Below are 228825 nucleotides of genomic sequence, written 5' to 3'. Positions count from 1 at the left end.
CAGCCGGCCACCCCAGCACGATCGTTTGGCGTCCATCCCGACGGGTTGCTTCCCACACGTGACCGAGCACGCCCGGAGAACCCAGCCCCGCACGAAACCGCCACCCGCACCCTCAATGCACACCGATTGGCATCCACGCGCCCCCTCCCTTGAGGTCGCCCTCCGCGCAGGAGCGCCCGCCGCGCAGGCGAAAAACCCAACCACCCACCCAACGCAACAAACATGAAGGCCCAACCACGTTCCCACCGCAACAAAGCAGAAACCCCAACCACCTCCCCAACGCGACAAACAGGAGACCCGCCCCCACCCCACCCAACGCAACAACCAGAAAACGCAACTACCCCTCAAACGCAACAAACATGAGGACGCAACCACCCTCCTTACCCGCAACAAACAGAAAGCCCAACAACCTCCCCACCGCCCCTACCGCACCTTTATCTGCGACAACCTCTCCCGCACCGCCGGAATATCCGCATCACTGATATTTCCCACCCGCATAACGAAATTATGCGGCCGCGACGGCTGCTCCGGGTTGAAGTAGGCATGCAGCAGTCCACCGGAGCTCATCGTCAGCGTCAATTCGACCGGCGTACCGGCCGGCTGGTCTTCGGCGAGTTTGACGCTGCCGAGGGCGACCATTCGGTTGGCGGACGGGTCGGGGGATTCGGTGGGGCCGGACTGTTCGACGATCTGTACGGTGAGGCTGGACTGGCCGGCGTCGCCGGTGAACAGTGTCGCGGTGGCGCCGGCCGGCAGTGGGTCGTTGCCGTGCAGCAGGTGGACGACCGAGTCGTATTCGCCGTCGCTGCACATGATGCCGATGCTGCGGGGGACCACCGGTCGCAGGGTCTGGTTGGCCAGCCGTTGTTCCTGGTCGGCGGACAGGCCGGTACGCGCGGCGAGGCGTTGCGCGTCCTCGACGCGGCCGGCGGCGATCATCCGGTGATAGATCTGGTCGAAGCCATAGCGCGCGGCGCCTTTGGCGACCGCCAGTTCGGGCTCGTGCAGGCGGGGTTGCAGGCCAAACTCTGCGACCAGCCGCGCGGTGACCGCCGGCATTCGCGACGAGCCGCCGACCAGGATGATCTCGTCGACCTGCGGCACACCGCGTTGCGCGGCGACGGCCAGTGCGTTGCGGGTGATCTCGATCGTACGGTCGAGCAGGTCCTTGGTCCGCGACTCGAACTCGGCGCGGGTCAGCTCGACGGTCGCGACGCGGCCTTCGTGGACGATGCGTACGGTCTGGCTTTCCTCTGACGACAGCCGGATCTTCGCGTCCTCGACCTGGTGCCGGATGTCGTGCAGCGTGCCGGGGTCGTCGAACGGATGCGAGGAGTCGGGATGCTGCGAGAAGAACTCCTCGACGAGCTGTTCGGCCAGCCGGTCGTCCCAGTCGACGCCGCCGAGCTCGGGGTCGCCGCCGGTGCAGATCTCCTCGACCTGCTGGCCGCGTACGGCGATGACGGTGATGTCGAAGGTGCCACCACCGAGGTCGTAGATCAGGATCGTCTGCTCGCGTTCGGCACCGGGGTCCAGATCGAGCACGCCGTAGCTGATCGCGGCGGCGATCGGCTCGGAGATCACGTCGATCACCGACAGGCCGGCCGCCTCGCCGGAGATCCGGGTCGCCTCGCGTTGTTGCGTGCCGAAGGACGCCGGCACCGCGATCACCGCCGGCGTGGCGCCGTCGTCGGACTCGTCGAAGGAGCCGCTGTTGCGCGTGTATGCCTGCGCGTCGTTGATCAGCCGGCGCAGGATGAGTGCGGACACCTCCTCCGGCGTGAACACGTCGCCGTGCATCGCCACCGTGTGGCTGCTGCCGAGCTCGCGCTTGATCAGGTCGACGACCAGATCCGGCTGCAGGACCGCGGTGTCCTTGGCCTCCTCGCCGACGACCACCTCGTTCGCCGACGCGAAGTACACCACCGACGGGATCGCGTCGGTGCCGTCGGCGGTCTGGATCACCGCCGGCCGGCCGGTCACGTCGAGATAGCCCAGGCTGGAGTACGTCGTACCCAGGTCAACTCCGTAAACAACCACGGTGTGGATCCCTCTCCTTCGCCCCCACCCTGATCCTTCCCCGTCGCCTACGTCGTGGCGCCGTGTTGTCCTACCACGACGTCGGCGCGCCGCAGAACCTGCTCACCGCGTACGAAACCGGCCGAGACCATCTGCACGACCGCGCCGTCCCAGCTGGGATGGTCGACCCGGATGGTCTCCACCGGCCGGTGCATGCTGGCGTCGTACAGCTCGCCGGCCTTCACCTCGAACGCCTCCACCCCGATCCGGCCGAGCACCTCCAGCACTTCCTCGGCGAAGGCGGTGAACAGCGCGCCGACCTGTTCGGCGAACACGGCGAACAGCGCGCCGTCCTCGGCCGACTGCGGCTGCTGGTCGTCGGCCCGGCCGGCGGCGTTCTGCGGCTCGGCGCTGGCGAGCTGCCACCGCGCCGCCTCCCGGCTGGACAGGTCGTACAGCCGGTAGAGCCCGCTGCGTACCGGCTCCAGGGTGGTGTCTATCTCGCTGCGCCGCAACGACTGGTTCTCGCCGTGCAGCCGGTCGATCAGCTCCTCGCGGAAGGACGCACGCTCATGCTCGCGAGCCAGCTGGCTGTTCAGGTCGGAGATTGCCGAGCGGATCTCGAACAACTCGTTCAGCACCGGGTCCGTCGAGTACGGGATGCTCATCCACACCTCCTACCCCTGGTCTGGTGTCGTCCGCCGGCCTGTTGACCAAGATTGTCCGGTACGAGCGGGGTGGAAAACCAGGGGGTGCCACACCGCTTCGTGCCGTCACCGGGCGATTACGGACGTGTAGCTAGAGATGCCGCAACATCCGGGTGTTTCCGAGCGTATTGGGTTTGACGTACTCCAGGTCGAGGAACTCGGCCACGCCTTCGTCATACGAACGGCGCATTTGTTGGTAAACCTCGGCCTCGACCGGGGTGCCGGAGATCTCCTCGAACCCGTGCCGCCGAAAGAACGCCGTCTCGAACGTGAGCACGAACAGCCGCCGCAACCCCAACTCGCGAGCCGTCCGCAGCAGCCGCTCCATGATCAGGTCGCCAATCCGCTGGCCCCGCATCGACTCATCGACCGCCAGCGTCCGAATCTCGCCAAGGTCCTGCCACAGTACGTGCAGCGCGCCGCATCCAACGACATTGCCCGCCGCCTCCGCGACCCAGAACTCCTGCACGTCCTCGTACAGGGTCACAATGGCCTTCTCCAGCAAGATCCGCTTGTCCGAGTAAAACTCGACGAGTGCGGAAATCCGCGGCACGTCAGCGGTGCGCGCACGCCGTACCGCGATCTCCGTTGACACAGCTGTCCACGCTACCCCTGCGTGTGTGCGGAGGGTGATGAGTTGGCTCACCTCTTGGGTCGGGGCTGTGTGGTGGGTTTTCTGATTGTCGCGTTGGGCGAGTGGTTGGGGTTCTTGATTGTTGCGTCAGGGGGTGGCGTGAGGGTCCAGTATGTGGGATACGAAGGGCTGTGGAGCACTAAATGTCCGGCTTGCGAGGTTCGCGGGTGGCATGAATGTCGAGTTACTTGCGTTGGACGCAAGAAACAAGGCTTTCACGCCACCGCGATCATCGGAGGCTGTGACGGGTGTGACTACTGAGGCTAGTAATGCTGTTGTGGCTGCTGGGCTGCACCAAATGTCTATTTTGATGTCTTGTTAACAAGTATTACGCAGCCGATCCGCCTCACCCGCATTGCCAGCCACAGTAGCCACACCAGCACCACCCGGACGCTGTGATGGCGTCCATGCCGACGGGGTGCTTCCCACACGTGACCGAGCAAGCCCGGAAGACCCGACCCCGCACGAAACCGCCGCCCGCACCCCTAGGCACACCGATTGGCGTTCCCGCGCCCCCTCCCTTGAGGTCGCTCGCCGCGTAGGCGCGCCCGCCGCGCAGGCGAAAACCCACCACCCACCCAGCGCAACAAACATGAAGGCCAACCACTCACCGAACGCCACAAACAAGAGACGCAACCACCCCTAAACGCAACAATCAGCAGACCCAGCCACCCCGTCTGGTCGCCTAGCGCACAACTATGGAGCCTCCACCGAACTCAGGACGGTTCATCAGGACCTCCAGAACCAGCAGCCTTCCGCGCTCTCAGCTACCGCCACGTACCCTGGCTACGTGCCTCCCCGACCAATCGTTCAGGAAAACTCAGCTGGCCGCGTCGCGGTCGTGACGCTTGGCTGTGCGCGCAATGAGGTCGACTCGGAGGAGTTGGCTGGACGGTTGGCGGCCAGTGGCTGGCAGCTGACCGACGACTCCGACGACGCCGACGTGGTGCTGGTCAACACCTGCGGGTTCATCGAGCAGGCGAAGAAGGACTCGGTCGACACGTTGTTGGCGGCGACCGACAGTGGTGCCAAGGTGGTGGCGACCGGGTGCATGGCGGAGCGCTATGGCAAGCAGCTCGCCGAGGCGATGCCGGAGACCGACGCGGTGCTCGGGTTCGACCATTATCCGGACATCGCCGACCGGCTGACCGCGATCCTCAACGGTGAGACCATCGAGTCCCACCAGCCCTCCGACCGGCGCAAGCTGCTGCCGATCACGCCGGTGGAGCGCGCCGCGGCGACGGCGTACGTGCCGGGGCACAGCCAGGATTTGCCCGACGGCATCGCGCCGAAGTCCGGTCCGCGCGTGCTGCGCAAACGCCTGGAAGGCGGACCGGTCGCGCCGCTGAAGATCGCCTCCGGCTGCGACCGGCGATGTGCCTTCTGCGCGATCCCGTCCTTCCGCGGCGCATTCACTTCCCGCCGCCCGACCGACATCATCGCCGAGGCGCGGTGGCTGGCCGGACAAGGCGTACGCGAGCTGGTCCTGGTCAGCGAAAACTCCACCTCGTACGGCAAGGATCTCGGCGACCCCGGTCTGCTGGCCAAGCTGCTGCCGGAGCTGGCCGCGATCGACGGCATCGTGCGGGTACGCGCCAGCTATCTGCAACCCGCCGAGCTGCGGCCGGAGCTGGTCGAGGTCATCTGCAACACGCCGAAGGTCGCCGGCTATCTCGACCTTTCCTTCCAACACGCGAGCGAGCCGCTGCTGCGCCGGATGCGCCGGTTTGGCTCGCGCGAACGCTTTCTGGAGCTGCTGGCCACCGCGCGCGCGATGGCGCCGGACGTTGGCGCGCGTACGAACGTCATCGTCGGCTTCCCCGGAGAGTCCCGCGAGGACTTCAATGAGCTGGTGAGGTTTCTCGAGGAAGCCAGGCTGGACGCGGTCGGTGTGTTCGCGTACTCGGACGAGGAGGGCACCGAAGGCGCCAACCTGCGGCCGAAGGTCAGGTCCGACACCATCGAGCGCCGCCAAGAGCGGCTCAGCCGGCTGGTCGAGGAGCTGTCCGCGCAGCGCGCGGAGGAACGGATCGGATCCGTGGTCGAGGTGCTGGTCGAGTCCGTCGACGAGATCGACGGCGAGTGGCTGGCCGCCGGCCGCGGCGAGCACCAGGCGCCGGAGGTGGACGGCGAGGTGACCGTGCGCGGACCGCGGCTCGCCGTCGGTGACCTGGTACGCGCCAAGGTCACCGGCAGCCTCGGCGTCGACCTCACCGCCGACTTCATCGAGAAGGCAGCGACGTGACATCGACACCGGCCGAGCCGCCACTGGTCAACCTGCCCAACGTGCTGACCAGCCTGCGACTGCTGCTCGTACCGGTCTTCGGTGTGTTCCTGATCTTCTCCTCCGGCACCGGTGTCTGGTGGCGGATCGCCGCCTGCGCCGCGTTCTGCATCGCCAGCTTCACCGACTTCTTCGACGGCCGCATCGCGCGCGCGTGGAACCTGGTCACCACCTTCGGCAAGGTCGCCGACCCGATCGCCGACAAGGCGCTGGTCGGTACGGCGCTCGTCCTGATGTCGTGGTTCGGCATGCTGTGGTGGTGGGTCACCGCGCTGATCCTGATCCGCGAGATCGGCGTCACCGTGCTGCGGTTCTGGGTGATCCGGCACGGCGTGATCCCGGCCAGCCGCGGTGGCAAGGTGAAGACGATCCTGCAGGTCACCGCGATCGCCTGGCTGGTCTGGCCGTGGCCGTTCCCGCTGCACCTGCTCGGGCCGTGGATGATGGCCGCCGCGGTGGTCGTGACGGTGGTGACCGGTGTCGATTACGTCTTCCAGGCGTTGCGCGTACGAAAGGACGGCCTGGCTCGGGAGAAGCGCGCGTTGGCGGACCAGCCGTGAGCGCTGACCTTGCCGCGCGGGCGGCCGCGGCCGACGCCGCCGACCAGCTCGCGCACCTCCGCGACCGGTTCACGTTGCCGGACGGTGTCGTCTACCTCGACGGCAACTCGCTCGGCGCCCTGCCGGCCGGCGTGCCGGACCGGGTGGCCGATGTCGTACGCCACCAGTGGGGTGAGGGCCTGATCGGATCGTGGTTCGGCGCCGGCTGGTGGGACGCGCCGGAGCGGATCGGCGACCGGATCGCCGCTCTGATCGGCGCGGCGCCCGGCCAGGTCGTCGTCGGCGACTCCACCTCGGTCAACGTCTTCCGCGCCCTGGTGATGGCGCAGCGGCTGTCCGGCCGAGACGAGATCGTCGTCGACGCCACGACGTTTCCGACCGACGGCTACATCGCCGAGTCGGCGGCCAGGATGACCGGTTGTACGCTCGTCGCCGCGCATCCGCGCGAGCTGACGCTGTCCGACCGGACGGCCGCCGTGCTGCTCAACCACGTGGACTTCCGGTCCGGGGAGCTGTGGGACATGCCGGCGCTGACCGCGGCGATCCACGACGCCGGCGCGTACGCCGTCTGGGACCTGTCACACAGCGCCGGCGCGTTGCCGCTGGCGCTGGACGCTCACGGCGTCGACTTCGCGGTCGGCTGCACGTACAAATACCTCAACGGCGGTCCCGGTGCGCCGGCGTACTGCTATGTCCGCGCCGACCTGCTGCCGCGTGTCGAGCAGCCGCTGCCCGGCTGGTGCTCGCACGGCGACCCGTTTGGCATGGAGGCCGGCTATCGGCCCGCGACCGGCGCGACACGCCTGCGCACCGGCACGCCGGAGATCATTTCGCTGCTCTCGCTCGACGCGGCTCTGGATGTCTGGGACGGCGTCGACCTGGCGGCCGTACGCGCCAAGAGCCTTGCCCTGACGACGTTTTTCATCGACTGCGTACGCGCGCTGGTGCCGGCCGACCGGGTGACCGTACTCACGCCGCAGACGCGCGGCAGCCAGGTGGCGCTGGCCTGCGACGGCGCCGAGGCGGTGATGAACGCGCTGATCGCGGCCCAGGTGGTCGGCGACTACCGGCCGCCGGACGTGCTGCGCTTTGGCTTCGCGCCGCTTTACCTGCGCTTCGCCGACGCGTTGCGCGCCGCCGAGATCATCGCCAAAGTCCTCGCATGAGCGACCTCGCGCGTGAGGTGCACGAACGACTGTCCGCAAGTGGTCAGACACTCGCCGTCGCGGAGTCGCTGACCGGTGGACTGCTGGCAGCGACGATCGTCACGGTCCCCGGCGTCAGCGCGACTTTTCGGGGCGGTTTGGTGGTTTACGCCACAGATCTCAAGGCGACGCTGGCCGGCGTACCGGAGGATCTGTTGGCCGAGCGCGGACCGGTGGATCCGGACGTGGCGCGCGAGCTGGCGGCCGGCGCGGCACGCCGGTGCGCGGCCGACTGGGGACTGGCCACGACCGGTGTCGCCGGCCCGGGCCCCAACGACGGACACCCTGCTGGCGAGGTGTGGCTGGGGCTCGTCGGCCCTGGTCTGCGGCCGGTCGCCGAGCGTCTCGACCTGCGCGGAGACCGCGCCGCCGTACGCGCGGAGGCGGTCCAGCGCGCACTGGCGCTGTTGCTCAGGTGGTGGGAGAGACGATCTCCGCCGGAAACATCCACGTGTTGAGATCGGTTACGCCGTAGGCGGACATCGGTCTTTACGACTGCTCTTCGGACCCAAGAGCAAGGTACGGTTGAGTCAGCCCGGTTCGATCGAGCCGGCGGAACCTGACGAAAGGGGTGCGCGATGGTCCTGCTGCGACAGCTCCTCGGCGACACGCTGCGGGCTCAGCGCCTTGCTCAGCAGCGCACCCTGCGCGAGGTTTCCGACGCGGCGCGGGTCAGCCTGGGTTACCTGTCCGAGGTCGAGCGCGGACAGAAGGAGGCCTCCAGCGAGCTGCTCAGCTCGATCTGCGAGGCACTCGGCGTGCCGCTGTCGTACGTGCTGCGCGACGTGAGCGACACCATGGCCGTGGTCGAGAACATCCCGGACGGCGTTCCGGACACCGTGCCGGACGCGGTGGAGGACGGCCAGGTGGCCGGCCACACCGAGGTCGCGCCGGCCGACCGGGTCGCCACCGCGCGGATCACCGCACCGCCGCGCCCGGACGACGTGTCCTGCTCCAACCGCGTCGTCGTCGCGGCGTAACAGGCTAGCCGTACGCGGTCGCCCCGAGCGCAGTAGATTTAGACTTCACACACGCACGTTGTGTTGAGCTGCGCCGGATTCGGGGAAGGACCGCACCGATATGCCAAACCCGTTCGTTAAGGGCTACAAGTACTTGATGGCGGCGTTCGGCGCCAAGATCGACGAGCACGCCGACCCGAAAATCCAGATCCAGCAGGCCATCGAGGAGGCGCAGCGCCAGCACCAGGCGCTGACCCAGCAGGCCGCCAACGTCATCGGCAACCAGCGCCAGCTGGAGATGAAGCTGTCCCGCCAGCTCGGCGAGGTGGAGAAGCTGCAGGCCTCGGCCCGGCAGGCGCTGATCCTGCACGACCAGGCGCAGTCCCGCGGCGACCAGTCGCAGGCATCCAAGTACGAGCAGAGCGCGCAGGTCTTCGCCACCCAGCTGGTCGCCTCCGAGCAGTCCGTCGAAGACCTCAAGAAGCTGCACGACCAGGCCATCGCGGCGGCCGAGCAGGCCAAGAAAGCGGTCGAGAACAACGCGATGATCCTGCAGACCAAGCTGGCCGAGCGGACCAAGCTGCTGTCGCAGCTGGAGCAGGCCAAGATGCAGGAGCAGGTGTCGGCGTCGCTGCAGCAGATGTCCAACCTGGCCGCGCCCGGCAACGTGCCGTCGCTGGAAGAGGTACGCGACAAGATCGAGCGCCGCTATGCCAACGCGCTCGGCAGCGCCGAGCTCGCGCAGAACTCGGTCGAGGGCCAGATGATCGACGTGCAGAAGGCCACCCTGGACATGGCCGGCCAGAACCGGCTCGCCGAGCTGCGGGCCAGCATGGCCGGCGAGCTCAAGTCCGGCGGCAGCCAGCAGGCGATCGGCGAAGGCAAGCCGACGCTCAACAAGAACACGCAGCCGGGTTGAGCGATGACACTGCCAGCGCCTCGCGAGCCGGGGACCGTACGACCACGTTTCGGCGATCCGCGTGAGCGGCACCTGCGTGCCGTGCGCCGCGCCGGCCGGCGAGCGCGCCGGTGGATCGTGACGGCCTCGATGGCCGCCGGCGTCGCCGCCGTCGCGGTGCCACTCGGCGGGCTGTCGTGGGTCGACGCGATCTGGACCGGCATCTTCGGTGGCTCGGCCGCGATCGCGGTGTTCCGCGTACGCGATCACCGCGCGCTGCTCGCCATGCCGGTGCCGGATCCGTTGCCGCCGGCGCCTGAGCATCAGGCGGTTGCCGTCGTGAAGCAGGCCGCCGGCGGCGCGGTGCTGCGGTGGAACGACCGCCGTGCGGTGCGTGGCACGCCAGGCGCCGAGCTGCTTCGGCGCATCGAGCGCGCCAGCGCCGCGCTGCCGCCGATGCTGACGCGCGTACGCGGTGCCGTGCATGGCGCCATCGATCCCGGTCACGAGGCCGTGCAGGCCGAGGCCGCGCTGCGAGACGCCGTGCGCCGATATGCGAGCGTCCACCGTACGACCCTGATCGCGCCGCCGGACGCCGCTCCGGCCGTACGCGCCGCCGCTGGCGCGCTGCACGCGCGGATCGGCAAGGGGATCGCGGCGTACGAGCAGCTGGTCGTCGCGGCGGCCGAGTGCGTGGCGGCCGACGGCTATGCCGACCGGATCATGATCGACCGCATTTCCGAGGCGACCGACGCGCTGCGCGCGATGGCGCACAGCCTCGGTGAGCTGGACGGCATGCTGGCCCCGTACGGTCCGGAGGTTGCCCGCCGTCCCGGGCTCACAGGTTAGCGATGATGCAGAACGGATGGCCGGCGGGATCGGTCAGCACGCGATAGTGCTCCGGCCGCGGCTGGTAGTCCGGTTTGCCGGCGCCGAGACCGATCAGCCGCGCCTCGGCCTCGTCGAGGTCGGCGACGTCGAAATCCAGGTGCAGCTGCTGCGGCGCTGACTGTCCCGGCCAGCTCGGCGGCTGGTAGTCGTCGACGCGCTGGAAACCGATGAAGAGCCGGTCGTGGGTCGTCACGCCGGCAAACTCCGCGTCGGACTTCGGATGCGGCTCCAGCCCGGTCGCCTGCTGATAGAAGGCGAGCAGCTCGAGCGGGTCGGCGCAGTCGAGCGTGATCGCGGACAGTTTCATGCCGGCTCCGGTTGGCAGTTGGGACACCAGTAGGTGGATCGAGCGTACGGGTCGCCGTGGCGGGTTTTCCCTGGCTCGTGCTGGTCGACACACCGGATCGGCCTGCCGCAGCGCCGGCACGGTTTGCCCGCGCGGCCATAGACCCAGGTCTGCTGGCCGGGCCGGTTGACGCCGGTGGTGACCTGTTCCCAGCGGTCGCGGTTGGACGCCAGCAGCCGGTGCGCCAGCTCGACCATCGGCGGCAGGTCGACCGCGGACACCGGCGTCCACGGCGAGACACCGCGCAGGAACAGCACCTCACATTTGTAGAGATTGCCGATCCCGATCGATGTCAAATTAGTAACAACATCGGTGCAGGTCACGGGACTGGGCATGAGTTCTTGCGTGGCTGGCGACCCGTGAAACTGAGACTTGGGTGGTCACGGGCCGGGTCCCGGTTGGCAGTGCGGACACCAGTATGTGGAGCGAGCCCGCGGGTCGCCAAGACGGCCGTGACCGGGCTCGTGTTGGTCAGCTCGACGGATAGGAGTGCCGCAGCGTCGGCAGGGCTTGCTGCCTCGCTCGTAGACCCACGTCTGCTGTCCGGGACGGTTGACACCCGTGGTGACCTGAGCCCACGTATCGCGGTTCGCTCGCAGCAGCCGGTGCGCAAGCACCATCATCGCCGGCAGGTCCGCGACGGAGCTAACTGGAGCCCAAGGCGAGACACCACGCAGGAACAGCAGCTCACACTTATACAAGTTGCCAAGACCCGCCAAATTCCGCTGGTCGAGCAAGGCTGGCCCGATCATCCGGTCAGGCGTACTCAGAAGACGGCTAGTCGTGACGGCGACATCCCAGTCCGGGCCGAGCAGATCCGGCCCCAGATGGCCCACCAGATCCGATTCTCGCGCCGTGGGGACTATGCGTACGTCGTGGACACGGTGCCCCTGTGCGGTGACCTCAGCAGTCTCGAGCACGACTCGCAGATGATGCGCCGGATGAGACTGGCCGAAGAGTCGCTTGCCGTTGCGGGACGCGGTCCAAGAGCCGTCCATCATCAGATGCGAGTGCAGCGTCAGCTCGTCGCTCGTCCGCAGGAGGATGTGCTTTCCGCGGGCCACTACCTCGATAACGGTACGGCCAGAGAGATCCGTCGTGGCCAGCTCCGGCAGCCGGAAATCCGTACGCGTCAGCAGACCGCCAGCGAGCGCGCCGTGCAGCTTGTGTGCCGTCAGCCAGACGGTATCTCCTTCCGGCATGCGACCATAATCCCGCACCGGCGGTCGCTGACCTCAGTCGGTGGACTCGCTCGCCTACCGAGATCGTGTGAACCCGGGCGACACGCGCTGCTCGAAACCCGCCAGGAAGACGCCCGCGGCTTGCACAGTTGCTCCGCGTCGATCTTTAGACGACGGCGTCCTGCAATACGGATCTGTACGCCAATTTCGCTTCATTAAGTTCATACGAATTGCGTAGCCGCATGTAATCCCAACCATCACCCTGTGGCGTCCGGGTCACGTTGAGCAACCCGTGCTCTGAAAGCTCTTGCTCCCCGCGCGTCCAAGTGTCATGCGAGAGTCCGTAACTCGCTCTGCGATCGCGCAGCATATATACCGGCTGCTTTACGCCGCCAAGCCGTTCGCGTAGCGCAAGCAAGACGGCAATGGCCCTTGGTGACAAGTCGAGCAACCAGCCGTCAGCCCAGAAGCCGATCGGCAACGTGACATAGGGGCGTGTACTTCGTGGATCGGAAAGGATCTCTCCCGTGCCTTGCGGATCAAGCAGCTGGATTGCTGCGGGACGTCCTGTCTGTTTCGTCAGGCTGAGGAACTTTTTGTCGCGTAGCCAGCGCAGGTTGCTATTGATCCGGCGTGGTCCGGTATCAGTCGGCAGTTCCAACGTCCGAGCCAGCAGACGAGCCGTAGGTGGCCTTTGGATGTCGAAGGGAGACATTGTCGCCATCATGGTCAACAACAGATAGAGCTTTAAGCGCACCTCGCCACCACGACCGCCCTGGATCAACGCTACGAGAGGCGGTGTAGCCGAGCCACCCAACGGGGGAGCGGTCGTCCTGATGAAGGCTTGAGAGAAAGCAACGTTTGTGCGTTTGGACCGGCTGGCCGCTTTCTTGAGCTGCGCCAGTGCGTCCGCGTGAGTTTCCGAAGTAATCAAAGAATTTGTCCTTCGTGCTGTAGAGACCGGGAGTACGGGGGTGAACGGGGGTACGGGGGGTGCTGGTGGTTCCGTTCCCCTTTCAGTGCAGTCGCCATAACTCACCTCTGCAATCGTCTCTACCATACCGCTTACAAAGCCCCGTTGTGTGCAGTGAAAAGGTAGAGTGAGCTGCTGCACTAACGACCGAACATGCCTTTGACCTGCATCTTTCCGCGTGGGACATTCGATGACAGCTCAGGTCAAGGACCTTGTCTCGAGGTCGCATCAGTCATCGTGAAAGGGCACGGAGTTCATGTCAGACCAACACAACGTTTCGAATCGTCCCATTTGGCTTGCCATTTTGACCATTTGTGCAGTTTTGGTCGCAGCCGGAACGGCAGCGCTCTATCTATCGCTGGGTGTCGATCCAGTCGGGACGTTGGCGGCGGTCAGTACCGCTTTCGTCGTCACCATGTCTCTGGAGTTCGCCGTTTGGGCATTTCTCCACGAGTGAATCGTGCCGTGCCTATCCTGTTCAACCTGCCTGATCGGTCGACACTCCAGTAAAAGAAATCTACCGGACATACGTTCGATTCGGTGATTTCTTGCAACATGTTGATGTTGAAGCGGTTTCCACTACTACATCTTGGGCGTGTCGCTGCTTGGATTGTCGATACCGCCCGTACTCTACTGCTGAGCTAGAAAGACCCGGTTGGGGTCGATGCCCAGCCGGGGTCTGTCTGCATTGGGATGCCAGTCGACCCTAACAAGGGGTGGAGCGGGAGGCGATCTCGCCGCGCATGTCTTGGCTACGGCGTTCGAGCTCGGAAGGTGAGGTGATACGGATGGCAAAACCAATCAAGCCGGGGACGCCAGCCCCCAAGTCCGGTCAGTATCGGCCGGCCGGTGGAGGATCTGAGGTCACGGCGGTGCAGGGTAAGCCTCTGCCTCCCACGTCCAAGCCGGGCGGAGGCTGGAAGCTGGTTGACGCCACCAAGCACAAGAAGTAGAGGCAGGCCACGCGCGAGTCCTCTGATCGCCGGAGCGTGTTCGCGCGTGGCTGTCGAATCGTAATAGGCCGGCTAGGCACAGAACGCCGGGTGTGCCGTGGCCGGATTCTCTACAGAGATTGTTTGGGGCGATCCGGCCAATAGATTTTCGCGTCGCAACTCAAGTTTGGAGCACGTAGTGACCGAGCCGCAGAATAATCCGACTCCACCGCCGCAGCCAGATCCGGCTCCGATTCCTCAGCCGGAGCCCGCACCAAGCCACGACTGGCTCCAGTTTGAAGAGGTCCGCAAGAGTGATCCTGAGGGAGTCAGGTTCCGGTAGCCGGCGATGGGTGACCAAGGGGCGGAATACGCCAGCTTTGTACAGGCTGAGCTGAAACACGAGTATGATCGCCGTGACGTCGTCAATTCACGTGCCGGCACGGCCATAGCCACGGCGAGCGGGCTTGTGACCGTGACTCTTGCAGTGGTGGCGCTCGCCAAAGGGCAGAGCGTTACTCTGGGTGGTGTTGCATTAGTGTCATTGCTTGTAGCGTTGTTTGCCTTCTTGGCGTCGGGAGTTCTGGCAGTGCTGGCCGGTTTAAACTGGCGGTTCAAAGTCACGTCCATCGGAACCTTGCACACCATGCTGGCGGATCACTGGATAGACAGCGAAACTACTGCACGAAACCAGTCCGCTACCTGCAACCTTCAGACGATTAATTCGTTGCGCGCTGGCACGAATATCAAGACACGATTTCTGCTCGGTGCTGCTTTTGCGCAGATCGCAGCTATCCTTGGCTTGTCTGTTTGTGTGCTGTTCGTCGTTATCTGAAATGCTTCCATGTGCTACTTGTCCGAGTGTGCAGAATCGTCATTTGGAGTTGGACGTCAATATCTCCAATTCAGTAACGATGGCTGGCCATTCGAAATTGAGTAGGCCGCCATCGGGACGAACTGACACAGCGTCGGAGTCAACGAAACGTGCTCCAGCGGTCGATAGAAGCTTTAAGTTGCCGGCGTAATTTGGGTGGCTGCGGAGAGCCGGCTTGGCGCACGGGGCGACGACGATCGGGAGGCCGACGCCGAGTAGCTCGTTAAGCAGGCCGAGTGCGAGGTTGTCACTGATGCCGACAGCCCATTTGTTGATCAAGTTGAACGTGGCCGGTGCGACGAGCACGGCTGAAGCTTCAGGCAGAGGGTCCTGTTCCTGTGGCAGGCGCGGCGTCACACGTACTGGCGAAGAAGTCGCCGCCTCTAGCTCCGGCACGTTGACCCATGTCGCGGCGGTCGGCGTCAAGATGATGCAGACGCGCCAACCGCGCTCGTGCAGCAGCGCGACGAGGGTTTGTAGGTCCAGGACCGGTGGTGCGGCGGATGCGATGACGTAGACGACGGGTGCATCGCTCACAGAAGGACTCCGCATCGTTGGGCTAGTTCGCGTAGTCCGGGTGTTGCCGACTTTCGCTCGCGTTTCAGCATTTCAGTAAGCATCTGGCGGACTTTGCCGTTGTAGTGGACGGCTTCCGGTGCTACCCGCTCGGCTTCCATCAGGTTGATGACGACTGCGGGGTCGGTGCGGTCTTGCGTGTACGCCCATGCCGTGTCGATGTGGACCTGAGCGCGGCGACTGCGCAGACCGCCGGGCATGGTGGAGGTGTCGACACGTTCGGCTCTGGCAATCGCCGAGCGTGGGTCGTGGATCTCGACCGCCGCGGACAGCTGGTGAATCGCTACATTGGTCGGCCCGAACGCCGTCCAGACGTAATTGCCGTCATGTCCGAGCTCGAGCGCCAACTGCTCGGCCTGCCGCATGCGCTCCGTTGAGGCCGCGCGGTCGCTTCGCCGGCTGGCGATGAGCGCGCTGTTCAGCCAGAGGGCTCCGCGTACGGACAGTCCGTCCGGGCTGTCGTCGCGAAAGCCTTCTGCTGCGTCGGTTGCTATGCGTTCAGCGTCGTCGATGTTGTCCAGCCGCAACAGCGCACAGCTGAGCTGGAAGGCGGCGGTCGCCTTGAGGATCGGCGAATCAGCCCGCTGCGCGGCTGTGGCCGCTCGGTCGGCGGCGATCCAGGCGAGGTTGCCGTCACCGACCTTGGTGACCAGCTTTGCGGTGGCCACGTACACCTGATTCTGTACGGCCAACGCCGCGCGTAGGTCGTCGCCGGTCGACTGCGCGACCAGGCCGTCAGCGGTCACGATGAGCGCCGGAAGCACCTGCGCCGCGCCACTGTAATCCGCTGCCTGGTAGCGACGATGCGTCTCAACAGTCAGGTCTCGGACGGTATCAAGGTCCGCCACAGACAAGGCCGGAGTCTTCAGTGTGTACGACGTGAGAGCCGCGCGGATCTGGTCGAGACCGGCCAGTTGAGGGACGCCGTTCGTGGCACCGAGCGACGGCTGACCGGTTGCCCCAGCTAGGGCAAGGCCGGCGACCGCTCCTAGAAACTCTCGGCGCTGCACGGGGTCGCGCTCCTCCTCGGCATCCGGTCGTGTCCGTCGACGGTTGGCCTTGGCCTGCGCGACGGCGCGTCGGATGACGGTCACGTCCACCTTGAAGCTGTCCGCGTAGGGCTGCTGCATGTACGGCGTCAGTAACCGCTTCTCGTTCTCCCAGCGCGACACTTCATTGCGCGTCACTGGGCGGCCAAGAATCGCCGACAACTCGTCCGCCTGCTCCGACTGAGAGCGCTCGGCTTTCTCGCGCAACTCACGAAGCAAGGCGCCGATTGTCGGCTCACCCATGCTTAACACACCCCTGGTTCTGCGTGCTCTCGTCGCACCGCTTCTTGGCCACCTGTTCTGGCCACCCCCTCCGGAAATGGCCACCTCCGCTGGCTCCTCCCACCAGCGCTTACGCCTGGTTGCCTAGGTCACGTACCTGAGTGACCAATCTTACGGGCCTCGCTCACGCAGGGATGCCGAAGTATCACAAACCGGCTCCCCTTTCGCCGAGTCCGACCCGTTCGACGGCAGGAAGGGGTGGGAACGTGCAGCCGCTACAGGCGCCAGACCTTAACGGCCGAAGGCATTGCCAGCCTGCGTACAGGATGGCGCCGGAGACCGTGGCCGATCGATGGGCAATCGACGCTCGACGCTCCGCCGTACCGGAGATCGACGCCGTACTTCTGGCGCTGAACGTCTACGGCCTGTGTACGCCGCTGGGCACGCGGGTCCGTCTGCAACTCTCGGTGCCGGTCGGCGGCCCGGTACGAACGGTCGTCGTACCGGCCGGCCGCCGGTCATCTCCCTTCACCCTCAGCTACGACGGCGTCCTGTTCGTTGACGGCGTGCCAATCGGCCGAGCAACGCGGATGGACGTTGATGACGCCGTCTCCGGCTATCTCCGTTGCTGGCACAACGGCGCATGGCGAGCAGCAACCATCAATCCCGCCAGCCGGTCCAAATGCACCGGCTGCGCATTCTGCCCGACCGCACTCGAACCGTCCGCAGATCCGAAGCTGACCACCGACGCCGAGCTGCATGCTTTGCTTGACGGGCTGGAAAAACAGCTTCCCGAACACGGCACCTTGACCGACCTTGAAGAGGTCACGGTTTCCACCGCTTGCTACGAGTCGGAAGATGCCGCGCTCGAGGCGATGATGGTGCTACGCAAGATATTGCGCTCGCGTCACATCAATACCCGCATCGTGCTGCTGTCGTCGGTCGTACGATCCCGGGAAGCGTTCCGCTGGTTGGCTGAGCATGTCGCTCCGTTCGGGCTCTTCCTGACAGCTGAGTGCGTCACTCGCAGAGATTTGCTTCTGAAGAACACAAAAGCCGACCTGATGCCGGAGCTGATGCCCGCTCTTCTGGCCGATGCACGGCAAGCGGGCCTGGACACGTCGTTTACGTACATCGTGGGCCTGGATGCCACCAAGGATATGGAGCCGTTCCTGTCCGCGATGCTGCCGCAGGTCACACTTTTCCCCTCCCTCCAAGTCTTCCAGTCCCATACGCCTGTGATGGATGGGCTGCGTACGTCCGAAGCTGATGAGCTGCGGTACTTCCTGAACGCTCGGCGGATTGTTGAGAGCATCATGACCGACGTGGCCAGCGATCTGGCGCCGGAGTCGTGGCGTTGCTACCGGTCGCTTTGGTACGAGTCCTACGCGGGACTGCCGCTGGTAGGCCCGCGCCGATGACCGCGACCGCCATGGACGAGACGCTGTCGACGCAGGCCGTAGGTCGAGTGTGGATGCGCACCGAGACCGCGGACGGCCGGACCGTTTTTGTCTTGCGTAATCGGCTTTCCGATGTGCCGGTGCGGCGTCCGGTCGACGTGACCTATCCGAGCGGGCGGCGTGGCCGTCTTCGTCTCCTTGGTTTCGATGAGGCAACGGTGGCGACGCCGTTGGACGACGACTGGCGCATCGGTGCTTCAGGTGTGCCCGGTTGGTGGCCGGCAATCCTTGCCGTTCCGACACTTCGCCCGTTCCGGGTGCCGGCTGATTTGGCCGCCGCGTTGCGGGACGCCGGCATTGATCTGGAAGCGTTTCCGATGCTTGGCCAACGGCGGCACGCTGCCTCGTGGGTACGGTCAGCCGAACCCGGGCCGGTGCGACAGCAGCGGATCGCCGCTGTTGTTGCGGCGGCCGTGGATTATCTGGAAGCTGGCCAGGGTCGCCATGCCGAGAGCGCGCGGGGCCAGCGATGACCGCGTCCGTGGTTACCGTCGTACGGCGCCTGCGGACGCGGCACCGGCTGTCGAAGGTGCGCAACTGGGCATTGCGGTACGCGGTCAACGGCTGGCCGGTCATTCCGCTGCGGGAATGGGAAAACGGCGCGCGCGGCCTGCGTGGTGGTGCTGTCGTCACCGCCGATGGACTTCAGCCGACGACCGATGCGTACGTCGTCGCGCGTTGGTGGTCGCGGCTGCCCTACGCCGTTGGGCTGGCTACCGGTGACGTCCTGGACGTCATCGACGCTCCCGCCGCCGTAGGCGCCATCGCGCATCGCTGGCTGCTGCTCTCGACCGCCACCGCCATCAGTTCCGGTGGCCGGTGGCTGTTCGTGGTGGCTCCCAGCGTCGAATTACCAGTTGCATTGACTTGCGCCGGCGTGGTCCGGCACGGCGCGCAGGAATGCGTGGCCGTGCCACCCTCGCGGATGTCGCGCGGGGATGCGTACTGGCTCGTAGCGCCGAGCGTTATCAAATGGCGGCCGGCTAATGCGGCGCTGGTTCATCAAGCATTGTCGTACGGGGTCATGGGGATGCTCCCGCCGCCGCTAGGGGACGTGATCTAACCATGAATGGCGATCCCTCCAAAGAAAATCATCTCCGCGGACTCGCGGAGGTCCGACGCCAGGTCGACCAGTTCCGCGCGGATGCCGCCGGAATGCTGGAGGCCGCCAAATGCACCCGCGACCAGCGCCGGGTCGATTTTCTCGCCGGCAAAGTCTCCTCTTTGCAAGCGGTCATGGACGTAATCGACATCGAAGTCGACAACATCGCGGACGACGAGCCCGTGCGGGTGCCGGGAATCGGCCGCATACGTCCGGCTCCGTCGTCGCTCTTTCCGTTCAAGAGCAGCGAAATGGGGGTTGGCTCGTGAGATAGGGACTCCCGGCAGCCGTTGCTGCGAAAGCGCGTAGCGAGCTGCCGGGCCGCAAGACGGCCGTCCCATCCTGCTCCGGCCGGTTGGGGATGGTCTCTTCCGCCACAGGGTGGAACACGTGGCGGAAGAAGAAAAAGGCCGGACCACCCCGATCCTTGGACGGGCAGGGGTGGTCCGGTTGGGGGTCCGGAGACCTCCGGTACTGACCGTACCGGAGGTTTCCGTGGCGTGCCGCAACAAGGGGCACGTGTGGGGGCACCTCTGGTCGACCACGACTGAGGAGGTGACACGTGATGGACCGGGAAACACCTGACGACGAGCCGATTCCGGACTACGGGCGGCGTGCCGACGACTGGACCGAAGCCGTGTTGGAGTCGGTTCGGCCTAACGGCGCGGAAAGCGTGTTGGAAGTGTGGAGGGTCGCTGACCAGATGGCGGATGACCTGTGGCAAACCGTCGTGCTCGGCGGCATGGCGCTGGACGTGGAGGACATCGTTCCGTGCGCGAGCCGCGGCGTTCCGGTCGTCCGGGTCGTATTGGCGCCAGGCAAGGTGCGCCGGCTGATGGAGCTGGCCAGGCAGGCGGGATTCCGGGCACAGGAGGCGCCGCCAGATCCGGATGGGAGCCGGCATGCGGCGTAGCGCTGTGCGCTGGTGGAGAGGAGCCCGGAGGTGGGCGACGAGTACGGCGGATGGTTCCGCGACATACCGAGGGAACTCCGGCCGGAGTGGGCACAGCGGCAAGTGGAGGACCAGCAACACCGGGCCGCGTTCGAGCGGTACGCGTTGCGCCGGTTGCCACAGCTGCAGGCCGCTGTGCCGGTCCGGCCGCCACGCCGTACGCCGTGCATGGCGGTCGGAATCCTGGTGGACAACTCCGGCGAGCGGTATGTCATGCTCTCGATCTCCGGCGACGGCGCGATGCCCAAAGGCGTCCGTGACCTGCGGGATCCGCGCGAGTTGTACGCCACTACCATCTCGGACAATCTGGACGCCGAACAGAGAATTGTCCGCACCGTAAGGCAAATGCGCGCCATCAACGAAGAGAAGAAGAAACGGGGGGAGCCGGTCGAGATGGACGGGGTACGGCTGGAGTCGGTCGCCGCGAGTTACCCGATCTGCTGGCGCAAGTGCCAACCGGAGCTGCGCGCGGAGGGCACCAAGCCATTGACCAGACTTGAGCCGCCACCACCGGACTACGAGCCGCCGAGTCCGTCCGGGCCGGATCTTCGGCCGTTGGGACCGGACGCTCAGCCGAACGCACGTCGATCAGGAAGGCCGAAGCGATGAAGTCCTACCAGGGCATCAATCCACCGCTCTCGGAGCGGCTGACGGCCGCTGGTCCGGACGCGCAGCGCCGCGTGGCGTACGCCATCGTGACCATGGTTGCTGACCGGGTCCCGGTCGAAGGCGCCGCTCACGTCGTACAGGCGATTGCCGCCGAGCAGTTCGGCCCCAGCGACCTCACCCGCTGGCTGGCCACGGCTCAGGACACGGCCCAAGACCAGTACGAAGCCTTGCGGGACGAGCGCGACGTCTTGGAAGAAGCAGGCAACCCTTGGCCGGAAGACAAGCAGGCCGAGCTGACGCGGCACCGCGTGGCGGCCCGCGCGTACGAGATTTTCGCGAGTGCGCTTGACATCGACGCTGACGAGGCCGCGCAGGAAGCCGCCTACGTCGCGCAGACCATCATCGACTCAGACGAGATTGACGCGCTCATCCGCGGAGTGGTCTAAGAAGCGTAATTTCGCACCCCGGCGGCAAAATTCGCCGCCACCAGACGCGATTCAGGTCAGTCCTCTGCGCCTGGCGTTGCGGCAAGCCAATACATCAGCTGCGCATCATCGGCCGAGCGGCGCGTCTGTTCCAAGGCGAGCGTTTGTCCGCTCATGCCGTCGTACGTGACGCGAACGGCGATCAGCATCGGCGTGCTCGCCGGAATATGAAGGGCTTGCGCGTCGTCCGGTGTCGGCATGACCGCGCGGACGTATTCGCGCCAGTTGAGCTGGTAGTCGGCACGCGACAGGATGTCGTACAGCTCACCAGGCATCCGGAAAGGGTTTTCCTCCAACGACCGCACATGCGCCGCGACAGAGAACGGCACGTAGAGCCGATGTCCGACGCGCTGATCGGCGTCGTTGACCAGGAGCCGGTCACACACGAAAAGCTGCGTGTAGCGGGGTACGGCCATGTCCAGCGCTAGCCCCTGCGTGGCCTCCATGTGATAGGTCGCGGCGTCTTCGACCAGTCGCCATTCTGGCGCGTCGATGTCATTGTCCGCGAACCCGGCACCTTCACCGGGACCGTCTGCCGGATCGTGGTCGGGATGGTGCGTGATGGCGCGCTTATAGGTGTGCGCTGGCTGGTCGGAGCGGCGACGGACGAAAGATCCGCGGCCCTTGTGGATGGTGATCAGCCCCTCGCCCTTAAGTGCTGCCAGGGCCTTCTGCGCGGTATTGCGGGACACCCCGAACCGCGTAGCGATCTCCAGCTCACTCGGCAGGAGCGCCGCTGGCGGAAGCGCACCGCTGAGAATCTGCTCCCGTAGCGCGTCGCTGACCTGCGCAAGCTTCGACGTACGCGCGTTTGTGCTGCTTACCGCCGTGTTTTCGTCATTTCCCGGAGCCATCGCAACCCGCGTCTCCCCTCCAGCTGCCAGAGCCACTTAAGAGCATCAGATGACCGAACCATAGTGCAGACACACCTGTACCTACAAGCTGACACTCTAAGTCCTTGACAAGCGCCTGTCTAGCCGTCATATTGTACCCGCAACATGTACGTACAGGTTGATGGTCAATCTGGCGGATGGGTCGCGGAAGCGGCCTGGAGAGGCGGTGACGAGTGGTCTGTGGACGGCGAGTGCCGTTTGGGCTGACCGGTCCCGGATGCAGATGCGGCGCGGTCGCCACGGAGGTCTGGATCGGGAGCGAACTGGGCCAATGCATCAAATGCAGCTGCCGCCGGTTGTACCGGCGCCATCAGTGCAGCAGCCGACAGCGGAAGGAGCAGACGCGATGACGAACACCGGAGATACGCGGGGGATCGCTGGCTGGACACCGCTGGACCTGGACGCCTTGGACGGCATGTCGCCGTTCGAGTTGGCCCAGCTCTGGGGTGACCGTACGGCGTGGGAACTGGCCGGCTTTCGGTCGATGACCGAGGAACTGGAGGAGCTGGCGGTCATGAGCACGTTGGTGTCGTGGCTGGTGCGGTGGTCGCCGATCACCATGCATAGCGCGCTTCTGGCCGGCGCGACCGTGGAGCAGGTAGCGGCAGCCGCCCGCGAGACAGCGGACGCTGTCGCGCAACGGTGGCAGTGCTGGGCCGCCGGCCAACGGCACCTCAACGAGACCAACCAGAAATTCGGCATGCCGCCGGAGGAGTACGACCGTGTCGCGGCACTGCTCGCGGCAGCGCTCGGGCTGTCGCCCCGTGCATTCACCTGCCGGCCGGAGCCGTCATGACCTCCACCACCGACACCTTGACAACCGACGTGACCATGACGGTAGCCGCCGACAACGAGGCGGAACCGTACAACAACAGCGCGGACGCGGCGGCAACGCCGCAACCTGCTGCCGCCACCGCGCATCAGCCGGCCGGCGTTGTCGCGGCTGCCGGTGTCGAGTCCGACGAGCCAGCAGCCGTCAACGCGCGTCGCGCCTACCTGTCGTCTGTCGCGGCAGGCCAGCCGATGACCGGCGCCGAATTGGGCCGGCTCTGCGACCGGTCCGCCAGTTGGGGCCGTTCGCAGATCCGCGCCGCAAAAGCGGAAACCGCCGCTACGGACCAGCCCGCGGACACGTACGACGAGGCCGCGGAAGCGGCGACGGAAGCGCGGCATGCCGAGAATGCCAGCGACAGCCCGAAAACCCCTACCGGTGCTGCCGCTGCCTCTGCCGCCGATGACGTGCGGCGTGAGCAGCGGCCGGGAGCGTCACTGTCCGCCGTACTCGGGCTCGCGGCAGGAGTGGTGATGTCGGTGGCAGCGAACATCGCGCATTCGTTCCTGCCGCCGGCTGGCGCGGCAGCCGGTTGGCATCCACCGGTCGGTGCCGTCCTGGCGGCCGCTTGGTGGCCGGTCGCGCTGTTCCTCGCGGTGGAAGTCCTGACCCGGGTGCGGTGGCAGTCCGGTGCTTGGTGGGCCATCGCGCGGTACGGCGGCGTGACCATCGTCGCCGCCGTCGCGGCGATTGTCTCCTACCGGCACATGTCGGGCCTGCTGATCGCGTACGGCGAAGACCCGTTGTCGGCCCACATCGGGCCGCTGGCCGTGGACGGGCTCATGGTGGTCGCCGGTCTCGCGCTGCTGACGATCGGTGCCGACCGGCGCCGAAACCCAAGCAAGGCACGGAAAGGAGGTGAGAAGTAGATGGAGGTAACCCTCCCGATCGTCGTGATCCTGCTAATCGTCGTCGTCCTGCTCTGCTGGAAAGGCGGCCTGAAATGGTGGCACGCCGCCGTCGTCCTGCTGTTCGGATTCGCAGTCGCGTCCTGGCCGGCCGTCGCGCCGATCGTCGGCTCAGTCCTGGCAGGACTTGTCCACGAGATCAACCGACGCGGATAGCGCATCCGCACTTCCCTTCACTAGCAGCAAATGTCGACGCCTACGGGCGAGAAAGGGCGGAGCCGTTGGAAAACCACTTCTTGGAGGCGATGGCCTATCACGCACCACCCGCGCACTACCGATCCTGACGTACCTCATCAACGACAAGCCCCGCGCCGGGGCAGAAAGGCAGCCGCCATTACTCCTACCCAGAAAGAAAACCCTATGACTACCCAGCATCCCAACCTCACGACCGAACCTCACGACAATGGCCCGGACACCGGCTTGCAGGTCGCCTATTGGCTCCTGCGTCAAGCGCACGCGAACCTGATCGCCGCCGGGTACGCCACCATCTGCGCCGATCTGGACGGCGAGCCCAACCCGCTGGCGTACCTCGTTGACGAGCTGCCGCACCCGCCGGACGGACACCGGCTGGCCGACAACTGGCCGCCGGACTACCCCGACGCCTACTTCACTGACTACCAGTACTGCGTCGACCCGGACGAGCCTGACGAGTTGTGGGCCGACCCTGACGAGATGGCCGTGTCTGATGATCGGTACGAGTCCGGCCGTATCGACGGCGGGTGGTGCTGATGGCTACCCGACCGCCCGACGACGGCGACAGCCGCGACTTCGACCCATTTGACAGTGATGGCGCGGAAATTCTGGACCTGGACGCGCTCCGACGCCGCACCAACGGCAAGGAGCTGATTCCGGCCCAGCGGCAACCCGACCACGGCGACGGCAACTCGCCCGACGCCGCGGACCGGGAATCGGTGGAGGTCGCGCCGATGGTGATCGGTCCGCCGGTTGACCCTCCTGACGAGCCGGTCCATGTCGGCTCGCGGTGGGCCGGCCGCAAGTGGCGAGCGCGTGCCCGTACGCGGCGGCCGATCATCCCGCCGTGGCTGCTCTCCCGCGCCGATCTGGCCGCCGCCGTACGGTGGGCGATCAAGGACATGCTCTACCTTGCCGGGTATCATGCGGTCCGAATTCCCAAGTACGTAGCCAAAATCGCCGTGTACGCACCGGTCGGCGCCTTCCGACTGTTCGGCCGGATGCTGCGGTGGGCCACCGCTGAGGAGGGTAACTGGGCTCTGCGGCAATGGGCCGCCGACCACAACGATCCGGCTACCTGGTTGCGGCTGGACCAGCGTCGCGCCGACCAGTCCCGATTCCGCTGGATCATCGTCGTCGCCGGCTCCATCGCGGCCTTCGTCGCCGGCATGGTGTTCCTGTACGTCCCGATCCCGGACGTAGCGCGGTGGGTCTTCTACTCCATCATGGCGCTGCTGTTCGCGCGGTCAGGTCGGCCGACCGACAAGCCGATCGTCGACCGGGTCGCCAACGGTCCGCGCTACCGCAAGCTGACCGCGGAGTTGGTCCGTCGTGGCCTGACCAGCATCCAGCTGGCCGGTATCAACCAGGCGGTATCCAAAGACCCGGCGGCGATCACGTTCCCGGTGGAGATCCACCGAGACGGCCCCGGGCACATGGCTGTGGTGGATCTGCCGTACGGCGTCGAGGCCGCCGATGTGATCGCTCGACGTGGCCGGCTGGCATCCGCGCTGCGGCTGCCGCTGGACCAGGTCTGGCCCGAACCCGACCGCGCACACACCGGCCGGCTGCGGTTGTGGGTCGGACACGAGCCCGCCTCTGCGATGAAAGCCCCGCCGTGGCCGCTGCTGCACGGCCCCAAGGTGGACATCTTCGAGCCGTTCCCGTTCGCCACCGACCCGCGTTTGCGGCCCATCTACGGGCAAATGATCGCGCGCAACTGGTTGTTCGGTGGCATGCCGGGCTCCGGTAAGTCCCGCGCGCTGCGGATCCCGATCCTGGCCGCAGCCCTCGACCCGCGCGTAGAAATTCGCTGCTACGAGCTGAAAGGAACAGGGGACTTCAAGGTCCTGGAGCAGGTGCTCGCCGAGTACGGCAACGGCTTCGATGACGACACCGTCGCCGGAGCCGCCGGCATGCTGGACTGGCTCTACGTCGACTGCCAGCGCCGCTCCAAGCGAGTCGCCTTCTACGCAGCCAAAGGCATGGCACCAGAGAACAAAGTCACCCCAGAACTGGCCTCCCTGAAAGGCTCCGGCCTGCATCCGCTCGTCGTGAACATCGATGAGATCCAGGAGTTGATCACCCACCCGGTCCACGGCAAACGAGCCGGAGAACTGCTGGAAAAGATCATCAAACTCGGCCGCGCGCTCGGCGTCACCCTCCTGCTCGGCACACAGATCCCGGACAAGGACAGCCTGCCGCCTGGTATCACCCGCAACGTCAACACTCGGTTTTGCCTTGCCGTGGCGGACCAGATCGCCAACGACATGATTCTCGGAACGTCCATGTACCGGAACGGCTACAGGGCAACAGAGTTCGGCCCAGAGGAGCCGGGCTGGGGAATCACGGTCGGCATGGGCAAGCCGGCACCGGCTCACGCCTACGACGTGGACCAGGCCGCAGCTGAAGCCGTGGTAGGGCGCGCGGTCGCGCTCCGGGCCATCGCCGGCACCCTGCCGACCGAACCCGCACAGCGCCAGGTCGGACCCGGCTATGACGTTCTCCGCGACCTGATGACCGTCTGGCCGTCCGGGGTCGAGCGGGAATGGAACGAAACCCTGCTCGACCGGCTGAACCAGCTCCGCGCCGACGTGTACGGCGGCTGGAAGCCGGAGCAGCTGACGGCCGCACTCAAGCCGTACGGCATCACGGTCGGCCAGATCGGCCGACGCATCGACGGCGTCATGACCAACCGTCGCGGCCCGGCCCGCGACGACATCGTCGCCGCCATCGCACAACGTGACCGAAAGTCGACCGACTAACCCGCCAAAGCGGTGCTATCGATAGCAGCCGCGACTGCTATCGATAGCACCTCTGCTAGCACCGAAAGCCCGCACTGACCTGCTTGTTAGCGGATAGCAGGCTACCGCGGAGCAACTCCCAAACCCCGCCCTGGAGGCGAATTTTGACCCTGACCACGCTCCTCACTATCACCATCATCCTCGCACCAATCCTGATCACACTCGGCTATCTCCACACTTGCTACAACCGGCCGTTCAAGCACTGCGGACGCTGCGAAGGCACCGGCCGCATCCGCTCCGCCTTCGGCCTATCCATGCGCGAATGCCCACCCTGCGAAAGCACCGGCCGCCGCCTCCGCACCGGCCGTCACCTCCTCAACTACGCACGTCGCATCCGTAAGGCGTATGTATCTGCCCGCGGCCGTGAGTTTCGGGGGAGGTAACAGACGCGCAGAGCATCGGCCGACTTCAACGAGACGCCAGACGCAGAGCCCACCATGGCCCGGAAGTGTGTCGAGATCGCCGAGGAACTTGGCGTGAGCCCTGAAGCTCTGGCCTATTTCGATCGTCTCTGTATGTCCATGCCGGCGATGACCGAGCGGCAGATACAGATAGTCGCACACATTGTCCGCCGAATTGACGCCCGTCGCGTATGAGTCCAGCAGGCGAGTGACTAGTGACCTAGGAGCGGGCGAGATCCCCGAGCATGCCTTGACTGTCACCGGGGAGTCGGCCGCCTCGACACGGAATCTTATTGACGGTTTGCTCAGCCGCGGGTAGGCGGAGAGACTGGAAACAGACAAGCTCGTTCTACGAAGCACGGCGTGGGTGACGCCGATCGCCGTTTCGTTGCCAGTTATCAACTGATTCGCGCAACCGTCGTGCTACCGACGACAAGGATGCAACCACGCGGGCTTGACTCTGATATGCAACGTGGTCAGGCACCGTACAGTAGAGCGCGTCTTCGGCGACCAGATAGTCGATGAATATCGCGACCTTGGTCCGCCATTTGTTCGTGGAGTTAGCCTCCTCGCGAAGTTTCGTAAAGGTCATCTCGCTAAGTAGTGGTGTAACATCTGCCATGGCGCTGAGATATTCATAGTTCCCATATCCCCAGAAGAGATGTTGCTTTCCGGCGGGTGAGATCTCCAGTTGCTTAGCGTGTGAGATGTCGTCGACGGTAGGATCGTAGTTAAGAACCAATCGCGTTTTCAATAGGGTATCTAGCCACAGTGTTGTTGCGCGATTCTCGATATCGAGGCCTACGCAATAGGCAAGAATCTGATCGAGATCCAGCAATGCACCTTCATGTTCCTTGCGTGGAGCGTCGTCGAGTAGTTGTAGAATACGCATTCCGAGAAGCGGTGACGTGGGTAGGTCATTGTTTAGGTTGAAGATGTTCTGAACAAAGTTGTCGTGGTTAACGGGGTAGATGTCATATTTTCCTCGTATTAGTGCCCTGGCGGCGCGAACGGGCGGCAATTCGATGCCGTTCCGGGCAATGTATGCTCTCAGGAGATCGTGTACCTTAAGGTGCGGGGATGTAATGAAATCACGTGCAATTTTTAGGGTCCGCCTGACGTCATGGTTGGCTAAGTCTCCGATCCACGATGAAACGCTCGATGTTTCGAGGAAAATGCGCTGCAAGCTGCGTGTGAATGCCGTTAAATCGTCGATCGATAACGATATACCGTTTCCCACGAAATAGCGATCGCTCGGTCGATCCCGCTCCAGCTCAAGCCGCTCTTCCATGAATTTGATTCGCTTTCGGATGACCTCTTCTGTCGGTGGGGTCGGCAAAAACAGTGTCTCATGTTCGAACGACTGGAAGGTGCCGTGCTTCGATAGCTGCCAACTGGTTCTGTCCGTGATTGGCAGTATTATTAGACAGATCGACTGCTCGTATATCGATCTGGCGTAGCGATATATGAACTGTTGAAACTCAATGGTAAAATGATCGGCGTTGTCGAATACGATTACAGGTAGCTTTTTGCGGTTATTGACGATATGTCGGACCAAGCCTTGGACGTATTCATGGGGTTTATTGCTCCTGATCGCTTCGACGTGATCGCCGAATCGGAGCTTAAAGCCTTCACGATCGGAGGCGTAAATTGACGACCATGGCCCTTTTGAGAGGCGCACATACTCATCGAAGAACATTCCTTGGATCTCGGCGTACTCTGGAGATCCTCTGAAGAGGACCCGCTCGGTCTCGCGGATGATCTTCGTGTCCAGCCAGGACTCCGCTGTGGATAAATCCCCGGTGCTCTCCCGGAGGTCAACTCGTAAGATGGTGCAATGTTGCTGAATGGACTGAGGGAGCACCCTGGCGAAGAACCGACTCACAAATGTCGTCTTCCCGGCTCCCTTGGTGCCAACGATGAGGACGAATTCGTGCCGTTGCGTGTCTCGCGCGGACTTTATTATGTCGGATAGCACTGTGCCTTCGTGTGTGTCAATCGATCGTAGCCGGCCGACGATGTTTTCGGCAACGCGCGCCAGTTGGCGTTCGGCGTAGTAACTCTCCCGCGTTTCGACAAAGCAAATCTCTAGGAGATCAGGATCTTGATCACCGGTAAGGCGGCGAAAGAAAGTAGACATGACCTTATCAATGTCGGCGGCGAGTTCACCGCCGCTCTGGAAACGTGCCGATCCCTCAGGCCGTAGCGACTTGTTGAAAAGGGAGGTACGTATCGGCTGTCCTTCCGCCTCTTGGAAGTAGGGTCGATAGGACAATGTGGAACTCGATTCGTATGAAAGGAGGTCATAGAAGAATTCGAAATTCTCCTCAATCGCGACTAGGTTCGGGAATATGAACGCCATCCCGGAACGAGTGTCGATGCCGTCTCCTAGTCGGTTGCCCCTAAAGACGATCCACTCACGTCCGTTCGTGACACACGCTAGCTCAGCATTCTTCTCACCACAGTATCGAATCGCCTGTGAGATTCCCTCGCGCGCCGTAGAATTCTTAAAAACTGGTCCGGAGAGTTTGAAGCCGCTGCGAGACGCCTTTCGATTCTCGCAGCCCATTGATCGTCCGTCTGATTTTGCCTCAAGTATCATGCGGCAGCGCTTATCTATCAGGAATGCGTAGTCAGCGTATCCAGAATCCACGGCTGCTTCGGTCAGAATTTCACCGTGCGGCCACATTAACACTTCAACAAGGATGCGGTCGATTATCTTTAGCCGAGTATCGGCTTCTGTTTCTACCGAATTAATGTAGCCCGACACGGCTTCCCTCAGATTTACAAATCTCTCATGAGCTGCGTCGATGGGCTGCATGAATACACCTCCTACGCGTGTGTGCTAGGAGTCTAGGACTTCGCGGCCGCTGCGGAGTTGGGTCATTCGGTCAGAACGCGGCCACAGCTGCGGCCGTCATTAGGTCTAACGGCCTAATGAGGAGCGAATGCCAATATAACCTTGTTTGATACATTGTCGGATGTAGTATAGGTGGCTACATGTGTCAATTCATATGATTTGGAAGGCGGCTACGTTTGAATCCTTGCCCTCCAGTCGTGAAGGTCAATCGATGCGGCCGACCCTTAACCTGGGAGACGACACCATCTTGGGTCGGTGAAGCCGAGGGCGAGGCATCTCCTACAGGGATTGTCCGTCGATAGGCCGGTCAATAGTGATGCGCATTGGATCGAAGACTCGAGGAGCCTTGGGCTTGGCGGGGTTGACGATAAGCCGACGACTGCCGAGTGCCTGCCGTATTAAGGTGCGCTTCTCGGGCACCGTGGCAGCCTTCCAGCGTTCGGTCCACTCTGATAAGGATGCCGCCGTCATTTCGGCTGAAACCTTGTCATCTGAGACATCGGGAAGAGCTGTGAGTTGAGCATGGTACTTAGCTAGGTCTCGGTCGATCGGCTTCATCGCGATGTCGTACCGGCTCATGGTGATCTCGCGGCGGCCGAGTCGTCCGGCTAGCTCGTCGGCAAGTTCTTCGCACTCAGCTATGGCTGTTTGGAGCCGCTGCCGTTCCTCGCGGACCGGCTTGTTTGCGGCCTCGATCGCTGCGGCGTGCCGGGGGTCGGCGAGGATCTTCACCACAAGTACACCAACGTGCTTGTCCAGCTCGCGCTGATCGACTGAGATGCGACCACAGCCGCCGTCATAGGAGCGCGGCTGGCACCAGTAGCCGCGTCGAACACCGCCATCCGGATACGGCTTCATGTTCGCCCGTGGCCTACCGGTCAGGACATGCGAGCACAGGCCGCAGAAGACGAGGCCCGAACACAGATACACAGATGAGTTCGGCCGTCCGCGACGCCGTGACGCAAACAGCGCGTCGACTCGGTCCCACACCTCTCTCTCGATGATCGGCTCGATGCCCTTCAGGTCGCCGACCACCTCGCCTTGGTAGACCGCTAGTCCGGCATTGCGTGGACGGGTAAGGATCTGCTTCAGGTTCGCGCGGGTCCAGTGCTTACCTGTCGAGGTGGGGATGCCTCGCGAGTTCAACTCAACGACTAGGTCGTCTTGGGTCTCACCTGCGAGGACCCGAGTAACAAGGTCGCGGACAAGGGCCGCCTCATCCTCCCGCAGGGTTCCATCGGGTTCCCAGCCGAAGGCCCGCCATGATGCGTTCGACTCGCCGCGAGACGCCTTAAGCTTCTTGCCTCGCTTGACACGGGTGGAGAGCCGGTCTGACTCGTACGCGGCAGTGTTGAGCTGATCTCGGAACGCCTTCTTACCGCTGGCCGTCGTCAGGTCGTACTCGTCCTCCGAGTCGAGTACGAGTAGGCCGCGCTCGGCGGCCGTGATCAGGCGCTCGCCTTCGATTGGCCGGCGGGAGAAGCGAGCGAGATCGAAGACGACGACGCCATCGGACTCGCCGTCCTCAAGCCGGCGCATGAGCTTGTCCCAGTCCTTGCGCTTCACTCGCGGATTCCAGGCGGACCGGCCGCTGTCTACGAAGACTTCGCCGACCGTGGCGTCTCGTTCTTCAACGCGCGCAGTGCAGTCATCAACCTGCCCGGTGGTCGATCGCTGGCGGTCATCGCCAAGACGACTTACCCGCGCATATATATCGAGCACCTTGCCTCTGGCCTTGCCCATCCCGTGACCCTCTCCCTAGGGTCACTAATTCTACGCTGATTCCGGCGAGGTTTCGTTGGTCCAGCAGTGCCGGGCCGATCTCGCGCGCCGGGTCGGTGGCCAGCCGGCGTACGGCCTCCTCCGCCGACCAGTCGGCGCCGAGCGGGTCGGGTCCGAGGTGGCCGACCAGCTCCGACTCGCGGTCGGTGGGGACGATGACGACGTCGTGTACGCGAAAGCCGCGAGCGGTGACCCGGTCGGTCGCCAGCAGCACGCGCAGGTGGTGTGCCGGATGCGTACGTCCCATCAGCCGGCGACCGTCGGCCGCGGTGATCGTCCACGAGCCGTCCATCCGCAGGTGGTTGTGCAGGGTGAGGTTGTCGTCCGTACGCACGAGGATGTGTTTGCCGCGCGCGACAACTTCGGTGACCGTGCGGCCGGTGAGGTCGGTGGTGGCGAGCTGGGGGAGGCGGAAGTCGGTACGCGTGAGCCGGCCGCCGGCCAGCGCTCGGTGCAGTTTGTCGGCCGTCAGCCAGACGGTGTCGCCTTCTGGCATATGGCCATGATCGCCTACCATCGACAACCGTGGTTGAGCTGGCTGACCTGATCCGCGATCTGCGTGACGAGCTGGGTCGCGCGGTCGCGCAGGCCAACCAGCAGGGACTGCATTTCCAGCTGGGTCCGGTCGAGCTGGAGACCACGGTCGCGGTCAGCAAGGAGGCCAAGCCCGGCGCGAAGGTGAGGTTCTGGGTCGTCGAGGCCGGCGCCGACGCGTCGGTCGCGAAGGCGGCGACGCAGCGGATCAAGCTGACGCTGCAGCCGCAGTTGCCTGGCGGCGCGTCCGCGTACGTCTCTGGCGAGGCGAAGCCAACCGAGCGTTGACGTGGCCGGTCAGCGCCAACGGCTGGACAGCGACGGCTGACCTCGGTCGAATACCTCCTATGAAAATCGTTTTCCGGCTCTTCTTGGTTTTCGTCATTGCTTTTGGGTTGGCCAGCGTGCCGGCGGTGGCGCAGGCCGACGATTCCACCGAATATGTCAGCGTTTCCGTTGCTACGTCATGGGTCGATCCGGCGATCGACCGGCCGGTGGACGCGCCGGCGGTGTCGAATCCGGTGAATATCCGGAAATGGACCACCGACATGACGCTCGGCCAGCGCGTCGATCTGGTCGGCATGCTGGAAACCCAGGCGTTGTACGGAAATCCGGTCCGCATTCTGGAGCGCCAGGGCGACTGGGTCCACGTCGCGGTCGTCGGCCAACCGACGCCGCGTAACACGCTCGGCTATCCGGGCTGGGTGCCGGCGCGGCAGCTACTCACCAATCCGGTCTTCGGCGAGTTGCAGGCCGCGCGGCCGTTCGCGTTGGTGACGTCCAACACCACCTGGCTGTCCAAGGACGCGGCCGGCCGGCACCACGAGATGGAGCTGTCCGCCAACACGCGGCTGCCGGTGTTGGCGCGTACGGCCGCCGCCGTCCTCGTGGCGACTCCGGACCGCGGCTCTCGGTGGCTGCCAGCCAAGGACGTACGCGTCTTCGCCAAGGCCTCCGACATCCCGCGGCCGACCGGCGCCGACCTCGTACGCACCGCGAAGAAGTTCGTCGGACTGCACTATCTGTGGGCCGGCACGTCCGCCTTCGGCTTCGACTGCTCCGGTTTCACGCACACCGTCTATGCGCTCAACGGCATGACGATCCCGCGCGACGCCGGTCCGCAGAAGGTCGCCGGCACGCCGGTGGACAAGGCTGACCTGCAGGTTGGCGACCTGATTTTCTACGCGTACAACCACGGCACCGGCTCGGTCCACCACGTCGGCATGTACATCGGCGACGGCTACGAGATCGACGCGCCGGGCAACAGCGCCACGCAGGAGAGCCCGCTGGAGATCGTGAAGGTCGACCAGCACCGGTATGCCGACGAGTACGCCGGCGCTGTCCGTTACCTGTAGTTTTCCTGCCGCCGTACCCCGGTGTTACCGTCGGGTCTGGCACACCCACACCCGGGGTCGACGGAAGGAAGCCAGCGCAAGCGATGCCGCCTGAGGACAGCGCTCGCCGTGCGCACCCGTCACCTGACGACTCCGGCCCCACACGGGGTCTGCTGGACCGCCTGTTGCGCCGCTCGGCTCAGCCGACCAAGGCGCGGCAGGCGTCCAAACCGCAGCACGGCACCAGGGTCGCGCGGCTGCAGCGGCGCAAGGTGATCCGGCTCGCCGTCGTCGCCGGAGTCGCCGCGGTCGTCGTCGGGCTGTTGCTGGCTCCTGGCGTACGCGGCGTCTTCTTCAACCGGTCCGGCGGCGGCCTGCCCGCCACGGTCGCCAACCAGTCCAGCGCCACCAGCGCATACGCCGACACCCCGGCCGCCACCTTCCCGATCGGCGCGACCGGCATCCTGCCACCTCCGGCCGCCAAGCTCGGACCGTTCAGCGCGGCCGACGTGGAGGCGGCGACCAAGCTCACCAAGCAGACCCTGGTCGCCGCGCGCCTCGACCCGGCGATGCTGGAGAAGGGCGACACCACGACCTACCTGAGCAAGCTCGCCCCCAGTCTGCGACCGATGATCGGCTCAGCCCTGCAGAACGGCGCCGGCGCACTCGGCTATGCGACCCGGCTGGTGCCGGGGACCAAGCTCGCTTCTACGCAGATCCGGATCTCTGGCACGATGGACGTCAGCCTTGGCACCGATCAGCAGCTCGTGATCAAGGCTGACTATGTTTGGGTCTATCCGCTCGTACGCAGCGGCGCGACTCCCAGCGCCACCATGCCCGGCGGTGAGCTCGTGGTGCTACACACGGTCGAGACGTACGAGTGGTATCAGCCGGCCAAGGTGGTCGCGACCGAGCGCGGCCTGCGTACCGGCGGTGGCGAGTGGAACGCGTACAACAAGGACTGCGGCAAGTTTGGCCAGGGCTATCTGACCCTGGGACCGCTGGACAAGGACGGCCACACAACGGCGCCGCCGACCGCCGCGTACAACCCGAAGACGGCGCCTGACCTCCCCGGCGCCTGTTAGTTTGGTCGTGGCTAGGCGGCACGAGAGGCGTGGCGTCCCGGTAGTTGGCAAGAAAGTCCACTATGTGAGATCCAGTTGCCGGTGTAGCGCTAAATGTCCAACTTGCGAAGTTCGCGGACGTCGTGAATGTCGAGTTACTAGCGCTGGACGCAAGAAACAAGGCTTTCGCACCGCTGTGAGCACCGGAGCCTGTGATAGCTGTGACTACTGAGGCTGGTAATGCTGTTGCGACTGTTGGCCAGTAACGGATGCCCGTTTTGATGCCTTGTTAAACAAGTATTACGCAGTCAGGCCGCCTCACCCGCATTGTCAGCCACACCGGTCACACCAGCGCCATCCCCGCCACCACTCGATGTTCGCAAGGCCCCCATGCGTGCGTCAGACGCACGTAAGGAGGCCTCACTACCAAAACACAAACCGGCAAGGCGGACATTTAGCGCAACAGCAAGATCGTTTGGTGTCCATGCCGACGGGTTGCTTCCCATACGTGACCGAGCAAGCCTGGAGAACCCAGCCCCGCACGAAACCGCCGCCCGCATCCCCCATGCACACCGATTGGCGTTCCCGCGCCCCCTCCCTTGAGGTCGCCCTCCGCGCAGGAGCGCCCGCCGCGCAGGCGAAAAACCCAACCACCCACCCACGCAACAAACAAGAGACGCAACCACCCCCTTGACCGCAACAAACGGTCGAGCCCTCCACCTCCCCACCGAACAACGGGGCGAACACATCGCAACACGACGACCCCCGCCACCCACCGCACCCCCAGAAACTCACCCGTCTCCGCACCGCACCCCCAGAAACCCACCCCTCTCGCATCGCACCCACCAGAAGCCAACCCGCTCTCCGCGCCACCCCTTGGCGCCACCTCTCCTCACCGCCGCGATCCCTAAACTTGGACCCGATGACCCCCCACTCCGACCTCGCGCACCGCTGATGCCAACTATCACCACGCTCCTCTCCGGCCTGCTCGCACTCCTCCCAGCCCCCATCGTGCTGCTTCTCGCAGCGGTCATGCTCGCGGCAGAATCCGGCCTGTTGATCGGCGTGATTCTGCCTGGCGCCAGTGTCGCGATGGCGCTTGGTCTGTTCGCTCGCGGCGGCGCTTTCCTTTGTATGTAGCAATTGTCGCGGCGATTGCGGCGACGGTGACCGGCAGTCAGTACGGGTTTTTCCGCGGTCGCCGTGCGTTCAGTCATCCTGGTTGGCTGACCCGTTTGGTGGAACGGAAAATCGGCGCCGAGCGTGAGGAGATGTTGCTCGACGGCATTCGGCGGCGAGCGCGTTCGGCGGTTGGTGCGGCGCATTGTGTGGCGGTCGTGCGTACGCTCGTGCCGCGCTTCGCCGGTCGCGCTGGCGTGCCGTATTTTCGTTTCACCGCAGCGGATTGCGCCGGCGGGATGATCTGGGCCGGTGGCGTGACGACCCTTGGTTATCTCGCCGGGGCCGCATATGACACCGTGTTGCGTGCCGTCGGTTTCCTTGGGCTGCCAGCGATCCTGATCGTGGCTGTCGCGATTCTGGCCTGGCGGCTGACAAAACGCTAGGAAGGTGGCGGGGCGCCGGGGGAGCGCTGCGCTTCGGGCAGTGCGGCGTCGGCGGTGGCGGGATCGCCGAGCCAGGTGTATTCGTGCTCCGGCCGGCCGGTGGCGCCATAGCGCAGACCGATGCGAGCCTCGCCGTTTTCGGCCAACGCACCGAGATAACGCTGTGCGGTGGCGCGCGCGATCCCCAGCTCGGTGGCGATTTCGATGGCCGAGCGCGGCCGGCCGGCGCGGCGCAGTGCGTCGGTGACCAGCCGCGCGGTCACCGGCGACTGGCCTTTTGTGGTGCTGGAGCGGTCATTGTCGTGCAGCGCGCGCACGGACCGGTCGATGTCGTTTTGCCGCAGGGTCTGCGCGCTGCCGATCAGTGCGCGATAACGCGCGTACGCGGTCAGCCGGGTGCCCAGCTGTGCCGCGGTGAACGGCTTGATGAGGTAATTCAGCGCGCCGGCCCGCAATGCACTCTGCACCGTACGCGCGTCGGCCGCCGCGGTCAGCACGATGGTGTCGACGTCGAGGTCGGAGAGCAGTTGCAGGCCGGACTCGTCCGGCAGGTAGAGGTCGAGCAGCAGCAGGTCGGGCGACAGCTCGCCGACGCGTACGCGCGCCTCGCGGCCGGAGTGCGCCGTGCCGAGCACCGAGAAACCGGGCACTCCTTCGACAAAACCGGCGTGCATGGAGGCGACGAGGACGTCCTGGTCGACCACCAACGCGCGAATCATCGACCACCGCCGTCGATGCGCACGACAGCGGCCCGGTGGTCGCTGACCCACCGGGACTGCTGGACGGAATGCGGTGGCATGACGGACAGACGCTACTCCAAGCTGATCACCGACGTTTAACGAGATCCCCTGTAACTACACCGAAAGCCGCGAGCAAAAAGAGCAAAATAAACGCGCAATTCTCGGATGGCGCGTCGTTTTTGCCGATCACGCGGCGAATCATTCATGATCAACAGATGCTTTCGTTGCGGCCGACCGGAGCGGCGAGAGTAGCAACGGCAGCACCGACAGCGCTACGCCGACGCCGTTGACGAACAGGGTCGTACGCAGGTCGAGCAGGCTGGCGACCGCGCCGCCGAGCACGCTGCCGGCCGGCAGCATCCCCCAACTCAGCATCGTCATCACCGAGCCGGCCCGGCCCTGCAGGTGCGCCGGCGTCAGCCGCTGGCGATAGCTGGTCTGGACGATGTTGGACGCGACGATGGCAAACGCGGCCAGAAAACCGGCCAGCACGAACCAGCCGAGCGACCATCCTGGACCGGTCAGCGGATAGCAGAGGAACGCGGCGGCGGCGACGAAACCGGCCAGCAGGATCGTCCGCGCCTCACCGATCCGTGCGGTGATCCTGCCGGTGGCGGCGGTGGCCAGCAGCGCGCCGATCAGACCGATGGTGCCGAGCAGGCCGATGGTGGCCGCGTTCAGGTGCACCTCGCGGACCAGGAAGACGATCATGATGCCGTTGTCGGCGCCCTGGAACAGCACCCAGATCGCGATGTTGAGGCCGAGCGCGCGCAGCACCGGATGGCCGCCGACGAAGCGGAGTCCGTCGGCGATCTCGCGGCCGAGGTGGCGTGGCGCCGGCTCGATCGGCGGCTCGATCGGCGGCTCGATCGGCGGCTCGATCGGCGGCTCGGCCGCGCGGATCCGCACCAGGCCGAGCGCGGACAGCAGATAGCTGAGCGCGTCGACGGCGATGGCGATCGGCGCGGTCAGCACCTGTACGACCCAGCCGCCGACCGCGCTGCCGGCGACCGCGGCGACGGACGCGTTGCTGGCCAGCTTCGTGTTGGCCTCGACCAGCCGCTCCGGCCGCAGCAGCCGCGCCACGTACGTCATCTGGCCGATGTTGAAGAAGACCGTGCAGACGCTCGCGACGAACGCGACGGCGTACAGCTGCGGCATGCTGACCGCGCCGAGCAGGCTGGCGACCGGGATCGACAGCAGCAGGCAGGTGCGCGCCAGGTCGGTGACGATCAGCACCGGACGGCTGCGGATCCGGTCGAGCCAGGCGCCGGCCGGCAGGCCAAACAGCAGCGAGCCGGCCGTGCCGGCGGCGGTCAGCAGCGCGGTCTCGAAGGTGCTCGCGTGGAGTGTGACGACCGCGAGCAGCGGCATCGCGAGCAGCGCCGTACGCGTGCCGAGTTGGCTGATCAGGTCGGCCGTCCACAGCTGCCGGAAGTCGTGCTCGCGTAGCAGTCCGAGCCGTCGAGAGGTCAGAAGGGTCATGCCGTGACCCTAAACGATCAACGCAGAAAACTTGAGTCGAAGGCGCTAAAGATTGATGAGACACATCTGGCATGGTGAGAATGTGGCGGTTTGTCAGTTGCGGAGGCGGAGACCGCGCGGCGTCGGCCGGAAGCCGGCCTGCTCCAACAGATCGGCGAGCGGCGACTCCATGACGGCGGCGCCATCGGCCTTCTGCACGGACAGGGAGCCGAGCATGCCATCGCGTACGGCGCCGGCCAGCGCCAACGTCGCCGCGGTCAGCGCCTCGACCTCGGCGGTGAAGGACAGCAGCGTACGACCGCCGCGCTCGACGTAGAGTGTCAAGGCGCCGTCGACCAGCACGACCAGCGCGCCGGCCTTGCGGCCCGGCCGGTGCGTCGTGCCACCGACCGAATCCTCCGAGCGGTCCGGCCAGGGGAGCGCGGCACCGTACGGATTGGCCGGGTCGGTCGCGGCCAGCACCAGCGCACGCGGACCCTGGTCAGGTCGGCGGGCGCTCGTCGGCAGCAGGTCGCGGCGCGCGTCCTGGTTGCGCTGCAGATCGCCGGCGATCGCGCGCAGCCGGTCGACAGCCCCGGGCACCGCGAACTGCGCACCGCCGAGGCCTTCGACGAAATAGCCACGGCGTACGCGGCCGGCGTCCTCCAGCGCGGACAGCACCGAATAGATCCGGGCGAAGCCGCCGCTCACGCCTTCGCTGGTGACCGGTCCCTTGGTGACCACGCCATAGCGCTCGAGCAGCGCGTCGGTCGTCGCGTGTGCACGCAGCGTCGGCTCGGACTCGCGCTCCGGCAGCAGGCTCCAGCGGCCCGCCACGGTCGGTGGCCCGGTCCGCGACGGCAGCCGTGGCCGGCGGCTCGCCCTGCGGAAGCCCTGGCGCGCCGAGCTGGTGGACGGCCGGTGGCTCGTCCGGCCGGCGCCGAGCAGCGTACGCAGCGGCCCCAGCGTGTCGTTGCTGAGCCGGCCGGTCCACACCAGGTCCCAGATCGCCGAGACCAGCTTCTCGTCGTCGGGCACCGCGCCGAGAGCGGCCGCCACGCGGTCGGAGATGTCGCGGAAGAACAGCGCCTGGCCGCCGGCCAGCGCGTCGGTCACGGCGGTGTGCAGCTCGCCTTCCGGCGGGTCGGCGAACTCCGGCAGCAGCAGGGGAGCGGTGTCGGCGAAGGCCAGTGCGATCCAGCCGTCGTTGCCGGGCAGCGACCCGTTGCCGGCCCACAGCACCTCGCCGGCCGTACACAGCTCGTCGAGCAGAGCCGGCGAATAGTGCGGCACGCGCGCCGGCAGGATCAGCGACTCCAGCGCACTGGCCGGCAGCGGAACGCCTTGCAGCGTCGCGATGGCGTCGGCGAGCGCGTCGACTCCACCGCCGGACGGCCGGTGCGGACCGACCCGCTGCCAGGCCGGCAGGAACGCGCCGAGCGCGGCCGGCGGGACCGGCTCGACCTCGGCGCGCAGCACGGCCAGCGAGCGGCGGCGCAGCATCCGCAGCACCTCGGTGTCGCACCACTCCGCGCCGGCTCCACCTGGCGTGAACTCGCCGGCGGTGAGTCGCCCGGCCGAGGCGAGCCGCTGCAGCGCCGAGGCGGCCACGGCCACCCCGATGCCGAAGCGCTCGGCCACCGCCGCCGAGGTGAACGGTCCGTGCGTGCGCGCGTAGCGCGACACCAGGTCGCCGAGCGGATCGGCGACCGGCTCGGTGAACACGTCCGGCACGCCGACCGGCAGCGCGACGCCGAGCGCATCGCGTACGCGGCCGGCGTCCTCGATGGCGATCCACCGGCCTTCGCCGGCGATGCGTACGCGGATCGCTCGCCTGGCCGCGACCAGCTCGTCGACCCATTCCCGCCGGCCGCCGCGCTCGGCGATCTCCGCGGCCGACAGTCCGCCGAGCAGTCGGAGCAGGTCGGCCACATCGTCCACTGTGGACGCTCGCCGCTCCTCGGTGAGATATTGGATCTGTCGAACGGTTTCCGCGAGCACGTCGGGGTCGAGCAGCTCGCGGAGCTCGGCGCGGCCGAGCAACTCGGCGAGGAGTGTGGTGTCCAGCGCGAGGGCCTGCGCGCGCTGCTCGGCCAGCGGCGCGTCGCCCTCGTACATGAAAGCGCCGACATAGCCGAAAAGCAGCGACCGTGCGAACGGTGACGGCTGTGCGGTCGGGGCCTCCACGACCCTGGTCGTACGGTTTTCCATCTCGCGCATCAGCGCGGTCAGGCCGGGCAGGTCGAACACGTCGTTGAGGCACTCGCGCATCGCTTCGAGCACGACCGGGAATTCGCCGTATTCTCCGGCGACCGCCAACAACTGCGCGGCGCGCTGGCGCTGCTGCCACAGCGGCGCGCGGCGGCCCGGCCTCCTGCGTGGCAGGAGCAGCGAGCGAGCCGCGCATTCCCTGAACCTGGCGGCGAAAACCGCCGAGCCGCCGAGCTCGGCGGTGACGACTTCCTCGATTTCCTCCGGACTGAAGACGACAACGTCGGCCGGCGGGGGAGTTTCCATGTCTGGCAACCGCAAAACGATGCCGTCGTCGGAGGCGACCGCGTGGCCATCGATGCCATACCGTTCGCGCAGCCGTGCCGTCAGCGCCAAAGCCCAGGGAGAGTTGACCGGCGCGCCGAACGGCGAATGCAGGCAGATGCGCCAGTCGCCGAGCTCGTCGGTGAACCGTTCGACCACGATCGTGTGGTCGTCCGGCAGCGTGCCGGCGGCCTCGCGCTGGTCGGCCAGATAGGACAGCAGGTTGGTCGCGGCCCAGTCATCCAGGCCGGCGGTTTTGGCTCTGGCGATGGCTTTCGGCTCGGTCGTCGAGGTCATCTCGCGTACGAACGCGCCGACCGCGCGGCCGAGCTCCAGCGGCCGTCCCGGGGTGTCGCCCTTCCAGAACGGCATGCGGCCCGGCTGGCCCGGCGCCGGCGTGACGATCACCTTGTCCGGCGTGATGTCCTGGATCTGCCACGAGCTGGAGCCGAGCAGAAACACGTCGCCGACCCGCGACTCGTACACCATCTCCTCGTCGAGCTCGCCGACCCGCGATCCCTTCTCTCCGGCCAGGAACACGCCGAACAGGCCGCGGTCGGGGATGGTGCCGCCGCTGGTCACCGCCAGCCGCTGGGCGCCGGGCCGAGCCGTGAGGATGCCGGTGACCCGGTCCCAGGTGAGCCGCGGCCGCAGCTCGGCGAACGCGTCGCTCGGATAGCGGCCGGCCAGCATGTCGAGCGTGGCCTCCAGCGCGGAGCGAGGCAGCTCGGCGTACGGCGCGGCGCGGCGTACCAGGGCCTCGATGTCGTCCACAGTGGACTCGTCCATCGACACGATCGCCACGATCTGCTGCGCCAGCACGTCGAGCGGGTTGCGCGGACAATGCAGCTCCTCGATCGCGCCGTCGGTCATCCGCTCCGCGACGACCGCGCAGGAGACCAGGTCGCCGCGGTATTTCGGCAGGATCACCCCGGTCGACACGGCGCCGACCTGATGACCGGCACGGCCCACCCGCTGCAGGCCGCTGGCCACCGACGGCGGCGCCTCGACCTGGATGACCAGGTCGACGGCTCCCATGTCGATGCCGAGCTCCAGGCTGCTGGTGGCGACCACCGCCGGCAGCCGGCCGGCCTTCAGGTCCTCCTCGACGATCCGCCGCTGCTCCTTGGAGACCGAGCCGTGGTGGGCCTTGGCGATCACCGGCGGCGCACCTTTGCCGACCCCGGACTGGCCGACCGCCATCGCTGGGAAATGCTTCAGCGGCTGTGGGTTTTCCTCGGCAAGGTCGTTGAGCCGCGAGGTCAGCCGCTCGGCCGCACGGCGACCGTTGGTGAACACGATCGTGCTGCGGTGCGCGCGGATGAGCTCGTACACGCGTTCCTCGATCGCCGGCCAGATCGACTTGGACTCCACCTCGTCGCCGAGGTCGCCGGGATTGGGCTGGACCGTTGACATCTCGGCCATGTCCTCGACCGGCACCACCACGTCGAGCCGCACGGTCTTGCGTGCCGGCGGCTGGACGACCGTCACCGGCTGGCTGCCGCCGAGGAACCTGGCGACCTCCTCGACGGGTCGTACGGTCGCCGACAACCCGATCCGCTGCGCCGGCCGCTCCAGCAACGCGTCGAGCCGCTCCAGGCTGACCGCCAGATGCACGCCACGCTTGCCGCCGGCCATCGCGTGCACCTCGTCCACGATCACCGTCTCAACGCCGGCCAGCGCCTCGCGCGCGTTGCTGGTGAGCAGCAGGAACAGGCTCTCCGGCGTGGTGATCAGGATGTCGGCGCCGTTCTTGGCAAACGCTCGCCGCTCGTTGGCCGGCGTGTCGCCGGTGCGCATCGCGACCGTGACGTCCGGCTCAGGCAACCGCAACCGCGCCGCCGCTCTGCCGATGCCGGTCAGCGGCGTGCGCAGGTTGCGCTGCACGTCGACCGCCAGCGCCTTCAGCGGACTCACGTACAGGACACGGCACCGCGGCTTGTCCTCATCTCGGGGAATCGTCGCCAGCCGGTCGACCGAGGCCAGGAACGCGGCCAAGGTCTTGCCCGAGCCGGTCGGCGCGACCGTGAGGACGTGCTCACCTCGCCGCACGGCCTGCCAGGTGCCAATCTGCGCGTCCGTCGGCGCACTGAAGGCGTCAGCGAACCACGACCGGGTCGCCTCCGAAAACCCCTCCAGTCCGATCTGCATACCCCCATCCTCCCTCGCCGGTGTGACAGTTTGCCGAGGGTCGGTCGAGGTGGTCGGGTCTCAGCGGGGGCGGTTGGGGTGGTTGAGTCCTAGGGGGCGAGTAGAGGTGGTGGGTCTTAGGGGGGTGGAGTTGAGGTGGTTGGGCTCAGGAGGGGTTGAGGTCGTTGAGGTGAAGTTGGTTGCGTTCCATGATTGTTACGTTTGGGAGGTTTTTCGCCTTCGCGGCAGGCGCTCCTGCGCGGAGGGCGACCTCAAGGGGAGGGGTGCGCGGGGTTTCGTTGTTGGTCCGGTTGGGTGCCGCGGGTGTTTGTGGTGTGGTCCGGTTTGTCCGTTCTCCCCCGTCGGCGTCCGGAGGATGAGCACATGTGCGCCGGGGCTGCCGAGCTTGGGTGGGTGGTTGGGTTTCGTACGCGGCAGCCCCGGCGCACATGTGCTCAAGCAAAGCTCGCCGACGGGGGAGAACGGACAAACCGGACCAGGAGTGTGGCTGGGGCGCCGGAGCTGCGGTGGCGTCTCGGTGGGTGGCGTGAGGGTCCAGTATGTGGGATGCGAAGGTGTGTGGAGCGCTAAATGTCCGGCTTGTGAGGGTCGCGGATGGCATGAATGTCGAGTTACTTGCGTTGGACGCAAGAAAAAAGGCTTTCACGCTATAGCGATCCCCAGAAGCTGTGACGGGTGTGACTACTGAGGCTGATAATGCTGTTGTGACTGCTGGGCTGCAAAAAAATGTCCGTTTTGATGTCTTGTTTAACAAGTATTACGCAGCCGAGCCGCCTCACCTGCATTATCAGCCACAGCAGTCACACCAGCACCGCCCTGGACGCTGTGATGGCGTCCATGCCGACGGGGAGAACGAGCAAGCCCGGAAAACCCAGCCCCGCCCGCAAACCGCCGCCCGCACCCTCAATGCACATGATTGGCGGCCACGCGCCCCCTCCCTTGAGGTCGCCCTCCGCGCAGGAGCGCCCGCCGCGCAGGCGAAAAACCCAACCACCCACCCACGCAACAAACATAGAGACGCAACCACCTCCCCAACGCAACAACCATGAAGGCCCCAACAACCATGAAGACCCAAACCACGCCCCCTCGACGCACCGACCGCGCCCTACCCCGACAACTGTCCGAAATCTCACCGCCCCCACCCCCACCACCGATGCGACGATAAAAGCTGACCCGGACCAGGAGGACGCCTGTGCTGCCACTCGAGGGAATCACCGTCGTCGGGATCGAGCAGGCCGTGGCCGCGCCGCTTGCCACCAGGCACTGTGCCGACCTTGGTGCGCGGGTGGTGAAGGTCGAGCGTACGGATGGTGGTGACTTCGCCAGGGGGTACGACGCGGCGGTGAACGGGATGGCGGCGCATTTTTTCTGGCTCAACAGAGGGAAAGAGTCGATCGCGGTCGATCTCAAGACCGACGCGGGGCGGCGGGTTGTCGAGGACCTGATCCTGAGTGCGGATGTCTTCGTGCAAAATCTTGGCCCGGGCGCGGCGGCCAGGCTTGGCTTCTCCGCTGAGAAACTGCGCGCCCAAAAGCCAGGGCTGATTGTCGTCGACATGTCCGGATACGGCAAAGGTGGTCCGTACGGCCAAAAACCAGGATATGACCTCCTCCTGCAAGGCGAAGGCGGCCTGGCCTCGGTCACCGGTACGGCAGACACGCCGGTGAAAACTGGCATTCCGACAGTGGACATCGGCGCTGGGATGTACGCGCTCACCGCGATTCTTTCCGCACTGCTGCGCAGAGAACGCGGCGGCGGTGGGGCGAGCATCGAGGTGTCGATGCTGGACGCTGTCGCCGAGTGGATGGGGCATCCGCTGTATTACACGAAAGGCACCGGCCAGCCACCGAAGCGGTCGGCGCTCGGGCATCCGTCGGTGGTGCCCTACACCGGTTATCCGACCACCGACGGCGAGGTGCTGATCGGCATCCAGAACGACCGCGAGTGGGTCCGGCTGTGTACGGATGTGCTCGACCGCGCCGAGCTCGCGCGCGACCCCGGTTTCGCGACCAACATCGCGCGTACGCGCGACCGTGAGGCCGTCGACGCGGCGATCACCGAGGTCTCGTCCAAGCTGTCGACGGCGGAGTTGGTGGCCAAGCTCGACGCAGCGGCCATCGGCAACGCGCGGCTCAACGACGTACGCGGCCTGGCGGAGCATCCGCAGCTCAGAGCGCGCGACCGGTGGCGGCCCGTGATGACGCCGGTCGGTACGGTCGAGGCGATCCTGCCGCCGTTCACGTACGCCGACACCGAGGCGGCGATGGGACCGGTGCCGGCGCTCGGCGAGCACACCGACTCGGTGCTCGCCGGCCTCGGCCGTACGCCTGAGCAGATCAAGGCCCTGCATACCGACCGTACGGTTGGCGGAAACGTTAGGTAGGCTCATGCCGTATCTGCCCCGGAAACCAGAAACACAGGAGCAGTCGGTGCGTGACATCGCCATTTTCAGTGGCACCGCCCATCCCCAGTTGGCCGAGGAAATCTGTTCGCATCTCGAACAGCCGTTGCATCCGGTGCTCGTCGAGCGCTTCGCGACCGACTGCCTGGGTGTGCAGCTGCAGGCCAACTGCCGTGAGCGGGACGTGTTCCTGGTCCAGCCGCTGGTGCGGCCGGTGCAGGAAAACCTGGTCGAGTTGCTGTTGATGCTCGACGCGGCGCGCGGTGCCTCGGCGGCGCGTACGACCGTGGTGATGCCCTATTACGCGTACGCGCGCTCCGACAAGAAGGACGCGCCCCGGATCTCGATCGGTGGCCGCCTGGTCGCCGACCTGATGGTGTCGGCCGGCGCAGACCGGATGCTGGCGATGACGCTGCATTCGCCCCAGGTGCACGGATTTTTCAGCGTACCGGTGGATCACCTGCACGCCCTGCGTGAGCTGGCCGCGCATTTCCGCGGCTATGACATGTCCAACACCACGGTCGTCTCGCCGGACCTCGGCAACGCCAAGGAGGCGGCCGCCTTCGCGCGGATGCTCGGCGTGCCGGTCGCGGCCGGTGCCAAGCAGCGGTTCGCCGACGACAGGGTGAGCATCAGCTCGGTCATCGGTGACGTGGCCGGCCGGGACGTGATCGTGGTGGACGACGAGATCGCCAAGGGCAGCACGGTGCTGGAGCTGCTCGACCGCCTGCGTGAGATCGGTGTGCGTACGATCCGGGTCGCCTGCACCCATGGGCTGTTCGCCAGCGGCGCGTTGAAGCGGATCGGTGACCAGCCCGACGTGCTGGAGATCGTCTGCACCAACACCGTGCCGATCCCGGAAAGCGAGCGGCACCCGAAGCTGTCGGTGGTGTCGATCGCGCCGGCCCTGGCCGAGGCGATGCGGCGCATTCACAACGGCGAGTCGGTCAGCGCTCTCTTCGACGCCTGACCCGATAGGCGGCCACCGCGGCGCGGTTGGCGCAGACGTTGTCGCAGAAGCGCTTGGACCTGTTCTTCGACAGGTCGACGAGGACGCGGTCGCAGGTGGGGTAGTCGCACGTACGCAGCCGGCTGAGCTCCTTCGCGCGCACGACGTCCGCGACGGCCATCGCCGCCTCGACGGCCATCCGGGTGGCCAGCGGCGCGTCGCGCGGCACCGCGTGCAGGTGATAGTCCGTCCCGTCGTGCTTGATGATCTGCGGCAGCGCGTTGTGCTCGCGGAGAAGGGCATTGACGATGCGTACGATCTCGTCCTCGTCGGCTTGCCAGATCCGCCGCAGCCGTGGCCGCAGGTCGCGTACGGCGCGCAGCTCCGCGTGGCTGTGCTCACGCGCGCCGGTCCACCCCTGACCCTCGACCAGCTTGTCCAGCGCGTCGACGTCGGTCAGCGTGTCGTCGTCGCCGTCCAGCGTGTTGACCAGCTCGGCGACGCTGGCGAGCGCGAGGTCAGTGTCGTGCGTAAAGATCGTCTTCACGGCTCGTCTCCGGTCGCGGCACCGGCGGCCGCAGCTCGTCGAGGCGGACCAGCGCCACCCCGGCGACCAGCAGGACGCCTCCGGCCAACTGTATGGGGGCCGGCAGCTCGCCGAGCAGCAGCCACGCGAAGAACACCGCGAACAGCACCTCGGTCAGCCCGACGAACGACGACAGCCGCGGACCGAGCATCCGCGCCGCGCCGATGCCGGTGACGTACGAGACGACGGCGGCGATCACCGACACGCCGATGATCGGCACCAGCCAGCTCATCCGCAGGCCGGCGAAGGTGACCTCGCCGAACGTGACGTGCATCGGCAACAGGCCAATGGCACCCGCGGCGAGCAGCGTCACCGTCGCGACCACCATGCCGCCGCTGGCCATCGCGACCGGCGGCAGGTCGTCGCGGCTGTTGGCCGACAGCAGGAAGTACGTCGCCAGGCCGAGCGCCGAGCCGAGCCCCCACAGCACGCCGATCCAGTGCACGCCGCCGGCCGCGCCGATGTTCAGTACGCAGATCAGGCCGACCAACGCCAGCACGGATCCGGCCACTGTCAGTCGTCGCGGCCGTTGTCCGTGCCGAGCCCACATCCAGCCGACCACCAGGATCAGGCCGCAGTATTCCAGCAGCAGAGCCACGCCGACCGGCAGATACTGGATCGCGTTGAAGAAACAGACCTGAGCGCCGGCGACGGCTCCGAAACCGTATGCGGCGACCATGGCGGCATCGCGCCGCAACGTCCGCCAGTGTCCGCGCAGCGCGACGATCGCCGGGATCGCGAGGATCAGCGCGGCGATCCCGACGCGCGCCGCGACCGCCGCACCGGCCGTCCAGCCGGCGTCGGTCAGCGACCGCGCGAAGGCACCTGACGTGCTGAAAGTCGCCGCGGACAGGAGTGCGAGACCCAGGCCGGCCCCAGCCATCGGACGCATGCGTCGCTCCACCGTGTAATAGATCAAAGGTGCGTACGCATGTGACGCTACGGTCCGCGCACGTAATACGTCAAGGGTGTTATGACCTGTGACGCACGTACGCGGCCATCAGGCCAGGCGGTCGCGGATCTCGTCGGCCTCCGGCAGTGCCAGCTCCTCGTACAGTGCGAGTGCGTCCTGCCAATGCCGCCGAGCCGTCGGCGGATCGTCGGCGTGCAGTTGCGCGAGGCCGACCAACGTGTGCGCGTGTTCGTAACGGTCGCCGGACTCGACCACCAGCGCCAGCGCGGTTTCGTAGTATTCCTGCGCCTGGGTATGCTCGCCGAGCTCTCGCGCCACGTCGGCCAGCCCGATCAGGCAGCGGATTTCCAGCTCTCGCTGGCCGATCTCGCGGTTCAACTCCAGGGCCGTCTGGAAATTCTCGCGTGCTTCCGGAAAACGCCGGCAAGCCTGGAAAAGTACGCCGAGGCCGCATGTCACCTCGACCTCGCCGACCCGATAGCCGGCCTCGGTGAAAAGCGGCCCGGCGACGCTGAGTTGTTCGTACGCCTCGTCGAAACGCTCAAGCCGTGTGTACGCCCTCGCCAGATTGGCGTGTCCGATCGCCAGGCCGAGCCGGTTGCCGATCTCGACGTTGATCGCCTTGGAGCGGTGGAAAGCGTCGACCGCGTCGGTCAGCTGTCCGAGCCGTTCGTACGCGGTGCCCAGATTGTTGAGCGTCCGGCTTTCGCCGAGCCGGTTGCCGGTCTCGCGATGGATCGCCAACGCGCGCTCGTGATGCTCGATCGCCACGCGGCAAAAGCCGAGCAGCATGTGGACGCTGCCGAGCGCGTACAACACCGTGCCCTGCGCGACGATGTCGCCGACCTCGACGAAAAGTGCGTGTGCCTCCTGCAGAAACTCGCGCGCCGCCGGCACCTGACCGCGGCGCGAGGCCACCAGGCCCAGACCCCACAGGGCGGCGGCCTGGCCGGCCTTGTCGCCAAGTTGTCGGTGCAGTTCCAGTGCCTGCTGGTGATGTTCGGCCGCAGCCGGATAATCGCCGAGTCGGCGTCGGGTGATGCCAAGCAGGTTCAGCGTCGCGGCTTCGGCTCGCTGGTCGCCGAAACATTCCTTCAGTGCCATCGCGTGCAGCGTCAGCGCATCCGGATAGTGGCCGCAGGTGTCCAGAAAGTCGGCCAGCACCGGTGACAGCCTCACAGCGTTTCCGGTTGCCACGGCGAGAAAGTTTGGCCGCTCTCGTTCCAGCCAGCCGCGTGCGCTCGCCGAGTCGGGAAAAGCCGGCGTTTCCGGATCTGGCCCACGAAACGCGACAGCGGTCGCCATCCGCGCGTTTTCCAGATAATAGTTGGCAAGCCGCGCGAGTGCTTCGTCGGTGTCCGGCAGCTCAGTGGCTCTTTCGGCCGCGTACGCGCGAAGCAGGTCGTGCATGCCAAACCGGCCCGGCACGGTTTCCTCGACCAGATGTCCGCGACAGAGCGCGTCGAGTGTCGCGGTCACCCGGTCGGTGCCGGCGAGCGCGGCGACCGCTGCCTCGTCCAGCGTCCGGCACGGATGCGCGCCGAGCAGCCGAAACAGTCGGTCCTCGGCCGGCGACAGGTTGTGACACGACCACGAGAAAACGGCGCGTACGGCGGTGTACTCGTCGTCGCCGGCGGCGAGCAGATCGAGCCGGCGGGACTCGTCGGCGAGCTCGGTGACCAGGTCGGCGAGGCTCGTACGCGGCCGCGAAAGTGCCAGCTCGGCGGCGATCCGCAGCGCCAACGGCAACCGCGCACAGCGCTGCGCCAGCGCGATCGTCTGCTCCGGCTCGGCGTCGGCCCGCTCGGCCAGCATTGTCCGCAACAAATGCACCGACTCGTCCAGTGACAGCAGGTCGAGGTTGATCCGTACGGCGCCGTGCCGCGCGACCAGGCCGGGCAGCGTGTCGCGGCTGGTCACGAGCACGAGACAGGTGCCGGTGCCGGGCAACAGGTCTCGCACCTGCGCCACCGAATGCGCGTTGTCCAGCAGGATCAGCATCCGGCGACCGGTCAGCAGGGTGCGATAACGCGCGGCGCGCTCGGCGGTGCCCGGTGGTACGGACGCGCCGTCGGGCTGCAACGCGTGCAGGAACACCTCGAGCGCTTCGGCCGGCGCCATCGGCCGGTCGGGGTCGTATCCGCGCAGATTCACGTAAAGCTGGCCGTCCGGAAACCGGTCGGCGACCCGGTGCGCCCAATGCACCGCCAACGCCGTCTTGCCGACGCCGGCCGTGCCGGAAACCGCCGAGATCACCACCGCGCCGGATTCGCCGGTCGTACGACAAAGCCGGTCGAGACTGGACAACTGTTCGTCCCGGCCACTGAAACCCGCGACATCGGCCGGCAGCTGCCGCGGCGCCGCGTCGGCGCGTACGGTCTCACCGCCACCGCCGGCGGTCGCCAGCCAGAGCTGATGAAAACGCTCGCCGTCGCCGCCGAGCGTCTCCACGATCAGCTCGACCAGACCCCATCGCGGCACTTTCGGCCCGGAAAACGCGGCCGAGATCGTCGTGTGGCTGCAGCCGACCTCCCGCGCCATGTCGCGCAGGCTCGGCCAGCCGGCGCGGTGGTGCAGCTCGTGCAACGCGTCGAAAAGGTCCTTCGCCGGACCTTCCGGCAACCGCGGCCTGGGCAGTGCACCCACGGCGCCTCCTACCAGGAATTCTTGGTGCCAGTGTAAGAGCCTGTTGGGGAACGGTGGCACGCGATAGCCGAGCCCAAACGCCGCCTGCCGGCACCGGACGAAAGCCCACCATAGCGCTGCTATTTGGGCTTCCGTCCGGCACCGGCAGGACGACGTTTGGAATCTCGACTCTCGCGCACCACCGTTCCCCAACAGGCTCTGGGCATCGGTACGCCGTACAGTTTCGTCAGCAATCGTCAACCGTCTGTTGCCGGCCAGGACACTGACGGCATGAGCAATCCGGTCAGGGTCAAAGTGCTCCGATACGTGTGGGATTCCGGCTGGTCCGGTGCGGCCGCGGCGGCGCCGTGGTCGGACCGTACGTTCGCCGAGATTTTCCAGGAACACAACGGTTGGAGCCTGCGTGACTTCTGGCGGCGCGGCAGCCTCGGCCGGCTCGACCTGCGGTTCGACATCGACCCGTGGTCGGTGTTGCGCGGCGCCGCGCACGAGGAACTGCACGCCGACCGGCGAAAGATCATCGCCGCCTGCCGCGCGCAGGCCGCGGTGGACGGCCTGCTTTTCGACGACTACGACCATGTGATCGTCTTCGTTCACGAACCGCCGTCGGACACCGGCACGTACGACGGCGACCTGGTCCTCGACCAGGGCCGGACGCTGGAGTACTACCAGTACGCGATCGGCCGGATGCTCGGTTTCCGTCCCGGCTATGGAAAAGGTGGGAGGTTTGACGATCCGTATTGTGTGATGGGGTCCGGGCTCGGCGACCACCTGATCGATCCACCGCCGCTGACCTCGATCGGCGATCAGCAGTGGCGCAGCGGCCCGCGCGTGTCAGCCGCGGCGCTTTACCGCTATCTGCACGATTACCGGGTCACCGTCCCGCTGTCCACTTTGGACGAAGAGGTGACGTTGACGGCGTTGCCGGACGCGGTCGACGGCAGCGTCACATTGGCGGTCTGTCCGACTTTCGGCGGTGGCCGGGTCGCTGTCGAATACCGCACGGCCGTCGGCGACGACCAAGGCGTGACGCCAGGCGTGGTGGTGCACTCGATCGGCGTACGGCCGGACGGCGAGGACGATCCGGAGATCGACCCGGTGCGGTTCGAGGTGGCCGTGCCGGCGGCCGCCGGCGCCGAGGTGATCATCGTCGGCGACCTGCGGCTGAAAGTGCTCGACGCGCCGGACCCGTCCACCGTGACGGTCACTTTTACCCGGGTCTAGAAGGCTTTCCAGGCCGTGGTCGTGTCGCCGGTGCGCAGCGCGCGTACGCGCTCGGAAAACTCCGCGCGAGCCGCTGGATTGCCAGGAATTCTTTGCGCCACCCAGGCCGCCGAGGCGACCTCGCGCGCCGCCATCAGCAGCTCCGCGCCCGCCCATTCCGTCACGTCCCAGCCGTACGCGCGCGTGAAGGCCGCGTAATCGTCGGGGTCGAGGCCATAGCGACGCCGTGCCAACGCCAACACGGTCAGGTCGTGCTCGCGGAAGTCGTCGGCGAAGGTTTCCAGATCGAGCAGCATCGGCCCGCGCTCGGTCACCCGTACGTTGCGCGGCAGCGCGTCGCCGTGGATCACACCGGGATCCAGCCGAGGCGTCAGGTGCGCCACCGCGGCGGTGAGCTCGTCGGCGCGGCTGCGCAGAAACGCGGCGTCGGCGGCTGGCACCTCAGCGCTGGACGCGAGCCACCGCGGCACGTTGGCGAGCAGGTCACGGCGCGGCAACGCGAACGGCGGTGCCGGCAATGCGTGCAGCATGCGCAGCAGCAGGCCGAGATCGACGGCACGCGCCGGTCGTACGGCCGGTGGCAGGGCCTCCCAGAAACTCACCGGATGGCCGTCGACGACGACCACCTCGGCCGGCACCCCGGCGGCCGGCCGTACCGCCGGCAGGCCGTGCTCGGCGAGCCAGCCGGCGACTCTCAGGGACAGCTGGGCGCGCTCGGCGACCGCCGGCTCGCGGCCGATTTTCGCCACCACCGCGCCGTCGCCGAGCGCCACCACGGCATTCTCCGAAAGCCACAGCACCTCCGGCGAGTCCACAGTGGACGGCAGGCCGGCAATGTCGCAGGCCTGCCGCAGCACAGGCACGAGCAGCGACTCGTCCAGCTGCGCGACCTCTCCCATGGCGCCGAGCTTAAACGGTCATTGCTGCTAACAGATCACTTTTCCAGGCGATTGGCGAGCCGAATTCGCACAGCCGGCCAGTCGTCGTCGGTCATCGCGAACTGCACGGTGTTGCGCCAGGTGCCGTCCTTACGCAGCTTGTGCTTACGCAGCAAGCCTTCTCGCCGTGCTCCGAGCCGCGCGATCGCCGCCTGCGAGCGTTCGTTGAATTCGTCGGTGTGCCAGACGACGCGTACGGCGCCGAGCTCGTCGAACGCGCGTGTCAACAGCAGCAGCTTGGCCTCGGTGTTGAGTGGACTGCGCCAGAACCGGCGGCCGAGCCAGGTGTGGCCGATCGCGACCGTACGGTTGGCCGCGTTGATCTCGTAGTACGACGTGGAGCCGGCGACCTCCTCGCGGCCGTCGCGCAGGTCGACCTGGACCCACGGCACGCGCTGGCCCTTGTCCCACTGGTCGAGGATGTCGGTGACCAGGTCGGCCGACTCCTGCCGGCTGGTCGGCCGGTGCACCGACAGCCAGCGAAACACCTCGTCCTCGTCAGCGGCGGCGAGCAGGCCGTCGACGTGCGCCGGCGACAGCGGCTCAAGTCGTACGAACCGGCCGGTCAGCGGCGGTGCGCTGTGCCAGTCGGTGGCGGTCAACTGGGTCGTCATCGGTCCTCCATGCGGCCGGCGAGCAGCCGCCGCGCCCCCGGCCAGTCGTCGTCGGTCATCGAATACAGCACGGACGTGCGCCAGCTGCCGTCCTTGCGCCGCCGGTCCTTGCGCAGCAGTGCCTCGCGGCGAGCGCCGAGCCGCGCGATCGCCGCCTGCGAACGCTCGTTGAACTCGTCCGTACGCCACCCCACCCGCACCGCGCCAAGGTCCTCGAAGGCGCGGCTGAGCAGCAGAAACTTGGCCTCGGTGTTGATCGGCGTACGCCAGAACCGGCGGCCCAGCCAGGTCGCGCCGATCTCCACCGACCTGGTCGCCGGATCGGGATGCACGTACGAGGTCACGCCGGCGACCACCGGCTCCGGACCACGCAGGTCGAGCTGCGCCCAGGTCAGCCGGTCGGGGTCGGCGAGCGTACGCGTCACGTACGCAGTCGCCTCGGCGGCCGTGGTCGGCGGTGGCTGCAGGTTCCAGCGGAAGACCTCCGGGTCCTCAGCCGCCGCGAGCAGGCCGGCCGCGTGGTGCTGGCCGAGCGGCACCAGCCGTACCCACCTGCCGGTCAGCACCGGCGTGTCGTGCCAGCTCACCGTGTCGGAGTCCAGCCGGTCACGTGGTCGGGCACCGGCGCACCGAGCAGCTCTGGCGCCGGCTTCGGCTCGCCTGCGGTGACGTGCAGCGGGATCGTGCCGGCCCAGTGCGGCAGATCCAGGTCCTCCGGGTCGTCGAAGTCCGACTTGTCCTGCCGCACCTTCGCCGCCGCCTCGGCCAGCGGCAGCTCCAGCACCGCGGTCTTGGCCAGCTCCTGGGGGTTGGCGCGGCGCGAGTGGCTGGCGCGGTCGGGCACGAGCTGGTTGATGAACGCGTCGAGTGCCTGCTGCTGGCGCTCGCGGTCGGTGACCAGCCGCGCCTTGCCGTGCACGACCACCGAGCGGAAGTTGACCGAGTGGTTGAAGGCCGACCTGGCCAGCACGATCCCGTCGATCAGCGTGACCGCGACACACACCGGCAGCCCGTCGGCGTACTCGCGGGCCAGCAGACCGAGCCGGCTGCCGGAGGAGCCGTGCAGCAGCAGGTTGTCGCCGACGCGCGCGTGCAGGGTGGGCAGGATCCGCGGCTCGCCGTCCAGGATGTAGGAGACGTGGCAGACCAGCGCCTCGTCGAGGATCGCGTACACGGCCGCCTGCTCGTCCGTCATCCGGTCGCGATAGCGCAGCGGGATCGTACGCGTCATGAGCACTCCTTCGTACTGGTACATAAATCCTTATGTGCCACTACGATAATGCCTTGGTTGACGCGATGTCGACGGGGTTGTGCGTCACGTCGCCAGAAACGTACGCCGGTAGGCGTTGGGCGAGACGCCGACGGCGGCGCGGAAGTGCAGCCGGAACGACGACGGCGCTCCGAAGCCGGCCCGCTCAGCCACTTGGTCGACCGCTAGGTCGCTGGACTCCAGCAGCACGCGGCCGCGTTCGACGCGCTGCAGGATCAGCCACTGGCCCGGCGTGAGGCCGACCTCGTCGCGAAACCGGCGGGTGAAGGTGCGAACGCTCATCCGCGCGTGACCGGCCAATGTGGACAGTGGGAGCGGCTTGTGCAGGTTTTCCAAGGCCCACACGCGCGTCGGCGCGGTGCCGGCGTCGGACGGTGCCGGCACCGGATGCTCGATGAACTGGGACTGACCGCCGTCGCGCCATGGCGGCACGACGCATGCGCGTGCGACGCGGTTGGCGACCTCGCTGCCGTGGTCCCTGCGTACGACGTGCAGGCAGAGGTCGACACCGGCGGCCGCGCCGGCCGAGGTCAGGATGTCGCCGTCGTCCACGAACAACGCCGACGGATCGAGCCGCACTTTGGGAAACGTACGCTGGAAATGCTCGGCCTCAAGCCAGTGCACAGTGGCCGGCCGGTCGTCGAGCAGGCCGGCGCCGGCCAGCACGTACGCGGCCGTGCAGATCGACATGATCCGCGTGCCGGGACGGATGCCGGCGAGGGCTTTCGCCAGCGGATCGCTGATCGTCCCGAGCTGTTCCGGACAGTGAAAAGGCGCGACGACGACCGTGTCGGCCTCCGCCAGCGCCGTCGCGTCGGCCGCCGGCACGATCGCGTAGCCGGCCTCGGTGGCGACCGGTCCACCGTCGAGGCTGCAGGTCACCACCTCGTACAACCGCCGGTCTGTCGCGTCGGTCGCGGCGCCGAAGATCCGCGACGGAATGCCGAGCTCGAAGGGGATGACCTGGTCCAGGGCGAGCACGGCGACACGATGCATGGCCAGATCTTCGCACAGCTTGACCATCTGGCCACTTTTTCTCCGTCGGAGGTGACCGCACGCTGGTGGTGTCACGACAGTGAAAGGAATCCAGATGCGCGCGATAAGTCCGAAAGGTTGGGGAGAGGCCGACGTACTGCAACTGATCGACACGCCGCGGCCGGAGCCGATCGCCACGGAGGTGCTGGTGCGCGTACGTGCGGCGAGCGTCAATCCGACCGACTGGAAGTCGCGGCGCGACGGGTCGGGTTACTGGAAAGATCCAGTGATCCTCGGCTATGACGTCTCCGGTGTCGTCAAGGAGGCCGGTGCCGGCGTGACGCTTTTCCGGCCTGGCGACGAGGTTTTCGGCATGCCGTGGTTTCCGCGGCAGGCCGGTGCGTACGCCGAGTACGTGACCGCGCCGGCTCGGCATTTCACTCGGAAACCGGCGTCACTGGATCACCTGCATGCCGCCGCCATTCCGCTGGTCGGCCTGACCGCGTGGCAGGCGCTGGCCGAGACCGCCGGCGTACGCCAGGGGCAACGGGTGTTGGTGCATGCGGCGGCCGGTGGTGTCGGACATGTGGCCGTACAGATCGCGAAATCGCTTGGTGCGTATGTGATCGGGACGGCCAGTGCGGCGAAACACGACTTCGTGACGCGGCTCGGCGCCGACCAGGTCATCGACTATCGGTCGGTCGATTTTTCCGAGGTTGTCAAGGATGTCGACGTCGTGCTGGACACGATCGGCGGTGACTATTACGAGCGGTCGCTGAAGGTCGTACGGCCTGGCGGGCATCTGGTGTCGCTGACCGAGGCGATCGAAGGGGACCGGCTGGTCGGTGGCGTACATGTCGGGTTCACGTTGGTGGAGCCCGATCATGCCGGCATGAAGCAGCTGGCTCGGCTGGTCGACAGTGGCCGGTTGCGGGTCGAGATCGACTCGGTGTTTCCGTTGGAGGAGGCCGCTGCCGCGCACCGCCGCAGCGAAAGTGGCCGTGCGACGGGAAAAATCGTCCTCACGATCTGATCCGTCGTTGCGGTGGCCGGCTATTTGGCCAACGCCGATCCCTGACGGTTGACGATGTGGCACGCGACCTCGCGGTCGGTTTTGTTGAGCAGCAACGGCTCCTCGGTGCGGCAGATGTCCTCGGCATAGCGACAGCGGGGATGAAACCGGCAACCCGGCGGCACGTTCGACGGATCCGGCACGTCGCCGGCCAGCACGGTTTCCGGCGGTGGCGCGGTCGGATCGGGCGGCGGGATCGCGGCGCGCAGGCTTTGCGCGTAAGGATGTGCCGGTGCGTCGGAGACCTGGTGCCAGTCGCCGATCTCGACGATCTTTCCGAGATACATCACCGCGATCCGGTCGCACAGATGCCGGACCATGCCCAGATCGTGGGAAATGAAGACGTACGTCAGGCCGAGCTCGGTGCGCAGCCGCGACAGCAGGTTCATCACCTCGGCGCGTACGGACACGTCCAGCGCCGACACCGGCTCGTCGAGCACGAGAATGTCCGGCCGTACGGCCAAAGCGCGCGCGATGCCGACGCGTTGCCGCTGACCGCCGGAAAGTTCGTGCGGATAGCGGTCGCGCAGAGCGTTGGAAAGCCCGACCATCTCCAGGAGATCGCCGACCTTCCCGGTGATCCGGTGGACCCGCAACACCTCGGACAACGCGCCGGCGACGGTGAGACGCGGGTTGAGCGAGGAGTACGGGTCCTGGAAGACCAGCTGGACCTTTCGCCGGATCTGCCGTAAAGCCGCACCGCGCAGGCCGGTGACATCCTCGCCGTCCAGCCGGATCCGGCCGGCGGTCGGATTTTCCAGGCGTACCAGCATCCGCGCGGTGGTCGACTTGCCGCAGCCGGACTCACCGACCAGCCCGAGGGCCTCACCTTTGCCGACCTCGAAGCAGACACCGTCGACGGCGCGTACGGCACCGTAATGCTTGACCAGGTCCTCGACGACGATCATGACCATCGCTCCGGCGGCACGAGACAGGCGACGGCGTGATCGTCCACAGTGGACTCCAGCGGGGGATCGGTGGCCTGGCAGGCATCCACGGCCTGCCGGCAGCGAGGTTGGAACGGACATCCGGCCGGCAGCGCGGACAACTGCGGTGGCGTGCCACCGATTTGCGGCAGCGCTGGCCGGTTGGCGCCGGTCGTCGGCGGGATCGAGGCTAGCAGGCCGGCGGTGTACGGATGCCGCGGCGTTGCGAAGATCGCGCGTGTGCCGGCTGATTCGACGATCCTGCCGGCATACATGACGAGCACGCGATCGGCCAACTGCGCCAGCACGCCGAGATCGTGGGTGATCCACAGGACACCGAGGTCGTGCTCGCGGCGCAACTCGTCCACCAGCGACAGGATTTGTTGCTGCACGGTGACATCCAGCGCGGTCGTCGGCTCGTCGGCGATCAGCACCGCCGGTCGCATCGCCAGCGCCCCGGCGATCATCACCCGCTGCCGCTGACCGCCGGACAGCTGGTGCGGATAGCGTTTCGCCAGCGCCTCCGGCCGCGGCAGGCGGACCTCCTCGATGGCCTCCAGCGTACGTTTTCGCGCGTCCGCACGAGAAACACCGTGGGCGCGCAGGCCCTCGGAGATCTGCGCGCCGACCGTCATCAGCGGATTGAGCGCGGTCATCGGATCCTGGTAGATCATCGCGATGCCGGCGCCGCGCCGCGACCGGCGCTGCCGCTCCGGCAGCTCGAGCAGGTTTTCGTCGCCGAGAAACACCTTTCCGGCGCGCACCTCGGCGGCGTCCGGCAGCAGGCCGGCGACCGACAACGCCGTCAAGGTCTTGCCGGAGCCACTCTCGCCGACCAGACCGACGACTTCGCCCGGTGCGACGGCGAAAGACACGTCGCGTACGACCGCAGTGTCCGGCCGCAGGACCGTACGCAGGTTTTCCACGCGCAGACCGGTCATCGCCGCGACCTCGGATCGGTCGCCGACCGCAGGCCGTCGGCGAGCAGGTTGAGCCCGACGACGGTGACGACGATGGCCGCGGCCGGAGCGGCGAGCGTCCACCATGCCTCGGTCAGCAGGTTACGTGCGTCGTTGACCATCAGGCCGAGCGACGGATCCGGTGGCTGCGCACCCAAACCGAGGAACGACAGCGCCGACTCGGTGAGAATTCCCCACGACAGCGCCAATGCCGTTTGCACGCCGAGCGGCGCGCTAACGTTTGGCAGGATGTGCCGGAAAAGGATGCGCGCCGGCGAGAATCCGAGCGTACGCGCTGCGCGGATGTAGTCGGCCTCGCGCACGGCCAACACCGGTCCGCGTGCGACACGGACGAAAATCGGCACGTACACGACGGAAATCGCGATCGCCGTGTTGACCCAGCCGTGTCCGAGCGCGGCGACCAGGGCGAGCGCGAGCAGGATGGCGGGGAAGGCGAAAAGCACGTCCGTACAGCGACCAACGACCGCGTCCATCAGGCCGCCGGCGAAGCCGGCCAGGATGCCGAGCAGTCCGCCGATCACCGCCGCCAGCAGCACAGCCAGCGCGGACACGCGCAACGAGGCGAAAATTCCGGCGAACGTCCGCGCGGCGATGTCGCGGCCAAACTGGTCGGTGCCGAGCCAGTGCGCCAGCGACGGCGCCTGCAACCGGTCGGTCGACTGCGCGATCGGGTCGTACGGCAGCAAACCAAGGGCCGCCAGCAGGCCGACCAGAAGCACCAGCGCGACAAGGACGACGCCGATCCGGCCGCTGCGATCCGACCACAGCCGGCGGAAAACACCCGGCCTGGCGGCGGTTTCCACCTCGTCGGCGACAAACGCGGTGCTCATGCGCGCGCTCCAAGTCGGGTACGCGGGTCGATCAGCCGATAGGCGATGTCCACGATCAGGTTGACCACCACGAAAGCGGTGGCGATGAGCAACGTGGTGCCCTGCACGATCGCATAGTCCTGCTGCAGGATGCCGTTCAACAAAAGCCTTCCAAGGCCTGGCAGTGCGAAGATCTGCTCCACGATCACCGTGCCGCCGAGCAGATAGCCAAACTGGATGCCGACCATCGTGACGATCGGGATGCCGGCGTTTGGCAGCACGTGGCGAAACCGGATCCGCGTGCCGGCCAGGCCTTTTCCTCGTGCCGTACGGACAAAGTCGGTGCCGGCCGCCTCCAGGTAGGCGGATCTGGTCGTACGCATGATGTTGGCGGCCAGGCCGACCGACAGCACCAGCGCCGGATAGAGCAGCTGGCTCAGGTTGCCGCTGACCGAGGCGGTCAGCGGGATGTACGTGCCCGGATTGGGGAAATAGGCGAAAACCGCCGCGAGGATCGCGACACACAACGACGCGAGCACGAACTCCGGCAACGCCAATCCGACCAGGCCGGCGCCTTGCACGGACAAGTCACGCGCGCCGCCTGGCCGGCCGGCGGCGAACATGCCGGCCAGCACGCCGACCGGGGTGGCGATCAGCATCGCCAGCACGGCCAGCTCCACGGTGACCGGCAGCGCGTTTTCGATCAACGTGGACACCGGCGTGCCGGTGTCCAGCGACAGGCCGAAGTTTCCGGTCAGCACACCGCCGAGCCAGCTGAGGAACTGCGCGGCCAGCGGCCGGTCGAGGCCGTAGAAATGCCGCAGCGAGGCCACCTGTCCGGGATCCAGCGACGCCGCTTCGGTGCCGAGCTTCGCGGTGATCGTGTCGCCAGGCAACGCGCGTAGCACGACGAAAACGACCACCGCGACACCGAAAAGCGTCACCAACGTGCCGAGCAGCCGGCCGCCGAGATAGCGCAGCGTCATGCTTTGCTGGTCTGCCGCAGATATTGCAGCGACTCGGTCGGCAGCGGCTTGAAGCCGGTCACCCCTTTGCCGGTCAGATAGAAGACCTCGTTGCGGAACAGCCACACCCACGGCGAGTCGGACAGCAGGTTTTGCTGCAGCTGCTGGTAAATCTGCTTGCGCGCGGCAGCATCGGTCGCCGCGTTGCCGCGTACGAGCAGGTCGTTGAGCTTGGGGTCGGACAGGCCGGCCGGCACCTTGAGGCTGCCATCGGTGGTGAAATAGCGGCCATATTGCAGATACGGGTCGGTGCTGCCGCCGTTGAGCGCCACCGCCGCGTCGAAGTTGGCCTTGGTCCAGTTGGGGACGTACACGTTGGTCTGCTGCCGGTCGATCTGCAGTTTCACGCCAATCGCGGCCAGTTGCGACTGCAACACCTGCGCGATGTTGGTCGATGTCGAGTATTCGCCGGTCATCACGATGGTGTGCAGCGTGAACCCGTTCGGATTTCCGGACTCCGTCAGCAGTTTCTTTGCCGCGGCGGTGTCACCTGGCTTGCACGGCAGGCCGTTGGTGGCGTCGTTCGGATAGGCCGGACTGGTGATCGGACCGGTGATCACGGCCTTTCCGAAATAGACGGTGGTGGCGATCGCCTGCCGGTCCACCGCACACGCGATCGCCTGGCGTGCCTTGATGTTGACCAGCGGACCGCGGCGGCCGTTGAGCTGCAGCACGTGATATGACAGCGTCGCCTGGTCGACCAAGGACACGTCGCCGCCGGAGCCGATCTGCTTGGCGACCGCCGGATCGCTGAGCAGTCCGAAGTCGAAGCTGTGCGCCTTCATGCCGGACACGATCGACGCCTCGTCCGGAATCACCCGAAACTCCAGGCCGGCGTTTTTCGGCTTACCGTCCCAGTATCGCGCGTTGGCGGCGAGCGTCAGCCGCTGGTTTTGTTGCCACCGCTGCCAGTTGTACGGTCCGGTGCCGTTCGGCTTTTTCCCGACCGCGCCGGCCTTGATGTCCTTCGCCGCGAGGATCGAGTTTCCGACGTACGTCAACGCGGTCAGCAACGACGTGTCCGGATGCTGCAGATTCAGCACGACGGTGTGGGCGTCGGGAGTGTCGACCGACTTGATGACCTTCAGGTAGGACCGTACGACCGAGCTGGTTTTCGGGTCGAGGCCGCGCTCCAGCGTCGCCTTCACGTCCGCGGAGGTGAAATCCGTGCCGTCATGGAATTTCACGCCGGACCGCAGGGTGAAGGTGACAGTGCTTCCACTGGCCTGCCATTTCTCCGCCAGTGCGGGCTTCAGGTTGCCGGTGTCGTCGGTGGTGAGCAGCGTGTCGTAGACCAGCGCCAGCGACTGGACGGTCTGGAACGCGGTCGCACGCGCCGGGTCGAGCTGGTCGATGTCGCCGGTTCTGGCCACGGTGAGCGTCCCCTTGGCGCTGTCGCCGCCGCTCGGATTGGGGCTGCAGGCAGCCATGGCGGTCACTGCCAGCGTCAATGCCAGCACTGTCCGGAAGATCTTCACCGTGTTCCTCCTGTTGCGGCCTCGCTGGCCTCTGCAGCAAGGTAATTCCTTGTCAGCGGCAAGACCAGCACGGAGACTTTCTACCGTGACCGAGCCGACGATCGCACCATCAGCCGCCGTGTTGCGCATCGCGAGTCGCGGCAACGACGTCGTACGCCGCGTGGTCGGCTCGCGGCAGGTGGCCGAGTTGCGCGCTGGCCGGTTGTGGCCGGTCGAGCCGGTCGCGGTGACCGGCGACGAGGTCTGGGACATCGCCTCGATCACCAAGGTCGCCGCGACCACGGCGGCGATCATGACGCTGGTCGACAACGGCGAACTCGAGTTGACCGCATGCGCGCGGGATTTCGTGCCGGAGCTGGACAGCACGGTGACCGTACGCGACCTGCTGGAACACCGCTCCGGCCTGCGCGAGTGGTGGCCGACGTACCTGGACGACCTGCCTCTCGACACGCGCTATCCGGTCGGCGCGGAACGGCATTATTCGGATCTCGGCTTCATGCTGCTGGCGCGGGTCGTGTCCACGGTCGCCGGCAAACCGTACGATCGGGCCGTCGCCGAGCTGGTCATCGAGCCCCTCGGGCTGCCGGACGCGCATTTCCGCCCGTACGGCCGCGGCCTTGACCGACCGCTGGTCGCGACCACGCACGGCGACTGGATCGAACGCGACATGGTCGCCACCGGCGAGCCGTATCCGGTCGGGCTCGACCCCGACTCGTTCGCCGGCTGGCGTCCGTACACCGTCGTCGGCGAGGTGAGCGACGGCAACGCGTGGCACCGTTTTCACGGCGTGGCCGGCCATGCCGGCCTGTTCGCCAGCGCCGACGACCTGGTGATCTTCGGCCGCGCCCTGCTGTCCTCCGTGGACGGTCGCGGCCCCTGGTCACGGCGGACCGTCACCACCTTCTTCACCCCCAGCGCCGACGCCGAACAAGCCGTCGGCTTCCGCCTTTGGCCGTCCTACGGCGCAATCGGCCACACCGGCTTCACTGGCTGCGGCTTCGCGATCCTGCCAGCCCTCGACCGCATCGTCGTGCTGCTGACCAACCGTACGCACACGCCGATCGGGTCTCAGGCGAGTGTTCGGGTGGCGTGGGAAGGGGTTTTGGCTAAGCCGGGGGAGGGGGAGTGGTTTTCTGTTGGGGTGTTTGGGAAAGTTGCGGGGGTTTCATGATTGTTGCGTTGGGTGGGTGGTCGGGTTTTCGTGATCGTTGCGTTGGGCGAGTGGTTGGGGTTCTTGATTGTTGCGTTTTGGGGGTGGTGGTTTTTCGCCTGCGCGGCGGGCGCTCCTGTGCGGAGGGCGACCTCAAGGGGAGGGGTGCGCGGGGTTTGTTTGTGGTTGGGTTGGGTGCCGCGTGTGCGGTTTCGTACGTGGTGTGGTCCGGTAGTGTGGCTGGGTCGCCGGCGGTGCCGTGGCGTCTCGGTGGGTGGCGTGAAGGTCCAGTATGTGGGACGCAGAGGCATGTGGAGCGCTAAATGTCCGCCTTGCGAGTTTTGCGGATGGCATGAATGTCGAGTTACGTGCGTTGGACGCAAGAAACAGGGCTTTCACGCCGCCGTGATCACTAGAGGCTGTGACGGGTGTGACTATTGAGGCTGATAATGCTGCTGTGATCGCTCGGCTGCAACAGATGTCCGTTTTGATGTCTTGTTAAACAAGTATTACGCAGTCAGCCGCCCCAGCACGATCGTTTGGCGTCCATCCCGACGGGTTGCTTCCCACACGTGACCGAGCAAGCCCAGAAAACCCAGCCCCGCCCACAAAACCCAACCATCTCCCCAACGCACAACATGAAGACCCGCCCACCTCACCACCGCAACAAAGACGCCACCACCTCCCCCAACGCAACAACCAGAAACCCAACCCCCGCAACAAACAGGCCAACCCACCACTCATCCCGCAACACCCAGAGTCGAAGCGACCTCCCACCGGAAGTCCCTCCCAGTCATGACATACGGCATAGGTCTACACCAAGAACCGCCACACCGCCCCGAGCCCATTGCGCCACCGCGTACGACTCGATACAACGGCAAATCTGCCGGTTGTCGCGAGGAGATCCCGTGAGACGTACGGTTTTGGCGCTCGTCCTGTTTGCTGCCAGCCTGGTGGCGCTGACTCCGCAGCCGGCCGCGGCGGCTACGCCGGTCGCGCCGTTGGCCAGTCCGCCGATGGGGTGGAACAGTTGGAACAAGTTCGGCTGCGACATCAACGAAAATCTGATCAAGCAGACCGCGGACGCGATGGTCGCGAATGGTCTGGATCGGCTCGGCTACCAGTATGTGAACATCGACGACTGCTGGATGGCCAGGACCCGTGACGGCGACGGGAAGCTGCAGGCGGATCCGACGCGTTTTCCGTCCGGCATCAAGGCGTTGGCCGATTACGTGCACGCGAAAGGTCTGAAACTCGGCATCTATTCCTCGGCCGGCACCGCCACCTGCGCCGGTTTCCCGGCGAGTTTGGATCACGAGACCGACGACGCGAACAGTTTCGCGGCCTGGGGCGTCGATTATCTGAAGTACGACAACTGCAACAACCTGGGCCGGCCGGCGCTGGATCGCTATCGTGCGATGGGAAACGCGCTGCGGGCGACTGGGCGGCCGATCGTCTACAGCCTGTGCAACTGGGGCTACGACAATCCATGGCAGTTCGGTCCGGCGACCGGAGCCAGCCTGTGGCGTACGACCGGTGACATCACCGACTCGTGGGACAGCATGACCTCGCTGCTCGACCAGCAGGCTGGCCTTGAGCCGTTCTCGCACCAGAGCGCGTGGAACGACCCGGACATGCTGGAGGTCGGCAACGGCGGCATGACCGATACCGAATATCGCGCTCACTTCAGCCTGTGGTCGCTGCTCAACGCGCCGCTGATCCTCGGCAACGACCTGCGCTCGATCCCGGCGGCGACCAAGGCGATCATCGGCAGTCCGGACGTGATCGCGGTCAACCAGGACTGGGGCGGCTCGCAGGGCCGGCGGGTGGCCGACTTCGGGGACACCGAGGTGTGGGCCAAGCCGATGTCCGACGGCTCGGTCGCGGTGGTCCTGTTCAACCGTACGGCCGCCGCCGCCACCGTCACGACCAGCGCCGCCGCCGTCGGCCTCGGCGGATCCACCGCGTACGGCCTCAAAGACCTGTGGTCCGGCGCGACCTCGACCACGAACGGCGGCATCTCGGCGACCGTGCCGTCGCACGGCGTCGTGATGTATCGCGTCAGCCGCGCCGGCACGGCACAGGCAGCACTCGGTGCCGGCAGCTACCAGGTCAGCGACCTGACCTGGCTCGACTCGTCCAACGGCTGGGGTCCGGTCGAGCGCGACCGTTCCAACGGCGAGCAGGCCGCCGGTGACGGCCGCGGTCTCTCGATCGGCGGCACGGCGTACGCGCGCGGCCTCGGCGCGCACGCGGACTCGGCCGTCCACCTGTGGCTCGGCGGGTCGTGTACGCGCTTCTCATCGTTTGTCGGCATCGACGACGAAGTCGGTGCGGGCAAAGGCGCCGTGAGGTTCGCGGTGTACGGCGACGGCCAGCTGTTGGCGTATTCGGACCTCAAGTCCGGTGGTCAGCCGGCGACCGCGCTCAACGTGCCGACGGCCGGCGTCAAGGCGTTGGAGCTGCGCGTCACCGATGGCCGCGACACGATCGACGATGACCACGCCGACTGGGCGAATGCGCAGGTGGTCTGCTCGGCGACCGGCACCGGTTCGTACGTCAGCGACCGGACCTGGTCGTCGGCGGCCAACGGCTTCGGACCGGCCGAGCGTGACCAGTCCAACGGCGAGCAGCCGGCCGGCGACGGCAACGTGCAGGACATCGCCGGTGCCTTCTATCCCAAGGGCGTCGGCGCGCATCCGGACAGCGACATCGCCTTCGCGGCCGGCGGCTGCAAGCGGCTGGTGGCGGTCGGCGGCGTCGACGCGGAGAACGCCGGTCGCGGAAGCGTGACGCTTTCGGTGGTCGGGGACTCGACGACGCTCTACACGAGTCCGACGGTGACCGCCGGAGCGCCGGTCGTCATCGACGTGGACATCACCGGTCGTACGACCGTCCACCTCGTCGTTGGCAACGCCGGCGACGGACCCGACTACGACCACGCCGACTGGGGAGACGTCAGCCTGGTCTGCTGAGTCCGCATGGCCACCATGCTTGCGTTCGATGCACGCATGGTGGCCATGCGACAGGATGAGCGGCATGCGCGTGGTCGGGTTGATGTCAGGCACGTCGTACGACGGGATCGACGTGGCGGTCGCCGAGCTGGAGCTGGCCGGCGACGAGATCGTCATGACGCCGGTGACAGACCGCCAGGTCGCGTATGACCGGGCGATCACCGAGCGCATCGCGGACATACTGCCACCAGCGCAAACGACCATCGAGCAGGTCTGCCAGCTGGACGCGCTGCTCGGCCAGGCGTACGCGCAAGCCGCCGCCGGTCACGGCGCCGACCTGGTCGTCTCGCACGGCCAAACGGTCTTCCACTGGGTCGACGACGGCCGCGTCGGCGGGACGCTCCAGCTCGGCCAGCCGGCCTGGATCGCGGCACACACCGGCGCACCGGTGATCTCCGACCTCCGCTCGGCCGACATCGCCGCCGGCGGCCAGGGCGCCCCGCTCGTGCCGGCCTTCGACGCGCTCCTGCTCGGCACGGACAAGCCGCGGGCGGCGCTCAACCTCGGCGGCATCGCCAACGCGACGATCATCAGGGACGGCTCGGTGATCGGCTATGACATCGGTCCGGCCAACGCGCTCATCGACCTGGCCGCCAGGAAGTTCTTCGACGAGTCGTACGACCGCGATGGCCAGCACGCGAGCCGGGGACACATCGACGAGCGACTGCTCAACGACCTGCTGGCCGAGCCGTACTATCGCCGCCAGCCGCCGAAATCCACCGGCAAGGAGCTGTTTCACCTCGGCTACCTGAACAGACATCTCAGGAGCGAACCAGCCGAGGACGTGCTCGCCACGCTGACCGAGCTGACCGCGCGTACGGTGGCCGACGAGCTCGACCGGCACGGCATCACCGAGGTCGTCGCCTCCGGCGGCGGCGTACGCAACCCCGAGCTGATGGCCAGGCTCAGGCGGCTCACCTCGGCCGCGATCGGCTCGATCGACGACCTCGGCATCCCCTCCGACGCCAAGGAGGCGTACGCCTTCGCCGTGCTCGGTTTCCTTTCCTGGCATGGCCTTCCGGCCGCCGTGCCGTCGGTGACCGGCGCGAGGACCGCGCGCATCCTCGGCTCCTACACGCCGGGCTCGGGTCCGCTGCGGTTGCCGGAGCCGCGTACGCACGCTCCGACCCGGCTCCGGATCCGCTGAAACCTCGCCGCCTGCTGGTGACTTAAGGAGGTGACAGTCTGACCGAAGGCGGGGGATCGAGTGGCCACAGCGACCGAACGTGAGCAGCTCGACACCATCTTCCGTGCCACGCACGGCCGGCTGGTGGTGGCGATGTACGCGCTGACCGGCGACCTCGGCGAGGCGCAGGACGTGGTGGCCGAGACGTTCGTCCGTGCCGTCGCGCACCGCCGCGTGCTTCTGGAGGCCGAGAAACCGGAGGCGTGGCTGCGTACGGTCGCGCGCAACATCGCCAGGCGCCGGTGGCGAAGAGCCACGCAGCTCACGTCGCTGCTGCGCCGGTCGGCCGATCCGCCACCGGTGTCCTCGGACTCCGCGCTGAACCGCGTCGCGCTGCTGGCCGTGCTGCGCAAGCTGCCGGCGCCGCAGCGCGAGGCGATCGCCCTGCATTACATCGCCGACCTGTCGGTTGCTGACATCGCGGTGACGCAAGGCGTGACGGTCAACGCCGTCAAGTCACGGCTCGCCCGCGGTCGCGCGCGGCTTGCCGAGCTGCTCGGTGAGGACAGCGCCGAAGACCTCGACATCGCCATCACCTCGAGGAGCGAATCCGCATGAAGGCGTCCGACTACCAGGAGCTGCGCGAGGAAATCGTGCGTACGGTCGAGCTGCCCGACCTCGACGAGATCCACCGGCGCGGCCGGCGCCGCCAGATCGCCACCAACCCGACCTGGGCTATCGGCGCGGTCGCGATCGTGATGGCCGCGGTGTTCGTCGCCGTCTCGGTGACCTCCCGGCCGGCGCCGCCGCCCGGCATCGCCGACCGGCCGGATCTCGGCACGCCGGTGCATCTCGCGCTGCAGGGTGAGCGGATTCCCGCCGACGGTCCGTTCGGCGTGCTCAACAGCATCACCATCGACAAGTGGACGACGTACGCGCTCGCGCGCAGCTCCGCCGGCATCGCGCTGGTGCGTACGTTCGACGGCGGCACCACCTGGCAGGCCTGGACGCTGCCGAAAGAGCTCGCGGCGCAGAAGCTGGTCGGCTTCGACTCGGCCGGCCCCGGCCAGGCCGTCAGCCTGATCGTCAACCGCGGCGGAGTCTCGTACAAGGGCGGCAAGGACATCCTCTACGTCAGCCTCGACGGCGGACAGAGCTGGTCGAAGGAGCCGGCGCTCGGCGCGCCGGTCGACGCGTTTCCGGCCGGCTGGCCGCTGGACGTACGCCAACGGCAGGTCGTGGCCATCGATCCGAGCAACGGTGTGCCGCATCCGTTGGTGAAGAAGTGGTCGGCCGACTATCCGTATCTCGGTGAGTCCCGGGTCATGCAGGCTAAGGACGGATCGCTGTGGCGCGCGACCGGCTTCGCGTACGTCGAGAAGCTCGACCTGCGCGTCGAGGTCAGCCGCGACCGCGGCCGCACCTGGTCGGCGGCGAAGGTGCCGTCAGCGCCGGCCGGCTACGAGCAGGCCTACGCCACCGTCGCCAGCTACGACGGCCGCACCGCGTACGCACTCGTCAACGAGATGGAGCTGCATCAGAAGGGCTTCCCGGCCAGCGTCGGAGCGCTCTACGTCAGTCATGACGGCGGCGCGACCTGGAGCCTGGTCAGCCGCGGAGCGGTGACCGCGGGATCGGGGTTGGCCGTCCTGCCCAACGGCACCTTGCTGGCCAGCAAGGTCGAGAGCGGCGCTGGGCCTGACGCCGGCCAGTGGCTGATGGCCAGCCGCGACGGCGGCCGGAGCTTCCAGGAGGCTTCCGGGGTCGGCGGCGGTCCCGGCACGATCTGGGTGCGGTTCATGCGGTCGGCCACCGGCGGCTATGTCGTCCTCACGCTGACCGGACGTGGTGGCGAGCCGACCGTGAACCGCTGGTACGTGACGACCGACGGCATGACCTGGACGCCGGCGCCGGAGCCACCCCGCTCCTCCACGACTCCATGGGACGTGAACGCCAGTCCCAACCGCTGAAGAGCCTGTTGGTAAACGGTGGCACGCGATAGCCGAGCCCAAACGCAGCCTGCCGGCACCGGACAAAACCCACCATGGCGCTGCTATTTGGGGCTCCGTCCGGCACCGGCAGAGCGACGTGTGGACCTCGACTCTCACGCACCACCGTTTACCAACAGGCTCTGATCCTTCGTACGGGTACATACTGGACTTTGTGCCGACACCATTCGCGTACACCGGATCCACCTCGACCGGCATCGCGGCCAGCATCGAGGCCGGCGTGCGATCCGGCGAGCTCGCGCCGGGCGACCAGCTGCCGGCGGTGCGTACGCTCGCCGCTCAGCTTACGGTCAGCCCAGGGACGGTCGCCGCCGCCTACCGGATGCTGCGCGAGCGCGGCGTCGTGGAAACCGGCGGCCGGCGCGGCACGCAGGTGCGCGCGGCGCCGGCGCTGGCCGGCCGCTCGACGCTGCGGCTGCCGGTGCCGGCCGGCGCGCGCGATGTGTCCACCGGTAGTCCGGATCCGCAGCTGTTGCCGCTGCTCACCGGCCATCTGCACGCCATTCCGGCGCAGCCGGTGCTCTACGACGAAGGCGCGCTGGTGATCGATCCGCTGGCGCGGCTGGCGCGTGAGCGGCTGGCCGCCGACGGCGTCGCCGCGCCGGGCCTGACGGTTGCCAGCGGCGCGCTGGACGCCATCGAGCGCGTACTCGCGGCGCACTTGCGGCCTGGCGACCAGGTCGCGGTCGAGGATCCGGGCTGGGCCAACCTGCTGGACCTGATCGCGTCGATGGGGCTGACGGTAGAGCCGGTGCGGGTCGACGAGGACGGTCCGGTGCCGGAGTCGGTGGCGGCCGCTTTTCGCCGCGGCGTACGCGGGTTGGTCATCACCTCGCGCGCGCAGAATCCGACCGGCGCCAGCATGTCGGCCGCGCGTGCGGCCGAACTGCGAACGCTGATCGCACAATATTCGGCCGCCGTTGTGCTGGAGGACGACCACATCGGCGAGCTGGCGAGCACCGGCTTCCATCCGGTCGCCGACGCGGCTGCCAACTGGGCCGTGGTTCGGTCGGTGTCCAAGCCGTACGGACCCGATCTGCGGTGCTCGATCCTGGCCGGCGACGAGCAGACCATCTCACGGGTCGAAGGCCGCTACGGCCTGGCGGCGCGCTGGGTCTCGACGGTGTTGCAGTCGCTGGTGGTGTCGCTGTGGTCGGATCCGGAGGTCGCTGCCCTCGTGCGACGCGCGCGGACGTCGTACGACCAGCGGCGCGCCAGCCTGGTCGAGGCGCTGGCGGCGAAAGGCATTGCCGCGTACGGAAAATCCGGGTTGAACGTGTGGATCCCGGTGCCGGACGAGACGTCCGTCTGCGCGCGACTGCTCGACGCCGGCTGGGTGGTCGCGCCAGGCCGGATGTACCGGATCGCCAGCGAGCCGGGCGTACGCATCACCATCAGCACGCTCGACACCGCCGACATGCCCGGCCTGGCCGACTCGGTCGCCGCCGCGTTGCGTCCACGCGCACGCTCGTACGCGGTCTAGGGTTTGCCGGTGGCCGACACCAAACAGCGCCTGATCGACGGCGCGATGGCGGCGCTGCGCGAACATGGGATCGCCGGCGTGTCCGCGCGTACGATCGCGACCGCTGCCGGCGTCAACCAGGCGCTGGTCTTCTATCACTTCGGCAGCGTCGACCAGCTGCTGGCCACCGCCTGCCAGGTCGCCTCGAAAGCGCGCGTCGACGCGTACAGGGAGCGCTTCGCCGCCGCCACCTCGCTGCGCGACCTGCTCGATGTCGGCCGCGACATGTTCGACGCCGAGCGCGAGCTCGGCAACGTCTCGGTGCTGGCACAGTTGCTGGCCGGCGCGCAGACCGACCAGAAGCTCGCCGAGCCGGTCGCGGCCGCGCTGCGGCTCTGGACCAACGAGATCGAAGGCGTGCTGCGGCGGCTGCTCGCCCACTCGCCGGTCGCCGAGGTCGCCGACATTCCGGGCCTGACCGACGCGGTCGCCGCCGCCTTCGTCGGACTCGAACTTTTCGGCGGTGTCGACGATGCCGCCGCGCAACGCGCGTTGTCCGCACTCGACCAGCTCGCCATCCTGGTGGAAGTGGTCGACGACCTCGGTCCGGTCGCGCGGCGCGCGCTCGCCTCGCGGCTGCGGAAACGGTCAGCCGAGTAGGCCGACCAGCCGGTCCAGGCCGCTTCTGATCAGTTGGCCGTACGCGTCGTCGCCGAGTGTGCCGATCGTGGCTTCCGCCTGCGCCACGTGCTCGCGAGCGCTGTCGAGGTCACCGATTTTCCGGTAACACTCGGCAAGGTTGAGGTGCAGTGACGGATAGAGCGCGGCCACCGGCATCTCGACGCCGGCCTCGGCCTGCCGCTCGTCGGTGATCAGCGGCGCCGCCTCGAGAGCGCGCTGATCCCACAGCAGCTCGTCGCGTACGTCGTCCTGCGCGTCGGCCATGGAATGCGCCACTACGCACCGATGCAGCGGATCGCCCTGCTCGCCGCCGATCTCGTCCCAGATGCTGGCGAACATCTCGCGGGCCGCCTCGCGTTTGCCGCTGTGGTTGAGCTGCGTGGCCTCGCCGATCCGCAGGATCGTGGGGTCGGTGATCGGCATCCTAAGAGCGTACGCGCGGCCGCCGACGGACGAGATCGACCTTCGGGCGCGTACGCCGGCGCGGGTTGATCCGCGGCGGCCTGCGTCGCGGCTGGCGGCGGACCGGCGAGACGTGCAGGCCATATCTGGCCCACAGAACGCGTTGTACGAGCAGCGTCACGGTGCCCGCGACGAACATGCCGGCGAGGTTGATGCCGAGCTGGATCAGCGACGCGTTGACCTCGCTCCAGTGCCCCAGCGCGATCGCCACCGCGATGTTGCCGGCCGCCGGCACGGTCGTGACCGAGATGAAGACACCGACCAGCGCCGACGATTTTCCGGCGGTGATCGACAGAATGCCGGCGATGCCGGCCAGCACGGCGACGATGAACGACCAGTGGTCGGGATGGATGATGAAGCTGGTCAGCGGGCGTACGCCCAGGTCGCCGGGGTGGATCCAGCCGAACAGCCGGCTGACCGCCGCGCACGCCAGCGTGATCGCGATCGCCGCGGCGAAGCCGAGCACGAGCGTACGGACGGCCCCGCCGATCAGCCGGAGGTCGCGCCGCAGCACGCCGAAGCAGATCGCCGCCACCGGGCCAAACTCTGGTCCCAGCACCATGGCGCCGACGATCAGGATCGGCTGGTCGAGCAGCGCGCCGATCGCGGCGATCTGGGTGGCCAGCGCCAGAAACGCCAGGAAGGCCCAGGTGAGCCGCGCGTCCGCGGCCGTACGCGCCGCCAGGTCTTCCCACACGACGGCGTCGTCCGGGTCGCCTGGGGCGACCTCCTCGGCGGTCTCGGCGGCCGTGGAGATCGACAGGTCGATCTGCTCGACGCTGATGCCGCCGCTGTCCTTCAGGCCGAGCGTCTTCAGGTCTTCGAGCACGCCGTTCGCGGCTTCGCGAGCCACGTCGAACTCGACCACGTCGCCGGCCGGCCGGCGCGCGGCTCCCGGGTAGCTGATGACGTTGACGACCGCCGGGCAGCAGTCGGCGACCTCCAGGACCTGGTCGGTCGTGGACGGCGGGGTGATCACTCGTACGTGCAGCACGGGGTGATTCTGACACTGAGACAATCGTGTCTCACCTGATACACTTTCATCTCATGGCGGACAAGGACGCGGTGCTCATGGCGGCGGCCCACCTGCTCGTACGTGAGCCGGCGGCGTCGATGGCCGAGGTGGCGAGCGCGGCCGGCATCAGCCGCGCCACGCTGCACCGGCTGGTCGACGGTCGCAAGGCATTGGTACGCGAGCTGGCCGAGCTGGGAATGCGGCGCGGCCGCGAGGCCGTACGTGCCGCCGACCTGGCCAGCGGCGATCCGCGCGAGGCCTACCAGCGGCTGGTCGACGGGCTCGTACCGATCGCCGACCTGTTCAACCTGCTCTATCGCGAGCAGACCGCCGACGAGATGTACGCGCAGGCCGCCGAGCTGGACGACGCCATCACGGCACTCTTCCAGCGCGGCCAGCGGACCGGTGCGTTTCGTACGGACATGACCGCGGCGTGGATGACCGAAGCGTTCTATTCGCTGCTCGGCGGCGCCGCGATGGCCGCTCAGCAGGGCCGGTTGGCCAGCCGGGACGTCGGCCTGATGACGACCCAGACGCTGCTCGCCGGCATAACGACCAAGGAGGAGACGGCGTGAGTGCCAACCGCCGTTGGATAGCGCTGAGCACGCTCGTGCTCGCTTTGTTGTTGATCTCCATCGACGCGACCGTGCTCGGCCTCGCGCTGCCGCATCTGGCCGAGGACTTGCGGCCGAGTGCCACGCAGGTGCTGTGGATCGGCGACGTCTACGGGTTCGTACTGGCCGGCCTGCTGGTCACGATGGGCAGCCTGGGCGACCGGATCGGCCGTAAGAAGCTGCTGATGATCGGAGCGGTCGGCTTTGGCCTCGCGTCGATCCCGGCCGCCTTCGCGCCGACCGCCGAGGTGCTCATTGCCTCGCGCGCGCTGCTCGGCGTGGCCGGCGCGACGCTAATGCCGTCGACGCTTTCGTTGATCCGCAACATCTTCACCGACCCGAAGGAGCGGTCGGTCGCGATCGGCGTGTGGTCGGCGATGGCCTCGGCCGGTGCCGCGGTCGGGCCGCTGGTCGGCGGCCTGTTGCTGGACCACTTCTGGTGGGGCTCGGTCTTCCTCATCAACGTGCCGGTGATGGTGTTGCTGGTCGCGGTCGGCATGGTGGTGTTGCCGGAGTCGCGTGACCCCCACCCCGGCCCGTGGGACCTGCCGAGTGTCGGCCTGTCGATGGTCGGCATCATCGGCGTCGTCTACGCCATCAAGGAAATCGCCGCGTACGGTGTCGCGCATCCGCTGCCGTGGCTGGCCGGTGTGGTCGGCGCGATCGCGCTCTATCTCTTTGCCAGGCGGCAAAACCGGCTGCACTCGCCGTTGGTGGAGATCCGGCTGTTTACCAATCCGCGGTTCTCCGGAGCGGTGGCGGCCGACCTGATGACGATCGTCGGGCTGACCGCGGTGGTGTTCTTCCTGTCGCAGTTTCTCCAACTGGTCCAGGGATATTCCGCACTTGAGGCCGGTCTGCGCGAGCTGCCGGCGGTCGGTGGCGCTGCGGTCGCGGCGCTGGCCGCCGGCTGGCTGGCCAGCCGAACGTCCGCGCGTCTGATGGTGACGACCGGTCTCGCGATGGTCGGCGCCGGCCTGGCCGCGATTGTCATGCTCGAGCGGACCACGCCGTACCTGCCGATCGCGGTGATCATGGTGGTGATCGGTCTCGGTGCCGGCCTGTCGACCACGGTCACCGCCGACCTGATCATGAGCAGCGTACGAAAGGAGAAGGCCGGCGCCGCGTCGGCGATCTCGGAGAGCGCGTACGAGCTAGGGTCAGCGCTCGGCATCGCCATCCTCGGCACCATGTTGACCGCCTTCTACCGTGCTCAGGTGGTCGCGCCGCCCGGGTCGGACGTGTCTGCCGTACGCGACTCGATCGGTGGCGCTGTGGTGGAGGCGGCGAAGCTGCCGGCCCGGCTGGCCGCTGGTCTGCTCGAGTCCGCTCAGACGGCGTTTGTCGGTGGCCTGCGGATCGCCGCCGCGGCCGGTGCGGTCCTGCTCGTGGCGGCCGCCGTCGCGGCGTGGTTCACACTCCGCCGTCAACCTGCGGAAGTCGACGAGGAGCGAGCGTCCGTACGCGTACCGTGATGTTGATTCTTGTCGCTTTACGCGGATAATTGTCGGTCTTTGCCTGGTTGTAGCGGCCTGTGGATGTCAAGACACCAGAAGCAAACTCTTTACAACGTTGCGGAGATGCGACAGAGTGATGCCGATCTCAGATGGTGTCTCACATTCAGGCGGTGCGAGTGCGGCGGTCGGCGGTTGACCTGATCCGCCGCAGCCGCGCGCCCCGGCGAAGACACTTCCGGGCGGCCGGGTAGACGACCCGGCCGCTCTCGACCTACTCCAGGACGCCGGCTTCTGGCTGCCGGTTCCCCGTAGCCCACCTCACGGAGGTCATCCGATATGTCAGACTCGACGCCTTTCAGTGGACCCTTCAGCGGACTCAGCCGCCGTGGCTTCCTGCGCGCCGCCGGTGGCGTGGCGCTGGCCGGCGCGACCGGCGCCGGCCTGGCCGCGTGCGGTTCGAACACCGGCAGGGCCAGCGGTGGCTCCGGCACGTTGCAGCAGTGGTATCACCAGTACGGCGAGCAGGGCACGCAGCAGGCGGCGCTGAAGTTCGCCAAGGCATACAAGGACGCCACCGTCAACGTCACGTGGACGCCTGGTGACTACGCCTCGAAGCTGGCCAGTGGTCTGCTTTCCAGCAGCGCGCCGGATGTTTTCGAGTCGCAGCTCAACATCGAATACATCAAGTCCGGTCAGGTCGCGCCGCTGGACGACATTTTCGCCTCGGTGAAAGACGACTTCACCGACGCCGACATCAAGCTGAACACGTACGAAGGCAAGATCTACGGCATCCGGATGATCGACGACCCGCAGATCCTGTACTACCGCAAGAGCCTGTTCGCCAAGGCCGGCGTCCAGCCGCCGAACACGTTCGACGAGCTGATCGCGGCGGTCAAGAAACTCAGCACCGGCAAGGTGAAGGGCGCGTACTTCGGCAGCCAGAACGTCATCACCGACCACATCGCGGCGTATTTCGCCGCGGCCGGTGCGCCGATCATCACCGACGACCACAAGTCCGGCGTACTCGACCCGAAGGTGATCGCGGCCTTCGCCAAACTGCGCGAGTTCTACACCAGCGGTGGCGTGTTGCAGAGCGCGCCGACGGAGTGGACGGACCCAAGCGCGTTCATCCAGGAGCTGGTCGCGATCCAGTGGTGTGGCCTGTGGGCTCTGCCGCAGATCCAGAAGGCGTTCGGCGACGACTTCGGCGTCATGCCGATCCCGGCCTTCGGACCGCAGGGCAAGAAGGCGGTCTACAACGGTGGTTGGACGCAGTTTGTCAACGCCAAGAGCAAAAACCTCGACGCGGCCAAGAAGTTCGTGAAATGGCTGTGGATCGACCAGACGCAATACCAGGAGGAGTGGTCGCTGAGCTACGGTTTCCACATTCCGCCGCGCAAGAGCGTCGCCGCCAAGGCGAGTAAGCTGCAGAGCGGACAGGCGGCCGAGGTGGTGAAGCTGGCCGGCCAGTACGGTTTCGGCGACAACATCGCGTTCACGCCGAAGATGGCGACCGCCATCGGTGACGCCGGCAACAAGATCATCCGCAGCGGTGCCGATCCCAAGACCGCGCTGACCACCGCCGACGGCGTCGTCCAGTCCGAGCTGAAGAGGCTGTTCGGGTGAGCGGCACGCAGACCACTTCCGCCGTGCCGGCGGCCGGGTCTGCTGGCCGGGCATCCTCGGCATCGCCCAGAAAACGGCGGGTACGCGGCACGACGGGCGCATTTTGGCTGTTCGTCGGGCCGTTCCTGCTGGGCCTCGCGATCTTCATCTACGTGCCGATCGTGTGGAGCCTGGTCCTCAGCTTCTTCCGGGCTCAGAACACGGTCGTGCCCGACGTGTTCGTCGGCGTCAAGAACTATGTTGACATGCTCACCGACAGCGCGTTTCTCGGCAGCCTGTGGACCTTCACGCTGTTCGGCATCTTCATCGTGCCGACCACGTACGTGATCGCGCTCGGCCTGGCCGTGCTGATCAACCGCGCCAGGTTTGCGCGTGCGTTCTTCCGGTCGGCGATCTTCATCCCGGCGGCCTGCTCGTACGTGGTCGGCGCGCTGGTGTGGAAGCTGTCGATCTTCAACGGCGTACGTTTCGGCCTGGCCAACACACTGCTGGGCATGTTCGGCATCGACCCGGTGGCGTGGCTGTCCGGCACCGGCGATTTTCCCTGGTACTGGCCGGTCGTGGTGACCGCGCGGCTGTGGCTGCAGGTCGGTTTCTACATGATCCTGCTGCTGGCCGGTCTGCAACAGATCCCCAACAATCTCTACGAGGCGGCGTACGTGGACGGCGCCAAACCGGGGTGGCAGACGTTCATCCACGTCACGCTGCCCGGTCTGCGGACCACCTCGGTCGCCGTGCTGATTTTGTTGCTCATCAACGCTTATCAGGCCTTCGATGAGTTCTACAATCTGCTCGGCAACGTGCCGTACGCACGACCACCGCTGGTTTACCTGTATTACACGGCACTGGGCGCTGCGCAGGATTATGGCCACGGCAGTGCCGGTGCGTTGATCCTGTCGCTGATCATCGCGATCGTGACGATCTTCCAGGCTCGCGTGCTCGGCTTCGGAAAGGCTGACTGATGGCGTTTTCCTTGCTGGCGCCCAAACCGGTCGGCGCGGTCGGCCAGAGCGGCGGTGTGCGGTCGATCCTCGGGACGATCGTGCGTTACACCGTCCTGGTGATCGCTGCGATCCTGTTTCTGCTGCCGTACTATCTGATCCTGCGCAACGGGCTGTCGTCGGAGAAGGACATCACGTCCCCGGACTGGACGTTTTTCCCGAGCAGCATCCACTGGGAAAACATCACCGAGCTGTTCACCGACCCGTCGGTGCCGATGGCCGGCGCGATGCTCAACTCGGCGCTCATCGCGGTCGTGCAGACCTTCGGCCAGCTGCTGTTGGGGTCGATGGCTGGTTACGGGTTGGCGCGCATCCCGTACAAGCACGCCAACAAGATTTTCTACGCCGTGCTGGTGACGCTGATGATCCCCAGCGCGGTGACGTTCGTACCGAGCTTCGTGCTGGTTTCCTCGCTGGGCTGGGTTTCCGACCTGCGCGGCCTGATCATCCCCGGCCTGTTCTCCGGTTTCGTGGCCTTCCTGTTCCGGCAGTTCTTCCTGAACTTCCCGATCGAGCTGGAGGACGCGGCCAGGGTCGACGGCCTGAGCTACTGGGGGACGTTCTGGCGGATCGTTTTCCCCAACTCACTGCAGTTCTACGCGGCGATCGCGGTCATCACGTTCATCGCCGCGTGGAACTCCTTCCTCTGGCCGCTGGTGATCGGCCAGGATCCGTCGTCGTGGACCGTACAGGTGGCACTGTCCACGTTCATCACCGCACAGACGATCAACCTGCACGAGGTGTTCCTCGGAGCGGCGGTGTCGATCTTGCCGCTGGTCCTGGTTTTCCTTTTCCTGCAGCGCTACCTCGTCGAGGGCGTGGCCCAGACGGGGATCAAGGGCTGATCCGACTCACCGGGTGAGGAGAGTGCGTCCATGACCGAAGTGTCGCGCCGTGCCGTGATGCGCGGGGCCGGAGCTCTGGGTTTGGGAGGGATGGCGGCAATGATGGGATCGACCGCGGCGTTCGGCGCGCCGGCGTCGTCGGGACGGCTGTCGATCAGCTCGGAGCCGTTTGGCAAGACGACCGACGGCGTCGCCGTCGAGCGTTACACTTTTGGCTCCGCGCATGGCATCCAGGTGCAGATGCTGACTTACGGCGCGACCATCCAGACGATCACCGCGCCGGACCGGCACGGCAAGCGCGCCAGCATCGTGCTCGGCCTGCCGACGCTGGCCGACTACATCGCCAAGAGTCCGTATTTCGGCGCCACCATTGGCCGTTACGGCAACCGGATCGCCAAAGGCAAGTTCTCGATCGACGGCAAGTCCTACCAGATCCCCACCAACGACGGCGAGAACGCGCTGCACGGCGGGCCAGTCGGCTTCGACAAGAAGGTCTGGAAGGCCACCGTCATCAAGGAAGCCTCGCGCGTCGGCGTGAGTTTTCATTACGTCAGCCCAGACGGCGAGATGGGCTTCCCCGGGACGCTGGACACCACGGTCGCGTACACACTGAACACCCGCGGCGAGCTGACCCTGGAATACAAAGCCACGACTGACAAACCGACGATCGTCAACCTCACCAACCACGCCTATTTCAACCTGGCGGGGGAGGGGAACGGCTCGGTCGAAGGCCAACTCCTCCAGGTCAGCGCGGACGCCTTCACGCCGGTGAACAGCAAGCTGATCCCGACCGGACAGCTGCCTCCGGTGGCCGGCACGCCGTTTGACTTCCGGCGTGGGAAGCCAATCGGCAAGGACATCCGCGTCGGCCACGAACAGATCCTGATCGGTCCCGGTTTCGACCACAACTGGGTCCTGAACAACTATGACGGGAAAACCGTCCGCCAGGTGGTGCGCGCGTACGATCCGGAAAGCGGCCGCTGGCTGACCTGTTCTACTGATCAGCCGGGCGTGCAAATCTATTCCGGCAATTTCCTCAACGGCTCCTTCACCGGTCTCACCGGTCGCACGTACCGACAAGGTGACGCCTTTACCTTGGAAACCCAGCACTATCCCGACTCGCCGAACCAGCCCAACTTCCCCTCGACGGTGTTGCGGCCCGGCCAGGTGTATTCCACGAAGACGGTGTACGGCTTCGGGGTCGGCTGAGGTAGATGTGGGGCCAGCGCCGGAGAGGTGGCTCTCCGGCGCTGGTCTTTGGTGTTCTGTGGTTGAGCGCCAGCGTTTTGGCGCGTGGGCTTTGGCGCGTGGGTTTGTAAGTAGTTGAGTTTTGATGATTGAGGGGGTGGTTGGTTTTTCGCCTGCGCGGCGGGCGCTCCTGCGCGGAGGGCGACCTCAAGGGGAGGGGCGCGCGGGGTTTCGTTGTTGGTTCTGTTGGGTGCCACGGGTGCGGTTTCGTGCGGGGTGCGGACCAGGAGTGTGGCTGGGGCGCCGGCGGTGCCGTGGCGTCCCGATGGGTGGCGCGAGGGTCCAGCATGTGGGACGCAAAGGCATGTGGAGCGCTAAATGTCCGGTTTTCGAGTTTCGCGGATGGCATGAATGTCGAGTTACTTGCGTTGGACGCAAGGAACAAGGCTTTCACGCCGCCGTGATCCCCGGAGGCTGTGGCGGGTGTGACTACTGAGGCTGATAATGCTGTTGTGACTACGAGGCTGCAACAAATGTCCGTTTTGATGTCTTGTTAAACAAGTATTACGCAGTCAGCCGCCCCAGCACGATCGTTTGGCGTCCATCCCGACGGGTTGCTTCCCATACGTGACCTGGCTTGCTCGTTCTCCCCGTCGGCGGGCGCAGCCAACCACATTTTCGGAGGGGCCGCCGCCAAACAAACGCAACCACCCACCCAGGCTCGGCGGCCCCTCCGAAAATGTGGTTCCCTTCAGGGCGCCGACGGGGAGAACGAGCAAGCCCCGGAAGACCCGACCCCGCACGCAACCGCCGCCCGCACCCCTATGCACACCGATTGGCATCCACGCGCCCCCTCCCTTGAGGTCGCCCTCCGCGCAGGAGCGCCCGCCGCGCAGGCGAAAAACCCAGCCACCCACCCCACGCAACAACCAAGAGACGCAACCACCCCCAAACGCAACAAACATGAAGACGCAACCACCTCTCCAACGCGACAAAGGGACGACGCACCCACCTCCGCACCGCAACACCCGAATCCCCCACTCACTCACTCACTCACCCCCACTCACCCCCACCACCACCGCAACACATCACGCCGCACCACCTCCTCTGCGCAACGCGCGAAGCCGCACCACCACCACCACCACGACCACCACCACAACGCCCGACCCCGCACCCCTCGCTTTAACGCACACCCGGCGCCGCACTGCCACATACCAGTAGGTACAAACACGCGTGACCTAAGCTCATACCCGTGCGACTGAGTGAGTTCTGGGAGCGAATGGAGCTCCAGTTCGGCGTCGGGTACGCGTCGTCGGTGGCTGCGGACCAGGTGATCGCGCAGCTCGGCGGCCGTACGGTCAATCAGGCGCTCGCCGAAGGCGAGTCGGCGAAGGCGGTCTGGCGGGCTGTCTGCCAGGCGTTCGACGTGCCGGCGAAACTTCGCTAGACGAGTTTCGGCGTGTCGCCGTACACCCTCGAACACCTGTTCGGTACAGTTTCCACACCTCGAGTTCTCGTCCACAGATCGGCGGGGCTCACCGCAAAATGTCCGACCCTCCCCGTACGGTCGGACGCAACGGAACAACCGACGACCAACAGGTGGGGCACTCATGGCAGCACCAGATCGCGGCAAGGCCCTTGACTTGGCCCTCGCGCAGATCGACAAGCAGTTCGGCAAGGGCTCGATCATGCGGCTCGGCGAGCGTGGCAACGTGCCGGTCGAGGTCATCCCGACCGGTTCGATCGCGCTGGACGTGGCGCTGGGGATCGGCGGCTATCCGCGCGGCCGAGTGATCGAGATCTACGGTCCGGAGTCCTCCGGTAAGACCACCGTCGCGCTGCACGCGGTGGCCAACGCGCAGGCCGGCGGCGGCATCGCGGCCTTCGTCGACGCCGAGCACTCGCTCGATCCCGACTACGCCAAGGCGCTCGGCGTCGACACCGACGCGCTGCTGGTCTCCCAGCCGGACACCGGTGAGCAGGCGCTGGAGATCGCCGACATGCTGGTCCGCTCCGGCGCGCTGGACATCATCGTGATCGACTCGGTGGCCGCGCTGGTGCCGCGCGCCGAGATCGAGGGCGAGATGGGGGACAGCCACGTCGGCCTGCAGGCCCGGCTGATGAGCCAGGCGCTGCGCAAGATGACCAGCGCGCTCAACAACTCCAACACCACCGCCATCTTCATCAACCAGTTGCGCGAGAAGATCGGCGTCATGTTCGGCTCGCCGGAGACCACCACCGGTGGCCGCGCGCTGAAGTTCTACGCGTCCGTACGGTTGGACGTGCGGCGGATCGAGACGCTCAAGGACGCCGGCGACGCGGTGGCCAACCGCACCAGGGTCAAGGTCGTGAAGAACAAGGTGGCTCCGCCGTTCAAGCAGGCCGAGTTCGACATCCTGTTCGGCCACGGCATCAGCCGCGAGGGCTCGCTCATCGACGTCGGCGTGGAGCAGGGCCTGGTCCGCAAGTCCGGTGCCTGGTACACCTACGAGGGCGACCAGCTCGGCCAGGGCAAGGAAAACGTCCGCAAGTTCCTGATGGACAACCCCGACCTGGCCGACGAGATCGAGAAGCGGATCAAGGAGAAGCTGGGGGTCGGCGCGACCGTCGACGCCGACGCGACCGCACCGGAGCCGGTGGACTTCTAGGTGCGCGACCGACTTCCTGCTCCGGGTCGCTCAGGTCGATCGACCAGTGAACCCCCTCCAGGTGACCCTGAAGACGACCCGGGTGACCCGGAGCAGGTAGCCAGACAGATCTGCCTGCGGCTGCTGACCGACCGCGCGCGCACCCGCACCGAGCTGGAGACCGCGTTGCGCAAGCGTGACGTGCCGGACGAGGTCGCGGCCGGCGTGCTCGACCGGTTCACCGAGGTCGGCCTGATCGACGACACCGCATACGCGCAGGCGTGGGTCGAGACCAGGCAGCGCGGCCGCGGGCTGGCTCGCCGCGCGCTGGCCGCCGAGCTGCGCCGCAAAGGCGTGGATCCGGGGGCGGTCGAGCAGGCGCTGGATCGCGTCGACCCGGAGGCCGAGCGTGCCGCCGCGGTCGAGCTGGTACGCAAGCGGCTGCGCGGCATGACCGGCCTGCCGCCAGAGGTGGCCGCGCGCCGGCTGCACGGCATGCTGGCGCGCAAGGGCTATCCGGCCGAGCTGGCGACCGCGGTCGTACGTGCCGAGCTCGACGGCCTGGAGCCGGAGCAGTCCCTCTAACCGCACAAACAAGACATTCGGCGCAGACTGCGAGCGCTTCGCCTGTCAAGGGCCAGTAAGCACCTTATGGCCGGTTAAGGTTCCGTTAAGGTCCGCTCCGGATCTTGTCGGCGTGTCCGCGCCTGTGAATCTCAACGCACGAAGTGGCGGTCTCGACGTATTTGTCCTACTTACCTCACCGGTTTGTCCGACTTACATAGACACGCCGTCGCACTCAGCTTGACCGGCTGTGGCGACCGCCATAGCCTCAGAAATTACCGAATGAGGAGCCCGCATACCTGCGGGTAACGGACTGCGCGACTACATAACGCACGACAACGATGTCACGACGAACCGGGCCCTGAAGCCCGTCTGATCGACCGTCGCGAGACGGTTGTTTGTTCGCCGACCGATCACCGGTCGGGTGGGTTCTGTGGCGGTGGCGATACGTCGCTGCTCCAGAATCGTCTCCGCAGCCGTGCCGTGGCACGGTGTGGCTCCTCTGGCGGGAGCATGCGCTGATGCATGTTTCCAGCGGTCGCCTTCGCGGCGGCGTGGCATGAGGAGTGTGCGATGGGCATGGAGCAGTTGGCGCTGACGCTCGTCGTCGTCTTCGTCGCCGTGGTGGCCGGCGGGATCCTGGTGCTGTTCGTCGCGCGCAAACTCGGCATCACGCAGCAAGGCCCACGCAGCGCTGAGCCCACCTCGGCCGACACACCCTCTGCAACGAACGAACCGGTTGCCGCGGTTCCGGACGTGACGGTCAGCAAAGAGGCCAGCAAGGAGGCCGCGGCGCAGATCGCCGCCGAGGCCGAGCGGCTGCTCGCCGAGGCGCGTACGTCCGCCGCCGACATCACCGCCGAGGCCCGCCGGCGCGCCAGCGAGGAGCTGGCCGGCGCTCGCGAGGAGGCGCAGCGCACCATCCAGCGTGAGCTCGGTGAGCGTACGGAGTCGATCCGCCGCCTGCAGTCCGAGCTGGAGCGCCGCGAGGCACGCGCGACCGAGCGCGAGAAGCGGCTGGACACCCAGGCCAACCGGCTGGAGCAGCGCGGCCACGAACTGGCCGAGGCCGAGTCGGCGGCGGCCGTACGCGAGACCGCGCTGGCCGAGCGCGAGCAGGCGGCCGAGGCGGCGGAGGCGGCGCGCACCGCCGAGCTGGAGCGGATCGCCGGCCTGACCGCCGAGGACGCCAAGACCGAACTGGTCAAGAGCATCGAGACCCAGGCCAAGCGCGACGCGGCGCTGCTGGTGCGCGACATCGAGGCGGAGGCGCGATCCAACGGCGAGCAGCGGGCCCGCAGCATCGTCGTCGACGCGATTCAGCGGGTGGCCAGCGAGCAGACCGCGGAGAGCGTGGTCGCCGTGCTGCACCTGCCGGGCGACGAGATGAAGGGCCGGATCATCGGCCGCGAAGGCCGCAACATCCGCGCGTACGAGTCGGTCACCGGAGTCAACCTGATCATCGACGACACACCCGAAGCGGTGCTGCTGTCCTGCTTCGACCCGGTACGCCGGGAGATCGGCCGCATCACGCTGGAGAAGCTGGTGCTCGACGGCCGGATCCATCCGCACCGGATCGAGGAGGTCTACGAGCAGTCCAAGGCCGAGGTCGAGCAGCTCTGCCAGCGCGCCGGCGAGGACGCCATCGTCGACGTCGGCATCACCGACGTACACCCCGAGCTGGTGACCCTGCTCGGCCGGCTGCGCTATCGCACCAGCTACGGCCAGAACGTGCTCAAGCACCTGATCGAGACCGCGCACATCGCCGCGCACATGGCCGCCGAGATCGGCGTCGACCCGGCCAGCGTCAAGCGCGGCGCGTTCCTGCACGACATCGGCAAAGCGCTGACCCACGAGGTGGAAGGCAGCCACGCGCTGATCGGCGCCGACCTGGCGCGTAAGTACGGCGAGCACGAGGACGTCGTGCACGCCATCGAGGCGCACCACAACGAGGTGCAGCCGCGCACCATCGAGGCTGTGCTGACGCAGGCCGCCGACTCGTGCTCCGGCGGCCGTCCCGGTGCGCGCCGCGAGAGCCTCGAGGCTTACGTGAAGCGGCTGGAGCGCATCGAGGAGATGGCGCAGGAGAAGGACGGCGTCGAGAAGGTCTTCGCGATGCAGGCCGGCCGCGAGGTCAGGGTGATGGTCTCGCCGGACGCGGTCGACGACATCGCCGCCGGCATGCTGGCCCGCGACCTGGCCAAGCAGATCGAGGAAGAGCTCACCTATCCCGGCCAGATCCGGGTCACCGTCGTACGCGAGTCACGCGCCAGCGAGATCGCCCGCTAGCGCCTGCCCTGATCACTGCCCCATCGACCGGTGTTCGCACCGGCCTGCCGGCGGATCATGGCTTCATGCGACCCAGGCAGACACCGGCCGAGCCGCATCGGCAGCCGGGCCCGGCCAGCCGGCCGGCCGACGCGGAGAAAGCCGAGACGCGGGCCGGCATGCTGACCAGCCTGCAGCGTACGGCCGGCAACCGCGCCGTCGGCGGCATGCTGGCGGCGAACGCGCGGCCGACGGGGCAGCCATCGGTGCAGCGTGACGGGGTGAAGAACAAGGAAGGCATCCTCGACGGCCAGTTCATCGGGACGTACGCGGACGCGGAGAAGTTCCTCACGACCCGCGCCACGGAGGTGGAGAAGGAGCGCGCGGCGATCCTCGGCGACGGCGCGCCGGCACCGCCGCAGCTGTTCACCGCGATCGCCGAAGGCCAACAGCTGGCCGCCACCGTACGAGCCGGTGGTGCGAAAGAGATCGACGAGGTCACCTACGACCAGGTGGACGCCTGGTATGGCAAGGCGGCCAGCGCGATGGACGCCGGCGAAAACGTGCGCATCGAGCTGGCCGCGCAGAAAATGCTGGAGATCAAGCAAAAGGCGGAGAAGGAGAAGGCGGACATCGCGGCCGCGCAGGACCGGATCGCCGACGCCAAGGCCAACGCGTTCCGCGCCGACGACGACTCGCTGCTCGCGGCTTTGTGGAGCTGGTCGACCGCGCTGCTCGACTCCGGGCTGGCGATCGAGCCGGTCATCGCCGAAGCGACCGAGATGCACCAGATGCTGGTCACGTCGGCTCGCGCCGCCGCGGCGCAGGCCGGCCCCAACGTCGGCCGCATCGAGGCCTCCTTCAAGATCCCCGAAGGCGGCAAGGTGTTGCCGTTGCTCAACAACGTCAACAAACTGATCGCCGTCTACACAACGGTGACGGCCGCCGCGGACCTGGTCTCCTCGAAGGGATCGGTGTCGGACAAGGCAAAGTCCGACATCAAGGCCTCGGTCAGCCTGGTCAGCGCGGTCGGTACGCTGATCGGTGCGTCGGCCAGCATCTCGATCGCGCTCAACCTGCACATCGGTCCGATGACCGACGCCTGCCTCAACGCGCTCGGCAAGCTGGAGGACGTGGCCCGCAAGGTCAACCGCGATCTCATCAACCGCGGCGAGTACGACAAGGTCAACTGGGACCTCGAACAGGGCGGCCGGCCGCTGTTCACCTTCATGCTCGCCGTACGCAACGCCAGCGGTCCCGACGGCGTGCCCCAGTCGGTGCCGTCTCAGGTGTCGTCGTTTTTCCTCACCAAGAGGAGCGAGATCGAGGCCGGCGCGGCCGGTGGCAAGGCCGGAGACGAGTTGCCGACGACCGGCAGGTGGTTCTGGAAGAAGGTCGACCAGAGCCGGATCCGCGCCTGGGTCTTCGCGCACCGGGACAACCTGTGGGCCTCCTTCTATGGCAGCGCGGCGCCCGGCGCGAGCACCTGAGCCGGCGAAATTGCCTGCCGAAGCCGTTTGATTGCGGGTGACAAACGGATTTTCTCCGGTGTTTTCGGCAAACCGCGGGAGAAACCGCTGTTTCGCCGCGTACGGTCAGCTTCGGGTGTCGAGGTTTGCCGATCGTGGTGGGAAAATCCGGCCGTCCGGGTGGAAACCGGACGCTGTTGCCGCCGGTCACTGGCGATGTTTATCGACTAGTTACATCATGATCGGTGAAACTTTAGCCCGACTTTTCCGATAAATCCTGGCAATTCCGCGTTGTCGGTAAAGCCTACCTATAGATAGGTCAATTTATTACGTAGCCGTACGGATTGTTCCGGCCGCGCCGGCCTGTCGAAATTGTGGCACCGCTCTCCCCATCTCGCATCACGTGACCCCGCGTGGTGCACAGCCCTGTCCGGAGGTAGGTCCATGAGAAAGACCCTGCGCAGATTGGGCATCACCGCAGTGGCATGCGGGCTCGGCGTGACCACGGTCGCGGCCGGCCAGGCAGCCCACGCGGCGCCGGCGAAACCGGATCAGAGCCAGGCGATCGCCTGGGCCAAGCAGTCGCTGGCCGCGCAGCCGGCGATGGCGAAAACGTCGTCCGGCGACGCCTACCAGGTCAAGCGCGTGATCATCGACCCGGACGGCGCCTCGCACGTACGGTTCGATCGTACGTATCGCGGCATGCCCGTGCTCGGCGGCGACTTCGTGGTCCACAACGCCGCAACCGGTGCCTTCACCGGCATGTCGATCGCTCAGGACAAGCCGGTTTCGGTTGTCTCCGCGGCGAAGATGAGCGCCGCCACGGCGAAGTCCTCGGCCACCAAGTTCTTCGACGGCAAGGTGACCGGCGCGGGGCAGTCGCGGCTGGTCGTCGCGGCCGTCGAGGCCGGCGCGAGCCGGCTCGCGTACGAGACGGTGGTCACCGGTTTCGAGCCGGACGGTCAGACCCCGAGCAAGCTGCACGTGGTCACCGACGCGTCCACCGGCGCGCTGCTCTACAAGACCGACGAGGTCATGGACGGCACCGGCACCGGCGTCAACGTCGGCAGCGTTTCCTTCTCCACCACCGGATCGGCCGGCAGTTACCAGCTGACCGACTCGACCCACGGCAACGGCTACACCTGCGACCTCAACCAGGGGACGAGCAGTTGCGCGCGGATGACCGACGCGGACGACGTGTGGGGCAACGGGCAGGCGAGCAACCGCCAGTCCGCCGCCGTCGACGCGCACTTCGGCGCCGCGAAGACCTTCGACTACTACAAGAACGTGCACGGCCGCAACGGCATCTTCGGCGACGGCCGCGGTGTTCCGAGCCGCGTGCACTATGGCAACGCGTACGTGAACGCCTTCTGGGACGGCTCGCAGATGACCTACGGCGACGGCGCCAACAACGCCAACCCGCTGACCGCCATCGACGTGGCCGGCCACGAGATGAGCCACGGCGTCACGCAGGCGCTCGCCGGCCTGTGCTACACGACCGCCGACTGCGGTGGCCTCAACGAGGGCACCAGCGACATTTTCGGCACCATGGTCGAGTTCTACGCCAACCTTCCGGCCGACAAACCGGACTATGACATCGGCGAGAAGATCAACATCTTCGGTAACGGCAAGCCGCTGCGCTACATGTACAACCCGCAGCTCGACGGCCGCTCGTACAACTGCTGGCTGTCCGGCCGCCGCGTCGACCCGCACTACAGCTCCGGCATCGCCAACCACTTCTTCTTCCTGCTGGCCGAAGGCAGCGGCAACACCGCCTACGGCAACAGCCCGACCTGCAACAACTCGACGGTGACCGGCATCGGCCGGGACAAGGCCGCGAAGATCTGGTACAAGGCGCTGGACGAGGGCTTCGTGTCCAACACGACCTATCCCAACGCCCGCACCGAAACCCTGCGCGCCGCGTCCTCGCTGTATGGCAGCACCTCGGCGGAGTACAAGGCCGTCGCCGCTGCCTGGAGCGCGGTGAGCGTCAACTAGCCATGAGAAAACGAGGGGCCATCGTCCTCTCGGTCGTGGCCGCGGTGGCGCTGCTCGCCACCGCGGCACCGGCCGTACCTGCCACGCAGACCACCGCATTGCCCAACGGCGCACCGGACATTTCCACCGCCGCGGTGAAAACTCACCTGACGCAGCTGCAGACCATCGCGACCAACCAGGGCGGTGGCAACCGTTGCACTGGATCCGCCGGTTTCACCGGTTCGGTCAACTATGTCAAGCAGAAGGCGACGGCCGCCGGCTATCGGGTCACCGAGCAGCCGTTCACCACCCCGTCGGGCCGGCGCAGCAGCAACGTCATCGCCGAGATTCCTGGCCATGACACGACGAAAGTCATCATGGCCGGCGGTCATCTGGACAGCGTCTGCGCCGGTCCGGGGATCAACGACAACGGGTCCGGCTCGTCCAGCATCCTCGCCGTGGCCGAGGCTTTCGCCGCCGCCAACCCGAATCCGGCAGTGACCGTACGGTTTGGCTGGTGGGGTGACGAGGAGTCCGGCCTGAACGGCTCGAAGTACTACGCCACCAACCTGCCGAGTGCCGAGCGTACCCGGCTGAAGGCATATCTGAACTTCGACATGGTCGCGTCGCCGAATGCCGGCTATTTCGTCTACAACGACGATGACGCCGCGATCGCACAAACGATCAACAACTACTTCGCGCAGATCGACGTCCCGACCGAGGGACAGGGAGTCGGCGGACGCAGTGACAGCGCGTCCTTCCAACGTATCGGCGTGAAAACCGGCGGCATCTTCACCGGCGCCGAACAGCGGATGACCGCCGCGCAGGCGCAGAAATGGGGCGGCCAGTCCGGTGTCGCGTTCGACCGTTGCTATCACCGGTCGTGCGACACCTCGTCCAACATCAACGACACGGCACTCGGCCGCAACGCCGACGCCATTTCGTGGACGATCTGGGAACTCACCCGCTGACAACGAAAACGGCCCGCACTCGCGACGAGTGCGGGCCTTTTCGTCACCGTACGAACCTGGCCAGCTGGTCGAGTGCGTCGGCTGCCTCCGGCAGAAACGACCAGTAGAGTGGGAAACTCTGCGCCGCCACCGGGTAGATCTCCAGCCGCACGTCGACGCCGCACGCGCGAGCGTGCGCGGCCAACCGCTCGGCGTCCGGAAGGCCTTCGTCGCCGGCGGCGGCCTGGATGAGCATCGGCGGCATGCCGGTGAGATCGGTGTGCAGCGGATCCAGCGCCGGGTCGTCGACCGGATGACCGGCGAGATAATGCGACATCCCAGAGCCGCGCCGGCGCGAGTGGCCGAATGCGCCGGCTGGTCCGGCAGCCGGTCCGGTGCCGCCATGCTGATGTCGACCCATGGCGTGATGAACACGCACCGAGCCGGCAGTGCGTCCTTTATGCGGACCAGTAACGAAAACGCGTGCCCTGCGCCAGAGGTGTCGCCGACCAGCACGAGGTCGCCGGCCGTACGCGCCAACCAGCGACAACAGGCCTCGGCGTCGTCGACCGCGGCCGGATTTCCACGTCTGCCAATGGAAGTTGCGCGTAATGCGGCTCGGCCAGCTCGCGGAGCCGGTCGACGTCCGCGTAGGTCACGTCGTCGAACGGCTCACCGAGCCGGCGAATCCGTGCCGCGAGCTCGCCACCGATCGACCGCGTGGAGGTGACCGCGTCCTCGACGCCGGCCAGGATCGCCGGCGTACGCTCCAGCAGGTGCGCGCCGGCCAGGGTGAGCGCGACGTTCTGCGTCGAACGGGTGAACAGGACGCAGCCGAGAATTCGCTCCAAACCGGCGATCCGCCGACTCAGCGCCGACTGCGACACATACAGCCGGGCCGCCGCGCGGCCAAAGTTGCGCTCCTCGGCGAGCACCGCGAACGACCGCAGATGTCGCAGCTCCAAACCGTCGGTCATGCCGCCATCACGCCCAACCTCGTTGCGCTGGATGCAAGACGCCGATGTCGAACCTGCATTTCCGTTCGGTCATGCGATCGGTGAGGCTTGAGCCCAGTGACGACGAACGGAGTGACGAATGCGAAAACTGTTCTCTTTCATGGCGATCAGCGCGGACGGCTATCACGCGAACACGGCCGACACGGTCGAATGGCAGACCTTCGGCCAGGAGTTCGCCGACTATTCGGTCGAGCAGCTGGACGAGGTCGACACGTTGGTGCTCGGCCGCACGACGTACGAAGGCCTGCCGCCTACTGGACCAGCGATCTGGGCGCCGGCTTCGATCCGCGGATCGCGGACCGGATGAACGAGCCGACCAAGCTCGTCGTCTCCGGCTCACTGACCTCAGTGGACTGGAGTGGATCACGGCTGGCCAGCGTCGGTGACATCGCCGCGTACAAGCAGACGCCCGGCAAGGACATGGCCGTGCTTGGCAGCTCGACGCTGATCGGCTCGCTGCTGCGCGCCGGTCCGGTCGACGAACTGCGGCTGATGGTCAACCCCGTGCTGCTCGGAGCCGGTGCCAAGGTGTTCGACACCGCCGGCATGGTGCCGCTGGCGCTGACCCGCGTACGGCCGTTCGAGTCCGGTTAATTATCGGCCGACGAAACAGGCCCGCACTCGGGACGAGTGCGGGCCTATTTCGTCGGTGCTGCGCTACAAGTTGCCTGTCGGTGGCACGCCACCCATGGTGTTGCCACCCTGAGCCGCGGTGCCGGCCGCCTCGGCGGCCTGAGCGGCGCCCGGCGCCACCTTGACCGACCGGCGCGTACGCGCTTCCAGTCGGTTTGCCAGCAATGCCAGCAAAAGACAGGTCGCGATGTAGATCGAGCCGCCGACGATCGTCAGCGGGATCAACGGAAACGCGAACTCCGGCGCGGCGGCGAGCTGCTTGATCTGCTTGAGCAGCTCGTCGTAGGTGACCAGGAAGCCCAGCGCGGTGTCCTTCAGCAGCACGACCAGCTGGCTGATGATTGTCGGCAGCATCGTACGCACCGCCTGCGGCAGCAGGACCGTACGCATGACCTGCGACTTACGCATGCCGATCGCGTACGCCGCCTCGCTCTGGCCTTTCGGCACCGCCTCGACACCGGCGCGGAAGATCTCCGCGAGCACCGAGCCGTTGTAGAGCGTCAGGCCGATGACCACGGCCCAGAACGGAGTGAACGTCACACCGAAGCTGGGTGCCGCGTAGTAGAACAGGAACATCAGCAGCAGCAACGGAATCGCGCGGAACAGCTCGACCAGCGCGAACGCCGGGCCGCGGACCCACCTGTGCTCGGACAGCCGCGCGATGGCGAGGCCGAAGCCGAGCGCCAGCGCGAGCACCGCGCCGACCGCGGCGGCCAGCAGGGTGTTGGCGTAACCGAGCAGCAGCGTGATCTGCACCTGCTGGTATTCGAAGATCGACCACTTCTGGCCGTCGAACTGGCCGGTGACATAGAACCGGTAGACGACGAAGGCCAGCAGTGCCACCAGGATGACCGACCCGATGATGCCGCCGGTCAGATAGCGACGCCGGGCCTTGGGCCCGGGCATGTCGAAAAGAACAGCGGTCGCGCTCATGCCACCCTCCAACGCCGCTCGAACCAGCGCTGCAGCGCGGACAGCGGCAGCACCAGGATCAGGAAGCCGATCACGACCCAGAGCAGCACCGGGAAGGCCGCGTAGCCGAGCTCGGACAGGTTGGACCGGATGGTGCCGGCCTCGGCGACGCTGAACCCGGCCGCGATCGTGGTGTTCTTCAACAGCGCGATCAGCAGGCTGGACACCGGCGGCACGACCGCGCGGAAGGCCTGCGGCAACAACACCAGGTTGAGCGTCTGGAAGAAGGTCAGCCCGACCGCGCGCGCCGCCTCGGCCTGACCCGGTGGCACCGAGTTGAGGCCGGCCCGCACTGCCTCGCAGATGAACGCCGAGGTGTAGGCGCTGAGTGCGATCAGCGCGAACGCGAAGAACGAGAAGTTGATCTCCAGGTACGGAAAGCCGAACGCCACGAAGAAGAACACCAGCGTCAGCGGCGTGTTGCGCAGGATGTTGACATAGCCGGTGCCGAAAGCGCGCAGCACCGGAATCGGCGAGACACGCATGCCGGCCAGCGCCGTACCCCAGATGAGCGAGGCGACGCCGGAGATCAGGAACAGCTGGATCGTGACCCAGAACGACTGCAGATAAAGCGGCCATTGGTCGACGATCGGAGCGAACAGGTCAGCCAGAGAGTGCATCTACCTCCGCCTCCCGCGGCGGCGCGCACGACGCCGATGTCGGACTTCGATAAGGGTGAGCCGCGGCGCCGGCTGGCGCCGCGGCTCGACACGGTTGGGTCAGTAGCGCTCGAGGGCCGGCGGCTCGGCCGTCGTCCCGGACTTGCCGAGCGTGGCGTCGTAGATCTTCTTCCAGGAGCCGTCCTTCTCCAGGCCGTCCAGGATGTCGTTGATCTTGCCGCGCAGCGCGCTGTCGCTGAGCGCGATGCCAACACCGTAGGGCTCCTTGGAGAACGGCTTGCCGATCACCTTGAGCTTGCCCGGCTGCTGCGCCGCGTAGCCCTTCAGGATGGCGTCGTCGGTGGTGACCGCGTCGACCTGCTTGTTCAGCAGCGCGTCCACGCACTGCGAGTACTTCTCGAACTCGCGGGTCTCGGCGCCGTACTTGTCCTTGTGTTCCTTGATGTTCTGGATCGGTGTCGAGCCGGTCACCGAGCACACCACCTTGCCCTTGATGGTCTCCGGGCCGGTGATGCTGGTGTCGTCGGCGCGTACCAGCAGGTCCTGGCCGGCCACGTAGTACGGGCCGGCGAAGGAGACCTGTTTCTTGCGCTTGTCGTTGATCGTGTACGTGCCGACGTAGTAGTCGACCTGGCCGTTGGTCAGCGCCTGCTCGCGGTTGGCCGACGGGATCGGCTGGTACTGGATCTTGTCAGGGCCGAAGCCGAGCTTGGCCGCGATCGCGTTGGCGATGTAGATGTCGAAGCCGGAGTACTTGCCGGTGGTCGGGTCCTTGTAGCCGAGGTTGGGCTGGTCCTCCTTGACGCCGATGATGACCTTGCCGCGGCTGGTCATCGCCTGGAACGTCTTGGAGCCGTCCACCTTCACGTTGGTCGCGACCGGCACGGTCACGTCCGCGCTCGGCGCGCCGCCGCCGGTGGGGCTGCCGGTCTTGCCGCAGCCGGTCAGCGCGAGCGCGCCGGCCACCGCCACCGCCACCGGGACCAGAAGCTTCCGTAGCTTCATCGTGTTTCCCTTGCCTTTCTTGGAAATTCAGCCGTGTTCGACAGTGCGATCAGTGCGTCAGGATCTTGGACAGGAAGTCCTTGGCCCGGTCGGACTGCGGATTGGTGAAGAACTCGTCGGGGGTGTTCTGCTCGACGATCTGGCCGTCGGCCATGAACACGACCCGGTTGGCGGCCCGCCGCGCGAACCCCATCTCGTGGGTCACCACGACCATCGTCATGCCGTCCTTGGCCAGTGCGGTCATCACTTCCAGGACCTCGTTGACCATCTCCGGGTCGAGCGCGCTGGTCGGCTCGTCGAAGAGCATGATCTTGGGGCGCATGGCCAGCGCGCGGGCGATCGCCACGCGCTGCTGCTGGCCGCCGGACAGCTGCGCCGGATACTTGTCCGCCTGGTTGCCGACGCCGACCCGGCCGAGCAGCTCCATCGCGGTCTTGTGCGCCTCGTCGCGGGACACCTTGCGCACCTTGATCGGGCCGAGCATGACGTTCTCGACCACGGTCTTGTGCGCGAACAGGTTGAACTGCTGGAACACCATGCCGACCTCGCTGCGCAGCCGGGCCAGGTCACGGCCCTCGGCCGGCAGCGGCTGGCCGTCGATGGTGATGGTGCCGGACTGGATGCCCTCCAGCCGGTTGATCGCGCGGCAGAGCGTCGACTTGCCGGACCCGGACGGGCCGATGACCACCACGACCTCGCCGCGGTTGATCGTCATGTTGATGCCGCGCAGGACGTGCAGCTCGCCGAAATACTTCTCCACATCGGCAAGAACCACCAAGGGCTGGTCGGCACCGGGCTCTGGCGACTTGTCCTTGACCAGGGCATTCGGGGACTCACCCATCAGCGGCTCCTTCTTAGGGTCCCGTGCTGTCTGTTGGCGTTGTGACGCTGCACTCTAGCGGTGGCCGGCAACGGACGATCATCGCGGCCGCTACCTGTCACGGCTTTTCTTTACCTTCGCATTGTGGTCCGTGCGGGGCCGCCGCGTCTGGTGAATGACCGGACCGCTGACCTGCTGGTCCGCACGCGTACGCTGGAGATCGCTATGACGACTTTCGCGGCCCCCGCTCCAGCCGAGGACAACTCCGGACGTACGTACGCGATCCGGACATTCGGCTGTCAGATGAACGTACACGACTCCGAACGGCTCGCCGGCCTGCTGGAACAAGCCGGTTATGCGCGCGCCGACGGCGACGACGCCGACGTGGTCGTCTTCAACACTTGTGCGGTACGCGAAAACGCGGACAACAAACTTTACGGACATCTCGGGATGTTGCGTCCGGTCAAGCGTGAGCGGCCCGGCATGCAGATCGCCGTCGGCGGCTGCCTGGCGCAGAAAGACCGCGGCGAGATCGTCCGCAAGGCGCCGTGGGTCGACGTCGTGTTCGGCACGCACAACGTGCACTCGCTGCCGGTGCTGTTGGAGCGCGCGCGGCACAACCAGGAGGCCCAGGTCGAGATCCTGGAGTCGCTGGAGGTCTTCCCGTCGAGCCTGCCCTCGCGCCGCGAGTCGACGTACGCGGGCTGGGTGTCGGTGTCGGTGGGCTGCAACAACACCTGCACGTTCTGCATCGTGCCGGCGCTGCGTGGCCGGGAGAAGGACCGCCGGCCCGGCGACGTCCTGGCCGAGGTCGAAGCGCTGGTGGCCGACGGCGTGCTGGAGGTGACGCTGCTCGGCCAGAACGTCAACTCCTACGGCGTCGAGTTCGGCGACCGGCAGGCCTTTGGCAAGCTGCTGCGCGCGTGCGGCGAGATCGACGGCCTCGAGCGCGTACGGTTCACCTCGCCGCACCCGCGCGACTTCACCGACGACGTCATCGAGGCGATGGCCGAGACGCCGAACGTCTGTCCGTCGCTGCACATGCCACTGCAGTCGGGCTCCGACGAGGTGCTCAAGCGGATGCGCCGCTCCTACCGGTCGTCGCGTTACCTGTCGATCCTGTCGCGCGTACGCGAGCTGATCCCGCACGCCGCGATCACCACCGACATCATCGTCGGTTTCCCCGGCGAGACCGAGGCCGACTTCCAGCAGACGCTGGACGTGGTCGAGCAGTCGCGGTTTTCCGGCGCCTTCACCTTCCAGTACTCACCGCGTCCCGGCACGCCGGCGGCGTCGATGGACGAGCAGGTGCCGAAGGCGGTCGTGCAGGAGCGCTACGAGCGGCTGCTGGCGCTGCAGGAGGAGATCTCGCTGGCCGCCAACCGGTCGTTCGTGGGGGAGACCGTCGAGGTGCTCGTCGCGACTGGCGAGGGCCGCAAGGACGCGCGTACGCACCGGATGTCCGGCCGCGCGCGCGACGGCCGGCTGGTGCACTTCGCCGGCGACCCGTCGGTCATCCGTCCCGGTGACGTGGTGACGACGGAGATCACCTACGGCGCGCCGCACCACCTGGTCGCCGACGGGGCGGTGCTGAGCCACCGCCGTACGCGCGCCGGCGACGCCTTCGCGGCAGCCACTGCGCCGCGTACGCCCGGCGTGCTGCTCGGCATGCCCAAGATCGGCACCCCCGCCTGACCCGGCCGTCCGACCGACGACGCAATCGGAATCCGATTGCGTCGTCCGGCTACTGCGGCTGCTCGGCGAGCTGCAGGAACCGCCGCTTGCTCTCCAGCGCCTGCTCGGCGTCCTTGATCCGCCGCTTGTCGCCGGCAGCGCGGGCTCGCTCCAGCCGCTGCTCGGCCTCGGCCACCTGGTTACGCATCTGGGTCAGCAGCGGGTTGGCCTCGGCACTGCCGCGCCGCCAGTCGGCGTCGGCCGCGTCGCGTACGCGTTCCTCGATCGAGCGCAGCCGTCCCTCCAGAGACCCCATAGCCTCGCGCGGCACCCGGCCGATCGCCTCCCAGCGGGCCTGGATGTCGCGCAGCCGGCTCTGCGCCGCGCGTACGTCCGAGTCGATCGGCAGGTTCTCCGCCTCGGCGAGCAGCTCCTCCTTGGCCTTCTGGTTGTTGCGCTGCTCGGCGTCGCGCTCGCTGAACACCTCGTTGCGGCGGGAGAAAAACGCGTCCTGCGCGGCACGGAACCGGGTCCACAGCGCGTCCTCTGCCTCGCGTGGCGCGCGGCCGGTGGCCTTCCACTCGCTCATCAGCTGCTTGAGCCGGGTCGCGGTCGGACCCCACTCGCTGGAGGCGGACAGCTCCTCGGCCTCGGCGACCAGTTTCTCCTTGGCCGCCTGCGACTCGCGGCGGGCCGCGTCCAGGCCGGCGAAGTGGCTGCCGCGGCGGCGGCCGAAGGCGTCGCGCGCGGCCGCGTAGCGCTTCCACAGCTCGCCGTCGGACTTGCGGTCGGCCCCGCGGATCGCCTTCCACTCGTCCAGGATGGCCCGCAGCCGGTCACCGGCGACCTTCCACTGGGTGGACTCGGCGGCGATCCGTTCGGCCTCCTCGACCAGCGCGGTCTTCGCGGCGATCGCCGCCTCGCGCTGTGCGGCGCGCTCGGCCTTGGCCTTCTCGGCGCTCTCGGCGACCTTCTCGGTCAGCGCGGCCAGCCGCGCGGCGAGCGCGTCCAGGTCGCCGACGACGGCGGCGGTCGGCAGGCTCTCGGTCAGCCGCTTGACGCTGGTGGCGACGTGCGAGGCGTCCGTGCTGCCGGAGGCCAGCCGGGTTTCGATGAGCTCGACCTCGGTGACCAGGTCGTCATATCTGCGTGCGAAGTGGGCCAGGCCTTCCTCGGGTGAGCCGGCCTGCCAGGAACCGACCACGCGCTCGCCGTCATTCGTACGGACATAGACCGTGCCGTCCGCGTCGATCCGCCCGAACTGGGTTTTCGGCGATTCGCCGTCGACCATGACCACCCTCGTTTCCCCGGCACCGCGTCGCGGGCCCCATCGCATGCAGTGGCATTCTCTCGTATTCGACCCGCTCCTCGCCGGCCAATTCGGTTTGTCACTCTACGACCTGTGCCGTGCTTGCCGCGCTGGTCACGGTCCGTACTCGCAGCGGACGCTAATGTCTTGTCTCGTGCCTGTTGCCACCGGTGTCCGTGAGCACCCTCCGTTGCCGGTGCCGATGACCCGGTACGTACGTATTTACGGCGATTCATGGCGGATGTGCGATGCCTGACGTCGTCGCGATCGTCGGTCCGACCGCGACCGGCAAGACCTCGCTCGGCGTCCGGCTGGCCCAGCGGCTCGGCGGCGAGGTGATCAACGCCGACTCGATGCAGCTCTATCGCGGCATGGACATCGGTACGGCCAAGCCGACGCTGGCCGAGCGCGGCGGCGTGCCGCATCACCTGCTCGACATCTGGGACGTACGCGAGACGGCGAGCGTCGCGATCTATCGCCAGCAGGCGCGCGCGGTCATCGACCGGCTGCTGGCCGGCGGCAAGGTGCCGATCCTGGTGGGCGGCTCGGGCCTCTATCTGCGTGCGGTGCTGGAGGCCTTCGACTTTCCGGGCACCGATCCGGTCGTACGGTCGCGGCTGGAGGAGGAGCTGGCGACCGTCGGTCCGGCCGCGATGCACGAGCGGCTGGCCTTCGCCGACCCGGCCGCCGCCGCGGTGATCCTGCCGAGCAACGGTCGCCGGATCGTACGCGCGCTGGAGGTCATGGAGATCACCGGCGAGCCGTTCACCGCCACGTTGCCGGAGCGCCGGCCGGTGTACGAGACCGTGCAGATCGGTCTGGACCGGTCGCTGGAGGACCTGGACACGCGCGTCGACCAGCGCGTACAGCTGATGTTCGCGGCCGGTCTGGTGCGTGAGGTGCGCGAGCTTGAGCGCGTGGGGTTGCGGTCCGGCCTGACCGCGTCGCGCGCGCTCGGCTATGCGCAGGTGCTGCGGATGTTCGACGGCGAGCTGCCGGAGGCCGAGGTGGTCGACGTGACCGCGCGCGCGACGCGCCGGTTCGTACGCCGTCAGCGCAGCTGGTTTCGTCGCGACGACCAGATCCACTGGCTCGACGCTGCCCGCCCAGACCTTGTCGAGGCGGCGCTCGCCCTCTGCCGAGCCTGAGCCGGCCGAGTGCGAAACTGTCCGACCGCGGTGGAACTCTGGTTTCAGGGGTGCATTTTTCGCCTCGGCCCGGGGGTCCCCCCGGTTTTGATTCTTCCAGGTGCCACCGACAAAACCGGGCCGGAGCCGGCTCCGGCCGCGGCGGCGGGGTTGGCGTACGGCCTGGCGTACGGCAGATTGACCGGCATGCCAACGCTTCGCTTCTCCCGTCTGTCACGCCGGTTGGCCGCGCTGGCCGCCGTGACACTGCTGGCCGGCCTGTTGGCCGGCTTGGTGCCGGCGACCGCCGGCGCGGCCACCACCGGTCGTCAGCCGACACCGAAGCAGCCGGTCGCCACCGGCTACGGCGGCGCGGTGTCCACAGTGGATGCCGACGCCACGCAGGCCGGCCTCGCCGTGCTGCGGCGCGGCGGCAACGCGGTCGACGCCGCGGTCGCGGCCGCCGCTGCGCTCGGTGTCACCGAGCCGTACTCCGCCGGCATCGGCGGTGGTGGCTTCTTCACCTACTACAACGCCAGGAGCAAGCGGGTCTACACGATCGACGGCCGGGAGACCGCTCCGGCGAGCTTCACCTCGACGACGTTCACCGAAAACGGCGCGCCGATCCCATTCGCCGAGGCGGTGACCAGCGGCCTGTCCAACGGCATACCAGGCACGCCGGCCACCTGGGCACTGGCGCTGCGCAGCTGGGGGACGCTGTCGCTCGGCCAGGCGCTGCGTCCGGCCGAGACGATCGCGCGCAACGGGTTCGTCGTCGACCCGACTTTCCGCACGCAGACCTCGGACAACGCCGACCGGTTCAGGGACTTTCCGGCGACCGCCGCGCTGTACCTGCCAGGTGGTCAGCCGCCGGCGGTCGGCTCGGTTCTGCGCAACCCCGACCTCGCGCGCACGTACGAGCAGCTTGGCCGGCAGGGGGTCGGCGCGATCTACGGCGGCTCGATCGGCCGCGACATCGTGCGTACGACCCAGCAGCCACCGGTCGACCCGAAGGCGACCCGCAAGGTGCGGCCAGGGCAGATGACGATGAGCGACCTACGGCGCTATGTCGCCATTCCGCGTACGCCGACGCACGTCACCTATCGCGGACTGGATGTCTTTGGCATGGCGCCGGCGTCTTCCGGCGGCATCGCGGTCGGCGAGGCGCTGAACATCCTCGGCAACGTCGACCTGTCGAAGATGACTCAGGCGGAGTATCTGCACTATTTCCTGGAGGCCTCGCGTTATTCGTTCGCCGACCGCAACCGGTGGGTCGGCGACTCCGCGTACGTGAACGTGCCGCAGCGTGAGCTGCTGTCGAAGGGGTTCGCGCGGGAGCGGTTCTGCCAGATCAGTCCCACCAAGGCTTCTGTCGGCACGGTCGCGCCGGGCAGTCCCGACGGGTCGTACGGCTCGTGCTCGCCGGGCCGGGTCGCCGCGCCGACCGGTTACGAGGGGCCCAACACCACCAATCTGACCACCGCCGACCGGTGGGGGAACGTCGTCGAGTACACGCTCACGATCGAGCAGACCGGTGGCTCCGGCATCACCGTGCCGGGTCGCGGCTTCCTGCTCAACAACGAGCTGACCGACTTCAACTTCGTGCCGATCACTCCTGGCGTGCCCGACCCCAACCTGCCAGGCCCCGGCAAACGGCCGCGGTCGAGCATCTCGCCGACGATCGTGCTCAAAGACGGCAAGCCGTTCTTCGCCACCGGCTCGCCGGGCGGCGCAACGATCATCACGACGGCCCTGCAGGTCATACTCGGCCGCGTCGACCGCCGTCTGTCGCTGGAGGACGCGATCGCCGCACCGCGCGCGTCCCAGCGTAATGCCGCGCAAACCGAGGCCGAGCCGGCGTTCAAGGCCGCGCCGTACTTCGCGACGCTCGTCGCGATGGGGCACCAGTTCAAGGACAATCCCGAGATCGGTGCCGCGACCGGCATCGAGTTCCTCCGCGACGGCCGGCTGCTGGCCGCCGCCGAGCCGGTACGCCGTGGCGGTGGTGCGGCCGGAGTCGTCCGCGCCGGCTAGGAAGTCCGCCTGGCCACCATGCGTGCGTCAGGCGCACGTAGGGAGTCCCCGCGGCCGATCGAGTGCCGAGGCGGCCGCCGTACGATGGATTGGTGAGCATCCCCAACGGCCTGCGGTTCTGGAAGGGGCACGGCACCGAGAACGACTTCGTGCTGCTGCCCGACCCGGACGGCGAGATCGACCTGACCGCCGAGCTGGTGCGAGCGCTGTGTGACCGGCGCGCCGGCATCGGCGCCGACGGCGTGTTGCGGATCGTACGCTCGGCGAAGCATCCGGAGTCGGCGCAGTACGCCGCCGAGGCCGAGTGGTTCATGGACTTCCACAACGCCGACGGCCTGGTCGGAGAGATGTGCGGCAACGGTCTGCGCGTCTTTGGCCGCTGGCTGCTGACGCACGGTGAGGCCGGGCCTGGTCCGTTCATGGTGGCGACCCGTGCCGGACTGCGCCGCGTGACGCCGGATGGCGACCTGATCACCATCGACGCCTGCCGGCCGGCCATCGGCGCGCCGACGCGCGCGATCGTCACCGGTCGCACGTACGAAGGTGTCGCGGTCGACGTCGGCAATCCGCATCTCGTGTGCGTTGTCGACGGTCCGGACACCGTGACCAGCCTCGATCTGAGCCGGATCCCGGAGATCGACGCGACCGTCCATCCGGCCGGCGCCAACGTCGAGTTCGTCGCGCTCGACCAGCCGCCGGTCGACGGCGCCGACCTGCACGTGGTCATGCGCGTCCACGAGCGCGGTGTGGGGGAGACGCGGTCCTGCGGCACCGGCGCCTGCGCGGTCGCCGCGGTCGCGCTGCGGCGCGCCGGCCGCGTGGACGGCACGGTCGCCGTCGACGTGCCAGGCGGCCGGCTGTTCGTACGCCTTGATGGACCATCGGCGCTGCTCACCGGCCCAGCGGTGCTCGTCGCGACCGGCGAGTACGCGCGATGAGCGACCGCGAGCTGCTGGCGGCGGCGAGCGAGATCCTGGACGGCGCGGTCGCCGAGTTCACCGGCCAGCTCGGCGCGCAGGCGTCCGTGCACAAGAGCGCCAAGGACTTCGCGACCGAGGCCGACCTGTCGATCGAGCGCCACCTCACCGCCGCACTGACCGAGCGCACCGGCATCCCCGTACACGGCGAGGAGCACGGCGGCCCGCCGCTGGACACCGGCACGACGTGGGTCCTCGACCCGATCGACGGCACTGCCAACTTCTCGCTCGGCCTGCCGCTGACCGGCACCAATCTGGCCCTGGTACGCGACGGCCGTCCGGTGATCGGGCTGACCTGGGCTCCGCTGCTGCACGAGCGATACGCGGCCACCGCCGACGGACCGGTGTTGCGTAACGGGGAGCCGGTGCCGGCGCTGCAGCGGGCCAAGCTCGCCGACGTGGCGATCGCCTTCGGCAACGTCACCGCCAACGGTGGCCGGCGGTTTCCGACCCGCTGGCGGATGGCGCTGCTCGACACGCTCGCCGAGCGCAGCCTGCGCGTACGCGTGCTCGGCTCCACCGCCGTCGAGGCAGCGTGGACCGCGGCCGGCGTAACTGGTGGGATGGTCGCCTTCGGCAACCATCCGTGGGACACCTTTCCTGGCGCGTGCATGATCCGCGCCGCTGGCGGAGTCGTCACCGACGTCGACGGCAGCGAGCACTCGCTGTCGAGTCGCGGCATGCTGGCCGGCGCTTCTGGCGTACACGAAGAGTTGCTGGACGCACTGGCCGCGGTCGGTGCGCCGGCCGACTATCTCGACTGATTCGCGCGGTGTTCACCCCGTTTTTCCACTACCGGCAACCGGCGATGTTGTGCTGTGCGGGCAACAGTGCCGCGATTTCCAACTATTGACCGTATTGAGAGTTTTGTCGGAATTCGACTCCTAGATTTTGGCTCTGTAGCTGGTCTCTCGTTGCACCGGTGGTGCCGTTGTGGCAACGTTCGGTGACAGTGCCGTTTTCGGCGCTGTACAACCAAGATCATTGGTGACAGCGTGGAAAGCGCGATCTGGTCGCCGACGCCGCCGGCCACGGGTTTGGCGTAGGAGGCGCGAGTTGTACCTGGTGTTCATGGACGGCTGTGAGGTGCCCGCGCCAGCGCGGTCCGGTCTCGGTGCGATCCGCGCGATCGGCGGCATCCTGGTGCCGGAGGGCGAGGTGGCCGGCTTCGACAGCGACCTGCGCCGGATCCGCCGCGAGGCCGGCCTGGCGCCGGGCGAGCGGCTGGACTGGTCCACCGACGGCCGGCAGCGCGGCGGCTGCCAGGTGCAGCCGGCCAACGACCGCGACCGCCGCCTGCACGTCCACACCACCGTGCTGGCGGCGGCGATGCGCCGGGACGTACGGTCCGTCGTGGTGGTCGCCGACCAGGACGTGGCCGGTCGCGACGACGTGGTGCGTACGTTTCTCGGCGGCGTCGCCGCCTACCTCCAGGATCGCGACGAGATCGCCGTGGTGGTCGCCGATCCGGTCGACGAGGACCTCACCTCGGCCGCGCGTGACCTCGCCGAGGTCCGGCCGGCGGAGGGACCGTATCCGGCCGAGACGCGGATCGTGCTGCCGGTGCTGAGCGCACCCGCTCGCCAGGTGCCGCACCTGCAGGTCGCCAACCTGGTGGTCGGCGCGACCGCCGCGGTGGTCGCCGGACAGCCGCTCGGCGCTCCGCTCGCGCCCCTGCTGAGCCGGCTGATGGCACGGCGTACGGCCGGTGGCATGCGGTCGCCGCAGAGCACCGCCGGCGGGGTCGGCCTGGTGCTGGAGCCGCCGCGCTACAACCTGCTCAACTGGGCCTTCGGCGAGCGGTGGCACTACGACACGGAGCAGCGGCAGCTCGTACAACTGCCACACCGCGACTGGGACTACGCGCGATCCGACGGCCTGCCGACGCGGCCCCACCAGACCGTCGCCTGACCACGCCGAAACCGTCGTACGCCCGCGGCAGGCTTTATATCCGGGGGTGCTTTTTCGGCTGCACAATCGGGACCCGGTCGTGCAGCCGAAAAAGCACCCCTGAAACCAGAGTCCTCGCGGCCACCGACAGTTTGACCGAGGACTATGCGGTGGCGGCCTCGCGGATGGCGGCGGCGACGGCTGGCGCGACCGAGGAGTCGAAGACGCTCGGCACGATGACGGTCGGGTTGACCTTGTCCGGACCGACCGCGTCGGCGATGGCGGTGGCAGCGGCGAGCGCCATCGGGGTCGTCCAGTCGCGCGCCTGAGCATCGAGCAGGCCGCGGAAGACGCCGGGGAAGGCCAGCACGTTGTTGATCTGGTTGGGCTGGTCGGAGCGGCCGGTGGCGACCACCGCGGCGTGCCGGCGCGCGGCCACCGGGTCGACCTCCGGGTCGGGGTTGGCCAGCGCGAAGACGATGGAGTCGTCGGCCATGGCGGCGATGTCGTCCTCGTCCAGGATGTTCGGCGCACTGACGCCGATGAACACGTCCGCGCCGCGTACGGCACCGCGTACGTCGCCGACATATCCGCTCGCGTTGGTGTTCTCGGCCAGCCATTGCATCGACTCGTTCAGGCCGGGCATGTCCTTGTGCAGAGCCCCGTTGCGGTCGCACGCGACGATGTCGCCGACCCCCTGCGCCAGCAGCAGCTTCATGATCGCCGTGCCGGCCGCGCCGGCGCCGGAGACGACGATGCGTACGGCCGAGAGGTCCTTCTTCACCACGCGCAGCGCGTTGGTCAGCGCGGCCAGTACGACGATCGCGGTGCCGTGCTGGTCGTCGTGGAAGACCGGGATGTCCAGCTCGTGCCGGAGCCGGTCCTCGATCTCGAAGCACCGCGGCGCGGCGATGTCCTCCAGGTTGATGCCGCCGTACGCCGGCGCGATCGCCTTGACGATTCGGACGATCTCGTCGGTGTCCTGCGTGTCCAGCACCACCGGCCAGGCGTCCACGCCGGCGAACCGCTTGAACAGCGCGGCCTTGCCTTCCATCACCGGCAGCGCGGCGGCCGGCCCGATGTTGCCCAGGCCGAGCACCGCCGAGCCGTCGGTGACGACCGCGACGGTGTTGCGCTTGATGGTCAGCCGTCGCGCGTCGTCCGGGTTTTCCGCGATCGCCAGGCAGATCCGCGCGACGCCGGGGGTGTACGCGCGGGACAGCTCGTCACGGTTGCGCAGCGCGACCTTCGGTGTGACCTCCAGCTTGCCCCCGAGGTGCAGCAGGAACGTACGGTCACTGACCTTGCGCACCTCGACGCCCTCGAGCGCGCGCAGCGCGGCGGTCACCTGGTTGGCGTGCTCGCCGTCGGCGGTGTCCGCGCTGATGTCGACGAGGATGTTCTCGGTCGTCGAGTCGACGATGTCCAGAGCGCTGATGATCGCGCCGGCCTCGCCGACCGCGGTGGTCAGCCGGCCGACCGCGGAGGCGTCGGCCGGCACCGCGACCCGGACCGTGATGGAATAGCCGGCGCTGGGCATGCGAGTCGTCACGGCTCGATCGTCGCAGACGATCGCCGGCCGCGGATGCCGGGGTTTGGCCGTACGCAGACACTCCAGATCAGGGAACATCCCGGGGATTTCCCGGATGAGAGGGCCCGTCGCGCGGACGATGCTGAGAAACCATGACGACTACCTGGCCGGACGGCAGCGCACGACGGGCCGCCGGGATGGCGATGCTCGCGGCGCCGGTTTTCGTGCTCGTCTACGGCGTGATCCGACTGCTGGACAGCGGGCATGGTCCCGGTGGCCTGTGGACGACCAGCCACCTGCTGTTTCTGGTCGGCCTGGCGCTCTTCGTCCTGGTCGTCGCCGAGCTGCGCCGGCAGGCACGTACGGCCGGCTGGCGTGCCTTGGCGACCGACCTGACCGCGATCGTCGCGTGGCTCGGCCTGCTGGCGTCGCTGGTGCAGGTCTTCCTCGACCTGGTGGTCGGCCTGCAGTCGACCAGCCGCGCGGCGATGACCGCGGCATTTCACCGCGTCCAGGCCATCCCCGGCGTCGAGCTGGCCGTCTACCTGGCCGGCCCGGTGCTGTTCTACGTCGCGCTGGTCGCCTTCGCCGTGCTGCTCACCGCCCGCACCGACCGGCGGATCGCGGTCGTCAGCGCGGCGCTGATCGGTGCCGGCGCGGTGCTGCCCGGCATCAGCCTCGACCTGATCCCGGTCGCCGCCGGCTGCCTGCTGGCCGGCCTCGCGCCACTCGGCGTACGGCTGCTGCGCAGCGAGGTGGCGACACCGGCGACACCGCGAGCCGCGCTGCGCTAGCGGCGTCTAGGCTTCCGGCAACGACTTTCACCTGAAAGGTGCCGGAGTGCCGACCCAGCCGACCCCAACGATGCACGACGTGGCCAGAGTCGCCGGGGTCAGCGTCAGCACGGTGTCGCGGGTCGTCAACAACGAGCGCTATGTGCACCCCGACACCCGGTCGCGGGTCGTGGAGGCGATCGCCGAGCTCGGCTTCCAGCGCAACGAGGCCGCGCGTGCGCTGCGGCCGGGCCAGACCTCCGACACGATCGGCCTGGTCATCGCCGACATCGCCAACCCGTTTTTCTCGGCTATCGCGCGCGGCGCGGAGGACGTCGTACGCGAGCACGGCCACATGCTGATCGTCGGCAACAGCGGCCTGGACTTCGAGCGTGAGCGCGACCTGGTGCAGGAGCTGGTACGCCGGCGCGTCGACGGCCTGCTGGTCGTACCGACCGCGCACGACCACGCCGACCTGCACACCGAGCTGTCCCGCTGGGCCCCGATCGTCTACGTCGACCGCGCGCCGCGTGGCGTACGCGCCGACGCCGTGGTGCTCGACAACAAGGCCGGCGCGGTGCGTGCGGTCGACTATCTGGTGCGGGCCGGACACCGGCGGATCGGCTATGTCGGCGGCGATCCGGCGGTCGTCACCGGCCACCACCGGCTGGCCGGCTACAAGCAGGCGCTGAAGGCCGGCGGTCTGGAGTTCGACGAGGCGCTCGTACGCTTCGGCAACCACACCGCCGAGGCCGCCGAGGAAACCGTTGCCGAGCTGCTCAACGGTCCGACCAAGGCCGACGCGATCTTCGCCGACAACAACCGGATGACCGTCGGCGCGCTGCACGCCATCCGGCGGGTCCGCACGGAGGCCGGCCTGGCCGGCTTCGACGACGTGGAGCTGGCCGACCTGCTGCCGCGGCCGATCGCGCTGGTCACCCACGACACGATCGAGCTCGGCCGGCGCGCCGCGCGGCTGCTCTTCGACCGGATCGCCGGCTCCGCCGGTCCACCGCGCCGGATCACCCTCCGCACGCGGATGCTGGTCCGCGGCGGCTCCTGACCACCGGCCGACATAGGATCGGCCGCATGTCAGATGACTGCTTGTTCTGCAAGATCGTGGCCGGGGACATCCCGGCCACGGTCGTGCGCGACGACGAGCGGACGCTGGCGTTCCGGGACGTCAACCCGCAGGCTCCGGTGCACGTGCTGGTGGTGCCCAAGCGCCATCTGCCGGACGCGGCCGCGGTGCTGGCCGACGACCCGACGCTGCTGTCCGCCATGTTCGCGAGCGCGGTGAAGGTGACCGAGGACGAGAAGCTCGGCGACGGCTACCGGCTGGTGTTCAACACCGGAAAAGGCGCCGGCCAGACCGTTTTCCACGCGCACCTGCACCTGCTCGGTGGCCGCGACCTCGGCTGGCCGCCCGGATGACCGACGACCACCCCAGGGCGGCGACCAGCGCGTACGAGCGCGAGGTCAGGCTGCTCCAGCGCGACCACCGGGTGCCCGCGGTGTCCGCCGCGCTGGTACGCAAGGACCGGCCGGTCTGGACGTACGAGGCGGCCGCTCCCGGCTACGGCAGAGGTGTCGACGCGCAATATCGGATCGGCTCGGTCACCAAGACCTTCACCGCCGCGCTGGTCATGCAGGCTCGCGACGCCGGCCTGCTCGACCTCGACGACCCGGTCGCCAAGCACCTCGACGTGCCACAACACGGCGACCACACGATCCGTCGGTTGCTCTCGCACAGCTCCGGTCTCGCGCGCGAGCCGTACGGCGACGTGTGGGACACGCTCGACGTGCCGGACACCGGCCAGGTGCTGAGCGACCTGGCGCGCGTCGAGTCGGTGTTGCCGACCTCGCGGCGGTTCCATTACTCCAACCTCGGCTTCGCGATCCTCGGCCACCTGGTCGCGCGGCTGGCCGGCGGCAGCTGGGAGGAGCTGGTCGTCGACCGGCTCATCCAGCCGCTCGGCCTGACGCGTACGACCGTCGAGCCGGTGGAGCCGGTCGCGCAGGGCTATCTGGTCGACGTCTTCAGCGACCGCGTACGTCCGGAGCCGCACGTCAACTTCGGCGGCGTCAACCCGGCCGCGCAGCTGTGGAGCACGGCGGCCGACATGGCGACCTGGGCCGCGTTCCTGGCCATGCCGGACGAGAAGGTGCTCGCGCGGTCCACCGTGGACGAGATGGTGCATCCGCTGATGGTCACCGACGAGACCGACTGGCAGCGTGCCTTCGGCCTCGGCCTGATGGTCATCCCGCGCGGCGACCGCGTCGTACACGTCGGCCACACCGGTGGCATGCCGGGCTTCATCGCCGGCGTCTACTGCGACCGTACGACCGGCACCGGCGCCGCCGTGCTCGGCTCCTCCGGCACCGCCGGCCAGATCACCGTGGTGCCGCACAAGCTGCTCGAACGCAGCGCCGAGCTGGACCCGGCCGACATCGAGCCGTGGGTCCCCGGCGACGCGCCGCCGGACGAGCTGGCCAGCGTGCTCGGGCACTGGTTCACCGAAGGCACCGAGTTCACCTTCAGCTGGACCGACGGCCACCTGGAGGCACGCGCCACCGGCCAGCCGAAGCAGCTGCCGCCGGCCGTCTTCGAGCGGGTCTCCAGGGATCTTTATCGCACCGTCTCCGGTCGTGAGGCCGGCGAGCAACTGCGGCTGACCCGCGACGACGCCGGCAAGGTCACCCGGATGAACTGGGCCACCTATCGGGTGACCCGCGACCAGCAGACCTTCGACCAGCAGCAGTGACCGCGGGACTCCCTGCGCGCGCCAGGCGCACGCAGGGAGTCCCCGCGGCCGTACGGCGGAATTATCGGCGGCGGACTGTCGGTTACCGGCGGTAGAATCGACTCGACAAACATCCCGCCGGGTAAAGGGAAGCAGGCGAGACAGGCCCACTGCGGCAGCCCATGGCCAACACATCCGAGAACGTTCAGACGACCGACACAGCCCGTGCCAACGGAGCGGCCGAGGCCAAGACCCGGATCGTCGTGCCCGACACCCATCGGATGGTGAGCCTGCTGGGCTCCCGCGACGAGGTGCTGACCGCCATCGAGCAGTACGTCAAGGCCGATGTGCACGTACGGGGCAACGAGATCACTCTCACCGGCGCGCCGGCCGACAACGCATACGCGGAGCGGCTGATCGGCGAGCTGCTGACCGTGCTGCAGCGCGGCGAGCAGATCACTCCGGACACCGTCCGCCGCACGGCGGCGATGCTGGAGGCCGGCACCGAGGAGCGGCCGGCCGAGGTGCTGACGCTCAACATCCTGTCCCGGCGCGGCCGTACGATCCGGCCGAAGACGCTCAACCAGAAGCATTACGTCGACGCGATCGACAAGCACACGATCGTCTTCGGCATCGGCCCGGCCGGCACCGGCAAGACCTATCTGGCGATGGCCAAGGCCGTGCAGGCGTTGCAGGCCAAGCAGGTCAACCGGATCATCCTGACCCGGCCGGCGGTGGAGGCCGGCGAGCGACTCGGTTATCTGCCCGGCACGCTGTACGAGAAGATCGACCCGTATCTGCGGCCGCTCTACGACGCGCTGCACGACATGCTCGACCCGGAGTCGATCCCGAAGCTGATGTCGGCCGGCACCATCGAAGTCGCGCCACTGGCATATATGCGTGGTCGGGCGCATCCGCGGTCGACGACGGTCCTGACGCCCGGTGGATGGCGACCAATCGGTGATCTGCGGGTCGGCGATCTGGTGGTCGGTTCCGATGGTGAGCCGACGCCGGTCCTCGGTGTCTACCCACAGGGTGAGAAGGACATCTATCGAGTGACCGCGCAGGACGGAGCCTCTGTGCTCTGCTGCGGCGAGCACCTCTGGACGGTGCGTACGGCGGCGGACAAACGGCGCGACAGGCCGTGGCGCGTGCTTGAGACCAAGGAAATGATCGGCAATCTGCGTGCGGCGCGCGCGCATCGGTACGAGCTGCCGATGCTGACCGGGCCTGTCCAGCACCCGGAGCGCGAAGTCCCGATGGACCCGTACGCACTGGGCCTGTTGCTCGGCGACGGCTGCATCACCGGCTCGACGACCCCGTCGTTCTCGACCAACGATCCCGAGCTCGCGCTGGCGCTCGAAAGCGCCGTGCAAGGCATCCAGGTTCGGCAGGAAAGCCGGGTGGACCATGTCCTCAACCGGGTGCGTGAGCCTGGTGAGGTCATCACGCTGGAGAATCCGGTCACCGGCGCACTGCGGGCACTGCGGCTGCTTGGCACCAGGTCGCACTCGAAATACATCCCCGAGGTCTACCTGCACAACACCGCCGAGATCCGGCTCGCGCTGCTGCAGGGCCTGCTGGACACCGACGGCGGTCCGGTCACCCAGGCCAACCGGACATGCCGGATTCAGTACACGACGACGTCGTCGCTGCTGCGCGATGACGTGATCGCGCTGGTCCGTTCCCTCGGTGGCGTGGCATATGTGCGCTGCCGGGCCGCCAAGGGCAGCAAGCCCGGCATGGCCAAGGGCCGCGAGGTTGGCGACAACCACGACGCGTACGTCATCGACATCCGGCTGCCGGAAGGCATCCAGCCGTTCCGGTTGGCACGCAAGCGGCAGAAGTACGACGCCACCGGTGGCGGACGGCCGATGCGGTTCATCGACAGCATCGAGCCGGCCGGCCGGGCCGACGCCGTGTGCATCCAGGTGGCGGCGGCCGACTCGCTGTACGTCACCGAGGAATACCTGCTCACCCACAACACGCTCAATGACGCGTTCATCATTCTGGACGAGGCGCAGAACACCACGCCGGAGCAGATGAAGATGTTCCTGACCCGGCTGGGCTTCGGAGCCAAGATCGTGGTGACCGGCGACGTGACGCAGGTCGACCTGCCTGGCGGTGCCACCTCCGGCCTGCGGGTCGTGCAGGACATCCTGGACGGTGTGGAGGACGTGCACTTCTCCAGGCTCACCAGCGTCGATGTTGTACGGCACCGGCTGGTCAGCGACATCGTCGACGCGTACGCCAAATGGGATGCCGATCACGCCGACCCGCGTGGCGGTCCGTCGCGGGTCCGTGGACAGCGGTCCGGCCGGGGACGTTAGCCTGCCGGCATGTCCATAGAGATATCCAACGAGTCCGGACAGGAGGTCGACACCGACGCGGTGCTCGACCTCGCTCGGTACACGCTGGACGAGATGGGTGTCAACCCGATGGCCGAGCTGTCGGTGCTGATCGTCGACCCCGAATACATGGCCGAGCTCAACCACCGCTGGATGGACAAGAAGGGCCCGACCGACGTGTTGGCCTTTCCGATGGACGAGCTCGACGTCGACCGCGGCCCCGGCTCGGACTCGCTCGGCAACCAGCCGGCGCTGCTCGGCGACATCGTGCTGTGTCCGCAGGTCGCCGCCGAGCAGGCCAAGACCGCCGGCCACTCGGCGGCCGACGAGCTGCATCTGCTGACCGTGCACGGCGTGCTGCACCTGCTCGGCTACGACCACGCCGAGCCGGACGAGGAGCGTGAGATGTTCGCGCTGCAGAACCGCCTGCTGGCCGCGTGGCAGGCGGGTCGCCAGGCGGGCTGACATGGCGCTCATCGCACTGGCCGTCGGCCTGGTCGTCCTCGCCGGTGCCTTCGCGATGGTCGACGCCGCGCTGGCGGCGGTCTCGCCGGCGCGGGTCAGCGAGATGGTCCGCGAGAGCGTACGCGGTTCGCGAGCGCTGTCCGCGCTGGTCGGCGACCGCAAGGAGTTCGCCAGGCACATCAGCCTGCTCTTGTTGCTGCGACTGGTGTGTGAGCTGAGCGCGACGACCGCGCTCGCGGTGTTCACCATCCGGCAGTGGGGGGTCGGCTGGCTGGCCGGCCTGGTCACCGCCGGCACCATGACGGTGGTCAGCTTCGTGCTGGTCGGCGTCGGCCCGCGGACCATCGGCCGCCAGCGCTCGTATCCGGTCGCGCTCATCGCCGCGCGGCCGGTGCGCTGGATCGGCCGCGTACTCGCGCCGCTGAGCCAGCTGCTGATCTTGATCGGCAACGCCGTCACACCCGGCCGGGGCTTTCGCGAGGGGCCGTTCGCCACCCAGGTCGAGCTGCGCGAGCTGGTCGACATCGCCGAGCGGCGCGGTGTGGTCGAGCACGAAGAACGCGACATGATCCACTCGGTCTTCTCGCTCGGCGACACGATCGCGCGCGAGGTGATGGTGCCGCGCACGGAGATTGTCTGGATCGAGAGCACCAAGTCGGTGCGGCAGGCCCTGGCTTTGGCTCTGCGCAGCGGTTTCAGCCGCATCCCGGTGCTCGGCGAGAGCATCGACGACATCGTCGGCGTGGTCTATCTCAAGGATCTCGCGCGGATGGCGATCAGCGGCGGCCGCTCCGACGCGCGGGTGTCGACGGCGATGCGCGAGCCGGAGTTCGTACCGGAGTCCAAGCCGGTCGACGACCTGCTGCGCGAGATGCAGGCGCGGCGGATCCACATCGGCATCGTGATCGACGAGTACGGCGGCACCGCCGGCCTGATCACCATCGAGGACATCCTGGAGGAGATCGTCGGCGAGATCACCGACGAGTACGACGTGGAGTCGCCGCCGATCGAGCACCTGGACGACGGCACCGTACGTGTCAGCGCGCGGCTGTCGGTCGAGGACCTCGAGGAGCTGATGGGGATCCAGCTGCCGGACGACGACGATGTCGAGACCGTCGGTGGCCTGCTCGCCCAGACGCTCGGCCTGGTGCCGATCCCCGGAGCGCAGGCCGAGGTCGCCGGCCTGCAGCTGACCGCCGAGAGCGCCGGCGGCCGCCGCAACCGGATCGACACCGTGCTCGTACGCCGGCTGCCCGGCGCCTCCGCGGACGAGTCCGATCTCACCGACGAACCCGCCCACACCTGAGCCCTGGGCGACGACGCAATCGGGTTCCGATTGTGTCCTCGGATGCGGGGGACTGGGATGATCGACGGGCAGGTCACCTGAGACGGAGGAGAAGGCGTGGAGCTGGACCCGGAGGACGCCAAGATCATCACGCTGGCGCGCTCGGCGCGGGCCCGCACGGGGGCCGCGGAAGGTGCGGCGGTACGCGACACCGACGGCCGCACGTACGCGGCATGCACGGTCGCGTTGCCGTCGCTCTCGCTGTCGGCTCTGCAGGCCGCCGTTGCCGCGGCGGTGGCGTCCGGCGCGCTCGCGTTGGAGGCCGCGGCGATCGTCACCGAGGCCGCCGACGCCACCGACCCCGGCATCGCCGCCGTGCACGACCTCACGCCGTCGGCTCCGGTCCTGCTCGCCGCGCCGGACGGCACGCTGATCAGCTGACGCGCAGCACCGCGGCGGTCGCGTTGTCGTTGCCACCGGCGGCCTCGGCGGCGGCCAGCAGCCGGGCGACGATCTCCGCGCAGGTGCCGGTGCCGAGGATGTCGACGAGCTGCTGGTAGGTCAGCTGGTCGCTGATCCCGTCCGTGCAGGCCAGCAACACGTCACCGGCGCGCAGCTCGACCGCGAGCAGGTCGGGCTCCGGGTTGGCCGGATGTCCCAGATAGCGGAAAAGCTGATAGCTGGCACGGAAAGTGTCCGGCGCTCCGGCGCGCAGGAAGCCGTGCGTGAGGCCGATCCAGGCGGCCGTGTGGTCGACGGTCAGCAGCTCCAGCCAGCCCTCGCGCAGCCGATAGACGCGGCTGTCGCCGAGCTGCACGATCCACGCCGTCGGTCCGGTCGGCACGATCGCCGCCAGCGTGCAACCGGTGAGACCGGGGATACGCGCACCGGCCGCGCGTACGGCCGCGGCGGTCTCGTAGACGGCGGCCCGCAACGCTTCCGGTGTCACGGTCCGGATCGCGCGCAGCGCCGGCACCAAGACCTCTGCGGTCGTACGACCAGCCGCGCGGCTGCCGTCGCCGTCACCCATCCCGTCCGCGACGACGATCAGCGGCGGCTCAAGATCGACATGCAGCACGTCGTAGTTCTCGCGATATTTGTGGCCGATGTCGGTGCCGCTGGCGATCTCCACGAGGTAGCAGAGTAGCGCCGAGCCAGCTGGCGGGCCGGCTCGGCGCCGTTGTCGACGCTCAGACCGCGCGGGCTTTCGCGTTGCGGTCGACCGACGACCAGGCCGTACGGTCGTTGCAGATCCCGCAGTCGGCGGTTGGGCCGAAGAAAATCCCACGTGCCTGCTCGTCGCCGGCCAGCCAGTAGCGGAACCAGGCGGTCTCGACGCCGATCAGGCGGATACGCGTGGCACCGGGGAAGAAGTGGTCGGAGCCGGCCAGCTCGGCGAAAACCGCCGGAATCTGGGTCGCTGTGGAATAGCGACCACGTACGTAGGGCGACGGCACGATGTAGTCGAGTTGGCCGGCGATGAACAGCGCCGGTCCCTTCATCATCGGCACGGATCCCTGCGGGCCCGGCTCGATCGGCGAGCTGGCCTTCACCAGTGGATCCGCCGCCGCCGCGATCGTGCCGCCACCACCCTGCGAATGGCCGGCGGCACCGACCTTGTCGCCGTCGATCCGGCCGTAGAACTTGCTGCCGGACCGGTTTCCCTCATCGATCAGATAGCGCGCGCCGGCGAGCATTTCCCGGCCGGTGCCCGATTGCGTGGTGTTCGCCGCGGCGACGACAATGCCCCACGACGCCCAGTGGCGCAAGGCGGCGTCGTACACGGCCGGCGTGGCGCCCGTGCCGTTTCCCCAGATGAGTACGGGATACTTCGCCGCAGCGGAGGAGATGTCACTGGGGTAGTAGATGGTTTCGTCCGGTCCCTCCTGGGAAACCGTGACGCCATGCGGCCCGTCGTTCTCGTAATAACTGGCCGGAACGCTGGTCGCATGGCTGGGTTGACCGAACAGTACGGCTACCAGCGTCGAGGTCACCATTGCCAGCACGGTGGCCAGCACAGCCGCGGATCGTCGCATTCGTCCTCCATCGTGAGGGGTGCGGGAACGCAGCTGACCATAGGCCGTGCGATTACTCGCTGGTAAGACATGACTGAATATTCAAGCCTGTTCACGTTCACAGCGAGCGGCGACCGGCGTACGCGCAGGTCAGTGCCCGCTTTCGTTACCAGTTGTTCAGGTCGGACGCACACAAGTGACCCAAGAGCGCCGCCGTGGCATCGTCTAGAGCTGTGCGGTGAGATGTGCGGTGAGATCGGCCGCGTCGGCGGCGGCGCCGTCGATCAGGCTGGACCGGCGGCGGCGCAGAAATGGCATGCCGATGACATAGAGACCCGGCCAGCCGGTCACCCCGCCGTCGTGCTTGACCTGGCCTTTGCGGTCGAGCACCGGCACGTCGAGCCAGGACCAGTCGGGCCGGAAACCGGTGGCCCACACGACGCCGCGGATCTCGCCGCGCGACAGGTCCAGCGTCAGCGGCGCCTGCGCCGGCAACTGGGTCGGCGCGAACCGTTCGATCGCGTCGCAGTCGGTGAAGCCGGTCTCGTCGGCCCAGTTGTCGAACGTGTCCAGCAGCCGGCCGAGCTTGAGATCGGCCAGCGCGCACACGTTTGGCAGCGAGCCGGAAAACAGCGCACGGCCATCGCGTACGCCGGCCAGCCGGCCGGCCAGTCGTACGCCGATGCCGGTGAGCGAGTTGAGGTCGATCGTGGTCCGCTCCGGCGTACCGACCAGCTGCATCGACGGCAGGTTCCTGGCGCGCAGCAGGTCCGGCACCTGGTCATAGCGCTCATCGAACACGCCGGCCGCGTCCATCCACCACAGGATGTCGCGGCCGCGATAGGTCCGCGACATGCGTACGTGCTCGCCGACCGCGAGCGTCACGGGCCGGCCGGAGCGGTGCAGCTCGTTGGCGATCTGGATGCCGGTCGAGGACGCACCGACCACCAGCACGCCACCGTCAGGCAGCTGGTCTGGACTCCGATAGTCCAGTGCCGTCATGGTGGCGAGATCAGCCGGCAGCGCCTCGGCCACCGGCGGCAGGCGAGCCACGTTGTGCGCGCCGGAGGCCAGCACGACCGTCCGCGCGTGCCACACGTCCTGGTCGGTGCGTACGACGAAACCGCCGTCGGCCGGTCGCACCGACTCGACCGTCGTGTTGGCCAGCACCGGCGCGCCGGACACCTTGGCATAGTCGCCGATCAGGCCGGCCAGCTCGGCCGCGGTCTGATAGCCGTCCGGGTCGTCGCCGCCGTACGCGTAACCCGGCAGCCGGGTCATCCAGTTGGGGGTGAGCAGCCGGAACGAGTCCCACCGCTGCGTACGCCAGGAGTGCGCCACCTCGCCGCGCTCGACGACCACGTGGTCGATGGAGCGCTCGGCGAGGTGGCGGCTGATCGCGAGGCCGCAGTGGCCGGCCCCGACGACGAGCGTCGTGACTGTCGGCACTGACCTAGTTGACGTTCACGGTGACGTTGGTCGGGTTGGTCAGGATGTCATAGACCGCCGACCTTTTCTGCGACTGCGCGACCAGCGCCTGGACCTCCTCGGAGCTCGCGTCGGCGTCGATGTCGTACGAGACGCGCACGTCGCTGAAGCCATTGCGTACGTCCGGGTCGGCGCCGAGGATGCCGTGCAGGTCGAAGTCGGCCTCGATGGTCGCCTTCACCGAGCGCAGCTGGATGTTGCGCTGCTGTGCGACCGCGGCGATGCCGGCGGTGAGGCAGCTGCCGAGCGCGACCAGCACGAACTCGACCGGCGTGACGCCGTTGTCCTCGGCCGCGAACACCTCGGGGTGGTCGGCGTCGAACTCGAACTTCGCCTTGTGCCGCTGCTCGGCGGACAGGCCGTAGAAGGTCTGGACGCTGGACTTGCTGTGGGTGCCCCTGACCCACGAGTTGGTCGCGCGCCAGGTGAACTTGGCGATCTCCGGGCTGTCGCCGAAGGCCTGGCGCGCGCCGAGCAGCGCCTCGACGTTGACGCCGTTGTCGACTGGCGATTCGGTCGTGGTCATGCGGATTTCCTCTCGGGATGAACCGTCGTCGGTTCGGTGGAAGAGCAGCCGGCTGGCTGGAGGTGTCCTCGGTCGTTGTGCGTACGCCGGGTGAACGGCACGGCGAAACAACCGCCGTGCGGAAGGAAAATCAGCGACAGCCGGCGCTGAAGACGCGCGCGAAGTCGATGTGCCGGCGGCTGGTCAGTGCCACGCCACGGTCCGTGCGTCGCAAGCCACTGTCGTGCTTCGTGGCCATGACGCACTCCTTTCCGGGCTCACCGACCGGCATCTGATTGCCGAGCGCAATCAGAATGCCACGGCAAAGCGTGCCGGACAATGGCGCGGCGGGTCACGGCGCCGGCGTCAGGGTCCAGAGCACGACGGTGACGTCGTCAGACGGATTGCGCCAGCGACGCGGCTCGCGCGGCTGGAAGGTGGGCGTGTCGCCGGTGTACGCCGGCGCCGATGGTGTTCTCCAGCGTGCCGGCGAGCAAGGTGCGCCACCTCGGCGGGTCGAAGAGCGTGCCGGGCCGCAGGCCGAGCGCGTCGCAGACGCGCAGCAGTGAGGCGACCGCGGCATTGGCGGTGTCGCGTTCCAGCTTGGACAGCAACGACTTGGTCAGGCCGGTCGCGCCGCGACACTTTCGGGTACCGTCACGACACGCCGTTTTCGGGAGCCGCCATGCCAGTGGGACCCGCCAGCGGCCGGGACGTGCCCCGGTTCGCCGGCCCGGCCACCTTCGCTCGACTGCCGCGCGCCGACGAGGTCACCACCATCGACGTGGCGATCGCCGGTGTCCCGTTCGACAGTGGCGTGAGCTATCGGCCGGGTGCGCGTTTTGGACCGCAGCACATCCGGCAGTCGTCGCGGTTGCTTCGGCAATACAATCCGGAGCTGCGCACGTCGCCGTTCGACGTCCAGCAGGTCGCCGACATCGGGGATATCGTTGCGAATCCGTTTTCCATCACGGATGCGATCGGTGAGATCGAGCGCGGAGTACGCGACATTCTCGCGAGCTCGGCTGTGCCGATGTTGCTTGGCGGCGACCATACGATCGCGTTGCCGTCGCTGCGTGCGCTGCATGCGTCGCATGGGCCGATCGCGGTGCTGCATTTCGACGCCCATCTGGACACCTGGGACACGTATTTCGACGCGCCGTACACCCACGGCACGCCGTTTCGGCGCGCCTCCGAGGAAGGCCTGCTCGATCCGGAAGGCTGTTTGCACACTGGAATTCGCGGTCCGCTCTATGGCGAGTCGGATCTGGCCGACGACCGTACGCTCGGCTTCCAGGTGCTGTCCACAGTCGAGGCCGCCGATCTCGGCGTGGCCGCCAGCATCGAGAAAATCCGTACCAGACTGGGGAATCGGCCGGTCTACGTGTCGGTCGACATCGACGTGCTCGACCCGGCTTTCGCGCCGGGCACCGGCACTCCGGAGTCCGGCGGACTGCTGAGCCGCGAACTGCTCGCGATGCTGCGCGGCCTCGCCGGCGTGAATGTCGTCGGTGCCGACATCGTGGAAGTGGCGCCGGCGTACGACCACGCCGAGATCACCGGGATCGCCGCGGCTCACGTCTGCTATGAGCTGCTTTCCGTACTGTCCCTCAAAAATGCGGGTTAGTGGTCTAGGGTTTGAGGCGAGGTAGGGCCTGGGGGATAGGTGGTTGGGTTTTCTGATTGTTGCGGTTGGGTGGGTGGTTGGGTTTCGTACGCGGCAGGCCCGGCCAGAATGTGCTCAAGCAAGGCTCGCCGACGGAACGGACAAACCGGACCAGGAGCGTGGCTTGGGGGCGCCGGAGCTGCGGTGGCGTCTCGGTGGGTGGCGTGAGGGTCCAGTATGTGGGACGGAAGGTGTGTGGAACGCTAAATGTCTGGATTGCCCGGGTCGCGGATGGCATGAATGTCGAGTTTCTTGCGTCGGACGCAAGAAGCAGGGCCTTCACGCCGCGGCGACCCTCTGAGGCTGTGACGAGTGTGATTATTGAGGCTGGTAATGCTGTTGTGACTGCTAGGTTGCAACAAATGTCGGTTTTGATGTCTTGTTAAACAAGTATTAAGCAGCCAGCCCGCGTCACCCGCATTATCAGCCCCACCAGTCACGCCAGCACCACCCCGGACGCTGTGATGGCGTCCATGTCGACGGGGAGAACGAGCAAGGCCAGAAAACCCAGCCCCGCCCGCAACCGCCGCCCGCACCCCCAATGCAGATGATTGGCGTTCCCGCGCCGCCTCCCTTGAGGTCGCCCTCCGCGCAGGAGCGCGCCCGCCGCAGGGGACAAACCCACCACCCACCCAACGCAACAAACAGAAAACCCAACCACCGCACCAAAGACACCCTCAACTGACCCGCGCCGGCCTCCGCGCAAACTCCGGCGCGTGCTCCGGCCGCGGCCCGACGCCGATCAGATGAGCCGGATAGCGCCCAAGCCACGGATACCGCACGATGATCCGAGCGGCCAGCGGCACTTTCAGCTCGCCTTTCGCGGCCAGCACCGGCTCGAAAACCAGCCGGTGCAACAAACCCTGCAGCGTCTGCAGGACCCAGGTCGGATACGCGCGGCGAGCGCGGACCTTGGCGAGGTCTTTTTCCGTTACCTCACCGCGAAGCAGGCTCGGCGCGAGCAGGCGCGCGGTGGCGACGGCGTCCTGTACGGCGAGGTTGACGCCGGGGCCGCCGGCCGGGGACATCGCGTGTGCGGCGTCGCCGATGCAGAGTACGCCTGGCGCGTGCCAGCGGCGCAGGCGGTTGACTTTGATGTCGAGGAACGGCACCTGGTCCCAGGATTGCAGCGCGCTGACCGATCCAGCCAGCCAGGGGATCAGGTCGGCGATCTCCTGCCGCAGCGCGGCGATTGGCCGCTGGCGGAGTTTTTCGTTGTCGCCTTTCGGGAAAAGGTATGCGATCTGCCAGCTGTCGCCGCGGTCGATCAGCACGAACATCCGGCCGGGGAAGAACATGCCGACGCCGCCTTCGATGTCGGTGTCGTCGCCGCGCGGCACGGTCAGCCACCAGGAGTCGACCGGTACGCGGATGTCGTGCACCGGCAGTCCGGCCAGGTCGCGTACGAGCGAGTGCCGGCCGTCGCAGCCGACCGTCAGCGGCGCGTGGATCTCGCCGGTCTGGCCGGCGGCGCTGACATAGCGTACGCCGGTCACCCGGTCGCCGTCGCGCAGCAGCTCGGTGACCTTGGTTTCCATCAACAGCTGGAATTTCGGCTCGGTGGCCGCTTCGTCGGCGAGCAGGCTGAGGAAGTCCCACTGCGGGACCATCCTGACCACCTTGTGCGGCCAGTGGATGTGGCTGAAGTCGGCGAACTGTACGACCTTGCCGCCGATGGCGAAGCTCAGGATGCTCAGGTCGCGGTGCGGCACCTTGTCGAACTTCTCCGCCAGGCCGAGCTCGTCGACCAAAGTCAGCGTCGAGGGATGCACGGTGTCGCCACGGAAGTCGTGGAGGAAGTCCGGATGCTTCTCCAACACGGTGACCTCGACACCGGCTCTGGCCAGCAACAACCCGAGCACCATCCCGGCTGGACCGCCGCCGACGACCAGGCAACCGGTGCGCTGGGGAGGACTGGACACAGCACCCACCTTTGTTCGCAGCTGCGACCGCGAGTGATCCGCAGCTATCTCACCGTACAATGACCGGGCTGGCAAATCAGCGGACGGTGGGGTCGACTATCCTGACTGTGAGGCCAGTCGGGGGACGTTGGCGGTGCCATGCCGTCAAAGCGACAAGACGTCTTTTCGGATCGGTTCGCGGGGAAACGTGCCGGCCCGGTAGAATGCTTTCGCGGCCAACAGATCTTCGGCATTGGTCGCGGAACCAAAAGAGTGGGGCACGTAAATGTCGAGTGCTGGCGAGTCCGCGGTCGGCGGGGGGTTCGTCCCCGGTCCGATCGACACCACCAAGCCTTCTCATGCTCGCGTCTTCGATCTTTTCCTCGGCGGCAAGGACAACTTCGAGGTCGACCGCGCGGTTTTCAACCAGATCTCGCAATTCGCGCCGGCGTTGCCGCTGATCGTCAGGGAACAGCGGAAATGGCTGGTGCGCGTGGTGCGCTTCCTGGCCGGTCCTGCCGGTGTCGACCAGTTCCTGGACTGCGGCTCCGGGTTGCCGACCACGCAGAACACACACGAGATCGCGCAGCAGGTCAACTCCGACGCCACGGTGGTCTACGTCGACAACGACCCAGTGGTGATCGCGCACGGCAAGGCGGTGCTGGAGGAAAACGACCGGACGCATTTCATCGGTGGCGACCTGAGCCGTCCCGATCTGCTGCTCAACGACCCGGCGGTGACCGCGCACCTGGACTTCGACCGGCCGGTCGGCCTGCTGCACGTCGGCATCATGCACCTGTTCACCGAGGCGCAGCACCCCGTCGACTTCGTGAAGCAGTATCTGGACCGGCTGGCACCGGGCTCCTATTACGCGATGGCCGCGATGTGCATGCCGGAGAAGGACAGCGCCAACTACGCGCTCGGCCGCAAGGTCGAGCAGACGCTGAAAAAGGCAGCCGTCCCGTCGCTGACCCTGCGGTCGTACGCGCAGCTGCTGTCCTACGTCGACGGCCTGGAGCTGCTGGATCCCGGTCTGGTCAAGCTCAGTCAGTGGTGGCCGGACGGCCCGGCGGTGACCCGTACGCCACCGGAGGCCGACCTCGCACTCGGCGTGGTGGCGCGTAAGCCCTAGCAGGTGGCCAAGGCGACGGCGCGCTGCAGAGCCGCTTTCGCCGCGGCTGCGTTCGTACGCCGGCCGAGCCCGCACACCGCGCTCACGTCGACGGCGTGACCGAGTGCGTCCTCGGCTCGCGTCAACAGCGCCACCTGTTCCTCGTACGGCCGCTCCTCGCGGACGATCCCGGCGGCCACTCGCACCTCCGGTCCGACCTCGAGTTTTTCCAGCCCACGCAGGTAATCCAGGCCGCGCGGACTGAACATCGGGGCGTGCACGTATTCCAGCGGCCGGTCGGCCGGCCAGATTTCCCTGGCGATGTTGAGCACCGGTACGTACTGGCCGACGTGGTGCACCGTGCCCTGCGGCACGTCCTCCAGGCTGCCGAGGCACAAGTGAATGCCGAAACGCGTGCCGACCGGACTGTTGCGCGCGATGTTGGCCATGCCTTTGGCCATGTAACGCGCCGCGACCGGCCGCAGCGGACCGGCCTTGGCGGTGAGCAGCGTCTCGGCCGGCGCCTCCAACTGGAAGATCACCTGATCGCCGGCCAACTCGTGGATGCGCTGGATGCCACGCAGGCTGGCGTCCAGGAACGCCTTGCGCTGTGCGAAAGCGCGGCCGGGACCAAACGCGATGAACGCGATCACGAAGTCGGTCGGCAGGCCGACCTGGTAGGACAGCTCAGGCCGCACGTACTCTTCGCGCAGCCGCTGGAAAACCGGCCATGAGTCGACGCCGCTGGCCAGGTAGAGCAGGAAGTCGTCGAGCGGCTTCTCGTCGATCCGGTGACCGCGCCGCACCTTGTACGTGGTGCGTTTGTCCAATGTGGACCAGTCGCCGGTGCCGGTCTGCTGGAAGGCCGGATGCCGGGCGAAACCGTCGACCACCGGCTGGACGTAGTTGCGGCCGGGCTCGCCGTCCGGCAGCGACCGCAGGTGTGGTCCGGCCACGTCCAGGATGAGCCGCATCGCCTCGTCGGCCGTACGCATGTCCAGCGGCATGCTGCCGACGTGGTGGACCGCGCGTTTGCCAGCCATCTCGCTCCTCGACCCCCGCTCGATCCGGTCACCGGGAAACGAGCTTAGTCCCGCGGCGACGCGGCGCACAGCAGGCCGGCGGAACCCGACATTCTCGTGGCGCATGGAAAATCTGCCTTGTCAGATGGACATACAGAGCGGCCGCGATGAGGAGGGGGTTCTCATCGCGGCCGCTGGCCCGTGACGGTTTTGCCGCCGTCCCGCCGATCCAACACTCCACACTGGAGCAAGTCAAGAAAGCCGGACGCGGACCGCGCGTGACATCGCCCGTACGGGATGATGGCCAGGTGAGTGACTACAGGGCAGGCTTCGTGTGTCTGGTGGGCAGGCCCAACACCGGCAAGTCGACGCTGATCAACGCGCTGGTCGGCCGCAAGGTGGCGATCACCAGCAGCAAGCCGCAGACGACCCGGCACGCGATCCGCGGCATCGTGCACCGGCCGGACGCGCAGATCGTCCTGGTCGACACCCCCGGCCTGCACAAGCCGCGTACGCTGCTCGGCCAGCGGCTCAACGACCTGGTGCGGACGACCTGGTCGGAGGTCGACGCGGTGGTGTTGTGCATTCCGGCCAACGAGCCGATCGGGCCAGGCGACCGGCGGATCGCCGCCGACATCGCCGGCCTCAAGCGCGCGACGAAGTTCGCCGTGGTCACCAAGACCGACACCGTCACTCCGCCGAAGCTCGCCGAGCAGCTGATGGCCGTACAGCGGCTGGGGGAGACGGCCGGGGTCGAGTTCGCCGACATCGTGCCGCTGTCCGCGGTCGCCGGTGACCAGGTCGAGCTGTTCGCCGACCTGCTGGTCCGGCAGCTGCCCGAGTCGCCGCCGCTGTATCCGGACGGCGAGGTCACCGACGAGCCGACCGACGCGATGGTGGCCGAGCTGATCCGCGAGGCGGCGCTGGAAGGCGTACGCGACGAGCTGCCGCACTCGCTCGCCGTCACCGTCGAGGAGATGACGCCGCGCGACGACTCGGAGACGTCGCTGGTGGACGTGCACGCGACCGTCTACGTCGAGCGCAACAGCCAGAAAGCGATCGTGCTCGGCGCCGGTGGGTCGCGGATGAAGGAGGTCGGCAGCACCGCGCGCGCGGCCATCGAGGAGCTGCTCGGCCGCCGGGTCTATCTCGACCTGCACGTCAAGGTCGCCAAGGAGTGGCAGCGCGACCCGCGCCAGCTGCGCCGCCTCGGCTTCTGACGTTTGGTCGCATGGCCACCATGCGTGCGTCCAGCGCACGCATGGTGGCCATGCGACCAAACGGGGTGTTTGGGGGCGTACGTACGGTTGACAAATGCCACTTTCCCGGCCGAACGACCCGGCATCCCCGCAGGTCAGCGGAAGATCGGAAGTGGGTAGGTTGCTCAGCGTACGATGAAGCAGATCCGGTAATTGAAGTCCGCTGGTGCGTCCCGAGACGCCACTTACCAACGGGGATGCGATGACCGACAGCCCAGGCCGGCCGGCAGGCCCGCTCGCCGCCCTGCGCGGCCGGCTGTCCGGTTCCGGCGGGTTCGCCTCGGTTGGCGTGGTCGCCGTGCTGCTCGGTTCGATGCTGGCGACGGTGTTCGGCGCCGGTGCGGCCAGCCGCGTCCTCAACATCTCCGACGGCAACGTCTGGCTCTGGTCGGCCAAGAAGGGTGAGGTCGGCCGGGTCAACACCGCCTCCGGCAAGGTCGACCAGCGGGTGCCGCTCAGCGACGCGCAGGGCCACCGGGTCGAGGTCACCCAGACCGACCAGCACGTGCTGGTACGCGACCTGGACACCGGCCAGATCACCTCGCTCGACCTCAACCAGCTCGGCCACACCGCCACCGCGAAGGGCCCGCAGGGCCAGGGCGTACGCGTCGTGCTGGCCGGCGACACCGGATATCTGGTCAACAACCTGTCCGGACAGGTGCAGCAGATCAACCCGACCACCCTGGCCAGGATCGGCGCGCCGCAGACCTTCGCGGCGCCGCTGTCCGGTGGCGTGGCCGACCAGACCGGCCGCGTCTGGTTCGCCGTACCGAGCCAGGGGACCGTCGTCGCGGTCGGCAGCAGCGGCGGCGACACCGACCAGCGCGCGGCGCAGGCCGCCAACAGCGCGCCGGGTGCTCAGGTGCTCGCGACCGCCAAGGTGGCGCCGCCCAACCACGAGCTGGCGATGACCGCGTTGCGGTCCGGGTCGGCGATCATCGACACCACCGACGGCAGGGTGTCGACGGTGATCGGCAGCAAGGTCGCGTCGGTCGTCGCGACCTCGATCCGCGGTCCGGTGCTCGTGCCCGACCACACCGACGGCGTCATCCCGGTCACGCAGCCGGGTTCGCGTACGGTCTTCCTGGTCAACGGCACCTCCTTCGACAAGGTGCAGGTGCCTGGCGCCGGCCGGGCGCTCGGCGCGGCGGTGGTCTTCGGTGGCCGCGTGTACGTCGCCGACAACACCTCGCACGCCGTCCAGATCTTCGGCCTGACCGGCCAGCCGGAGCAGCCGATCTCCATCCCCGACGCCAACGGCCCGATCGAGCTGGAGGTGCGCGAGGACCACCTGGTCATCAACGCGCCCAGCTCGCCGCACGCGGTGGTGGTCGACGGCCAGGGCAACAAGCTGGACGTGGACAAATATCCGCCGGACGTGCCAGGCGCGACCGACGAAGGCGAAGGACAGGCTCCGCCGACGTCGACCCCCAACCCCACTGGCGAGCAGGGCAACAACGGCGCGCCGTCGCAGGGCAACGGCGGCCAGCCGGGTAACAACGGCAACGGCGGCCAGAACACGCCGGCGCTGACCGCGCCGGGATCGGTGTCCGGGTTGCAGGCCTCCGCCGGCAACAAGTCCGTCCAGCTGAGCTGGCGCCGGCCGAGCAGCGGCGGCGCGGTCAACTCGTACGTGATCACCGCCGAGGGTCGCTCGTCGGTCGTCGTACCGGCCAGTCGTCGGTCGGCCACCATCGACGGCCTCACCAACGGTGTCGAATACCGCTTCTCGGTGACCGCGCGAAACCGCGTCGGCAGCGGTCCGGCGACGCTGGCCAACCCGGTCACGCCGACCGGTGACGTGCCCGGCATCCCGACCAACGTCACCGCCACGCCGCAGAAGGACGGCTCCGTCCAGGTCAGGTGGAAGGACCCGCTCGACCAGGGCCCCGGCATCACCGGCCACAAGATCACCGCGACGGGTCCCAACGGAACGCAGGACTTCGACGGTGGCGTGGAGTCGACGTACACGGTCCAGCCGAACAACCTGAACTACGGCGACTCGTACACCTTCACGGTCACCGCCAACGGTCTGGTCACCTCGGGTCAGCCGAGTCAGCCGTCGGCCGCGGTCGCGCCGTACACGGTGCCGGACAAGCCGACCGTCGAGGTGAAGAACACGACGGCGACCTCGGTGACCTTCAAGTGGGGTACGCCGAAGGACAACGGCAAGGCGCTGCAGCCGTACAAGGCGGTCATCAACGGCCACGAACAGGACATCGCCGCCGACCAGACCGAGTTTCCGGTCACTGGCCTGCAGCCGGGCGCACAGGTCAAGTTCTCACTGACCGCGGTCAACGCGGCCGGCAGCAGCGACACCGCCGAGATCGACACGAAGGCCGACGATCCGGAGCCGACGATCGACGTCACCGACAAGATCAGCGACAGTTACACCAAGGCAACCGTGAAGTTCACCGTCGACTGGCACGGCGGACCGGCCGGTACGTGTGACATCACCATTGACGGGAAGAGCGCTGGCACCAGCTGCACGTCTGGATCCGTGAAGGTTGACAAGGCCAGTACGAACTACGACTTCACAATTACGGCGAAGTCGACGACCGGCAGGACCGGGAAAGTCACCGACAAGGCCAAGTCGAAGGTGTTCACGGTGACGAACAGCTGCGACTACAGTCCCGACAACGACTGCAGTCTCGGTGTCTACAAGACACCGCCGGATTCGGATCCCAATCTGGGACCGCGTACGCCGACGCGTTTCCCGAAGCACGCGAGCAAAGACGCCATGTGTTACAGCACCGGTTACCGGTCGCAGACCGGAAACCAGGTCGACGAGTACAAGAATCTCAACGGTGGCAAGGGACGCCAGAGCAACATCTGGGTCTGGACCGAGCTCGACGGCTATTCGGTCGGCGCGTACATGGACCAGTCGGACAGCGAACTCAACAACCTGCCAAAATGCTGACATGACCGTCCACAATGGAGTGATCGGGTGACCGCACCGGCACAACAGCCACCCACGCCGCAGGAAGTGCAGGGTTTCGTCGAGATATTCGACCGGGTCGTGTCCAATGTGGAGCATGCGGTGCTCGGCAAGGACCACGCCGTACGGCTCGCGCTGACCGCGCTGTTCGCCGAGGGCCACCTGCTGGTCGAGGATGTGCCCGGCGTCGGCAAGACGTCGTTGGCGCGGGCGATCGCGGCGAGCGTACGCGGCCAGTGGCGGCGCATCCAGTTCACTCCCGACCTGCTGCCCTCCGACGTGTCCGGCGTGACGATTTTCAACCAGGCCAACCGAAACTTCGAGTTTCACCAGGGCCCGATCTTCGCCAACGTGGTGGTGGCCGACGAGATCAACCGGGCCTCGCCCAAGACTCAGTCGGCGCTGCTGGAGGTCATGGAGGAGCAGGTCGTCACGGTCGACGGGGTCGGCCACAACGTGCCGCGGCCGTTCATGGTGGTGGCCACCCAGAACCCGGTCGAGATGGACGGGACGTACCGGCTGCCGGAGGCGCAGCTCGACCGGTTCCTGATGCGGATCTCGATCGGCTATCCGGACGAGCGCGTCGAGGTCGAGGTGCTGCGCGGCGCGGCCGCCGGACGCAGTGTCGACCAGCTGCGGCCGGTCACCGACACCGAGACGATCTCGCGGCTGGTGACGCTGGCCTCGCGCGTGCACATCGCCGACCCGCTCTATCTCTATTCGGTACGCCTCGCGGCGGCGACGCGGAGCCTGGACGAGGTGCGCGTCGGCGTCAGTCCGCGTGGCGCGATCTCGCTGACCCGCGCGGCGCGCGTGTGGGCCCTGTCCAAAGGACGCGCGTACGTCATCCCCGAAGACCTGAAGGAGCTGGCCGGTCCGGTGCTGGCGCACCGGCTGCTGCTCGCACCCGACGCGCAGATGCGCGGCAGCACGGCCGACGGCGTGCTGCGGCAGGCTCTGGAGGCGGTCGCGGTGCCGCAGCCGGTAGGCGCCGGGTCGGACTAGACGCTGGTGGCATCCGTGTGGCGCCGCGTCGGCGAGTTCGTGACCAGAGGCCTGACCCCGCGCGGCATCGGCCTGCCGGTGGCCTCGGCGGTGCTGGTCGGCGCCGGCCTGTTCTTCGGCTATTCCGACCTCGTGGTGCTCGGCTGTGCCGGCCTGATCGCGGCGATCGGCTCGATCGTCTGGGTCGCGTCGCGGCCGCCGCTGCGCGTCGACCGCAAGGTGGAGCCGGCGCGCGTGGCGCGTGGTCAGGAGTGCCTCGGCGTCGTACACATCCGCAACGGCTCACGCTGGCGGTCGGCGGCGTTGATCGGCTCCGACCGCTGCGCCGGTCGCGACTTCGAGGTCGACCAGCCGCTGCAGGCGATCCGGCTGTCGCCCCGCGAGGAGATCACGACGACGTACGAGGTGCCGACCCGGCGCCGCGGCATCGTCGACGTGGGTCCACTGCGGATCGCCCGCCGCGATCCACTGGGCCTGGTGCGGCTGGCCTGGCCGTACGGTCAGGCCGCGCGCGTCTGGGTGCATCCGCGCGTACATCCGCTGCTGCACGTGCCGGTCGGCACCAACCGCAGCCTGGACGGCATTGTCGACAAGGTGCAGCACGGCAGCATCACCTTCCACGCGCTGCGTGAGTACGTGGCCGGCGACGACCTGCGGCACGTGCACTGGCGTACGTCCGCGCACATCGGCCAGCTCATGGTCCGCGAGCACGTCGACACCAGCCTGCCGCGGATCGCGGTGGTGCTCGACGACCGGCCGGAGGTGTACGCCGACGAGGGCTTCGAGGACGCGGTCGACGCGGCGGCCTCGGTGGTGACCGCGGTGGTCGGCAGCGGCCTGACCGTCGACCTGCACCTGGCCAGCGGCGCGCTGATCGAAGGCGGCCCGGACATCGGCGTACAACCGCTGCTCGACCTGCTGGCCGAGGTGCAGCCGGTGACGGGTACGCCGTTTGGCTCGGTGATCCAGCGGCTGCGGCACCGGCGGCGCGGGGACACCGCGATCCTGCTGACCGGTGCGTCGGACGCGCCTGCCAGCGGCGAGCTCAACCAGGCCGCGGCGCTGTCGGAGGTCTATCCGACAGTCGTGATCGGCGCCTTCGGAGCCGGCAGTCCGCGTGCCGCGACGCTGCCTGGCGTCACGCTGATCGCGGCCGCCGACGCGGCGGCTTTCGCCGACGAGTGGAACGCGGTGCCGGCATGGTGACCTCTCGCGAAGGTGACGTTCCGCCGCCGGCGACCGCCATGAGGTCGTTGGTCAGCCGATTGGTGTCAGCTGTCGCGGTCGTGGTGGCGGTGGGGTTGGGTGTGGCGGTGCTTGGCCGGATCTACTCCGGTCTGGCGCTCTATCCGTGGGTCGCGATCGCGGCGGCGGGCGCGCTGGTGGTCGCGGTCGGCGTCAACCTGTCGCGCCTGCGGGTGATCTTCTCCGCGCTGGTCTCGCTGGTCGCCTTCATCGCGTTGACGCTGGTCGTCGTGTACGTCGTACCGTCGATGGACACGGGCTCGTACGTCGCGCTCTACCTCGGCGCGCTGCGCAACACCGGCGCGCAGGTGCTCACCGCGACGATCCCGGTGGAGGTCACGCCGGCGACTCTCGTGTTGCCGCTCGCGATCTGCTGGCTGGCGGCGGCGACCGGTGCCGAGATCGTGCTGCGCGCCGGTCGCGCGTTGCTCGGCCTGCTGCCAGCGGTGTTGGCGCTGGTCGCGGCGCTCGTCCTGATCGGGCCGAACGCGCCGGGCTCGGTGCCGGCGATGCTGGCCTTCATCTTCGTGGCGGCGGTCGCGCTGGCGGCCTCACGGCCGAGCGGCGGCGTACGGCGTGCGGTCCGGCACCGACTGCGCGCCGGCGTGAGCGCCCTGCTCGCGGTGATCATCTTCGTCGGCGCGGTGATCGTGGTCGGCCCGGCGATCGCCGACCTGCGCAGCGGTGACCCGGTCGACCCGCGCAAGTACGTGACGCCGCCGCAGCAGCGGCTCGACCAGGTCAACCCGCTCGGCGAGATCTCCGGCTGGGCTCAGCGCCCCAACGACGTGCTGCTGCGGGTGGAGAGCGCGGCGCCACAGCGCATACGGCTGGCCGTGCTGGACAACTATGACGGCCTGGCGTGGACGCCGTCGTCGGCGTACCGGTCGGCCGGCAGTGTCCTGCCGACGATCGCCGGCGCGAGCGGACCGGTGCAGAGCGTACGACAACGGATCACCGTCGTCGGACTCAACGGCCTGTGGCTGCCTGCGGTCGACGCGCCGCGGCAGCTGACCGGTGTGCAGGCCTCCGTCGACGACACCGGCTGCCTCGTACGTCCGCAGGGTTTGCAGCCGGGCCTCACGTACACGGTCACCTCGGAGGTGCGCGAGGTGCCGGCCAGCCAGCTGGTCACCGCGGACACGCCGACGACGGGCGAGGTGGCCGCCGACCTGACGGTGCCGGCAGGCACGCCGCCGACGCTGGTGGCGCTGGCGCAGGCGATGACCAAGCAGGCCAACACGCCGTACCAGCGAGCGCTGCTGTTGGAGCGACGGCTGAAGTCGATGTATGCGTTCGATCCGAACGCCGCCAGCGGACACGGCTTTGCCACGCTGCGGTTTTTTCTCACCGCCAAGAACGGGAAACGCGGCACCTCCGAGCAGTTCGCCGCGTCTTTTGCCTTGCTGGCACGGATTATCGGCCTGCCGACGCGTGTCGTGGTCGGGTTTCACGCCGGCAACAACGTCGGCAAGGGCAGCTGGGTGATCCGCAGCGGAGACGCCTTTGCCTGGCCGGAGGTGTATTTTTCCGGCGCAGGCTGGGTGGCCTTCGACCCGACGCCGACGACCAGCGCGACGAAGCCGCCGCAGGAGGCGCTGACCCCGCAGGCCAAGAAGGACCAGCAGGTCAAGCAGCAGCAGCTGGACGATTTGCAGGGACCGCAGGGAAAGAAGGGGCCGGGCCAGGATCCGGACGTGCCGCGGCCGCCGGCGCCGCTCCTGCTGCGCCTCTGGCCACTGTGGACGGTGCTCGCGGTTTTCCTTGTGTTCGCCGGCATTTGCACGGGTCTGGCGTACGCGCGTCGGCGTCGCAGCCACGCGCGGCTGACCGCGCGCGATCCGGCCGCGCGGATCGTCGGCTCCTGGGCCGAGGTGCTCGACGCGCTCCGGCTCGACCGCCGCCGGCCGCCGCCGCACCTGAGCGCCACCGAGATCGCGACCTGGGCCGTACGCACCGCGGATCAGGCCGGTGTCTCGGATGATCCGGACGACGTTTTCGGCGGCCTGCCGCCGCTGCAGCCGTTGGCCGACCTGGTCAATGGCGTCAGCTTCTCGGCCGGCTCGGCGGTCGAGGCGGATGCGGCGCGCGCGGTGGCGTTCGCGCAAGGGTATGAGTCGGCGTTGCTGCGGCATCGCGGGCGGTTGCGTCGCCTGTGGTGGCGCGTCAATCCGCGGCCGCTGACCTGGTCCTGATAGTAGTTTGTCATTTCTCGTCGGCATGTCGTTGTTTGGCGCTCAAGTGCGCCCTGGAGCATCCGGCGTGGGGACACCGCAAGGTATGGGCGATGGTCCGCCACGACGGCCACGTCGTATCCGAGGCCACCGTCCTGCGGCTACTGCGGGACGAGGGCCTGATCCTGCCCGCGCATTACCAGCGGGAACGCCGCAAGCTGGCCGAACGCAGGAACGCGGCGTTCGCGGCTGAGCCGACCGGCCCGAACCGGGTGTGGCAGCTGGACTTCAGCGAGTTCGAGACCACCGCCGGCGGCACGTGGTGGCTGGCCGGCTGCCGGGACTACTGGTCGAAGTGCGAGGTCGACCCCGACACCGGTGAGCCACTGCCGGTGGTCACCATCGTCACCGACAACGGCGGGCCGTTCCGCTCGTTCCGATTCGAAGCGTTCATCACCGCCCACCCCGAGCTGGCGCACGTCCGTACCCGGGTCAAGTCGCCCGGGCACAATCGGGTCACGCGAGCGCGGGTTCGGCACGCTGAAATACGAGCGGCTCTGCATCGACGAAATCGACGACGCACTCATCCTCGCCAAGCGCGCCGAGGACTACCGGCGCGAGTACAACCAGATCCGCCCTCACGAAGCCATCGCCTGGAACCGACGCGAGAGGTGCACCTGGGCCTGGCCGACCCCACCGCCCCGACATTTCAAACAAAGAAAATCCTGCCAACTCCTTGACGCGGGGCAGAGAAAATGGCCATTCGCGGATGCGTTGTGGCGTGGTTTTGTCGGTGTGGCCGGTATTATTGGAGGCATGACCACTCCTTCCGTCGCCACCGCGCCAGTCGGTGACCCATGGCCGGAAGGAGACGCGAATGTGCTGGCCGCGATGCTGCGTGTCGCCGAGCGGGAGTATCGCAAGGCCGCGGCGCGGGTGTTGAATATCGTGAAGGCGATTGAGCATAAAGAGGCGTACGAGCAGCTGGAGGCGAAAAACATCCAGCAGCTGTTGGAAGACCAGTTGCTGCTCTCCCCGACCGAGGCCAGTCGCCGGGTGCAGCGCGCTCGCGCGTTCTGTCCGGGCATGGCGTTGACCGGTGAAATGTTGGCGCCGAAGCTGGACATCGCCGCCGAGGCGGTGCGCCGCGGGCGATCTGGCTGATTCGCAGTTGGACGCGATTCGTACGGTGATCACGAGGTTGCCGGCGCATGTGGATTTCCAGCAGCGGCGTGAGGCTGAGGCGGCGATGGTCGAGGGTGCCAAGCATATGGATGCTGGTCGTCTCTATCGGCTCGGCACCCGTTTGCATGCCTATCTGGACCCGGACGGCGCGGCGCCATCGGAGAAAGAAGACGCCAAGCCGCGTCGTGAATTGCATCTGCACACCGGCCGCGACGGCCGCCTCGCGCTGCGCGGCATCCTCGACGCGGAGACAGGTTGCTTGTTGCAGGAAGTGTTGTCCCCACTGGCAAAGCCGGAAGGTGAGGACGGCAAGCCCGATCCTCGGTCAGCCGCCGAGCGTAACGGTGACGCGCTGGCCGACATTCTCAACCTCGTGGCTGATGCGGGGAAGTTGCCGATCCAGGGCGCGGAGCGGCCGCCCCTGACCGTCACCATCTCCTGGGAAATGCTCCGCGACTGCCTGGGTGTGGCGCGCGCGTACGAAGGCCTGACCATCAGCCCCGAAACGGCCCGGCGCTTGGCCTGCGACGCGGACATTATTCCGGTCATCCTCGACTCCGAAGGGCGTACCGCTGGACGTGGGCCGCAAGGAGCGGCTGGCCGGTCCAGAGTTGCGGAAAGCGTTGATCGCACGAGACAAAGGCTGCACCCGGCCCGGATGCACCCGACCAGTCCGGCACACGAGACATCACATTGTGTCGTGGGTCGATGGTGGCACCACCTGCCTGGAAAATTGCACGCTGCTCTGCGACCGCCATCATCGCGAAATTCACCACACCAACTGGACCATACGGATAAACAACGGCCACCCGGAGTTCATCCCACCACTCGATGTGGACTACGAGCAAAAGCCGCTCCGAAATACCTACCACCTGTACGGCTGAACCGAACAGGTGGACCACCAACCAACAACACAAACGCTTGCTTCCTCGCCTCAGCAACCAAAAGCTGAGACGAGGCGCAGGCTTCCAAGTATTACCGCGATATGGGTCGTCGAACGGACCTTTGGCTGGTTGATCCGCAACCGCCGCCTGGCCCGCGGCTACGAACGTCTCACCAAAAATTCCGAAACCATGATCAAATTGGCGATGATTCGACCCTAGTTGGAGCGGCGGTGCGTACACACCTGGTCGGCGGCGGCCAGGTTGTTGACGCTCAGGAACGCGCCGACGGTGAAGCAGTAGTCGACCGTCTCGTCCAGGCCGGCGAGCTTGAACGAGGTCGCCGGGCCACTGGTCTTGGTGTCCGGATGCGCGCCGGCTTCCTGCCGCACGTACGTGATCAGGTAGCTCGCCCGGCCGTCGGTGTGATCTTTCCAGGTCAGCACCACGATGCCGCCCTGGTCGTCGATCTTGATGTCGGTCGGCGCGTTTGCCTTGGTCAGCGTGATCGGCGACGGTGTCGGGTCGGTGCTCGGCCGCAGCAGTGAGCCGCCGCCGAGCACCGCCACGACCGCGAGTCCGAGCACCAGGCCGATGATCGCGGCGACCAGCAGGGGCACACCGATGCCTCGGCGGCGCGGTGGCTGCTCGTCCTGCTTTGGCGCCACAGGAGGTGTCGACGGCGCCGGTGAGTACGGCGCGTACGACGGCTGCGGCGTCGCCGAAGGTGGCGGCGGTGCGTACGACGGTGGCGGCGCGTACGACGGTGGCGGCGTCGCCGGTGGTGGCGGTGGCCCGGCGGGGGAGGACACGGCCGGCGGTGACGATGCCGGCGGCGCGGCCCACGGCGACGTGCTCGGCGGCACCGAGGTCGGTTCGACGACCGGCGCCGCGGTCGAGACCGTCGCGTCACCTGGACGTACGGGTGCGCTGGCTCGCGGCACCCCGGTCGACTCCTCGCGCCGCGACACCACCGTACGGTCAGGATCGGGGCCAGCCATCGGCGTCGCCGGCGGCGCGCTGCTCGGTGACCACGGATCGGTCGCGTAGTCCTGCGGCGACCAGCTCGGCGGCGTCCAGGCCTGCTGGCCCTTGGCCGGCCCGTCACGCAGCGCCTGCGCGAACTCCAACGCAGTCGCATGCCGCTGTTGCTCGTCCTTGGACATCGCCTTGACCAGCTCGGCCTCGAGCCAGCCGGGTACGTCGTCGCGCGGCAACGGCGGCACCGGCGCGGTCAGTACGCGCAGCCGGAACTGGACGGCGTCCTGCACCTGTTCGCTGGTGTCGATGAACGGCGCGCGGCCGGCCAACAGGTGCCAGAGCGTCGAGGCGAGGCTGTAGATGTCGGACCGGAACGACTGCGGCCGGCGTTCCAGCGCCTCCGGCGAGGCGTGGTATGGCGTGAGCTTGTCCAGTGTGTACGTGCTGGACATGTCGTTGGCGGCGCGCGAGATGCCGAAGTCGGTCAGCGCCGGCCCGAAGCGCGAGCGCAGGATGTTGGGCGGCTTCACGTCGCGGTGGATGATGCCCACACCGTGCGCCGCCTGCAGCGCCTCGCCGATCTTGATGCCGATGTCGACGACCTCGCCGACCGGCCGTGGACCGTGTTTGCGCAGGATCTCCGCGTACGATCCGCCTTCGCAGTACTCCATGACGATGTACGGGTTGCCGGTCGCGGTGGTGCCGGTGTCGATGATCGACACGATGTGCGGATGGCTGGACAGCCGTACGGTCAGGTCGAGCTCGCGCTGGATGTGGTGCGAGGTGGTCTGCTCGTCGACCGTCAGCACCTTGATCGCCACGACCCGGCCGACGCGCTCCTGGACGCCGCGGTAGATCAGCGCCGAGCCGCCGTGCGCGAACAGCTCCAGCTTGCCGTAGCCGCTGATGCCGGCGGCCGGACCGTCGTCCTCCGGCGTCGCACCAGGCGGCGGGCCAGATGGTGGCGTCGGCGCAGGTGGTGGCGCACCTGCCGGCCGCCACGGACCGGGTGGACCCGCTGCCGGTCCGCCGTGTCCACCCGTGCTCATGTGCTCATTGTGCCGTGACACGCCGGCTGGTGACCGGCGTGTCACGACAATGCCGTCAGCGAGGCGTCCGCGGTGGCCGCTCGCCGCCACATCCGGCTGCCGGCAGCGGCTCGCCGTACGCCTGCCAGGACGGGATGACGCCGGTCCAGCCGGGCAGGTCGCGGTCCTCCTCGGGGTCGAGCGGCGGTCCCTCGCGGCGCTTGACGGAGAAGATCTCGATCGGCAGCCGCCAGATGCCGGTCTCGCGCACCTCCGCCGGCGTCGGTGGCCGTACGTCCGTCCAGCGTCCCGGCACGACGTGGTCGACGACCGCGCGCAGGGCCGCCCGCACCAGATCGGGTTGCTCGATCCGCACTGGCCTGCCGTGGACGGCGACGGACCGGTAGTTCATCGAGTGATAGCGGGCCGAGCGGCCGAGTACGACCCCGTCGAACAGAGTCGCGGTCACACAGACCGCGCTGTCGTTGCGGAAGTCGCGGAACAGGCCGGCGGCAGCCGATCCGTGCAGCACGAGGTCACGCTCGAGCCGTCCGTGTGCCATCGGCAGCACCACCGGTGCGTCGTCACGGACGGTGGCGACGTGGCACAGCGGCGCCGCGTCGAGGATGTCGGCGGCGTCCTGCCAGTCGTACGACGCGCGCTGCGATTTGCGGCGTACGAGCGCTCTGGTGTCGGTCATGGCTGCCACGCTATGCGCAACTGGTGCACAATTATGCTCCAGTCTCGTGGACGTTGAGTGCACCAGTCGCGACCTGCTGCTCAGGCTGGATCCAGCGGAAGGTCGGCGGAGTGGCATCGAGGCGGCGTTGCGCGCGGCGATCCGGTCGCGCCAGCTCAGCGTCGGTGCCGTGCTGCCGTCGACACGCGCGCTGGCCGGCGACCTCGGAGTCGCGCGGCGTACGGTGCTCGCCGCCTATCAGCAGCTCGCCGCGGAGGGCTATCTGCACTGCCGGCAAGGAGCGCCGACACGGGTCGCGTGGACGCCGCCGGCTCAGCCGCGGGCTCACGATCGGCGGCCGCGGACACCGCGCTGGGACCTGACGCCGGGATCGCCGGACGTGTCGGCCTTTCCGCGTACGGCCTGGCTCGCGGCCATGCGCAGGGTCGTCCGCGACGCGCCGCACGACACATTCGGCTATGGCGATCCGCGTGGACAGGCAGAGCTGCGAGCGGCGTTGAGCGAATACCTCGGCCGCGTACGCGGTGTCGTCACGGACTCGGCCCGCATGCTGGTCTGCGCTGGCTTCAACCAGGCGCTGCGACTGGTGTGCGACACGCTGCGCGAACGCGGCGTGACGACCTTCGCGGTCGAGGATCCGTGTTCGCCGCTGTATCGCGAAATCGTCGCCGACGCCGGCCTGTCCGTGCACTCGGTGCCGTGCGACGGCGAAGGACTGCGCGTGGACCTGCTCGCCGGCAGCGCGGCTGGCGCGGTGCTGGTGACGCCCGCGCATCAGTATCCGAGCGGCGCCACGATGTCGGCCGACCGGCGTACGGCCCTCGCGCGATGGGCTCGCGAGCGTGGTGCGTACGTCGTGGAGGACGACTATGACGGAGAGTTTCGCTATGACCGGCATCCGGTCGGCGCGCTGCAGGCGCTCGACCCCGAGTGGGTCGTTTATGCCGGTACGGCAACGAAAACACTGGCGCCGGCGCTCCGGTTGGGCTGGCTGGTCGCGCCAGGCGGACTGATGCCGGCGTTGCTGCGGCGCAAGGAACGGCTCGACCGTGGTGGCGCGAGCGTCGACCAGTTGGTGCTGGCCGAGCTGATCCGCTCCGGCGACTTCGATCGCCACGTCCGCCGCTCGCGGGTCGCCTACCGGCGCCGGCTGGACCGGCTGCGCGCGCTGTTTCCGCAGGTCATAGGCACCGCAGCCGGGTTGCAGGTGATGCTGCCGCTGGCCATTTCCGAGGCGCGCGTGCTCGCGCGTGCTCGCCGGCGGGGACTCGCCTTGCGAGCGGTCGGACCGTACTGCTCGCGGCCAGCCGATCCGGGGCTGATCATCGGCTTCGGCACGCCACCGGCGCACGCGTACGAGCCGGCGCTGGCCGCGTTGGCCGAGACGGTCAGGACTTCATGATCCTGTCGACGAGCGTACGCTGCGGCTCGCTCAGCTGGGTCTCGCCGGCGGTGTGGTGCCGGCCGTCGTCGGTGCTGATCTCGTACGTGTAGCGGTCCGCATAGCCGGGCACCAGGCCGGCGGCGCGCGGCGGACCGTCCGGCTGGTCGATCGGCGTCAGGCCGGCCCGCTCGACCAGGCCGGCCAGCTCGGGGTCGTCGGCGGTGTCGGCCGACCTCTCCAGCCGCAGGCCGGCCATCCCACCGGTGCGTACGACGGTGATCTTCATCGGCTACCCCCTGGAGTCAGCCTGCCACGCGCTGGCGGACTCTGTCGATGACACCGCACGACAGGGTCGTCACGAGCACGGCCGTGGCCGCACCGGCGAGCAGCTTGAGCTCCGGATAACCAGGTGTCGCAAACGTGATCAGGGCGCCGGCTGCGGCACCGACCAGCAGCGCGCCGCCGATTTCCGCGATCGACGCGAGCCGATTGCCAGGCGTACGGGCGAAAGCCTCACGCACGCCGTACGCGCAGGCGAATCCGGCGATCACCAGACCGGCCAGCGCGGCGACGATCTCGGCGATCCGCGAGCCGAAACTCAGGCCATAGCGCAGCGGCAACGCCGGCACCGCGAAGAGCAGGATCAGCCAGCGAAACGACGTGGCGATCGTGTCGACGCCGATGCCAGGCCGCCCTGGCGTACGCCGGACGAGCCTCGCCGCCACGAGGACGACGGCCGCGACGATCGCTCCAGGCAGCTGTGCCGGCAGGTGCCCGAGGTTGTAGAGCAGCGCGGTGTCGTAGACGACCAAGACGAGATATCCGAGTGCTCCAGCCGAAATCGCGAAGATGAGCAGGCCGACGAGGTCGACCGCCTCTTCTGTCGATCCGCCTTTTCGGTGTGCCAGCGCGACAACGGCGATCATCGAGATCACCCGGATGACGATGTCGGCGATCGTGTACGGATTGTGCAGCGACCACTCGATCAGGCAGAAGGTGGCCGTCCACGAGACCGCGGTTGGCGCGACCAGATGCGAGGCGCTGATGCCGTACCAGCGACAGACCGTCAGATAAGCGAAAACGACGAACGGCAGCTCCAGGAATGCCTGCACGTTGAGGACGGTCGGAGCCAGGAGGTGCGGCAACGGAAAGGCATTTGCGAGCGCGTCGACGAATGGTCCGCGGGCCAGGTCGAACCAGCCGGCCGGCAGATAACGCGCGACAAAGCTTGGGTCGCCGCCATGGACGCGTACGACGTAGATGGTGAACAGCAGTTGGTTGAGGAAGATCAGCGCTGTCACGCCAAGGAGCCAGATCGCCGGCCGTCCGCGGCCTTCGCCGGTGACGGGCCGTGAGCCGAGCAATAGACCCGCGACCGTCGCCGCGACGATGACCAACGCCAATGCCATCCCGCCAGCATCCACGACCCGGCAAGCGAAGTCGGTTGGCAGGTGTGTCATGGTGCCGGCGAGGGATGTGGCCAAGGAGGCGATGACGTGATCGAGGTTTCTGGTGGTCGGCTCGCGTACGAGGAGGCCGGCGACGGTCCGGACGCGGCGGTCTTCCACCAGTACAACGGGGTGACGGCGAGTGGAGCGCTCGCGCAGGCGGTGGCGCGACATTTTCGCGTCAAAGCAATCAATCCGCGTGGCATCGGTGAGTCAGGGCCGGTACGCGACGACGGTGACCTGACGATGAGTGGGTTCGTCGAGGACCTGGTGGCGGCGCGGAAGGCGCTCGGCGTCGAGAAATGGGTGCTGGCTGGGTCGTCCACCGGCGGCATGGTGGCGCTGCAGGTCGCCCTGGCCGATCCGGACGGCGTGGCCGGGCTGGTGCTGGTCGGCACGGCGGCGAGCCGGCGGTTCATGGAGGGCAGCATGTATGACCCCAACGGTCCCGACGCGGCCGAGTTTGGCATGCGGATGCGGGAGTTGATGGCCAATGGCGACACCGAGGCATACATGGAGGCGGTTTTTCGCGCCAGTGTCTACGATCCGGAGCGTACGCCGCAGCCGCCGGAGTTTGGCGCCGGCGGATTTTCCATGCCGCGGATGATGGCCTTCGGTCAGTCGGTCGCCGGCTTCGACGTCGAGGACCGGCTGGGGGAGATCAGCTGTCCGGCACTGGTGATCTGCGGCCGGCAGGATCCGCAGTGTCCGTTGCCCAACAGCGAGCGGATCGCCGCCGGCATTCCGGCTGCTGAGCTGCGGATTTTCGAGGAATGCGGTCATTTCCCGTACTGGGAACACGCCGAGCAGTTCCGCGCCGCGATCGACGCCTGGTCCACCCGCCTCAACTGACCGACAGGTGGTCAGGAAATCGAGTGTGGAAACTAGGGTCTGTTTCGAAACAGGCCCTGGGGGCACCTGTCGCGGCGAAAGTGCCCCAGTTTCCACATTCGATCCGGACATCTTCAGACCGAAAACCGTGGTCAGGACTTGGGTTGGACGCCGACGCCGGTCCAGGCGTTGGCGACGGCGGACGCGAGCTTGTCGCCGTTGGGCAGCGTGTGCGCGACGCGTACGGTCACACCGGCGAACGTCGCGAAGTCCAGGCTGCCGTCCATCGCCGGGTCGAGCAGCGCCGCATACCAGACCTTGCCGGCGGTTTCCCAGGCGTGGCCACCAAGTGCGACGGACGCGTCGTGGAAGGCCTTGTTGGGGATGCCGGAGTTGATGTGTACGCCGCCGTTGTCGTCCTGCGTGTGGACGTATTTCGACATGTGCGCCGGCTGCGGGTCCTTGCCCAGCTGCGGGTCGTCGTACGCGGTGCCCGGCGCGGCCATCGAACGCAGCGCGATGCCGTGGAAGTCCGGCCCCAGGATGTCGTTGCCGATCAGCCAGTCGGCCTGCGTGACGTCCTGGCCGAGCGCATACTGTTTCACCATGGAGCCGAAAACGTCGGAGATCGACTCGTTCAGCGCGCCCGGCTGGTCCTGGTAGAGCAGGCCGGAGGCCTCGTCGGCGGACACGCCGTGGGTCAGCTCGTGGCCGACCACGTCCAGAGATTTGGTGAAGTTGACGAAAATGCTGCCGTCACCGTCGCCGAACACCATCTGGGTGCCGTCCCAGAAGGCGTTGTCGTACTTCTGTCCATAGTGGACGGTCGCGAGCAACGGACCGCCGGCGCCGTCGAGCGCGTTGCGGCTGTGGACGTCCAGGTAGTACTTGAAGACCGCGCCGAGCTTGTCGTACGCCTCGTTGACGGTCTCGTCGGTGGCCGGCGGATCCCCCTCGGCGCGGATCGGCGTGCCGGGCAGGTCCTCGCTGCCCTGCGCGTCGCTGATCCGGCGCTCCAGGTGCGGCTGGTCGGGGAGAGCGCCGCGCAGCTGTGGCTTGCGGTCCTGGTCGCGCATCCGCGCGTCGATGGCGAGCGTGGCGGCGGCGATGTCGCGCAGGGCCGCGTCGGCGTTCTGGCCGAGTCGGTTGACGATGTGCGGTGGAAGGATGCAGTTAACGGTACGCATACACCACAGTTACACATGGTGACGCTCGAGCGCAACCGTCCGAACGGATTAGTGCACTCCAGGGAAGCCGCTCGGGCCCTGTGACACCGCGGCTTTTAAGGCCGCGCCGGATTCGCCGGCATTGTCACCGGTCCGGTCGTGAGCCATCTAATAAGGTTAGGCAAACCTATTGATTGGTGCTGGCGCGATCAAGATACTGAGGCCGTCCGTTCCATTCCTCCAGCAAGAGGCGGTTTCTCGGTGCCCACAGCAACCCGCCGGCAGGTCCTCGGCGGCCTGGCGACGCTCGCGGCCACAGCTCTGGTGTCCGGTTGCGGCGGCGGACGGACCGGCCAGCCGACCGGCGCCGGCGTGACCGTCGAGCACGAGTTTGGCCGTACGACGATCCCGGCACCGCCGAAACGCGTGGTGACCGTCGGTTACGTCGACCAGGACCCGTTGCTCGCGCTCGGTGTTCGACCGGTCGGCGTACGCGAGTGGTTTGGCGGCAAGCCGTACGCCGCCTGGCCGTGGACCGCGGCCGCGCTGGACGGCTCCAGGCCGGTGGTGCTCGGCTCCGAGGAGCTCAGCTTCGAGAAGATCGCCAAGCTGACGCCCGACCTGATCATCGGCGCGTACGCCGGGCTGACGAAGGCCGAGTATGACCAGCTGTCCAAGATCGCGCCGACCGTCGCGCAGGCGAAAGGCCACGCGCACTACACGACTCCGTGGCAGGACATGACCAACACCATCGGCGTCGCGGTCGGCAAGGCGGCGGAGGCGAAGAAGCTGGTCGCCGCCACTGAGGCGAAGCTGGCCGCGGCGCGTACGGCGCATCCGGAGTTCGCGGGCCGCACGGTCGCGGTGCTCGACGGCTCGGCCGGCAACAAGGGCGGTTACGGCGTGCTCGCGGCGGACGATCCGCGCGGCCGGCTGGTGCGTGCGCTCGGCCTGCGCTATCCGGACGAGGTCAACCGGCGGATGCCGAAGGACAAGTTCTACATGGACGTGAGCCGAGAGCAACTCGATCTGGTCGACGCCGACGTGCTGGTGGTGCTGATCTACGACCAGGCCTCGCGGGCCGCACTGGACAAGGACCCGCTGTTCCAGCGCCTCAACGTCGTACGCCGCGGCGCCGCCGTCTATCTCGACAACGGCGCGAAGTCGCTCAACGCCGCGATGGGGTTCAGCACGGTCCTGAGCATCCCGTACTTCCTCGACGGGTTCGTGCCGCCGCTCGCCACCGCCGTGGCGAGGAAGGAGACGCGGCCTCAGGTGGGATGATGGCTGCGTGCCTCTTTATCGTGATGACGCGGTCGTGCTGCGCCTGCAGAAGCTGGGTGAGGCCGACCGCATCGTCACGCTGCTGACCAAGCGCAACGGCCGGGTACGCGCGGTCGCGAAAGGCATCCGCAAGACCACCAGCCGGTTCGGCGCGCGGCTGGAGCCGTTCAACCACGTCGACGTGCAGTTGGCCACCGGCCGCTCGCTGCACGTGATCAGCCAGGTCGAGACGCTGTCGCCGTACGGCCGGGACATCGCGTCGGACTATCCGCGCTACACCGCCGCCAGCGCGATCGCCGAGACCGCCGAGCGGCTCACCGAGGACCACGAGCCGGCGCTCCGGCAGTATCTGCTGGTCATCGGCGCGCTTCGTACGCTGTCCACCGGCGAGCACACGTCGTCGCTGGTCCTCGACGCGTATCTGCTGCGCGCGATGGCGGTCGCCGGCTGGGCGCCGGCGCTGGACGAATGCGCGGTGTGCGGCCTGGAAGGCGAGCACGGGGCGTTCTCGGTGCCGGCCGGCGGCCTGGTGTGCGGCACCTGCAAACCGCACGGTTCGAGCAACCCGTCGCCGGCGAGCATGATGCTGATGCGCGCGTTGTTGTCGGGCGACTGGGATGACGCCGACGCGAGCGAGCCGCCGGCCCGCCGCGACGCGTCCGGACTGATCGCGGCGCACCTGCAATGGCACCTGGAGCGAGGACTGAGGTCTTTGAAGCTGGTACAACGGTGAGCCCGCTGATGGATCCGCTGCCGCATCCCAGCGGCGCGCGGCCGCCGGACATCCCGGCGGATCTGGTGCCGGTGCACGTCGCGCTGGTGATGGACGGCAACGGCCGCTGGGCCAAGGCGCGCGGCCTGCCGCGTACGGAGGGCCACAAGCAAGGCGAATTTTCCTTGTTCGACATTGTCGACGGCTGCCTGGAGCTCGGGGTCAAATGCCTGTCGGTGTACGCGTTTTCCACCGAAAACTGGAAACGCTCGCCGGACGAGGTGCGTTTTCTGATGGGCTTCAACCGAAACGTGTTGCGGCGTCGCCGTGACGAGCTCAACGCGCGTGGCGTACGGATGCGGTGGTCCGGTCGCCGACCGAGGCTGTGGCGCAGCGTCATCTCCGAGCTGGAGACGGCCGAGCGGATGACCAGGCATAACACCAAAATGACGCTGAACATGTGCGTGAACTACGGTGGCCGCGCGGAAATCGTCGATGCCGCCGCCGCGCTGGCTCGGGACGTACGCGACGGCCGGGTGAACGCCGACCGGATCACCGAGGCGGTTTTCGCGCGCTATCTCGACGAACCGGACCTGCCAGACGTCGACTTGTTCGTCCGCTCGTCGGGGGAGCAGCGTACGTCCAACTTCCTGCCCTGGCAGTCGGTCTATGCCGAGATGGTGTTCCTGGACACGCTTTTTCCGGATTTCGACCGCCGGCATCTGTGGCACGCCTGCGAGGTCTACGCCTCGCGCGACCGGCGCTATGGCGGAGCGGTGCCCAACCCGGTGCCCGAGACCACCTGAGGTCGTCGCCTTGACAGTGCCTCGGCGCGCTGCCTAGCGTGATCAGAAATCGATTTCTGTTGAGGTGGGCTCGATGACTGAGCTGGATCGCCGTACGTTCCTGCGCGCCGCCACCGGCGCCGCGGCCGTTGGTGTCGTTGGTCTGGGCAGCACGCCGGCTTCGGCGTCCGCCGTGCCGTCGGACACGCCGAGCACGTTCTTTTCCACCGTATACGTGGAATCCGCCGGCACGGTCGCGGCGCCTGGCAGCGACGGCGACCTGTGGCCGTCGTGCTGGGCCGACGACGGTGCGCTGTATTCGGCCAACGGCGACGGCCGCGGCTTCAGCGACCAGCCGTTCAAGGACGTCGTGATGAACCGGATCGACGGCACGCCGGAATCCGGGCTGACCGGCGAGAAACTGGCCGAGTCCGAGGCGCTCGGCAACGTCTGGGCCGATCCGGCGCAGTACAACCGCAAACCGACCGGCATGGTCTGCGTCGACGGCGTGCTCTATCTCGCCGTGCAGGACCTCAAATCCGGCACGAACGCCTTCGACGACGTGCCAAACGCGAGCATCTCGCGGTCGGACGACCACGGTCGTACGTGGCAGAAGACCACCGAGGCGATGTTCACCGACCACCGGTTCACCACGATCTTCTTCCTGGATTTCGGCAAGAACTCCGAGCACGCGCGGCACGCGCTGGGACCGCACGACGGCTCGTACGTCTACGCGTACGGCCTGGACTGGAACTGGCGCGACTCCAACACCGACACCGTGCCGGATCCGGTCGATCTTTATCTCGCGCGGGTGCCGGCCGACGCCGTGCAGGACCGGTCGAAGTGGCGGTTTTTCACCGGCCTGAAGTATGGCCGGCCGACCTGGGGGAAGGACATCGCCGACAAGGTCGCCGTGCTGCACGACGAGACGCGCCGGTTTACCCAGCCACTGCCCGGAAAAACCGGAAACCTGACGGTCATCTCGCAGGGCGGCGTGCTCTACAACGCGCCGCTGAAGCGTTATCTCTACACGTCGTGGACCGACCCGACCTGGGAGTTCTACGAGGCGCCGACGCCGTGGGGGCCGTGGAAGCGGTTCCTGGTCGAGGATTTCGGCCTGACCGAGTGGTATCAGATGAGCGATCCGGTGCACACGCCGAAAAACGGCGGCTATGGCACCACGATCCCGGCGAAGTTCGTCAGCCCCGACGGCCGCGACATGTGGGTGCAGAGCAACTGGTGGACGGCGCCGTATCCGAAGCCGCAGGACAACTACAACTTCAACCTGCGCCGGCTGCGGGTCACCCCCTATCGGCCGACTTTGCCAGTCAACCAGCCAAACCCGCACAACAACCTGGCACGCACCGGCGCCGACGTGACGCCGATCCAGGTCTCGGCACATCGCGCGCATCGCAGTTACTACAACGACGGCGACCGTAAGCTGACCGAGGACAGCTATGACGGCCAGGTCAAGGCCGTCGACTTCTGGGGCTACGCGTTTTCGCGCGCGTACAAGATGAATCGTGTCGTCTACAGCCCCGGCACGATGGCCGCGGACGGCGGCTGGTTCACCCGCTCGGGCGGTGGCCTGCGCGTCCAGGTGCGGCAGGCGTTTCGCTGGATCGACGTGACCGGCCTGAAAACCACGCCGAGCTATTCGTACGATTCCACTGCCGGTGAGAAAACCTACGAGCTGACCTTCGACCGCACCTGGGGTGACGGCGTTCGGATCGTCGGCCAGCCCGGTGGCAGCTCGTACTTCACCTCGATCGCCGAGCTGGAGGTCTATTACGACGGCTGACCGTGCGTGGCGATCTGCCACAGGTTTCCGTGCGGGTCGCGGATCATCGCGCGCCGGTCACCGTATGGCTGGGCGGCCGGATCCTCGATCGACTCGGCACCGTTGGCCATCGCGCGGCGAAAAGTCGCGTCGGTGTCGGGGACGTACACGTAAAGGAACGCCGCCATCGGCTCGCGCTCGCCGGTGCCGCTGATCAGCAGACGAGAGTCGCCGATCCGCAGCTCGGTCGGCCGGCCGGCGTCGTACGTGCCGTCGGCGTCGAACACGGCACGGACGAAGTCGACCAGCGCGTCCGGCTGGCTGGCGACGATCCTGGGTGTCACGCAATGCCAGCCGGCTGGCCGGAAGTCGTCGGTCATCTCGTGCTCCTGACGTTCTTACGATTCGGTGATGGTTGGCCACGGAGAGCGTACGACGCGTGCCCGAGCGCCTAGCGTCGCAGGCGTGACTGTACTGATCACCGGCGGCGCCGGTTTCGTAGGATCGCACACGGCCGACGCGATCGGCGCGGACGTACGACTCGTGGATGCCTTGTTGCCGCAGGCGCACGGTGATTCACCAGCAGTCGAGAACATCGTTCGCAATGATCTGACCGACGTGTCCGAGGCCGTCGCGCTGCTGGACGGCGTCGACACGGTCATCCACCTGGCGGCGATGGTCGGTCACGGCGTCGATCCGTCCGACGCTCCGGCGTACGCGCTGCACAACGATTTCTCGACCGCGGTTTTGTTGGCTGCCATGGCATCGGCCGGCGTCCGGCGTTTGGTGCTCGCCAGTTCGATGGTCGTCTACGGTGAAGGCCGTTATCGCTGTGCGGAGCACGGCATTGTGCCGGCGGCACCACGTAAAGCCGGCGACATCGACGCGGGCAACTTCGATCCGCCTTGTCCGGTCTGCGGCAGCGGCCTGAGTCCTGAGCTGATCGGTGAGGACGCGCGGCTCGATCCGCGCAGCACGTACGCGGCGACGAAAGTCGCGCAGGAGCACCTCGCCTCGGCCTGGGCCAGGCAGACCGGCGGATCGGTGTGGGCCTTGCGTTATCACAATATCTACGGTCCGTGGATGCCGCGGGACACGCCGTATGCCGGCGTGGCCTCGATTTTCCGGTCGGCGCTGGAGCGCGGTGTCGCGCCGCGAGTCATGGAAGACGGCCGGCAGCGCCGCGATTTCGTCCATGTCACCGATGTCGCCGCCGCGAATGTGCTCGCCGCGGCCAAACCGGCGCCGGAGGGCACACTGCAGGCCGTCAACATCTGCTCCGGTGATCCGCACACCGTCGCAGAATTCGCCGAAAACCTGGCGACCGCGATGGGTGGTCCGATGCCGGTGATCGTCGGTGGCGCGCGGCCCGGCGACGTGCGGCACGTCACCGCCGATCCGGCGAAAGCGCGGTCAGTTCTCGGATTCCACCCGCGTACGTCCTTCGAAGAAGGCGTCAAAGCCTTCGCGACGGACCCGCTCCGGTAAGTGACTGTTTACCAACAGGCTCTAAAGCCAGATGCACCTCGAAACGGCAGCCCGGCTCGTGGTTGACGGCGCTGATCCGGCCGGACTGCGCCTCGACCAGGCCGCGCGCGACCGCCAGCCCGAGGCCGCCGCCGGTGTCGTCCGGCGTACGCGCGGCGGTGCCGCGAAAGGCCACGTCGAAGACTCTGGCGAGCTCATCTTCGGGAATGCCACCGCAACCGTCGTCGACGCGCAGCCACGCCTCGTCGCCGTCCACGCCGGCCGCGACCACGACCGAGCCACCGGGTGGCGTGTGCCGGATCGCGTTTGACAGCAGATTGCGGACGACTCGGCCGAGCTCGGCGTCGCTGCCGGCGACGACCGGCCAGTCGGCTTCCTCCGCGGCCGCCAGCTCGACGCCTTTTCGCGCCGCGCCAGCGCCTTCCGCTGCCAGCGCGTCGGAAACCACGTCCCGTAACGAAACAGCCGACATCGTGAGCCGCAGCGCGCCGGCGGTTATCCGCGACAGCTGGAAAAGATCGTCCACCATCGCCGACAGTCGCTCGGTTTCGCGGCGGATGTCGCGCGTGTATGCCGCGATGTCGTCCGGCGCGCTGACCACGCCGTCCTCCAAGGCCTCGGTCATCGCGCGGATGCCGGCCAGCGGCGTACGCAGATCGTGGCTGATCCAGGCAACCAGCTCTCGGCGCGATGAGTCGAGCGCGCGTTCACGCGCGCGAGCCTCGCGTTCCCACACGCTTTCGGCCGCGATTTGCCGGCCAAGCATCAAACCGGCCGGCACCGAGACCGCGGCGACCAGCAGACAGACGAAAAGCGTGGTGGCGAAGGCGGGGTCGAACATGAACTTTCCCACCACCAGCACGCCGGTCAGCGTCGCGACCACCGGCACCAGCACGAGCACTGCCATCGCGGTGGCGATGGAGTGTCTTCGCATGCGGTGCAACAGCACACTTCCGAGCAACACCACCGGAAGCGTGGCGATCAGCGCGAGTGGTGCCACGTGAAGAAAAAGCGTCAGCACACCGGCTCCTGCGGGTCGTAGCGATAGCCGACACCCCACACGGTCGCCAGCCGCCGCGGATGCACCGGATCGGTCTCGAGCTTTTCGCGCAGCCGGCGCACGTGTACGGTCACCGTGGACTGGTCGCCGAAGCTCCAACCCCACACGCGTTCCAGCAGCTCCGGTCGCCGGAACACCTGACCGGGATGCCGGACGAAATAGGCCAGCAGGTCGAATTCGCGCGTCGTGAGCGACAGTTCCCTGCCACGCAACGACACTCGGCGCGCGTCCAGGTCGATCGACAGGTCGCCGTCGGTGACCGTGCCGGCCGGTCGCGGATCGGGCGGACCGGCCGACCGGCGTAACACCGAGCCGACCCGCAACACCAACTCGCGCGGACTGAACGGCTTGGTCACGTAGTCGTCCGCGCCGGTTTCCAAGCCGGCGACCCGATCCTCCTCCTCACCGAGCGCGGTCAGCATGATCACCGGAATGCTGCTGTGCCGGCGCAACTCCTCGCACACCTCCAGTCCGCTCAGGCCTGGCAACATCAGGTCGAGCACCACCAGATCCGGTGGTTTCGCGCTGATCTCGGCCATCGCGGCCTCGCCGTCCGCGCGTACGGTCACCTCGTAACCGGCGCGGGACAGATATCGCCGCATCACATCGCGTACGGTCGGATCGTCGTCGACCACCAGGATCCGCGGCGCGCTCACCATCCGGTCACCACCAGATGGTTGACCGCCAAGGCCAGAACCGCCTGAGCGGCCAGCCACCACCGGCTCGTACGCGCCGGCAGCAACGCGCACGCCGGCACCAGCCACACCGCGAACGGCAGCCAGATCCGCTCCACTTCCGCCTTGCTCAGTCCGGAAAGATCGGCGAGCAGGATCGACAATGCCGCCGCGGCGACCAGACTTAGAGGTCCCCTACTTGCGCGGCCTCTTACCCGCCATTTGACCGATCTCCGCAGTCCGGCGACGACAGCCGGACCGGTCGAGAAGGCGAGCGCCGCCAGGTCGGCCCAGACGAAATACCAGTAGGGCCGCTGCGACGCGACGCCCTGGTAATAGCGGATCTGCACCAGATGTACGCCTTGCCACCACGCGAATCCGGCCGCCGTGAAGGCGGCAACCACGGCGATCGCGGCGATCGCGCCGATCACCAGCGGACGGATCCGCCGCGTGATGATGGCGACCGCCAACGGCAGCGTGCCGGCCAGGATGAGGCCGTACGACAGGTAGCTGCCGTATCCGAGCAGCAGGCCACCGCAAACCGAGGCCAGATCCCGAAACAAGCCCCTGCCGGCCGCGCCGACAGCGATCGCGGCGACACCCCAGGCGACAACGGCGGTGAAGATGCCGTCGGCAGAGACACCGATCCACACCGCTCCAGGGAAAAGCACGCCGAATGGCAGGGTTTTCCGCGCGGTTTCGGCCATGCCGAGGGCCTTGAGCGCCACCGCGACGGCGATGCATGCGGAGGATCCCAGCAGGATGCAGATCATGCCGGCGATCGCGCCGCCGCCGAGACCGATCCGGTCCAGTGCGACGAAAAACAACGTCACGCCAGGCGGATGTCCGGACACGTGCTCGGTCCAGGCGTCCGGTCCGCGGACGATGCCATCGGAGAAATGTCGCAGAAACTGGCCGATGTCGGTGACCCTGGGCACGTCGTGCAGATATTCCGCCGGACGGGTGAGCCGGCCGGCGATGCCAAACTGCCAACCGTCGATGAGCGCGAGGAAAAACGTCCATGCCACCGCGGCCACGTAGGCGACCGGCAGCAATGTGCGAAAGCGCAGCCGGGTGGACAGCTCGCGTCCGTAGAGAACAATGATCGCAGCGACCGCGATCGCCGGCATCGTGCCAGGACCGACGTGCGGCCCCCACCGGCCGGAAAGCGGCGGCCAGGCCAGATAAGGCGTCGGTCCGCCCGGCACGAACGCGCGCAACATGGCCCAGCCGACCAGCGCCGCCACGACGACGAGCGCGACGACCGACCCGACCGTGATCAGGTCATAGCGCGTCGTCCGGTCCGTACGCTCGTCGGACCGGGTCGGGGTTTGCGTCACGCCGGTACGCTAACCAGTTGGCCGGCCGGTTGGCGCGCCGCCGGACCTCGCGTCACGAGATCGTAAGAATCGGGCCGGCCGATCGGCTCTAGCGTCATGCGTATGAGCGTCGACGTGATCCTGCCGTGCCTCGACGAGGCATTGGCGCTGCCTGGCGTCCTGCAGGCGATGCCGCCGGGTTATCGCGCGATCGTGGTCGACAATGGTTCGACCGACGGCAGTCCGGCTGTCGCGCGCGAATTCGGCGCGACCGTCGTGCATGAGGCGCAGCGCGGATATGGCGCGGCCGTCCACAGTGGACTTGTCGCGGCGAGTGCCGACGTCGTGTGCTTCATCGACGCCGATGGTTCGCTCGATCCGTCCGTTCTCCCGGAATTCGTGGAGATGCTGGGCAACGCGGAGCTGGCGGTCGGCAAGCGTGTGCCGGTCAGCGTGTCGGTGTGGCCGTGGCACGCGCGTCTCGGCAATGCGATTGTCGCGTGTTTGTTGCGGCGGCGCGGTGTTCCGGTGTCCGACATCGCGCCTGTCCGAGCCGTACGCCGCGCGGCTTTGCTGGGTCTCGGCGTGACCGATCGCGCTTTTGGCTATCCACTGGAGTTGTTGTTACGCGCAGGTGCGGCCGGTTGGCGGATCGCCGAGCGGCCGGTCGACTATCGGCCGCGCGCGGCCGGCACCGTGTCGAAAGTCTCCGGTTCGTTTCGTGGGACGCTGCGCGCGACCCGTGATTTCGCGAAGGCACTGCGATGATCTGTGCGATACTGGCGAAATCGCCGGTCCCCGGCCGGGTGAAGACCCGGTTGTGTCCGCCGGCGACGCCGGAGCAGGCCGCGCGGCTTGCCGCCGCGGCCTTTCTGGACACCTTGGCCACCGTCACATCCTGCTCCTGGATCGTGCCGGTGGTCGCATTGGCAGGAAAACTCGACCATCCGCAGCTGCGTGCGGCAATGCGCGACGTGCCTGTTGTCGTGCAACGCGGTGAAAATCTCGGCGAGCGGATCGCGGCGGCCCATCTCGACGCGGCGGCATTGTTTCCAGGACGGCCAATCCTGCAGATCGGCATGGACACACCACAGCTGACCGCCGCCGACCTCGAGCAATGTCGCGACGCGATGCACGATGGTGTGCTGGCGCCAGCTGCCGACGGCGGTTGGTGGTTGCTCGGGCTGCGAAATCCGGAGCACGCGCGCTTGGTCGCGGACGTGCCGATGTCCCGGCCGGACACCGGCGCTCGTACGCTCGCCGCCCTGCGAAACGGCGGCCTCCGCGTCGCGCTCGGACCGGAACTGTCCGATGTGGACACCATGGCCGACGCGTACGCGGTGGCCGCCTTGGCGCCACGGAGCCGGTTCGCGGCCGAGCTCGGATGATCGCCGACTTTTCGCATGGCTTGCGCGGAAATCCGTGTGCACTGCGGCGCACGGATGGCGTGCTGATCCGGCTGCCGGTCCGTCGCTGGCATGCGCCGGCACGCGGCGCCGATCGCTGGCTGCTCGACCGGTGCACCGGTCCGACGCTCGACCTCGGCTGCGGTCCCGGCCGGCTGGTCACCGCGTTGGCCGAGCGCGGCCTGCCGGCGCTCGGCGTCGACATCAGCGCGGACGCGGTCGAGCGTACGCTCTTCCGCGGTGGCACGGCGTTGCGGCGAGACGCGCTCGGCCGGTTGCCGGCCGAAGGCCGCTGGTCGCACGTGCTCCTGGCGGACGGCAACATCGGAATCGGCGGCGATCCGGCACAACTGTTGCGCCGAGCGAAGGTGTTGCTGCGGCCCAAAGGCACCGTCTTGCTGGAGCTGGACCCGATCGGCGGCCTGTGGCGCGGAGCCGGCCGGTTGGAGGCGTCCGGCGTGGTCGGTCCGTAGTTTCCGTGGGCCCAGGTCGGCCGCTCTGCGCTACCCGCGGTGGCTGGCGCGGCTGGTCTCGCGGTGCGGACGGTCCGGCTTGGCTGGCGTACGTTTGCCGAGCTTTCCGCGTAACACATAGATAATCGCGCTCAGGGCGAAGGCTGCCGCGGTGAAGAGCAGCCAGCGGAACAGGTAGGGCTGCTGCGTCAGACCGGTCGCGTCCTGAAAGCTGCCGGCGCCCTGCCGGACGATGCCGGGGAAGAACAACAGAAACAGCAGTCCAGAGGCCAACGCCGGCACGCGGACGTAATTGACTGACCTGGTCACCAGCGCGTACACCGGAAACAACACCAGGTCGTGGATGACGACGGCGCCGAGGAACCACAGCAACATCAGCCAGGCCAACGGATCGGCGGCCACCAGCCAGATCGCATAGCCGGCGACCAGGAAACACATCAGCAAAGCCGCCAGATGCCAGCCACTGGCTCCATAAAACCGGCGCATGTCACCGCTCCCGGAAATCGATCGAGGCCACCCATTTCGTGCAATGCACGCCTGGCAATGCCGGCACGATGATCCGCGCCGGAAAGCCGTGGTCGAGGCTCAGCGGTGCGCCGTTGACGCGAAGCGCCAACAGAGCGTCCGGATCGAGGACCTGGTTTTCCTGCAGCGTCGCCTGGTGGAAGCCGCCGGTTTTCGACACCGCCTGGACGAATGCGTTCGCCGGCGCCGGCAGGCCGGTCAGTGCGGCGAGATCACGCAGCCGTACGCCCGTCCACGTCTGTGTCGTCGACCAGCCTTCCACGCAGGCGATCGGCAGGACAGCGGTGTGCTGCGGCATCCGTTGCAGCGTAGGAAGATCCAGTGTCAGCTGGCGGCGGCCCGAGAGCCGCAGGCGCCACGCCGGTCCGACCGACTCGGCCGTGATGCCGACACTTCTGGCCGTACGGTTGACCTGGAAGTCGGTCGGGCCGCCGCCGTACGACCGGCCGCGCGGCAGCAGGAACGCGCTCCAGCGCAGGCTGTCGACGCTTTGGCCGACGGTCACCGCGGCCACCAGGAGGGAGCCGCCGGCGACCAGACCCAGCAGGCCACGGCGGCTGATCGTGGCGCCTTCCGGTTTTTTCTTTGGCTGACGGGTGCGCAGCGCCGAGGCCATCGTGCGGAACTTGAGTCCAATGTGGACGGCGAACGCCGCGAGGAAGACCCAGGCACCGTAATAGTGCGCGGTGTAGAAGCTGAAGCCGAACAGATAGTCATACTGGATGTTGAGCAGGCCGGTGCCGACCTCGAAGAGAATGCCGCCGATCAGCAGGAGCAACGACAGGCGTTCAAGCGCGTGCGCGATCGATCTCGCCGGCGGCCACTCGAAAAGCTTCGGGATCACCGACCAGAGCTTGGCCAGGATCACCGGCACCAGCACCAGGCCGAGACCGACGTGCAGTCCTTGCGTCAGCTGGAAAAGCCAGGCCGGACGCGTCGGCCAGTCCACGTACGGCAGGTGCAGCCAACCGACGTCGCGCGGAAAAGCCTGACCAAACTGCGGACCGTACGCGAGATAGTCGAGCAGCCCGGTGACAATGACGAACGGCAGCGAGATCAGCAGTGTCAGGCCGAAAACCGAGGTGAGCCACCGGCCGCGCAGCGGACTCCGGAACCGGCCGGCCATCGCACGGCCGTGGTTTTCCGCCACGCTCCACAATCGACGCACAACGCTGGTTGTTCGCACGGTCCTCACCGTACGTCCGGGCGGTCCGGCCGGGTGCCGTCAGGACCGATCGGTAATGGAATGGAAAGACCTCAGTTTTCCATGCCCCGAAGGTGAGAAACCGGTGGTCGCGCAGCTGGCTGAAAAGTCGGAGCTCTCGCGCGCCTTGGACGAACGGAAAGCGCCTACCCCGGCGATGGGTAGGCGCTTTCCGCTGGTGGTCTCAGGCGACGCCGTCTGCCACCACGCCGAGCGACACACCGTCCAACACGCTCAGTCCGCGCATTGCCTGCCTCCGTTCGTCCCAAATGACCCTGGTGGAGCGAGGTGTGCGTACGTGCACAGAATGCACGAAAGGTCGACGTAAAGGGAGTGCCGGCTGGCAGAAAGCGCAGATTTGTGTGGCGTTAGTGTGCGCTTAAAGTGGTTTATCCATATATCACCCGTTATGCAGCCGTGTCGGCCGGAAGATGTTCGGCGCTGTCGCCGGCAGCCAAGTTTAAGCAGGCCTTAACGGGAACTCGCGTGCACGCGGCGGAGTTGACTGGTCATGTACGTGGTCGCCGCGCTGATCATTCCGTCGTTGGTCGTGCTGCTGCTCGCGGTGGCGGTGTTCGAGCGGGTCACCGGCCGGTTCGGCTGGGCTCCGTGGCGCAAACGCGGCGACGGCTCTGGCATGTCGCCATTGTCGACCGCCGGTGTCGAGGAGCTGGAGTCACATTTTCGCGGCACCAAAGACTTTCAGCGACAGATGAAACAGTCGTCTCTGATGCTGCGCGAGGAGGAGAGCGACGGCGCGCCGCCGCGCAGCAGAGTCGACCTCGACGCCGGCACGGCAAACATCGTCCTGCGCAAGCAAAACGACGGGTAGACCGCAGGGTCGCCCTACGTGCGCCGGGGCTGGGTTTTCATGATTGTTGCGTGCGCCTCGTGGTGACTGGGTTGCGGGTGTAGACGTGCCTCGGTTTCGCGAACTCGACGTTGTCGTTCTGTCGGCGTGTCGAGGTCCCCCAACGTCGAGTTGGTGAGTGCGGAGCTTGACCCTTGTGGGACTGCCTGTGATCGCGGCCGGGTGTCTCGCGCATCGAGTGCGGAAAAATCCCGCATCTCAGGGTCTGTCGTACTGGGCTGGGGTCTGTTTCGAAGTCCCACGTGGATGAGAGTTGGGCTCGGCTATCGCCGGGTGGGACTTCGAAACAGACCCCTAGGCGCTGGTGAACAGTCGCCAGGTGCCGAGCGCGAGGCTGCCGCCGGTGGCCGCCGAGGCGAGCAGGATTGCCAGCAACAGCAGCAAAAGGTCGGCGAGGCCGATGGTCTGCCGGCGCGCATATGTGCGAGCCTGGCGCGCGTCGAAGCCGCGCGCGTCCATCGCGGCGGCGATCCGGCTGGCGCGCCGGATCGCACCGACCAGCAGGGTGAAAACGCGACCGCCGAAGAGCCGGGCGGCGACCACCGGATTTCCGTTGGCCGCTACGCCGCGCGCTCGGCGAGCGAGGCCGATGGTGTGCCATTCCGTTGTCAGCAAAGGTAACAACCGCAGCGCCGCGAGTGCCCCGTACGCGAACCGTGCCGGCGCGCGCAGTTGCTGCACCAGCGAGTCGGCGAGATCGGTCGGGTCGGTCGTCGACAGCATGAGTACGCCTGGCAGCGCGACGGCGACGACGCGCAGGGCCAGCGCGCCACCGACCTGCCAGCCGCCAGGACTGCCGAAGAGCGCGTTGGCGACGCCGATCGACAGCGCGCCGACCAGCAACACGACCGTACGCTTTGCCAGTGTTGCGGCCGAAAGTCCGGTCAGCGGCAACGCCAGCAGGCAGCCGGCCAACAACACCGCCGGCGTGACCGGATCGCCGGCCGCCAGCGCCGCCGCCGCGACGACCAGCCCGGCGGCCAGCTTGACGACCGGGTTGCGGCGTCCCAGGTACGCGGCGGTCATGCCGGCGACAATCGTCCGGCGGACATCCACAGCACCCGGTCGGCCAACGCATCGGTGAACGCGGTGTCGTGCGTGATCACCGCGATCCCGACGCCGTCTTTTCGCAGGCTGTCCAGCATTTCCACCAGCTCGGTCCAGGTCCGACGGTCCTGGCCGAAGGTCGGCTCGTCCAGGATCAGCAGCGCCGGAGCGGCCACCAACGCGGTCGCCACCGACAGCCTGCGCTGCTCGCCACCGGACAGTGTGAACGGGTTCGCCGCCGCCAGCCGGTCCAGCCGCAGCCGCTCCAACAACTCGTCGGCGCGCGCGTTTTCCTTCGTACGCAACAGCAACTCGTCGCGTACCCGGCCGGTCAGGAACTGGTGCTCCGGATCCTGGAAAACGGCTCCAATCCGGCCGGCGAGGTCGGTGGCCTTCCACCGCCATGGCGGCCGACGATCGGCACCGGACAGCGCGGAGGTGCCTTCTACGCGACCGGATTCCGGCCGCACCAACCCGCCGAGCACGCGCGCGAGCGTCGTCTTGCCAGCGCCGTTCGGACCGGTGATGGCGGCGACCTCCGCCGCGGCGAGCTGGACGGACGCATCGTCCACAATGGACGGCACGCGTACGGATTCCGCGGTCAGCAACGGATTCCGCTCGATCGCGGTCGAGCGCCGGCGACCCACCGGCACACCGGGGACCCACACGCCGGCGGCGGTCAGCTCGTCACACCGCTCGGCGAGTACGCGCTCCGGCGAGCCGTCGGCCACGACACCGTCGGGGGAGATGACGACCAGCCGGTCGACCAGGTCCAGCGTCTCGGCGACGCGGTGCTCGACCAACACGAGGGTCGCGCCGGTCTGGGCGAGCACCGCGTCCACCGCCTTGCGAACGGCGGTCGCGCCGTCCGGGTCGATGTTGGCGGTCGGCTCGTCGAGCAGCAGCAAACCCGGTCGCTGCGCCAAAACCCCGGCCAGGGCGAGCCGCTGCTGCTCGCCACCGGACAACGCGGCCGTCGGCCAGTCGCGGTCGTAGCCGAAGCCGACCGTCTCCAGCGCGGCGTCGACGCGCGGCCAGATCCGGTCGGCCGCGACGGCCAGGTTTTCCAGGCCGAACGCGACATCGTCACCGCAGCGCGCCATCACCAGCTGACTTTCCGGATCCTGCTGGAGATAACCGACCGGCTCGCGGTGTTCGCGCGGATGCGCACCATCGATGTGCATGGTGCCTTCCTCGTCGCCGACCTCCGGGTCGAGTACGCCGGCGAGGCCGCGCAGCAACGTGCTCTTGCCCGCTCCGGAAGCGCCGAGCAGCAACACCCGCTCACCGGGCTGCACGGTCAGGTCGATGCCGCGTACCGCCCACGCCTTGCGGCCCGGATGCCGCCACCCCCAGCCGGCCAGCCGGATCTGTGCCGCCACCGGCTCAGACGCGGGCCTGGCGGCGGCCGCCGGCCAGCGCGGACAGCACGCCGGTCGCTCCGAGCGCGCGGGCCAGCAGCCACGACACCAGACCGGCCAGCACCAGGCCGCCGACCATGCACGACACCGCGTACGTGAGCTTGGCGCCGATCGTGAACTGCGGGTAGTACGTCGTCAGATCGACGATCGCACAGCCCAGGCCGCTGGCGGTGCCGGCCAGCAGAGCGGTCGGCAGCGAGTACGAGCGATAGCGGAAGGCGGCGAAGACGATCTCCGCGGCCAGCCCCTGCGCGAGACCGGACAGGATCGTGGCGAAGCCGTACTGGCCGCCGAGCAGCATCTCGACCAGCGAGCCGAGCAGCTCGGCGACGACCGCGGCGCCTGGCTTGCGCACGATCAGCGGCGCGAGCACCGCCGGGATGAACCACACACCGGAGAACACGCCGGTGAGCGGTGCGACCGCCTTGAGCGGTGCGGTGAGGACGCCGTTGGCGAAGCCCCAACCGAAGAACACGACGCCGAAGACGACGCCGACGACGGCCGTGACGACGATGTCGACGGTCCGCCAACGGAATGATGTGGACATTTGCGGTGCCTCCTTCTGGCTCGAAGGAGGAGTGCTGACGCTCACCCGTCGCCACGCGCCGCCGCGCGTGCGCGGCAGCACGTGGAAGCGGATGACTCGACTTCCTGCGCTGGCATTACCCAGATCAGGTCTGAGGGTCTGCGGTTTCCCGCACTCTCAGCGCGTCCGGCGCTCCCCTGTCGTACTGACCCGGCGACCGTAACACGATCGCCGGCCACCGGCCGTACACCCGCCGGAAACATCCCGTTTCTGGTGCACGGCCGCGGCGTACGTCCTGATCCGGCGCTGGAGGTACGCACCCAGGAGCTCAGCCGGTGCCTGGCCGGTCGCTACTGTTACCGCGTGTCGTCATCCACCACCGACGTGGAGAAGGCCGCTCCGGCCGAGCCGCCGCCGGCGCCCAGCCGCCCGTGGTCGCTGTACGCGCTGATCGCGGTCTGCCTGCTGATCGTCGTCTTCCGCGGCTTTTTCCTCGGTGCCTTCGACGCGCCGCTGATGCAGACCTGGGCCACCGTCTTCGTCTCGATCGTCGTGCAGGCGACGCCGTTCCTGGTGCTCGGTGTGCTGGTCAGCGCGGCGATCGCGGTCTTCGTACCACCCTCGTTCTTCGAGAAGGCGCTGCCGCGCAAGCCGGCGCTCGCGGTGCCAGTGGCCAGTGTCGCCGGGGTCATCCTGCCTGGTTGCGAGTGCGGCTCCGTACCGATCGCCGGCGGCCTGATCCGCCGTGGCGTGGCGCCGGCGGCGGCGCTCGCCTTCCTGCTCTCGGCGCCGGCGATCAACCCCGTCGTACTCGTCGCAACCGCGGTCGCCTTTCCCGGCCAGCCGAAGATGGTGCTGGCCAGGTTCGTCGGGTCGGTGCTGGTGTCGATCGCGATGGGCTGGCTGTGGCTGCGGCTGGGGCGTACGGAGTGGATCCGGATCCCACATCGGCCCGAGCTCACCGGTGTGCCGCGCTGGCATGCCTTTATGGAGGCGGCGCGCGCCGACTTCCTGCCGTCCGGTGGCTTTCTCGTCGTGGGTGCGCTCACCGCGGCGACGCTCAACGTGCTGGTGCCGCAGGAGATTCTTCGTACGATCGCCGACAATCCGGTGCTCGCGATCATCGGACTGGCGCTGCTCGCGGTCATCCTGTCGCTGTGCTCGGAGGCCGACGCGTTCGTCGCCGCGTCGTTGACGCAGTTCTCGCTCACCGCGCGGCTGGTGTTCCTCGTCGTCGGCCCCATGATCGACCTCAAGCTCTTCGCGATGCAGGCTGGCGCCTTCTCCCGCTCGTTCGCACTGCGCTTCGCGCCGGCCACCCTGGTGGTGGCCATCCTGATCGGCTCTGCGGTGGGATTGGTGCTGCTGTGATTTCCGAGGCTCGGAGCGTACTCCTGCTGCTCTTCGGCGGTGCGCTGCTGCGGATCAGCCTGACCGATGTCTATCTGCGATACGTCAAGGCCGGCGTGCGTCCGCTGCTCATCGCGGCCGGCGTCGTACTCGTCGTCATCGCCGTCGTGACGCTCGCCCGCGAGCTTTTCGGCCGCTACAAAGCCGCGCACGACCATGGTCATGGCCACGGGGGAGTGGTGGCCTGGCTGCTGGTGTTGCCGGTGCTGGCGATCTTCCTGGTCGGCCCGCCAGCCCTCGGCTCGTACGCCGCCGGCCGCTCCGGCACCGCCGTGACGCAAAAGTCGCAATATCCACCGCTGCCGGCCGGCGACCCGCTCGCCATGCCACTGATCGACTACGGCTCACGCGCCATCTGGGACTCCGGCCTGTCGCTGGCCAACCGCCGGATCAAGCTCACCGGCTTCGTCGTACCCCGCCCCGGCGGCGGCATCTGGCTGGCCCGCATGGTCCTCACCTGCTGCGCCGCCGACGCACGGCCGATCAAGGTGCTGATGCACGGAAACGTGCCGGGCGATCTGCCGGCGAACATGTGGCTGGAGGTGATCGGGAAGTACCAGCCTGGGCAGGACGCCGACCCGGTCAACACCGAGCCGATCCCGTATGTCTCGGTGATCTCGTACCGGCAGATCAAGGAGCCGGAAGAGGTGTACGAGTAGGGGGTGGGTTTAGGGGTTTTCTGGTTGTGGAGGTGGGTGGAGGTGGGTGGGTTTCTGGTTGTGGCGGGTGGGGAGTGGTTGGGTTTTCGCCTGCGCGGCGGGCGCTCCTGCGCTGAGGCGACCTGGTGATGGTGTGACTGCTGTGGCTGATAGTGCGGGTGAGGTGGCTCGGTTGCGTAATACTTGTTGAACAAGACATCAAAACCGACATTTGTTGCAGCCCGGCAGCCACAACGGCATTATCAGCCTCAATAGTCACACCCGCCACAGCCTGGGGGATCGCGGCGGCGTGAAAGCCTTGTTCCTTGCGTCCAACGCAAGTAACTCGACATTCATGCCATCAGCGAACCGTATAAGCCGGACATTCAGCGGTCCACATGCCGTCTCGTCCCACATACTGGACCTTCACGCCACCCATCGAGACGCCACCGCAGGGCCGGCGCCCCAGCCACAAACCGGACCACACCACCCACCCAACCGCACACGCGGCACCCAACCCAACCAACGACGGGACCCCGCGCGCCCCTCCCCTTGAGGTCGCCCTCCGCGCAGGAGCGCCCGCCGCGCAGGCGAAACCAACCACCCCCAAAACGCAACAAAAATGAGGCCGCACCACACCCCTCAAACGCGGCAACCAGAAAACCTGACCACCCTCAACGCAACCAGAAACCCAGCCAGCTCCAAACGCTAGCTCCGGCACCCAGCGCACTCACCGCAAAGCCCAAAAATGTCGAACGTGTGGCTCAACTGAGTGAATCCGTGCTCCTCGGCCACCTTGTCCACCCACCGCTCCGCCGGTGGGCCGTCGACCTCGACGGCTTTGCCGCAGTTGCGGCACACCAGGTGGTGATGGTGATGCTGGTTCTGGCCGCAACGCCGGTAAAGGTGCTCGCCGCCTGGTGGCCGCATCACGTCGATGTCGCCGGCGTCGGCCATTGACTGGAGGGTGCGATAGACGGTGGTCAGGCCGACGGCCTCGCCGCGTTCGGAGAGCAGGCGGTGCAGGTCCTGTGCACTGCGAAACTCGTCGGTCTCGGAGAGCAGTGCGGCCACCGCGCGGCGTTGGCGGGTGGCTCGGCCTGGTACGGCGCTGGTCATGTTGTCGGCCATCAGTGTATCTCCCCCGCGTGCGAGACCGCGTCGGCGACGATCTGTGCGACGTGGGCATCGGCCAGGGCGTACGCGATCTCTCGGCCGCGGCGTTCGGTCGTCACCAGTTTGGCGACACGCAGTACGCGCAGGTGCTGCGACACCAGCGGCTGCGGCGCGCCGAGCGCGGCGACCAGCTCGTGGACGCATTTTGGTCCGTCGGACAGCTCGGTGACGATCGCGATCCGGATCGGCGCGGCGAGTGACCGGAGCAGCTCGCCGGCCGCGGCGAAGTGGTGATACGTACCAGTATCCGCCGCGCGCGTCTCCTCTTGGACCGTCATGGCGACCACCGTAACGCATGTTCATATGCAGTGTTACGCATGCATCGCCCAGTGGCGTAAGTCACATGGTGATCGTACGACCACGGGTTTATCACAGAGTTCACAACCCAGCTCGTCCACTTTCGTGGCTTGTGTCGGGTTTTCGGCGCTCGGTGACCGTGATTGTTCACAAAGTTATCCGGACAACGCTGATCAATGCGACACTGAGGAAGCTTGCCCTCTTGTCGGATTTCGTCTGATTCGGCAAGGTAAATCCCGCAGTGCGTATGTCGGGTGCGCACCCCGCAGGACGAAGGAGAGTCGCCGGAGATGAAGTGCACCAGGATCCAGACGGTCCCGTCGGCGAGAGGGGTCTCGCTCGGATAGCCGACCCCGCACCGCCGCGACCGGCGGCCAGTCCTCCGTCCTCCTCTGCTGGACGGTGAACTGGCCGCCGTTTCGCCTGTTTGGTCCGGATGATCCTCCGAGATGTTGCGCTGAACACGCCGACAACGGAAACGACATCGGTTATGGTTTCCAAAGAAGTTGAAAATCAATGTCGTTTAGACCGTGGAGGATCCGGTGACTGTAGCCACGCAGAAGCGCCGCAGCATCGTCGCTGCCGCAAGCGTGCTGGTCGGACTGCTCGCTCTCACCGCCTGCGGCAGCGGTGGTACGACCCAGCAGACGGCGGGCAGCAAGCTGCTGGTGGTCGCCACCACGACCCAGGTCGCCGACTTCGCCCGCCAGGTCGGTGGTGCGCGCGTCGCGGTCACACAGATCCTCAAGCCAAACGTCGACCCGCACGACTACGACCCGTCGCCAGCCGACATCGCCGCCATCGGCAAGGCCAGGATCGTCGTGAAGAACGGCGTCGGCCTGGAGAAATGGCTCGACCAGACGATCTCGTCGGCCGGCTTCGAGGGCACGGTCGTGGACACCAGCGCCGGCGTGACGATCCGCAAGGGCAACGGCACCGACGAGGAGAAGGCCGGCGACCCGCACATCTGGCACAACCCGCTCAACGTCGTCACCATGTCGACCGACATCGAGAAGGCGTTCGAGAAGGCCGACCCGCAGGGCGCCACCGCATACCGCGCCAACCTCGGCGCGTACGTCAACAAGCTGAAGGCGCTGGACGCCGACATCACCAAGAAGATCGACAGCCTGCCGGCCAACGACCGCAAGCTGGTCACCAACCACGACGCCTTCGGCTACTACATCGACCGCTATCACCTGCAGTTCGTCGGCTCGGTGATCCCCAGCTTCGACACCTCCGCCGAGCTGTCCGGCAAGGACATCCAGGACCTGGTCGCCAAGATCAAGGCAACTGGCACCAAGGCGATCTTCTCGGAGAGCTCGCTGCCGCCGAAGACCGCGCAGACCATCGCGCAGGCCGCCGGGGTGAAGGTGGAGGCCGGCGAGGACTCTCTGTACGGTGACACTCTCGGCCCCGCGGGTTCCGCCGGCGCCACCTACCTGCAGATGGAAGCGCACAACACAGACGTGATCGTGAATGCCCTCAAATAACGAAGTCGCGCTGGAGTTCGACCGTGTCACGGTCGCGTACGGCTCCGTGCTCGCGCTCCAGGACGTGCACGGCGCCGTGCCGGCCGGCGAGGCGGTCGCGCTGGTCGGCCCCAACGGCGCCGGCAAGTCCACGCTGATCAAGGCCATCCTCGGCCTGGTCCCGGTGGCCCGCGGTGCGATCACCGTGCTCGGCCAGTCGCCGGCCGCCGCGCGCGGCAAGGTGGCGTATGTCCCGCAGGCCGACACGCTCGACGAGGACTTCCCGATCACCGCCGCCGGCGTCGTGCTGATGGGGCGCTATCGCCAGGTCGGCTGGCTGCGCCGGCCGGGCAAGACCGACAAGGCGATCGCCGCCGAGGCGCTGAAGCAGGTCGGTCTCGCCGACCGCGCCAAGGCACGCTTCGGCACGCTGTCCGGCGGCCAGCGCCAGCGCGTACTGCTCGCTCGCGCCATCGCCGCGCAGCCGAAGCTGCTGCTGCTCGACGAGCCGTTCAACGGCGTCGACGCGGTCAGCCAGGACGCTTTGCTGGCCGCGATTGAGAAACTCAAGACCGATGGTGCCGCCGTGGTGGTGAGTACGCACGATCTCGCGCTCGCGCACGTCGCGTGCGAAGAGGTTTGCCTGCTCAACAAACACCAGTTTGGCTTCGGCCCGCCGGACGCGACGCTGACGCCGGAGCTGTTGCAGGCCGCGTACGGTGGACACGCCCTGGAACTGCGTGGCGATCACGTGATCGTGTCACGGCCGTGAGCGCACTTCTCGTCGATCCGTTTTCGTTGCCGTTCATGGCACGTGCGCTGATCGAGCTGTGCATCCTCGGTGTGCTCGGTGGCGTCGTCAGCGCTTTCGTGTTGCTGCGTAAGCTCGCATTCGCCGCCGACACCTTGACACACACGGTTTTTCCCGGCGTGGTCATCGGTTTCGTGGTCGCGGGGGAGGGCGGCATCTTCGTCGGCGCACTGATCGCCGGCGTGCTCACCGCCGTCGCGCTGACCGTACTGACCGCCGCGCGGCGAGTGAGTTCGGACGCGGCATTGGCTGTGTTGCTGACGGCTATGTTCTCCATCGGTGTCGTCGTGGTGTCGCGACAGACCGAATACACCTCCGACCTGACGACGTTCCTGTTCGGCCACGTGCTCACGGTTTCCGCGCGGCAGCTGGTGGAAACCGCCGTGGTGGCCGCGATTGTCGTGCTGGTGCTGGCGATCATCGGCAAAGAGCTGGTTTTCCGGTCCTTCGACGCGGAAGGCGCGCGTGCCGCCGGCTATCCGGTCGGCGTACTCGACCTGATCCTCAACGTCATCGTGGCGCTGGTCGTCGTCGCCGCCGTGCAGGCGGTCGGCACGATTTTGGTGATCGCGTTGCTGGTGGTGCCGGCTGCCACCGCCCGGCTGATCAGCGACCGGCTGTCGCTGGTCGTCGCGATCGGCTGTGTCGTCGGTGTCGCCGGCGGATACGCCGGCCTTGTGACCAGCTATGGCGCCTCGGTTTTCGGTGGCGTACGACTCTCGTCCGGCGCGACCGTCGTCCTGGCTCTGGTCGTCGCGTACGTCCTCGCGCTCGCGTACGCGGGTGTGCGGCGGGTGGTGACGCGATGAGCTCCTACCTCGTCCGCGCGATCGTCGAGGTCGTCCTGGTCGGCGGGCTGGCCGGCGTCGTGGGCGTACACGTCGTGCTGCGGCGGCTGTCGTTTTTCACGATGGCCATGACACACGCGACTTTCCCCGGTGTGGTTGTCGCGGTGCTGATCGGCGCCAACCTCTATCTCGGCGGTGCCTTGGTCGGCCTGCTGGTGGCCGGCGCGGTGACTTTGTTGTCACGTAAGCAGGACAGCACCGCCGCGACCGGTGTCGTGTTGTCGGCCGGTTTTGCTTTGGGTGTCGCGTTGATGTCGGCGCAGGCCGGTTTTACCAAGGATCTGTCCGCATATCTGGTCGGCTCGGTGCTGACCGTCCAGGTCTCGGACGTGCTGACGACAGCGGTGATCGCGGCGCTCGTGTTGCTTGTTGTGGCCGCGTTGTTCAAGGAACTCGTCTTCGGCGCGTTCGACTCCGCCGGCATGCAGGCCGCCGGTTATCGGGTCGGGCTGCTCGACCTGCTCGTACTCGTGCTGGTCGAGGCCGTCGTCGTGACCGCGGTGCCAGCTGTCGGAACGATTCTGTCGGTCGCGCTCATCGTGGCGCCGGCCGCCGCGGCTCGACTGTGGACCGACCGGATCTGGGCCACGACCGCGATCGCGGTGGCGATCGGCGTCGGCAGCGGCCTCGGCGGCCTGCTGATTTCCAGCCTCTACAACGTGGCGGCCGGTGGTTCGATCACTTTGTTGGCAGCGCTGGCTTTCGTCGTCTCTCTGGTGGCCTCACCGCGCCATGGCCTGCTGGCGCGTCTGGTCGTACGCACTAGCAGCTGACGTCGTTTGAGGCGGTGTTCGGGTTGCTGATCGCCGGCTTGCCGGTGCCGGCCAGGTTGGTGGAGCAGATCAGCTCGACGCCGTAGGACGCGTTGATGGCGATCCGGTCCGTACGCTTGACGTTGACCAGGTTTCCGTTGCCGAGCGCGTCAATCGTCAGCGAGCCGGTCTGGTCGATGTCGACATTGTTGAAGGCGCTGGAAATGTCGACGCTCGCGCAGCTGCCGTGCAGGGTGATCCTGTTCTGACCGCCGCCGAGCGTGACGGCGTTGTTGTCGCAGGTGATGGTCTCCTGGACGCTCAGATCGGTGATCGTCACCGGCGTGCCGGCCGGCGGGTTGAGGTCGGGTTTCTTCGGCAGAGCCGAGGCGCTGGTGAACGGGTTGGGGTCGCCTTTCGAGCTGCTGGTGGCGGGTTTGCCGAGCGCACCGCAACCCGACAGTGCGGCCGTGGCGACGACCACGACCAGCAGGATCCCGACCTCGCGGCGCATTGCCGACTCCTTTTGTCGCTGTTTCTTTGTGCGACCGGAGTCTTCTCGCGCCTTCTTACGTCGCGGTATGTCAGCCGCGGTGAGCGCCGGGTCGGCGGGAGGCGACCGTCGAGCGGGACCGTACGACCACCGCGGCCAGGGCCGTCGTGATCGGCACGGACAGCACCAGAGCGATCGCGCCGACCAGGCTGCGTACCAGCTCCACCGCCACCTGGTCGCCGGTCAGCACCAAACCCAGTGGCTGCTTGGAAATCGTGATCAGCAACATGATCGGCAGCGCGGAGCCGGCGTAGGCGAGCACCAGCGTGTAGACCGCCGACGCGATGTGGTCGCGGCCGATTCGCATGCCGAGCGCGAAAAGCCGGCGACCGCTCGCGGCCGGGTCGGTGTCGGCCATCGTCCACACCGCGGAGGCCTGCGTGACCGTGACGTCGTTGAGTACGCCGAGCGCGCCGACCAGGAAACCGCACAGGAGCAGGCCGGACACCGGTACGGATCCGGTCGCCACCTGCAGGGTTGCCGCGTCCTCACCGGAAAGTCCGGAGATGTGGGTGACCGCCACCGCGATCGCGGACAGGCCTGCGCTGATGAACAATCCAAGCAATGTCCCCAAAAGCGCGGTCGAGGTCTGTGCCGTACGGCCGTGCGCGAGGTAAAGCACGGCGAACAGGATCGCCGAGGACGCCACCAGACCGACCAGGACCGGTGAGCGTCCGGCCAACAACGCCGGGATCAGGAAGAAAACCAGGATCGCGACCGCGACGCCGATGCCGACCAGCGCCGCGAAACCTTTCCACCGCGCGACGGCGACGACAATGACCGCGAACAGCAGGGCGAGGACGATGAGCGCAGGTCCACGCGCGAAGTCGTTGAAGGAATAGACCGTGCCGCCGGCGGTCGTACGCGCCAAGGTGATCCGCTCGCCGGCCGACAGCAGTGGCGTGCCGGTGACGGCGCCGACCTCCACGGCGACGCGTTTGCCGGCGTCCGGTCCGCTGGTGACCTGGACGGTGGCCTTCTGGCACTGACCGGATGCCTGGCCTGGCGTACCGCTGCCGGGACAGGTCTCGGTCGACACCGCGGCGACCGTGCCGTCGACGATGATCGCCTGTCCGGTGACGAACGGCTGGTATTGCTGCGGCACGCCGACGTGTACGCCGCCGTACGGATAGAGCAGCAACAGGCCGACGACCGTCGCGAGTGCGATCGGCAGCAGCGTCCCCCAGAGGATCAGCCGCGCGCGTTTGCTCGCCGGCGCGGCTTGCCCGTGTCCGTGGCCAGCTCCCACGCTCGACTCAGACCAGCTTGTAGACCGCGAAGCCGACGATGACCAGCAGCACGGCGAGCCGGATCAGCCGCTCGACCGGCGCGCGCTGATCCCAGCCGAGCAACAGCAGCCAGCCGACGAAGGCGGCGATGAGCAGCAACGGGATCGCGCCGACCAGGCCGGGACCGGCCAGGCCGAGGATGACCAGTGCCGCGAAGATGAGGATCAGCAGCAGCCGGGGGACACGGGACAGCCGCAGCGCGACACCGGCCGTCCGCTCCTGCATCGCGGCCCGCCATTCTGCCGACACGTGTGCCTCCCGTAATGTCAACTGCTGGTCACCATCCTCGCAGGAGGCAGTTTCTTGATCGTCGTCAGCCGGTTCCAGGTGGCACCGGACAGCGGGTTCGCGGCGCGGGCGCAGGCCGCGCTGCAGGCTTTCGCCGCCTGCACGGGGTTCGTACGCGGCCACCTCGGCCGCGCCGCCGACGACCCGCGGCTCTGGACGATCGTGACGCAGTGGGACAACGTCGGTGCCTTCCGCCGCGCGCTGTCGACGTACGACGTCAAGCTGCACGCCACTCCGCTGCTCGCCGAGGCGATGCCGGAGGCCGGTGCGTACGAGGTGCTGCTGACCGTCGAGGACGGACAGGTCACCGAGTCGGCGAGTGGTCTGGCCGCCGACGCCGGGACCGTACGCGTCGGCGAGGCCTCCGGTCCGGTTCATCCGGATTAGCCCGGGTCACTGGACGCCGACCCTAATTCGCTAGCCTTGTCAATCGAAGCAACGAACACTTGTAGTTGGTGTTCCGCCGACCGCCAGCCGGATGGAGAGAATCATGGCCGATCTCGTGGAAACTGTCGTCAGCCTCTGTAAGCGCCGGGGCTTCGTGTTCGCCTCCGGCGAGATCTACGGCGGCACGCGGTCGGCGTGGGACTACGGTCCACTCGGCGTCGAGCTGAAGGAGAACATCCGCCGGCAGTGGTGGCGTTCGATGGTCACCAGCCGCGATGACATCGTCGGCCTGGACTCCGCCGTGATCCTGCCCAAGGAGGTGTGGGTCGCCTCCGGCCACGTGGACACGTTCACCGATCCGCTGACCGAGTGCCAGTCGTGCCACAAGCGCTTCCGTGCCGACCATCTCGAGGAGGAGTTCGAGGAGCGCAAGGGCCGGCCGGCGGCCAACGGCCTCAAGGACATCCCGTGTCCCAACTGCGGCACCAAGGGCGCGTGGACCGAGCCGCGGATGTTCAACGGCATGCTGCGCACGTATCTCGGTGCCGTCGACGACGACTCCGGCCTGCATTACCTGCGACCGGAGACCGCACAGGGCATCTTCGTCAACTTCTCCAACGTGATGACCGCCGCGCGCAAGAAGCCGCCGTTTGGCATCGCGCAGACCGGCAAGAGCTTCCGCAACGAGATCACGCCGGGCAACTTCATCTTCCGCACACGCGAGTTCGAGCAGATGGAGATGGAGTTCTTCGTCGAGCCGGGCACCGACGAGAAGTGGCACCAATACTGGATCGACACGCGCACGGACTGGTATGTCGACCTCGGCATCACGCGCGACAACCTGCGGCATTATGAGCACCCGAAGGAAAAGCTGTCGCATTACTCGACGCGTACGGTCGACATCGAGTATCGCTTCCGGCTGGCCGGCTCGGAGTGGGGCGAGCTGGAGGGCATCGCCAACCGGACCGACTTCGACCTGTCGACGCACTCCAAGCACTCCGGCTCGGATCTTTCCTACTTCGACCAGGAAAAGAAGGCACGCTGGACGCCGTACGTCATCGAACCGGCCGCCGGCATGGGCCGCTCGATGATGGCGTTCCTGCTCGACGCGTACACCGAGGACAAGGCGCCCAACGCCAAGGGCGGCGAGGACGTACGCGTCTCCCTGCGCCTCGACCCCCGGCTCGCGCCGGTGAAGGCCGCCGTGCTTCCCTTGTCGCGCAACGCAGACCTGTCGCCCAAGGCCCGCGACCTGGCCGCCACACTGCGCAAACACTGGAACGTCGACTTCGACGACGCCGGCGCGATCGGCCGCCGCTATCGCCGCCAGGACGAAATCGGCACCCCGTACTGCGTCACCATCGACTTCGACACCCTCCAGGACGACGCGGTGACGATCCGGGAGCGAGACAAGATGACCCAGGAACGCGTCGCCATCTCGCAGGTCGAGTCCTACCTCGGCGGTCGGCTGGTCGGCTGTTGATTTTGGTTGTACGGGCCGGCTCTCTCTGTGGTTGGAGAGAGCCGGCTCTCTCTGTGGTTGGGGGGCGGTTCTCTATTGGTTGCGTTTAAGGTGGTGCGTTTTCTGGTTGTTGCGTTTTGGGGGTGGTTGGGTTTTCGCCTGCGCGGCGGGCGCTCCTGTGCGGAGGGCGACCTCAAGGGGAGGGGTGCGCGGGGTTTGGCTGTTGGTTGGGTTGGGTGCCGCGTGTGCGGTTGGGTGGTGTGGGGTGGCTGGGCGCCGGGCCTGCGTGGCGTCTCGATGGGAGGCGCGAGGGTCCAGTATGTGGGACGGAAAGGCGTGTGGAGCGCTAAATGTCCGACTTGTGAGGGTCGCGGATGGCATGAATGTCGAGTTCCTTGCGTTGGACGCAAGGAACAAGGCTTTCACGCCGCCGTGATCTCCGGAGGCCGTGACGGGTGTGACTACTGAGGCTGATAATGCTGCTGTGATAGCTCGCCTGTGACAGATGTCCGTTTTGATGTCTTGTTAAACAAGTATTACGCAGCCGATGCGCCTCACCCGCACTATCAGCCACAGCAGTCGTACCAGCACCACCCTGGACGCTGTGATGGCGTCCAGACCGACGGGTTGCTTCCCGCACGTGACCTGGCAAGCCCGGCAAAACCAGCCCCGCCCGCAACCGCCGTCCGCACCCCTCGTGCACACCGATTGGCGTTCCCGCGCCCCCTCCCTTGAGGTCGCCCTCCGCGCAGGAGCGCCCGCCGCGCAGGCGAAAAACCAACCACGCCACCCGCCGCAACAAAAAAGAGACGCAACCACCTCCCCAACGCAACAACCAGAAGCCCAGTCACTCTGGGGACCCTCAAACCGCCCATCTTTACCAACCTCACAACCAGAAACCACCCACCTCCACCACGGCACCAGGTGCTGCGCCCCTTTAGGACCGCAGCACCCGGACCGCGAACCTACTCCTCGCCGAAATACTCTCCGGCCATCCGCAACGACGCCTCCACCGTCTCAAACCCGCGCGGAAGCATCACGCTCTCATAATCCCCAACCGCCTCAACCAACGCCTTTTCGCCATGGCCAACCAAAACCAGCTGCTCAGCCAGCGTCTGAGCGTCGCGGAGTGCGGTGTTGGCGCCGACGCCGCCGGTTGGGGGCATGACGTGGATGGCGTCGCCGAGCAGGGTGACCGGGCCGGGCTGCCACGGTGAGACGCGTTCGGCGGCGCGGATGGTGATGGGGAAGAAGGACTCCGGGTCGGCGTTCCCGAAGAAGTCGCGTACGGTCTGGTGCCAGTCGGAGGTGGCCTCGAGGGTGATTTTCCAGAGTTCTTCCGGTGACAGCTGGAAAAGCGCGTCGTCGGTCAGGCCGAGCCGCTTCGGTGTGGCGGTGAGTACGGTCATCAGGTAGTCCGTCGCACCTTCGACCGGAGTCCGGAAGCGTACGGTCCCGAAGGCCGTGCCATAGCCGGTTTCGTCGGCGACCCAGGAAAAACCGCGGTCGAAGTCTTCCGGCACGAGCTTGTCGGTCGTCTCGTTCAGCGGCATCCGGCCATAGATGCACCGCACGCCGAGGTCTTTCTGGGTGGCGTCCGGCAGCATCTGCCGGCGTACGGCCGAGCCGACGCCGTCGGCCCCGACCAGGAGGTCGCCTTCGTCGCTGCTGCCGTCGGCGAAATTCACCCGTACGCGGCCGGAATCCACCTGGTAGCCGGTCAGTGTCCGTCCAAAGTGGATGGTGTCGTCGAGTCCGGTCAGCAACGCCTTGCGGAAGGCGTAACGGTCGACCGCGAAGATCGGCGGCTCGGAACCGTCGCTGACGCCCGGAAACTCCTGTGCCATCACCCGCTGCAGCTGGTGCGTGTAACCGGCGACGAGACCGGAGTTGTAGCGGCTGCCGGCGCTGGTCCGGCGGGCCAGTTCGAAGACCTCCGGCGGCAGGCAGGCCTCCAGCGCGGCGTTGCCGTTCATGTCGATGTGGATGCGGTAACCCTGGTTGCGTGCGCGAGCGGAGCCGCCCGCGACGCCGGCCGTACGCACAACCTCGTCGCGTTCGTAGACGACGACGTCCATGCCTTCGCGGCGCAGTGCGTGCGCGAGGGCGAGGCCGCCGATCCCGGCGCCGGCGATGATGATGCGGGGACTATTCGTTGCCATGACTGAAATCCTTTCGTGTGATGACGTCAGTATCACCTGTGGGGATGAGTTAGTCAACCATCTGTCAAATTAACTGTCGATCGGCTAGGGTTGACCTGTGAGTAGCGAAAGCCGCCGCAGTCCGACCGGCGAGGCACGGCAGCGGGACGCCGAGCGGAGCCGGCGGCTGATCCTGCAGGCCGCGGTCGCCGAGTTCTCCGCCAACGGCTTCGCCGGCGCCAGAGTGAGCCGGATCGCCGACCGCGCCGGCGTCAACAAGCAGCTGATTTCCTATTACTTCGGCGGAAAACAGGGCCTGTGGGAGGCGGTCAACGAAACCTGGTGGGCGGTCGCGCGCACGCTCTACCCAGAGCGCGCCCCCATCGCGGACGTCGTGACCAATTTCGCCAAAGGCGGCGCCGGCAACGCGTCGTCGATCCGGCTGCTCGTGTGGGAGTCGATCGGCGACTACGGCACGGGCGGTGAGCCGAAGGCGACCGAGATGCGTACGACGTGGATGCGCAACCACGTCGAAGACCTGCGCAAACGGCAGCAGACCGGTGAGCTGCCGGCCGACGTCGACCCGCGTGCGATCGCGCTGGCGTTCTTCGCGGCCGCCGCCGCACCGGCGCTGTTTCCGCCGATCGCCGAGGCGATGGGGATCGACGAGCCGCTCTCGACCGAGTCCGTGGAGTGGTACGCCGAGCAGCTCGGCCAGCTCGTACGGTCATTGGCCAGACCCTGACATCCGTCATGGCCCGGCCATGATGCCTGCTCTGCGAAACTGTCGGTGCCGGCCGGCAGTCTCAAGGCATGGCAATCACCACCGAGGTCCGTGAGACGGTCGCACCAGCCGTCCGGCTCACCGGGCTCACCAAGCGATATCGCGGCGTCACCGCCGTCGACGGGCTCGACCTGTCGCTGCCGGCCGGCGAGGTCGTCGCGCTGCTCGGCCCCAACGGCGCCGGCAAGTCCACCACCGTCGACATGATGCTCGGCCTGACCAGGCCGGACGCCGGCTCGATCACGCTGTTCGGCCGGTCCGTGCGGCAGGCCGCCGACGCCGGCATGGTCGGCGCGATGTTGCAAAACTCGCAGCTCGCCGACGACGTGACCGTACGCGAGCTGGTCGGCCTCTATGGCAGCTTTCACCGCCGGCCGCTGCCGGTGGCCGCCGCGCTCGACCGCGCCGGCATCGCCGACCTGGCCAAACGCCGCACGTCCAAGCTGTCCGGCGGCCAGAAGCAGCGCGTACGGTTCGCGCTGGCTATCGTCTCCGACCCGGAGCTGCTGGTGCTCGACGAGCCGACCGCGGCGATGGACGTGCAGACGCGGCGTGACTTCTGGGCCTCGATGCGGCGGCTCACCGGCAGCGGCCGGACCGTGCTCTTCGCGACCCATTATCTGGAGGAGGCCGACGAGTTCGCCGACCGGATCGTGCTGCTGCGCTCCGGCAAGGTGGTCGCCGACGGCACCGCCGCGCAGATCCGGTCGCTGGCCACCGGCCGCCGGCTGGAGGCCCGGCTGCCAGGCGCGACGCCGGCCCGGCTGGCCGCGCTGCCAGGCGTGGAGGAGGCCACCGTGGCCGGTGACCGCGTCACCTTGCGTTGCTCGGATTCCGACGCGGCACTGCGCGCGCTGCTGCCGGCCTTTCCGGAGGCCACCGACATCGAGATACGCAGCCTCGGCCTGGAAGAGGCCTTCCTGACCCTCACCGCGGAGGAGACGACATGAGCTGGCAGTACGTGTGGTTGGAGATCCGCCGAGTGCTGCGCGCGCCGCAGTTCGTGCTGCTCGGCATCGGCATCCCGGCGGTGATGTTCATGATCTTCGGACCGATCTACGGGTCGCAGCAGGCCGGTGGCTTGTCGGCGCTCAAATACATCATGGCCAGCATGGCGGCCTTCGGCGCGATGACCGCGTCGCTCAACGGGGGTTCGCGCGTCGCGTACGAGCGCCAGACCGGCTGGAACAGGCTGCTCCGGCTCACTCCGCTGCGGCCGTGGTCATACGTGTTGACCAGGCTGGTCGTCGCGCTGCTGATCTCGCTGCCGGTGATCCTGGTGGTCTACGCTCTCGGCGCCACCGTCGGTGGCATACGGATGTCGCTCACCACCTGGCTGACCAGCGTGGTCGCGCTGTGGCTCGGCACGATCCCGTTCGGCATCCTCGGCCTGTTCGTCGGCTTCCTGTCCACCGCGGCAGTCTCCGGCATGGTGTCCAGCGCGGTGTTCCTGCTGCTCAGCATGTTCGGCGGCCTGTGGTTTCCGGTCGAGATCATGCCGGCGTTCATGGCGACCATCGCCAGGTTCACTCCGTCGTACTGGCTCGGTGCGCTGGCGCGCGACCCGCTGTCCGGCGCCGGCATCAGCCCGCAGGCGGTGATCACGCTCTCGGCGTACACCGTGGTGATCGGACTGTTCGCGATGTGGGCCTACCGGCGGGATACTTCCCGTACATGACAGCGACCACGATCCGGCCTGACCCCGGCGGCTGCGAAGAGCCCGCCGGGGTCATCGGGATGCCGCTCAAGGATCGGCCCGGCTGGTGGCCGATCCACGGCCAGGCGCGCAGTGGCGTCGGCAGCGGCAAGTTCGGCTGGGTCTACGGCGCGATCTGGCAGGTCTATCTGCTGATCCCCGGCGCCTACCTCGTGACGGCGGACAGCGAGCCATGGAAGTGGATCGGGCTCGCCGCGCTGGCGATGTTCATGGTCCTCTACACCGCGACCTTCGCACTCAACCGGAGGTGGCATTCCCGGAAGCCGCTGGTCCCCGGCGAGCGCTGGCTGTCGATCATCGTGCTCACCGCGCTCGGTCTGCTCACCGTGCCGGCTGCTCACGTCGCCGGCCTCTACACACTGCTGTACGTGGCCGTCGCCGGCGTCGCGATGCTGTCCAGCCTGCAGGCGCTGGTGGTCGGTGTTGTCACGATCGGCGGTGGCGCGCTGATCGGCTGGTGGGCCGGCTTCGACGGTTGGGAGTTCATGCCACTCATGGCGGCCTCGGCCACCTTCGGCATGTGGGGTGTCGGCAAGGTCCTGCAGCAGTCGGCCGCACTGCGCCGAGCCAACGAACAGATCGCCGAGCTGGCCATCAGCGAGGAACGGGCCAGGCTGGCGCGCGACCTGCACGACGTGCTCGGCCACTCGTTGACCGTGATCTCGGTGAAGGCCGAGCTGGCCAGCCGGTTGTCCGAGGTCGACCCGGTGCGGGCCGGCCACGAGATCGCCGACGTGCACCGGCTGGCCAGAGACGCGCTCGCCGACGTGCGTACGACCGTCGCCGGCTACCGTGAGGGCTCGCTGGCCGCGGAGCTGGCCGGTGCGCGCGCCGCGCTGGCCGCCGCCGGGATCGAGGCCGAGCTGCCGTCCGGCGCCGACCAGGTGGCCGGCGCGCGACGGGCGCTGTTCGGCTGGACGCTGCGCGAAGGAGTGACAAACGTGGTGAGGCACAGCGGCGCTGGCACCTGCCGGGTCACGCTGACCGCCGACAGCATCGAGGTCGCCGACGACGGCGTCGGTCCGTCAGAGGCCAGCTCCGACGGACACGGCCTGATCGGCCTGGCCGAGCGGGTCGAGGCCGCCGGCGGCAGGCTCGCCGTCGGCCGAGCGCCGGAAGGCGGCTTCCTGCTCAGGGTCACCGCCGCATGAGCGACATCAAGGTCCTGCTGGCCGACGACCAGCAGCTCGTCCGAGGTGCGCTGGCCGCGCTGCTCGACCTGGAGTCCGACATCCGGGTGGTCGCCGAGGTCGGCCGGGGCGACGAGGTCGTCGACGCGGCCCGGCGTACGCGTCCGGACGTGGCCCTGCTCGACGTCGAAATGCCAGGCCTGGACGGCATCTCCGCCAGCAAGGCGCTGCGCGCGGCGGTGCCGTCGTGCAAGGTGCTGATCGTCACGACCTTCGGCCGTCCCGGCTATCTGCGCCGCGCGATGGAGTCCGGTGCGAGCGGCTTCGTCGTCAAGGACACGCCGGCGCGCGAGCTGGCCGACGCCGTACGCCGCGTGATGAGCGGCCTGCGCGTCGTCGATCCGTCGCTGGCCGCGGAAAGCCTGGCCACCGGCCAGAGTCCGCTCACCACGCGCGAGGCCCAGGTGCTGCGGTCCGCGCGCGACGGCGGCACGGTCGCCGACCTCGCGCACCAGCTGGGGCTGAGCGAGGGGACCGTACGCAACCACCTGTCGTCGGCGATCGGCAAGACGGGCGCGCGTACGCGTGCGGAGGCGGTGCGGCTGGCAGAGGAAAACGGCTGGCTGCTCGGCGCCGGCGCGTCCTGACCCCACCGCGAGGGTGACGTTTTGGTGGTGCTGGCGACCAGCTCCGGTGGTGGTGAGGCGGTGGGCGGGGCTGGGTCTCCGGGCTTGCTCGTTCTCGCCGACGGGGAGAACGAGCAAGCCAGGTCACGTTTTGGAAGCAACCCGTCGGTCTGGATGCCAACGGTCGGGCTGTAACGCTAAATGACCGTCTTGTCGGTTTGTCTTTTGGTAGTAGGGACCCCTCACGTGCGTCTGACGCATGTATGGGGGCCATGCGAACATTGAGTGGCGGTCGGGGTGGTGCTGGTGTGACTGGTGTGGCTGATAATGCCGGTGAGGCGGGCCGACTGCGTAATACTTGTTTAACAAGACATCAAATCGGACATCTGCACAGGTCGGCAGTCACAAACAGCATTGCCAGTCTCACTAGTCACAGCCTCTGGTAATCGCGGTGGACTTCACAAAATGGACATTTAGCGCTCCACATGCCTCTGGATCCCACATAATGGACCGTCCCGCCACTTATCGGGACGCCATGGCTCCTCCGGCGAGCCAGCCACACCCCGGTCTGGTTTGTTCGTGCTGCCGTGGCGAGCTACTGTGCGATGCCCTGCAGAAGCCAGCGCGTCGTCGTCACCTCGACGAGTACGCGCGCACCGCCGGTGGGGTATTCGGCGAGCACGTCCCAGCCGTCGTACTTCTCCGCGAACGCCGCCACGATGTCCGGTGGGAAGTTGTCGTGATGGACGACGGCGGTGCCTTCCGCGACGACCGGTGACTCGCCGTCCTCCAGTGCCAGTGACACTCGCGGATCGGCCTCGATGTTGCGGATCTTGCGGTTGCGTACGCTGCTGCCGATCCACCACGTGCCGGGGCGATAGACGAACCAGATCGGCGTCAGGTGCGGCGACCCGTCCGGCCGCAGCGTACACAGCCAGGCGTTGGCTTCGTGCTTGAGACGTTTGAGGACATGGCGGCTCGGCTCGTCGGTCACCTCTCCATGGTGCGTCACGCCGGCTGGATGAGCGCGGCCAGCACCTTCGGAAGCACGTCGGTGACGATCCGGTTTTCCAGCGGTGACGGGTGTTCCTCGAAGACCGCGCGTTCCATCGCCGTCTCACACATTGAGACCAGCACGTGCACGGCGTCGTGTGGGTCGACGATCAGGCTCATGCCGACCCGCTCCAGCGTCGCCTCGAGGATCTCGGCCAGTCCGGCGTGGAAGAACTCCTGCGCGGTGTCGGTCTGTGCGCGCAGCTCCGGCTGACGCAGCGCCTGCACGCGAAACTCGATGTTGGCCAGATACCACTGCGTGTCCGGGATGAGCGGCGTCATGAACAGCTGGACGACCCGCGCGATGGCGGTCCGCAGCGTCTCGTGGTCGTGCGGCGCCGACTCCTCCAGTACCGCGTCGACGGTGTCCCGCAGGCGGCTCAGCTGCGCCTGCATCTGCTCCTGGTAGACGGCCAGGAACAGCTCCTCCTTGCTGCCGAAGTTGGAATAGAAGGCGCCGCGGGTGAAGCCGGCGCGCTCGCAGATCAGCTCGACCGGCGCGTCCCGGATGCCGTGCTCGGTGAACACCTCGTAGGCCACCGCGATGAGCTTGCGGCGCGTCTCGGCGCGCCGCCTGGTCGTACGCGGCTCCGACATGCCCTCGGTCACCTCTGCTGGCATGATGCGCAGTGTATCGGATACGCTCTGCATCGGGATACAGGATGTATCGTCGCAGGTCACGGAGGCTGAGACAGTGTCGTCGTTCCTCTACCGGCTGGGTCGCGCGGCCGCACGCGGTCGAGGACTGGTGGTCGTCGTCTGGCTGATGGCGCTGGTCGCCGTCGGCGGTCTGGCCCTGCTGGTCAACAAGGGCACCGACGACACCTTCGCCATCCCCGGCTCGGAGTCGCAGGACGCGCTCGACCACCTCGGCCACGTCTTTCCGGAGCTGAGCGGCACGACGGCGCAGCTGGTCGTGTTGGTGCCGAGCGGCCAGCGCGTCGACACGGCCGCCACCAAGCAGGCCGTCGCCGACGCGGCCGCGAGGCTCAAGAAGGTCACGCAGGTGGCGACGGTCGTGAATCCTTTCGACGCGCACATCCACAACGCCGTGTCGCCGGACCACCGCGCCGCGATGATCGCGGTGCCGCTCAAGGTCAGCCTGACCGCCGTGTCGCCGCAGGCCAAGCAGGGGATGTCCGCGGTCGCGCACGAACTGCAGCAACAACTGGTCCCTGGCGCGGTGGTGTACGCCGGTGGCGACGCGTTTTCCAACAAGGTCCCGAAACTGAGCATCACCGAGGCGCTCGGCGTGCTGATCGCGCTGATGGTGCTGGTCATCGTCTTCCGTTCGCTGATCGCGGCCGGAATGCCCTTGTTGACGGCGATCTTCGGCGTCGGCATCTCGGTCGCGCTGATTTTCGGTGCCACGGCGGTGTTTTCGGTCTCGTCGACGGCGCCGATGCTCGCGGTGATGCTGGGGCTGGCCGTCGGCATCGACTACGCGCTTTTCCTGCTGTCACGCCACCGAGACCAGCTGGCCGACGGCCTGGAGGTCGAGGAGTCGATCGCGCGCGCCACCGCGACCGCCGGCTCGGCGGTGATTTTCGCCGGCCTGACGGTGATCATCGCGCTGCTGGCACTGGCTGTCGCGCGCATCCCGTTTCTCACCATCATGGGGGTCGGCGCGGCGGTCGCGGTGGCGATGGCCGTACTGATCGCCGTGACTCTGATCCCCGCGTTGCTCGGTTTCGCCGGCGAGCGGCTGCGTCCGCGCGTACGCAGGCGGAAAAAGCGCGCGGTGCGAGTGTCGTGGAGCCATCGCTGGGTCAGGTTCGCGACCAAGGCTCCGGCCGTGACGGTGGTGGTCATCGTCGCTTTCCTTGCTATCTGTTCGATTCCGGCGATGAGCCTGCGGCTTGCCCTGCCGGACAACAGCACCGAGGAGGAAGGCAGTCCGGCGCGTACGACCTACGAGGTGATCGCGGAGCACTTCGGTCCCGGCTTCAACGGTCCGTTGCTGGTCACCGCCGACATCGTGGCCACCACGGATCCCGTTGGGGTGATGGACAAGATCGCCGACGAGATCCGCGGGATGCCAGGTGTCGCCGCCGTGCCGCTGGCCACGCCCAACCCCAAGGCCGACACCGGCATCGTCCAGGTGATCCCGACGACCGGTCCGGACACGGCGCAGACCGAGGACCTGGTGAAGCGGATACGCGCGCTGGAGCCACATTTCCTCGCCAAATACGGCACGGCGACCGCGGTCACCGGCCTGACCGCGGTCGGCATCGACGTGTCGGCTCAGCTCGGCGACGCGTTGCTGCCTTTCGGCATCCTGGTCGTCGGACTTTCGTTGGTGTTGCTGGCAATGGTCTTCCGGTCGGTGGCCGTGCCGATCAAGGCGACGCTGGGTTATCTGCTGTCCGTCGGAGTCGCCTTCGGCGCGACGTCTTTCGTTTTCGTACAAGGACATCTGGCCGGCCTGCTCAACGTGCAGCACACCGGCAGCATCATCAGCTTCCTGCCGATCATCCTGATGGGTGTGCTTTTCGGCCTCGCCATGGACTACGAGGTATTCCTGGTGTCGCGCATTCGCGAGGATTATGTGCACACCGGCGATCCTTCGCACGCGATCGAGTCCGGTTTCGTGTCGGCGTCGCGGGTGGTGGTGAGCGCAGCGCTGATCATGTTCGCGGTTTTCGCCGCCTTCGTGCCGGAAGGCAGCGCGACCATCAAGCCGATCGCGTTCAGCCTCGCGGTCGGCGTGTTCGTCGATGCCTTCGTCGTACGCATGACGCTCGTGCCGGCGGTGTTGGCGTTGCTGAAACACCGTGCCTGGTGGCTGCCGACCTGGCTGGACCGCAAGCTGCCGATCTTCGACGCCGAAGGCGACGCGATGGTGCACGAGCTGAAGCTCGCCGACTGGCCGTCGCCGGGATCGACCGAGGTCGTCAGCGCGCGCAACCTGCGTGTCGGCGACGATCGTGACCGCACCGTGTTCGCCGGCATCGAGCTGCACATCCGCGAGCGAGAGGTGGTCGGTCTGTACGGCGCCGGACCGTCCGGGAAATCCGCGCTGTTGTTCACCATCGCCGGCCGCGTGTCGCGGCTGGAAGGCGATCTGAAGGTGCTCGGCCTGGTGCTGCCGTCGCACGCGCACGCAGTGCGTACGCGGGTGGCGCTGATTTCCTGCCGTGACACCGAAACCGCGGCCGACGAGGTGCGCGCGGCGCTGGCCGACGGCATCCGGCTCATCCTGCTCGACGACCTGGACACCGTCGTCAACCCGATGCAACGCGATCTTTTCCGCGAACTGCTCGGCCGAACGCCGGCCACCTTCGTTTTCACCTGCCAGAATCCGGAAATCCTGCGAGACGTGCTGCCGCCCGCAACCCGTACGGTCGCGATGGCCAGGCAGTTTGAGGTCGTCTGATGTTCAAATACGCAGCCCGCGCGATCGCCACGGGTCCGCTCACCTGGCGCACCTGGGCCGGCCTGGTCATCCTGCCGGTGTTGATCGCCGCCGCGCTCACCTGGGCCTTCTGGGCTCCGCTGACCGACCACGGCACCGCGAAGGCGGCCGTCGTCAACGCCGACGTGCCTGTCAACGTGAAAGGCCAGATCGTGCCGCTCGGCCGACTGCTGGCCGGAAAACTCACGCACAGCGCGGACTCCAACTACAGCTGGGTGCTGACCGACGCGGCGGACGCGGAAAACGGCCTGGCCGACGGCACGTACGCGGCCGCCGTCACCATTCCGTCGAACTTTTCCGCAAGAGCAACGTCGACCGGCAACAGCGACCCGATGTCGGCCGCGCAGGCGACATTGAGCGTGCAGACCTCCAACCACGCCGGCGTGCTGGATCCGATCGCCAGCAAGCAGGTCGCGCAGGCCACCGTGGACACTCTCAACACGCAGGTCGTGCAGACCTACCTGGACAACATCTACATCGGTTTTTCCACGCTGCACGGCCAACTCAGCGACGCCGCCGACGGCGCCAACCAGCTGGCCACCGGCACCGGCAAGCTCAACACCGCCGCTCACCAGCTGGCCACCGGGGCCAGCCAGCTCGCCGCGGGTTCCGGTCAGCTCGCCTCCGGCCTGACCCAGGCCGAGCAGCAGACGGCCAACCTGCCCGCGCTGACACAGAAACTCGCGGCCGGCGCGCGGCAGGTGGCCAATGGCAACAAACAACTCGCCAACGCGCTCGTACCGTTGGCAAACAAAGTCATCCAGGTCATCGACCGGCTGCCGTCGGCGCAGCAGGCCGCCGCGAAGTTCCAACAGCTCGCGTCGCGCTGCCAGTCCGACGGCACGGATCCTCAGTTCTGTCGCGATCTGCGGGCCGCCGCCAACAGGTTTTCCGCCGAAGCCAAGTCAATCGACGGTGCGCGTACGTCCATCCGCGCGGCCACCGTGTCGATCCGCGACAACATCACCGCGTTGGCCAACGGTGCCAACCAGGTCGCCAACGGCACGGCACAGCTGGCCAGCAAGTCCGGACAACTGGCCGGCGGCATCGCGAGCGCGGCCAGCGGCGCGCGTACGCTCAGCGGCGGTGCGCACCAACTTTCCTCCGGTGCCGGACAGCTCGCCACCGGCATGTCGTCGGCTGATGCCGGTGCGAAGAAGCTGGCGTCCGGATTGGACAGTGGCGCCGCGCAAATCCCCACGTACACGCCGGAACAGCGGTCGCACCTGAAAAACGTGGCGGCGACACCGGTGGCCGCCGGCTCGATCACCGACGCCGGTTTCGGCCACACCGCGGCCGCGTTCTTCGTGGTGCTGGCGCTGTGGTGCTGCGCTCTCACTACGTACGTCGTCACGCGTGCGGTGCCGCCGAGTGTCCTGATGTCGCGTGAGCCGTCCTGGCGGACGATTTTCCTCGCCGCCCAACCAGGAATCGCCATCTCGCTGATCGTGGCCGCGGTGCTCAGCCTGGTGTTCGTACCGATCCTCAAGCTCAACCTGGTCGGCTGGCTCGGCTTCTTCGCGGTCGGCCTGCTCGCCGCGCTGACGTTCACGGTTGTGAACCAGGCCTTCGTGGCGATTTTCAAGCGGCCCGGCCGATTCCTGTCAGTGGCGATCCTGTTGTGGACGATCGCGACCGGTGTGATTTCCACCGTGCCGGCGGTTTTCACGACAGTTGGGGCGTATCTGCCAACGCATGGGGCGATGGAGGCACTGCGTGCGGTCAGCAGTGGCACCGGTGGCGCGGTCAGCGGCATCGTCGAGCTGCTGGTCTGGCTGGTGATCGGCTCCATCACGATGGTTTTCGTCACCGATCGGAGGCGTACGCTGCCGGCCGCCGCATTGCGTCTGCGCTCCACCTGACATTTCCTATACTCGGCATAACCGCCAAAGTTGGAGGAGACCGCTGTGCAGTTGCTTCGCCTGGGAGACCGTGGCGCCGAGCGTCCGGCCGTGCGCGACGGAGACACCGTCTATGACCTGTCCGCGCTGACGCCGGACATCACCGGTGACTTCCTCGCGGGAGGAGGCGTCGCCGCAGCGCGCGAGGCGATTGCCGCGAAACGGCTCGACGTCATCGACAACGCGGACGCGCTGCGGATCGGCGCGCCGATCGCGCGGCCGCAGGCGGTGCTGTGCATCGGCCAGAACTACGCGGCGCACGCCGCCGAGTCCGGCTCCGAGCCGCCGAAACAGCCGATCCTGTTTTTCAAGCATCCCAACACCATCGTCGGTCCCGGCGACCAGGTGCTGCTGCCGCCGGGATCGTCCAAAGTGGACTGGGAGGTGGAGCTGGGCGTCGTGATCGGCAAGCGAGCGCGCTATCTGTCCTCGCCGGAGGAGGCGCTGTCGTACGTCGCCGGTTACGTGCTGAGCAACGACGTTTCCGAGCGCGCCTTCCAGATCGAGCAGTCTGGCGGCCAATGGTCGAAGGGAAAGTGCGCCGAGACGTTCAACCCGCTCGGACCGTGGCTGGTGCCGGCCGACGAGCTGACCGACCCGCAGAAGCTCGGCCTGCGCTCGTGGGTCAACGGCGAGCCGCGGCAGGACTCCAACACCGCCGACATGATTTTCTCGGTCGCGCAACTGGTTTACGACCTCTCGCAATATCTGGTGCTGGAGCCGGGTGACCTGGTCAACACCGGCACGCCGGAAGGCGTCGCGCTGTCCGGTCGTTTCCCGTATCTGGCCGCCGGCGACGTGATGGAGATCGAGATCGACGGCCTCGGCCGGCAGCGGTCCACGCTCACACCGGCCTGACCGACGAGAGGATCGTCACGAAAGCTGGACCGCGGCCGTCCGGCGTGCTTTTCTTGCGCATTGTGTCCGGTGACCAGCCAACGACGTCCGCGCGCCGCAAGGCGTACGCGGTGCTGTGCCGTCACCGCCTGACTCACCTGCCGGTGCCACCCGGCACCTCCTGTCAGAGCTGAGCCTTTCCCGTACGCTCCGCTCCGACCCGCAGGAAGAGTCCGTCTTTCGGTGATCGACATCCGTGCCCTGACCAAGAAATACCGGCTGCCCGGCCGTGAGGTGACCGCGCTCGACGGCGTCACCCTCACCGCCGGCGCTGGCCGGATTCTCGGCGTGGTCGGCCCGAGCGGTGCCGGCAAGAGCACGCTGGTGCGTTGCGTCGACCTGTTGGAAAAACCGACCTCGGGGTCGATCGTGGTGGACGGCATCGACCTCGCCGCGCTGCCGGAACGCGAGTTGCGCAAGCAGCGACGGCGGATCGGTGTCGTCTTCCAGCACGCCAGCCTGCTGTCCAGCCGTACGGCCGCCGCGAATGTGGCCCTGGCGCTGGAAATCGCCGGCATGCCGAAGGCCGAGCGAGCCGGACGCGTCGGCGAACTGCTGTCGCTGGTCGGCCTGGCCGACCGCGCGGATGCCTATCCGGCGCAGCTTTCCGGTGGCCAGCAACAAAGAGTCGGCATCGCTCGCGCCCTCGCGGCGAGTCCGTCGGTGTTGCTGTGTGACGAGCCGACCAGCGCGCTCGATCCGGACACGAGCCGCAGCGTCCTCGGCCTGATCCGCGAGCTGACCGACCGGCTCGGCCTCACGGTCGTCGTCATCACGCACGAAATGGCCGTGGTGCGGGAAATCTGCGACGACGTCGCGCTGCTGTCGGATGGTCGCGTGGTCGAGCACGGCCCGGTCGGCGAGGTCGTGCTGCGGCCGGACTCGCGGCTCGCGGCCGCGTTGCTGCCGGTTTTGGTGGACACCGCACCGATTCCGGGCCGTACGCTCATCGACGTGACGCTGGCCGACGAGGCGGTCGACCGGCCGCTCATCAGTGAATTGGCGCGACAGCTGGACATCGACGCCGTCCTCGTCGGCGGTGCGGTGTCGTCGATCGGCGGCCGTCGCGTCGGACATCTACGGCTGGCCGTGGACGGCGGTGGTCCGGTCGAGCCATTGCTCGACTTCCTGGCGACCTCGGGCGTACGCGCCAAGGTCATCACCACCGCGGAGAAGGTCGTCGCATGACCGAGCTGTTGCCCGATCTGCTGGCAGCGTCATGGGAAACCGTCTACATGGTGCTGGTGGCCACGGTTTTCTCGACCATCGGTGGCATTCCGCTCGGCGTACTGCTGGTCCTGACCGACCGACACGGCCTGCGGCCAATGCCGGTGCTCAACTGGATCCTCGGCGCGGTGGTCAACATCGGCCGATCGATCCCGTTCATCCTGCTGATGGTGGCGCTGATTCCGGTGACCAGGCTGGTCACCGGCACGACCATCGGCTCAACCGCGGCCATCGTGCCGCTCACCATCGGAGCCATTCCGTTTTTGGCCCGGCTGGTGGAAACCTCGCTGCGTGAGGTGAGCGCCGGCACCGTCGACGCGGCGATCTCGCTCGGCGCGACGCGCTGGCAGGTCGTCGTGAAGGTCCTGTTGGCCGAAGCACTGCCGTCGCTGATCGCCGGCGTGACCGTCACTGTCGTCGCGCTCGTCAGCTATTCGGCGATGGCCGGCGCGATCGGCGGCGGGGGACTGGGCAACCTCGGCATCACCTACGGCTATCAGCGGTTTGACACCGGCGTCGCGGTCGCGACCGTCGTCCTGCTGCTGGTCATCGTGCAGGTGCTGCAGTTCCTCGGCGACCGGCTGGCCCGCAAACTCGCACATCGCTGATTTTCGCAACAGAAACTGGAGAAAAGACATCATGCGTCCCGTACGCCTCGCTGCCCTGATGCTGGCCGGAGTGCTCGCACTGGCCGGCTGCGGTGCCGGCAAGGCCGCCGTGTCCACCGACCCCAACGCGCCGCTGAAGATCGGCGCCAACCCGGTGCCGCACGCGCAGATCCTCGAATACGTCAAGAAAAACCTGGCCCCGGCGGCCGGCCTCAACCTGCAGGTCGTGACCTTCACCGACTATGTGCAGCCCAACGTCGCGCTGCAGGACGGCCAGCTCGACGGGAACTACTTCCAGCACGTTCCGTATCTGAACGAGCAGAAGAAGGAGCGCGGCTATGACTTCGTGGCGCTCAAAGGCGTCCACATCGAGCCGCTGGGCATCTATTCCAAGAAGGTGAAAAACCTGGCCGCCACGCCGAACGGCGCGAAGGTCCTGGTGCCAAACGACGCGAGCAACGAGGGCCGTGCGCTGAAGCTGCTGGCCGCCAACAAGCTGCTCACCCTCAACGACGCCAACAAGGTCACGCCGGACCGGAACGACATCGCCAGCAACCCCAAGAACCTGTCCATCGTCGAACTGGACCCGGCCTCCATCCCTCGGTCGCTGCAGGACGCCGACTTGGCCGTCATCAACGGGAACTACGCGCTGGAGGCGAAGCTCGTGCCGACCAGGGACGCGCTGGCGCTGGAAAGCGGCGTGAACAACCCGTACGCCAACCTGTTGGTGGTGCGCAACGGCGACCAGACCAACCCGCGGATCCAGAAGCTGGAGCAGCTGCTGCACTCGCCACAGGTGCGCAAGTACATCCAGGACACCTACCGCGGAGCTGTGCTGCCTGCGTTCTAGTAGTACTACTAGACCCTAGATGCGTTTTTCGGGTGGTCCGCGCGATCTTGTTGAACTGATCGCCGTTGTACGGTACGTCCATCAGCATGAGACTGCGGTTGGCGTTTCTGTGCGTGCTGCTCAGCTTTGTCCCGGCGGTCGTCGCCACGCCGGCGGCGGCCGCCGCTCTGCCGTATCCCACCCGTGACGCATACCGGATAAAGTCCCTGCAACCGGACTTTTGGTCCAACAAGCAGGAAATCGCCGGCAACAACACCGGCGGCGTGTCGATGAACCTGGTTTGGGCCTCCTGGCAGGCCGACCGGCGGCTGGCGCCGTGCGACGCCGGCGAGCAGGAGTATGACGGCCAGTGTTTCGTCGTACCGTCCGATGTGGACAGTGCCATCCAGCAGTGGAGCGCGCTCGGCCTGGTGGTGACCGGCGTCGGCTACGGCACACCGGCCTGGGCCAGGCAGGGCAAACCGTGCAGTCCGGTGGCGGCCGGCTTCGAGATCTTCTGCACTCCCAACGATCCGGCCGACTACGGCCGGTTCGTCGGCATGCTGGCGCAACGCTATGACGGCCTGCACGGCCACGGGCGTATCGCGGACTTCGTGGTCGACAACGAGGTCAACACCAACGACTGGTTCGACATCGGCTGCGGCCAGGGAGTCGCCTGCGACACCACGAAATGGCTCGACGAGATCGCCAACAACTACATCGCCGCGTACGACCGGGTGGCGCTCGAGCAGCCGACCGCGAAGGTGCTGATCTCACTGGACCACCAGTTTGGCGTCGAGTTGGAGAAACCGGACTCCACGCTGTCCGGCCAGACCGTGCTGAAAGGCCTGAACGCGCGCGTCGGAGCGCGGCAATGGCATGTCGCTTTCCACCCGTACGCGCCAGATCTGCGCAGCAACGTGTTCGGCGCCGACGACTATCCGATCGTCAGCTATGGCAACATCGGCGTACTGGCCGGCTGGTTGCGAGCGACGTTCCCGAACAGCCCGTGGACCTGGGACATCCAGCTGACCGAGAGCGGCGTCAACTCGCTTTCCCCGTCGTCGCCGCAGAAACAGGCGGCGGCGATCTGCACAGGCTTGCGTAACATCCTCGGCACGCCGGGGATCAGCAACTACGTCTATCACCGGATGGTCGACCACCCGGCCGAGGTCGCCGGCGGTCTCGGGCTTGGCCTGCGAAACTCCGACGGCACCGCCAAACCGGCGTGGAGCACCTGGGCCCTGGCCAACCGCAACGACCTCAACCCGCCGCAACTTTCCTGCGGATTCGAGACTTTGCCGTACACCCGGCTGGTCCGCGGCTATAACCCGAGCCGCGGACACTGGGCCTCGACGCGGCAGCTGCCGGCCGGTTTCAGCGCCGAGAACAGCTGGCGGCTGCTCCGCGACCCGGCGGCCGGCACCGTGCCGCTCTACGAATGCCAGGTCGGCGGCCACAACCTGATCAGTCGCGACATCACCTGCGAAGGACTGCGGCCGCTCGGCCCGGTCGGGTCGATCTACGCCACGCAGGTCGCCGGAAGCGTGCCGCTCTATCGCTGCTATCTGGTCGGCAACGGCGACCATTTCGTCTCCGGCCAGGCAAACTGCGAAGGCCAGCGTACGGAACAACTCCTCGGCTACGCACTCCCCGGCTAACCTGCCGAGGAGGTGTCGATGTGATTAATGCTGATTTCCGGCGGAAATACCGGTCCTGATGTGGACGCGTGCGGACCGGTGGCCACGAGGTAGCGTCGGCGGCGAGGGGAGATTGTCGCCGACTGGGGAGTGGCATGCTGGGGTGGGGAATTGTCGGACCCGGCAACATCGCGGCGCGGTTTGCCGGTGAGTTGCCGGAGTCGCGCAGCGGCCGGTTGGTGGCGGTCGCGAGCCGCGACGCCGGCAGGGCGGCGGATTTCGCGGCCAGGCATGGCGCCAGTCGGTCGTACGGTTCGTACGAGGAACTGCTGGCTGACGCCGAAGTCGAGGCCGTCTACATCGCGACACCGCATCCGCTGCATCCGCAATGGGTCGTACGTGCTGCGGAGGCCGGCAAGCACGTGTTGTGCGAGAAACCGTTGGCGGTCAACGCGGCGCACGTGATGGCGGCGATCGAGGCGGCGCGCCGGCACGACGTTTTCCTTATGGAAGCGTATATGTATCGCTGCCATCCGCAGACGGCAAAGCTCGTCGAGCTGATCAGGCGCGGTGTTGTCGGGACCGTACAACAGATCCAGGCGTCCTTCGCGTTCGCCAGCTCGGCGACGGAAGGACGGCTGGTCGATCCGGAGCTCGGCGGCGGCGGAATTCTGGACGTCGGCGGCTATCCGGTGTCGATGGCCCGGCTGATCGCCGGCGCGGCGGTCGGTCAGGCGTACGCGGATCCGGTCGAGGTCACCGGCAGCGGACATCTCGGCGCGACCGGTGTCGACGAGTGGGCCGTGGCGACTTTGCGTTTCGCGAGTGGAATAACGGCACAGGTCACGACCGGTGTACGGCTGGCGGTGCCGCACACCGTACGCGTCATCGGCAGTGACGGGTTTCTCGAGGTGCCTGACCCGTGGGTCCCGCCGCCGGCCGGGCCGGCCAGGATCGTCGTCCATCGCGTGGGGGAGGAGCCGGCGGAGGTGACGGTCGCGCCGGCGCACCAGTACGCGCTCGAGGCGGACGCGGTCGCCGATCATCTCGCCGACCGGCAGGCACCACAGCTGACCTGGTCGGACAGCCTCGGCAACGCGACCGTGCTGGACAGCTGGCGACAGGCGATCGGCCTGACCTACCCGTCCGAGCGTACGGTCCCGACGGTGCACGGCCGGCCGCTGAGCCGTCGAGCCGACCACAAGATGCGCTATGGCCGGATTCCCGGCATCGACAAGGACATTTCCCGGCTGCTGATGGGCGTCGACAACCAACGCGACCTCACGCACGCGTCGGTGATGTTCGACGATTTCCTTGAACAAGGCGGAAACGCGTTCGACACCGCATATCACTACGGCGGCGGCAGGCTGGAAACCCTGCTGGGTCAATGGATCCGCGGCCGCGGCGTACGCGACGAGGTCGTCATCGTCGGCAAAGGCGCGCATACACCGCGCTGTGATCCGGCCGCGATTGGCCGGCAGCTGGCCGAAACTCTCGACCATCTCGGCACCGACCACGTCGATCTGTATCTGATGCACCGTGACAACACCGACGTGCCGGTCGGCGAGTTCGTCGACGCGATGGCCGAGCAGCTGGCCGCCGGTCGCGTGCGGGCGTACGGCGTCTCCAACTGGACGCTGCCGCGGTTTGACGAGGCCAGCGCGTACGCGCGCGAAAACGGGCTCGCCATCTTCGCGGGGCTCAGCAACCACTTCAGCCTCGCCGAGGCGTACGCGGTGCCGTGGGCCGGCTGCGAGCACGTGACCGACGCCGAGTCGCGGCGCTGGCTGCGCGACCGCCAGGTGCCGCTGTTGCCGTGGTCGAGCCAGGCACGCGGCTTCTTCGCCGGACGCGCGCGGCCGGACGACCGGTCCGACGAGGAGCTGGTGCGCTGCTACTACAGCGACGCCAACTTTGGCCGGCTGGCGCGCGCGGAGAAGCTGGCCGCGACGCTCGGCGTGCCGGCGACGGCCGTTGCGCTCGCATACGTGCTGCACCAGCCGTTTCCGACGTTTCCGCTGATCGGGCCGCGTACGCTCGGCGAGACCGCCGGCTCGCTGCGCGCGCTCGACGTGGAGCTCAGCGCCGAGCAGCTTGCCTGGCTGGAGCAGGGCTGAGCAGGGCTTGACCGGGATCAGGCCCTGCTGCGGCTCACACCGTCACGTAACCCCAGGCGCCCCGCTCGGCCTGCTGGCAGTAGGCGCCGGCGCCGTTAGCGGAGAAAACTGACGATCTAGACGCTAACCGGCAATGCTGACATCTCGCTGTCACATCGATGTCGGGTGCCGTGACCGGGTTACCTATCCTGGAGGAATGACGACCGCGACCGTTCAGGCGACCGAGCTGCGGCTCGGGCCGATCGCCGTGTGGCCGCCGGTCGTGCTCGCCCCGATGGCCGGCATTACGAATCCGCCTTTTCGCCGGCTGTGTCGCGAGCACTGCGAAGACGACGGGTTCGTGAGCATCGATCGGACGCGGCGAGCGCAGCAACCGCTTCGCGCGGGGTTGTACGTGTGCGAGATGATCACGACGCGCGCGCTGGTCGAGCGCAACGACAAGACCATGAAGATGGTCCGGTTCGACGCCGACGAGCGGCCCCGGTCGGTGCAGCTCTACGGCGTGGACCCGGTCGTCGTCGGCCGGGCCGTACGGATGATCGTCGACGAGGACGTGGCCGACCACATCGACCTCAACTTCGGCTGTCCGGTGCCGAAGGTGACGCGGCGCGGCGGCGGGTCGGCGCTGCCGTGGCGGTGGCGGCTGTTCGAACGGATCGTCGGCACGGCCGTACGCGAGGCCGGCGACCTGCCGGTCACGGTGAAGATGCGCAAGGGCATCGACCCCGACCACCTGACCTTCCTGCGTGCCGGCCGGATCGCGCAGGACGCCGGCGTCGCGGCGGTGGCGCTGCACGGGCGTACGGCCATGGACATGTACGGCGGCACCGCCGACTGGTCGGCGATCGGCGAGCTGGCCGCGGCACTGGACGTGCCGGTGCTGGGCAACGGCGACATCTGGGAAGCCGACGACGCCCTGCGGATGGTCGAGGAGACCGGCTGCGCCGGCGTCGTCGTGGGCCGCGGCTGCCTCGGCCGGCCGTGGCTGTTCGCTGACCTGGCCGCCGCCTTCGACGGCCGGCCGGAGCGCGCGCTGCCGCCGCTGGGTGCGGTCGCCGTGGCCATGCGCCGGCATGCCGAGCTGCTGGCCGGGCACCTCGGCGAGCAGCGTGGCGTGACCGACTTCCGCAAGCACGTCGCCTGGTATCTGAAGGGATTCGCGGTCGGCAGCGAGATCCGCCGCGCGCTCGGCATGGCATCCAGCCTGGCCGAGCTGGACGACCTGCTCGGCAAGCTCGACCTCGACCAGCCGTATCCGGTCGACGAGCTCGGCACGCCGCGCGGCCGCGGCACCGGCGCTCGGCGCGTCGCGCTTCCGGAGGGGTGGCTGGCGTCGGCCGAGTGCGCCGACCCGCCGTTCGGTGCCGAGCTGGAGACCTCCGGCGGCTGATGGTGGGCGGCGTGCTGGGGTTCGTACGGGAGCGCGCGATCGCGACCTCGACCGGACCGCTGACGCCGGACCCGTCCTGGGACGCCGACATCGACGCGTACGCGCGGCACAACCCGGCCGACGGCGCGCTGCTCAACGCCGGCCGCGCCAGGCATCCGGTCTTCCACGAAGGCGGTTGGGTCCTGCGGCTGCAACCGCGCGCCGGCGCGATGACGTTGGACACCGACGTGTTCGTACGCGCTGGGTCGTGGCAGGAGTCGATCTATGTGCACGAGCTCGTCCACGTGCACCAGTACGCCGGCGGCCAGCTGGCCTTCCTGACCTCGTACTTCGGCCGCGCCGCCGGGACACTGCTGACGCGCCTGGTGACGCGCAAGCCGTTGGACCCGATGACGGCCGCGCCGCAGGAGGCCGAGGCCTATGGCGTGGAGCACCGGTTCGTCGCCTGGCAGGATCAGGGGCGTGGATCTGGCGACGGTGGTTGAGCTTTACCGGAAGTACGCCAACGACCTGGCCGCGGTGCGTGACGCGCAGCGACAGCTGCTGACGACGTTCACCGGCAAGGTGAAAGCGCAGCTGGACGACATCGAAGCGGAGATCACCTACCTGCGCGTCCGCGACGCGCGGCCGCGTACGGTCGTCGAGATCGGCGCGCTGCACGGCTGGTCGGCGACCTGGATCCTGCGCGCGCTGAAGGACAACGGTGCGGGGCACCTGCACTCGTACGACCTGATCGACAGCTCCGAGCGGCACGTGCCGGACGACCTGGCCCGCAACCGGACCTTCCATCACGGCGACGTACGCGAGAAGTGGCGCGACCTCGACCCCGACTATGTCTTCATCGATGCCGCGCACAGCGCGCGGTTTGCGCATTGGTATGTGAAAAATCTGTTTCCAGCGTTGAAAAGTGGTACGCCGGTCAGCGTGCACGACGTGTATCACTTCCGCTGGCCGATCCCGTTCAGTGAAGGCGCTGTGCTGATGCGGCATCTGGCCGAGCGCGGCATCGCGTCGTTCACCGCCGCCAAGCCGCGCCGCGACGGAGCGTACGAGCGGCTCATGGACCTGCGCCGCGACCTCGGGCTGGCCGAGCCGATCCGCGACTCGACCGACAACCCGATGGTCTATTTTACTTTGCCGTAGAGGACTGGACGACCTCGAACTCGAGCAGGTCGGCGCCGGTCGACACCGGATTGGCGCGCTCACCGGAATGCGCCGCCATCATCGGTCCCTCGCGCCAGGCCTGGAAAGCCTCGTCGGACTCCCACTCGGTCACCACGAAGTAGCGGTCGTCGCCGGACACCGGCCGCAGCAGCTTGAAGCTGACGAAACCTGGCGCCGAGTCGACCGCGCCGTGCCGGTTGGCGAACCGCCGCTCCAGCTCCGGCCCGGCCTCGCGCGGGACGGTGATCGCATTGATCTTCACAACAGACATACCCAGACTCTAATCCGAAACGCCGAAGTGACGTGATTCTCTCGCTTGATCGGTCCGGTGCTCCTTGATCGGTGTGGCTGCTCACAGCCGGGCTGCGGGAAAGGGGGGAAATAACTAGCCTCGGAGCACACACCCCCCGTACGGCCCGGTGGAGACGGACAAACCCGTCCGGCACGCCGGGCCGCCGCCGTTGCCGGTGAGGAGCCCGCGCCGTGACCACATACGTGTTCGACTTCGCCGAAGGAAACAAGGACCAGAAGGACCTGCTCGGCGGAAAAGGGGCCAACCTCGCCGAGATGACCAATCTCGGCCTGCCGGTGCCACCGGGTTTCACCATCACCACCGAGGCCTGCAAGGCATATCTGAGCACCGGTTCGGCGCCGGACGAGCTGGCCGGCCAGGTCTGCGAACACCTGGCAGCGCTGGAAAAGGCGATGGGCAAGAAGCTCGGCGACCCGACGGATCCGCTGTTGGTGTCGGTGCGTTCGGGTGCCAAATTCTCGATGCCGGGAATGATGGAAACTGTTCTGAACGTCGGCCTAAACGACGAGTCCGTGCAGGGTTTGGCGCGCCAGGCCGACAATGAGCGGTTCGCGCAGGACTCGTACCGGCGACTTCTGCAGATGTTTGGCAAAACCGTGCTCGACATCGACGGCGAGCTGTTCGAGTCGGCCATCGAGGACGCGAAAAGCGCCAAAGGCGTGCAGGCCGATGTCGACCTGGACGCCGACGACCTGCGCGGCCTGGTCGAGAAGTTCAAGCAGATCATCCACGACCAGACCGGTCGCGACTTTCCGCAGGATCCGCGCGAACAGATGGATCTGGCCACCTACGCCGTTTTCCAGTCGTGGAACTCGCCGCGCGCCATCCTCTATCGCCGGCAGGAGCGTATCCCGGCCGACCTCGGCACGGCGGTCAACATCGTCGCCATGGTCTTCGGCAACCTCGGCGCGGATTCCGGCACCGGCGTGGCGTTCACTCGCGACCCGTCCACCGGCATGCGGGGGATCTACGGCGACTACCTGCAAAACGCGCAGGGCGAGGACGTGGTCGCCGGCGTACGCAACACGGTGCCGTTGGCAGACCTGGAAAAGATTGACAAGAAGTCCTACGACCAGCTGCTCGAGATCATGTCCACATTGGAAAACCACTACCAGGACCTGTGCGACATCGAGTTCACCATCGAGCGCGGCAACCTGTGGATGTTGCAGACCCGGGTCGGAAAACGTACGGCCGCCGCGGCTTTCCGCATTGCCACGGCGTTGATCGACGAAGGCCTGATCGACAGGGACGAGGCGCTGCGGCGGGTCACCGGCGATCAGTTGGCGCAGCTGATGTTTCCGCGTTTCGGCGACAGGTCCGACGGCAAGAAGCTGACCAAGGGGATGAACGCCTCGCCTGGCGCCGCCGTCGGCAAGGTGGTCTTCGACTCGCCGACGGCCGTGCGGATGGCCCACGACGGCGAGAAAGTCATCCTGGTGCGCCGCGAGACCAACCCCGACGACCTCAACGGGATGATCGCCGCAGAGGGGATTCTCACCAGCCGCGGCGGAAAAACCTCGCACGCGGCCGTGGTGGCGCGCGGCATGGGGAAAACCTGCGTGTGCGGCGCCGAAGAGCTCGACGTGGACACCAAAGGCAAGAAGCTGACCGCGCCGGACGGCACGGTGGTGTCGGAGGGGGACGTGATCTCCATCGACGGCTCCACCGGTGACGTCTTCCTCGGCGAGGTGGCCGTCACCGACTCGCCGGTGGTCGAGTATTTCGAAGGTACGCTGAAAGAAGAGGATGATCTGGTGCAGGCCGTCGACAAGATCATCACGCACGCCGACGGCGTACGGCGGCTCGGCATACGGACGAATGCCGACAACGGTGAGGACGCGGCCCGTGCTCGCCGGTTTGGTGCCACCGGCATCGGACTGTGCCGCACCGAGCACATGTTTCTCGGCGAGCGGCGACAGCACGTCGAGCGGCTGATCCTGGCCGACGGCAAGGAGGAACGCGAGGCCGCGCTGGCCGAGCTGCTTCCGTTGCAGCGCGGCGATTTCGTGGAGATCTTCGAGGCGATGGACGGCCTGCCGGTGACCGTACGGCTGCTCGACCCGCCGCTGCACGAGTTCCTGCCGGATCTCACCGACCTGTCGGTACGCGTCGCGATCGCCGAGGAGCAGGGGAAGTCCAACGAGAAAGATCGCAAGCTGCTGGACGCCGTACGCCGGCTGCACGAACAGAACCCCATGCTCGGCCTGCGCGGCGTACGGCTCGGCATCGTCATCCCGGGGCTTTTCGCGATGCAGGTGCGCGCCATCGCCGAAGCCGCGGCGGAGCGCCGGAAAGCCGGTGGCGACCCGCACGCGGAGATCATGATCCCGTTGGTCGGCGCCGTGCAGGAGCTCGAACTTATCCGCGACGAGACGGAAAAGGTGCTCGCCACCGTGGCAGAGGAGCAGTCCGTCGAGCTGGACATGTCGATCGGCACGATGATCGAGCTGCCGCGCGCGGCGCTGACCGCCGGCCAGATCGCCGGTGCCGCCGACTTCTTTTCCTTCGGCACCAACGACCTGACCCAGACCGCGTGGGGTTTTTCGCGTGACGACGTGGAAGCCGCGTTTTTCGCGCGCTATCTGGAAGGCGGCATCTTTGGCGTGTCGCCGTTCGAGTCGCTGGACGTCGAAGGTGTCGGCCGGCTGGTCCGGATAGCCACCGAGGAGGGGCGCGCGGCGCGGCCGGATCTCAAGCTCGGCATTTGCGGTGAGCACGGCGGAGACCCGGCGTCGGTGCACTTCTTCCACGAGGTCGGCCTCGACTACGTGTCGTGCTCGCCGTTCCGCGTACCGGTGGCACGACTGGAAGGCGGCCGCGCCGCGGTGCTCTGACCCTCGCGAGGTCGACGGTTTGGCGGTCGATCGGGGCGCGCCGACCGTCAAAACGTCACCCTCACGGTGGTTAGGCTCGTCGTGTGGACGCACATGACGAGCAGCGGTGGGTCGCCGAGCCGGCCAAGCCGACCGGCGCCGACCGTACGCCGTATCAGCGTGACCGCGCGCGCGTGCTGCACTCGGCCGGTTTTCGCCGGCTGGCGGCCAAAACACAGGTCGTCACGGCCGGTGTCGACGACTTTCCACGGACCCGGCTGACGCACTCGCTGGAGGTTGCGCAGATCGCGCGTGAGCTCGGCGCCGCGCTCGGCTGCGACCCGGACATCGTCGACACCGCCGGTCTCGCGCACGACCTCGGTCATCCGCCGTTCGGCCACAACGGCGAGGACGCGCTGGACGCGGTGTCCGGCGCGTGCGGCGGCTTCGAAGGCAACGCGCAGACGCTGCGCGTGCTCACCAGGCTGGAGGCCAAGGTCGAGGGCGCCGGCCTCAACCTCACCCGCGCCAGCCTCGACGCGACCTGCAAATATCCGTGGCCTCGCGGCGAAAGCCGGAAGTTTGGCGTCTACGCCGACGACCTGCCGGTCTTCGAGTGGCTGCGTGCCGGTGCCGAGGGTCGGCGCCGCTGCCTGGAGGCGCAGGTCATGGACTGGGCCGACGATGTCGCGTACTCGGTGCATGACGTCGAGGACGGTGTGCACGCCGGTTTCATCAAGGTGTCCACTTTGGACGATCCAGACGAGCGGCTGGAGCTGGCCGGCCTCGCCGCGCGGATGTACAGCGACGAGACGGCGAGCGAGCTGGCCGCCGTGCTCGAGGAGTTTCGTACGCATCCGGCGTTGCTGGCGGTCTCCGATTACGACGGCGGCCATCGTGCCCAAGCCGCGCTCAAGGCGCTGACCAGCACCCTGACCGGCCGTTTCAGCGCCGCGGCGGTGGAGGCGACGCGTGCCGCGTACGGGCCAGGGCCCCTTTCGCGCTATGCCGCCGATCTGGTGGTGCCACGGCAGACCCGAGCCGAGTGTGCGTTGCTGAAGGCGATCGCCTGGCGGTGGGTCATGCAGCGGCGAGACGCGCAGTGGGCGTACGCGCGTCAGCGTGAGCTGGTCACCGGCGTCGTGACGGCGCTGACCGTACGCGCGCCGGACGCGCTCGACCCGGTCTTTCGTCCACTGTGGACAGCCGCGCCGAACGACGCGGCGCGGCTGCGGGTGATCGTCGACCAGGTCGCCTGTCTCACCGACGCGTCCATCGAACGCTGGGCCAACCGTCTCGGCGCGCGTTAGACCGGCGACTTGACGGTGCTGAACCGCAGCGACGGCCCGGCGATCTGGACTTCTTTCGTGCTTGCCTCGCCGTCCTTACGGAGCACGTACACCCCGGTCGGCGTGCGCTCCATGTACGTGCCGGTGGTGTCTGGCAGCGGCCGGAAAGTGCGGCCGCCGTCCGTGCTGATCCGCGGTGGGCCGTCGCCGGCCTCGATCACCGCGGTGCCGGGCCCTGGCAGCAGGTTGCCGGTGACGTCGGTGATGCCGCGTCGCACCGTCGACCAGGTCGCGCCGCCGTCGGTCGTACGGAACAGCGCCCAGGCCTTGGTCCCGTCCGCGGTGAGGGCATATCCGGTCCGGCCGTCGGTGGTCGTCAGCGACAGCAGTGGCGTCTTCTGGAACGGCGCCGGCAGCACCACCGAGTGCCAGGTGCGACCGCGGTCGGGGCTGATCCGTCCGGTCCCTGGCGTGTAGCCGGGCCGTTGGACCACCCAGATCGACCCGTCCGGAGCGAGGATCGGCGCCTCGCTCGGGGTGCTCGGCCCGATCGCGCTGCCGTTCGCGAGCCGTGCCTGCTCGCCGGTCCGCGGGTTGACCGCGGTGAGGACGTTTTGGTCGGGGCCGGACGCGATCGCCAGCCAGCCTGCCGGTATCGACGGCACGTCGGCGGCGGGGCCGGGCCGCTTGACCCAGGTGACGCCGTCGTCGTGGGTGATGTAGTCGCACATCATCGCGTCATGTGGGCCGACCGGCACGAGGTCGATGCAGGTGGGATCGTCGACGGGCGCCTCGTACAGCTTCCAGTGCCGGCCGCCGTCGGTGGTCACCGCGTAGCTCAGGCCGGTCGCCTCGTCGGGCAGGCAGCCCTTGTACGCGTAGAAGACATGGAAGATCACCTTCTCGCTCAGCGGATGGAACGAGCAGCGGCCGACCTGCGCCGGTTTCTCGATGGTCTTGGCGACGATCGCGCCGCCCTCCGGCCGGCCTGTGTGCGGCCGGAACGTGGCGATCAGCGCGACCGCGGCGACAACCACGATCGCCGCGGCGGCAAGCAGGCCGTTGTGCAGCCTGCGTCGCCGGCTGGCGCCGCGCAGCGTGTCGAACGCCGGCAGGCGCATGTCCTCCAGCAGCGCGGACCTGCCGGCAGCGGCCTGGGTCTCCAGTGGGTCGGTCATTTGGCACCTCCCGGGACGGATTCGCCGAGCGCGGCGGCCACGGCCTGGCGGCCCCGCAGCAGGCGGGATTTCACTGTGTTCACCGACGCCGCGACGATCTCGGCGATCTCGCGTACGTCCAGGTCGGCCAGGTAGTAGAGGGCGACCGCCTCGCGTTGCTCGATCGGCAGCCGCTTGATCGCGCCGAGGATCGCCACCCGGTCGGGGGTCGCGGCCGGTACGTCGTCGGGCTGGCCGAGCAGCCGGTGCAGCACGCGGAACCGGCGCTTGCGGCGCAGCCGGTCGCGCGCCACGTTGACGGTGATCGTGCGCATCCAGGCGACCGGGTTGTCCGCACGAAGGATCCGCGCCGGATGCGCACAGGCCTTCACGAAGGCCTCCTGCATGCACTCCTGCGCCTCGTCCAGGTCGCCGGTCAGCGCGTACGCGGCCAGCACGAGCCGCGGCGCCGCGTCCCGGTAGAGACGCTCCAGCGCGGCCGCCGCATCTGTCGTCATGGTCTCCCCGCCTGTCTGCCGTTCTCACTGATCCCTGACGAACGGCACCAGTGCCAGGGTGCACGCGACCGGACGGGTCAGTGGCGGCGGCTGACCAGGGCGGCGACCAGAGCGACGGCGACCAGCGCGTACGCGGCGACCGGCAGGCTGGTGGTGGCGGCGTAGATGGCCCCGGTCAGCGCGACGCCGGCCGACGTGCCGAGGCCGCGCGTCAGGTTGAGGACGCCGCTGGTCACGCCGGCGCGACCGGCCGGCGCGAGTGCCATGATGCCGGCGTTGTTGGCCGGTGTGAACGCGCCGATGCCCACACCGGTGATCGCCAGCGCTCCGGCCAGCGCCAGCGGACTGCCGGCGGTCCACGGCAGCGCGGCGAGGCCGGCGGCGGCGATCAGCATGCCGACGCCGGCATTGCGTACGAACGCACCGGCGATCGGCGCGGTGACGGCGATCGCCGCCGGCAGCGCGGTGAGGACCCAACCGGGGCCGTGATACGTGTACGGCACGAGAAACAGCACGCCGAAGAGCACCGCGTACGAGCCGAGGCCGGCGACCAGGCCGCGCAGCGGCCGGCGTACCGACGTGAGCAGGTCGCGCCAGCGCAACGGCTCGCGGCACAGCTCGCGCGTACGCGGAAGGAAGACCAGGCCGAGCACGATGCCGACCGCACCGACCGGCACGTTCAGCAGGAAGATCGCCGGCCAGCCCCAATGCGCGACCACCAGCGCGCCGACCGCCGGACCGAGCGCGAGGCCGACCGCCTGCGCGGCGCCCTGGATGCCGATGCCGCGGGCGAGCCGGTGCCGCGGCAGGCTGGTGGCGATCAGCGCGACGCTGTTGGCCTGCAGCATCGCCGCGCCGATGCCTTGCAGCACACGGAAAAACACGATCGCGGTCAGCGAGGTCGACAGTCCGGCGCCGAGCGAGGCGAGCGCGAACAGGGCGAAGCCGTAGACATAGCACAGCTTGCGTCCGTATCGGTCGGCGAGCTGGCCGACGCCGATCACGCAGCCGATCAGCGTGAGCAGATACGCCAGCGAGACCCACTCGACCGCGCCGACCGAGACGCCGAGATCGGCCTGGATCCGGGGGAGTGCCACCGTCACGATGCTGGCGTCGAGCTGACCCATGAAAGCGCCGATGCCGACGGCCGCGACCGCGAGCCATGGCGCGTACGACCGGTTGCGTACGACCGCTGGTCGCCGGGGTTCGACGAGCAGACGACCGAGCACACCGAAATTATATCTGTGACCGAGCTAATCGGTGGCCGACGTGGCGGAGATTCCGGTCATAGTGCCGCTGGCCGGCGGTTAAGCTCGCTCGATGGTCATCTCCGAGCCGGCGAGGCAGAGCGACGTTGCCGCGCTGACCGACGTGGTCGCGCGGCTGCGGCGCGCGCTGCGCAGCAGCATCCGCACCGACTATCCGTACGAGTCGCTGCCGATCGCGCAGGTCGAGCTGATGCAGGCGCTCGGTGAGGTGCCGTCGCTGCGGATCGGCGACCTGGCCAGCCAGCTGCGGCTGGCCGCCAACACGGTCAGCGGGCTGGCCAGCCAGCTCATCGACGCCGGCCTGGTCGACCGGCAGGCCGATCCGGCCGACCGGCGCGCCGGCCTGCTCACGCTCACCGCGGCCGGCCGGCAGAAGCTGTCGGACTGGCAGGCGGCCCACGAACGCCGGATCGGCGCGGCCCTGGCCACCCTGGCCGAGCAGGACCGGGCCGCGATCACCGCCGCCATCCCCGCGCTCGCCCGCCTGGTCGCCACGCTCTGACCCTCGCGAGGGTGCCGTTTTCGGTGTGCCGTCCGTCAAAACGTCACCCTCGGCATGGGCCGCGAGCGCGACGCCGGAGCCGGACTAGACTTCCGGCCGTGGCTGGCCGTATCCGTGACACCGACATCGCACTGGTACGCGAGCGGTCGCCGATCGCCGAGGTGGTCTCGACCAGGGTAACGCTGCGGTCGGCCGGTGGCGGCAGCCTGAAGGGCCTGTGCCCGTTCCACGACGAGAAGACGCCGTCGTTCACGGTCAGCCCGGCGCGCGGCTTCTACCACTGCTTCGGCTGCGGCGCCGGCGGCGACGTCATCACCTTCGTGATGGAGTCGGAGATGCTCGGCTTCACCGAGGCGGTGGAGTGGCTGGCCTCGCGGGCCGGCCTCACGCTCACGTACGAGGAAAGCCCTGGCGGCCGTACGGTCCAGCAGCCCAAGCGGTCCGGCCAGCGCCAGCGGCTGGTCGAGGCGCACGTGGCCGCCGCCGAGTTCTACGCCGAGCAGCTCGGCACTCCCGGCGCACGGCCGGCCAGGCAGTATCTGGCCGAGCGGGGCTTCGACCAGGCGGTCGCCACCGAATACGGCTGCGGCTTCGCGCCGACCGAGTGGGACGCACTGACCAAGCACCTGCGCGGCCGCAAGTTCACCGAGGACGAGCTGGTCACCGCGGGCCTGGCCAAGCAGTCGCGGCGCGGCACGCTGATCGACCGGTTCCGCGGCCGGCTGTTGTGGCCGCTGCGCGAGCTCAACGGCGACATCGTCGGTTTCGGCGCGCGCCGGCTGCTCGATGACGACGACGGACCGAAATACCTGAACACACCGGAAACGCCGATCTACAAGAAGTCCTCGCTGCTGTACGGCCTCGACCGCGCCAAGCGCGAGATCGCCAAGCGGCACCGCGCGGTGGTCGTCGAGGGCTACACCGACGTGATGGCCTGTCACGTCGCCGGCGTGCCGACCGCCGTCGCGACCTGCGGCACCGCCTTCGGCGCCGAGCACATCAGCGTGCTGCGCCGGCTGCTGATGGACCAGGACGAGTTTCGCGGCGAGGTCGTCTTCACCTTCGACGGCGACGAGGCCGGCATGAAGGCGGCGCGGCGCGCGTTCGAGGAGGACCAGCGGTTCGTCGCGCAGACGTTCATCGCGGTCAGCCCCGACGGCATGGACCCGTGCGAGCTGCGGCTGGCCAACGGCGACATGGCCGTACGCGACCTGATCGAGCGCCGCACTCCGCTCGTACGCTTCGTCCTGCAGTCCACAATGGACAGATACGACCTGGACACGGTGGAGGGCCGGGTCGCCGCGATGCGGGCCTGCGCGCCACATGTCGCGCGGCTGAAAGACCGCGCGCAGCGGCCGGAGTACGCGCGCTGGCTGGCCGGCCGGCTCGGCATGGAGATCGAGCCGGTGACCCGGGCGGTCGCCGAGGCCGCCAACGCCGTCGCGCGTGGCCAGCGTCCGTCCGCGCCGGCCGCCGAGGTGCCGACCGAGCCGGCGGTGCAGCGGCCGTCGTCGGAGGACCCGGTGCTGGCGGTGGAGCGCGAGGCGCTGAAGCTGGCCGTACAGGACCCGGTGCTCGCCGGGCCGATGTTCGACGCTGTCGAGGCCGTCGCGTACACGCATCCGGTGTACGTCGCGATCCGCGAGGCCATCGCCGCCGCCGGCGGGGTGGTCGAAGGCACCTCCGGACCCGAGTGGGTCCAGCGGCTGCAGGACGGCTGCGACGACCTGGTCGCGCAGAGCGTGATCGGTGAGCTCGCCGTCGAGCCGGTCCGCCGCGACGGCGAGGTCGACGCCAGGTACGCCGCGGTGCTGCTCGCCCGGTTGCAGGAGATCGCGGTCGTACGCCAGATCGCTCCGCTGAAGAACAAGCTGCAGCGGCTCAACCCGGTGGAGAAGCCGGACGAGTTCGCGCGGCTCAGCGGCGAGCTCTTCGCGCTGGAGCAGCACCGTCGCGGGCTGCGCGAGCAGGCGATCGGCGGCCTGTAGATGTCGGTCTTCAGCCGCCTGTTCGGCCGCCGTCCGCCGGCCGAGGCGCAGGCCGTCGCCGGCACCGGTGAGCGCATCGTCGCCTGGGGCCGTACGGACGACGGCTCAATGATCGTCGCCACCACGGCCGGCCTGCGCACCGCCGACGTACGGCTGGGGTGGCACCAGATCCACAAGGCCGGCTGGGGCGACGGCGTACTCACCGTCATCCCGTCCGTCGACGTGGCCGACGGCGTGGTCGCCGACGGCGAGCCGATCGCGCTGCGGCTGGCCGAGCCCGGCGACCTGCCGCCGGAGATCCGCACGCGGGTCACCCGCAGCGTCGCGTACTCGGCGCACCACCAGCTCGTCTCCGGCGGCGTCTGGGTCGTCGGCCGGCGCGTACCAGGCGTCGACGGCCTGACCTGGGTGGCGCGCTATGACGCCGGCACCGACCACACGGATCCGGCCGTACGCGCACAGGTCGCCGACCTCATCGAGGTCGCCGCCCGCTCCGCCGCGCCACCCCAGCCGTAGCGCTCGCCTCAGCTGGCCGGGCCTTTGCCGTTGACGCCAGGAGCGCTCTCCTGCGCGCCGAAGACCGACGAGAACCGCTCGCCGACCGGCGTGTGCGCGAGCCGCTCCGCGACCGCCTCCTTGGCACTCGCCATCACGTTGCCGGCCTGTGCCTGCACGATCCCGGCCGTCTCCTGGACCGTCGGATTCTCCCGTACGGCCCTGGCCACCCGGCGGATCTGGTCATACCGCTCGCGACCGGCCCGCGTCCCCAGCACGTACCCGATGGCCAGCCCGGCGACGAACGCGACCTTGGTCATGGTGCTCATGGTCATACCTCCCTGCGACTGGCTGCCTACGGTGCGATGTAGGCCCCTCCCATCCTCCCCCGGACCTGGCTGCCAGTGCGACTCAGCCCGTGGTGTAGTCTCGCTATCGCGCCGCTCGGGGGAAACCCCGGCGTCGCTCGGTCCCCGGTAGCTCAATTGGCAGAGCATTCGGCTGTTAACCGAAGGGTTACTGGTTCGAGTCCAGTCCGGGGAGCCAAAGTAGGCATTGCGCGAACCATCTCCTCGGAGGGTGTTTCCGCTGCTTGTAGGGTGGCCCTGTCATTCTCTTTCGGCAGGGCCGGGATGCGGAACACGGGCCTGAGCCGGTCTGGCCCAGTGATCTCCACTTTAGCAACGAGGGCTTCGATGAGTGCCTTGCGCTGGTTCGGGGTGCCCGTTTCGATGATCTCGGCGATGTGGTCAGCGACTGTCTCAAGGGTGCTTGGCGGTGGGGTGTCGGGCTCGGTCTCAAGGTCGAACATGAGTTGATCGCGACGTAGGCGTAGCTCTCTGGTCTTGTCTCGGAGTGCTAGCAGGCGTGGGCCTACGGTCTCCTCGGTCATGGTCCCGCGTTCGAACGCGTCGAGATACCGGTCGATGGTCGTGCCTGTTTTTGCTGAGTTCGGCTTCTACTGTTTTGAGTTCTGCGTGCAGGTTGTCGGTCGCCGCGTAGTAGTTGGCGCGGGCGGCCTCGACACCGTCGTTGATGAGTTCGTGTTGGTGTCGATAGAAGTCGGCAAGGGCTTGGGTGACGGCGTCGTCGACGCTGTCGGCGTCGAGTCGCTTGGCGTTGCATTTGCTGCTGCCGAACTGGCTTGTGTTCCAGCAGGTGTAGTACCGGTATCTACGTGAGCGTCCGTGGGCGCTGGTGCCGATCATCGCTGCGCCGCAGTCGGGGCATGGCATGCGGCACGTGAGCATGTAGTCGCTGCCGGATGCGGCTCGTCGACTCTGGTTCTCGCCTCGTTCCTCAAGAATCGCCTGGGCGCGGTCCCAGGTCTCGATGCTGACGATGGCGGGATGGGCGTTGGAGGTGACGGTCTCGCGGAAGGCGATCTCGCCGATGTAGAGGCGGTTGTTGAGGATCCGTCCAACCTGTACGCCGTTGAACTTGCCGCCGTTGGTGTTGCGGTGTCCGCGTGAGTTGAGTTCGGTGGCGACCGCTCTTCGCGGTCGATGACGATTCATGACTTTTGTCACGAGATGACGAGCTTGCTGGACACGTCGCTGGTCATCGATGACGTTGAAATCGGCGGGAACCTTTGCGTGCCGAGTCGACTCTGCACCATGTGACGATGATCGACGAGGTGACGGAGATGGCCAGCGGAGGACTCGAGGGGCTCTTCCGTGGGTCATATCCCCGCTTGGTGGCCAGCATGTACGCGCTCACCGGCAACCTCAACGAGGCGCAGGACGCCGTCCAGGAGGCGTTCGCGCGTGCCGTTGCGATCGAGTCGCGGGTGTTGGCGAGCGACAGCCCGGAAGCCTACCTGCACACGGTCGCGCGCAACGTGATCCGCGCTCGCTGGCGGCGCACCAAGCGCCACGCCGAGCGGCTGGAATTGGCGGCGATCGACACGGCTGATGGCACACCGTCACCGGACCGGGTCGCCGTGCTCGACGCGCTGGCGCAGCTTCCGCTCGCACAGCGCGAGACGCTCGTACGGTTCTATTTCGGCGACCAGTCGCTCGAGGAGATCGCGTGGTCGTTGGAAGTATCGGTCGGTACGGTCAAGTCGCGGCTGGCGCGCGGGCGTTCGGCGCTGGCGGCCCTCCTCGACGAGAACATCGACGAATCGGACCTGTCCGCAGCGGCCGCGCGGGTGCGTACGGCCGCCGCTACCACCGGCCCCGACCTGCCGGCCGCCTACCAGCGCGGACGACGGCGCAAGCTGCGCCGCCGGCTCACCGGGTTTGCCGGTGGCGCACTCGCGGTGGCTGCCGCGCTGCTGCTGGTTTTCGTCATCGTGCCGGCACGTCCGGAGGTGCTGACCAGACCGGTGGCGTTGGCAGGCGCTCACCGGGTGTGGCAGCTGGGCGCGGTCGACGTGAGCTCGTTCTACGCCTTGGTGGAGACGGCGGACAGCCGGCTCGCGATGGCTCGGACGGTCGACGCCGGCCGGACCTGGAAGGCATGGGGACTGCCTGAGGGGATCAATGTCCAACGGACCGTGCCGCCGGTGCTGCTGTCGCGAGACCACCTACAGCTCGGCGACATGCTGACGACAGACGGCGGTCACACCTGGATACGGCAACCGGCACCCGCCGCCGGACCGCCGCTAGCCACGGTGCCAGCCGGCTGGCCACTTGTGCCACGGTGCTCAGGTGACGTCTGCCGCATCGGCACGGCCGATCCGGCAACCGGAAAACGATACGCGCTCGCGAACCCCGGAGGCACGGGTGACGCTTCGATGAGCATGTTCCGCGGCAGTGACGGCACATTGTGGCAACTGGTGTCGGGCCGGTACGTGGCGACGAGTGACGACGAGGGGCGAAGCTGGAAAACCCGGGACATCGCGCAATACGGCGCCGCGGCGGTAAGCGGGCCAACCGCGTACGTCTTGCAGGACGACGGCATCCGTCAGCTTCGAGTCATCGTCAGCACCAACCGGGGCAGGGATTGGATCGCCCGGGGCAAAGTAGACGCCCCTCTTTTTCCTTTTTCCGCCTGCGCGTTTCCCAACGGAAACCTCCTCGTCACCCAAGAGCCTGGTGTCGTCGATGTCGCCAACCTGGCGGTTAGCCGGGATCATGGCCTGACTTTCGACGCTGTGAGCCGGGATTTCGCTGCCGCTGACCTAGTCCAAACGGCCGATCAACAAGCCTGTCTGGTGCGACCGTCCGCAGCCGCGAGCATGCTCTACCTGCTCACCACCGACGGGGTGCGTTTCACCCAGATCCGATCCCCGCTAGCTCCCTGAGCTGCGTATCCGACAATCGATCACCGAAGGAAACGTCGAGTGGACATTCACATTGAATTCCCGGCGAACAGCAGGCATGCCCGCACCGTGCTATGGGCGAGAGCCATGCCCGTGCGGCTCAGGGCCGCCGTCATGGGAGCCGTCTTCGCTCTCATAGGACTCGCCTGCTACACCTACCTTTGGTTCGACCACGACTCAGACGTTCAACCCGTTGGCACCGCGTTCATGATCGTCGGACTGATCGTGGCGACCGTACCCCTTGTCTCGACCCTCCGCGCCTGGCTGCGACTGTCCCGGATACCGCGACGATGGCTTTACCACCTCACCGACGAAGAGATCGCCGTTAGCACGCCGTCGGCCACCAGCCGGTTCGCCTGGACGGGAGTGCGGGCGGCGCGCCGAACCGGTGCGACGTTCCGGCTTCACCTGTTCGGCGGCACCCAGGTGGTCCTACCCGCCGCGGCCATGGCACCCGCGGACGTCGCCGAGCTGGAGACATTCCTTATCAACCGCAAACTCGCTGGGGCAAAATGATGATCGACGTGAACTACCAAGTCCCCCTGGACCGCGGCTATGCGCGCGCACTGACTCGGGCCGTATTGGGTTGGCGCGTCCACTGGTCACCGGTCATCGGTGCCGTCGTTGCGCTGATCGGACTGATGTTCCTGGTCCCTTTGCGTTTCGGATCAGCGGCTCTGTTCGGCGCCATGCTGGTCGTTCTCGGCGTCGCCGCGATTATTTCCCCTTTTGTATACAGGGAGATTGTCTTTGGAAAACTGCTGCGGCAACCGGAAAGGCTGCGCGACTACCGGCTCAGTGAGCGCGGCATCCGGATCACCACACCGACCGTCCAATCGGATATTCCATGGTCGTCGGTACGGAAAGTCCGCGAGACCGGGCCTATCCTGATGCTGGTGGCCGAGGCCGGATGGATACCGGTGCCGCATTCTGCTCTCACCGACGCGGACATCACCGCACTCCACGACATCCTCGCCGACTGCGGGATCCGTCTGCGCCGAATGCGCACAGGCGCACGTCGCTGACATGGCAGTGTGCGGTAGTTCCCATGCGTTGCGGGCTCCGCGCATGGATCCACGGACACCATAATGTTTGTCTCATCACTTCTAGCAACTCCAGGGAGTCGCCGGTGCTCGTGATCGTGAATGCCGGAAAGCGACGACGCATTCCGCAGGTAGTCGCCGAAATTTCGTTGGACATAATTCGTGGTTTGATCGCGCTTCTTTTTGAGTTTTTGTCTGGCGGTTTCTGACTGCCTGGGACGTTCAGCCTCACGTCGTGATCCGCTGCGACCGGAACGTGCGATTTGACGCGGTCCTGCGGTGGCCGGACAGGGACCGCCGGTCCCGCCGGTCCGCCACTCGTCAAGCGAGCCGTCGGTGCCATGTTCTCAGCGTTCATACACGCCAGCGGCTGCGCAAGTGGGGTGACGTTCCCTACTGTAGACCGCCGGCAGCGTCGCGGGGATGGCTGTACATGACGGCGAGCAGATCAGTGACATTCATCCGGACTCACTCGTTGTTCAGGCATACGCAGTTGTACGTATCAACAGCTGGAACCGCCACTTCTCCCGGTCGTTGCCGGTAAAACAGACATGTACCCCGCGGATTGAAGGAGGATGGAGAATTATGCGAAGAACCCGACTTCTGGCAACGATGACACTGTTGGCGTTGATGTTTACGGTGGTTGCGTTCAATAATCCTGTGCGTGCCACTGCGAGCGTGGAGAGCGTCGAGTCCGGTTGGTATCATCTGCGCAACCGTTCGACAGGATTCTGTCTCGACGACAGCTCGATTGGCCTGCGTGCCATTAACTGTCTCAACAACGGGTACCAGTCTTTCTGGCTGCAGAAGCTCAACTCGTCAGGTTCGCTGTGGAGCGTGCGGAACTACATGACGAACGCCTGCGTCGACGACAGCTTCCAGTTTCACCTCCGCGCGACGGCATGCAACGGACTACCTTTCCAGCAATTCTCAGTGGGGATCTACTCGAGTGGAGGCTATTTGTTCATGTGGTTTCAAAACAATGCGACGTACGGGTGCATCGATCACAGTTACGCGTTCGGGCTTCGAAGCTATGGTTGCAACAAGTCCGTATATCAGGACTGGGCCCTAGAGAGGTAGCCGAGGAGACGAATTCTCGGCATGCGACTGCCGTAGGGCGAAGTGGATCTCACGACAACCGAAGGCTGCCTCGTTGTACAGGCGATTCCGTGCAGTTCATGCCGTGCGGCGCGGCGCGACGGCTCTGCACGCCGACCACCAAGTGGCCCTGGACCAGCTAACGTCCACTTTGGACAGTGATCGCTACTTCCGCCTGCTGGACGAGCTGGACGCGCTGCTCACCGGCCCTATGGCGAAGGCCGCACGCCGGCCGGCGAAGACGGTGGCCGGGGTCGCCGTAGGCGATGCCGTCGACCACCAGGATGCCGTCGTGGCCCGCTCGGTCCTGCTGGAGCTGGCCGGCGCGGCGTACGAAGCCGGCGAGGACGCCTTCACGTACGGCGTCCTCTACCAACGGGAAGCCGATCACGCACGTACACTTCAGCGCCAGCTCACCGGCCGGTGGCGGCAGACCGCGGCCAGCCTCCGGCGGTGGATCGGGCCGCAGCGAGACACCCGCCATGGCTGACGTCGTGCCGAAGACGGAGCTGAGCGACCTGGAGACGGTGGCCGCCGAGATCGGCCGGTTGCGGGCCATGCTGAACGCGATCGCACCGGCGCCGAACGACTCGCCGAGGCGATTCTGGCCGCCTGGTTCGCATTCTGGGTCGCGCATCGACTGATCGACCGTCGGCGGTTCGCACAATGGGACGAGGACTCGCGGTTGTCCGGTTTGTTCTGAATCGCACTCGACGGCAGAACGAGCTCGATTACGAGCATCAGCGCCGACAGGACAGCGCTCAGAGCGGTGGCAACGATCATGGCGCGTCATCTGGTTGCACGTATCGATCGATCGGAGCGCGGACCGGCGGTTCCTGCGAGCTTTCATCGGGTCGTGAACCGCGCGGCGCGCCGGTGGGTACGTCGTTGCGGGGTCGTGCGGGGTAGCGGAGGTGCGGGGTGGCGGAGGTCGGTGGGGGAGAGCAGGGTGCGTTTGGCGGTTTCGACGAGGACGAGGTAGGCGGCCGCGAGGCCGGCGACGACGAGCAGGTAGGCCGCCGGCAGGGAGGTGAACCCGAGCGGTGCCGCGATCGGCAGGTAGGGGATGAGCCATCCGACGGCGAGGCCGCCGGCCGCGGCGGCGATCAGCGGGCTGCTGGGACGGCTGCGCCAGATCGGGTGCGTACGGCTGCGGATCACGAACACGACCAGGGTTTGGGTGGCCAGCGATTCGACGAACCAGCCGGTACGGAACTCGGCCGGCCCCGCGTGCAGGACGCCGAGGAGTACGGCGAAGGTGAGGAAGTCGAAAATCGACGACAGCGGACCGAAGGTGAACATGAACCGGCGGACCTCGCGCAGGTTCCAGTGCGCCGGACGAGCGAGTTGGTCGGGGTCGACGCGGTCGGTGGGGATGGCGATCTGGGTCAGGTCGTAGATCAGGTTGTTGAGCAGGATCTGCGACGGCAGCATCGGTAGGAACGGCAGAAACGCCGACGCGCCGGCTGCCGAGAACATGTTGCCGAAGTTCGACGAGGTTCCCATCAGCACGTACTTGATGGTGTTGGCGAAGATCCGCCGGCCCTCGGTGACGCCGTCGGCGAGAACACCGAGGTCCTTGTCCAGCAGCAGTACGTCGGCGGCGTCCTTGGCCGCGTCGGCGGCGGTGTCCACCGAGATTCCGATGTCGGCGGCGTGCAGCGCCAATGCGTCGTTGACGCCGTCGCCGAGGAACGCGACGTCGGTGCCGCTGCGGCGTTGGACCCGTACCAGCCGGGCCTTGTCCTCGGGGCTGACACGTGCGAACACCGTCGTAGAGGCGATGATCGCCGGCAGGTCGTCGTCATCGATCGTTGCCAACTCGGCACCGGTGAGTACGCCGGTGACGGGTAGACCGACGTCCTCGCACACCTTCCGGGCCACCGTTGGATGGTCGCCGGTCAGGACTTTCACGCCGACCCCCAGCGCGTGCAGCCGGCCGAGTGCCTGCCTGGCGTCGGTCTTGGGTGGATCCGAGAACACGAACAGTCCGGTGAGGACCAGGTCCCGCTCGTCTGTGTCGGCGAGTACGCGCAGCTCGGGTGCGGTGCGCGCGGCCACCGCGATGACCCTGGAGCCGGCGACCAACCGGTCGTCCAACGCCGTACGGATCTCGTCCGGCACCTCGGCGCAGCGCGAGATGATGTCCTCCGGAGCACCTTTGACCACCACGATCCGGCCGTCGGGACCGTCCAGCAGCGCGCTGGTAGTGCGACGTTGATGGTCGAACGGCACCAGGTCAACCTGCCGGTAGTCGCCAGTCGGTTGGTCGTGGGCCTGAGCGGCCCGCCACAGCGCCTGGTCGAGGGAGTTCCCGCCGACCGCCGCACCGTCGGCCGGAACGGCCTCGTTGGCCAACAGGCCGTAGAGCAACGTCCGGGGGGTGCCGATGACCTCCCGCAGGTCGATGCGTCCCTGAGTGAGGGTGCCGGTCTTGTCGGTGAACAACATCTGGACGTTACCCAGGTCCTCGACGCACACCAGCCGCTTGACCAGGACCCGTTTGGTGGCGAGCCGGCGGGTGCCGATGGCCAGGCTGGTGGTCACGATGGCCGGCAACAGCTGCGGCGTGATCCCGACGGCTATCGCCAGACTGAACAGGATGGCGTCGATCACCGGCCGGTGCAGCACCAGGTTGATCACGAAGATCACCGCGGTGAGTACGCCGGCGACCCACGCGAGCATCATCGAGAACCGGGCCAGGCCGGTCTGGAACTCCGTCGGAGGGTGGCGTCGTCCCAAGCCGACGGCGATGCCGCCGAACACGGTACGTGCGCCGGTCGCGACCACCACACCCGTCCCGGAGCCTGACCGGACCACGGTTCCCATCAGCGCGCACGAGGACCGCTCGGCCAGCTCCGTATCCGGTGGCACCGGCTCGGGGGATTTGTCCACCGGCACCGACTCTCCGGACAAGGCGGCTTCGTCGCAGGCCAGCTCGGTCGTCTCCAGCAGCCGCAGATCGGCCGGCACCACCGCACCCAGCTCGACGCGTACGACGTCGCCTGGCACCAGCTCGGTCACGTCCACCTGACCGGCCCGGCCGGACCGGATCACGACGGCAGTGTGCCGGATCCGGTCGTGCAACGCGGCGCCGGCCCGTTCCGATCGGTACTCGTTGACGAAGCCCAAGCCGACGCTGACCGCCAGGATCACGCCGATCACGACAGCGTCGGTGCGCTGTCCGACGAAAAACGACACCACGACGGCCACCAACAACAAGCCCAGAAGTGCCGACCGGAACTGGCGGCCCAACACGCGCATCGCCGACACTCGGTGCGTACGCACGGCGTTGGCGCCGTACCAGGCTCGCCGCCGCGCCACCTCCGTGTCATCGAGGCCATCAGCGGACGAGCCGAGCTCCGCGAGGACCGCGGCGGACGGCATCGCTGCCGCCTGCTCGGCCGGCAACCAGCCGGCGGTCAAACCGTCACCGGGACGGCCGGCAACCACCGTGCTCACCGGCACCGCCAGAGTTCGCACACCATGCTCGTACCGTCACGCACCGGCGACAGCGGCGCCACCGACCAATGGCCGGCGTGGTCAGGGACTCCGGTCCCTGACCACGCCAAGTGAGTGGCCTCCCGCCGTCGTGTCTGGCCAGGCGAAATGTTCAAGCTGGCCAAGGCATCGGCCATCAACGCCTGAGCGCTGGCGAGCAACCGACTCAGGACCGTACGGATCGTCGCCGACCCCAGCGGTACGTGGCTCACCGGATTTGTGAGCTGACTGACGAGATCCGAGATCTGAAGCCGGATCACCGACCTGGTTGCCGCGCATACTCCGGCATAGCTCCACCGGATCACGCTCTCCGCCGACGAAGTCTGGGTCGCGGTCGGTGATCGTCCTTTACGCGTGTGGCGGAGGCTGGATTTAGATTTCGCTGCGAACAGTATTGGTCTCGTTTGTGCCGTCCGACCAGTCGAACAGTCCGTACAGGCCGGAGCGTGTCAACTCCGCGACCAGCTCGGACGAGGCGCCGGCGAGTTGAAGTCGCACGCCGTGTCGTTCGGCGTGCCGTCGCATCATCAGGATGAGCGTTCGCGCGGTGCGGTCCTCATGCGAGCAGTCACCGAGGTCGAGGACGATCGTCCTGCGGCGGTAAGCCAACGCGGCCTCCATCGCCGAACGGGCCGGCGCGGCCGCCGCGGTGCCGAGGCGGCCGTGCATCCGTACGACCGGTGTTCCGGCCAGCGTCCACAGTCGGACCAGGACGGCGTTGTCGGTGCTCGTCCAGGTCCGCGACCGCCGAGCGGGAGACAGGAGGTCCGGCATGGTTCGCACACTATGACGATGGCGATGGGAAAACTCGGGCCGAAGGTCCTTTATGGACCGGGCCGGTTGGCTGTTCCGGTCCATAAAGGACGGCCAGCTCCGGTGGTAGGGGGAGGGTAATTCGGCGCGTCCGGCGCTATCTTGGCTGTCGTGAGCAAGCGCGGCCGGCCGGCGCACCCCGACGTGTTGACGCCGGCGGAGTGGCGGACGGTCGACGCCGTACGGCACGGCCTGACCAACCGGCAGATCGCGGTCCGCCGCGGCATCAGCCTGGACGCGGTGAAGTTCCACGTCGCGAACGCAGTTCGCAAGCTCGGCGTGGCGGACCGCGCGGCGCTGCGTGCGTGGCGCGGCGTTCCGGCCGGCAGTGCGTTGCGAAAGCCTGGAGGAGGAACGGCGATGATCGGCGAGTTGGGTCAGATTTCCCGTACGGTCACAGACATCCCGCGTGCGGTCAAGTGGTACGGCGAGGTGCTTGGCCTGCCGCATCTGTTCACCTTCGGCGATCTGGCATTCTTCGACTGTGCCGGCACGCGGCTTTTCCTCAGCCAGGCCGAGGAACCAAAAGGCGAGCAGTCGGTGCTCTACTTCCGGGTCGGCGACATCCGGGCCGCGTACGACGAGCTGCGTGAGCGCGGCATCGAGTTCACCCACGCTCCGCACATGATTTTCCGGCACGATTCCGGATTGGAGGAGTGGATGGCGTTTTTCGCCGATCCGGACGGCCATCCACTGGCGATCATGTCGCAGGTCGAGTGATGTCGGCGCGTACGATCTCGCCAGGTTCGGCGCCGGTGAATGACGGTCGGCGCGACGATCGTCCGGTCTGGCGTGTGCGGTCAATCGACCTAGCCGCGAGGAGTCAGGAGCGGCGGTGGTCCGTTGGCCCGGCTAATGCGTGTCGCGACCGGAATCGCCGAAACAGCGCGACGATGATCAACGTGGTGACGAAAACCGCCGCATAGGCTGGAGCCGACCACAGCTGCGTGCTCGTCAACAGCGCCGACACTACGCCAAAGACGCTGTCCGGTGGCGACGCCGAAAACAGCAAGACGGCAACGACCAGAATGCCGACAACTACCACCAGGAATACCAGCCCGGTGACCCCGGCGGCGACGAGTGCGAATGTCGTAGCCGCAATGGGATTTCTGCTCTCGCGTTCGATCGCGGCGGCTGTTGATGCCAGCGGCACCCAGTCTGGCCCTCGGTTGGACTGCCACTGCCGGCGTAGTTGGTGCACCCTGTCCCACCGGACTCGTCGGAACGCCGCTGTCATGCGCGGGAGGACGTACGACTGGCCCTGCGCATCATATACACGCACGACGACCTCGGCCATATTCAGCGGGAAAGGCCACCGAGCGTCCGGGACGACCTCGATTGCCTGTACGTCACGCCAGCCGAGCATGTGCACACGGAAGGGGCTCCGGATCACCAAATGATCCGCCGTCACCACCACTGCACATGCCTTCCCGTACGCGAAAAGTGTACCGAACGCGACAATGCCGCCGAGGCCGGCGACGGCGACAATGACCAGCTTGCCTGGTAGTGATGCCGCGGAAAACGCGAGGATCATCGGCAATGGCACAGTGCCGCACGTACAAACGGCCAGGAGACGAGCGTACGCCGGACGTTGATACCAGTACGCGGCCATTTCCGACGTGTCCCCTCTCCTATTTTTCACCTTTTAGCCCCCGCCAACGATAATCCCGTCGCGCCGGGACCGGTCCCCGTGTCGAGCGGGATCCAGCGGTGCGGCGCGCCGTCCTGGAGACACGCCACTGGCGGATCAGCCGGCGGACCGTTGAGTCGTCGCCGTGATCCGAGCCGACGTCTCCGCTCCGCGCGGTCGGCGTCACATCGCTTTGGCCTGCCGCCGACAATCGCTGAGGACGTTGAAGTGTACGTCGAACTCGTCCCACGCCGCGCCTTCTCCTCGATAGGCGCGCAGGCCTGGCAGGACGATCGGTCGGCCGGTGGCACGGTGGACGACGGCGTGCTTGCGGAGGCCGCCATTGACCTGGCTCTCACGAACGGTGATGTCGGTGATCTGGTCCCATGGCAGGAAGCGATGCAGGTACGTACGGTCACTGGAGGACAGGTCTTCCCGTTTTACCTGCCATAGACTTCTTTTTGGTCTTCGACGCGTTGTGCGTTGTCGGCGTGAATGGCTCCTTCGAATGCCACCCGGTCGAGCGGATACTCGTTGATGAAAATCATGAACTTCGACAGCCGATACGCGTCGACGACCGCGTCGTTGAGCTCCATGAGCATCGTACGCCTGACTTCGATCCGGACCTCGTCCGGGAACGGATGGGCCCGGTGAAGCGCGTCGTAGATTCGCTTGACCAGGCTGGTTTTCCGTCGACGCCGAGGCCTTCGAGCCCGTCGAGGTAAGTGACAGGCATTTGGATCCTTCCGGAATATGCTGGTTGTCGATCAGGCGGAGTCCCGTTGCCGGGCTTGACCGGGGTTCACTTCGCGAGTGCCGACGGCAGGCCGAAAGACGCAAGCACGCCGGCGTCGAAACGGGTGATGGCCGAGATCCGGTCGCCGCTCAGGGTGAGGACGACCAGGCCGATTCCGTGACGTAAGCCGGTCGGGGTGTGCACATAGGTTCCGAGCGCTGGTTGGCCGTTGGCCCGCGTCGGCACGAAGTCGTATGTCCAGCCCGGCCGAAGGACGGTGGTGTAGAAGCGGGTGACGTCCTTGCGACCGTGGTATTCGAGCGGGATCGGCGGCATGGAGACGACGGCGTCGTCTGTCAGCAAGGCGAGCAAGCCGTCGATGTCACCGGACGCGTACGCCTTGGTGAACCTCGTGACGAGCGCCTGCTCGGTCGGTGAGCCCGGCGCGGGAGGCGGTTCGTGATCGGCGTCAGGCGCCAGGCGGCGGTGCAGCCCGGCACGAGCACGTTTGAGAGCGCTGGTGACCGATTCGACCGTCGTGTCGAGCATGGCGGCGACTTCTTTGGCGGGATAGCCGAGCACGTCACGCAGGATGAGTACGGCCAGTTGGCGGGTCGGCAGGACCTGCAGCGCGGCCACGAAGGCCAGCGAGATGGCCTCGGTCTGCTCGTACCGAGCCGCCGGGCCTGGCGGCGAGCCGACCGCGCCGTCAAGGAGTGCGTCGGGAAAGGGTTCGAGCCAGGCGACCTCGCCGAGCCGGCTCGGCGAAGGCGGCTCGATCTCGGTGAGGTCCCACGGTTCAGCCGGACGACGGCTCGCCGAGCGGAGCGTGTCCAGGCACCGGTTGGTGGCGATCCGGTAGAGCCAGGTGCGGATCGAGGCACGTTCCTGGAACCTCGCGATTGCCTGCCAGGCGGACAGAAACGTGTCCTGGAGTGCGTCCTCCGCGTCCTGGAAGGAGCCGAGCATCCGATAGCAGTGCACGTGTAGTTCCCGCCGGTATGGCTCGGTCAGCTGCCGGAACGCGTCGCCGTCCCCCGCGCGCGCCTGGGTGATCAGGTCCGTGTGGGCCGTCCTCACTCGCCTTACCCCTCTCCCGCCGTGTGCGTACGAAGTATGGACGCCGGCCAAGGCACGGACTTGGCGCTCCGCCGAGGCCCAGTTTCGCGGCCGCTTCGCGTCTGTCCGAACGGCGGCTCGGACAGCCTGGGCCGCATTCCTAGGAGGACGCATGTCAATCGCGGACAAAACCGTTCTGGTGACCGGTGCCAACCGCGGCATCGGACGGGCTCTGGTCGAAGAAGCGCTGGCCAGAGGCGCAAAGCAGGTATACGCCGGCACGCGGCGGTCGCTGACCCACCCCGGCGAGCGCGTCACGGCGCTGCGCTTGGACGTGACCAGCACGGAGCAGATCCAGGCTGCCGCCAGGCACGTCCCGTCGCTGGACATCCTGGTCAACAACGCCGGCCTGGCGGTCTACGGTGACCTGACCGACCGCGCCGGGCTCGAACGTCAGCTCGCCGTCAACCTGTTCGGCACGTACGCCGTGACACAGGCTTTCCTGCCGTTGCTGATGAATTCCGGGGGAGCGATCGTCAACATCCTCTCGCTCGCGGCCGTCGCGTCGGTGCCGCTCATGCCGACGTACTCGATCTCGAAGGCGGCCGCGCTGTCCCTCTCGCAGTCAGCCCGCGCACTGTTGGCCGGCCGAGGCGTACGAGTCCACGCCGTCCTTGGCGGACCGGTCGACACCGACATGACCAAAGGCCTCGAACTATCCAAGGCGGCTCCCGATTCCGTCGCGCGGGCCATTCTCGACGGAGTGGAGAAAGGTGAGGAGGACATCTTCCCCGACCCGCTGGCGGCGTCCGTCGCCGAGGGTTGGTACGACGGAGTTTCCAAGGCACTCGAACGCCAGAACGCCGCGCTCTTCGTGGAAGGCTCGTAAGCCCGGGTCCTCACGGAGCTGACAGCCCGATTCGATACGTGCACCCGCGAGTGCACGTATCGATGCCTTCGAGTCCGCAGTAGTGACGTGGTTACCGAGGGAATGGCATGCCTCTGCTCTGCATTGGCGCATTCTCTCCTTCGTCGCCGACGGGCTGACCAACCGACAGATCGCCGAGACGATGGTCATCGCGGAGAAACCGTGAAGAACTACGCCTCCAACATGCCTGCCAACGCTGCGAATGTCCCGGTCGTGCCGGGACTTTCGGCTCTGCGGAGCCGAATCCGCTGCTCCTAGCGTCGACAGCATGAGAGACATCGAGCGGATGCGGCCACGCTCGCAACAGGACGAGCAACCGCCTCTCAGCCTGATTTCCCGCGGCGCGGTGACCTTCAACGTCGAGGTCGCTCTTCGACGGCTCGGCTGGAGCGAACACGCCGATCTGCTCCTCGAGCAGTCGATGCCGACCCTGCTCGCGCGGATCGGCCGCGCGGAGCGGCGATGCGCCGGCGATTCCGACACGCCACCGGAGGCCACGCCATGAAAAACACCTGCCGAGTGGCCGTACGCGCCATACCCGCCGTTGGCGAGAACAGCGCACGCCTGCTTCCCACCACCGCGGCTTTTCCTTACCGTGACTGGCGAGCGGCCACGCAGGCTGAGCGGGACACCATCGCCGGCCGGCCCGAGCCGTGGCGGGTTTCGTTCCCTGGCATCGAGGTCACCGAGCAGCTGGTGGAGGAATTCGCCGTTCCGGCGCTGCTCGAAGCTTCCCGTACCGCGCGACTGCTGGTGTCTGGCAGCCGTGGACGCGGCGGTCTGGCCGGTCCCGTCCCTGGCTCGGTCAGCCACACCCGCAAGCGGGAAGCGAGCTGCTCGGCCGCCGTCGTCCCGACCCACCTGAGAAGGCACCGGTGACGGCGACGCGGCCGGCCAGCGCGGAACGGGCCGTGCCGACCGAGGGCAACGTCATCGAAATACAGGGGCTGCGCAAGACATTCGGCCGGGTCCAGGCGCTCGGCGGGCTCGACCTGCGTGTCCGGCGCGGCGAGGTGCACGGATTCCTTGGCCCGAACGGTGCTGGCAAGACCACCACATTGCGAATCCTGCTGGGACTGTTGCGCGCGGACGGCGGTACGGTCCGGCTGTTGGACGGGGATCCCTGGCGGGACGCGGTCCGGCTGCACCGCCGGGTCGGGTACGTCCCCGGCGATGTCGCGTTGTGGCCAAATCTGACCGGCGGCGAGACGATCGATCTGCTCGGCCGGCTGCGCGGCGGGTTCGACCGGCGCCGCCGGGCCGACCTGTTGGACCGGTTCGAGCTCGATCCGCGGACGAAGTGCCGCGCCTATTCCAAGGGAAACCGGCAGAAGGTCGCGCTGATCGCCGCACTGGCCGCGGACGCCGAGCTGCTGCTACTCGACGAGCCGACGGCCGGCCTGGATCCACTCATGGAAGACCTGTTCCGGGGCTGCATCGACGAAGAGCGCCGCCGCGGGCGTACGGTCCTGCTGTCCAGCCATATCCTGGCCGAGGTCGAGGCGCTCTGCGACCGGGTCAGCATCATCCGCAACGGCCGTACCGTCGACACCGGCACGTTGGCCGAGCTGCGGCACCTGACCCGGACATCGGTGTCCGTGGACCTGGCGGATCCAACCACCGATCCGGCAAGGTGGCCCGGCGTCCACAACGTACGCCGCGACGGTAGCCGGATTCGTTGCCAGGTCGATCACACCGAGCTGTCAGCGGTGCTGGGCCGGCTTGCCGCGGCCGGCATTCGTGACCTGACCAGCCAGCCACCGACCCTGGAAGAGCTGTTCCTGCGGCACTACCAGGCCGGCCCGTCATGACCGCCGGGTCGTTCGCCGGCACGGGACAGCTGGTACGCCTCGCCTTGCGGCGCGACCGTGTCCTGCTGCCGGTCTGGATACTGCTCTATGCAGGCATGGCGGCATTGTCCGCGGCCGGCACCGTCGGGCTGTTGCCGACCGTGGCGTCGCGCGTCCAGGCAGCCGCCGCGATCAACGACATTCCGTATTTCGTGGCACTGTACGGCCCCGTCTACGATCCGTCCTCGCTCGGCGCGCTCGCCTTGACGAAGGCAGGTGCCGCCGGTGGCGCGCTGGTTGGTGTGCTGGCGGCGTTCCTGGTCGTCCGGCACACCCGAGGTGAGGAGGAGGCCGGCCGGTCCGAGTTGCTCGGCGGTGGCGCGGTGGGTCGTTACGCCGCTCTCGCAGCTGCCGCCGCGGTCAGCGTCGGTGGTTGCCTTTTGCTGGGGGTGCTGACCTGCCTGGGTCTGGTCGCGGTCGGGCTGCCGGTCGCCGGCTCGGTCGCGTTCGGCCTCGGCTGGGCCGGCATCGGCGTCGCCTTCGCCGGGATCGCCGCGATCACCGCACAGCTGTCCGCCAGCGCGGCTACGGCACGTGGCTTGGCGCTGTCCGTACTAGCCGTCACCTACGTGCTGCGCGCCTTGGGTGACACGGCGCGTGAGGGTAGTTGGGTGGCCGCGTTGCGGTGGCTGTCGCCGATCGGCTGGGCCCAGCAGGTCCGTCCGTACGCCGGCGAGCGCTGGTGGCCGCTCCTGCTCCCGGCGGGTTGCGCCGTCCTCGCGGCCGCCGTCGCGTACGCGCTGGCCTCGCGGCGGGATCTGGGGACTGGGATCGTGACCGCACGGCCGGGCCGGGCCACCGCCTCGGCGGCGTTGCGCGGTCCATTCACCCTTGCCTGGCGCCTGCAGCGCACCGCGTTTCTGTGGTGGCTGGCGGCATTCGCCGCGATCGGAGCGATCTACGGCGTCTTCACCAGCTCCATCGGCAGCATGCTCGACACGCCGCAAGCGAAGGCGGTGTTCACCACCCTCGGCGGACAGAAGGCGATGACTGACGCGTTCCTGGCGGTCGCCTTCGGGTTCTGTGGGATCGCGGCCGCGGCGTACGGTGTACAAGCGGCGCTGCGGCCGCGTACCGAGGAATCGACAATGCGTGCGGAGTTGCCGCTGGCCGCGCCGGTCAGCCGGACGCGCTGGGTCGCCGGTCATCTGGCGTTCGCGGTGGGTGGCCCGGTCGCGCTGCTGGCAGCCGCCGGCCTGGCGGCCGGTGTCGCCGCCGCCGCGCGGGACGCCGATGCCGAGCGGATCTGGCCGATGGTCGGCGCGGCGGTCGTCCAGCTGCCCGCGGTGTGGTTCGTGGTCGGGGTCGCCGTCCTCGTCGTCGGAGCCGTGCCGCGTTGGATCGCGGCAAGCTGGGTAGCTCTGGTCGGGTTCGTGCTGCTCAGCGAGATCGGCCCGTTGCTGCGGCTCGACCAGTGGCTGCTTGACCTGTCGCCGTTCACCCACATCCCCCGGCTTCCCGGTGCGGATCTGACGATTGCGCCGCTGGTGTGGCTGACGGTTTTGGCCGCCGTCCTGCTGACCGCCGGGCTGGCAGCGCTTCGCCGGCGCGAGATCCGGTAAGTCCGATGACCACCGCCGGACCGCAGGCCCACCCGGCACCGACCCGAGTACGCACGCCGTGATCATCCTGCTGGCGGTCGGCATGGCGCACACCGACGGATACGGCTCGAGCCAGTCCTCAAGGTTCGCGCGCGAGGGAAACAATGGCCGCGCGATCGGGCCACGAGCCGCCTGGCGTCGTGCTCGGCGTGATTCCGCGAGTCTTCGGCGTCGAGGCGCACTCTCCAGTGCATGTCCGGCGAGGGCCGCACAGCGACATTTGCCGGTGACCGTTACAGCCTGACGAGGGTCTTGCCGAGATTCTCGCCGCGGTGACATGTGATCTGCTCATCCGTTATTCCGTACGGCTGCCCGTGTTCGGGTGGTGGGTGGTCAACCGTGGCAATCGGTCCGGTGTCACCCCGTCTTGCATGGAGATCCAATGATGTCGGCCAGCCTCGATGTCCAGCCGGACACCGATCCGCTTCTTGCGGAGGTCAACGACGCGCAGCGTGCACTGCTGGAGATCGTCGCTGACACCGCACATCGAAGCGCGGATGTGAAAGTCAGTCCATGCAGGTGTTGCGGATGGACTCCACCTCGATGGGTACGCCGGCCGTTGTCGTCCGGTCGGACTTGTAGAGCGGCGTTGTGCCCGACCACCAACACGACCATGACGCGCCGACTGGGGCGGATCGTCGTCAACAGAGGCGTCGTCGCCGCGATTTCTCTTTGCTTTGTGGGAAGTCTCGGGGCGATGTGATCGTCGCCCCGCATCAGACCGCCGTGCCGGTCAGCGGGGTAGGAACGTGCTGACGCTGCACGCAAATCGGTTCCGGATCGCCGCGGCCCAGTTCGCCGTAGATGCCTGGCGGAGTGCGGCGTGGCGGCGTGCTTCCTTCGCCGGGCGGCTGGGCGGTCATGGTTTGTTTGGGCACACCTGATCCGCCGCGACCTCACCCGAGACGCTTTTCTGCTTGTGAGCCGCTCCGGGTTTGATGGAGACATCAAACCCGGAGCCGGCTCACACCGATCAGCAGAGTCGGACTTGCCAGTCGGGGTCTGCCACGTAGGAAGCGTAATAGCCATATCCGCCGCCCACGACGGGCTGGCACGTTCCAGTGGATTTTCCTGCACTGGGCAGAAAAACCTCGAAGTTGTAAGTCGTCACGCACTGGTTGCGGACCACGTAGACCAGGTCGCCGCCACCCTGCGGTGGGGGCAGATAAGCGTGTCGTACGCCGCAAAAACCTGGATCCGCCGCTGCTGGGGCAGTAGTTGCCAGCAGCGATCCCAAAACGAGTGCGGTGGCCGCCACGACGGCGGCTGTTCTTTTCTTGTTCACGCCAGCTCCCTGGTCAACAGATGATGATCAGCCAGTTGGGATCGGGAATTCTCATGAAGAACGCCGTGTCGCCGTAGGCGGGAACCCACGCACAACTGCTTTCGAAGCCGTCTGAAGGTGTGCGTATCCGCATGTTCATTCCGTAGCCGCAACGGTTGCGGACCTGATAGGCGAAACTATCCGCGGCCCCGCCGACCATCGTCGGACCGCCGGAGCGTACGCCACAGAATCCCGGATCCGCCTCCGCTGGACCGGCTGAGGAGAGGGTCATGGCCATCGCGGCCAGTAGGCCGGCCGCGGTCGCTGCCGCGGCCCGACCCCATCGTGCCGACATTCGCATCGCGCCCCTTTCGGTGATGCCACATGTACCAGCTGGTACACGCGATGTTAGGGCGCGGTGCTGTCGGTCTGCTGTCATCTCGCTGTCAGGGCAGCCGACAAACGTCGATCAGCACAGTGCGCCGCCGCGGTAGTCGATCGGCTGGTGTGCCGGCGGTGGCCGTTTTCACCGCCGCCGGGAAAAATTTGCGAGACCGGTTGGATCTCGCCTGCGAGACGTTTTGGCGACGATCCGCCACAGGTGAAGAACCCGTTGATCTGCCCGCGTACCCCCTCCCACCACAATCGTCTCGGCGGTCCCCCAGCCCTACCGTTCTTCGCGATAGGAGTCAGCACTTGAATCTCATTAATTGAAAGGATGCAACCCTGTCGAACTCACTTGTCAGATTGGCGGCGACGCTCGCACCTGTCGGAGACCGCGCAGCGGTATGACCAGGGGGAGGTATCCGAACGCGACCTGCCAGGCGAAGAAGCAACGGTACCTCAGCCGCAACATGCCGGCCCGGCGTGACCCGATTCCGCCGCTTCCCAACATCTATGAAGAACTGTGGATCTTCGACGACGACTTCTTCCACGCGGGCGGCAATTCGCGCACCGCACTCCGGTTGGTCGCCAGGCTCAAACCGCATGGCACCCACCTAGGGATCAAGGACCCCTAGGGCCGATCGATATTTTCGAACGCCGTACGCTCCGCCGCATAGCCGGCCACGGCCGGAGTGTGGACGGGTTCGTTAGCTAGGGGGACACCGGCGGCGAGACGGCCGAGCATGGCATCCAGTTCGTCGAGGTAGTGCTCAGCGTGTCCGGCGTCCGTACGCGCCCGGGCGGCGTGCCGGGCGGCCATCAGGATCGCGCTGAACAGCAGCACCTCGGGGTCGTCGGGCTCCCGGGCCGTCGCGGCCCCGATCATCCTGGTGTACTGTTCGATGCCCCACGCGTCGCGCTCGCGAAGGATCGTGGCGACGGCGGGTACCGTCAGGGCCAGCTCCACGCGGGCTTCCTCGATGCCGCGCGCCTCGTCGTCGAGGGAGGCGAAGGAGTCCCGCAGCACGCCGCGCACGGCCTCGAGTAACGGAGTCCCCTCGGGCACGGCGGCCATCATGCGGCACATCACCGGGTCCAGGTTGTCGAAGAGGAGCACGTCCTCCTTGGTGCCGAAATACCGGAAGAAGGTGCTGCGACTGACCTCGGCGGCCGCCGCGATGTCGTCCACCGTCGTCTCGGCGTACCCCTGATCACGGAACAGTCGCAGTGCATGACGCTGTAGCGCGGCGCGTGTGCGTTGCTTCTTCCGCTCCCGCAGGCTCATGACGTCGATTGTGACACGCCAAATCTTTTGACACTAAGTTCCAATTAAGATGTAGTGTCAATTCCAGCGGCGGACACCAAGCGGCGATCGAGTTGGCGCGAACGCCGGACACGGGTGCTGGTTGGTCGACGGGACCGTCGTCTCGCGAGAACGCTCACCTGGGTACGTCGACCGTGGATTCGGAAAGGGACGACATGGACGTGATCATCGCGGGCGCGGGGCCGACGGGCCTGACGCTCGCCGGCGAACTCGCGCTGGCCGGCGTGGACGTACTGCTGACCGACCAGATCGCCGATCGCCGGACGAACGAGGAACGGGCCGGCGGAATGCATCCCCGCACCCTGGAAGTGCTGGATCAGCGTGGACTGGCCGACCAGTTCATCGCGCACGGCCGTCCGACGCAGTTCGGCCACTTCTCCGGGCTGTGGCTGGATTTCAGTGAATTCCCGACCCGTTTCCCGTACGGGCTCATGTTGTGGCAGCACCAGGTGGAGCTGCTCCTTGAAAAGCGCGCGGCCGACCTCGGTGTCCGGGTCCACTGGTCCTCTCCCGTGACCGACCTAAGCCAGGACGACGACGGCATCGAGGCCGTCGTTGGTGGCGAGCGGGTCCGAGCGAAGTATCTCGTGGGCTGTGACGGTGGCCGGAGCACGGTCCGCCGGCTCGCCGGGATCGATTTCCCCGGCACCGACGCGACCTTGACCGCGATGCTGGGCGACGTCCAACTGCTCAATCCACCGGACAGGATGTTGCTGTTCGAACGTGGCCGGCACGGCGACTTCTCCGTGATCAGGAACGACAATGGCTGGTATCGGGCGGTGACCGGGGAATACGACGACGTCGTCACCAACCGGGATGCGCCCATGACGTTCGAAGTCCTGCGTGAGTCGATGCTCAAGATCGCCGGGACGGACTTCGGCATGCACAGTCCCCGCTGGGTGTCTCGCTTCAACGACACCGCGCGGCTCGCGAGCCAATATCGCAACGGGCGTGTGCTCCTTGCCGGCGACGCGGCACACATCCATTTCCCGGCCGGCGGCCAGGGAATGAACACCGGCATGCAGGACGCCGTCAACCTCGGCTGGAAACTTGCCGCGGTGCTGCACGGCCATGCGTCCGACCAACTGCTGAACACCTATGAGACAGAACGACGTCTGGTCGCCGAACGCGTATTGCACAACACCCGCGCACAGACCGCGCTGCTTCGCCCGGGCCCGCACGTGGACGCGTTGCGGGAGATCATGGCGGAGCTGATCAAACAGCCCGATGTCAACGAATCGCTGGGCGCCATGATTTCCGGCCTGGACATCCACTACCCCTCGGGTGACGGTCATCCGCTGATCGGTCGCCGAGTCCCCGACCTGGACGTACGGACCAAAACAGGCCGCACCCACGTGTACGAGCTGCTCCATTCCGGCGACCCCGTCCTGCTTGATCTAGGCGCGAACGTGTCGGTGCCCGGTGACTGGGTGAAGGTCGTCAAAGCCCAGTGCGACGCCCGTGATTGGGAAATTCCCGTCCTGGGCTCGGTACCGGCGGTGGGCGCACTGCTGATCAGACCGGACGGGTACGTGGCCTGGACCGACGATTCCGGGCATCAACCGGCGTTGTCCCCATGGGCGGCGGTGTAGTCACGGCAACTGACGGACTTCCCTGAAGTTTTCGTTTTCGCGCATGGAAATTTAATTGAACGTGTCGATGGCCCGCCGTTCGCGGGTTGGTCGCAACAGCCAGATCGCGGCGACGGCGGTGACGACGCTAAGGCAGGCAGCCAGGAGAAAACTGGCACCGTAGCCGTTGGTCAGCGACTCAATGTCGTGAGCGCCCATGTCGTGAGCACTGTCACCGCCGTTGGAAACGGACGCGGCGATGGTGCTGGTAACCGCGAGCCCGAGAGCGCCGCCGATCTGCTGGGTGGTGGTGAGTACGCCGGAGGCGAGACCGGCCTGACCGGGCGAGGTGCCCGACATGGCCGTGATGGTCAGACCGACCAGCGCGCAGCCCATGCCGACGCCGCACAGAATCGACGGGCCGAGTACGTCCAGGAGATAGCCGCCCTCTGGTCGTAAACGGCTGAACCACAGCAGACCGCAACCGAGGACACCAAGACCGGCGACCGTCACGTACTTCAGGTCGACGCGGTTGCCGATCCGTCCCGCCAGTTGCGAGGCCACGGTGATGCCGACGGTGAGCGGCAGGTATGCCAGACCAGTGAGGACCGCACTCAGGCGAAGCACCTCCTGCAAATAAAGGGAAATGAAATAGAACATCGCCAGCAGTGTCATGCTGAGCATGAAATTAAGAGCATTCGCCGCGCTCACCGATCGAATACCGAAAATCGAGAACGGCACGAGTGGATGCCGGCTCCGCGCTTCGACGACGATGAACGCCACCCCCAGGACGATCGCGACGCCGACGCGTACGAAGAAGTCCGATGAAGCCCAGCCCAGCCGCGGTATGTCGACAAGTGCCCAGACAAGGACGCCGAGGCAGCCGGTGACCAGCACCGCGCCGACGACATCGATGCGATCACGGCCGGTTGTGGCGACAGCCGGGAGCACGATCGGCGCCAGGGCGATGACGGCGACCCCAACCGGGACGTTGATGAACAGCACCCAACGCCAGCCGAGCCCACTGGTGATCACACCGCCCAGCAACACACCGAACGCGCCGCCGGCGCCAACCGCCGCGCCCCACACGCCCATGGCGCGGTCCCGCGCCTTACCTTCGACAAATATGGTGCTCAGCAGCGAAAGAGCCGCTGGTGACGTGATCGCCGCACCCAAACCCTGGGCAGCGCGAGCCCCGAACAACCAGGCCGACGACTGCGCGAAACCTCCCGCCAGGGAGGCCATTGTGAACAGGGCGAGGCCGATGACGAACATCCGTCGCCGGCCCAGAAGATCGGCCAAGCGCCCGCCGAGCAACAGGAAACCGCCGAAGGCCAGAACGTAGGCGTTAACTGTCCACGACAGTTCCTCGTTCGACAGGTGTAGATCCGACCGCATACTCGGCAGCGCGATGTTCACGATGGAACTGTCGACCACCAGCACGAACTGCGCCGCGACCAAGAGCGGAAGCACACCCCAGCCAACAACGCCCGTGCGCGAGCGTACGACCGATGACACATCCATGCTCCAACCTCCCGCCGTACATTGAACGGACAATTTTTGTCCGCTAGAAAGGAGCCTAGTCGGACAAGTTCTGTCCGATCAAGTAGGCTGAGGCAATGGCAGGTCAGGGGGACGCCCGGTCCGAGTCTCGGCCGTTACGCGGCAGGGAAAAACAAGCGCGAGACAACGACCGGCAGATCCTCGTCGCCGCCGCGGAGGTGCTGGCGGTCAACCCAGACGCGCCGATGTCGGAGATCGCGGCACGTGCACGTGTCGGGCAGGGGTCGCTCTATCGGCGTTATCGCGACCGCAACGAGCTTCTCCGCGACCTGTGCGCCACGGGAATGCGGGAGGCGGCCGACCTCGCCAGTTCCGCGCGGGAATCGGTCCGCCAGCTGGGATCGGACGGTTTCGTTCGTTTCATGCACAGTTATCTGGACTCGCCGGCGAGCATGCTTCTCGTGCTCGCGGGGCGAGTCGATCCCGACGACGAACTCATCACACTCGCCGACGACGTGCACGATGCCATCGACAAGGTCATCGCGGAGAGCCGGCGCCATGGCTGCCTGCGGGCCGGGATCACGGCGCTCGACCTCGAGTTGCTGATCACCCAGCTCGCTCGCCGCCCTCTGCTGGGCAACCCCACACGTGACCGCGAACTCGCCCATCGATACCTGGACCTCGCACTACACGGGCTGGTGCAGACCGGCGGGCCAGTTACCGGCGATGCACCCAGCCGCGAGGAAAACCTCACCCAATGGCGGACGCGCGCTCCGATCAGGAAATAGGGCACCGCGCGAAGTTCTGGGCCAGGATCTTGTCCGACCTGCGCGCCGCTGGGTCACCGCCGGCCGTAGGCAGACGTCCACGAGGACCAGAAAGAGCGAGGCCACGCCGATGACGACGAACGCTGGGATGCCAGGTTCCAGGCCAAGGACATGGGCCAGGAACAGAGCGGCGACGGCATACAGCCCTCCGAGCCCGATCTTCGCCTTCATCGAGGTGGTGACATACCAGCGACCGACTGCCAGGACCACAATGACGCCACCGGCGGCGGGTGGGAACGTGTCCGGTCATGCCTGGGAGGACCAGCTTGCTGACGTCCTTGATGGGGTTGTTGGCGTCCAGGATGATGAAGAGCCGCAGTAGACAATCCTGATGACGTAGTGAACTGGAAGAGTGCGGGGTGGGATGCGCTAGTCCCGGTTTACTGTTCGGAAGGGTTTGGTCATAGAAGAAGTCACGGTCGAGCAGATTGGTGAGATAGGAGCGAATTCTGCAAGCCATTCCCCTGCTAATTGGGATACCTCACGTGCGTTCTGCGGGTCTGTGATCTCCCACCACGCGGCCGGGAAGTCGGGCGCTTGGGGGTCTGGAGGGGCGTGGATCTCCTGCCGTATCGCGCCGTCCACGTCGCTAATGGTGCTGGGCCGCACGGTATCCCATCGCGATTGACCTCCATTCCTGCTCGGGTTCGAGCACCAGGCCAGTTCGGAGGAAGAACCGATAGCAGTCCGCGTTGGATCCACGGTTGGACCGCACATGGACGACGGCCGTGTCGCCAGCCTCGGACTGCTTGCGGTAGAGGCGACCTGACTTGCGGTAACCCAGTGGTTTCAGGATCGAAGTCACGACCTCGGAAACGGGGCGTGTCATAACAACTGTGTAAGTCGGAAGTGGACCAAGATCGACTCGCTGGTTGGCTGGTCGGGAGGGACACCGAGTGACTCAGAACACATCGTCTCGTGATCGGGACGAAGCGGCGGCTGCGCGGCCGACGGCGGCGTTCTCCGCTGACACTATCGACGCGCGTAGTGCGTTCTGGTGCTGGGATGTGAGTACGCCTTGTCTGCGAGCAAACGGAAATCGCCGCTTGGAAGCCCGACGGCCCGGCAGGTGGCGGTGTGATCGTCCAGCAGCGGGATCAGCTGCGGGTTGACAGTGGTGTCCGAGCGGGCGCCGGCCGCATGCTGATGAGCTCGCACGGACGTCGAGTCCACCGACAGCAGTTTCTCCACCAGCTCTTCCATCTCCTCGATCGTCGCCGGATCCAGGCCGGTCGCGGCTATCACCGCGGCGAACATCGCATCGTAGGTCCCATCAAATGACCAGCGGTGATGCCGTTTCCACACGGTCTTTCACGGACCGAAATCATCCGGCAAATCCCGCCACGGACAGCCCACCCGATACCGCCAGGCGATCCCCTCCAGCATCAACCGAGAATCCTTACACGGCCGACCCCGTAACCCCTCCCGAAGAGATCACGCCAGCCACGATCCCCCAGAACTCGTCCGAAATCGCACCATCCGCGTCACCACTCAATGATCATCGGACCAGGCGCCAATCTTTGGAGACACGCCCTAGTACTCCAGCCGCACTTCGTGATTTAGGCCTGTAGCGCCTGTTGTCGCTGGTAGTGGGCTTGCTTGGCGGTGGCTTGATGGTGTCGACGCCAGAGTGACCAATGGAGAACTTCGTTGACTGTTTGGCGGATGTGGATGACGAACGCGTTGAAGAGGCGGCGGATCTCGGCAAGTGTTAAGGGAATGACTGGCTTTCCGTTGACGATCGGCGACTGGGGAGCGGTTGCCGCGAGCGCGGTGAGGAATGCGTGCGCGAGCATGACCAGGACTGTCCATCGGTACCAGGAGATCCAGTGCCGGACCTGGTGGGCGTCCAGGCCGGTTTGCCCTTTACTGGTTTGGAAGTTCTCCTCTATTGGCCAACGCTGGCCGGCGACACCGACCAGAGTGGCCAGTTTGACCGGACGTGGTGAATAGCAGTGGTAGTAGGCCAGTTCCCCGGTGCTGATGCTGCGACGCACCAGCAGCCATTGGTGACCATCCTCGGCGGCGATGGGGACTCTGGCCCAGTCGTAGAGGCGCTGCCCTTTGGCGCCATCACCGGCCGAGTAGCGACCCCACCTGGAAGCGTCGAGGCCGGCGATCAGCGCGTCAGCGCGAACTCGCCGGCCATCTCCGGTATCTGCGTCAGTGGTCGGCACCAGATAGGAGCACGGCACGGCGAGCACGTAGCCGATCCGGGCCGCGGACAGGGTCTCACGCAGACCAGGATTTTGCCCGTACACCTCATCCGCTGTCGCCCATTTCGCCAGAACACCGGCATCCAGCGCGGCCAGGATCATCATCCTCGCCAGCTCCGGCTTGGTGGCGAACTCGATGTCCTCGGGAACCCCGGCGACAGCTCGACGGCCCTGGCAGCTGGGATCGTCGTCCATCCAGCTGCGCGGCAGATACAGTTCGCGATCGATGAAAGCGTGCCCACGTTTGGTGACGTAGCTGAGATAAACGGCGATCTGGCAGTTCTCGATCCGTCCCGCGGTGCCGGAGTACTGCCGCTGCACCCCGACTGTCTTATTGCCCTTCTTCAGATCTCCAGTCTCGTCAACGACCAGCACCGCGTCGGCATCAGCCAACCGGTCCACCACATAGGCACGCAGATCATCACGCACGCCATCCTGATCCCACGCCGCGTTGGCCAGCAGCCGTTGCATCCCATCCGGCCCCGTCTCACCTGCATGCTCGGCGATCGTCCAGCAGTTCTTCACGGGCATATCCGACAACAAACCAGCCAGGAACCGTTGGACCCTCAGACGAGGCTCCACCCGAAAGAACCGCGGCCCGATACTCGCGACCAGCTCATCGAACTCCGCCTGCCATCGGACCGGGTCCACCCCGTGTTCTACGCTGTGACCAGCGGCCACCGCAAAATCATTGGTTGTCTTCACAAACACTGCATGATCACGCGGTGGCCGCGCCATCTCACCACGCCACGCCGACGGCCCTCAAACCAAGATCACGAAGTGCGGCTGGAGTACTAGGTGATCCCGTGCGGCAGCCTGCGCGGTGCC

General features: G+C 67.4%; 216 protein-coding genes, 1 tRNA gene, 4 pseudogenes and 1 riboswitch (1 of these 222 running past the window's edge). Of the genes and pseudogenes, 134 read left to right on the top strand and 87 right to left on the bottom strand.

Translation table 11 applies throughout. The annotated features are described in order from the left end of the window. Window positions 1-423 precede the first annotated feature (423 nt). The 3 genes from GNX95_RS15145 to GNX95_RS15135 form a co-directional block, all read right to left on the bottom strand. Window positions 424-2040, bottom strand: coding sequence for an Hsp70 family protein (locus tag GNX95_RS15145; protein WP_163507706.1), 1617 nt, complete (start codon window positions 2038-2040; stop codon window positions 424-426). 47 nt (window positions 2041-2087) lie between these two features. Further along, a complete protein-coding gene (gene grpE, locus GNX95_RS15140; RefSeq protein WP_163507705.1) occupies window positions 2088-2687 on the bottom strand; it encodes a nucleotide exchange factor GrpE in 600 nt (199 codons plus the stop codon). Between the two features lie 130 nt (window positions 2688-2817). Beyond that, window positions 2818-3321 (bottom strand): amino-acid N-acetyltransferase, encoded by a 504-nt coding sequence (locus GNX95_RS15135; RefSeq protein WP_163507704.1) that lies wholly within the window; start codon window positions 3319-3321, stop codon window positions 2818-2820. A gap of 829 nt (window positions 3322-4150) precedes the next feature. Here GNX95_RS15135 and rimO point away from each other — a divergent pair. The 7 genes from rimO to pspM all read left to right on the top strand — a co-directional run bounded on the left by rimO (window position 4151) and on the right by pspM (window position 10115). Next, complete coding sequence (gene rimO / locus GNX95_RS15130; RefSeq protein ID WP_222853587.1) at window positions 4151-5605, top strand: 30S ribosomal protein S12 methylthiotransferase RimO; 1455 nt, start codon at window positions 4151-4153, stop codon at window positions 5603-5605. Then, complete coding sequence (gene pgsA / locus GNX95_RS15125; RefSeq protein ID WP_163507703.1) at window positions 5602-6204, top strand: CDP-diacylglycerol--glycerol-3-phosphate 3-phosphatidyltransferase; 603 nt, start codon at window positions 5602-5604, stop codon at window positions 6202-6204. Before rimO ends, pgsA begins: the two co-directional genes overlap by 4 nt. Next, window positions 6201-7370, top strand: coding sequence for a kynureninase (gene kynU, locus GNX95_RS15120; protein WP_163507702.1), 1170 nt, complete (start codon window positions 6201-6203; stop codon window positions 7368-7370). Before pgsA ends, kynU begins: the two co-directional genes overlap by 4 nt. Then, complete coding sequence (locus tag GNX95_RS15115; protein ID WP_163507701.1) at window positions 7367-7867, top strand: CinA family protein; 501 nt, start codon at window positions 7367-7369, stop codon at window positions 7865-7867. The genes kynU and GNX95_RS15115 overlap by 4 nt, the downstream gene beginning before the upstream one ends. A gap of 120 nt (window positions 7868-7987) precedes the next feature. After that, window positions 7988-8389: a helix-turn-helix domain-containing protein gene (locus GNX95_RS15110; protein WP_163507700.1), complete on the top strand. Its 402-nt coding sequence runs from the start codon at window positions 7988-7990 to the stop codon at window positions 8387-8389. 100 nt (window positions 8390-8489) lie between these two features. After that, window positions 8490-9287, top strand: coding sequence for a PspA/IM30 family protein (locus GNX95_RS15105; RefSeq protein ID WP_163507699.1), 798 nt, complete (start codon window positions 8490-8492; stop codon window positions 9285-9287). Window positions 9288-9290: 3 nt separating this feature from the next. Continuing rightward, the gene (pspM, locus tag GNX95_RS15100) at window positions 9291-10115 is read left to right on the top strand and encodes a phage shock envelope stress response protein PspM (protein ID WP_163507698.1); all 825 of its coding nucleotides are present in this window, start codon (window positions 9291-9293) and stop codon (window positions 10113-10115) included. Here pspM and GNX95_RS15095 read toward each other — a convergent pair. From GNX95_RS15095 to GNX95_RS15080, 4 genes are all read right to left on the bottom strand, one after another. Continuing rightward, on the bottom strand, window positions 10105-10464 hold the full coding sequence (locus GNX95_RS15095; RefSeq protein ID WP_163507697.1) for a VOC family protein: 360 nt from the start codon (window positions 10462-10464) through the stop codon (window positions 10105-10107). The two genes, pspM and GNX95_RS15095, sit on opposite strands and share 11 nt — an antisense overlap. Continuing rightward, window positions 10461-10799, bottom strand: a complete 339-nt coding sequence (locus GNX95_RS15090) for a hypothetical protein (protein WP_222853586.1) — start codon at window positions 10797-10799, stop codon at window positions 10461-10463. Before GNX95_RS15090 ends, GNX95_RS15095 begins: the two co-directional genes overlap by 4 nt. A gap of 84 nt (window positions 10800-10883) precedes the next feature. After that, window positions 10884-11705: an Fpg/Nei family DNA glycosylase gene (locus tag GNX95_RS15085; protein WP_163507696.1), complete on the bottom strand. Its 822-nt coding sequence runs from the start codon at window positions 11703-11705 to the stop codon at window positions 10884-10886. Window positions 11706-11850: 145 nt separating this feature from the next. Then, the gene (locus GNX95_RS15080) at window positions 11851-12618 is read right to left on the bottom strand and encodes a hypothetical protein (protein ID WP_163507695.1); all 768 of its coding nucleotides are present in this window, start codon (window positions 12616-12618) and stop codon (window positions 11851-11853) included. Window positions 12619-13938: 1320 nt separating this feature from the next. Between GNX95_RS15080 and GNX95_RS15075 the strand changes: the two genes are divergently transcribed. Beyond that, complete coding sequence (locus GNX95_RS15075) at window positions 13939-14424, top strand: hypothetical protein (RefSeq protein WP_163507694.1); 486 nt, start codon at window positions 13939-13941, stop codon at window positions 14422-14424. 39 nt (window positions 14425-14463) lie between these two features. Here the strand turns inward: GNX95_RS15075 and GNX95_RS15070 are convergent, their stop codons facing one another. After that, window positions 14464-15000: a flavoprotein gene (locus tag GNX95_RS15070; protein WP_246281607.1), complete on the bottom strand. Its 537-nt coding sequence runs from the start codon at window positions 14998-15000 to the stop codon at window positions 14464-14466. Beyond that, the gene (locus GNX95_RS15065; RefSeq protein ID WP_163507692.1) at window positions 14997-16331 is read right to left on the bottom strand and encodes a helix-turn-helix domain-containing protein; all 1335 of its coding nucleotides are present in this window, start codon (window positions 16329-16331) and stop codon (window positions 14997-14999) included. The genes GNX95_RS15070 and GNX95_RS15065 overlap by 4 nt, the downstream gene beginning before the upstream one ends. Before the next feature lie 305 nt (window positions 16332-16636). Between GNX95_RS15065 and GNX95_RS15060 the strand changes: the two genes are divergently transcribed. The 7 genes from GNX95_RS15060 (at window position 16637) to GNX95_RS15030 (ending at window position 20879) form a co-directional block, all read left to right on the top strand. Then, window positions 16637-17731 (top strand): hypothetical protein, encoded by a 1095-nt coding sequence (locus GNX95_RS15060; RefSeq protein ID WP_163507691.1) that lies wholly within the window; start codon window positions 16637-16639, stop codon window positions 17729-17731. Then, entirely contained in the window at window positions 17728-18243 is a 516-nt protein-coding gene (locus GNX95_RS15055; protein ID WP_163507690.1) for a hypothetical protein, read from the top strand. The genes GNX95_RS15060 and GNX95_RS15055 overlap by 4 nt, the downstream gene beginning before the upstream one ends. Further along, a complete protein-coding gene (locus tag GNX95_RS15050) occupies window positions 18240-18833 on the top strand; it encodes a bifunctional DNA primase/polymerase (RefSeq protein WP_163507689.1) in 594 nt (197 codons plus the stop codon). Before GNX95_RS15055 ends, GNX95_RS15050 begins: the two co-directional genes overlap by 4 nt. A 2-nt stretch (window positions 18834-18835) precedes the next feature. Beyond that, window positions 18836-19141 (top strand): hypothetical protein, encoded by a 306-nt coding sequence (locus tag GNX95_RS15045; protein ID WP_163507688.1) that lies wholly within the window; start codon window positions 18836-18838, stop codon window positions 19139-19141. 293 nt (window positions 19142-19434) lie between these two features. Next, window positions 19435-19785: a hypothetical protein gene (locus GNX95_RS15040; RefSeq protein ID WP_163507687.1), complete on the top strand. Its 351-nt coding sequence runs from the start codon at window positions 19435-19437 to the stop codon at window positions 19783-19785. 30 nt (window positions 19786-19815) lie between these two features. Then, window positions 19816-20433, top strand: coding sequence for a hypothetical protein (locus GNX95_RS15035; RefSeq protein WP_163507686.1), 618 nt, complete (start codon window positions 19816-19818; stop codon window positions 20431-20433). Beyond that, on the top strand, window positions 20430-20879 hold the full coding sequence (locus GNX95_RS15030) for a hypothetical protein (RefSeq protein ID WP_163507685.1): 450 nt from the start codon (window positions 20430-20432) through the stop codon (window positions 20877-20879). The genes GNX95_RS15035 and GNX95_RS15030 overlap by 4 nt, the downstream gene beginning before the upstream one ends. A 56-nt stretch (window positions 20880-20935) precedes the next feature. Here the strand turns inward: GNX95_RS15030 and GNX95_RS15025 are convergent, their stop codons facing one another. Then, window positions 20936-21808, bottom strand: a complete 873-nt coding sequence (locus tag GNX95_RS15025) for a GntR family transcriptional regulator (RefSeq protein ID WP_163507684.1) — start codon at window positions 21806-21808, stop codon at window positions 20936-20938. A gap of 349 nt (window positions 21809-22157) precedes the next feature. Here GNX95_RS15025 and GNX95_RS15020 point away from each other — a divergent pair, with 349 nt between their 5' ends. From GNX95_RS15020 to GNX95_RS15000, 5 genes are all read left to right on the top strand, one after another. Next, a complete protein-coding gene (locus tag GNX95_RS15020; RefSeq protein ID WP_163507683.1) occupies window positions 22158-22607 on the top strand; it encodes a hypothetical protein in 450 nt (149 codons plus the stop codon). Continuing rightward, a complete protein-coding gene (locus tag GNX95_RS15015; RefSeq protein ID WP_163507682.1) occupies window positions 22604-23512 on the top strand; it encodes a DUF2637 domain-containing protein in 909 nt (302 codons plus the stop codon). The genes GNX95_RS15020 and GNX95_RS15015 overlap by 4 nt, the downstream gene beginning before the upstream one ends. Continuing rightward, a complete protein-coding gene (locus tag GNX95_RS15010; protein ID WP_163507681.1) occupies window positions 23513-23707 on the top strand; it encodes a hypothetical protein in 195 nt (64 codons plus the stop codon). It abuts the gene before it with no gap. A gap of 204 nt (window positions 23708-23911) precedes the next feature. Further along, on the top strand, window positions 23912-24280 hold the full coding sequence (locus tag GNX95_RS15005) for a hypothetical protein (RefSeq protein ID WP_163507680.1): 369 nt from the start codon (window positions 23912-23914) through the stop codon (window positions 24278-24280). Next, window positions 24280-26508, top strand: a complete 2229-nt coding sequence (locus GNX95_RS15000) for a cell division protein FtsK (protein WP_163507679.1) — start codon at window positions 24280-24282, stop codon at window positions 26506-26508. Before GNX95_RS15005 ends, GNX95_RS15000 begins: the two co-directional genes overlap by 1 nt. A gap of 789 nt (window positions 26509-27297) precedes the next feature. On the opposite strand, the gene GNX95_RS14995 is transcribed toward GNX95_RS15000, so the two are convergent. From GNX95_RS14995 to GNX95_RS14985, 3 genes are all read right to left on the bottom strand, one after another. Continuing rightward, window positions 27298-29769 carry an AAA family ATPase gene (locus GNX95_RS14995; protein ID WP_163507678.1) on the bottom strand — a complete coding sequence of 824 codons (2472 nt, stop codon included), beginning with the start codon at window positions 29767-29769 and terminating at the stop codon, window positions 27298-27300. A 318-nt stretch (window positions 29770-30087) separates the two neighbouring features. Further along, complete coding sequence (locus tag GNX95_RS14990; protein ID WP_163507677.1) at window positions 30088-31551, bottom strand: recombinase family protein; 1464 nt, start codon at window positions 31549-31551, stop codon at window positions 30088-30090. Further along, window positions 31490-32086 carry a DNA-formamidopyrimidine glycosylase family protein gene (locus tag GNX95_RS14985; RefSeq protein ID WP_163507676.1) on the bottom strand — a complete coding sequence of 199 codons (597 nt, stop codon included), beginning with the start codon at window positions 32084-32086 and terminating at the stop codon, window positions 31490-31492. The genes GNX95_RS14990 and GNX95_RS14985 overlap by 62 nt, the downstream gene beginning before the upstream one ends. A 29-nt stretch (window positions 32087-32115) precedes the next feature. Between GNX95_RS14985 and GNX95_RS14980 the strand changes: the two genes are divergently transcribed. The 5 genes from GNX95_RS14980 to GNX95_RS14960 all read left to right on the top strand — a co-directional run bounded on the left by GNX95_RS14980 (window position 32116) and on the right by GNX95_RS14960 (window position 36087). After that, window positions 32116-32412 carry a trypco2 family protein gene (locus tag GNX95_RS14980; RefSeq protein WP_163507675.1) on the top strand — a complete coding sequence of 99 codons (297 nt, stop codon included), beginning with the start codon at window positions 32116-32118 and terminating at the stop codon, window positions 32410-32412. Between the two features lie 59 nt (window positions 32413-32471). Next, complete coding sequence (locus GNX95_RS14975) at window positions 32472-33479, top strand: C40 family peptidase (protein ID WP_163507674.1); 1008 nt, start codon at window positions 32472-32474, stop codon at window positions 33477-33479. Between the two features lie 83 nt (window positions 33480-33562). Beyond that, window positions 33563-34543, top strand: coding sequence for a hypothetical protein (locus GNX95_RS14970; RefSeq protein ID WP_163507673.1), 981 nt, complete (start codon window positions 33563-33565; stop codon window positions 34541-34543). 933 nt (window positions 34544-35476) lie between these two features. Further along, window positions 35477-35662: a hypothetical protein gene (locus GNX95_RS14965; protein ID WP_163507672.1), complete on the top strand. Its 186-nt coding sequence runs from the start codon at window positions 35477-35479 to the stop codon at window positions 35660-35662. A 26-nt stretch (window positions 35663-35688) separates the two neighbouring features. Beyond that, window positions 35689-36087 (top strand): DedA family protein, encoded by a 399-nt coding sequence (locus GNX95_RS14960; protein WP_246281606.1) that lies wholly within the window; start codon window positions 35689-35691, stop codon window positions 36085-36087. On the opposite strand, the gene GNX95_RS14955 is transcribed toward GNX95_RS14960, so the two are convergent. The 3 genes from GNX95_RS14955 to GNX95_RS14945 all read right to left on the bottom strand — a co-directional run bounded on the left by GNX95_RS14955 (window position 36084) and on the right by GNX95_RS14945 (window position 42977). Beyond that, window positions 36084-36806 carry a response regulator gene (locus GNX95_RS14955; protein WP_163507670.1) on the bottom strand — a complete coding sequence of 241 codons (723 nt, stop codon included), beginning with the start codon at window positions 36804-36806 and terminating at the stop codon, window positions 36084-36086. The genes GNX95_RS14960 and GNX95_RS14955 overlap by 4 nt on opposite strands. A 219-nt stretch (window positions 36807-37025) precedes the next feature. Continuing rightward, window positions 37026-38312 (bottom strand): MFS transporter, encoded by a 1287-nt coding sequence (locus GNX95_RS14950; protein ID WP_163507669.1) that lies wholly within the window; start codon window positions 38310-38312, stop codon window positions 37026-37028. A 93-nt stretch (window positions 38313-38405) separates the two neighbouring features. Further along, a complete protein-coding gene (locus tag GNX95_RS14945) occupies window positions 38406-42977 on the bottom strand; it encodes an ATP-dependent helicase (RefSeq protein ID WP_163507668.1) in 4572 nt (1523 codons plus the stop codon). Window positions 42978-44169: 1192 nt separating this feature from the next. Between GNX95_RS14945 and GNX95_RS14940 the strand changes: the two genes are divergently transcribed. Continuing rightward, the gene (locus GNX95_RS14940) at window positions 44170-45360 is read left to right on the top strand and encodes a CaiB/BaiF CoA transferase family protein (protein WP_163507667.1); all 1191 of its coding nucleotides are present in this window, start codon (window positions 44170-44172) and stop codon (window positions 45358-45360) included. Between the two features lie 46 nt (window positions 45361-45406). Continuing rightward, window positions 45407-46348, top strand: coding sequence for a ribose-phosphate diphosphokinase (locus GNX95_RS14935; RefSeq protein WP_163507666.1), 942 nt, complete (start codon window positions 45407-45409; stop codon window positions 46346-46348). On the opposite strand, the gene GNX95_RS14930 is transcribed toward GNX95_RS14935, so the two are convergent. The 3 genes from GNX95_RS14930 to GNX95_RS14920 form a co-directional block, all read right to left on the bottom strand. After that, entirely contained in the window at window positions 46326-46874 is a 549-nt protein-coding gene (locus GNX95_RS14930) for a CGNR zinc finger domain-containing protein (protein WP_163507665.1), read from the bottom strand. The two genes, GNX95_RS14935 and GNX95_RS14930, sit on opposite strands and share 23 nt — an antisense overlap. Next, window positions 46846-47805 (bottom strand): EamA family transporter, encoded by a 960-nt coding sequence (locus tag GNX95_RS14925; RefSeq protein ID WP_163507664.1) that lies wholly within the window; start codon window positions 47803-47805, stop codon window positions 46846-46848. Before GNX95_RS14925 ends, GNX95_RS14930 begins: the two co-directional genes overlap by 29 nt. 108 nt (window positions 47806-47913) lie before the next feature. Further along, entirely contained in the window at window positions 47914-50472 is a 2559-nt protein-coding gene (locus GNX95_RS14920) for an ATP-binding protein (RefSeq protein WP_163507663.1), read from the bottom strand. 270 nt (window positions 50473-50742) lie between these two features. On the opposite strand from GNX95_RS14920, the gene GNX95_RS14915 reads away from it, so the two are divergent. After that, the gene (locus tag GNX95_RS14915) at window positions 50743-51696 is read left to right on the top strand and encodes a hypothetical protein (protein ID WP_163507662.1); all 954 of its coding nucleotides are present in this window, start codon (window positions 50743-50745) and stop codon (window positions 51694-51696) included. Here the strand turns inward: GNX95_RS14915 and GNX95_RS14910 are convergent. The 5 genes from GNX95_RS14910 to GNX95_RS14890 form a co-directional block, all read right to left on the bottom strand. After that, window positions 51693-52595 carry a phosphotransferase enzyme family protein gene (locus GNX95_RS14910; protein WP_163507661.1) on the bottom strand — a complete coding sequence of 301 codons (903 nt, stop codon included), beginning with the start codon at window positions 52593-52595 and terminating at the stop codon, window positions 51693-51695. The two genes, GNX95_RS14915 and GNX95_RS14910, sit on opposite strands and share 4 nt — an antisense overlap. A gap of 35 nt (window positions 52596-52630) precedes the next feature. After that, entirely contained in the window at window positions 52631-53248 is a 618-nt protein-coding gene (locus GNX95_RS14905) for a GNAT family N-acetyltransferase (protein WP_163507660.1), read from the bottom strand. Beyond that, window positions 53245-53835, bottom strand: coding sequence for a GNAT family N-acetyltransferase (locus GNX95_RS14900; RefSeq protein WP_163507659.1), 591 nt, complete (start codon window positions 53833-53835; stop codon window positions 53245-53247). Before GNX95_RS14900 ends, GNX95_RS14905 begins: the two co-directional genes overlap by 4 nt. Next, entirely contained in the window at window positions 53832-54479 is a 648-nt protein-coding gene (locus tag GNX95_RS14895) for a pyridoxamine 5'-phosphate oxidase family protein (protein WP_246281605.1), read from the bottom strand. The genes GNX95_RS14900 and GNX95_RS14895 overlap by 4 nt, the downstream gene beginning before the upstream one ends. 84 nt (window positions 54480-54563) lie before the next feature. Further along, entirely contained in the window at window positions 54564-55514 is a 951-nt protein-coding gene (locus tag GNX95_RS14890) for a GlxA family transcriptional regulator (RefSeq protein ID WP_163507657.1), read from the bottom strand. Between the two features lie 94 nt (window positions 55515-55608). Here GNX95_RS14890 and GNX95_RS14885 point away from each other — a divergent pair, with 94 nt between their 5' ends. Continuing rightward, window positions 55609-56526, top strand: a complete 918-nt coding sequence (locus tag GNX95_RS14885; RefSeq protein WP_163507656.1) for an NADP-dependent oxidoreductase — start codon at window positions 55609-55611, stop codon at window positions 56524-56526. Between the two features lie 20 nt (window positions 56527-56546). Here GNX95_RS14885 and GNX95_RS42505 read toward each other — a convergent pair whose 3' ends face one another. The 5 genes from GNX95_RS42505 to GNX95_RS14865 are packed head-to-tail and all read right to left on the bottom strand — an operon-like array spanning window position 56547 to window position 61783. Then, on the bottom strand, window positions 56547-57473 hold the full coding sequence (locus GNX95_RS42505) for an ABC transporter ATP-binding protein (RefSeq protein ID WP_222853585.1): 927 nt from the start codon (window positions 57471-57473) through the stop codon (window positions 56547-56549). Beyond that, window positions 57470-58432 (bottom strand): ABC transporter ATP-binding protein, encoded by a 963-nt coding sequence (locus tag GNX95_RS42500; RefSeq protein WP_222853584.1) that lies wholly within the window; start codon window positions 58430-58432, stop codon window positions 57470-57472. The genes GNX95_RS42505 and GNX95_RS42500 overlap by 4 nt, the downstream gene beginning before the upstream one ends. Continuing rightward, window positions 58429-59301, bottom strand: a complete 873-nt coding sequence (locus GNX95_RS14875) for an ABC transporter permease (RefSeq protein ID WP_163507655.1) — start codon at window positions 59299-59301, stop codon at window positions 58429-58431. The genes GNX95_RS42500 and GNX95_RS14875 overlap by 4 nt, the downstream gene beginning before the upstream one ends. Next, on the bottom strand, window positions 59298-60266 hold the full coding sequence (locus tag GNX95_RS14870) for an ABC transporter permease (RefSeq protein ID WP_163507654.1): 969 nt from the start codon (window positions 60264-60266) through the stop codon (window positions 59298-59300). Before GNX95_RS14870 ends, GNX95_RS14875 begins: the two co-directional genes overlap by 4 nt. Then, entirely contained in the window at window positions 60263-61783 is a 1521-nt protein-coding gene (locus GNX95_RS14865; protein ID WP_163507653.1) for an ABC transporter substrate-binding protein, read from the bottom strand. Before GNX95_RS14865 ends, GNX95_RS14870 begins: the two co-directional genes overlap by 4 nt. An 85-nt stretch (window positions 61784-61868) precedes the next feature. Between GNX95_RS14865 and GNX95_RS14860 the strand changes: the two genes are divergently transcribed. From GNX95_RS14860 to GNX95_RS14830, 7 genes are all read left to right on the top strand, one after another. Further along, the gene (locus tag GNX95_RS14860) at window positions 61869-62954 is read left to right on the top strand and encodes a serine hydrolase domain-containing protein (RefSeq protein WP_163507652.1); all 1086 of its coding nucleotides are present in this window, start codon (window positions 61869-61871) and stop codon (window positions 62952-62954) included. An 887-nt stretch (window positions 62955-63841) separates the two neighbouring features. Continuing rightward, window positions 63842-65908 (top strand): NPCBM/NEW2 domain-containing protein, encoded by a 2067-nt coding sequence (locus tag GNX95_RS14855; protein ID WP_222853583.1) that lies wholly within the window; start codon window positions 63842-63844, stop codon window positions 65906-65908. A gap of 64 nt (window positions 65909-65972) precedes the next feature. Beyond that, window positions 65973-67094 carry an anhydro-N-acetylmuramic acid kinase gene (locus tag GNX95_RS14850; protein WP_163507650.1) on the top strand — a complete coding sequence of 374 codons (1122 nt, stop codon included), beginning with the start codon at window positions 65973-65975 and terminating at the stop codon, window positions 67092-67094. A gap of 60 nt (window positions 67095-67154) precedes the next feature. Continuing rightward, the gene (locus tag GNX95_RS14845) at window positions 67155-67691 is read left to right on the top strand and encodes a sigma-70 family RNA polymerase sigma factor (protein ID WP_222853582.1); all 537 of its coding nucleotides are present in this window, start codon (window positions 67155-67157) and stop codon (window positions 67689-67691) included. Next, window positions 67688-69043 carry a hypothetical protein gene (locus GNX95_RS14840; RefSeq protein ID WP_163507649.1) on the top strand — a complete coding sequence of 452 codons (1356 nt, stop codon included), beginning with the start codon at window positions 67688-67690 and terminating at the stop codon, window positions 69041-69043. Before GNX95_RS14845 ends, GNX95_RS14840 begins: the two co-directional genes overlap by 4 nt. Window positions 69044-69236: 193 nt before the next feature. Then, complete coding sequence (locus GNX95_RS14835) at window positions 69237-70565, top strand: aminotransferase class I/II-fold pyridoxal phosphate-dependent enzyme (RefSeq protein WP_163507648.1); 1329 nt, start codon at window positions 69237-69239, stop codon at window positions 70563-70565. 9 nt (window positions 70566-70574) lie between these two features. Continuing rightward, window positions 70575-71204: a TetR/AcrR family transcriptional regulator gene (locus GNX95_RS14830; RefSeq protein WP_163507647.1), complete on the top strand. Its 630-nt coding sequence runs from the start codon at window positions 70575-70577 to the stop codon at window positions 71202-71204. On the opposite strand, the gene GNX95_RS14825 is transcribed toward GNX95_RS14830, so the two are convergent. Together GNX95_RS14825 and GNX95_RS14820 are read right to left on the bottom strand one after the other, a co-directional pair. Next, window positions 71193-71648, bottom strand: coding sequence for a hypothetical protein (locus tag GNX95_RS14825; protein ID WP_163507646.1), 456 nt, complete (start codon window positions 71646-71648; stop codon window positions 71193-71195). The two genes, GNX95_RS14830 and GNX95_RS14825, sit on opposite strands and share 12 nt — an antisense overlap. Before the next feature lies 1 nt (window position 71649). Continuing rightward, entirely contained in the window at window positions 71650-72681 is a 1032-nt protein-coding gene (locus GNX95_RS14820; RefSeq protein ID WP_163507645.1) for a DUF389 domain-containing protein, read from the bottom strand. Window positions 72682-72734: 53 nt separating this feature from the next. On the opposite strand from GNX95_RS14820, the gene GNX95_RS14815 reads away from it, so the two are divergent. From GNX95_RS14815 to GNX95_RS14755, 13 genes are all read left to right on the top strand, one after another. Next, complete coding sequence (locus tag GNX95_RS14815; RefSeq protein ID WP_222853581.1) at window positions 72735-73277, top strand: TetR/AcrR family transcriptional regulator; 543 nt, start codon at window positions 72735-72737, stop codon at window positions 73275-73277. After that, window positions 73274-74791, top strand: coding sequence for an MFS transporter (locus GNX95_RS14810; protein ID WP_163507643.1), 1518 nt, complete (start codon window positions 73274-73276; stop codon window positions 74789-74791). Before GNX95_RS14815 ends, GNX95_RS14810 begins: the two co-directional genes overlap by 4 nt. A gap of 318 nt (window positions 74792-75109) precedes the next feature. Next, complete coding sequence (locus GNX95_RS14805; protein WP_163507642.1) at window positions 75110-76399, top strand: ABC transporter substrate-binding protein; 1290 nt, start codon at window positions 75110-75112, stop codon at window positions 76397-76399. Continuing rightward, window positions 76396-77361, top strand: a complete 966-nt coding sequence (locus tag GNX95_RS14800) for a carbohydrate ABC transporter permease (RefSeq protein WP_246281604.1) — start codon at window positions 76396-76398, stop codon at window positions 77359-77361. The genes GNX95_RS14805 and GNX95_RS14800 overlap by 4 nt, the downstream gene beginning before the upstream one ends. Continuing rightward, complete coding sequence (locus tag GNX95_RS14795; protein ID WP_163507641.1) at window positions 77361-78245, top strand: carbohydrate ABC transporter permease; 885 nt, start codon at window positions 77361-77363, stop codon at window positions 78243-78245. Before GNX95_RS14800 ends, GNX95_RS14795 begins: the two co-directional genes overlap by 1 nt. Before the next feature lie 99 nt (window positions 78246-78344). Then, window positions 78345-79454 (top strand): aldose epimerase family protein, encoded by a 1110-nt coding sequence (locus GNX95_RS14790; RefSeq protein ID WP_222853580.1) that lies wholly within the window; start codon window positions 78345-78347, stop codon window positions 79452-79454. Between the two features lie 1231 nt (window positions 79455-80685). Further along, entirely contained in the window at window positions 80686-80880 is a 195-nt protein-coding gene (locus tag GNX95_RS14785; RefSeq protein WP_163507639.1) for a DUF3046 domain-containing protein, read from the top strand. 163 nt (window positions 80881-81043) lie between these two features. After that, complete coding sequence (gene recA, locus GNX95_RS14780; RefSeq protein ID WP_163507638.1) at window positions 81044-82081, top strand: recombinase RecA; 1038 nt, start codon at window positions 81044-81046, stop codon at window positions 82079-82081. Next, entirely contained in the window at window positions 82082-82645 is a 564-nt protein-coding gene (locus GNX95_RS14775; protein WP_163507637.1) for a regulatory protein RecX, read from the top strand. 552 nt (window positions 82646-83197) lie between these two features. Beyond that, window positions 83198-84913 carry a ribonuclease Y gene (gene rny, locus GNX95_RS14770; protein WP_163507636.1) on the top strand — a complete coding sequence of 572 codons (1716 nt, stop codon included), beginning with the start codon at window positions 83198-83200 and terminating at the stop codon, window positions 84911-84913. Window positions 84914-84978: 65 nt separating this feature from the next. Then, the gene (locus tag GNX95_RS14765; protein WP_163507635.1) at window positions 84979-86382 is read left to right on the top strand and encodes a hypothetical protein; all 1404 of its coding nucleotides are present in this window, start codon (window positions 84979-84981) and stop codon (window positions 86380-86382) included. Window positions 86383-86805: 423 nt separating this feature from the next. Beyond that, window positions 86806-88359 carry a M4 family metallopeptidase gene (locus tag GNX95_RS14760; RefSeq protein ID WP_163507634.1) on the top strand — a complete coding sequence of 518 codons (1554 nt, stop codon included), beginning with the start codon at window positions 86806-86808 and terminating at the stop codon, window positions 88357-88359. A 2-nt stretch (window positions 88360-88361) separates the two neighbouring features. Then, window positions 88362-89309 (top strand): M20/M25/M40 family metallo-hydrolase, encoded by a 948-nt coding sequence (locus GNX95_RS14755; protein ID WP_163507633.1) that lies wholly within the window; start codon window positions 88362-88364, stop codon window positions 89307-89309. A 43-nt stretch (window positions 89310-89352) separates the two neighbouring features. On the opposite strand, the pseudogene GNX95_RS14750 reads toward GNX95_RS14755, so the two are convergent. Together GNX95_RS14750 and GNX95_RS43815 are read right to left on the bottom strand one after the other, a co-directional pair. Next, a pseudogene (locus tag GNX95_RS14750) lies at window positions 89353-89828 on the bottom strand (alpha/beta hydrolase fold domain-containing protein). Next, window positions 89747-90265 carry a LysR family transcriptional regulator gene (locus tag GNX95_RS43815; protein WP_163507631.1) on the bottom strand — a complete coding sequence of 173 codons (519 nt, stop codon included), beginning with the start codon at window positions 90263-90265 and terminating at the stop codon, window positions 89747-89749. The pseudogene GNX95_RS14750 and the gene GNX95_RS43815 overlap by 82 nt, the downstream one beginning before the upstream one ends. 118 nt (window positions 90266-90383) lie before the next feature. Here GNX95_RS43815 and GNX95_RS14735 point away from each other — a divergent pair, with 118 nt between their 5' ends. Together GNX95_RS14735 and GNX95_RS14730 are read left to right on the top strand one after the other, a co-directional pair. Further along, entirely contained in the window at window positions 90384-90611 is a 228-nt protein-coding gene (locus GNX95_RS14735; RefSeq protein WP_163507630.1) for a dihydrofolate reductase family protein, read from the top strand. Further along, window positions 90608-90898, top strand: coding sequence for a dihydrofolate reductase family protein (locus GNX95_RS14730; RefSeq protein WP_163507629.1), 291 nt, complete (start codon window positions 90608-90610; stop codon window positions 90896-90898). The genes GNX95_RS14735 and GNX95_RS14730 overlap by 4 nt, the downstream gene beginning before the upstream one ends. Window positions 90899-90961: 63 nt before the next feature. On the opposite strand, the gene GNX95_RS14725 is transcribed toward GNX95_RS14730, so the two are convergent. The 4 genes from GNX95_RS14725 to GNX95_RS14710 all read right to left on the bottom strand — a co-directional run bounded on the left by GNX95_RS14725 (window position 90962) and on the right by GNX95_RS14710 (window position 94375). Next, window positions 90962-91870 carry an amino acid ABC transporter permease gene (locus GNX95_RS14725; RefSeq protein ID WP_163507628.1) on the bottom strand — a complete coding sequence of 303 codons (909 nt, stop codon included), beginning with the start codon at window positions 91868-91870 and terminating at the stop codon, window positions 90962-90964. Further along, window positions 91867-92529, bottom strand: a complete 663-nt coding sequence (locus tag GNX95_RS14720; RefSeq protein ID WP_163507627.1) for an amino acid ABC transporter permease — start codon at window positions 92527-92529, stop codon at window positions 91867-91869. The genes GNX95_RS14725 and GNX95_RS14720 overlap by 4 nt, the downstream gene beginning before the upstream one ends. 99 nt (window positions 92530-92628) lie before the next feature. Continuing rightward, complete coding sequence (locus GNX95_RS14715) at window positions 92629-93534, bottom strand: glutamate ABC transporter substrate-binding protein (protein WP_163507626.1); 906 nt, start codon at window positions 93532-93534, stop codon at window positions 92629-92631. Window positions 93535-93583: 49 nt separating this feature from the next. Then, window positions 93584-94375 (bottom strand): amino acid ABC transporter ATP-binding protein, encoded by a 792-nt coding sequence (locus GNX95_RS14710; protein WP_163507625.1) that lies wholly within the window; start codon window positions 94373-94375, stop codon window positions 93584-93586. Between the two features lie 204 nt (window positions 94376-94579). Between GNX95_RS14710 and miaB the strand changes: the two genes are divergently transcribed. Further along, window positions 94580-96049, top strand: coding sequence for a tRNA (N6-isopentenyl adenosine(37)-C2)-methylthiotransferase MiaB (gene miaB, locus GNX95_RS14705; RefSeq protein WP_163508071.1), 1470 nt, complete (start codon window positions 94580-94582; stop codon window positions 96047-96049). A 49-nt stretch (window positions 96050-96098) separates the two neighbouring features. Here the strand turns inward: miaB and GNX95_RS14700 are convergent, their stop codons facing one another. Next, window positions 96099-97319 (bottom strand): DUF349 domain-containing protein, encoded by a 1221-nt coding sequence (locus GNX95_RS14700; protein ID WP_163507624.1) that lies wholly within the window; start codon window positions 97317-97319, stop codon window positions 96099-96101. 266 nt (window positions 97320-97585) lie between these two features. On the opposite strand from GNX95_RS14700, the gene miaA reads away from it, so the two are divergent. The 5 genes from miaA to GNX95_RS14675 all read left to right on the top strand — a co-directional run bounded on the left by miaA (window position 97586) and on the right by GNX95_RS14675 (window position 103386). Then, window positions 97586-98485, top strand: a complete 900-nt coding sequence (miaA, locus tag GNX95_RS14695; protein ID WP_163507623.1) for a tRNA (adenosine(37)-N6)-dimethylallyltransferase MiaA — start codon at window positions 97586-97588, stop codon at window positions 98483-98485. Between the two features lie 186 nt (window positions 98486-98671). After that, on the top strand, window positions 98672-100498 hold the full coding sequence (gene ggt, locus GNX95_RS14690) for a gamma-glutamyltransferase (RefSeq protein ID WP_163507622.1): 1827 nt from the start codon (window positions 98672-98674) through the stop codon (window positions 100496-100498). Window positions 100499-100590: 92 nt separating this feature from the next. Next, window positions 100591-101436, top strand: coding sequence for a diaminopimelate epimerase (gene dapF, locus GNX95_RS14685; protein ID WP_343034850.1), 846 nt, complete (start codon window positions 100591-100593; stop codon window positions 101434-101436). Next, window positions 101433-102239, top strand: a complete 807-nt coding sequence (locus tag GNX95_RS14680; RefSeq protein WP_163507621.1) for an inositol monophosphatase family protein — start codon at window positions 101433-101435, stop codon at window positions 102237-102239. Before dapF ends, GNX95_RS14680 begins: the two co-directional genes overlap by 4 nt. Before the next feature lie 292 nt (window positions 102240-102531). After that, window positions 102532-103386, top strand: coding sequence for a hypothetical protein (locus GNX95_RS14675; RefSeq protein ID WP_163507620.1), 855 nt, complete (start codon window positions 102532-102534; stop codon window positions 103384-103386). A 142-nt stretch (window positions 103387-103528) separates the two neighbouring features. Here GNX95_RS14675 and GNX95_RS14670 read toward each other — a convergent pair whose 3' ends face one another. Further along, window positions 103529-104905: an NAD-dependent malic enzyme gene (locus tag GNX95_RS14670; protein WP_222853673.1), complete on the bottom strand. Its 1377-nt coding sequence runs from the start codon at window positions 104903-104905 to the stop codon at window positions 103529-103531. Window positions 104906-105048: 143 nt separating this feature from the next. On the opposite strand from GNX95_RS14670, the gene GNX95_RS14665 reads away from it, so the two are divergent. The 8 genes and pseudogenes from GNX95_RS14665 to GNX95_RS14630 all read left to right on the top strand — a co-directional run bounded on the left by GNX95_RS14665 (window position 105049) and on the right by GNX95_RS14630 (window position 112952). After that, window positions 105049-105690 carry a hypothetical protein gene (locus tag GNX95_RS14665; RefSeq protein WP_163507618.1) on the top strand — a complete coding sequence of 214 codons (642 nt, stop codon included), beginning with the start codon at window positions 105049-105051 and terminating at the stop codon, window positions 105688-105690. 46 nt (window positions 105691-105736) lie between these two features. Further along, the gene (locus GNX95_RS14660; RefSeq protein WP_222853579.1) at window positions 105737-106732 is read left to right on the top strand and encodes a LacI family DNA-binding transcriptional regulator; all 996 of its coding nucleotides are present in this window, start codon (window positions 105737-105739) and stop codon (window positions 106730-106732) included. 26 nt (window positions 106733-106758) lie between these two features. Beyond that, window positions 106759-107103, top strand: coding sequence for a histidine triad nucleotide-binding protein (locus GNX95_RS14655; RefSeq protein WP_163507617.1), 345 nt, complete (start codon window positions 106759-106761; stop codon window positions 107101-107103). Beyond that, the gene (locus GNX95_RS14650; RefSeq protein WP_163507616.1) at window positions 107100-108434 is read left to right on the top strand and encodes a serine hydrolase domain-containing protein; all 1335 of its coding nucleotides are present in this window, start codon (window positions 107100-107102) and stop codon (window positions 108432-108434) included. The genes GNX95_RS14655 and GNX95_RS14650 overlap by 4 nt, the downstream gene beginning before the upstream one ends. Before the next feature lie 161 nt (window positions 108435-108595). Then, the gene (locus tag GNX95_RS14645) at window positions 108596-110743 is read left to right on the top strand and encodes a PhoH family protein (protein WP_222853578.1); all 2148 of its coding nucleotides are present in this window, start codon (window positions 108596-108598) and stop codon (window positions 110741-110743) included. A 9-nt stretch (window positions 110744-110752) separates the two neighbouring features. Next, window positions 110753-111208: pseudogene (ybeY, locus tag GNX95_RS14640) on the top strand (rRNA maturation RNase YbeY); the annotation flags it as partial. A gap of 19 nt (window positions 111209-111227) precedes the next feature. Continuing rightward, a complete protein-coding gene (locus GNX95_RS14635; protein ID WP_163507614.1) occupies window positions 111228-112532 on the top strand; it encodes a hemolysin family protein in 1305 nt (434 codons plus the stop codon). 96 nt (window positions 112533-112628) lie between these two features. Next, entirely contained in the window at window positions 112629-112952 is a 324-nt protein-coding gene (locus tag GNX95_RS14630; RefSeq protein ID WP_163507613.1) for a cytidine deaminase, read from the top strand. Here the strand turns inward: GNX95_RS14630 and GNX95_RS14625 are convergent. The 5 genes from GNX95_RS14625 to GNX95_RS14605 all read right to left on the bottom strand — a co-directional run bounded on the left by GNX95_RS14625 (window position 112945) and on the right by GNX95_RS14605 (window position 117133). Next, a complete protein-coding gene (locus tag GNX95_RS14625; RefSeq protein ID WP_222853577.1) occupies window positions 112945-113643 on the bottom strand; it encodes a PP2C family protein-serine/threonine phosphatase in 699 nt (232 codons plus the stop codon). The genes GNX95_RS14630 and GNX95_RS14625 overlap by 8 nt on opposite strands. 58 nt (window positions 113644-113701) lie before the next feature. Further along, window positions 113702-114547 (bottom strand): poly(ethylene terephthalate) hydrolase family protein, encoded by an 846-nt coding sequence (locus GNX95_RS14620; RefSeq protein WP_163507612.1) that lies wholly within the window; start codon window positions 114545-114547, stop codon window positions 113702-113704. A 204-nt stretch (window positions 114548-114751) separates the two neighbouring features. Further along, window positions 114752-115975, bottom strand: coding sequence for an NAD(P)-binding domain-containing protein (locus GNX95_RS14615; RefSeq protein ID WP_163507611.1), 1224 nt, complete (start codon window positions 115973-115975; stop codon window positions 114752-114754). Between the two features lie 4 nt (window positions 115976-115979). Then, window positions 115980-116540, bottom strand: coding sequence for an OsmC family protein (locus tag GNX95_RS14610; protein ID WP_163507610.1), 561 nt, complete (start codon window positions 116538-116540; stop codon window positions 115980-115982). Between the two features lie 374 nt (window positions 116541-116914). Next, window positions 116915-117133 carry a hypothetical protein gene (locus tag GNX95_RS14605; protein ID WP_163507609.1) on the bottom strand — a complete coding sequence of 73 codons (219 nt, stop codon included), beginning with the start codon at window positions 117131-117133 and terminating at the stop codon, window positions 116915-116917. A 71-nt stretch (window positions 117134-117204) separates the two neighbouring features. Here GNX95_RS14605 and speB point away from each other — a divergent pair, with 71 nt between their 5' ends. Further along, window positions 117205-118146, top strand: a complete 942-nt coding sequence (gene speB, locus GNX95_RS14600) for an agmatinase (protein ID WP_163507608.1) — start codon at window positions 117205-117207, stop codon at window positions 118144-118146. A gap of 716 nt (window positions 118147-118862) precedes the next feature. Here the strand turns inward: speB and GNX95_RS14595 are convergent. After that, complete coding sequence (locus tag GNX95_RS14595) at window positions 118863-120107, bottom strand: FAD-dependent oxidoreductase (RefSeq protein WP_281356909.1); 1245 nt, start codon at window positions 120105-120107, stop codon at window positions 118863-118865. A gap of 265 nt (window positions 120108-120372) precedes the next feature. Here GNX95_RS14595 and GNX95_RS14590 point away from each other — a divergent pair, with 265 nt between their 5' ends. Further along, entirely contained in the window at window positions 120373-121218 is an 846-nt protein-coding gene (locus tag GNX95_RS14590) for an SAM-dependent methyltransferase (protein ID WP_163507607.1), read from the top strand. Here the strand turns inward: GNX95_RS14590 and GNX95_RS14585 are convergent. Then, window positions 121215-122240, bottom strand: coding sequence for a hypothetical protein (locus GNX95_RS14585; RefSeq protein WP_163507606.1), 1026 nt, complete (start codon window positions 122238-122240; stop codon window positions 121215-121217). The genes GNX95_RS14590 and GNX95_RS14585 overlap by 4 nt on opposite strands. Window positions 122241-122527: 287 nt before the next feature. Here GNX95_RS14585 and era point away from each other — a divergent pair, with 287 nt between their 5' ends. From era to GNX95_RS43180, 9 genes and pseudogenes are all read left to right on the top strand, one after another. Beyond that, window positions 122528-123439 (top strand): GTPase Era, encoded by a 912-nt coding sequence (era, locus tag GNX95_RS14580; protein ID WP_246281602.1) that lies wholly within the window; start codon window positions 122528-122530, stop codon window positions 123437-123439. 241 nt (window positions 123440-123680) lie between these two features. Beyond that, window positions 123681-126398 (top strand): fibronectin type III domain-containing protein, encoded by a 2718-nt coding sequence (locus GNX95_RS14575; protein ID WP_163507604.1) that lies wholly within the window; start codon window positions 123681-123683, stop codon window positions 126396-126398. A gap of 27 nt (window positions 126399-126425) precedes the next feature. Beyond that, a complete protein-coding gene (locus GNX95_RS14570) occupies window positions 126426-127421 on the top strand; it encodes an AAA family ATPase (protein WP_163507603.1) in 996 nt (331 codons plus the stop codon). A 6-nt stretch (window positions 127422-127427) separates the two neighbouring features. Next, window positions 127428-128627 carry a DUF58 domain-containing protein gene (locus GNX95_RS14565; protein ID WP_222853576.1) on the top strand — a complete coding sequence of 400 codons (1200 nt, stop codon included), beginning with the start codon at window positions 127428-127430 and terminating at the stop codon, window positions 128625-128627. After that, window positions 128621-130861 (top strand): transglutaminase TgpA family protein, encoded by a 2241-nt coding sequence (locus GNX95_RS14560; protein ID WP_163507602.1) that lies wholly within the window; start codon window positions 128621-128623, stop codon window positions 130859-130861. Before GNX95_RS14565 ends, GNX95_RS14560 begins: the two co-directional genes overlap by 7 nt. After that, entirely contained in the window at window positions 130822-131580 is a 759-nt protein-coding gene (locus tag GNX95_RS43185; protein WP_343034848.1) for an IS3 family transposase, read from the top strand. The genes GNX95_RS14560 and GNX95_RS43185 overlap by 40 nt, the downstream gene beginning before the upstream one ends. Window positions 131581-131656: 76 nt before the next feature. After that, complete coding sequence (locus GNX95_RS14550; RefSeq protein ID WP_163507601.1) at window positions 131657-132004, top strand: hypothetical protein; 348 nt, start codon at window positions 131657-131659, stop codon at window positions 132002-132004. A 25-nt stretch (window positions 132005-132029) separates the two neighbouring features. Beyond that, window positions 132030-132977 carry a DUF222 domain-containing protein gene (locus tag GNX95_RS14545; protein ID WP_246281600.1) on the top strand — a complete coding sequence of 316 codons (948 nt, stop codon included), beginning with the start codon at window positions 132030-132032 and terminating at the stop codon, window positions 132975-132977. A gap of 11 nt (window positions 132978-132988) precedes the next feature. Further along, window positions 132989-133128: pseudogene (locus GNX95_RS43180) on the top strand (transposase); the annotation flags it as partial. On the opposite strand, the gene GNX95_RS14535 reads toward GNX95_RS43180, so the two are convergent. Then, entirely contained in the window at window positions 133125-134936 is a 1812-nt protein-coding gene (locus GNX95_RS14535) for a protein kinase domain-containing protein (protein WP_163507599.1), read from the bottom strand. The pseudogene GNX95_RS43180 and the gene GNX95_RS14535 overlap by 4 nt on opposite strands. A 55-nt stretch (window positions 134937-134991) precedes the next feature. After that, a complete protein-coding gene (locus tag GNX95_RS14530; RefSeq protein ID WP_163507598.1) occupies window positions 134992-135615 on the bottom strand; it encodes a pyridoxamine 5'-phosphate oxidase family protein in 624 nt (207 codons plus the stop codon). A gap of 46 nt (window positions 135616-135661) precedes the next feature. Between GNX95_RS14530 and pdxR the strand changes: the two genes are divergently transcribed. Then, window positions 135662-137017 carry a MocR-like pyridoxine biosynthesis transcription factor PdxR gene (pdxR, locus tag GNX95_RS14525; RefSeq protein WP_246281599.1) on the top strand — a complete coding sequence of 452 codons (1356 nt, stop codon included), beginning with the start codon at window positions 135662-135664 and terminating at the stop codon, window positions 137015-137017. Here pdxR and GNX95_RS14520 read toward each other — a convergent pair. Further along, entirely contained in the window at window positions 137004-137285 is a 282-nt protein-coding gene (locus GNX95_RS14520) for a protealysin inhibitor emfourin (RefSeq protein ID WP_163507596.1), read from the bottom strand. The genes pdxR and GNX95_RS14520 overlap by 14 nt on opposite strands. Window positions 137286-137301: 16 nt before the next feature. Continuing rightward, complete coding sequence (locus GNX95_RS14515; RefSeq protein ID WP_163507595.1) at window positions 137302-138408, bottom strand: hypothetical protein; 1107 nt, start codon at window positions 138406-138408, stop codon at window positions 137302-137304. Between the two features lie 87 nt (window positions 138409-138495). Between GNX95_RS14515 and GNX95_RS14510 the strand changes: the two genes are divergently transcribed. After that, the gene (locus GNX95_RS14510) at window positions 138496-139299 is read left to right on the top strand and encodes an alpha/beta fold hydrolase (protein ID WP_163507594.1); all 804 of its coding nucleotides are present in this window, start codon (window positions 138496-138498) and stop codon (window positions 139297-139299) included. A gap of 131 nt (window positions 139300-139430) precedes the next feature. On the opposite strand, the gene GNX95_RS14505 is transcribed toward GNX95_RS14510, so the two are convergent. Next, window positions 139431-140465: a M4 family metallopeptidase gene (locus GNX95_RS14505; RefSeq protein ID WP_163507593.1), complete on the bottom strand. Its 1035-nt coding sequence runs from the start codon at window positions 140463-140465 to the stop codon at window positions 139431-139433. Window positions 140466-140705: 240 nt separating this feature from the next. Here GNX95_RS14505 and GNX95_RS14500 point away from each other — a divergent pair, with 240 nt between their 5' ends. The 4 genes from GNX95_RS14500 to GNX95_RS14485 all read left to right on the top strand — a co-directional run bounded on the left by GNX95_RS14500 (window position 140706) and on the right by GNX95_RS14485 (window position 145026). Next, entirely contained in the window at window positions 140706-141728 is a 1023-nt protein-coding gene (locus GNX95_RS14500) for an iron-siderophore ABC transporter substrate-binding protein (protein WP_163507592.1), read from the top strand. A gap of 7 nt (window positions 141729-141735) precedes the next feature. Next, window positions 141736-142461, top strand: coding sequence for a DNA repair protein RecO (gene recO / locus GNX95_RS14495; RefSeq protein WP_163507591.1), 726 nt, complete (start codon window positions 141736-141738; stop codon window positions 142459-142461). An 8-nt stretch (window positions 142462-142469) separates the two neighbouring features. Next, on the top strand, window positions 142470-143246 hold the full coding sequence (locus tag GNX95_RS14490) for an isoprenyl transferase (RefSeq protein ID WP_246281646.1): 777 nt from the start codon (window positions 142470-142472) through the stop codon (window positions 143244-143246). A gap of 73 nt (window positions 143247-143319) precedes the next feature. After that, window positions 143320-145026 (top strand): DUF4185 domain-containing protein, encoded by a 1707-nt coding sequence (locus GNX95_RS14485; protein WP_163507589.1) that lies wholly within the window; start codon window positions 143320-143322, stop codon window positions 145024-145026. Here GNX95_RS14485 and GNX95_RS14480 read toward each other — a convergent pair. Continuing rightward, window positions 145014-145385, bottom strand: coding sequence for a VOC family protein (locus GNX95_RS14480; RefSeq protein ID WP_163507588.1), 372 nt, complete (start codon window positions 145383-145385; stop codon window positions 145014-145016). The genes GNX95_RS14485 and GNX95_RS14480 overlap by 13 nt on opposite strands. Before the next feature lie 85 nt (window positions 145386-145470). On the opposite strand from GNX95_RS14480, the gene GNX95_RS14475 reads away from it, so the two are divergent. Further along, entirely contained in the window at window positions 145471-146493 is a 1023-nt protein-coding gene (locus GNX95_RS14475; RefSeq protein WP_163507587.1) for an NAD-dependent epimerase/dehydratase family protein, read from the top strand. Here the strand turns inward: GNX95_RS14475 and GNX95_RS14470 are convergent. The 3 genes from GNX95_RS14470 to GNX95_RS14460 are packed head-to-tail and all read right to left on the bottom strand — an operon-like array spanning window position 146462 to window position 149567. Beyond that, on the bottom strand, window positions 146462-147514 hold the full coding sequence (locus GNX95_RS14470; protein ID WP_246281598.1) for a sensor histidine kinase: 1053 nt from the start codon (window positions 147512-147514) through the stop codon (window positions 146462-146464). The genes GNX95_RS14475 and GNX95_RS14470 overlap by 32 nt on opposite strands. Continuing rightward, a complete protein-coding gene (locus GNX95_RS14465; RefSeq protein WP_163507585.1) occupies window positions 147508-148212 on the bottom strand; it encodes a response regulator transcription factor in 705 nt (234 codons plus the stop codon). The genes GNX95_RS14470 and GNX95_RS14465 overlap by 7 nt, the downstream gene beginning before the upstream one ends. Next, entirely contained in the window at window positions 148206-149567 is a 1362-nt protein-coding gene (locus GNX95_RS14460) for a hypothetical protein (protein WP_163507584.1), read from the bottom strand. Before GNX95_RS14460 ends, GNX95_RS14465 begins: the two co-directional genes overlap by 7 nt. A 102-nt stretch (window positions 149568-149669) precedes the next feature. Here GNX95_RS14460 and GNX95_RS14455 point away from each other — a divergent pair, with 102 nt between their 5' ends. Genes GNX95_RS14455 through GNX95_RS14445 form a run of 3 tightly spaced genes read left to right on the top strand, consistent with a single transcriptional unit; the run spans window position 149670 to window position 151425 of the window. Continuing rightward, window positions 149670-150314 (top strand): glycosyltransferase family 2 protein, encoded by a 645-nt coding sequence (locus tag GNX95_RS14455; protein WP_222853574.1) that lies wholly within the window; start codon window positions 149670-149672, stop codon window positions 150312-150314. Beyond that, window positions 150311-150934, top strand: coding sequence for a TIGR04282 family arsenosugar biosynthesis glycosyltransferase (locus GNX95_RS14450; protein WP_163507582.1), 624 nt, complete (start codon window positions 150311-150313; stop codon window positions 150932-150934). The genes GNX95_RS14455 and GNX95_RS14450 overlap by 4 nt, the downstream gene beginning before the upstream one ends. Further along, window positions 150931-151425, top strand: a complete 495-nt coding sequence (locus tag GNX95_RS14445) for a methyltransferase domain-containing protein (RefSeq protein WP_246281597.1) — start codon at window positions 150931-150933, stop codon at window positions 151423-151425. The genes GNX95_RS14450 and GNX95_RS14445 overlap by 4 nt, the downstream gene beginning before the upstream one ends. A 30-nt stretch (window positions 151426-151455) precedes the next feature. On the opposite strand, the gene GNX95_RS14440 is transcribed toward GNX95_RS14445, so the two are convergent. Further along, window positions 151456-151911: a hypothetical protein gene (locus GNX95_RS14440; RefSeq protein ID WP_163507581.1), complete on the bottom strand. Its 456-nt coding sequence runs from the start codon at window positions 151909-151911 to the stop codon at window positions 151456-151458. A gap of 1 nt (window position 151912) precedes the next feature. Continuing rightward, window positions 151913-153076 (bottom strand): molybdopterin-dependent oxidoreductase, encoded by a 1164-nt coding sequence (locus GNX95_RS14435; RefSeq protein ID WP_163508064.1) that lies wholly within the window; start codon window positions 153074-153076, stop codon window positions 151913-151915. Between the two features lie 589 nt (window positions 153077-153665). On the opposite strand from GNX95_RS14435, the gene GNX95_RS14430 reads away from it, so the two are divergent. Next, window positions 153666-153986 (top strand): DUF6191 domain-containing protein, encoded by a 321-nt coding sequence (locus GNX95_RS14430; RefSeq protein WP_163507580.1) that lies wholly within the window; start codon window positions 153666-153668, stop codon window positions 153984-153986. Between the two features lie 333 nt (window positions 153987-154319). Here GNX95_RS14430 and GNX95_RS14425 read toward each other — a convergent pair whose 3' ends face one another. The 3 genes from GNX95_RS14425 to GNX95_RS14415 are packed head-to-tail and all read right to left on the bottom strand — an operon-like array spanning window position 154320 to window position 157040. Then, window positions 154320-155051, bottom strand: coding sequence for an energy-coupling factor transporter transmembrane component T family protein (locus GNX95_RS14425; protein ID WP_163507579.1), 732 nt, complete (start codon window positions 155049-155051; stop codon window positions 154320-154322). Beyond that, window positions 155048-156454, bottom strand: a complete 1407-nt coding sequence (locus tag GNX95_RS14420) for an ABC transporter ATP-binding protein (protein ID WP_222853573.1) — start codon at window positions 156452-156454, stop codon at window positions 155048-155050. Before GNX95_RS14420 ends, GNX95_RS14425 begins: the two co-directional genes overlap by 4 nt. Before the next feature lie 4 nt (window positions 156455-156458). Next, window positions 156459-157040: an ECF transporter S component gene (locus GNX95_RS14415; RefSeq protein WP_163507578.1), complete on the bottom strand. Its 582-nt coding sequence runs from the start codon at window positions 157038-157040 to the stop codon at window positions 156459-156461. Window positions 157041-157124: 84 nt separating this feature from the next. Further along, a riboswitch (TPP riboswitch) is annotated at window positions 157125-157228 on the bottom strand. A gap of 229 nt (window positions 157229-157457) precedes the next feature. Between GNX95_RS14415 and GNX95_RS14410 the strand changes: the two genes are divergently transcribed. Both GNX95_RS14410 and GNX95_RS14405 read left to right on the top strand, forming a co-directional pair. Further along, window positions 157458-158390 carry a permease gene (locus GNX95_RS14410; protein WP_425483897.1) on the top strand — a complete coding sequence of 311 codons (933 nt, stop codon included), beginning with the start codon at window positions 157458-157460 and terminating at the stop codon, window positions 158388-158390. Further along, the gene (locus GNX95_RS14405) at window positions 158387-159088 is read left to right on the top strand and encodes a TIGR03943 family putative permease subunit (RefSeq protein ID WP_163507577.1); all 702 of its coding nucleotides are present in this window, start codon (window positions 158387-158389) and stop codon (window positions 159086-159088) included. Before GNX95_RS14410 ends, GNX95_RS14405 begins: the two co-directional genes overlap by 4 nt. 687 nt (window positions 159089-159775) lie before the next feature. Here the strand turns inward: GNX95_RS14405 and GNX95_RS14400 are convergent. Both GNX95_RS14400 and GNX95_RS14395 read right to left on the bottom strand, forming a co-directional pair. Next, window positions 159776-160198, bottom strand: a complete 423-nt coding sequence (locus tag GNX95_RS14400; RefSeq protein ID WP_246281595.1) for a Fur family transcriptional regulator — start codon at window positions 160196-160198, stop codon at window positions 159776-159778. Next, complete coding sequence (locus tag GNX95_RS14395) at window positions 160198-160521, bottom strand: ArsR/SmtB family transcription factor (protein ID WP_163507576.1); 324 nt, start codon at window positions 160519-160521, stop codon at window positions 160198-160200. Before GNX95_RS14395 ends, GNX95_RS14400 begins: the two co-directional genes overlap by 1 nt. Before the next feature lie 561 nt (window positions 160522-161082). Here GNX95_RS14395 and GNX95_RS14390 point away from each other — a divergent pair. Genes GNX95_RS14390 through GNX95_RS14375 form a run of 4 tightly spaced genes read left to right on the top strand, consistent with a single transcriptional unit; the run spans window position 161083 to window position 164441 of the window. Continuing rightward, window positions 161083-162030, top strand: coding sequence for a metal ABC transporter substrate-binding protein (locus tag GNX95_RS14390; protein ID WP_163507575.1), 948 nt, complete (start codon window positions 161083-161085; stop codon window positions 162028-162030). Further along, complete coding sequence (locus tag GNX95_RS14385) at window positions 162017-162781, top strand: metal ABC transporter ATP-binding protein (protein ID WP_163507574.1); 765 nt, start codon at window positions 162017-162019, stop codon at window positions 162779-162781. Before GNX95_RS14390 ends, GNX95_RS14385 begins: the two co-directional genes overlap by 14 nt. Continuing rightward, complete coding sequence (locus tag GNX95_RS14380; RefSeq protein ID WP_222853572.1) at window positions 162778-163629, top strand: metal ABC transporter permease; 852 nt, start codon at window positions 162778-162780, stop codon at window positions 163627-163629. The genes GNX95_RS14385 and GNX95_RS14380 overlap by 4 nt, the downstream gene beginning before the upstream one ends. Further along, the gene (locus tag GNX95_RS14375; RefSeq protein WP_163507573.1) at window positions 163626-164441 is read left to right on the top strand and encodes a metal ABC transporter permease; all 816 of its coding nucleotides are present in this window, start codon (window positions 163626-163628) and stop codon (window positions 164439-164441) included. The genes GNX95_RS14380 and GNX95_RS14375 overlap by 4 nt, the downstream gene beginning before the upstream one ends. On the opposite strand, the gene GNX95_RS14370 is transcribed toward GNX95_RS14375, so the two are convergent. The 3 genes from GNX95_RS14370 to GNX95_RS14360 all read right to left on the bottom strand — a co-directional run bounded on the left by GNX95_RS14370 (window position 164431) and on the right by GNX95_RS14360 (window position 166511). After that, on the bottom strand, window positions 164431-164934 hold the full coding sequence (locus GNX95_RS14370) for a DUF3060 domain-containing protein (RefSeq protein WP_163507572.1): 504 nt from the start codon (window positions 164932-164934) through the stop codon (window positions 164431-164433). The genes GNX95_RS14375 and GNX95_RS14370 overlap by 11 nt on opposite strands. A 70-nt stretch (window positions 164935-165004) precedes the next feature. After that, window positions 165005-166222, bottom strand: coding sequence for a YibE/F family protein (locus GNX95_RS14365; protein ID WP_163507571.1), 1218 nt, complete (start codon window positions 166220-166222; stop codon window positions 165005-165007). Between the two features lie 7 nt (window positions 166223-166229). Beyond that, complete coding sequence (locus GNX95_RS14360; protein ID WP_163507570.1) at window positions 166230-166511, bottom strand: DUF6703 family protein; 282 nt, start codon at window positions 166509-166511, stop codon at window positions 166230-166232. Between the two features lie 54 nt (window positions 166512-166565). On the opposite strand from GNX95_RS14360, the gene GNX95_RS14355 reads away from it, so the two are divergent. Both GNX95_RS14355 and GNX95_RS14350 read left to right on the top strand, forming a co-directional pair. After that, window positions 166566-166937, top strand: coding sequence for an antibiotic biosynthesis monooxygenase family protein (locus GNX95_RS14355; protein ID WP_163507569.1), 372 nt, complete (start codon window positions 166566-166568; stop codon window positions 166935-166937). A gap of 103 nt (window positions 166938-167040) precedes the next feature. Beyond that, entirely contained in the window at window positions 167041-168420 is a 1380-nt protein-coding gene (locus GNX95_RS14350; RefSeq protein WP_163507568.1) for a glycine--tRNA ligase, read from the top strand. Window positions 168421-169364: 944 nt separating this feature from the next. Here the strand turns inward: GNX95_RS14350 and GNX95_RS14345 are convergent. Beyond that, window positions 169365-170561 carry an FAD-dependent oxidoreductase gene (locus GNX95_RS14345; RefSeq protein ID WP_163508059.1) on the bottom strand — a complete coding sequence of 399 codons (1197 nt, stop codon included), beginning with the start codon at window positions 170559-170561 and terminating at the stop codon, window positions 169365-169367. 97 nt (window positions 170562-170658) lie between these two features. On the opposite strand from GNX95_RS14345, the gene GNX95_RS14340 reads away from it, so the two are divergent. From GNX95_RS14340 to GNX95_RS14320, 5 genes are all read left to right on the top strand, one after another. After that, window positions 170659-171285 carry a TetR/AcrR family transcriptional regulator gene (locus tag GNX95_RS14340; protein ID WP_163507567.1) on the top strand — a complete coding sequence of 209 codons (627 nt, stop codon included), beginning with the start codon at window positions 170659-170661 and terminating at the stop codon, window positions 171283-171285. Window positions 171286-171353: 68 nt separating this feature from the next. After that, on the top strand, window positions 171354-172274 hold the full coding sequence (locus tag GNX95_RS14335) for an ABC transporter ATP-binding protein (RefSeq protein ID WP_163507566.1): 921 nt from the start codon (window positions 171354-171356) through the stop codon (window positions 172272-172274). Next, window positions 172271-173002 carry an ABC transporter permease gene (locus tag GNX95_RS14330; RefSeq protein ID WP_163507565.1) on the top strand — a complete coding sequence of 244 codons (732 nt, stop codon included), beginning with the start codon at window positions 172271-172273 and terminating at the stop codon, window positions 173000-173002. The genes GNX95_RS14335 and GNX95_RS14330 overlap by 4 nt, the downstream gene beginning before the upstream one ends. Then, a complete protein-coding gene (locus GNX95_RS14325; RefSeq protein ID WP_246281594.1) occupies window positions 172999-174192 on the top strand; it encodes a sensor histidine kinase in 1194 nt (397 codons plus the stop codon). Before GNX95_RS14330 ends, GNX95_RS14325 begins: the two co-directional genes overlap by 4 nt. Next, window positions 174189-174818 carry a response regulator transcription factor gene (locus GNX95_RS14320; RefSeq protein ID WP_163507564.1) on the top strand — a complete coding sequence of 210 codons (630 nt, stop codon included), beginning with the start codon at window positions 174189-174191 and terminating at the stop codon, window positions 174816-174818. Before GNX95_RS14325 ends, GNX95_RS14320 begins: the two co-directional genes overlap by 4 nt. 574 nt (window positions 174819-175392) lie before the next feature. Here GNX95_RS14320 and GNX95_RS14315 read toward each other — a convergent pair. Beyond that, window positions 175393-175791, bottom strand: coding sequence for a pyridoxamine 5'-phosphate oxidase family protein (locus GNX95_RS14315; RefSeq protein ID WP_163507563.1), 399 nt, complete (start codon window positions 175789-175791; stop codon window positions 175393-175395). Between the two features lie 14 nt (window positions 175792-175805). Then, window positions 175806-176471, bottom strand: coding sequence for a TetR/AcrR family transcriptional regulator (locus GNX95_RS14310; protein WP_222853571.1), 666 nt, complete (start codon window positions 176469-176471; stop codon window positions 175806-175808). Window positions 176472-176544: 73 nt separating this feature from the next. On the opposite strand from GNX95_RS14310, the gene GNX95_RS14305 reads away from it, so the two are divergent. The 11 genes from GNX95_RS14305 (at window position 176545) to GNX95_RS14255 (ending at window position 191017) form a co-directional block, all read left to right on the top strand. Then, a complete protein-coding gene (locus GNX95_RS14305; protein ID WP_163507562.1) occupies window positions 176545-179226 on the top strand; it encodes an MMPL family transporter in 2682 nt (893 codons plus the stop codon). Further along, a complete protein-coding gene (locus GNX95_RS14300) occupies window positions 179226-181127 on the top strand; it encodes a YhgE/Pip family protein (RefSeq protein WP_163507561.1) in 1902 nt (633 codons plus the stop codon). The genes GNX95_RS14305 and GNX95_RS14300 overlap by 1 nt, the downstream gene beginning before the upstream one ends. Before the next feature lie 45 nt (window positions 181128-181172). Further along, a complete protein-coding gene (locus GNX95_RS14295; protein ID WP_163507560.1) occupies window positions 181173-182024 on the top strand; it encodes a fumarylacetoacetate hydrolase family protein in 852 nt (283 codons plus the stop codon). A gap of 222 nt (window positions 182025-182246) precedes the next feature. Continuing rightward, a complete protein-coding gene (locus GNX95_RS14290) occupies window positions 182247-183251 on the top strand; it encodes a methionine ABC transporter ATP-binding protein (RefSeq protein ID WP_163507559.1) in 1005 nt (334 codons plus the stop codon). Then, a complete protein-coding gene (locus GNX95_RS14285) occupies window positions 183248-183898 on the top strand; it encodes a methionine ABC transporter permease (protein WP_163507558.1) in 651 nt (216 codons plus the stop codon). Before GNX95_RS14290 ends, GNX95_RS14285 begins: the two co-directional genes overlap by 4 nt. Before the next feature lie 31 nt (window positions 183899-183929). Continuing rightward, complete coding sequence (locus GNX95_RS14280; protein WP_187369633.1) at window positions 183930-184748, top strand: MetQ/NlpA family ABC transporter substrate-binding protein; 819 nt, start codon at window positions 183930-183932, stop codon at window positions 184746-184748. An 86-nt stretch (window positions 184749-184834) separates the two neighbouring features. After that, window positions 184835-186388, top strand: a complete 1554-nt coding sequence (locus tag GNX95_RS14275; RefSeq protein WP_222853570.1) for a DUF5722 domain-containing protein — start codon at window positions 184835-184837, stop codon at window positions 186386-186388. A 134-nt stretch (window positions 186389-186522) separates the two neighbouring features. Further along, the gene (locus GNX95_RS14270) at window positions 186523-188484 is read left to right on the top strand and encodes an aldo/keto reductase (RefSeq protein WP_163507557.1); all 1962 of its coding nucleotides are present in this window, start codon (window positions 186523-186525) and stop codon (window positions 188482-188484) included. Window positions 188485-188680: 196 nt separating this feature from the next. Next, window positions 188681-189874, top strand: coding sequence for a tRNA dihydrouridine synthase DusB (dusB, locus tag GNX95_RS14265; RefSeq protein ID WP_163507556.1), 1194 nt, complete (start codon window positions 188681-188683; stop codon window positions 189872-189874). 11 nt (window positions 189875-189885) lie between these two features. Then, window positions 189886-190359: a hypothetical protein gene (locus tag GNX95_RS14260; protein ID WP_163507555.1), complete on the top strand. Its 474-nt coding sequence runs from the start codon at window positions 189886-189888 to the stop codon at window positions 190357-190359. Then, window positions 190337-191017 (top strand): class I SAM-dependent methyltransferase, encoded by a 681-nt coding sequence (locus GNX95_RS14255; protein WP_222853569.1) that lies wholly within the window; start codon window positions 190337-190339, stop codon window positions 191015-191017. Before GNX95_RS14260 ends, GNX95_RS14255 begins: the two co-directional genes overlap by 23 nt. Here GNX95_RS14255 and GNX95_RS14250 read toward each other — a convergent pair. Then, window positions 191004-191309 carry an antibiotic biosynthesis monooxygenase family protein gene (locus GNX95_RS14250; protein WP_163507553.1) on the bottom strand — a complete coding sequence of 102 codons (306 nt, stop codon included), beginning with the start codon at window positions 191307-191309 and terminating at the stop codon, window positions 191004-191006. The genes GNX95_RS14255 and GNX95_RS14250 overlap by 14 nt on opposite strands. A 212-nt stretch (window positions 191310-191521) precedes the next feature. Between GNX95_RS14250 and ppdK the strand changes: the two genes are divergently transcribed. Then, window positions 191522-194185: a pyruvate, phosphate dikinase gene (gene ppdK / locus GNX95_RS14245; protein WP_163507552.1), complete on the top strand. Its 2664-nt coding sequence runs from the start codon at window positions 191522-191524 to the stop codon at window positions 194183-194185. 83 nt (window positions 194186-194268) lie between these two features. Then, the gene (locus GNX95_RS14240) at window positions 194269-195474 is read left to right on the top strand and encodes a deoxyguanosinetriphosphate triphosphohydrolase (RefSeq protein WP_163507551.1); all 1206 of its coding nucleotides are present in this window, start codon (window positions 194269-194271) and stop codon (window positions 195472-195474) included. Here the strand turns inward: GNX95_RS14240 and GNX95_RS14235 are convergent. From GNX95_RS14235 to GNX95_RS14225, 3 genes are all read right to left on the bottom strand, one after another. Continuing rightward, window positions 195471-196631 (bottom strand): beta propeller repeat protein, encoded by a 1161-nt coding sequence (locus tag GNX95_RS14235; RefSeq protein ID WP_163507550.1) that lies wholly within the window; start codon window positions 196629-196631, stop codon window positions 195471-195473. The two genes, GNX95_RS14240 and GNX95_RS14235, sit on opposite strands and share 4 nt — an antisense overlap. Beyond that, the gene (locus GNX95_RS14230) at window positions 196628-197128 is read right to left on the bottom strand and encodes an RNA polymerase sigma factor (RefSeq protein WP_163507549.1); all 501 of its coding nucleotides are present in this window, start codon (window positions 197126-197128) and stop codon (window positions 196628-196630) included. Before GNX95_RS14230 ends, GNX95_RS14235 begins: the two co-directional genes overlap by 4 nt. 77 nt (window positions 197129-197205) lie before the next feature. Then, entirely contained in the window at window positions 197206-198357 is a 1152-nt protein-coding gene (locus tag GNX95_RS14225; protein ID WP_222853568.1) for an MFS transporter, read from the bottom strand. Between the two features lie 91 nt (window positions 198358-198448). Between GNX95_RS14225 and GNX95_RS14220 the strand changes: the two genes are divergently transcribed. The 3 genes from GNX95_RS14220 (at window position 198449) to GNX95_RS14210 (ending at window position 201402) form a co-directional block, all read left to right on the top strand. After that, a complete protein-coding gene (locus tag GNX95_RS14220) occupies window positions 198449-198898 on the top strand; it encodes a MarR family winged helix-turn-helix transcriptional regulator (RefSeq protein ID WP_163507548.1) in 450 nt (149 codons plus the stop codon). A 98-nt stretch (window positions 198899-198996) separates the two neighbouring features. Then, window positions 198997-200886: a DNA primase gene (gene dnaG / locus GNX95_RS14215; protein ID WP_163507547.1), complete on the top strand. Its 1890-nt coding sequence runs from the start codon at window positions 198997-198999 to the stop codon at window positions 200884-200886. Beyond that, window positions 200887-201402: a hypothetical protein gene (locus GNX95_RS14210; protein ID WP_222853567.1), complete on the top strand. Its 516-nt coding sequence runs from the start codon at window positions 200887-200889 to the stop codon at window positions 201400-201402. Between the two features lie 8 nt (window positions 201403-201410). On the opposite strand, the gene GNX95_RS14205 is transcribed toward GNX95_RS14210, so the two are convergent. After that, the gene (locus GNX95_RS14205; protein ID WP_163507546.1) at window positions 201411-201710 is read right to left on the bottom strand and encodes a hypothetical protein; all 300 of its coding nucleotides are present in this window, start codon (window positions 201708-201710) and stop codon (window positions 201411-201413) included. Between the two features lie 141 nt (window positions 201711-201851). On the opposite strand from GNX95_RS14205, the gene GNX95_RS14200 reads away from it, so the two are divergent. Beyond that, a tRNA-Asn gene (locus tag GNX95_RS14200) sits at window positions 201852-201927 on the top strand. A gap of 251 nt (window positions 201928-202178) precedes the next feature. Here GNX95_RS14200 and GNX95_RS14195 read toward each other — a convergent pair. Next, complete coding sequence (locus tag GNX95_RS14195; RefSeq protein ID WP_163507545.1) at window positions 202179-202910, bottom strand: recombinase family protein; 732 nt, start codon at window positions 202908-202910, stop codon at window positions 202179-202181. A 95-nt stretch (window positions 202911-203005) separates the two neighbouring features. On the opposite strand from GNX95_RS14195, the gene GNX95_RS14190 reads away from it, so the two are divergent. The 7 genes from GNX95_RS14190 (at window position 203006) to GNX95_RS14165 (ending at window position 207434) form a co-directional block, all read left to right on the top strand. After that, window positions 203006-204631: a sigma-70 family RNA polymerase sigma factor gene (locus GNX95_RS14190; RefSeq protein WP_163507544.1), complete on the top strand. Its 1626-nt coding sequence runs from the start codon at window positions 203006-203008 to the stop codon at window positions 204629-204631. 39 nt (window positions 204632-204670) lie between these two features. Then, entirely contained in the window at window positions 204671-205165 is a 495-nt protein-coding gene (locus tag GNX95_RS14185) for a hypothetical protein (protein WP_163507543.1), read from the top strand. Further along, the gene (locus tag GNX95_RS14180) at window positions 205162-205674 is read left to right on the top strand and encodes a YcxB family protein (RefSeq protein ID WP_163507542.1); all 513 of its coding nucleotides are present in this window, start codon (window positions 205162-205164) and stop codon (window positions 205672-205674) included. The genes GNX95_RS14185 and GNX95_RS14180 overlap by 4 nt, the downstream gene beginning before the upstream one ends. 104 nt (window positions 205675-205778) lie before the next feature. Beyond that, the gene (locus tag GNX95_RS43810) at window positions 205779-205901 is read left to right on the top strand and encodes a hypothetical protein (protein ID WP_281356906.1); all 123 of its coding nucleotides are present in this window, start codon (window positions 205779-205781) and stop codon (window positions 205899-205901) included. A 214-nt stretch (window positions 205902-206115) separates the two neighbouring features. Further along, a complete protein-coding gene (locus tag GNX95_RS14175; RefSeq protein WP_163507541.1) occupies window positions 206116-206772 on the top strand; it encodes an RICIN domain-containing protein in 657 nt (218 codons plus the stop codon). A 103-nt stretch (window positions 206773-206875) separates the two neighbouring features. Beyond that, a complete protein-coding gene (locus GNX95_RS44305) occupies window positions 206876-207280 on the top strand; it encodes a CHAD domain-containing protein (RefSeq protein WP_163507540.1) in 405 nt (134 codons plus the stop codon). Further along, the gene (locus GNX95_RS14165; RefSeq protein WP_163507539.1) at window positions 207273-207434 is read left to right on the top strand and encodes a hypothetical protein; all 162 of its coding nucleotides are present in this window, start codon (window positions 207273-207275) and stop codon (window positions 207432-207434) included. The genes GNX95_RS44305 and GNX95_RS14165 overlap by 8 nt, the downstream gene beginning before the upstream one ends. A 202-nt stretch (window positions 207435-207636) precedes the next feature. On the opposite strand, the gene mgtA is transcribed toward GNX95_RS14165, so the two are convergent. Together mgtA and GNX95_RS14155 are read right to left on the bottom strand one after the other, a co-directional pair. Further along, window positions 207637-210273 carry a magnesium-translocating P-type ATPase gene (mgtA, locus tag GNX95_RS14160; protein ID WP_343034847.1) on the bottom strand — a complete coding sequence of 879 codons (2637 nt, stop codon included), beginning with the start codon at window positions 210271-210273 and terminating at the stop codon, window positions 207637-207639. A gap of 390 nt (window positions 210274-210663) precedes the next feature. Next, the gene (locus GNX95_RS14155) at window positions 210664-211065 is read right to left on the bottom strand and encodes an STAS domain-containing protein (protein ID WP_163507538.1); all 402 of its coding nucleotides are present in this window, start codon (window positions 211063-211065) and stop codon (window positions 210664-210666) included. Window positions 211066-211215: 150 nt separating this feature from the next. On the opposite strand from GNX95_RS14155, the gene GNX95_RS43175 reads away from it, so the two are divergent. Further along, window positions 211216-211824: a VOC family protein gene (locus GNX95_RS43175; protein ID WP_163507537.1), complete on the top strand. Its 609-nt coding sequence runs from the start codon at window positions 211216-211218 to the stop codon at window positions 211822-211824. Window positions 211825-211927: 103 nt separating this feature from the next. Here GNX95_RS43175 and GNX95_RS14145 read toward each other — a convergent pair whose 3' ends face one another. Then, the gene (locus GNX95_RS14145) at window positions 211928-212638 is read right to left on the bottom strand and encodes a PH domain-containing protein (RefSeq protein WP_163507536.1); all 711 of its coding nucleotides are present in this window, start codon (window positions 212636-212638) and stop codon (window positions 211928-211930) included. A gap of 324 nt (window positions 212639-212962) precedes the next feature. Between GNX95_RS14145 and GNX95_RS14140 the strand changes: the two genes are divergently transcribed. Next, a complete protein-coding gene (locus GNX95_RS14140; protein ID WP_163507535.1) occupies window positions 212963-213187 on the top strand; it encodes a hypothetical protein in 225 nt (74 codons plus the stop codon). Here GNX95_RS14140 and GNX95_RS14135 read toward each other — a convergent pair. Further along, on the bottom strand, window positions 213175-213330 hold the full coding sequence (locus GNX95_RS14135) for a hypothetical protein (RefSeq protein WP_163507534.1): 156 nt from the start codon (window positions 213328-213330) through the stop codon (window positions 213175-213177). The genes GNX95_RS14140 and GNX95_RS14135 overlap by 13 nt on opposite strands. Before the next feature lie 206 nt (window positions 213331-213536). Beyond that, the gene (locus tag GNX95_RS14130) at window positions 213537-214550 is read right to left on the bottom strand and encodes a sigma-70 family RNA polymerase sigma factor (RefSeq protein ID WP_246281593.1); all 1014 of its coding nucleotides are present in this window, start codon (window positions 214548-214550) and stop codon (window positions 213537-213539) included. Window positions 214551-214701: 151 nt separating this feature from the next. Between GNX95_RS14130 and GNX95_RS14125 the strand changes: the two genes are divergently transcribed. The 5 genes from GNX95_RS14125 to GNX95_RS14105 all read left to right on the top strand — a co-directional run bounded on the left by GNX95_RS14125 (window position 214702) and on the right by GNX95_RS14105 (window position 218869). Next, complete coding sequence (locus tag GNX95_RS14125) at window positions 214702-215418, top strand: SDR family NAD(P)-dependent oxidoreductase (RefSeq protein WP_163507533.1); 717 nt, start codon at window positions 214702-214704, stop codon at window positions 215416-215418. A 307-nt stretch (window positions 215419-215725) separates the two neighbouring features. Further along, entirely contained in the window at window positions 215726-215962 is a 237-nt protein-coding gene (locus GNX95_RS14120; RefSeq protein ID WP_163507532.1) for a hypothetical protein, read from the top strand. Next, window positions 215959-216336, top strand: coding sequence for a universal stress protein (locus GNX95_RS14115; protein ID WP_222853566.1), 378 nt, complete (start codon window positions 215959-215961; stop codon window positions 216334-216336). Before GNX95_RS14120 ends, GNX95_RS14115 begins: the two co-directional genes overlap by 4 nt. Further along, window positions 216333-217268, top strand: coding sequence for an ABC transporter ATP-binding protein (locus tag GNX95_RS14110; protein WP_281356905.1), 936 nt, complete (start codon window positions 216333-216335; stop codon window positions 217266-217268). The genes GNX95_RS14115 and GNX95_RS14110 overlap by 4 nt, the downstream gene beginning before the upstream one ends. Then, window positions 217265-218869, top strand: coding sequence for an ABC transporter permease (locus tag GNX95_RS14105; RefSeq protein ID WP_163507530.1), 1605 nt, complete (start codon window positions 217265-217267; stop codon window positions 218867-218869). Before GNX95_RS14110 ends, GNX95_RS14105 begins: the two co-directional genes overlap by 4 nt. Before the next feature lie 1012 nt (window positions 218870-219881). Here the strand turns inward: GNX95_RS14105 and GNX95_RS14100 are convergent. Together GNX95_RS14100 and GNX95_RS14095 are read right to left on the bottom strand one after the other, a co-directional pair. Next, complete coding sequence (locus GNX95_RS14100) at window positions 219882-220193, bottom strand: hypothetical protein (protein WP_163507529.1); 312 nt, start codon at window positions 220191-220193, stop codon at window positions 219882-219884. Window positions 220194-220206: 13 nt separating this feature from the next. Beyond that, window positions 220207-220470 (bottom strand): hypothetical protein, encoded by a 264-nt coding sequence (locus GNX95_RS14095; protein ID WP_163507528.1) that lies wholly within the window; start codon window positions 220468-220470, stop codon window positions 220207-220209. Window positions 220471-220960: 490 nt separating this feature from the next. Between GNX95_RS14095 and GNX95_RS14090 the strand changes: the two genes are divergently transcribed. Beyond that, window positions 220961-221191 (top strand): hypothetical protein, encoded by a 231-nt coding sequence (locus tag GNX95_RS14090; RefSeq protein ID WP_163507527.1) that lies wholly within the window; start codon window positions 220961-220963, stop codon window positions 221189-221191. Here the strand turns inward: GNX95_RS14090 and GNX95_RS14085 are convergent. After that, window positions 221188-221841 carry a TetR family transcriptional regulator gene (locus GNX95_RS14085; RefSeq protein ID WP_163507526.1) on the bottom strand — a complete coding sequence of 218 codons (654 nt, stop codon included), beginning with the start codon at window positions 221839-221841 and terminating at the stop codon, window positions 221188-221190. The two genes, GNX95_RS14090 and GNX95_RS14085, sit on opposite strands and share 4 nt — an antisense overlap. Before the next feature lie 194 nt (window positions 221842-222035). Here GNX95_RS14085 and GNX95_RS14080 point away from each other — a divergent pair, with 194 nt between their 5' ends. Continuing rightward, entirely contained in the window at window positions 222036-223472 is a 1437-nt protein-coding gene (locus GNX95_RS14080) for an FAD-dependent monooxygenase (RefSeq protein ID WP_163507525.1), read from the top strand. 51 nt (window positions 223473-223523) lie between these two features. On the opposite strand, the gene GNX95_RS14075 is transcribed toward GNX95_RS14080, so the two are convergent. Then, entirely contained in the window at window positions 223524-224975 is a 1452-nt protein-coding gene (locus GNX95_RS14075) for a DHA2 family efflux MFS transporter permease subunit (protein ID WP_163507524.1), read from the bottom strand. A 95-nt stretch (window positions 224976-225070) separates the two neighbouring features. On the opposite strand from GNX95_RS14075, the gene GNX95_RS14070 reads away from it, so the two are divergent. After that, the gene (locus GNX95_RS14070) at window positions 225071-225742 is read left to right on the top strand and encodes a TetR/AcrR family transcriptional regulator (RefSeq protein ID WP_163507523.1); all 672 of its coding nucleotides are present in this window, start codon (window positions 225071-225073) and stop codon (window positions 225740-225742) included. 628 nt (window positions 225743-226370) lie between these two features. On the opposite strand, the gene GNX95_RS44600 is transcribed toward GNX95_RS14070, so the two are convergent. The 4 genes and pseudogenes from GNX95_RS44600 to GNX95_RS14045 all read right to left on the bottom strand — a co-directional run. Further along, on the bottom strand, window positions 226371-226610 hold the full coding sequence (locus GNX95_RS44600) for a DUF4304 domain-containing protein (RefSeq protein WP_484489525.1): 240 nt from the start codon (window positions 226608-226610) through the stop codon (window positions 226371-226373). Window positions 226611-226774: 164 nt separating this feature from the next. Then, window positions 226775-227276, bottom strand: a pseudogene (locus GNX95_RS43170) (transposase); the annotation flags it as partial. Window positions 227277-227340: 64 nt separating this feature from the next. After that, window positions 227341-228678, bottom strand: coding sequence for an IS701 family transposase (locus tag GNX95_RS14050; RefSeq protein WP_425483885.1), 1338 nt, complete (start codon window positions 228676-228678; stop codon window positions 227341-227343). 113 nt (window positions 228679-228791) lie between these two features. Continuing rightward, a protein-coding gene (locus tag GNX95_RS14045) for a hypothetical protein (RefSeq protein ID WP_163507520.1) crosses the window boundary here: on the bottom strand, window positions 228792-228825 show its end. The gene runs 164 nt beyond the window's last position; the window shows 34 of its 198 coding nt (coding positions 165-198); its start codon lies off the right edge, out of view — the gene reads right to left on this strand; it ends in the stop codon at window positions 228792-228794.

The organism is Fodinicola acaciae, assembly GCF_010993745.1.
Classification (GTDB): domain Bacteria; phylum Actinomycetota; class Actinomycetes; order Mycobacteriales; family HKI-0501; genus Fodinicola; species Fodinicola acaciae.
The sequence above is the reverse complement of the archived record's forward strand: the minus strand, read 5'-3'. Positions and strand labels throughout refer to the sequence as shown.

What these genes read in the sequence shown, in the direction of transcription:
- grpE (WP_163507705.1), bottom strand. Translation starts at nt 2,687, where the DNA reads ATGAGCATCCCGTACTCGACGGACCCGGTGCTGAACGAGTTGTTCGAG.
- GNX95_RS15115 (WP_163507701.1), top strand. Translation starts at nt 7,367, where the DNA reads ATGAGCGACCTCGCGCGTGAGGTGCACGAACGACTGTCCGCAAGTGGT.
- GNX95_RS15110 (WP_163507700.1), top strand. Translation starts at nt 7,988, where the DNA reads ATGGTCCTGCTGCGACAGCTCCTCGGCGACACGCTGCGGGCTCAGCGC.
- GNX95_RS15105 (WP_163507699.1), top strand. Translation starts at nt 8,490, where the DNA reads ATGCCAAACCCGTTCGTTAAGGGCTACAAGTACTTGATGGCGGCGTTC.
- pspM (WP_163507698.1), top strand. Translation starts at nt 9,291, where the DNA reads ATGACACTGCCAGCGCCTCGCGAGCCGGGGACCGTACGACCACGTTTC.
- GNX95_RS15095 (WP_163507697.1), bottom strand. Translation starts at nt 10,464, where the DNA reads ATGAAACTGTCCGCGATCACGCTCGACTGCGCCGACCCGCTCGAGCTG.
- GNX95_RS15085 (WP_163507696.1), bottom strand. Translation starts at nt 11,705, where the DNA reads ATGCCGGAAGGAGATACCGTCTGGCTGACGGCACACAAGCTGCACGGC.
- GNX95_RS15075 (WP_163507694.1), top strand. Translation starts at nt 13,939, where the DNA reads ATGGGTGACCAAGGGGCGGAATACGCCAGCTTTGTACAGGCTGAGCTG.
- GNX95_RS15065 (WP_163507692.1), bottom strand. Translation starts at nt 16,331, where the DNA reads ATGGGTGAGCCGACAATCGGCGCCTTGCTTCGTGAGTTGCGCGAGAAA.
- GNX95_RS15060 (WP_163507691.1), top strand. Translation starts at nt 16,637, where the DNA reads ATGGCGCCGGAGACCGTGGCCGATCGATGGGCAATCGACGCTCGACGC.
- GNX95_RS15055 (WP_163507690.1), top strand. Translation starts at nt 17,728, where the DNA reads ATGACCGCGACCGCCATGGACGAGACGCTGTCGACGCAGGCCGTAGGT.
- GNX95_RS15050 (WP_163507689.1), top strand. Translation starts at nt 18,240, where the DNA reads ATGACCGCGTCCGTGGTTACCGTCGTACGGCGCCTGCGGACGCGGCAC.
- GNX95_RS15045 (WP_163507688.1), top strand. Translation starts at nt 18,836, where the DNA reads ATGAATGGCGATCCCTCCAAAGAAAATCATCTCCGCGGACTCGCGGAG.
- GNX95_RS15030 (WP_163507685.1), top strand. Translation starts at nt 20,430, where the DNA reads ATGAAGTCCTACCAGGGCATCAATCCACCGCTCTCGGAGCGGCTGACG.
- GNX95_RS15020 (WP_163507683.1), top strand. Translation starts at nt 22,158, where the DNA reads ATGACGAACACCGGAGATACGCGGGGGATCGCTGGCTGGACACCGCTG.
- GNX95_RS15015 (WP_163507682.1), top strand. Translation starts at nt 22,604, where the DNA reads ATGACCTCCACCACCGACACCTTGACAACCGACGTGACCATGACGGTA.
- GNX95_RS15010 (WP_163507681.1), top strand. Translation starts at nt 23,513, where the DNA reads ATGGAGGTAACCCTCCCGATCGTCGTGATCCTGCTAATCGTCGTCGTC.
- GNX95_RS15005 (WP_163507680.1), top strand. Translation starts at nt 23,912, where the DNA reads ATGACTACCCAGCATCCCAACCTCACGACCGAACCTCACGACAATGGC.
- GNX95_RS15000 (WP_163507679.1), top strand. Translation starts at nt 24,280, where the DNA reads ATGGCTACCCGACCGCCCGACGACGGCGACAGCCGCGACTTCGACCCA.
- GNX95_RS14995 (WP_163507678.1), bottom strand. Translation starts at nt 29,769, where the DNA reads ATGCAGCCCATCGACGCAGCTCATGAGAGATTTGTAAATCTGAGGGAA.
- GNX95_RS14990 (WP_163507677.1), bottom strand. Translation starts at nt 31,551, where the DNA reads ATGGGCAAGGCCAGAGGCAAGGTGCTCGATATATATGCGCGGGTAAGT.
- GNX95_RS14985 (WP_163507676.1), bottom strand. Translation starts at nt 32,086, where the DNA reads ATGCCAGAAGGCGACACCGTCTGGCTGACGGCCGACAAACTGCACCGA.
- GNX95_RS14975 (WP_163507674.1), top strand. Translation starts at nt 32,472, where the DNA reads ATGAAAATCGTTTTCCGGCTCTTCTTGGTTTTCGTCATTGCTTTTGGG.
- GNX95_RS14970 (WP_163507673.1), top strand. Translation starts at nt 33,563, where the DNA reads ATGCCGCCTGAGGACAGCGCTCGCCGTGCGCACCCGTCACCTGACGAC.
- GNX95_RS14965 (WP_163507672.1), top strand. Translation starts at nt 35,477, where the DNA reads ATGCCAACTATCACCACGCTCCTCTCCGGCCTGCTCGCACTCCTCCCA.
- GNX95_RS14955 (WP_163507670.1), bottom strand. Translation starts at nt 36,806, where the DNA reads ATGATTCGCGCGTTGGTGGTCGACCAGGACGTCCTCGTCGCCTCCATG.
- GNX95_RS14950 (WP_163507669.1), bottom strand. Translation starts at nt 38,312, where the DNA reads ATGACCCTTCTGACCTCTCGACGGCTCGGACTGCTACGCGAGCACGAC.
- GNX95_RS14945 (WP_163507668.1), bottom strand. Translation starts at nt 42,977, where the DNA reads ATGCAGATCGGACTGGAGGGGTTTTCGGAGGCGACCCGGTCGTGGTTC.
- GNX95_RS14925 (WP_163507664.1), bottom strand. Translation starts at nt 47,805, where the DNA reads ATGCGTCCGATGGCTGGGGCCGGCCTGGGTCTCGCACTCCTGTCCGCG.
- GNX95_RS14915 (WP_163507662.1), top strand. Translation starts at nt 50,743, where the DNA reads ATGAGCAATCCGGTCAGGGTCAAAGTGCTCCGATACGTGTGGGATTCC.
- GNX95_RS14910 (WP_163507661.1), bottom strand. Translation starts at nt 52,595, where the DNA reads ATGGGAGAGGTCGCGCAGCTGGACGAGTCGCTGCTCGTGCCTGTGCTG.
- GNX95_RS14905 (WP_163507660.1), bottom strand. Translation starts at nt 53,248, where the DNA reads ATGACGACCCAGTTGACCGCCACCGACTGGCACAGCGCACCGCCGCTG.
- GNX95_RS14895 (WP_246281605.1), bottom strand. Translation starts at nt 54,479, where the DNA reads ATGACGCGTACGATCCCGCTGCGCTATCGCGACCGGATGACGGACGAG.
- GNX95_RS14890 (WP_163507657.1), bottom strand. Translation starts at nt 55,514, where the DNA reads ATGCATCGTGTCGCCGTGCTCGCCCTGGACCAGGTCATCCCCTTCGAG.
- GNX95_RS14885 (WP_163507656.1), top strand. Translation starts at nt 55,609, where the DNA reads ATGCGCGCGATAAGTCCGAAAGGTTGGGGAGAGGCCGACGTACTGCAA.
- GNX95_RS42505 (WP_222853585.1), bottom strand. Translation starts at nt 57,473, where the DNA reads ATGATCGTCGTCGAGGACCTGGTCAAGCATTACGGTGCCGTACGCGCC.
- GNX95_RS42500 (WP_222853584.1), bottom strand. Translation starts at nt 58,432, where the DNA reads ATGACCGGTCTGCGCGTGGAAAACCTGCGTACGGTCCTGCGGCCGGAC.
- GNX95_RS14875 (WP_163507655.1), bottom strand. Translation starts at nt 59,301, where the DNA reads ATGAGCACCGCGTTTGTCGCCGACGAGGTGGAAACCGCCGCCAGGCCG.
- GNX95_RS14870 (WP_163507654.1), bottom strand. Translation starts at nt 60,266, where the DNA reads ATGACGCTGCGCTATCTCGGCGGCCGGCTGCTCGGCACGTTGGTGACG.
- GNX95_RS14850 (WP_163507650.1), top strand. Translation starts at nt 65,973, where the DNA reads ATGCGCGTGGTCGGGTTGATGTCAGGCACGTCGTACGACGGGATCGAC.
- GNX95_RS14840 (WP_163507649.1), top strand. Translation starts at nt 67,688, where the DNA reads ATGAAGGCGTCCGACTACCAGGAGCTGCGCGAGGAAATCGTGCGTACG.
- GNX95_RS14825 (WP_163507646.1), bottom strand. Translation starts at nt 71,648, where the DNA reads ATGCCGATCACCGACCCCACGATCCTGCGGATCGGCGAGGCCACGCAG.
- GNX95_RS14815 (WP_222853581.1), top strand. Translation starts at nt 72,735, where the DNA reads ATGGCGGACAAGGACGCGGTGCTCATGGCGGCGGCCCACCTGCTCGTA.
- GNX95_RS14805 (WP_163507642.1), top strand. Translation starts at nt 75,110, where the DNA reads ATGTCAGACTCGACGCCTTTCAGTGGACCCTTCAGCGGACTCAGCCGC.
- GNX95_RS14795 (WP_163507641.1), top strand. Translation starts at nt 77,361, where the DNA reads ATGGCGTTTTCCTTGCTGGCGCCCAAACCGGTCGGCGCGGTCGGCCAG.
- GNX95_RS14790 (WP_222853580.1), top strand. Translation starts at nt 78,345, where the DNA reads ATGATGGGATCGACCGCGGCGTTCGGCGCGCCGGCGTCGTCGGGACGG.
- recA (WP_163507638.1), top strand. Translation starts at nt 81,044, where the DNA reads ATGGCAGCACCAGATCGCGGCAAGGCCCTTGACTTGGCCCTCGCGCAG.
- rny (WP_163507636.1), top strand. Translation starts at nt 83,198, where the DNA reads ATGGGCATGGAGCAGTTGGCGCTGACGCTCGTCGTCGTCTTCGTCGCC.
- GNX95_RS14765 (WP_163507635.1), top strand. Translation starts at nt 84,979, where the DNA reads ATGCGACCCAGGCAGACACCGGCCGAGCCGCATCGGCAGCCGGGCCCG.
- GNX95_RS14760 (WP_163507634.1), top strand. Translation starts at nt 86,806, where the DNA reads ATGAGAAAGACCCTGCGCAGATTGGGCATCACCGCAGTGGCATGCGGG.
- GNX95_RS14755 (WP_163507633.1), top strand. Translation starts at nt 88,362, where the DNA reads ATGAGAAAACGAGGGGCCATCGTCCTCTCGGTCGTGGCCGCGGTGGCG.
- GNX95_RS43815 (WP_163507631.1), bottom strand. Translation starts at nt 90,265, where the DNA reads ATGACCGACGGTTTGGAGCTGCGACATCTGCGGTCGTTCGCGGTGCTC.
- GNX95_RS14735 (WP_163507630.1), top strand. Translation starts at nt 90,384, where the DNA reads ATGCGAAAACTGTTCTCTTTCATGGCGATCAGCGCGGACGGCTATCAC.
- GNX95_RS14730 (WP_163507629.1), top strand. Translation starts at nt 90,608, where the DNA reads ATGAACGAGCCGACCAAGCTCGTCGTCTCCGGCTCACTGACCTCAGTG.
- GNX95_RS14725 (WP_163507628.1), bottom strand. Translation starts at nt 91,870, where the DNA reads ATGAGCGCGACCGCTGTTCTTTTCGACATGCCCGGGCCCAAGGCCCGG.
- GNX95_RS14720 (WP_163507627.1), bottom strand. Translation starts at nt 92,529, where the DNA reads ATGCACTCTCTGGCTGACCTGTTCGCTCCGATCGTCGACCAATGGCCG.
- GNX95_RS14715 (WP_163507626.1), bottom strand. Translation starts at nt 93,534, where the DNA reads ATGAAGCTACGGAAGCTTCTGGTCCCGGTGGCGGTGGCGGTGGCCGGC.
- GNX95_RS14710 (WP_163507625.1), bottom strand. Translation starts at nt 94,375, where the DNA reads ATGGGTGAGTCCCCGAATGCCCTGGTCAAGGACAAGTCGCCAGAGCCC.
- miaB (WP_163508071.1), top strand. Translation starts at nt 94,580, where the DNA reads ATGACGACTTTCGCGGCCCCCGCTCCAGCCGAGGACAACTCCGGACGT.
- GNX95_RS14700 (WP_163507624.1), bottom strand. Translation starts at nt 97,319, where the DNA reads ATGGTCGACGGCGAATCGCCGAAAACCCAGTTCGGGCGGATCGACGCG.
- miaA (WP_163507623.1), top strand. Translation starts at nt 97,586, where the DNA reads ATGCCTGACGTCGTCGCGATCGTCGGTCCGACCGCGACCGGCAAGACC.
- ggt (WP_163507622.1), top strand. Translation starts at nt 98,672, where the DNA reads ATGCCAACGCTTCGCTTCTCCCGTCTGTCACGCCGGTTGGCCGCGCTG.
- GNX95_RS14680 (WP_163507621.1), top strand. Translation starts at nt 101,433, where the DNA reads ATGAGCGACCGCGAGCTGCTGGCGGCGGCGAGCGAGATCCTGGACGGC.
- GNX95_RS14670 (WP_222853673.1), bottom strand. Translation starts at nt 104,905, where the DNA reads ATGCCCAGCGCCGGCTATTCCATCACGGTCCGGGTCGCGGTGCCGGCC.
- GNX95_RS14665 (WP_163507618.1), top strand. Translation starts at nt 105,049, where the DNA reads ATGACGACTACCTGGCCGGACGGCAGCGCACGACGGGCCGCCGGGATG.
- GNX95_RS14655 (WP_163507617.1), top strand. Translation starts at nt 106,759, where the DNA reads ATGTCAGATGACTGCTTGTTCTGCAAGATCGTGGCCGGGGACATCCCG.
- GNX95_RS14650 (WP_163507616.1), top strand. Translation starts at nt 107,100, where the DNA reads ATGACCGACGACCACCCCAGGGCGGCGACCAGCGCGTACGAGCGCGAG.
- GNX95_RS14645 (WP_222853578.1), top strand. Translation starts at nt 108,596, where the DNA reads ATGGCCAACACATCCGAGAACGTTCAGACGACCGACACAGCCCGTGCC.
- GNX95_RS14635 (WP_163507614.1), top strand. Translation starts at nt 111,228, where the DNA reads ATGGCGCTCATCGCACTGGCCGTCGGCCTGGTCGTCCTCGCCGGTGCC.
- GNX95_RS14620 (WP_163507612.1), bottom strand. Translation starts at nt 114,547, where the DNA reads ATGCGACGATCCGCGGCTGTGCTGGCCACCGTGCTGGCAATGGTGACC.
- GNX95_RS14610 (WP_163507610.1), bottom strand. Translation starts at nt 116,540, where the DNA reads ATGACCACGACCGAATCGCCAGTCGACAACGGCGTCAACGTCGAGGCG.
- speB (WP_163507608.1), top strand. Translation starts at nt 117,205, where the DNA reads ATGCCAGTGGGACCCGCCAGCGGCCGGGACGTGCCCCGGTTCGCCGGC.
- GNX95_RS14590 (WP_163507607.1), top strand. Translation starts at nt 120,373, where the DNA reads ATGTCGAGTGCTGGCGAGTCCGCGGTCGGCGGGGGGTTCGTCCCCGGT.
- GNX95_RS14585 (WP_163507606.1), bottom strand. Translation starts at nt 122,240, where the DNA reads ATGGCTGGCAAACGCGCGGTCCACCACGTCGGCAGCATGCCGCTGGAC.
- GNX95_RS14575 (WP_163507604.1), top strand. Translation starts at nt 123,681, where the DNA reads ATGACCGACAGCCCAGGCCGGCCGGCAGGCCCGCTCGCCGCCCTGCGC.
- GNX95_RS14560 (WP_163507602.1), top strand. Translation starts at nt 128,621, where the DNA reads ATGGTGACCTCTCGCGAAGGTGACGTTCCGCCGCCGGCGACCGCCATG.
- GNX95_RS14550 (WP_163507601.1), top strand. Translation starts at nt 131,657, where the DNA reads ATGACCACTCCTTCCGTCGCCACCGCGCCAGTCGGTGACCCATGGCCG.
- GNX95_RS14535 (WP_163507599.1), bottom strand. Translation starts at nt 134,936, where the DNA reads ATGAGCACGGGTGGACACGGCGGACCGGCAGCGGGTCCACCCGGTCCG.
- GNX95_RS14530 (WP_163507598.1), bottom strand. Translation starts at nt 135,615, where the DNA reads ATGACCGACACCAGAGCGCTCGTACGCCGCAAATCGCAGCGCGCGTCG.
- GNX95_RS14520 (WP_163507596.1), bottom strand. Translation starts at nt 137,285, where the DNA reads ATGAAGATCACCGTCGTACGCACCGGTGGGATGGCCGGCCTGCGGCTG.
- GNX95_RS14515 (WP_163507595.1), bottom strand. Translation starts at nt 138,408, where the DNA reads ATGGCATTGGCGTTGGTCATCGTCGCGGCGACGGTCGCGGGTCTATTG.
- GNX95_RS14505 (WP_163507593.1), bottom strand. Translation starts at nt 140,465, where the DNA reads ATGCGTACCGTTAACTGCATCCTTCCACCGCACATCGTCAACCGACTC.
- GNX95_RS14490 (WP_246281646.1), top strand. Translation starts at nt 142,470, where the DNA reads ATGGATCCGCTGCCGCATCCCAGCGGCGCGCGGCCGCCGGACATCCCG.
- GNX95_RS14485 (WP_163507589.1), top strand. Translation starts at nt 143,320, where the DNA reads ATGACTGAGCTGGATCGCCGTACGTTCCTGCGCGCCGCCACCGGCGCC.
- GNX95_RS14480 (WP_163507588.1), bottom strand. Translation starts at nt 145,385, where the DNA reads ATGACCGACGACTTCCGGCCAGCCGGCTGGCATTGCGTGACACCCAGG.
- GNX95_RS14465 (WP_163507585.1), bottom strand. Translation starts at nt 148,212, where the DNA reads ATGGTGAGCGCGCCGCGGATCCTGGTGGTCGACGACGATCCGACCGTA.
- GNX95_RS14455 (WP_222853574.1), top strand. Translation starts at nt 149,670, where the DNA reads ATGAGCGTCGACGTGATCCTGCCGTGCCTCGACGAGGCATTGGCGCTG.
- GNX95_RS14450 (WP_163507582.1), top strand. Translation starts at nt 150,311, where the DNA reads ATGATCTGTGCGATACTGGCGAAATCGCCGGTCCCCGGCCGGGTGAAG.
- GNX95_RS14445 (WP_246281597.1), top strand. Translation starts at nt 150,931, where the DNA reads ATGATCGCCGACTTTTCGCATGGCTTGCGCGGAAATCCGTGTGCACTG.
- GNX95_RS14440 (WP_163507581.1), bottom strand. Translation starts at nt 151,911, where the DNA reads ATGCGCCGGTTTTATGGAGCCAGTGGCTGGCATCTGGCGGCTTTGCTG.
- GNX95_RS14435 (WP_163508064.1), bottom strand. Translation starts at nt 153,076, where the DNA reads ATGGCCGGCCGGTTCCGGAGTCCGCTGCGCGGCCGGTGGCTCACCTCG.
- GNX95_RS14430 (WP_163507580.1), top strand. Translation starts at nt 153,666, where the DNA reads ATGTACGTGGTCGCCGCGCTGATCATTCCGTCGTTGGTCGTGCTGCTG.
- GNX95_RS14425 (WP_163507579.1), bottom strand. Translation starts at nt 155,051, where the DNA reads ATGACCGCCGCGTACCTGGGACGCCGCAACCCGGTCGTCAAGCTGGCC.
- GNX95_RS14415 (WP_163507578.1), bottom strand. Translation starts at nt 157,040, where the DNA reads ATGTCCACATCATTCCGTTGGCGGACCGTCGACATCGTCGTCACGGCC.
- GNX95_RS14400 (WP_246281595.1), bottom strand. Translation starts at nt 160,198, where the DNA reads ATGGCCGACAACATGACCAGCGCCGTACCAGGCCGAGCCACCCGCCAA.
- GNX95_RS14395 (WP_163507576.1), bottom strand. Translation starts at nt 160,521, where the DNA reads ATGACGGTCCAAGAGGAGACGCGCGCGGCGGATACTGGTACGTATCAC.
- GNX95_RS14385 (WP_163507574.1), top strand. Translation starts at nt 162,017, where the DNA reads ATGCCCTCAAATAACGAAGTCGCGCTGGAGTTCGACCGTGTCACGGTC.
- GNX95_RS14375 (WP_163507573.1), top strand. Translation starts at nt 163,626, where the DNA reads ATGAGCTCCTACCTCGTCCGCGCGATCGTCGAGGTCGTCCTGGTCGGC.
- GNX95_RS14370 (WP_163507572.1), bottom strand. Translation starts at nt 164,934, where the DNA reads ATGCGCCGCGAGGTCGGGATCCTGCTGGTCGTGGTCGTCGCCACGGCC.
- GNX95_RS14350 (WP_163507568.1), top strand. Translation starts at nt 167,041, where the DNA reads ATGGCCGATCTCGTGGAAACTGTCGTCAGCCTCTGTAAGCGCCGGGGC.
- GNX95_RS14345 (WP_163508059.1), bottom strand. Translation starts at nt 170,561, where the DNA reads ATGGCAACGAATAGTCCCCGCATCATCATCGCCGGCGCCGGGATCGGC.
- GNX95_RS14335 (WP_163507566.1), top strand. Translation starts at nt 171,354, where the DNA reads ATGGCAATCACCACCGAGGTCCGTGAGACGGTCGCACCAGCCGTCCGG.
- GNX95_RS14330 (WP_163507565.1), top strand. Translation starts at nt 172,271, where the DNA reads ATGAGCTGGCAGTACGTGTGGTTGGAGATCCGCCGAGTGCTGCGCGCG.
- GNX95_RS14325 (WP_246281594.1), top strand. Translation starts at nt 172,999, where the DNA reads ATGACAGCGACCACGATCCGGCCTGACCCCGGCGGCTGCGAAGAGCCC.
- GNX95_RS14320 (WP_163507564.1), top strand. Translation starts at nt 174,189, where the DNA reads ATGAGCGACATCAAGGTCCTGCTGGCCGACGACCAGCAGCTCGTCCGA.
- GNX95_RS14310 (WP_222853571.1), bottom strand. Translation starts at nt 176,471, where the DNA reads ATGCCAGCAGAGGTGACCGAGGGCATGTCGGAGCCGCGTACGACCAGG.
- GNX95_RS14300 (WP_163507561.1), top strand. Translation starts at nt 179,226, where the DNA reads ATGTTCAAATACGCAGCCCGCGCGATCGCCACGGGTCCGCTCACCTGG.
- GNX95_RS14285 (WP_163507558.1), top strand. Translation starts at nt 183,248, where the DNA reads ATGACCGAGCTGTTGCCCGATCTGCTGGCAGCGTCATGGGAAACCGTC.
- GNX95_RS14280 (WP_187369633.1), top strand. Translation starts at nt 183,930, where the DNA reads ATGCGTCCCGTACGCCTCGCTGCCCTGATGCTGGCCGGAGTGCTCGCA.
- GNX95_RS14275 (WP_222853570.1), top strand. Translation starts at nt 184,835, where the DNA reads ATGAGACTGCGGTTGGCGTTTCTGTGCGTGCTGCTCAGCTTTGTCCCG.
- GNX95_RS14270 (WP_163507557.1), top strand. Translation starts at nt 186,523, where the DNA reads ATGCTGGGGTGGGGAATTGTCGGACCCGGCAACATCGCGGCGCGGTTT.
- dusB (WP_163507556.1), top strand. Translation starts at nt 188,681, where the DNA reads ATGACGACCGCGACCGTTCAGGCGACCGAGCTGCGGCTCGGGCCGATC.
- GNX95_RS14250 (WP_163507553.1), bottom strand. Translation starts at nt 191,309, where the DNA reads ATGTCTGTTGTGAAGATCAATGCGATCACCGTCCCGCGCGAGGCCGGG.
- GNX95_RS14235 (WP_163507550.1), bottom strand. Translation starts at nt 196,631, where the DNA reads ATGACCGACCCACTGGAGACCCAGGCCGCTGCCGGCAGGTCCGCGCTG.
- GNX95_RS14230 (WP_163507549.1), bottom strand. Translation starts at nt 197,128, where the DNA reads ATGACGACAGATGCGGCGGCCGCGCTGGAGCGTCTCTACCGGGACGCG.
- GNX95_RS14220 (WP_163507548.1), top strand. Translation starts at nt 198,449, where the DNA reads ATGGTCATCTCCGAGCCGGCGAGGCAGAGCGACGTTGCCGCGCTGACC.
- GNX95_RS14210 (WP_222853567.1), top strand. Translation starts at nt 200,887, where the DNA reads ATGTCGGTCTTCAGCCGCCTGTTCGGCCGCCGTCCGCCGGCCGAGGCG.
- GNX95_RS14205 (WP_163507546.1), bottom strand. Translation starts at nt 201,710, where the DNA reads ATGAGCACCATGACCAAGGTCGCGTTCGTCGCCGGGCTGGCCATCGGG.
- GNX95_RS14190 (WP_163507544.1), top strand. Translation starts at nt 203,006, where the DNA reads ATGATCGACGAGGTGACGGAGATGGCCAGCGGAGGACTCGAGGGGCTC.
- GNX95_RS14180 (WP_163507542.1), top strand. Translation starts at nt 205,162, where the DNA reads ATGATGATCGACGTGAACTACCAAGTCCCCCTGGACCGCGGCTATGCG.
- GNX95_RS14175 (WP_163507541.1), top strand. Translation starts at nt 206,116, where the DNA reads ATGGCTGTACATGACGGCGAGCAGATCAGTGACATTCATCCGGACTCA.
- GNX95_RS14165 (WP_163507539.1), top strand. Translation starts at nt 207,273, where the DNA reads ATGGCTGACGTCGTGCCGAAGACGGAGCTGAGCGACCTGGAGACGGTG.
- GNX95_RS14155 (WP_163507538.1), bottom strand. Translation starts at nt 211,065, where the DNA reads ATGCCGGACCTCCTGTCTCCCGCTCGGCGGTCGCGGACCTGGACGAGC.
- GNX95_RS14145 (WP_163507536.1), bottom strand. Translation starts at nt 212,638, where the DNA reads ATGATCCTCGCGTTTTCCGCGGCATCACTACCAGGCAAGCTGGTCATT.
- GNX95_RS14135 (WP_163507534.1), bottom strand. Translation starts at nt 213,330, where the DNA reads ATGGAGCTCAACGACGCGGTCGTCGACGCGTATCGGCTGTCGAAGTTC.
- GNX95_RS14125 (WP_163507533.1), top strand. Translation starts at nt 214,702, where the DNA reads ATGTCAATCGCGGACAAAACCGTTCTGGTGACCGGTGCCAACCGCGGC.
- GNX95_RS14120 (WP_163507532.1), top strand. Translation starts at nt 215,726, where the DNA reads ATGAGAGACATCGAGCGGATGCGGCCACGCTCGCAACAGGACGAGCAA.
- GNX95_RS14115 (WP_222853566.1), top strand. Translation starts at nt 215,959, where the DNA reads ATGAAAAACACCTGCCGAGTGGCCGTACGCGCCATACCCGCCGTTGGC.
- GNX95_RS14105 (WP_163507530.1), top strand. Translation starts at nt 217,265, where the DNA reads ATGACCGCCGGGTCGTTCGCCGGCACGGGACAGCTGGTACGCCTCGCC.
- GNX95_RS14095 (WP_163507528.1), bottom strand. Translation starts at nt 220,470, where the DNA reads ATGGCCATGACCCTCTCCTCAGCCGGTCCAGCGGAGGCGGATCCGGGA.
- GNX95_RS14090 (WP_163507527.1), top strand. Translation starts at nt 220,961, where the DNA reads ATGACCAGGGGGAGGTATCCGAACGCGACCTGCCAGGCGAAGAAGCAA.
- GNX95_RS14085 (WP_163507526.1), bottom strand. Translation starts at nt 221,841, where the DNA reads ATGAGCCTGCGGGAGCGGAAGAAGCAACGCACACGCGCCGCGCTACAG.
- GNX95_RS14080 (WP_163507525.1), top strand. Translation starts at nt 222,036, where the DNA reads ATGGACGTGATCATCGCGGGCGCGGGGCCGACGGGCCTGACGCTCGCC.
- GNX95_RS14075 (WP_163507524.1), bottom strand. Translation starts at nt 224,975, where the DNA reads ATGGATGTGTCATCGGTCGTACGCTCGCGCACGGGCGTTGTTGGCTGG.
- GNX95_RS14070 (WP_163507523.1), top strand. Translation starts at nt 225,071, where the DNA reads ATGGCAGGTCAGGGGGACGCCCGGTCCGAGTCTCGGCCGTTACGCGGC.
- GNX95_RS44600 (WP_484489525.1), bottom strand. Translation starts at nt 226,610, where the DNA reads ATGACACGCCCCGTTTCCGAGGTCGTGACTTCGATCCTGAAACCACTG.